This window comes from Mucilaginibacter sp., assembly GCF_035492695.1.
Taxonomy (GTDB): domain Bacteria; phylum Bacteroidota; class Bacteroidia; order Sphingobacteriales; family Sphingobacteriaceae; genus Mucilaginibacter.
In genome coordinates this window covers 346,029-576,714 of record NZ_DATJJC010000012.1, presented here as the reverse complement: position 1 = coordinate 576,714, position 230,686 = coordinate 346,029, and the positions used below count along the sequence as shown (strand labels likewise).

Sequence of the window (230,686 nt, the reverse complement as noted above, 5' to 3'; positions counted from 1 at the left end):
TTTCGAGCTAAATCCGAAATTGAACATCCGAAATTCGATATTACATTAGTTCTTCCATATCCTTACGGATCATAGCGGTGGCAATATCATAAGGGTTATCCTGTAGCGATGCCATGTGTGCCAGCACCGTTTTGCTGAGGTCCAGCCCGGTTGCATTTTCGGGCAGGGCCTTTATGGCATTGGTTACCACGCTCATGGTGTCGTCCTTCACCCGCTTGATAACGTTCCACGAACGCTCGCTCACATATATTTGCTGGGTAACATTGTGCTGGAATTCTTCGCGTATTTCGCTCACCACCAGGCTGTGCAGTTCGTGAGCTGAATATTGCGTGCCGTGCAGCCTGATCAGCATATTGGCCGGGTTTACCCGCTCTACAAACAGGATCATACGTTCATAGGCCTGGAAACGCAGCGGCAAAGTAAGTGCGGTGGTGGATTTTTTCAGTTCCATCAGTTGCAGTTTCTCTGAACGGTCGAGGTAGGGTTTTAGCAAATAAAAGGCGATATAAACCGTGCCGATACCGGCCAAAGTGAATTTAACGATATCAAGTAAAAAAGTATTGATCTGCATATTTTTAGTGTTAGGCGAGGGTCATAAATATTTGACAGGGAACAAAAATCTGCAATTTACCTTATATTTGTATAGTTAATTTTGAAATAAGATGAGTATAGCTGTTGAAGCCGCTCCGGTAAGCTTTACCGAAGGCGCTGTTAAAGAACTGAGAAAATTACGTGAGCAACAGGAAATTGGTGAAGACTTTGGCCTGCGCATAGGTGTTGAGGGCGGCGGCTGTTCGGGTATGAGCTATGTTTTGGGCTTCGACCAGAAGAAGGACGGCGACCAGGAATACGAGATAGAAGGCATCCGCGTATTTATGCACAAAGCACACGGTTTATATTTGGTGGGAATGCAGATCGATTTCCAGGATGGCCTTAATGCCCGCGGTTTCACTTTTAATAATCCTAACGCTGCCAGCACCTGCGGCTGCGGCACTTCGTTTTCGGTATAAGATACTTTTCCATATAATTCAAAGAGCATCCGTTAATGGATGCTTTTTTGTTTTCAGGAATTTGGTTAGTTTTATTGTGTCAGCTAAACTACCCTGCCGATCATGGAAGTACACCACCACCCCAATGTAGAAAAAAAGAACTTTAAAGAGTACCTGCTGGAAGGGTTAATGATCTTCCTGGCAGTAACCATGGGCTTTTTTGCCGAAAGCCTGCGCGAGAACATCACAAAAAAAGAAAAGGAAACAGAATACATCACCAGCCTGGCGAGAGATCTTGAAAAAGATAAGATCAATTTGTGTATTATTATAGATGACAACCAAAAAAAAATAAAAGGGCTGGACAGCTTGCTTTCATTGGCCGATAGTGATATGGCTAATGTCAAAAACAGGAAACTGATGTACCGGTATTCGTCGCATGTTAGCTGGTATTCCGTTTTTATCAGCAACGACGCCACCATGTCACAGCTTAAGAATTCCGCAGGCCTGCAATTTATTAAGCGCAATCATATTGCTGATAGCGTTGCCAAATACGACCAGGAGATTCGCGGTTTGTATATTGCTGAAGTGCCTTACAATAAATTTACCAGCGATGCTACAGAGTTTATGACTGAAATGCTGGTTTTTACCTTAAAGAAAGGTGACGAGAACCGCGGTTATCCACTGGTAAACAAGGACAAACAAAAATTGCAGGAATTCTTCAACAAAATTCAGATCGAAAGGGGCTGGACTAACAATTACATCCAAAACCTGCAGGAGCGGGTCCCCTACAATACGAAATTAATAAGCCTTTTGAAAAAAGAATATGATATCGAATAAGTAGCATCGGTCCGCTGGCCCGCAGCAACCATAAAAAACGCTGCCACGACGAGGTAAGCAGGGGCGCCAATAAAAACAATTCACATTGTAACAAACTGTTACCTACCTTAGTCATACTAACCGAATCTGATAGTACCCTATGGCGGTAAAAACTACGTTTAAAGAAAACATTTCTATTGCCCTGCAGTCCATTTCGGGCAACAGGCTTCGTGCATCGCTTACGTCGCTTATCATCGCTATAGGCATTATGGCGCTGGTGGGCATTCTGACAGCCATACAGGGCATTAAGGATTACACCAACAATGTTTTCGGCGAGCTGGGCGCCAATTCGTTTACCATACAAAATACCAACAGCGGGCTTAATTTTGGTAATGCCGGACACCGCAAAGTTTATCCGCCAATTACCTATGCGCAAGCCGACCGCTTTAAAAAAGCATTTAACGCTCCCGCCGTAACTTCGGTAAACCTGTTTTTATCGGGCACGGCGGTAGTTAAATATGGCAATCAAAAATCCAATCCCAACATTTATTTTACCGGGTCGGATGAAAACTACCTGGTTACATCAGGTAAAAAGCTGGCTTTCGGGCGAAATTTCTCTGCAGCTGAACTTGAACATGGTGAAGGGGTGGTCATTATCGGTGATGAGATCAAAAAACGCCTTTTTAAAAATGAAGATCCCATAAACAAGTATATTTTCGTCGGGAAGAACAGGTTCCGTATCGTGGGTATCGTTGCATCCAAGGGCAGTTCAGGCTTTGGCCCGGGTGATAAATTTTGCGTGATACCGGTACTAAAGGCCAAGCAGGTAGACACGGTTTCCAACCCTTCGTTGTCTATTACAGTCGATGCTCTTGCATCAGCCAGTTTTGATGCTACCAAGGGTGAGGCTATTTCAACTTTTCGCAACGTGCGGGGTTTGGCTGTTGTTAATCCGGACAATTTCGAAATATCAAGCAGCGAATCGATACAGGCTGAAGCTACGCAAAACCTGGCAGGAATGACCATAGGGGGTGTTACCATCAGCATCATCACCCTGCTTGGCGCGTCCATAGGCTTAATGAATATTATGATGGTGTCGGTAACGGAACGTACGCGCGAGATAGGTTTGCGAAAAGCTATCGGTGCAACCCCGTCCATCATACGAAAACAATTTTTAATAGAAGCCATTGTGATTTGTCTTATCGGCGGTGTGCTGGGGATTATCCTGGGAATTGCGATAGGCAACCTGATAGCAGTTAGTATCAGCGGGGCATTTACCGTGCCATGGCCATGGCTGTTTATTGCGATAGCAGTTTGTACACTGATAGGGCTTTTATCCGGATTCTACCCGGCTCAAAAGGCTTCGCGTCTTGATCCGGTAGAAGCGTTGCGGTATGAGTAGAATTTGTTGAGAACCAAGAGTCAGGAATCAAGAGCCAGGAAAGGGCCTTGAAGTCATCATAGATATTAATTCCTATAAAATTTGTCCTGTTTCCTTACGCTACAAAAGCAGCTTATTCTTCAACCCATATTCTTCCGAGAGCAATCTTTGCAGGTGGGCTGTTTTTAAAGCATTTTTTAATGCTTCGGCATGTTTGGGATGATGCATATCGCTCGATATAAAATCTACGAGCTGCTCATCCACCAGGTCCTCGGCCATTCTTTTGGATTCCCTGCCATAATAGCCGGTCAGCGATATGGTATTTAATTGAAGGTAACAACCCCAGTCGCGCAGGCCTTTCAACTGGTCAATATCCATATACAGGTAACGTTCGGGATGGGCCAGTATGGGCTGTAAACCAAGGCTGGTCATTTTTTGAATTGCCTGCAGCAGGTTTGGGGCCTGCGCCACAAACGACAATTCAAACAACACATACTTGCCGCCCATGATCATTAGCTTGCCTTCGTCGATCCTTTTTTCAAAGGTCTCGTCAAAGTAATGCTCGGCTGCGGCTTCTACCGTTATGTCTATCTGTTCCTTTATTAATTCGGCCTTCAATAACTCCAGGGCCCCGTTGATGCTTTCGGCGGTATTGCGGTAATAATCAGCCATGATATGTGGCGTGGCGATCACTTTTTTTATGCCGAGATCGATCATCTTTCGAATAAGGAAGATCGATTCCTGCGGGTTTTGAGCGCCGTCATCAATTCCGGGCAATACATGCGAATGCATATCCACGGCAATAGTACTATAGTCAGGGGTATTTATCGGACTTTCCTTCTTACGGAAGAAACTAAACATCGTTATCGGTTAGCGTATTGTTCATTATAATATTGCTGGTAGTGCCCCGATGTTACATCGTTCAGCCAATCCTCGTTAGCCAGGTACCAATCTACTGTTTTTTCAAGCCCCTCTTCAAAAGTGACCGACGGCATCCAGCCCAGTTCATTTTTTAATTTAGCAGCGTCTATTGCATATCTTAGATCGTGCCCGGCGCGGTCTGTTACAAAAGTAATAAGCTTAGCCGACTCGCCTTGTGCCCTACCCAGCTTACGGTCCAATATACTGCAAAGCAAGCGGATAAGGTCGATATTTTTCCATTCGTTATGCCCGCCTATATTATAAGTGGCGCCTGCTTTAGCCTGGTGAAATATCAGGTCGATGGCCCGGGCATGGTCCTCCACCCAAAGCCAGTCGCGTATGTTTTCACCCTTCCCATATACAGGTACGGGTTTGTTTTGTTTGATATTATGAATAGCCAGCGGAATCAGTTTTTCCGGGAAATGGTACGATCCGTAATTGTTGGAACAATTGGATATGACCGTGTCCATGCCATAAGTATCGTGATAAGCCCTCACAAAATGATCCGAGCTGGCTTTGGATGCTGAATAAGGCGAATGCGGATCGTAGCCGGTGGTTTCGGTAAACATGCCGTCCTCACCCAGACTCCCGTAAACCTCATCCGTCGATACATGGTAAAAACGGGTTTTATCGTATCTGCCCTTCCAATGGTTTCGTGCAACATTCAGCAGTGTTACTGTACCAACTACATTGGTCATTACAAATTCGAGCGGGTTGGTGATCGAACGGTCTACATGAGATTCTGCCGCCAGGTGGATCACAGCATCGGGTTTTTCCGTCTCAAAAAGTTCATTAACAAAAGCCGTATCAACAATGTCGCCTTTTATAAAGCGGTAATTGGGCTCGTGTTCAATATCTTTCAGGTTGGCCAGGTTACCGGCATAGGTCAGTTTATCAAGATTAATAATTTGGTATTGCGGATAATTTTTTACGAACCGGCGTACTACATGCGAGCCTATAAAGCCGGCGCCGCCTGTAATAATGATCTTTTGCATGTTGCAAAGTTACAAAGGATTTTGGGATAAATACTTTTCCCATGCCCATGCCGATTTCATCATGGTATCTATATCCAGTTGGGTTTGCCAGTGAAGCTGTTCTTTGGCCTTGGTAACATCGCCCCAAACCTGCTCAACGTCGCCGCTGCGGCGCGGGCCTATCGTATAATTTAGCTTAACGCCTGTGCTGCGTTCAAATGCGCCGATAACCTCAAGTACAGTACTGCCTTTGCCTGTTCCCAGGTTAAATACATCATAGCCTCTAAAGCTTTCCTGCTCCATCAGTTTTAACGCGGCCACATGTGCCTTCGCCAGGTCGACCACATGAATATAATCACGTACGCAGCTGCCGTCGGGTGTGTTATAATCGTTGCCAAAAACAGTTATTTTCTCCCGCTTGCCTATGGCAGTTTGTGTGATGAACGGTACCAGGTTCTGCGGCACACCGATAGGCAGTTCGCCTATCAACGCTGTCTCGTGCGCGCCAACCGGGTTAAAGTACCTTAAGGCAATTACTTTATAATTTGCGCCAGAAGCAATGGTGTCTTTCAATATCTCCTCGGCTATCTGCTTGGTATTGCCATAAGGCGATTCGGCAGGTTTTACCGGAGCCGACTCCGTTACCGGCAATTCATCGGGCTGGCCGTAAACCGTACAGCTTGACGAGAATACAAAATTCAACGGCTTGCCGTAATATACATTTAGCAAGTTGACCAGCGAATAAATATTATTGCGATAGTATTTTAAAGGCTGTTGCACCGATTCGCCGACAGCCTTTGAAGCGGCGAAATGGATAATACCCGAAATACCGGGTTCGGCAGTTGCCAGGCTTTTTACCGATGCGTCATCGCAAAGGTCCAATTGGTGAAATACCGGTTTTTTTCCCGTGATCCTGGTTATCTGATCTAATATTTGGGGATGAGAGTTGGATAAGTCGTCGACGATCACCGGCTCATAACCCGCATTGATCAGCTCGACAACCGTATGCGAGCCGATGTATCCTAATCCGCCGGTAACTAATATTTTCGACATGCTTATTTATTGTAGTAGGTAAAATCTTTATGCTGAATTTCCTTCTCGGGCAGCGATTTAAAGTATTCGTAGGTTATCTTCAAACCTTCGCTGCGCGAAACTTTTGGTTCCCAGCCCAGCAATGCTTTTGCCTTGGTAATATCCGGGCGGCGTTGTTTTGGATCGTCTGTCGGTAAGGGCAGGCTTATCAATTTCTGATCGGTGCCTGTAAGCTTGATGATCTCTTCGCCAAACTCACGGATGGTTATCTCGTCAGGATTGCCAATGTTCACCGGCAAAGCATAATCGCTGAAAAGCAGGCGGTAAATGCCTTCAACCAGGTCATCCACATAACAGAATGAACGGGTTTGCGAACCATCGCCGAACATGGTAAGCGATTCGCCACGTAAGGCCTGGCCGATGAACGCCGGCAATACACGGCCATCGTTCAGTCGCATGCGCGGACCATAAGTGTTAAATATCCTGACAATGCGGGTCTCCAATCCGTGGAAAGTATGGTAAGCCATGGTAATAGCTTCCTGGAAACGCTTGGCCTCGTCATAAACACCGCGCGGACCAATTGGGTTCACATTGCCCCAGTATTCCTCGGGTTGCGGGTTCACATTCGGGTCGCCGTAAACTTCCGATGTGGAGGCGATCAGCATCCTTGCGCCTTTGGCCTTGGATAAACCAAGCAGGTTATGCGTACCCAATGATCCAACTTTGAGTGTCTGGATCGGAATTTTCAGGTAATCGATAGGGCTTGCGGGCGATGCAAAATGCAATACATAATGTAATTCGCCGGGTACATGAACAAACTTGGAAACGTCGTGATTGTAAAACTCAAAGTTTTCCAGCTTGAACAAATGCTCGATATTGCGCAAGTCGCCGGTTATCAGGTTATCCATGCCGATGACATGAAAATCTTCCTTAATAAAGCGGTCGCACAGGTGCGAACCCAGGAAACCGGCTGCCCCGGTTATTAAAACACGTTTGCGGTTTGCCATGTTATGCGATTACTTTTCTGCCTATACTATTATAATAGAAGCCGCAGTCGATCATTTTTTGCAGATCGTACAGGTTACGGCCATCAAAAATGACTTTATTCTTCAGCAATTCTTCAACCTGTGTAAAGTCCGGCGTACGGAACAGCGACCATTCGGTAACTATCAGTAAAGCGTCAGCATCCTTCAATGCATCGTACTGGTCTTTCGCGTAAGTGATCTTATCGCCAACCAGAGCTTTAACATTTTCGGCTGCCTCAGGGTCAAACGCGCTTATCTGAGCGCCTGCTGCCAACAAGTCGTCGATAATATATAAGGCAGGTGCCTCGCGGATGTCGTCGGTCTCAGGTTTAAAGGCAAGGCCCCACATGGCAAATTTTTTGCCTTTGATGTCGCCTTTGAAGTATTTCTTCACTTTTTCAACCAATACCGTTTTCTGTATCTCGTTAACGTCCATTACGGCGTTCAGGATCTTGAAGTCGTATTTGTTCTCTTCCGATGATTTGGCCAATGCCTGCACATCCTTAGGGAAACAGCTGCCGCCGTAGCCGATACCCGCAAACAGGAAACGTTTGCCGATACGATCATCGGAACCAATGCCGCGGCGTACCATATCCACATCGGCGCCTACCAGTTCGCACAGGTTGGCGATTTCGTTCATGAAAGATATTTTGGTTGCCAGGAAAGAGTTTGCTGCATACTTGGTCAATTCGGATGAACGCTCGTCCATAAATACGATAGGGTTACCCTGGCGTACGTATGGGGCGTAAAGTTCGCCCAATAATTTCCGTGCGCGTTCGTCTGTGGTACCGATTACTACGCGGTCGGGTTTCATAAAGTCGTCTACTGCAACACCTTCACGTAAAAACTCGGGGTTCGATACCACGGCGAATTCCACATTGGTGTTTTCCTTCATTACAGCGGTCACCTTATCGGCAGTACCAACCGGTACGGTCGACTTGGTAACGATCACCTTATATTCAGTTATCATTTTGGCTATGTCCTTTGAAGCGCCAAGCACATAGCTCAGGTCGGCAGCGCCGCCTTCACCCGGAGGCGTTGGCAGGGCCATAAATATGATCTTAGCGTCGGCTATAGCCTCGCCCAGGTTGGAAGTAAAATGAAGCCTCCCCTGGTTTATGTTACGGTTGAAAAGTAATTCAAGGCCCGGTTCGTAGATCGGAACCTTGCCATTTTTCATCATTTCTACTTTTTTCTCATTGATATCAACGCAGGTTACCTGGTTGCCCGTTTCGGCCAGACAAGTACCTGTTACCAACCCCACGTACCCTGTACCTACTACAGCTATTTTCATATGTATTTTATGTTTTTATGTTCTTACTTTTATGCGCGACTAAGGTAACAATTAATAAAATATAATGCTGCCGCTTTATAACTTAGGATTAAGAATTTATGTCTTCTTAATATACATTGCCTCGTTTTTTAACAAAAAGGCAAATGCCTGGCTTAAAGGCAGAAGCAATATTCAATACCCAAAATTTGACAAGAGCGCCTGGTTCCATTTTGCCTCGCTGGGCGAGTATGAACAGGGCCTTCCTGTACTGGCGGGCTTCCGGTCGGCACACTCCGATACCGCGATAGTGATCACCTTTTTTTCACCATCGGGTTACGAGATCCGAAAAAACACACCACTTGCTGATGCCGTGTATTACCTTCCGCTGGATACAGCCGCCAATGCACGGCATTTTATCGATGCCATTCAACCCACAATAGCCGTTTTTACCAAATACGAGTATTGGTACCACTATTTTTACGAGTTAAACCGAAAAAATGTTCCTTTGTTTGTCATTTCGGGCATATTTCGTCCAAACCAGGTTTTCTTTAAATGGTATGGCAGCCTCTATCGCGAAATGCTTGGTTTTGTCACTCACTTTTTTGTGCAGGATGAAAACTCCAAAAACCTGCTTCAAAATATCCATATCACCAATGTATCCGTCAGCGGCGATACCCGTTTCGACAGGGTATGGGCCAACGCGCAAAGCCCGAAATCATTTCCATTAATTCAAGAATTTACAAAAGGAAGCCAGGTATTTATTGCCGGCAGTACCTGGCCAGAGGATGAAGAGTTGCTTGCACAACTCATCAAGACCCAACCCAATTGGAAATTCATTATCGCCCCGCACGAGATCAAGGAAGAGAAGATAAACAGGTTCATAGCTTTACTGCCCGAAAATTCCACATCGAAATATTCACTACTCACCGCTCACCATGCACCACTCACCAACCAAACCCTTATCATCGATAACATCGGCATACTGTCGTCCCTTTACCAATACGGGCAGGTGGCTTATATAGGAGGCGGTTTCGGTGCGGGCATTCATAATACTTTAGAAGCTGCTGCCTTCGGGCTGCCGGTAATCTTCGGGCCGAATTATCATAAGTTTAAGGAAGCGCGTGATTTGGTGTCGCTTGAATTAGGTTTTAGTATTAATAATGCGGAAGAACTGAAAGAAACTTTTTCTTATTTAATGGATGATACTCACCTAAAAAGCATTAGCAAAAAAATAAAAGATTATGTGAAGGAGAATACGGGGGCGACAGAGATGATTATGAAATATCTTGATAATTATTAATCGGAGATAGCCGCAAAATTATGCATCTCTACACTTAATCTTCCCTGAATTTATTCGCCGGTGTCTTTTCAAAATACACCTTTTTGCCGGTGCGGGTAATACAAAACGCCGGGTTTTTGTTGTCGTTTAAAGGATATGTGCCGTCAGCAATTACACCGTTCCCAAATCCGCAATCGCCCGCTAAGGTATTGATCGTGATCTTATTTCCGGCACGTATGAATTCTAACTTGCAATCACCTTCTTCAACCGGTAAATATTCGTAATGACCGGTTTTCTTGTTAAGTGTTAGTTGACCGTAAAGTGTGCCAGAATTGTAGGCTGGAGCACCCAACACCCGTTCAAAATAGAACAAGATAGTGCCTTTAGCCAAATAGTGGATTTGCAGCAAAGAGTATGGTGCTTTGCCGTCTTTGCCTTGAGACCCATAAGTGCCCTGCAAGCTGGCAGGTGGCGTGCCTGAGGTGATAAATGAGATGAAGATGGATAACAAAAATAATTTCATAAAGTCAGCATGGAAATGTTTGTTAAAAATACGATGGTTACGGGTATTATCTTTACACAGACGCAAAATTTTCCGTCTTTATACTTCATTGTTAAAATTCCTTAATATTGCCCGTTATGGGCTTCCTAACAATTGCCGGATTGGGCAAAGTACATTACCACGAATACGGCAGCGGCAACAAACCGATGCTGGCTTTTCATGGCTATGGCATGACGGGGAAGCAGTTCCATGTGCTTAAAAATTCCATCTTAAGCAAATATCACGTCTATGGTATCGACCATTTTTTTCACGGCGAAAGCGCTTTAGAAAGCACATGGACCGAAAAGCAGATACTGGAAGGTATGCCGCGGGAAATGGTGAAAGCCTACCTGGAAGAATGGTTTAATATGCACGGCAGGCAGCGCGTATCCTTAATGGCCTATTCCATAGGAGCCAATCTTGCGTTGATATTATTAGAAGAATACCCTGATTTGATCGACGAGATCATCCTGATGGCGCCGGATGGTTTATCGGTTTATAAAGGGTTTGAATTTTTGATGCACAAACCGGTGGGGAAATTCTTTTTCCGCCGGGCCACCAAAAGCAAATGGCTGGCGCCTTCGTTATTGAAAAATTTGAAGAGAGCGCGTTTTATAGATCACAGCTTATATACTATTGCATATAACGAGGTAGATACCGAAAAGAAAAGACAGGATGTATATTACACGTTAAATATCATCAGGCAGCTAAAGCCTGATACGGATAGGGTTGCCACGCTAATTAATCAGCATCATATCAAATGCACGTTAATTTTTGGCCGGGATGATAAACTGTTCCCAATGGCGGCCGCAAAGCCTTTCATTGCTAAGCTGGATGATCCCGAAGTGCACGAGGTGCCACTGGGGCATTGGCTGGTGGTGCCCGCTTTGGACGAGTATTTACTAAATTTACCGGAATGATACCTGCCCGCAGAGTAAACTGGATGAGCAACTGGTTCGCAAAATACATGCGCTACCGGATGCATAAGGCGTTTAACCAGGTTGTGGTGATGCCGTTCGAGCCAAAACCCGGGCATTCTATCCTGCTGCTTTGCAACCATTTTAGCTGGTGGGACGGTTTTTTTGGTAATTACCTGGCTTACTGGCACCTGAAACGTAAGCTGTACATCATGATGCAGCACGACCACCTGGAAAAGCGATGGCTGTTCAATTATTTCGGTGGATTTTCGATCGAGAAAGGCTCGCGCGAAATGGTAGCATCACTGCAGTATGCTGCCGGGTTGCTTAATGATCCACAAAACCTGGTGGTCGTTTTTCCGCAGGGCGAACTGATCTCGAACCATGCAACCGAAGTAATCATCGAACGCGGCATTGATAAACTGATCAAAAATATCAAAGGCCCCTGCCAGGTAGTTTACTCCTGCGTATTAATTGATTATTTTGAGAGCCTGAAACCCTCGGCTTATATTCACCTGTTTGATTGCGGCGTGGCGGGCGAGGTGCCGTTCGATGAACTGGTGAAGAATATCAATACTTTTCATCAGCAGGCCTTGAAGGCGCAAACTAATGTGGAGCATTAAGTATATGTAAAACGCAAACTGAAATCGTTATTTAAAGTGATCACCGTTATTTACGTTACGTTTGTTTTCATTATCCTGCGCTTCGTCGTAACGGTTTTTAACTTCGTATCCGACCCTAAACTTCGCCGCGTAAATAAGCCATATACCGATTTTGTGTCGATACTGATACCGGCGCGCAACGAGGAGAAAAATATCCTCAACCTGCTCAATTCCATTTTAAACCAGGACTACCAGGATTATGAGGTTATCATTCTTGATGATGATTCCTCGGACAAAACCTACGGGCTATGCGCAGATTTTTCATCGAAACATCATTCATTCCGGGTAATCAAAGGCAAGGAGCTGACGGGCCAATGGCTTGGAAAAAACTATGCCTGCCACCAACTGGCACAACAGGCCCGCGGTAATTTCCTGCTGTTTCTTGATGCCGACGACCAGGTTTACGATGGGCTCATCAACAGCGCGGTGCACCGAATGTATTTCCGCAACCTGGCACTGCTGAGCCTTTTTGCAAATCAGCAGATGGAAACCTTCGCCGAAAAAGTTACCGTTCCGCTGATGCATTACATATTGCTGAACCTGCTGCCTTTGAAGCTTATTTACCTGGTCAGGAACCCTATGGTAGCGGCGGCCAGCGGCCAGTTTATGTTGTTTGACGCTGAACTTTACAGGCAAAATCAATGGCACAGCCTAACTAAAGATAAAACTGTAGAGGATGCCGAGATCATGAGGCAAGTTAAGTCGGCCGGGTTTAACAGCGAGAGTCTTTTGGCAAATGGAATGGTGAGCTGCCGCATGTATAAAAGCTATTCCGGGGCTGTCAACGGCTTTGGTAAGAACGCCCTGGCCGCCTTCAATTTTAACATTTTTAGCTTTTTGATCTTCCTGCTGCTGCTTATCGGTGGGCCAATGATCGTCATCACCACACTAAACCTCAACCTCATCACCATGATGCTGGGCCTTATCCTGTTACCGCGTGTAATGATCTCCTTGCTGGCAGGGCAAAATGCAGTGCGAAATGTATTGCTTCACCCTATACAAATGTTCAATTTGCTGGTTATAGCTTTTTTTGCGATACAGCGGTACCTTACCAAAACCACGACGTGGAAGGGAAGAAGTGTATAACTTTTAGCCGTTGTGCCTCAATCCAAATAAAAATCGGTGAAATCATATTACAATCGGTGTAATCAAAAAACAGTAACTTTGCATTGGTATGGGCGAATACAATTTACAGGTGACGATTGACGGTGATTCGGGCTTTTGCTTTGGCGTGGTATACGCCATCGACATGGCCGAAGAGATACTGGCTGAAGATGGCTACCTGTACTGCCTGGGCGATATCGTTCACAACGACGAGGAAGTAGAGCGCCTGAAAGCCAAAGGCCTGCGCATCATCGGGCACGAGCAGTTGAAGGACCTGCACAACGAAAAGGTATTGATCCGCGCGCATGGCGAGGCACCTGAAACCTATAAACTAGCGCTCGAAAATAATATTATGCTCATCGACGCATCCTGCCCGGTGGTGCTGAAATTACAGAACAGGATCAAAACCTCCTATGACAGCAACGAGAAGATACTGATATTCGGCAAACCAGGTCATGCCGAGGTGATAGGGCTGCAGGGCCAAACCAATAACGAGGCGCTGGTTTTTATGGATATGGAGGAACTGGATAATGTGGACCTTCCGGATAAGTTTACGCTGTACAGCCAGACCACCAAAAGCACCGAGAAGTTTTATAAGATAAAAGAGGAACTGCTATCCCGTGGTTACGAGGTAAAAGCCAACGATACCATTTGCCGCCAGGTATCCAACCGGGATAAAGACCTGCCCGCGTTTGTAGCCAAATTTGACAAGATCATATTCGTTTCAGGCAGAAAGTCGTCCAACGGCAAGGTGCTTTTTGAAGTGTGCCGCAAGCATAACCCCAATACTTACTTTATTTCGTCGCCCGAGGAACTGGAGCTTTCTATGTTCTCGCCCGGTGACAAGGTTGGGATAGCCGGCGCCACCTCAACGCCTATGTGGCTGATGGAGCAGGTGAAGACCGAGCTGGAGCAGTTTTAATTCTTATCGAATAATGTCATTTCGAGTGAGCGTAGCGAAGAGAAATCTTATACGATATGCCGGCGGACAATGCGGCGTGTTTAAGATTTCTCACTATCGTTCGAAATGACATAATTCTTTAAAAAGCATCTTCATCAATTCGTAATAAATACCTTCGATACACGGTTAAGGGATAAGAAAAATAATGAGCCGTAGGCTCTACCTGTTTGTAGCCCCAATAATTAACAGGTTTTGTGCCTCGTAGAGGCTACCCATCCGGCGGGTATATAACCAGTTCTAAATAGCAATAAAGGGTAGCCTCTACGAGACAAAATCTTTCCTGTCTATTTGCTACAAACAGGTAGACCCTACGGGCCAGAAAAACACGCTGCCAGAAGCGTTTTGATGTACCGTTATCTTTAAAGTAACGATTTACAGATATTAGCCATTCATTTTTAATCTTTTTGTAATATGTTATCCCGCCAACCAGTTAGGGGTATTTTTTCTTATTTTTGCGCCCGACAATATGAGCAAAAAAGGAGTTTTACTGATCAACCTGGGTACGCCCGATAGTCCCTCGACGGCAGACGTCCGCAAATATCTCCGTGAGTTTTTGATGGACCCGCTGGTAATAGACATTAATCCTATATCCCGCACTTTGCTTGTAAAAGGCATTATTGTGCCAACCCGCGGACCGAAATCAGCGAAACTGTACCAGGCAATATGGGATGAAAAAACGGGCTCCCCTTTGCTCCATTACAGCAAACTACAGCATAAATTACTACAGGAGCGCTTAGGCGACGAATACCAGGTGGAGCTGGGCATGCGGTACCAAAGCCCGTCTATCGACTCGGCGCTTCAAAGGCTAAAAGATGCGTTGATCTATGACATTGTGGTTATCCCGATGTTTCCGCAATATGCCTCCGCCAGCACCGGGTCGGTTTACGATAAGGTAATGGAACTGGTGCAACAATGGCCAACCAAACCTACCATCAGGTTTATCAACTCCTTTCATGATGATGAACTGATGATCGAAACATTTGCCGACAATGCCCGGAAGCACAACCCCGATACTTACGATCATATCCTGTTCAGTTTTCATGGCTTGCCGCAACGGCAGCTGATCAAATCGGACCATACCCACAATCACTGCCTGAAATCGGCCGATTGCTGCCAAACGTTGACAGATGCAAACCGGTATTGCTATTCGGCGCAATCGCACCATACCGCCAGGTTATTAGCAGAAAAGCTCAGTATTCCTAAAGAGAAGTACACCATCTGTTTCCAGTCGCGGTTGGGCAGCGACCCCTGGGTGCAACCTTACACCAGCGAGGTGGTGCATCAGCTGGCTAAGGAAGGCAAAAAGCGCCTGCTGGTATTTTGCCCTGCCTTTGTAGCTGACTGTCTCGAAACTGTTTACGAGGTACCTGTTGAGTACGGCGACGAGTTCAAAGCCCTTGGCGGCGAAACGGTCCAGTTGGTGGAAAGCCTGAACGATTCGCCGAAATTTATCGAGGCGTTGGCGAAGATGGTACTGTTGAACTAAATAAGTTGTCTTAACTTTTTTTAACAGATTTTCCTTGCTTTCTATTTTGATGTTTATTTACTTTGTAATTCAAAGTACTTTTAATAAAAATAATCGTGAAAGTAAAAATGATCCTGCCGGCGCTTACCGAAGCCGAAAACCCTTTCTGGCGCCCGATAAAATATTCACTGTTCCCGCCATTGGGCCTGGCGACATTGGCCGGTTACCTGTCGCCTGATGACGAGATAGACCTGCAGGATCAGCATGTCGAAAACCTGAATACCGATGATGAGCCCGACCTGGTGGTCATCCAGGTTTATATTACCAATGCTTACCGGGCTTATGCTTTAGCCGATCATTACCGTGCAAAGGGCGCTTACGTTATTCTGGGTGGCCTGCATGTAACTTCGCTGCCACTGGAAGCTGCACCACATGCCGACACCCTATTTATTGGTCCGGGCGAGGATACTTTTCCTAAATTCTTACAGGATTTCAAATTGGGTCGCCCGCAAAAGGTTTATAGGTCGGGTATCAGGACTCTCGTCGGCGTACCGCCCATCCGCCGCGACCTGATCAAACGTCATTTGTACCTGGTACCCAATTCCATCGTGGTTACCCGCGGCTGCCCGCACCATTGCAGCTTTTGTTATAAAGACGCTTTTTTTGAAGGTGGCAGAACATTCTACACGCAGGAGGTAGATGATGCTTTGGCCGAGATAGACCGGCTGCCCGGCAGGCATTTGTATTTTTTAGACGACCACCTGTTAGGCAACGTACGTTTTGGCGAAGCTTTGTTTGAGGGTATGAAAGGCATGGGCCGCCTTTTCCAGGGCGCGGCTACCGTAGATTCGATACTTCGCGGCAACCTGATCGAAAAGGCGGCCGCGGCAGGTTTGCGCAGTTTGTTTGTCGGGTTCGAGACCTTCTCGCCGCAAAACCTGAAGCAGAGCAACAAGAAGCAAAATCTTGAAAAAGACTATACGCGTGCGGTTAACCGGCTGCATTCGCTGGGTATTATGATCAACGGCAGCTTTGTGTTCGGACTGGATGACGACGACAAAGATGTTTTTAAACGAACGGTAGATTGGGGGGTAAAAAATTCTATTACTACATCTACCTATCACGTGTTAACACCCTACCCGGGTACAGAGTTATTCCGCCAGATGGAGGAGCAGGACCGCATTCTTCACCGGAACTGGGATAAATACGATACCCGCACTGTAGTTTATAAAACACAAAACATGACTGCCGCTGAACTGGAGGCAGGTTATTGGTGGGCCTACAAAGAATTTTACAAGTGGAGCAATATTTTCGAAGCAAGTATGAATCATGATACCCTGACCCATAAACTGAAGCACTTTTGTTATGCCGGCGGCTGGAAGAAATTTGAGCCGATCTGGAATTTCCTGATCAAAACCAAAAACCTGAACAACACGCTGCCACTGCTGGAAGGCGTGTTAACTAAAGTGCGGAGAAGAACAAAGGAACGTCATCCAGATCTTATGCCGGGTTCCTGTGAGCCTGAATTGATCAGTGCCGGGAATATCAGTACATAAAAAAGTGCCCGCCAAAAATGGCGGACACTTCCCCTCACAGTTTTGTGAACCAGTTATTGGATTTAGGCGTGATGGTGAGCGCCCTCCCCAATTTCCTCAATGGCTTTTTTGTTAAATGCGTCCAGATCTTTCGGCGTGCGGCTGGTTACTAAACCATTATCAACCACCACTTCCTCATTTACCCAGTTGGCCCCGGCATTTCGCAAGTCGGTTTGCAGCGATGGGTATGATGTTAGCGTCCGGCCACCGATCATTCCTGTTTCTATCAGCATTTGCGGGCCATGGCAAATAGCAGCTACAGGCTTGCCTTCATCCAGGAAAGCCGACACAAAGGCTACGGCCTCCTTGTTTTGTCTCAATTTATCCGGGTTCAGTACGCCACCAGGCAAAACCAATGCATCGTAATCATCCGGACTAGCGCTGCTTAATTCCTTGTCTACGTTTATTTCAATACCCCAATCGGTATGGTTCCATGCTTTTATTTTTCCGCTTCGCGGCGATACCACGTCGACTTTAGCGCCCGCAGCCTCCAATGCTTCCTTAGGGCTGGTGAGTTCCACCTGCTCAAATCCTTCTTCTGTCAGTATTGCTACTTTGCGATTACTCAAACTTGCCATAATAAGTATATTTAACTAAAAGGTGAATTCCTTTCTATAAACTACATCCGGCAATGGGGTTGGTTTTAATTTTTTTCAGAAAAACATGCTTTACACGCATTGCAGGGCGGTTATTCAACTTACTCCGATATTGCTGCGCTTGTCGACCCTCTCTCCGCCTTTGGCGCAAAGAGGGTTGAATTCCTTTTTTTCCGTATGTTAGGTCTTAATATAAGATTAAAGAAAAATGAAAGCCCCTCTTTATCGCTTGCGGTAGAGAGGGTGGTCCAGCGAAGCGTCGACCGGGTGAGTCCACTACACGTATTGCAGGGCGTAATTTATAAAATTGCTGGTCAGCCCAAAATCTTCGGTACCCTTGCGGCGGATGAAGTAAAAATCGCGGGTAATTTTAAGGCCCTCGATAGGTACTTCCACCAGGTCGCCCTCGGCTAATTGCCGGGTAATAGATGGCCGTGGCATAAAGCCCAGACATTGGTCGGCGAGCAGGAAGTTTTTCAAAGCCTCGGTACCGCCCAGCCGGATCTTTACATTCAGGTCGGCAGGTTTGATATGATGGTCGGCAAGCGACTTTAACAAAGCGTTCAGCGTGCCCGATCCGCGTTCGCGCAGGGCTACGGGTGTTTTTAAAAGTTGTTTCAAGGTGAGCGATTTGCCGGCCAGCGGACTTTTGGCCGAACAAACCGGTATCACCTCGTCGCTCATAAATGGCCTGTACGATACCGTGGTCAGCTTATTATCTACCTCGATAATACCGATGTCAACCTCGTGATTCAGTAAAGCACCCAGGATATATTCCGAATTTCGGTTCACCAATTGCACATGCACATTGGCGTATTCGCGCTGAAAACCCGACAGGATAGGCGGCAGAATATACAAGGCGATGGTAGTACTTGCCCCCAGCCGCAAATGCCCGGCTGCCTGCGACATATTGCTCAATATCGACAGGTCGTATTCGATCTTACGTTCTATCTCGTTGGCCTGCTGCAGGTATTCGTTCAGCTTTTTACCTGCTTCGGTAAGCAGGATGCTGTTGCCTTTACGTTCGAACAGCGGGACCTTATATTGATCTTCCAGAGCCTTCACATGCTTGCTGATGGCGGGCTGGGTAACAAACAGCACCTGCGCCGCCTTTGAGAAACTCAAATTGGCAGCCACTTCCATAAATACGCGATGAGCGAAGGAGATCATTTTGCGAAGTTAGTGGATTGGGTTGAATAATGGGGATGTTGATTAAGCTGAAAGAGTAATTGGTTGATTAAGTTGTTTTACCCTGGCGTTACGAAAGTCCAGCAATAAATGCGGTACTTTTGAGTTGACCAATTCCTCGACGACAAAATGGGAACGAACTATGCCTCAATGGCTTTTGGCGACGAAACCAAAAAACTACAGGAAAGATACGGCAGCCGGAGCAGCTATGCCAGGCTTGAGCAAAGTACTTATTTTGATGGCTTATCCGAACAGGAGATCAGCTTTATCAACGAGCGGGATGGGTTTTATATGTCGACCAATGGAAAGGATGGTTATCCATATATTCAATACCGCGGCGGGCCGCCAGGGTTTTTGAGGGTTATTAATGATACTACACTTGCTTTTCTCGATTTCAGGGGTAACAAGCAATACATATCGGCAGGTAACTTTGTTACTAACGATAAGGTCGCTTTATTTATCATGGACTATGCCCGCAAAGCAAGGCTAAAGATCCTGGGCCGCGCCACCGTCATTGAACTAGGTGATGACCCGGAACTGGAAGCGTTTCTTTCGCTGGGAGATTACGAGGCCAAACCTGAAAGAATTATAAAAATAAAGATAGAGGCCTACGACTGGAACTGCTCGCAGCATATCGTACAACGCTTCACGATCCCGGAAATAGAAGATGCCTTTGCAGCGCAAAAGGATTATATAGTTGAACTGAGAGCGGAGATTGCAAGACTTAAAGCCGGAAAAAAATAGCTTCGTCAAACACGAAGCGTTCCCAATGGAACGCTAAAACCCCCAATTCTTTTTTTCTACCGACGAAACGTCCCGATGTGACGATCAAGGAAGAATAGTTTAAAATTCACAAAAGCTTATTGCAGGAACTCTTAATTATTTTTCTTCGCAAAAACGTCCCTCCTGAGCGATCAAGGAGGAATAGTTTAAAATTCACAAAAGCTTATTACAGGAACTCTTAATTATTTTTCTTCGCAAAAACGTCCCTCCTGAGCGATCAAGGAGGAATAGTTTAAAATTCACAAAAGCTTATTACAGGAACCCTTAATTATTTTCCTGCGCAAAAGCGTCCCTTCGGGACGACTGGTTGGTAGGAAAAATTGGGAGGCGCATTAACGTTCCGTAGGAACGTTTGGTGTTAGTAAGTTTTTGTATAAATATACCAGGATTTACCTGCAAATCTGTATAGCTATTTCAGGACGGGCCATTCGGGTCAGCACACGCCAATCATGGTTAACGCTTTTTTGTCAAATTTGACATATTGTATTGATAATCAACTATTTAACTAACAACAAGCGTAAAATAGTGTTAACCATGTTAACCCTGTTTTGCTTCCTTAACCAAGCTGGACCATGCTGCAAATAAAATAGGGATAATCTCCCGATCATCCCTATTCATTTATTATTCAAAATAGCTCCCGGTTAACTAATCACCGATTAACCAATCACTAACTTACGCCTCTACACCCTGCCCTATCAAATGCTTCGCAACCAGGTACTCGGCAATCTGCACCGCGTTGGTGGCCGCGCCTTTGCGCAGGTTGTCTGATACTATCCAGGCGTTCAGCGTGTTCGGTTGGCTTTCGTCGCGGCGCAGGCGGCCAACAAATACTTCGTCCTTTTCATGCGCATCAAGCGGCATCGGGTATTTCAGGTTGGCCACGTCGTCGGTAACAATAACGCCCGGCGCTTTTTCCAGTATCGACCTAACTTCGGCCAGGTCGAAATCCTTTTCAAATTCGATATTCACCGACTCGGAATGACCGCCAATAACCGGGATACGCACCGTAGTAGCAGTAACCTTGATGCTGTCATCGCCCATGATCTTCTGCGTTTCTTTGATCATCTTCATCTCCTCTTTGGTGTAACCGTTATCGGTAAACACGTCGATATGAGGGATCACGTTCAAATCAATAGGGTAAGTATAAGCACGCGGCCCGTCGGTAATGCCTTTACGTTCGTTAAAAAGCTGGTCGACAGCCTTAACTCCCGTACCGGTTACGGACTGGTAAGTGGATACCACTATCCTTTTGATCTTATATTTATCATGTAATGGCTTAATAGCCACTACCATTTGTATGGTGGAGCAATTCGGGTTGGCTATGATCTTATCTTCTGCTGTCAGTACATCGGCATTAACTTCGGGTACCACCAGTTTTTTGGTCGGGTCCATACGCCAGGCCGATGAGTTGTCTACAACGGTTGTTCCGGCTTCGGCAAATAGTGGCGCCTGTGCCAGTGAAGTGCTCCCGCCGGCCGAAAATAAGGCCAGGTCGGGCTTCTGTTTTATCGCATCCTCGACAGAAACCACCTTATACTGCTTACCCTTGAATGTTACTTGTTTACCAACACTCTTTTCTGAAGCTACGGGGATCAATTCTGTTACCGGGAAGTTGCGTTCTTCAAGAACCTGCAACATTTTGGTGCCCACCAGTCCTGTGGCACCTACTACTGCGACTTTCATTGTAATAATTTGTTTTCTAAGCGGTAATGAAGCTCCTTTGCGGAGGTTTCATTTTGTTTAAATTGTTAAATAATTGAATTAATAGAACCCCAAATATCCGAAATTTTTAGCTTTTATCAGATATTTTAGAATTCGAATTATCTGAATGTTAATTTATTGACATCCAAAACAGGCTAAATTTCCTGATTTGTAAAAATCACGTAGATAATTTTCAAATTCTTTAAATTGATGGGGAGCATCAATCCGGGTTAAGACAAAAAAATCTACCTTTGTCCGTTAACTGAATTTTCATGACTGAAAAGATATTAGTGATAGGCGCCAATGGCCAGATTGGGACAGAACTGGTCAATGCTTTACGGCAGATCCACGGCGCCGACTCGGTAATAGCATCCGATATTAATAGTCCTACCTATGCCATCCGCCATAGCGGCCCGTTCGAACTGGTGAACGTGCTGGATAAAGACAACCTTCACCATATTTTTAATAAACACCGGCCAACGCAGGTTTATTTGCTGGCCGCGATACTGTCCGCCGTAGGCGAACAAAAACCCAAAATGGCCTGGGACCTGAATATGACCGGCCTGCTGCATGTGCTTGATTTTGCAGTGGAGTTTAAAGTGAAGAAAGTTTTCTGGCCCAGCTCGATAGCCGTTTTTGGTCCGCATTCGCCGCAGTTTGATACGCCGCAATACTGCGTAATGGACCCTAATACCGTCTACGGTTTCAGTAAGCTGGCAGGCGAACGCTGGTGCGAATATTACTTTAACAAATACGGGCTGGATGTACGCAGTATCCGCTACCCTGGCCTTATCGGCTGGCGTGCCAACCCGGGCGGCGGCACTACCGATTACGCCGTGCATATATTTCATGAAGCCTTGAAGCAAGGTAAATACCAAAGCTTCCTTTCGGCTAATACTGCCTTGCCGATGATGTATATGGACGATGCCATCCGCGCCACCTTAATGCTTATGGATGCCCCTGCCGATAAGATCACCATCCGTTCATCCTATAACCTGGCAGGCATCAGCTTTACCCCAACCCAACTGGCTGATGAAATAATAAAGATTATGCCCGGTTTCGAAATAAGCTATGCCGGCAGCGACCCGCGCCAGGCCATTGCCGATAGCTGGCCCAAATCCATCGACGATAGTTACGCCCAAAAGGATTGGGGCTGGCAACTGGAATATGATCTGCCGAAGATAGTAGCGGATATGCTGGTTAATTTGAAGAAGATTATTTAGAGGTAAAATCGGAAAGACTAGGGATGTATTAAAAAAATTGTCACTATTCAGAAAATATAATATGAAATTTTGGAGAATAGTTTCAGTTATTTCGGGTGTGATTTTTATCATCATTGGAGTCCTCTTTTTTCTCTTTCTATTGGCGTTGAATGACCCGGAAATAGAAGGGGAATCAGGAAGAATTAGTTTAGGTAGTTACTTTATATCACTTATCCCGATAATGATTGGAGTAATCATTTTAATTAATTCATTTCTTCGAAAACAAAAAAATTAAAATTTCAAACCGGGAATCCACCCAAACACATTAGAACTCCTTACTTAAGCAAACAAATATTACTTTTGCGTTATAACCTTGGCCAATGACTATTGACCATTGACTACTGACTAAATCATGGGAAGAGCATTTGAATTCCGTAAAGAAAGAAAATTAAAGCGCTGGTCGAAAATGGCCGTGCAGTTTACCCGTTTGGGTAAGGAAATAGTAATGGCGGTTAAAGCCGGCGGCGGCGACGTTAACACCAATTCGCGCCTGCGTACTGCGGTGCAGAACGCCAAGGCGGTGAACATGCCTAAGGACCGGGTGGAAGCTGCTATTAAACGCGCCACCAGTCGCGATGAGAAAGACTACGAAGAAATTGTATACGAAGGATATGCACCGCATGGTGTAGCCATCCTGGTGGAAACCGCTACCGATAACATTAACCGCACGGTAGCCAATGTGCGCAGCTACTTTACCAAAGTTGGCGGCACGCTGGGCAAAACCGGGTCGCTGGATTTTATATTTACCCGCAAATCGGTATTTACTTTTGATCCCGGCGACCGCGACCTGGAAGAGCTGGAGTTTGAGCTGATAGATGCCGGTTTGGAAGACCTGTTTGTGGAGGCTGATGAGGAAGGCAATGACATTGCTGTTATCCATACCGCATTTGAAGATTTTGGCAAAATGCAGAAGGCTTTGGAAGAGGCGGGCATCGAAACCAAATCGGCTAAACTGGAGCGTATACCGCAATCATTTCACGAAGTGACCGAGGAAGGTATAGCGGATGTAATGAAGCTGATAGACCGCCTGGAAGAGGATGACGATGTGCAGGCGGTATATCATAATATGGCGGAGTAAGCCCAACCTGTCATTGCGAGGAGGAACGACGAAGCAATCTCTTCGTTATGCTTACGACGGGATTGCCGCGCTATCGCTCGCAATGACATAAAATTATAGCTATGCCACTATTCACCTCCCGCCGGAACGAAAAGAAAGTTAAAGTGACCTTTAGCAACGGTTTGCTTTTTGTGGAAAAAGATGAAGGTAAAAAGCCGCAGGTTTTCCCGCTGGAGTTTTTTCCGAAGCTAATGAATGCTACCGATGAGGAACGCGGCGATTGGACACAAACCGATAAAGGCATCCATTTTAATAAGCTTGATCTGGACGTTAATATCTAAAAATGACATTTGACGAATTTTTCGTGAAGAAGAAAATAGACCTGTCGGCTTTGGGAAAGGCTGAACCGGCGCTGTTGTCTGAATTCAAAGCCCATTTTGAACAGATGGGCGAAAAAAGCTTCGATCACACCAAAAAATACTGGTTCAATAAGTTACGGCTGCAATACCACCTGGCACCCGAGCCGAAAGCTGAAAGGGTAGTTATAGAAAACCCGCTGGCCGAGCAAACTATAACCGAGACATTAGCAGAAACCACCTCACCTTCGCCCAATGTTGGTTTCAAACCGCGCTTTAAACCTGGCATGACAAAGCCCGCAGAACCTGCGGGTGAAACAGCGGCGTCAGCTCCGGCAGCCGAACCCGAAAAGCCTGCAGAAAATAAAGAGGCGGCGACTCCGGCCCCATCATTAGGCTTTAAGCCTAAGTTTAAGGCAGGCGTTACAAAACCTGCGGAAGCTACGCAGGAACCAAAGGAAGAACCCAAAGAGGAAAAGCCTGCGGATGCGCCGGCAAGTCCGCCGCCTGCCTTAGGTTTCAAACCGAAATTCAAAGCAGGTGTAACCAAACCAGCAGAACCAGCTGCTGCACCGGAGGAACAAGCTAAAGAAGAAAAGCCGGCGGATGCCCCGGCAACGCAAGCACCGGCCTTAGGTTTCAAGCCAAAGTTTAAAGCAGGCGTAACCAAAACGGTAGTTGGGCCAGAGCCAAAGGAAGAAGCAAAAGACGAAACACCACCCACACCCCCGGCAGAGGATAAAACTGCTAACCTAGGTTTTAAACCGAGATTTAACACAAAGCCGAAGGGAGAATAACTCCATTTTCGAACTATGTCATTTCGATGAGCACGCAGGGGCTGTGCGCCGTCGCGAAGAGAAATATTTTCGAACAGTAAGACCGGATTTCATGTTGTTGAAGATTTCTCCTCATGCCTTCCCGCAAGTCAATCTCATTCGTCGAAATGACATTTGGGAATAAACCGGCCTTACTTTTGATGCGAAAAAAGCCATCCCATTAACCCAGGCTCAGCAAAAGCGTCGTCCCAGCTATTATGATTATCATTCGGATACAACGTAAACTTAGGGTTACCGCCTGCGGCTTTAATGGCGTTCACCATAATAATGGAATGGTCCGCCGGAACTACATCATCCTTTGCGCCGTGGAATATCCACAAAGGTACCTTTTTGGCATAAATCTTTGCGTTTTGGGTATTGTCTCCCCCGCAAATAGCGAACGCGGCTGCAAATAAGTCGGGTTTGCGTCGTAATATCTCGAAAGTGCCCATGCCACCCATAGACAGCCCGCCGACATATATCCGGTGCTTATCTACAAAAGGTTTATCCAGCCATTGGTCGAGCAGGCCAAGCAGGCTTTTCATAGCAGGCGTTGGCGCGCCGCCCTCAATAAAGGTCCATTTCCATTTCCCGGATGAATCCTGCTTCATTTGCACATTGCTCCACCAGCCGTCCTTAGGGCATTGCGGAAAGATAACAATAGCCGGATATTTGGCCCTGATAGTATCATTCAGGAAAAGCTTTGGCCCGTATTTTAACTGAGCCTCGTTATCATTGCCTCTTTCGCCTGCGCCGTGCAGCACTAAAATGACGGGGTATTTTTTTTGTGGGTCAAAATTTCCAGGAAACACGAAACGATAAGGAAGTGTATCGTTCTTATTAATATAGCTGCCCCTGTCGAATGAGGAAAGGCTTTGTGCTTTTAATAAAAACGGGAATAAAAGGCTCAATCCTAGTATTCCCGTTAAAAATATTTTTTTTGCTGTCATGGTAAAAGTTAGAAAGAAGTCTAACGTAAAGAAACAGCTTTTTCTTTTACAAATCCGGAACAGGTTTCCGAAAATATTTTTGTTAAGCGTAAAAATTGGTCAAATAGGTTCAGTTTAATTTTTCAAAATTTGGATCACAAATGAAGTGCCTTTACCTAATTCGCTTTGAATAGACAACCTGCCGTTATGTTTTTCGAGTATCTCCTTCGCCATGATCAGGCCAAGGCCAAAACTATCGGTTATCTGGTTTTTGAGCCTCCGGCTGCCTTGATTGTTTAGTATTCTTTCGCTTTGTATTTGGCTCATTCCGGGCCCCATATCCTTAATAACAAGTTCCGCAAGGTTTTTGCTTTCATTGAAGGAAACGGTTATTATTCCGCCATCGGGACTATATTTAATTGCATTGTCAATCAGATTACGCGAAATTACATCTAGTATAAAGGGGTCAAAATTAATTTTATCTGCATTGGAAAGATCAAAATTAAACACGATATTTTGCTTTTCAATCCGTTCTCTATAATAATCCTGATATTTTGAAAAGAATGTTTTAAGGACGATTTTTTCTCGTTTTTCAATAAAACTACCACGATCTGCGCTAGTGCGCACAAGGAGTGAATTGATAATATTGAAAATATAATCAATTTGCGTTCCCATGCCCGAAAATATCGCTGTTATTTCGGCTTCCGACAAGTCGAGCTCTTTATACTCGTTGACAACTTGCCGGATGTTGGCCAAGGGACTTCTTACATCATGTGCTATGATGGAAAGTAAAATGTCTTTTTGTTTTAAGGCATCTGTAAGTTCCTCGTAATTTTCAACCAGTTCATCTACGTCCAAAAATGTGACCACTTTGTTGTCGCCATATACATTTTCATGTACATCAAACCATTTGTATGACCCGTCAGCACAAAAAAGCTTCGCAACCATGTGTGCATGAGTGTCACCTTTTCTTTGAGCTGCGCCTACCACATTAAACCAGCTTTCCTTTACCTCTGCCCGGTAGTCAGCTTCCGGATATACGCAATTAAACCAGGCATTCTGGTCAGGAATATCTTCGACACTATATCCTATCTGTTTTAAGAAAGCTTTATTGACGTATTGGTGTTTGGTTTCGCTGTTAGATAAAAGTATCGGCGTGATTATAAGATCAATGGTCTGATAAAATTCACTGGTATTGATCAGTGTTTGCATAACTCAATAGGGGCTTGATTAACTTACTTTACATAGATAGCAACTTATTTGCAATTTGCGAAATAGGTGATCAATTACCCTTGTGTAGCATCGGGCTGGTAAAGCCTATCTTTTTCAAGCCATGCTGTACCTCGGGGCAGCTCATAAAGAGTTTCCAGAGCAAGCCGCTGCGATAGTTCTCTATCATAACGATTTCAGGCCCCTGGTCGATAGCGAGGTATGACTTACCGTACCAGTTATGCGATTCGCTGAAGGCATCCGTAAAGCCGTATTCGCCCCAAATTTTGTCGCCCAGGTCGTAATAGAAATGGCGCAGCGCTTTCATTGAATATTCGGGAGTGTACGGGAAGGCCGATAAAGCGGCTGTTGGTGAGATCACGCCCAGGTCGTTTGTGGGCGAATGGGCATTATACCCCTCGTAATTGTCGCTGGCGGTAAGGCCCCAGCAATCCTCGCCATAGCCTTTATATTTTTTAGGGTTATCAACGCAATAATCGTGGTTTATCAGGGTGTGATTCACGTTTTGCTCCCAGTAGTCGGCATATTCATCCTTCAACCCTTTAGGATCAAGCCCCATAAATGAATATTGGGAAAAGAACAGCGGGCCGCCGTAATCAAACCCAAGCGGCAGCTTATGACCGTAGAAGGTTTTGCCATTTTTAAAGAAATCGCTTTGCGCCCAGCCGTTGTGATAAACATTTGGCGATACCGGGTAACGCTCGCCAGATTCCGCGAGGATATAGGTGATCAAACACTCATTAAAGCCGCGGATAGCGAAATTCATAGCCCACCCATTATTCGGGCTCCAGTGCCAGTATAAATTATCGCGCCCGCCACGGGTGTACCAGTCCCACTCTATTTCGCTCCACATCCAACCGATAACATCGCGAATATGCCGTTCCTTATTATCATTACCCGTAAAATATTGCCGTGCGCATAGCAGCCCCTCAAAAAGATAGGAGGTTTCCACCAGGTCGCCGCCGTCATCTTTTCTGCCAAAACGTATCACTTTGCCTGTTTCGCCGTTCAGCCAATGCGGGAAAACGCCGTGGAAAGCATCAGCCTTATATAAAAACTCTACGATCTTCAGCATACGCTCAACTGCCTGCTGATGGGTAATAAATTTACGATGGTCGGCGACTATCAAGGCCATAATGCCGAAACCCGAGCCGCCTGTGGTTACCACTTCGTTACCATAATCATAGGCCACATTGCTACGTTCGCGCGCAAGCCCACTGGTGGGGTGGCCAAAATCCCAAAAATAACGGAATGTTTGCCGTTGTACCACATCCAGCAGGGCGCTGTCGGAGAGCCCTTTGATGATGCCCACGGGGTTTATGCCATCTTCCGTAGTTTTGGCCGGTTTTTGGGCGAAGCATAATGCAGGTATTGCGAATAATATAAAGAGTATGATTTTTTTCATTAGATCAACATTTATGTTTTTGTCATTTCGAGTGATAGCGAGAAATCTTATACAAGCGATGCCGGGTTTGCATCATGCATAAGTTTTCTCCTCGGTCCTCGTCGAAATGACATTTTTTAATTACTAACTACAAATTCGGGCTCGTAAAGCCCAGGTTTTTCATGCCGGTTTTTACTTCCGGGCAGCTCATAAAAAGGTTCCACAGCAAACCACTGCGGTAGTTTTCGATCATATCAACAATCGGCCCCTGGTCAATGGCGAGTGTGGAATTACCAAACCAGGTCGTGCTCAGGTTGAACGAGTCATAAAATCCATAATCGCCCCAAATCTTGTCGCCCAGTTTATAATAGAAAAATTTAAGCGCGGCCATAGACTGGGTAGGTGTATAAGGCAGCGAGGAGATAGCGGCTGTAGGCGCTATAACCCCAACATCGTTTGTTGGCGAACTGGCAGTATAGCCACCTTCTATGTCGCTGGCTGTTAGTCCCCAGCATTGCGAACTATAACCGTAATAATTTAAAGGATCGTTTACACAGTAATTGTAGTTAATAAGCGCATGGGCCTTGTTCTGTACATCATAACTTGCATAAGCGTCAGATAATCCATTGGGATTGATGCCCAAAAAAGAGTAATGGGCAAAGAACAAAGGTCCGCCCACAGCCGGCCCGAGCGGTAACTGAACGCCGTAATAACTGCTGCCATTTTTGATCTGCCCGTTTAACGCCCATCCATTATCATAAACTACTTTCGGTATTGCATGAGTAGTTGAAGATGCAGCCATTACGTAAGTGATCAGCGCCTCGTCCCAGCCGTGTATGGGCATATTTATGGCGAAACCATAGTTGGGGCTCCAGTGCCAGTATAATACATTTTGACCGCCCTGGCGGAACCAGTCCCATTCCACACCGTTCCATATCGTATTGATATCGTCGCGCAGCGCGGTTTCATCGGCGCCTGCGCCATTAAAGTACTGGCGGGCGGTTAACAGGCCCTGCATTAAATAAGAGGTTTCCACCAGGTCGGCGCCATCGTCCTGCTGGCTGAAAGGCACCACGGCTCCTGTTACGCCATTCATCCAATGCGGGAATGCCCCATGAAATTTTTGAGCGGTATTTTTCAGGAAGCCGACTATCTTTTGCATACGCGCCAAACCATCGGCATGGCTGATGAAGTTCCGGCTTGATGCCGCCACTATGGCCATAATGCCAAATCCCGAGCCGCCGGTGGTCACGACATCGCCTGATGTATTCCGTTCCCTGGCCAAACCGCTTGTGGGGTGACCAAAATCCCAGAAATATTTAAAAGTTTGTTTCTGCACCAGGTCCAGCAGGGCGTCGTCACTTAGCTGCGGAAATTTATCAGACGGATCGATAGCCGTCGTCATTTTTACAGCTATTGATGAACCCAAAGTACTTTTATCCGTGGCTTTCAGGCTGGTTGCTACGTTCAGGTTATATTGCGTGATAAACTGAAGGCTTGATGGGGTGATGACGACGGTGCTGTCATGATTTGTATAGGTGATATCAAAAGGTGCCGGCGTGCCATCCTTAGTTTTTAAAGAAATGGCTGATGTTGCGGAACTGTGATCGAGCGGCGCAGAAAAGGATATTTTGATAACCGGTTGTGTATTGAGCCCGGCGTAGGTAAAGCCATTATACAGGCCGTTTACCAGCAGCGCATTAAAACTGAAAGTAGTTGGCACTGGCGTAACCGGTTTCGTCGGGTCTACCTGCTTTTTGCCGCAGGCAAAAAAGACCATACACAAAACTCCTATAAAAAACCTGCTTAAGTTTATCTTCCCCGCTGCTATCATATCACAATATATCACAATTATTAGTCCGAATAAAAAAGGCTGTCGCCCTCCGCCAAACGGCGGAGGGACAAACAACCTCAGCTAAATCAATCAACCTTATTTTCCTCTGCCCTGTAATGCTACAAGAGCCCCAATTTCATTGTCAGACAGTACCTTGTCGTATATCCGCACTTCATCCATCTGGCCTGTTAAATAGCTCGCCCAATCCTGTTTTCCTGTGGCGGATGTCTGGCTGGGATCAGTGTTGAATTGCACCGTGCCAAATACAAGCTTACCAATGTTCGTAAAGTTCAGATCGCCTTTTAAGTTGCCTGCGGTACCTGTGTTAACTTTCGATCCGTTTACATACAAGGCACATGTTCCGGTTACTGAGTCATAAGTAACTGTTATGTTTTTCCAAACATTGAACAGGTTAAGCACACCATCTACTGCATACGTATAATCGCTGCCGCCTTTGTCGATATGTACACGCACTTTACCATTGGTGTTATCACTTCCGTTCTCGATAAATATTTCAATATTTCCCCAGAACTGATCAGTTCTCGCAAGCGAGAATATGCCAATAATACCTGTTGACGGTGGTGGCGTATTCACCCATTCGCTGATTGTAAAGCTATTCAGTGCTTTTACTTTCGGGCCTGGTTCAGCCAGCACATACCCATTCAGTGCGCCCTGCAGGCCCTGGCCCACTTCGCCCTTGGTAAATGCAGTACCCGTGGCCTCGCCGGCAGTACCTGAAACGCTGTCGACCAGGTTACCATTGAAGGAATAATAAGCTGCAAGGTTCGCTTTTTCGATCTCGCTTGAGCTGGTAAAGCCGTTGATAACCAATGGCGGCGCATAGCTCTTTGGATCAAACTCCTTGCGGCAGGAGCTTACCCCCACACCTAATAATGCAAGGGCTATGACATATATATTTCTTTTTTTCATGTCGATCATATTTTAATATTAATAACCCGTATTTTGAGTAATAACGCCTGCACTCAGGTCAATTTCTGTTTGTGGTATCGGCCAAACCTCGTTCTTGTTAGCTTTCCAGCCTTTCGGGCCGAAAACTTCAGCACCACGCCCCTGGCGTATCACGTCGAAATAACGGTCGAACTCCATGGCCAATTCTACGCGGCGCTCATGATAAATGGCAGTCCGTAATGCGCCCTGGTCGGTAGTGGTCACTTCAGGCAATACGCCTGCATTGGCACCCCGCGCACGTGCCCGAACCATTTCAAGCGAAGCCAGCGCTGCCGCGGTGTTGCCCAGTTCGTTATTAGCCTCGGCATTCATCAGCAGTACATCGGCATAACGCAAAACGATCTTATCCTGCTGTGCACCTTCGTTAAAGCCTGATACATACATGCTGAATGGCACGTACGATTTATAGTTATAACGCGGGTTATCGCCAGCCAGCGGAATTGCATCACCTTCCGCAGTTGTTGTACCCCTGAAAATGATGGTTGCGTTAAGGCGTGGGTCGCCGGGTTCAAATGCATCCACCAGGTCCTGCGTAGGAACATTAAAGCCCCAGCCCCCGCCAGTTACACCACGAACACCCTGTACTTGCGAATACTGTGAATTCGATTCGTCCGGCTTTCCGGGGATCAATTCATTCTGTATCTCGAATATCGATTCGGAGTTATTTTTATTCTCTACCCTGAACATCTTTTCGAAATTAGGGAACAGTGAGTACCCTAAGCCAGATACCTGGTTGGTAAGGCTTACCACATCAGCCCATTTTTTCTGATATAAGGCAGCTTTTGCATGCAAAGCAAGTGCGGCGCCTTTGGTAGCATGGCCAACATTGGTGGCATCATAAGTTTGTGGTAATACGGATGCGGCATCGGTCAGGTCGGTTTCGATAGCTGCCCATACCTGATCCTTCGGTGTACGCGGAATGTTGTACTCGGATGGATCTTTCGGTACATGCAAGCGCAGCGGCACATCGCCAAATGCGCGTACCAGCCTGAAATAGGCATAAGCACGTATAAACTTTGCTTCGGCCAGGTAACGCGATTTCAAGCCGGCATCCATGTTGATTGCCGGGATATTATCCAGTATCTGGTTGGCCAGGTTTATTGTCCGGTATTCGCCACCCCAAAAGTCAGATATCTGGCCTTCAGTTGAACTGGCGGTGAAAGTATCAAAATCGTTCATGAACGATGCATCGTCCGGGCTGCTGCCTTTTTCGGCATCATCCGATCCCATGCTTTCAACAGCTATAGGCGCAAAAGCGATATTTGTCCATTCGTGCAGGTTGGCATACATGGCATTAACCGCCGATGTAGCATCGGCCTGTGTAACCCAAAACTGGGTTGCCGGCACTACGCCCTGGCGGGGTTTATCTAAAAACCCTTTCTTACAGGCGGGTGCCAGTAGTAATGTTGCAAAAAGGCATAATATGGACGCTCCCTGCAAGTAAAAATTTTTCGTTTTCATTTTCTATTTCTCCTTAAAAAGTAACGTTCACACCAAAATTATACGTCGCATAAAGCGGGTACACATTCGCATCCAAACCTGCTTCGGTAGGGCCGCCGCCAACTTCAGGGCTAAAGCCTTTGTATTTGAAAATGTTGAGCGGATTCTGCGCATTTGCGAAGAATCTTACTTTCTGTACCCCTACTTTCGACAGCAGGTTGCCCGGCAGCGTGTAGCCTAACTGTGCGTTCCTCACCCTAAAGTATGCGCCGCTTTCAACAAAGAAAGAGTTTGGAGCGGAGTTGGCATTGGAGCCAACTTTAACCGAAGGATAAGTGTTTGACGTACCTGCCCCATGCCAGCGGTGTGCATAAAAGTCCTGCGTAAAGTTTTCGTTGCCAAAGCGATAGGCGATGTTTGCATTATAAATGCTTACGCCTGCAACACCCTGGAAATCCAGCGCCAGGTCGAAACCTTTGTAGGTAAAGCTGGTATTGAAACCGTAATTGTATTTAGGATTCGGGTTGCCCAGGTTAACACGGTCTCGGCCGTCGATAACGCCATCCTTGTTTTCGTCAACATACTGAAAATCGCCGGCCTTCGCATTTGGCTGCGGGCCGGAAGTTTGATCTTGCTGAAATATGCCTGCAACTTTATACCCGTAAAACTCGCCGATAGGCTGACCTTCAACTGTAATGGTTGCAAGAGCCCCGTTGGTGATGCCATTGCCGCCACCGTATATCGGGTTACGCCCGGTCGATACATTCAACACTTTATTGTTGTTGATGGAGAAGTTACCGCTAACGCTGTAGGAGAAATCTTTATTCACTGATTTCTTCCAGGTTACCAGGAACTCAAAGCCACGGTTTTGTATGTCGGCCTGGTTGCCTATCGGACCACCGGTTAAACCTAATGAACCTAATACCGGGATAGCAAATACCGCATTTTTTGTAACACGGTTATAAAAGTCGGCCTCGAAAGTCAGGTGGTTATCCAAAAGACCGCCTTCTAAACCGATATCAGTATTGTGCGAACGTTCAACAACGATGAACGGAGGAGTTATTGTAGTTACGCTCGACCCCGGATAAGCCACTGTTGGATTACCAAAGATGGCATAATAGCCACCGGTAACCGTGGGAACAGCAACATTGAACGGAAGGTCGGCATTTGCAACCTCACCATAACCGCCCCTAAGTTTCAGGAAATTGAATATATGCTGGTTCTTCATGAAGTCCTCGTTGCTGATAACCCATCCTAAGCCCACAGCCGGCAGCACGCTATAACCGTTGTTGCTGGGTGGATTGTAGAATTGCGAGTTACCATCGCGGCGAACCGATGCATTTAACAGGTAAGTGTCCTTATAGGAGTAGTTCACCCTGGCAAATTCCGATTGGAAAGTGAGCAGCGATCCGGAGTCGGACAAGTTAAAGTTTGTGCCGTTGGTGCTGAAATAATATTCATAAGAACCATCGCCCGGTACGTTTTGTGCGGAACCGTTAAGGGAATATCCCTGCCTTTGTTCAGACGAATAGCCTAACAAAACGGTAACGTGATGATCGTTTGCGAAAGTATTATCATAAGTCAGTGTATTTTCCTGCAGCCAGTTGCGGGTTTCGGCGCGGCTTCTTGACAGCGAAGACTGTGTAGCCTGCTGCGAAAGAGTAGCTTTATATACAGGCACATAGCTTAATGTTTCGTTTTCTCCAAAATCACCGCCCAGGGACGATTTTAATTTGAAGTGCTTTGCTATTGTCAACTCGGCAAAGGCATTACCGGTAAAACGGTAGTTTGCAGAATGCGAGTTGAAATAATCGAGCGTTACCTGCGGATTGTAGTTGTTGCCGCCACCCAGGTTAAAATCGCTTGGGTCGCCATAAGTTCCGTCGGCATAGTAAACCGGAACAACAGGCGCAGCACCGTACAGTTCGTGGAAAATACCACCGTCGACATTCCTTGATTTTGAATACTGACCACTTGCACTGATACCCAATTTCAGGTTTTTGTAAGGCTGATAGTTATCGGTAAGGTGCAGAGTGTAGCGGTTATAGCTGTTGGTTTTTACAATACCGTCCTGGTCAAGATAGCCGAACGACAGGTTGTAATCCGATTTTTCGGCACCGCCATTGATCGAAACCTGGTGGTTGGTCACAAATGCGTCGCGTAATATCTGGCCATACCAGTCGGTCCCCTTGCCAAATGACGCGGGATCTGTAAATAATGCCGAAGCGCCGTTCTCGGTTTGCAACTCATTAATTGCAGTTGCGTATTCAGTGGCATCTGCCATTTTTACCTGGTTCGTAACATGCTGCCAGCCTGCGTAAGCATTGTAATTAACGGTAGCCGTTCCCTTTTTACCGCGTTTTGTGGTAACCAGGATAACACCGTTGGCGGCACGTTCGCCGTAAATGGCGGTACTTGAGGCGTCTTTCAGGATACTGATGTTATCAATATCGCCCGGGTTCAAAAAGTTGATGTCATCATACAACGCACCATCAACTACATAAAGGAGACCGGTACCCCCGTAAATTGTACCGGTACCGCGGATAGTGATCTGCGGCGACGAACCCGGTGAGCCCGAGTTAACAATGTTTAAACCGGCAACCTTACCCTGTAAGGCGCTTAGCGGGTTAGTTGATGCCTGTTTGGCAATTTCATCACCTTTTACAGTTGCGATGGAACCGGTTACATCCACTTTCTTTTGGGTACCGTAACCTACAACCACAACCTCGTTGAGCGAGTTTGCCTGTCCCTGTAATTTAACGTTAATTAGGAGTTGCCCGTTCACGGGAACTTCCTGTGATGTATAGCCAATATAGCTGAATACTAAAGTGGCGTTTGACGGGGCATTGATCGAATAGCCCCCGTTAACATCGGTTTGCGCACCGTTTGACGTTCCTTTTACCAGAACAGATACACCAATAAGCGTTTCGCCTGTCGACGCATCGGTAACCTTACCCCTTACTGCCACGTTTTGCGCGAAAGCAGAAGAGATAAAAAGAAAGAAAAACAGCACCAACCCTGAAATAGTAAAACTTCTTTTCATGTGGTCTTTGGAAATTAAGAAATGATAAATAATTGGTTTTAAATCAGTACGAAATTGTCGAGATAATACATTTTTAACAAATAATGTCCCTCTACATTAATACATCATTCAAAAAGTAGTTTCTCAAAAATTTCTTATTTATAATACAATTATCTGATTATAAATGTTTTAAAAAACAATAGTGTAATCATCACATACAACATTTAAGAAGTCGGAAACAATAAGGCCGCAACGGGTAATGAGAGGTAATGATGTAGTGATCCTGCGCTATGAGAAAGCGGACAAGTTCGGCATACATTCAAAAACCGAAACCTTTTTATCAGGGTGTGGTTGTCCTTTACTTTTTAAAGTAATGTAAACTGACTAAAGTAAAATAGAATTTGACGTAAACTGTTCCCCCGGAATAAACCTGTCAACTCACTACTACAACTCCATCAAAAACTCCACCAGGTTCTTATCATGCTCCAGGTTAAGTTTTTTACGCAGGCGGTAGCGCCTTATCTCGACACCGCGGAGGGATATGTTGAGCAAGGAGGCCATCTCTTTACTGCTCATGTTCATGCGCAGGTAGGCGCACAGCTTCAAATCGTTAGGCACCAGGTCGGGATGCTGGGCCTTCAGCTTTTTGAAAAAACTTTCGTGCGCTTCGTTAAAACTGCTTTCAAAAAGGTTCCAGTCGCGTTCATCGCTCATCCCATCGCTTATCACTTTTTGGATCCGCCGAAGCTGATCGTCGGAAAGTTTTTTGCCGCTGCTGTCCTTCAGGTGTGTTATCTCATCGCTTATCTTTTGTAACAGTTCGTTCTTATAAACGATGTTCATGGCTGAATTGGCCAGTTCGCGGCTCTTGCTTGCCAGGTCGGCTTGTAACTGTTCGTTCTTTATTTTGACGATACGCTGTTCGTTAGCCATGGCTTCCTGTTTCAGGAACTCTTCATGCTCCGATCTTAGTTTTTCGTGAATGTGGTGCTGATGACGTTTTAATTTTTGGCGATAGAAATAACGTATAACGTAATAAGCCAAAACAAGCAACAGCAGGTAACAAATTATGGCCACATTGCCGGCATACCAGGGCGGCAGTATGGTAAAGGTATAAACCGTTTCGGGCGAAATGCTTAGCTCGTTGATGCTTGCCCGCACCTTGAAATGATAAGTACCCCTGTCAAGGTTGGTAAAATCCTTTTGGGTTTGTGTATTCCAATCCGACCACTGCCTTGAGTATCCATCCAGATAATACTGGAACCTTACCTTCTCCTGCCGGTAAAATGGCAGGGCATAGGATATGCGGATATTATTTTGAGAATACGGAATGTCTATCTCGCCCTCTTTGTCGTTATCGGCCAATAATGTTATCCGGTCGGTAATATCTTCCACCCGCCGTATTAATACATTCGGCAATTTGATGTCGCTTCGCTGTAAGGCATCCTCATCGTTCAATATGGCAAAACCATCATCAACACTGATGAGGTAAATAGAACTGTTGATGCGGCTTATGCTTTCGTAATTGTGCAGCATACGGCCATCCAGGATAGTAAACCTGTTCGAGTCGATGCTCAATTTACCGGGCGACGAGAGATCAGCCAGTGCCACCCTGCCATGATTTATGAACCAGTACTTTTTACCAAACGCCGGGATGATCTTGTTCGAACTGGCAAAGGAGCCCAATTTGCGGTTTAGCTGCACGTATTTAAAAAACCGGTCGCTTATATCGTCATAAATATAAAAACCCGAGTCCGATGAAAATACAATCCTGTTGTCGAGGTTAAATACATTGATGTTATAACTGCCCGGCAGGCCAAAACGGCTGTCATAATATTTTACCGAGGTCGCTTTTTTCAGGTCGCCGCTGAGGTTAACCTTGTAAATACCCTTATAAGCATGGCTCACCCATACCTGGCCCCGGCTGTCTTGCTCCACATAGCGCGAGGGCTCGCCGAAGGCCTCCACTCTATCGTCAAATACCCAATTGCCCGATCCATCTTTACGGTAAATTACAAGCCCCGTATAAGTGCCCTGTATCAGGTGGTCGGCATTCAGTTTTTTGATTGTCCATCCGCCGCTTATGGTGGTTATTTTAGATAACGTTGCCCCATTTACCTGGTACGTACCGGTATTGTGCCCGCAAAGCAGCCGGCCGTCCTGCAATATCAGTTCCCATACCTGCCCCTGCGAGCCGGGTATCAGTTTAAAATCAAATGATTGCTTGCTGCCGTTGCCCGTCCAGTCGCTGTAAAAAAGCCCCTGGTTGGTGCCCAGGTATATTTTGTTGTTGAAAATAATACTGGAGTAAACTGTGCCAAAGCGCCCTGTCTTGTCGAAATAAAAATAAAGGGGCGAATTGAATTCGATGCGGTCGATACCGTTATCCAAACCACACCAAAGGTTTTGCTCGTTATCAGTGTAAAGACTAAGCACGGTATTATTTTGCAGGCCACTTGATTTATTGATCTGCTGAATGACATTCCCAGCGGTGTCGATAACGATAACGCCATTCAGTATAGTGCCATAAGCAAAGTATTTGCCGGGTATTACCGCGCCGTTGTTCAACTGGTAGGTTTTCAAAAAATCGCTGGCCTGGTTGTTCCAGGGTTGAATTTGTTTACCATCGTAGATGAAAAGGCCGTTATGCGCCGTGCCGATAAGGTATTTATTGTGCGGGAACGGCAGTATAGACAAAATGCCGCTGTTACCCAGCAAATTGCTGCCGGCTATGGCTTCCAGTTTGTTGCCTTTTAGCTCGAACAATCCGGTATTCACTTCTTCCACAAAGTACCTTTTGCCAACTTTAAACAGGAACAGGTAGGGGTTCGGCGCCTTTACAACACTGATCTTACCATCAGCATAGATAAAAATGGTGCCGAAGGATTGAAATACGATCTGCCTATCGTCGATATATATCTTCCATATCTCCTCGTTAAGAGGACGGTTATCCTTTGGAATAAGGCTGATGAGCGAGTGGTACTGCAATCGGCCCTTGTTGTTATTTTCCCAATAACCAAACTCGCCGAAACCGCCGGCGTACACTTTTCCCTTACCGTCTGCCGCTACCGAGCGTACAATAAGGCCGTTCGGCATGGAATACGATTGCCAGTAACGCCCGTCGAAAGTAAGCAGGCCTTCCGAGTTGCCAAAATACATGATACCATGCTCGTCGCGCGTTACCGACCAGTTTTGGTTGCCCGACTGGTAAATGGCTTTAGTGTAATTTTGTACGTAAGGGACACCGATGCTTTTGATATCCGCGGCTATCCCGTTAAATGCGTTGAACAGAACAAAACAAATAACGTATAGGCTTACTCTGCGTATCATCCGGGCTAATTTATCTTTTTATCTTTTAACTTCAAGATAAATTGAGTGCAGCAAATAATCGACCTGCTTTTTGTATTGCGGATAATCCTCTTTTAGTTGGGAGTAATATTCGAAAAAGATTTGCTTGTAGTTTTTGGTAGTTAAATGTTTGGAATAGTGGTTATTCCAAAAACCCCGAACAAGATGATCGAGCAGGTATTTATTATTACCGATTTTCGACAATACAAATTCCGGATGTTTTTCAAATATCCGTTCAAATTGATAACTCAGATTCTCATCAGCTGAACCGTGTTGTCTGTTCAGATAATTAATATATTCACTTACCGACGTGGTATCATCTTTCTTAAGGCATATGTCTCCAAATAGTTGAGTGCGGGTTCCCATTACATACTCGCTGCCGTTCTTTTTTCCTGTATAGTCCCCACACCTTAATTTTTCTAACTGCTTTACCAGCTTAACCGTAATTGCAAAGTCAGAATCAGTAACTGCGTGTTTATCATAAATTGATGTTAATTTTTTGAATTGGACTACTCCACAGCCATACTCATTTTGAGCGTGCAGATCACATGTCCAAATTACTAATGAGAGAAGAATCAAAAAGGGTCTCAATGAGGCTTGGTTTTAATTGCATGATAAACTTAGCAATTATTCGCTTATTCCGCCAGTTGTATCTTGGCTTTTTTAGCCACGTTCACCGGCTGCGGAACCTTTACATAATAACCAGTTCCATCATATTCGCGCTTGCGCGGATGTTCTTTACAGGCATCGCAGCAGCAGCCTTCCATGGCAACGCCGCATTCGTCGCATTGGGTAAAGTGTTCGTTGCATTCGGGATTGGCGCAGTTGATCATCTTGTCGGTATGCTTACCGCAATTGAAGCAAGTGGAGATAACCACCGGGTTAACGCTGTTGACATCCACCGAAAGGCGGTTGTCAAACACGTAGCATTTGCCTTCAAAATCTTCGCCGCCCGCTTCCTTGCCATATTTGATAATACCGCCGTGCAACTGGTACACATCGGTAAAGCCCTCGTGCAGTAACAGGGCCGATGCCTTTTCGCATTTGATGCCGCCGGTACAATAGGTCAATATCTTTTTGTCCTTGTATTGGGCCAACTCATTGATCTTCGCCGGAAAATCGCGGAAATTCTCAATATCCAGCGTAACCGCATTTTTGAATTTTCCGAGCGAGTGCTCGTAATTTGATCTTACATCCAGCACCACCACATCGTCGCGGTCCTTCATCGCCAAAAAATCTTTTGGCTCCAGGTGCTTGCCTGTTTTTTCCTGCGGATTGATGATCCCGGGATCGCGGAGGCCCGAATGAACGATCTCCGACTTATACCTTACGTGCATTTTGATGAAAGAAGGTTCATCCACCTCATCCACTTTAAAATCGATACCGGCGAAACGCTCGTCGGCATGCAGGGTGTCCATGTAAGTTTTGCAGGATTCTGAAGTACCCGAAACGGTACCGTTCAAGCCCTCATCAGCCACGATAATGCGCCCAACCAAACCCAACGATTTACAAAATTTCAGATGATCGGCAGCAAATTGCTCCGCATCCGCTATTGCCGAATAGCAATAATAGAGTAGTGTGTTGTACTTTGCCATAAAACATTGATACTGTTGCAAACAGCGTTTAATGAGGGACAAATCTACGATTTTTAGTCGGAAAGTCCGGAAGTCCGCATAAGTCCGGAAGAATATTAATCTAATGAATTTTTTAAAGCATTAAGCATAACGAGAATCTCCTCGCATTGCGCGTACAGTTTAAAAAAGTTGTTATCATCCATCAAATTTCGCTTTTTCGCCAGGTAAAGACATCCAACCACTTCAACATCAGAGCGAACAGCATAAGTTAAAAACTTTCTAAATTCAGCGTTAGACTGGCCTGTGGATCCTTCAGCGATATTTAATGAAACCGAATCTGTTGCCCGTTTGATCTGTGCCGTCAAAACAAATAATTCATCTTTTGGGAAGGTTTTCGTAAGGTCATTGATATCAGACGAGAGATCAATTGCTTTCTGCCATACTTTTAATTTTTCGAATTTAAAACTCATGATAAGGTAATTTGGGAGACCGCAATTTAATAAAAAAGCATAAAACTTGCGGACTTCCGGACTTATGCGGACTTCCGGACTACCTCCACTACTTAATCCCATAGAATATCCTGAATCCCTGCAAAAACTTGTGGCTGCCTTCAAATGAAACGCCATAATCCAGGCGGAAAACGAACCGCTGGATACCTAAATAAAACTCGGTATAGTTGCGGTTATCGTTGGTGGTTAAAAAGTTTACACCGGCTATTTCGTCCAGTTTTAATTGTCTGAGCAAAGGTACCCTGCTGAAAAAGTGGCCTGCGAAATTATGTTCAAAGTGCCCTTCGAAATATGGCCCGTCGGTACTGTAGGTGTAAAAAGGCAGGAAGTGGTAGCTGCCAGGCGTTGGGTCGATGGTGGTACCCTGGTTGCCCTTGAAATGGTTATAGTCCATAAAATAGATGGAACTATGATTGAAAAAATCCCCTGCTTCTACCTTGAATGCCGAATATCCCCACAAACCATTATCCAGGTGTTCGTGGTAAATGGATAGTGAGGCAAAATTATAATTCACATCAGATCCGAAAAGACCCTTGATACCCTGGCGGTAGGTAAGTGTTATCTGCGGATATTTTGACGGTAAAAATTCCCTGCCGGTAGGGCGGGTTATATATTGCTGATCGAACGTGTAGGTAAGCGATGAAGTTAGGGTAAGCGCCTGGTTCTGCGCGAACAATTCCGACCGTTCATTAGCAGGCGCATCGGGCATCAATGGGTTGTTCGATGTCAGGTGACTGTCCACTGTGTGCTTAAAAGTATAAAGTGTGTTGTTATACAACTGCGTGCGGTTGGCGTATGACAGATCGGCTTTTAACAGTAAATTATCGTTCAGGTTGCGCTGAAAACCAAAATTAAGGTATTCTGAACTATAATATTTTACATAGTTACGCGCACTTAGCAGGGTACTCAGTGTATTAAAATATACCGAACGCGTACCCACATTGTTGAGGTCGAGTATATTTTTTCCGAAACCCATAAAAAACTTGCCGCGGTTCAGCGGGTCGTAATTATACTCGCCGCGGATGTTGGCATACATTGTTTTGTCGGTAAAGCCATACCGCAGGTTCGGGGTTATGGTGTAGGTGCGCAGGGTATCGATATGGTGCACAAAGGTGCCCCGCAGGTTAATGCCCGCTCCCTCTACGGTGTTATAAAAAACCGTCTGCAGGAACGGATCGACATACACGGAATCGCGGTGATGCTTGAACGATAGCTTGTAGCCGAACGGTATGTAGGGTATGATATTGAAATGATTTCCCGATTTTTCGGTCACTCCTGCCTGTTCAAGTGCCTGGTTCATGGCAGCTATTTCGGCTTTATTGGCATAGTCCTTATTTTCCTGTGCCGTCAGTGGCACCGGCCGCAGTTTCTGCCAGGCAGCCAGGTTGCGGTTATCGGCCGAACTGTCTACCCGCATACGTTCACCATTAAAGTAACCGTCCGGAAATTCAGGGTTTAGCTTATAATTGTTATAAATGCCCAGGTAATAGCCTTCAAATTTGAAACCCAAAACATTGCCGTTAAAATTATACTGTATGGATAAAGGTTCCCAAACACTGTCGCGTATGGGCACGTATTCCTGGCTTATTTGCAAAGTATCCACCAGGTTCAGCGCGTTTGCGCTGCCGGTCAGCATCAGGTCGATGCTGTAAATGCGCCAGTCGCCATCAACCACATAAACATAACCCGTAAATACCCGGCTGTATTTGTGTTTTGGCGAAACCTGTATCTTATGCACAATGAGGCCGTTCTCCAATTTAGAGCCCACAAGATTATAATTATAATATTCAGGCGCATCCCCTGCAAAGGGCGAAATAAACCCCCGGCTGCTAAGTCCCGGTATCATAAAAATATCTTTATAAAAATTGGCCGAAAGATCCGATGCCTTGTCAAAACTAAACGCTGCGTTTTGGCCCGCAGAGATAGAGGATATCATCACCTCCTTAAAATTGTCCGGTTGCTTAAAGGCAAAATTGGAAATGGACTCGGTTTGATAAAGTATGCCTTTGCCTGTACTGTCCACACTTAATGCGTTACTTACATTAGGGCTCATCAGCATCTTCGGGGCGCTTACCAGTTTTTGTACCCCCTTCACATAAGCCGCGCAGGAATAGGAGTTTACCTGGTTTATAAAGTATTGCCGCTTATCTATTACGTGCCTGATAATGCCCACTGCCGAGTCGGCCGGCTGCCCTTTGATACGGCTGAACCGACGCATGGCATATTGCTCGTCCGTCATCTGTACATTATGTTGTATATCAGCATCGGCAATGGTAATATGCTCCGTCAATTCCTTGTAGCCTACAAAACGGTACACCACATCGTAATCACCGCTGGTTAGTTTTAATTCATAACTGCCCTGCTCGTTGGCATTGGTGCCGTAAGTGGAATTTTTGATATAGACAGCGGCAAAGCTCAAAGGCTTGCCGTCAACGCCGGTTATCCTGCCGGTAAGCATATATGTATTCTGCCCAAATGCGGCGACCGAACAGATAAATGTTAAAAGTAATAGTAGATATTTCCTCATAAACAAAGCCTCACATATAACAGGCGTAACAGAAAATGTTTTGAAAAATAGGGATTTTGAGTGGGATTGTTACTTTGGGACTGTTGTGGGTGTGAGGTTGTGATGTTTGGGTATGGGTTGCACGTGGGACGTTTTATGTTTTTTGACTCGCTGGCGTATGATTTGATCCTTAACACATTTGTCTGAATCACTGATTTTAAATAATTTGTTTAATTGCGCACATTATTGTTTTGCTTATATCCTGTAATCCCCTGATCCTGCAAATCTTAGTCCGGACAAAAAAACGCCCCCCAATTGTAAATAACTCGTTGCGTTAACAGTTTTCTTTTAAAAACAATATTTTGCGGCTATATTACGGCGTCAATCCGACACAATAGACCGTAATATATTGAAACAACATTACCCGGCGCAGGCCATTAAACTGGTCCTCATTTTCTTTTGCTGCATTGCAGGCAACCATGCCTTCGCCCAAAAAGTGAACGCTGGCTACCGGTACCATATCCGCAGGGCCGCTTCGCCCATAACCATTGACGGGGTGATGGATGAGCCTGCCTGGCGGAATGCCGATTCGGCAGCTAACTTCCACATGGTTTTGCCGATGGACACCAGCATGGCGAAGGTAAAAACAGTGGTACGGATGACCTACGACCAGAACAACCTGTACATCATTGTTATCAATTATAAACTGCTGCGCGGGCCCTATATGGTGGAATCGATGAAACGCGATTGGGCCTTTCAGAAAAATGATAATTTCATCTTTTTTATCGACCCTTTCGACGCCCGTACCGACGGTTTTACGTTCGGGGCCAATGCGGCCGGCGGGCAGTGGGATGGCACCTTATATGCCGGCGGCAGCGCCGACCTGATGTGGGACCAAAAGTGGTATTCGGCCGTAAAGAACTATCCCGACAAATGGGTATTTGAAGCCTCGATACCGTTTAAAAGCATCCGATACAAAAAAGGCATTAAAGAATGGGGAATCAACTTCAGCCGTAACGATCTGAAGACCACCGAAAAATCGGCATGGGCACCGGTACCGAGGCAGTTCCCAACGGCAGCATTAGCCTACACCGGCACTTTGGTGTGGGACGAAGATCCGCCGACATCGAGCAGCAACATTTCCATTATCCCCTACGCGCTGGCCGGTGTTTCCAAAGATTACCAGGCCGGAACGTCGGCAGCTTTCAAAAGGGAGTTTGGCGGCGATGCAAAAATTTCGCTAACGCCTTCCCTGAACCTCGACCTGACCGTGAACCCCGATTTTTCGCAGGTAGATGTGGACCAGCAGGTGGTGAACCTGAACAGGTACGAGCTGTTCTTCCCCGAGAAAAGGCAATTCTTCCTGGAGAACGGCGACCTGTTTTACAATTTTGGCTATTCGGATATACGGCCATTCTTTTCGAGGCGCATCGGTTTAAATCAGCCTATTGATTTTGGCGCAAGGCTAACGGGAAAACTAAACAAGGATTGGCGCATCGGCGCGATGGATATACAAACCGGCAACTCGGTTGATAACAATGTTGAAGCAGCTAATTATGGTGTGATAACCCTGCAAAGGCGCGTGCTCGACCGGTCGAACATCGGCTTTATGTTTATCAACAAAGATATAACCGGGTCGCTGCCGGGCGTAAATACCGCTAATAACAGCACCATAGGCGCCGAGTTCAACCTGGCATCAAGCAGCAACGTTTGGACGGGCAAACTAATGGGGCTAAAGTCTTTTACACCCGGCAAGAGCGGGCACGACCTGGTATTGGCCGACCATATCCAATATTTCAGCAGGCATTGGCAGCTTTATTTGCAGGAGGAGTATGTCGGTAAGAATTATACAGCCTCGGTAGGTTACGTGCCGCGCGTAGGCTATGTGAAGGTAAGCCCACTGATACTGCGTAATTTCTTTCCTAAAAAGGGGCCGATACTTGCGCATGGTATCCAGTTCTCGTCCAATTACTTTTTTGATGAAAGTTTTAAGCGAACGGACAACGAAAGCGCCCTGTCGTACATCATGACCTTCCGCAACAAAAGTACGTTCACCATATCGGGAATTAACGATTATGTGATGCTGCAGCAGAAGTTTGACCCGACCAATACCCGTAAGGACAGTTTGGCCATTGGCAGTCAGCACCGTTATAATTCGATAGACCTTTTGCTGGTGTCGAAACCACAAAGCGTGTTTACCTACCAGGTGGAAGCGCTCGGCGGGGGCTACTACGACGGCGGTCACCGGCTAACGTTGAGCGGTACTATCGGCTATCGCTTTCAGCCTTATGTCAATATCGCCCTTAACGGCAATTATACCGACCTGCGCCTGCCGCAGCCTTATGGCGACACCCGCTTCACGCTTATCGGCCCCAAGGTGGATGTTACCTTTACCAACAATTTGTACTTCACCACTTATGTACAGTATAACGACCAGCAAAAGAACATGAATGTGAATACGCGCTTCCAGTGGCGGTACCGCCCGGCGTCGGATATATTTATTGTTTACGGCGAAAATTCAATGCCATCGCCCTATACACCAAAAAACCGGCAGTTGGTAGTTAAATGGACTTATTGGTGGAATATTTGAGGGTAAAACATTGACATTAGTATCGCGTGGTTAAGACTCACCCCGACTTAGCTTCGCTCGTCGACCCTCTCTATCGCAAGCGATAAAGAGGGTTGGTTATAATATTGCTAATTTTTAATCGTGCACGCACACACTTTTCGGTAATTATTATAAATTTACCTGCGTGATAGTGCCGCTGTCACACTAACCATTTACTAACCTAATAAAACAGACATGAAAAATCTATTCAAATTATCGGCATTGTCACTGCTGGTAATTGCCACCATGGCATTTACTATCCAGGCTGTAAAACACGCGCCTCAAAAAGGGCAATGGGTCAGCCTGTTCGACGGCAAGACCCTGAAAGGCTGGCACGGCTACAACAAAACCGGCACGGTAAAAAATTGGGACATTGAAGATGGTGCTCTGGTTTGCCTCGGAGCGGCTAAAGATGCATCGGGAGGTGATATTGTGACGGATAAGAAGTTTGCCAATTTTGAATTAAAGTGGGAATGGAAAGTGAATAAAGGCAGCAATAGCGGCGTGATGTACCATGTGCAGGAAGGCCCCAAATGGCATGCACCTTACGAAACCGGGCCAGAGTACCAGATCATTGATGATGTTAATTTCCCTGAAAAACTGGAAGATTGGCAGCAGGCAGGGGCCGATTATGCGATGCATACCGCCAATAACCAGAAAATGCTGAAACCTGTTGGCGAATGGAACACCAGTAGGATCATATTTAATCACGGCCATGTGGAACATTGGCTGAACGGTAAAAAGATAGTGGAGTTTACCGCCTGGGACGCCGATTGGAACAAGAAAAGAGCGGAAGGCAAGTGGAAGGATTACGCTGACTATGGCAAAGCCAAAACCGGCGGTATCGCTTTGCAGGACCATGGCGATAAGGCTTTCTATAAAAATATCATGATCAAAGAATTGTAATAACAAACGCTCTATTTTCAATGTCATTTCGACGAGGAACGAGGAGAAATCTTATATACGAAGTATAACTATCAATCCTGATGCACAAGGTTTCTCACTATCGTTCGAAGTGACGATCTTTTAAAATTTTCAGACTCAATGGAAGAAAAAAAACTAAACACCCGGCGCGAGTTCCTAAAAAAATCGGCTATTGCGGCGGCATCGTTTACGATAGTGCCGCGGTTTGTGCTGGGCAAGGGCTATATAGCGCCCAGCGATCAGTTGACCAAAGGCATTGTTGGCGTAGGCGGCATGGGCAAAAACCATATCCCCTACGGCAATACCCGCGTGGTGGCTATTTGCGATGTGGATAAGGGCCACCTGGACGAAACCGCCAAAATGCTGAACAATGGCGCAAAAACTTTTAGCGACTATCGCGAACTGATAACGCTGCCCGAGGTGGACATTGTACACGTGGCCACCCCACCCCACTGGCACGCCATCATAGCCGCCGATGCAGCAAGGCAGGGCAAAGACATTTGGTGCGAAAAGCCGATGACCCATACCATGGGTGAAGGCAAGCGCCTGATGGAAGCCGTGCAGCAGCACGGGCGCATTTTCAGGCTGAATACCTGGTTCCGCTTTAACGATATTTTCTACGGCATGGGCACTACGGTGAAACCCATCAAAAAGCTGGTAGAAAGCGGCATGCTGGGTTGGCCTTTAACGGTGACGGTGGGCAGGCATACCGGGTTCGACTGGAAATTTTATTGGGTGGGCAAAACCAATTTACCGGTAATGCCCGTTCCGCCTGAACTGGATTACGAATTTTGGCTGGGCCCCGCCCCTTACAAACCTTATAATCCGCACCGCGTGCATCAAACCTTCAGGGGTTACTGGGATTATGATGGTGGTGGTTTGAGTGATATGGGTCAGCATTATATCGACCCTATACAGTACTTTTTAGGCAAGGACGATACCAGCCCGGTTTCGGTAGAGATCGATGCGCCGCAGCAAAACTTTGATGCCGTAGGCACCTGGCGTAAGATCACCTATACTTATGCCGATGGTTGTAAGATCATTCTCGACGGCGAAGGTTCGGTTGAGGGTGTGCCTTATATCGAAGGGCCGAAAGGCAAATTGTTCCCTGGTTTCAAATCGGACATCCCCGACCTGGAGAAGAAATTAGCTGAGTTCCCCGACCCTGAACCACAGGTTACAGACTTTATTGAAGCGGTAAAAACCCGTAAAAAATTTGCGCTGAATGAACAGAACGGTTACCGTTCGTGCACCATTGTCAACATGGGATTGATCGCCCTGAAACTTGGCCGCAACCTGAAGTTCGACCCGGTGAAACAGGAATTCATCGGCGATGAAGGCGCCAACAAACTGATAATGCCGCCAATGCGCGGCCCATGGACCATTTAACCTGACCCACATGAGAAAGATATTTTATACTACTTTGATCTTATCCGCATTGGGCAGCCAGGTTTGGGCCCAGTCGGACAGCCGCATTACGGCGATATTAGATAAAGAACCGGCGAACAAAGCGACCGAATTAAACGCTAATGCTGCGGCCACAGCCGCGCTCGGCGAAATCGGCGTAACCGCCATGCTGAACATGCTGCAGCCCAACGGCACAGCGGACAATACGCATATTTATGATGCCATCAGCGGGTTTTCCTATTATGTTACGCAAAATAACAAAGAGGCCTGGCGGGCAATGGCGGTTAGGGCCTACAGCAAAGCACTGGCAAAAATAACTGATCCGTATAACGGGGCCTTTATCATCAGCCAGCTGCAAATTGTGGGTAAGGACGATGCCGTGCCTGCACTCAGGAAATATTTGAACGATGCGAGACTTTGCGATCCGGCAGCAAGGGCGCTGGTAAAGGTAAATTCTTTAACAGCGAAGGCTGCTTTATTGGCGGCGCTTAAAACCGCGCAGGGCGACTGCAAAATTTCGCTGGTGGAAGCATTGGGCGACAGCCGGAATACGCTGGCGGTAAAAAGCATCAATGCGGTTATCGGCAAGGATAAAAAGCTGACCAAGGTTGCGCTGTATGCGCTGGCCAACATTGCCAGCCCCGTTTCTATCAACCTGATGGCGAACGCGGCGCAAAATGTAGGGTTGACCTACGATGAGACCAATGCGACATCGTCGTACCTGCTTTATATTGAAAATTTGGGCAAACATGGGCAAAAGGCAACCGCCCTGCGTTTGGCAAAAACGTTACAGACCAAAGCGAGCCTTGCAGGGCAGGTGCAAACAGAAACCGCCGCGTTGAAATTGCAGGTGGATATGCAGGGTGCGGCCAGCGTGCCATTGCTAATCAAAGTAATGCAGGATAACAATGCACAATACCGCAAAGCGGCGCTGAAATTTGCCGGTTCTTATCTTACGCCGGCGGCGGCTAACTCGTGGATAGCGGCTATGCAAAAAGCTGACAACACCCGCAAAGCGGAGATCGTTACCATGCTCGGACTTAACCATGTGCAGGCTGCTTTACCTGCTGTAGTTAAAGAATTAAAGAACGAAGATGCTGGCGTAGTATTAGCAGCTATCAAAGCTTCACAGCAGATAGGCCAGGATAAAGTGATCGACAACTTGCTGGCATTATTAAATACAGGCAATGCCGATGAAATTGCTGCCATTCGCGATGCTTTGATGGTGATGAAAGGCAAAACCGTGGTAGATAAAACCGCCAAAGCTCTGCCAGATGCTAATCCACAGGCGCAGGTTGCGCTGATAGCCGTTTTGGCTGAACGCAGGGCTCATAACAAGGTAGATATCATTATGCCGCTGCTGAACAGCCCCGATGCATCGGTGAGGCTGGCGGCCTACAATTCGTTAAAAGAAATAGCGGGCGAAGACAACCTGTCGCAACTATTTGCCTTACTCAGCAAAACTACACAGGCGGATGAAACCGCCGGCGTACAGGCGGCCATTATCGCGGTATTTAGCCAGTCGAAGGATGCCAGGGGACAAAGCGCTGTGGTACTGGAGCAAATGAACGCGGCACCCGCAAATAAGAAGCCATTATACTTCAATATCCTGGCAAGCATAGGCGATAAAGCGTCGTTGTCCGCGGTTTCAAAAGCTTATGACAGCGGCGACCTTGACACTAAAAAAGCAGCGGTTACCGCTTTATCGCAATGGGCGGATGGCAGCGCGGTGCGAGAATTACTGCACATTGGCAAAGATGCTACTGATGCCGGGTTGCAAAACCGTATTATGCGGGGGCTGGTTGAGCTGATCGGTAAATCGAACTACCCGGCAGATGAGAAGGTGATCTTTTTACGCGAAGCAATGGACATTGCCCGCAATACCGATCAGAAAAAACTGGTACTGGAAGAATTGGCTAACGATAAAACCTACGTTGCTTTATTGTATGCGGGCAGGTATTTGGACGATCCGCAACTGCAAACCCAAGCCTCAGCGGCGATAGTGAGTATTGGCTTGTCAAACCCGGCGTTTTATGGTAACGATGTGCGGACGATCATGAATAAAGTGATAGCCATGCGCCGCGGCGGCGACGGGGATTACGAGCGTGAGGCAATTAAGAAGTTTGTTGCCGAAATGCCAAAGGATGACGGATTTGTCGATCTGTTCAACTACAAGGACCTGACCGGCTGGAAAGGCCTGGTGGAAAACCCGATAGTGCGCAGCAAAATGGATGCCGCTACACTTGCCAAAGCGCAGCAAAAGGCCGATTCCGTTATGCGCAAAGGCTGGTATGTAAAGGATAGCATACTGAACTTTACAGGCGAGGGCGAAAACATTTGCACCATCAAACAATACCGCAACTTTGATATGTATGTGGATTGGAAGATAGAGCCGAAAGGTGATGCGGGTATATATCTGCGCGGTTCGCCACAGGTGCAGGTTTGGGACACGTCGCGGGTAGACGTAGGCGCACAGGTCGGTTCTGGTGGCTTGTATAATAACCAGGCGCACGAGAGCAAACCCTTAAAGCTGGCCGACAATGCCATTGGCGAATGGAACAGTTTCCACATCATCATGAAAGATGACAAGGTTACCGTTTACCTAAATGGTGTATTAGTAGTAGATAATGTGGTGATGGATAATTACTGGGACCGCAAGTTGCCGATATTCCCTAAGGAACAGATTGAATTACAGGCGCATGGGAACCATGTGTATTACCGGGATATTTATTTAAAGGAATTACCGGATTAAACTAACTGTCATTGCGAGGCGCAGGACGGGTGGCGCGCGGCCAACGAAGCAATCTCGTCGCTATGCTTGCGGCGTGGTTGCTTCGTCGTTCCTCCCCGCAATAACATAGTTTATTATTTATTGCGGCGTTCCGCGTTAAGGACAGCAACGGATACCGGCCAGCGCCTAATGCCTGTGTAGTATGAGTGAAGGGCCTGACCCGAGGTACGAGGGTAACGCCCTAATAATTAGTCTCACCTAAATCCTCTCCAAAGGAGAGGATTTTTAATTTTCAAATAGCTCCGATCTCCTCTGGAGAGAGGCCGGGGGTGAAGCTAACTCCTGTCCACAAATTTCTTATTATTCTCGTTATATCGGTCGCCGGTGTCGGGGTATTTGAGCAGGAGAGCCTGGATATTTTGCTTGTCCTGTTCGGTTACCTGAACATCCACACTGCCGGCATTGTCTTTCAGTTTATCCTGCTTTTTGGTGCCGGGTATAGGGATGATGTTATCACCCTGCGCCAGTACCCAGGCCAGCGCCAGTTGAGCCGGCGAGCACCCTTTTTGTTTGGCCAATCCGGCAAAACCTTCTGCCAGTTTGGTATTGTTATCCTGGTGCTCCTGCTGGTAGCGTGGCAGCGCCTTGCGGAAATCATTGGCTGCCAGTTCGTCCAGTTTGAGGGTGTTGGTCATGAGGCCGCGCGCCAGCGGACTGAAGGGCACGAAGGTGATGCCCAGTTCTTTACATAATGGCAATATCTCAGCTTCTACATCGCGCGTCAGTAATGAATATTCGCTTTGCAAAGCGCTGATAGGGTGCACGGCGTTTGCCTTACGGATGGAAGTTGCCGATGCTTCCGACAGGCCCAGGTAACGTACCTTACCCTCGGTGACCAGTTCGGCCATGGCGCCAACCATTTCCTCGACAGGCACATTCGGGTCGATGCGATGGGCGTAATACAGGTCGATGGTGTCGATCCCGAGGCGTTTCAGGCTGGCCTCTACAGCTTGTTTGATATAGGCCGGGCGCGCATCAAAACCGGTAAGGCGTGCATCGGCATCTGTACGGAAACCAAATTTGGTGGCTATAAATATCTTGTCGCGGTTTTCTGTAAGTACTTTGGAGATCAGCTCTTCGTTTTTTCCGTTCCCATACACATCGGCAGTATCCCAAAAATTGATGCCAAGATCAAGCGCGAGGTGAAGGGTGCGGATGGATTCGGGGTCATCGGGGGTGCCGTAGGCGTGGCTCATGCTCATGCAACCAAGGCCAATAGCCGACAGTTGCTCGTTTTTTGCAAAAGTTCTGTATTTCATAAATGGTAATGTTATTTTAGCAGGAATTAGCGCAATATCTTAATAAAAGCACCGGCGGGTTTAATCGGTTTGTAAAATTTTGAAAATTGATCAATATTAAGCCATGTCATCCCGAACGATAGTGAGAGATCTTATACGCCATGCATGAATTACAGTCGCTTGTTTAAGATTTCTCGTCGCTACGCTCACTCGAAATGACACGCGGATATAATTTACTTATGAAAAAAATCATCAATACAGGTCTTATCGGTTTCGGCAATTCGGGACAAACTTTTTTTGCGCCTTTTATCGAGGCTGATCCGGGCTTTAATTTGGCTAAAATAAGCACCAGCGACCCCGCTAAAGCCGCCAAAGCCAATGAAGTGTATCCCAACTCTAAAGTGGTGCAAACTGCTGAGGATATCATTAGCGATCCGGATATTGAACTGGTGCTGGTGGGTTCGCCTAATACTTCGCATTTTGAGCTGACGAAGAAAGCGTTGCTGGCCGGCAAGCATGTATTGGTGGAAAAACCGTTTACGGTCACCAGCGCCGAGGCTGATGAACTCATCGCGTTGGCAAAACAACAGGATAGAGTTTTATCGGTACACCATAACCGCCGGTTCGACAGCGGCCATAATACCGTTAAAAAGGTTTTGGCCAGCGGCGTATTAGGCAAATTGGTGGAGATGGAGGTGCATTACGATCGTTACCGGCTTGGGCTGCGCCCACAGGCCTGGCGGGAAAAGCCGTTGCCCGGCTCCGGGATATTTTATGACCTGGCTGCCCACCTGATAGACGCCTCGCTTGAACTTTTTGGCAAACCAACCGAACTTACCTGTATGATGACTACCCAGCGCCCGGGCGGACTGGAGGTAGAAGATAATTACGAATTGATATTATGGTATCCTGGACTGAAAGTAACGCTGAAAGGCGGTATGCTGGTTAAAGAAGCCGGTCCGGTTTACACCTTATATGGGTATGATGGCACCTTTATTAAATATGGCATGGATGTGCAGGAGGAGGCGCTGAAGGCGGGCCACAAACCCACTGAACCTGGTTGGGGCGTTGAGCCTGAATCGATATGGGGGCATGTTACCCGCGATGTAGACGGCAAGACGGTCACAGAGATCGTCCCGAGCGAGCCCGGACGTTACCAGGACCTGTTCCGCAATGTGTATGAGGCCATTGCCGAAGGTAAGCCGCTCATTGTACAGCCGGAGCAAGCGAGGACGACGATAAGGGTTATTGAGCTGGCTTTTGAGAGTAGCCGGGAGAAGCGGACTGTGTCCTATAGTGATTGATTGAACAGACCGACCGATCGAAGGTTAAAACTAACTATACGCGTCCTCGTCAAACTAATCAACCCAAAAAAAGTGTAATTTTGCACACTCAATAATAACACACTATGTACAACACGCTGAAACCGGTGCTGGAGAAGGAGCTTGCCGAAATAGAAAATGCCGGGCTATACAAACGGGAACGCATTATTACCAGCGCACAAGGCGCCGATATTACAGTGCAGGGCGGCAAACACGTCATCAATTTTTGTGCTAACAATTACCTGGGGCTTTCGGGCAATCAAAAGGTGATAGATGCTGCAAAAGCGGTGATGGATACGCATGGCTACGGGCTGTCGTCGGTGCGGTTTATTTGCGGCACGCAGGATATCCACAAACAGCTGGAAGCTAAGATTGCCGAATTCCTGGGCACCGAAGACACGATCCTATATGCAGCGGCCTTTGATGCCAACGGCGGTGTTTTTGAACCGCTGTTTAACGAACAGGATGCTATTATTTCGGACGAACTGAACCATGCTTCGATCATAGATGGCGTACGCTTGTGCAAGGCCCAGCGCCAGCGCTACAAGCATGATGACATGGCTGACCTGGAGGAAAAACTAAAGGCTACGCAGGACTGCCGTCACCGTATCATCGTTACTGACGGTGCTTTTAGTATGGATGGCACCATTGCTCAGCTGGATAAGATTTGTGAGCTGGCGGAGAAGTATAATTCGCTGGTGATGATAGACGAGAGCCATTGCTCGGGCTTTATGGGCAAAACCGGACGTGGTACACACGAGCACCACCATGTGATGGGTAAGATAGACATCATTACCGGTACGCTTGGCAAGGCGCTGGGTGGCGCGTCGGGGGGCTTTACCTCGGGTCGTAAGGAAATCATTGATATGCTGAGGCAGCGGTCGAGACCGTACCTGTTCAGCAATACGCTGGCGCCGGCTATTACCGGTGCATCCATAGCCGTGCTGGATATGCTGAGCGAAACCACCGAACTGCGTGACAAACTGGAAAAGAATACGCAATACTTCAGGAGCAAAATGACGGAGGCCGGCTTCGATATAAAGCCGGGCGTTCACCCCATAGTGCCGGTAATGCTGTACGATGCCAAGCTGAGCCAGGAGTTTGCCGCCAAAATGCTGGACGAGGGTATTTACGTTATCGGGTTCTATTACCCGGTTGTACCACAGGGCAAGGCGAGGATAAGGGTGCAAATATCAGCCGCACACGATATGCACCACCTGGATAAAGCCATAGCGGCATTTACTAAAGTGGGGAAAGAACTGGGGGTAATTAAGTAAGACATTATGCAAGACAAAATAGATCAATACACCGCCGAAATAAACGCCGCCAACCCGGCCAACGCTGCTGAATTGGAAGAGTTCAGGATAAAATACCTGGGTACAAAGGGTATCATCAAGGATCTTTTTGAGCAATTCAAAAGCACAACCCCCGAGGAAAAACGCGTGCTGGGCAAAGTACTTAATGAATTCAAACAATTGGCTGAAGCGAAATACAATGAGCTGAAGGAAGCTCAAGACTCAGGATTCAAGACTCAAGACTTAGGACTTGACCTAACGCTCCCCGGCGAAGGTTTCGAATTAGGCTCGCGTCACCCGCTGTCGCTAACCCGCATAGAGATTATCGACATCTTCAAACGCCTCGGTTTCGTGGTGGCCGAGGGACCGGAGATAGAGGACGACTGGCATAATTTTTCAGCTTTAAACTTCCCCGAAGAGCACCCGGCGCGTGATATGCAGGATACCTTCTTCATCAAAAAGAACAGTGGTAAGGACGACATCGCTTTGCGCACGCATACCTCCTCTGTACAGGTGCGCATGATGGAAAGCGGCAAACCGCCTTTCAGGGCTATTATGCCGGGCAGGGTTTACCGTAACGAGGCCATATCGGCCCGTGCCCATTGCTTTTTCCACCAGGTGGAGGGCTTGTATGTGGACGAGAACGTATCTTTCTCCGACCTCAAACAAACCCTTTACCACTTTGTACAGGAACTTTACGGCGAAGGCACCAAAGTAAGGTTCCGGCCATCGTATTTTCCATTTACAGAGCCATCGGCCGAAATGGATATCAGCTGCACCATTTGCGGCGGTCCGGGTTGCAACATGTGTAAGTACACCGGCTGGGTGGAGATACTGGGCTGCGGCATGGTAGACCCGAACGTTTTGGAAAACTGCGGCATCGACAGCAATAAATACACCGGCTTTGCCTTTGGCATGGGTATAGAAAGGATCACCAACTTAAAATATGTGATACGCGATCTGCGTTTATTCTCTGAAAACGATGTGCGCTTTTTAAAGCAGTTTCAGACAGAAATAATATGACGCGTAAAATTGCCCTGCTGGCCGTATTGATGTGCACCTTTTTTGCCTGCGGCAAAGGGGGCGATGTCATCCCGAACGTCGCGGTCAACTTCCAGGCAAATATTAACGACCCGCGGCTTGCCGCCCTCCACAGCCCCGGCGGCGCCGTCATCATCGACGGCTATGGTGTGGCTGGGTTGATCCTGTACCGCGAGGCCGATCAATCCTACGTTGCCTACGACCGCTGCAGCAGCTACCAGCCGCAAAATCATTGTGCCGTAACCCTTGATAATAACACCCTTACCGCAACCGACCCCTGCTCCGGCTCCAAGTTTTCTCTCATCGACGGTACGCCCGTAAAGGCCCCTGCCACACGCTCGTTACGCTCGTATAGTGTAAATGTGAGTAATTTTGAGATATTTGTATCAAACTGATACATGGAAGCCGACAAGATAAAGGAAAGTATAAAGGGAGCTGCGAAGGAATTGTTCCGCAAATTCGGGTACCACAAAACCAGTGTTAACGAAATTGCCAAAAGGGCCAAAATAGCTAAAGCCACCATTTACAAATACTTCGACAGCAAAGAGGCCGTGCTGCATGCCCTGTTGATGGACTACATACGCGTGAATGTAACCGAGCTGGTGCATACCGATATGCACGAGATAGACGAGGAGGCGCACCTGAACAACCTCATCATGAAAACCTGCCGCCTCAGCTACACCGTTTGTAACGAATTCATCGGCTGGGACTTTATCCGCGAGTCGGCCAACTCACAGGAATTCCTGCGCAACCTCAGCAACGAGCTCGAGGACCTGCTTGTCAGCTCCTTTATGCAGTTAGGTGGTATGCGTAAAAACGAAAACTACGCCCAGCGCATCCGCTTCCTCATCACCTGCAGCAAAAGCATCGTCTTCAGCTTTGCCTTCACCTCGGTCAGCGACTCCGATGTCCGCAAAAACTTCGTATCCTTCCAGAAAGAGATATTGCCGTACCTCGTAAAAGCCGCGTTAACCGTTTAGTTAACGGGTCAATAGTGAATAGTGAGCTGTGAATAAGGAGAGGCGGCTATGGTCTATTCACTATTGACAATTCACCATTGACTATTCACCATTCACTATTGACCATTCACCACTCACTACACTAAGTGTTCACGCCGCCGCCGCTTGCCAGCGCCAGTTTGGTGTAATGTGCTGATTATGAGGCTTTCCAATTTTGCGAAACACCAAAAAGTAGCCCATTTTTGCAATATTCGTGAACACCCCTGTCATAATACCGATGATTTTCAGCCTGTTAATGTGTTCACGGCAAGGTCTGTTTCGCACCCGGTTTTTGTAGCACAATTCAACAAAAATCAAAAAAAGGCAGCATTATGCCCAAATCAGCCCAAATTAGTCCACTTTTTACATTCAGTTTCAAATTTTTCCCGTGCGGGCCGGCGTTTTTCCTGGCGAAATGTGCATATACCCATAATACGTTTTTCAGAATCCGGTACACTAAGTAGGGTTATTTCAATTTGGTGCAAAATCTATTATAAAATTGATCGTCTTTAGTAGCTGGTTTTTACGGAAAGGTTTTTTCAACGTTTCCAGGAAATCACAAAAACCAAATTCTATCAATCCATTTTTTCAAGCACACTTTTCATATCATTCAGAAATAAATTTTTCATAAATATTATTGTTTTTACCCTGCCATTTTGGTCCATATAGGAAATTCTATAACTTAATGGGTCAAACGGGATAAACCTCCCAATGATTATCAAATTTCGCCTGTTTACTATTTCGTACTTATTTGAGAAAATGTTATATATGTATAATGATGAATTCATAAAATACACACGCTTGAATTTGTAATATGTATAAACAATCCCCGCTAAAAAAATCAGCAAAATAAGGTCATTCGATAAAAGATAATCCCATTTTAACTTAAAATTCCGATTCATGTCAATCGCAAAGAGGATGAAACCGATTGGCAGGCCTATCAAACCGATATACATCAAATATGAATATAACCTTCTCATAATTAGTGCTTGTAATGAAATGTAAAACCTAGTCGGATACTGGCTTCTAAACCGCCTAATCTACCTAATCCTATACCTGGTTCAAAATCTAACCCATAATATTTTTCTTTCACATTGCCATTAGCATCCAGTTTAATTTTTTCGTTTGCAAAGCCTACAGCACCAATATTGTGTACGCTTTCTGTCCTTTGAACCTACCATTGCCATCTTATACTTTAACCTGATCGTACCCATACCCTACATATTCCAGATCCCGGCGGGGTCTCCTATGAAAGACCCCGCTGAGAAGAAAAAATTCCCCTCCACGGAGGGGGTGCGGCTGCCTGCGTGTAGGCAGGGGTGGGTGAGCGCGGGCCTATGCGCAAGGCTCTTTTGTCTGAACCAGGATTCGCAGGATTTAAGAATGGCCAGGATTTATTTAGCCTCACCTCCGCCGCAACGCTGGCGCACGCGTGCCGCGTGTGTCTAATCAGGTTCAATAATATTTTAAGAAATCACTGAACCGTCCTGATCTAGATTTTCGTCATCATAGGCCGCAGGGTTCGTAGCCTTTTTGTGCCAGGCAATAATGGTTTTATAAATAAGCTCGTTGTCACCCCTGACTTTACGGATATATATTCTTATCTTTTTTTTGTTGTAAAGCTGAAGTATCACCTTCTCGGGAAAATCACCTAAAACAATTTTTTCAACGTCGGTCCAGTAAACTACCATGTTTTTCGGCCTCACATATATCTTCTCGCTGTCCAGTTCTAAAAAGGTCTTCCCCTGGAGCATCGGTATGATATATCTAACCAGGCAATAGATCAGCCAGCCTGCAATAAAGACAAGGGTCGCTATTATCCACGGGTCTGAAAGCCGGTTGACAACCCAAAACCGTTTATTAAGCGATTGCAGCCCAAAGAAAAAAGCGAAATAGATAAAAGGGTACCAGGCGTACCACTTGCTATAGTAAAATTGCTGCCGTTCCATTTGATGATGAAGCTTCGGTTTTGGCTAAGATAGTAAATCAATGACAAACGTTTAGTCCCCGCGGGGTCTTCCGCAGGAGACCCTGCGGCGGAGAATTCTTTAATTCCATCCAACGCGTCACCATAGCGGCGCCCCCCCCCCCGCCATTGCGCACCCGCCAGCACTTCACTGGTAATGCCATCGGTTTAACAAAAACATTCATTACCAAAACGCATATAAGCTATTTCGCCGCACCTGCCCACCCCATTCACCATTCACCATTCACCATTCACCATTCACCATTCACCATTCACCATTCACCATTCACCATTCACCATTCACCATTCACCCCCTCCACTACCCTTATCGTGTCTTTCTGACACAATAATTTTTAAACACGCTGTTATTTCGTATTTATTTTCGGTATTATTGTTTAATTCAAGCTTCGTTTAACCAAACCCGATCTATGAACCTGGATTTAAAACGTATACCTGCCCGCATGGGCCGGTATGCCCTGGCCTTGCTGATGCTGCCGGTAGTTTACCATACTACGCAGGCGCAAACTGTAAACCAGCCGGCACGGCCGCGCATTGTGGTAACTGCAGACCCCGAGCTGGACGATAACAACTCGATGATCCGTTTCCTGCTTTACAGCAGCGACATGGAGGTAGAGGGCCTAGTTTACGCCAGCAGCGCCTTCCATTGGAAAGGCGACGGCAAGGGAACAAAATGGTTTGTGCCGGGCAGGGAGTACGCACGTTTCGGGTTGAATTTATGCCCCTGCGAGTCGTGGCGGTGGGCAAAGGACGAACGTTTTATTCATAACGCGGTAGAGGCTTATGCCAAAGTATACCCTAATTTAAAGATACATAACCCCAATTACCCTTCGCCCGACCTGCTGCGGTCGAAGATCAGGTACGGCAATATCCAGTTCGACGGGGATATTTCGAAGGACTCGCCGGGCTCCGACCTCATCCGCTCGCTGATGCTGGACGATAAGCCGGGGCAGCTGTATATTACCGCCTGGGGCGGCCAAAGCACCATCGCCCGCGCGCTGAAATCGATACAGGACCAATACCAGTACACTACTGAATGGGAGCGCATCAGGGAAAAGATCTCGCGAAAAGTGGTTTTGCTTCCCTCCGGCGACCAGGACGATACCTACGCCACTTATATAAAACCCAACTGGCCGGGTATCGAATACCGGCAGTTTCGCGGCGGGCCCAATTACAGCTACGGTGCGCAGCTAAGGGCCAAGCCCGAAGATTCGGTTTACATGACCGCGGCGTGGATGAAGGCAAATGTGAGCAGCCTGGGGCCGCTGGGCGCGCTGTACCGTGTTTGGGGCGATGGCAAGCAGATGGTAAAGGGCGATATCATGGATTATTTCGGCCTGGCGGGGCACACCACCGGCGAGCTGCGGAAAATGGGCTACGTGGTTTGGATGCCCGTGCAGGAGCAGGGATCGTGGCTGGGCGAAGGCGACGACCCTACGTTTATGGATATGCTGGGCAACGGCCTGCGCGCCTACGAGGCGGGCTGGTACGGCGGCTGGGGCGGGCGCGAAGTGATTGACCCGAATGCGAAAAACATCTTCTTCCAAACGGGCGATACCTCGTCAAGCGCTATGGCGGCCAAGCTCAGTTCGTCCGCGGCGCAGGCCAATAAAGCTGCGGATGCCATGGCCTATCCAAATTTTTTTCCTGCGGCACAGCAGGATTTTGCCGCGCGATTAAAATGGTCGGTAACGCCAAAGTATTCCGGCGCCAACCACGAGCCGGTGGTAACCATCGAGGGGCCCCTGAACATCATGGCCTCTGCCGGCGAAAAGATACACCTCAATGCCACTGCGGCTGACCCGGACGGGAATGCCCTTACGGTAAAATGGTGGCAGTTCAGGTCGGGCAGCTATCCCGGCAAGGTTGACATCACTAACGCCGACGCCAAACAAGCTGAAGCCGAAATACCTAAAGATGCGCTGCCGGGCCAAACCATACACCTGGTATTCGAGGCAACAGACAACGGCTCGCCATCGCTCACCCGGTACCAGCGGGTAATAGTTACGGTGCGATAATTGAGGCCACGCGTTTATTTTTTACTTGGTATAAGAGGCACGACGGCCTTTGGTGCTATCACACTTTCACATACCCCAGCACCACGCACCCATTTTTGAACACTTTTGTATCCACCAGGTCCATTTTAATGGTTTCACCCAGGCTTATATCATTAAATAAGCGCGGACCCGCACCCGCTATCACCGGGTGAACCACTACGTATAATTCATCGATCAGCCCGGCTGCCATTAATTGGGAGCGCAAGGTCATGCCGCCGATGGATATCTTTTTGCCGGGCTGTTGTTTCAGCTTGCGCACCTCGTCCTCCAATCCGCCACGGATAATGCGCGGGCCACCTTCCACCTGCTGCATGGTACGGGATATGACGATGGTATCGATAACGGAAACCGTTTTGGCATACGCATTTGCCGCCGGTGTACCCGATTGCGTTTTGGCCACTTCGGGCCAGTAGGGTACCATCAGCTCATACATTTTGCGCCCGGTAATGGTTTGGTCCACACCCTGCATCAGGCCGTCAAAAAATTCAAGTATCTCCTCGCTGCCGCTCAGTTTGGTATGATCGTAGCAACCGTCGATGGTGACATTGAGGCCGCAAATAACTTTTCTCATGGGGTCGGGTTAATTTTCTGTCTCGCTAAAATAAAGTTTAAAAACAGCTCTTTCATAAGGCGTATTGCGGCAAAATACATGGGGTTTTACGTCAATGGCAACGGTTGCCTGCAGCAATTGAATGATCCTTTTTTTTACCCATCGCTAAAAAAAGTTTGATAATCAGCATTATAACGGTAAGTTAGAACATGAAAAAAATAACAGTATGTATGCTGCTTTTGGCCATCATCTCGGTTAGTGCAAAAGCGCAGTCGGCGAATAAACAATTAAGGCACGTGGTTTTATTTGGCTGGAAAGCCGGTGCCGACAGTGCAGCCATCAGCCGCGTTGTAACTGCGTTTAAAGCGCTGCCGAATCAAATTAACACCATCAAAAGTTTTGAATGGGGTGTGAACAACAGCCCCGAGCATTTGAACCAGGGCCTAACCCACTGCTTTGTGTTAACTTTTGACAGCGAAAAGGACCGCGACGATTACCTGGTAAACCCGGCACACAAGGCTTTCACCCAATTGCTGCCGAATCTCATGGAAAAAGTAACCGTGGTTGATTATTGGGTGGAAAAGTAGCTGATGTGATTCAAGCTATAACCGCGTCGGCAAATACAAAATATTTTCTATTGAAAAAAAAATAATTATGGTTAACGCGCATTTTATTTAATTTTTTGATAATCAAATAATTAGCTCGAAAATAAGCTGAATTGTGTTAACCATGTTAACCCTTGATGATTTACAGGTTGCCCGCCACCCGTTCAGATACTCATGCAACTTATCCCTTTATCATCCTTTTTAATCAGTTCACCCTCAAAAAGCCCGTTGCGGCACACCTATTGCATAGTTGTAACCCGCAACTATTTTTTATTGCGCAAATAATTTTATATTTTTATACTGATCGGTGACGGTATAGTAACCCCTGTTAAAGTAAATTATTGATGAGAAAAAGATTACCTATAGCATTATTATGCGTGGTACTTTCTATATCTGTCTCAAGCTGCCGAAAATCGGCCGGTACCGATAGCGGCAACGTCGTATTAATTGATAACGATACTCAAACCATTCAGAGCCAGCTTAATACCGGTGATGTTACCCTCGAAGCGGGAAAAACCTACCACGTAACCGGGTTAAAACTTACCCACTCGCTCGATCTGAATGGCGCCACCATCAACCTCATCACCAATAATCCTTACAGTTATGCCATAACCGTTTCGGCCCCGGGGGTGCGGGTTAGCAACGGAACCATCACCGGCAGCTGGAACAACCAAACCGCGGGCAACCCCGCCGGTTACGGAGCCATCAACATCACCGCCGCCAAATGTTCTGTATCGCATGTTAATATATCCGCCTTTTCGTCCTACGGCATTTATTCGGCCGCGGTCGACAGCACATCGGTAACTTATTGCAGCATCTCCAACACAGGATATATCGGCTTCTTTTTTAATGCGGAAAACGCGGTAACAGCCGGCGGTACGTTTAGCAATAATACCGTCGACCGCAGTATGCTGCCGCCCGCCACCATCCAGCAGATGGCTATAGGCATCAGGGGTAACCTCTCTAACAGCAGCATCACAACTTCGGGTTGGGTTATCGCGAATAATACCATCAAAATGCCGGTCAATCCAACCGACCTTTCAGCCCAGGGGATGGAACTTAGGCGTTGCAACAATACCCTTATCGAAAGCAATACCACCACATCCGGCGCCATCGGCATCAGCATGGTCGACTGCTCGGGCAATACCGTAAAAGGAAATACCTGCAATAATGTAAGCCAGGAAGGGATAGAATATGCCAACTGCCAGTCGTGTACGGGGCAAAACAATATCATATCCGGCTCGGGCGCCGTAGGCGAATTGATAGACGGCGACGTCGGCTCGAACAATGTACAGATCACGGGCGACAAAATTTCGGGCACCGGCATGGAATGTATACAGGCTTATTACCAAACCAAAAATCTTACTATTTCGGCTTGTACCCTGTCTGTCTCGTCGCCAAATACATTTGCTATCAATCTTCAAAAAACCAGCCTGGTAAAGGTGATCAACTGCGATATCAACGGAAACGGTATAGGCAATGCCGCCGTCCAGCTTGATAATTGCCCCGGCAATCTCACCATAACCGGCGGAGCCATAGCCAGCTTCAAAAGCAGCCTCCTTTATATCTATAACTCCACTCCCGGTCTCGTTACCGACAATATTAATGTGTCGGGGGTAAAAGTAAGCAGCGTACCGCAAGGCTTCACCTATGTGCTCGATAACGGCGGCTTGCTGGGCTCGAACATTCATATAGCGTTGTAGCATGGTTGATGACCAATGGCCCGCCTTGTATCACCCTCTTTAAAGGATAGGGTGCTAACTTTTATTAACGTACGCTTGCTGCCGGTATCCCGCCGGGCAGGTTTCAGGCGAAAATAAAACACATTCGACCCACTTTACATGCCACACCCAAACAAAAATTTGCAATACTCATTTTCTTTATTTTACTTTGCAACTCAAAGTGCTTTTTCAATGGAAGAAACAGAATTGCAAAACGAGCTCGCGTCCATCCGCAGCATCATGGAGCGCTCGTCAAAATTCATATCCCTCAGCGGGTTGTCAGGCATACTCGCGGGTATTTATGCGCTGATAGGGGCTGGCATTGCCTATATGGTCATCAATAACGATCCCAATTATATTCTAATGAAGAAGATGGGTGACGAGACCGCCCGTACGCATAATATCGGCTTATTGTATTACAACCAGGCCGATTACCTGCCTTTAATTGTAAAGCTTTTGTTGATTGCAGTTGCAGTTCTTTTGACATCGATACTTACAGCAGTAGCTTTAAGTAACCGCCAGGCCAAACGCAAAGGCCAGCAAATGTGGGGCTCGGTAAGCCGTTCGCTGATTTATCACATGGCCGTACCGCTGTTATCGGGGGGCATACTCATCCTTATCCTGCTGCTGCATCACCACTATGGCATCGTGTCGGCGGCATCCCTTATTTTTTATGGGCTCGCCCTTTTCAGTGCTGGCACTTTTACCTTTGCCGACGTAAAATACCTGGGGTTATGCGAGATCATTTTAGGCTTAATTGCCGCTTGTTTACCCGGCCACGGTTTGCTATTTTGGGCGCTTGGTTTCGGCGTGCTGCATATTGTTTACGGCGCGCGCATTTATTTAAAATACGATAGGTGAATATAGCTTTTGATAAACTTGATAAAGCCTTTGAGAACCGGGTTAGGCTGCAGGTAATGAGTGTGCTGGTGGCAAATGAACGCTACGACTTTAACTCGCTTAAGGACCTGCTGAATATTACCGACGGCAACCTGGCTTCGCACCTGAAAGGGTTGGAGCGCGAGGAATACATCAGCGTGCATAAAAGTTTTTTGGGCCGCAAGCCCAATACCAATTACGAGGCTACTGAAAAGGGTAAAAAAGCTTTTAAGGATCACCTGGACGCCCTTGAACAATTAATAAAACAACAAAAGAAGATCTAATTTTTTTTACCTAAACACTTTGAAATACAAAGTACTTTTATAAAATCAATATGATAGAACAACAACCGCAACCACAAGGATTTCTGCACTGGCTCAGGGAGTCGGTAACGATCAAATTAATTTTCATCGGGATACTGATACTGGTATTGCTGATACCCTCGGCAATGATCAATAGCCTGATACAGGAACGTGCCCAACGGCAGGATGACACCGTAAAAACGGTTACCGACCAGTATTCGGGCGACCAGCTGATACAGGGTCCGGTGTTGGCCATACCCTACCGCGATCAGCAAACCCAAAGTGATAGCAAGGGTCAGCTTACTACAACAGAGGTTATCAAAACGCTGTATGTACTGCCAAACGAGCTTAGTTACAAAGGCAACATCAGTTCCGAAGTGCTGCACCGCGGTATTTACGCCGTGCCTGTTTATAATGGCACCATTAAGGTTTCGGGTAATTTTACCAAAGCCGACCTGGCATCGCTATCCCTCAAGCCCGAACAACTGATCCCCGGGAAGGCTTCGCTCCTTTTCAGCATAAACGATCTGAAGGGACTGAAAACCAACCCGCAGGTAACCGTAGCCGGGCAAACATTGACCGCCGAACCTGCCGCCGGCGACAGGCCGTTCGCCAATAGCCTGCAGGTTGCAGTAAACCTGGACGGGCAGCTCAACAACCCGGTGCCCTTCGCCTTCAGCCTGGAGATCAAAGGCAGCCAGGAGATTAATTTCCTCCACATTGGTAAAACTACCGATGTGGAACTGACGGGCAACTGGGCCAGCCCGAGTTTCGGCGGCAGGTACCTGCCCGACACCCGCGTGGTAAACGATAAGGGCTTCTCGGCAAAATGGCGTATGCTGTATTATAACCGGCCGTTCCCGCAGCAGTGGGTGCAGGATAACGATCTGCTGACCAACGATAAAAGATCAGCCGACGCTACTTTCGGCATCAAGTTTAAACTGCCTGTCGACGACTACCAGAAAACTATGCGCACCAGCAAATACGCTATCCTCATCATCATGCTCACTTTCGTGTCGTTGTTCCTGACCGAAATGATCAGGAAGCAGAAGGTGCATGTGTTCAATTATATCCTCATCGGCGCTGCCATGATCATCTATTACACGCTGCTGCTCTCCTTTTCCGAACAGGTAGGATATAACATTGCGTACCTGATAGCGTCCGTCGCCACCATCGGCCTGATAGCCACTTTCCTGGCGTCGCTGCTGAAAAACGGAAAAGCCGCCATTGTGTTCACCTTTATTTTGACACTTTTCTACTCGTTCATCTATGTACTCATCCAATTGGAGGATCTCTCGTTACTGATGGGCAGTATCGCGCTGTTTATCATCGTAGCCGCGCTGATGTATTCCTCGCGAAAGATCAATTGGGACAAACCTTAAACCCTTATCACCGGGCGGGGCCTGCGGGCTTCGCCCATTTTTAAAGTGATTGACATGAAATTTTATCAAGGTGAGTATTCTTCAAAAGTTTGGCTGGTTGCCGCTCTTTTTGGTCCGATAGGCCTTATAGTCTATCCTTTTTTTTATTCGACTGGTAAATTTAACTTATCCCTGCTGCAAGTCTATCATGTTTTAGTAGTCATCGAATTGACGTTTTCCTTCTTGACATGGCTATTATTTGGTCTAGTAGTTGAAATTGTAACACGCACCATAAAAGTTCACATAATTCAAAAAAGTGTGTTGTCACTCATCGGGATTGCTTTAACATTACTTACTATTTACTGGTTTTGCGGGATTTGGTCTTTACGCATAGAACACGATATCCTCGCCGTAAGCTTAACCAATAGCATTTGTATAGTATCAGGAATTTGGTTTTTCAAAACAGATCCACCTGTAAGCCCCCCAATATCATCCACTTCTAATACTCCACCAATCAATTCCAATGAAAACTAAACGCCTCATCAACCTTGTTAAATTCACTGCCGTTAGCGGCAACGTCATATTCATTTTTTCGATCCTGTACGATCGCCTGACAGAACTATTCGCTGTTACTTTCGATCAATTTCTCGGCTACATGATACTTGCCGCATTACTGGCAATTAATACTTTTTTAGTAGTAAAGGGTGCGGGCCGGAACCAAATGAACAGATCACACTAAAATCAACACCATGTTCTACAAACGATTGATAAATTTTATGCGCGTCATAACAATTAGCGGCAATATCATTTTCCTGGCGTGGACCATTTACAACGGTACCCAGGGCGACTTTGACAGTACGCTCATCCAGGCTTTTCCCTATGATGGGCTGATGGTATTATTAGCCATGAACTGCGTTTTGCTTATCGAGCGGAAAGCGAGGACGGTGTATTTGTATTAAATCACAAACCCTCTTCATTGCTTGAAATAGATAGATTGTAGGGCGGAGCAATAACCGGTGAGTCAACCAAGTACTCTCCACCCCACGCCGAAAAAAATGACAAGGATCATCAAAAATAAATCAAATACCATTTTGGTTTTTGGTATAAATAATGCTATATTGCCATCAATAAAATCATTTACCCATGAGCCGTGAATTAATTGAAGTATCCGAACAAATTGAAGAGCAATTTGAAATAGAAGAGATAGACCTGGAAGCAGACGACTTTTGGCAATCTGTTTTGAATCTGTTTATTTAATAGGTTACACCCGCATAGGCTGTCATTTTCAGTAATCTCCCGGCGTTAATACTCCGTATTTCTCTGCGCACTCCTCTGTGCACTCAGTGGTTAAATTTACCACAGAGGACGCAAAGAAGGCACTAAGTTCACAGAGCAAATATTCTATATAGGTTAAAAACTTATAAAGTTTAACTTTGCAGCCTGATGAATAAAGCTGCCAATAACCTGTTTTTTGAGAACGTTGCTATCATTGACATCGCCGAGGAAGGCAAGGGCGTGGGTAAAGCCGGTGACTTTGTGCTTTTTGTGGAAAAGGCCGTTCCCGGCGATATAGCAGATGTGCAGGTTTACCGCCGTAAAAAAAACTTTGGCGAAGCCAAAATAACACAACTCAAAAAACCATCTGATTTTCGCACCGAAGCATTTTGCGAGCACTTTGGTACCTGTGGCGGCTGCAAGTGGCAGCACATGACCTACGATGTGCAGCTTAAATTTAAGCAAAAAACCGTTGAAGGGGCCTTGGGTCATTTAGCTAAAATTGATGTGAGCGGTATGCTGCCTATTGCACCATCGCCGGCCGACAGGTATTACCGCAATAAGCTGGAATTTACCTTCTCCAACAAGCGCTGGCTGAACGACGGCGAGAACCGCACCGAAGATGCGCCTGATATGGACGCCCTCGGCTTTCACATCCCCGGCCGGTTCGATAAGATACTGGACGTAAAACACTGCTACCTGCAGGCCGATCCGTCGAACGATCTGCGCAATCGCATCCGCGATTATGCCAAGCAGCAGGGCATCAGCTTTTATAACCTGAAGCAGCATGAAGGCGCGCTGCGCAACCTTATTATCCGCACTTCGTCAACCGGCGAGCTGATGGTGATCGTGGTTTTCGCCTATACCACGCAGGAAGAGATAAATGGCCTGATGAGTTTTATTGATCAAAGTTTTCCGGAAATAACTTCGCTGCTGTACATCGTCAACCAAAAGAAAAACGATACTATCTTCGACCAGGAAGTGATAGCCTGGCGCGGACCGGAATATATCTACGAAGAAATGATCGATGGCAACGGCAAAACCGTCCGTTTCCGTATCGGGCCGAAATCATTTTACCAAACCAATTCGGTACAGGCACTGAAGCTATACCAAATTACCCGCGACTTTGCCGGGTTTAAAGGCGACGAGCTGGTTTATGACCTTTACACGGGAGCGGGCACTATTGCTAATTTTGTAGCCGGGCAGGTAAAGGCGGTTGTCGGGGTTGAATATGTGCCATCGGCTATAGAAGATGCAAAGATCAATTCGCAGATCAACAATATCATCAATACCAAATTCTACGCAGGGGATATGAAAGATGTGCTGAACGCGGAGTTTGTAGCAACACATGGCAAACCCGATGTGATCATCACCGACCCGCCGCGCGCGGGCATGCACCCGGACGTGGTAGCCCGGCTAATGGAAATTGAAGCAGAAAAGATAGTCTACGTAAGCTGCAACCCCGCCACCCAGGCCCGTGATTTGGTAGTATTGAAAGAGAAATATGACGTCGTAAAAATACAGCCCGTGGATATGTTCCCGCATACGCAGCATGTAGAAAATGTGGTTTTGTTGGTGATTAGAGGTTAGTGATTAGTTAAATAGTGATTAGAGATCAGTCGAAAATGATAGTTTATCTTATAATCCTTGAATCTTATAAATCTTAGTTCAGACAAAGAAATGGATCCGGAAGAATTATTAAACGAAGGCAGCGGCCAGGAAGCGGAAAAAAAGGAGAGTCCGCTGGTAAGTTTGGAAAAAGACCTGAAGCTGTACAGCGAATCGATACACGAGGTGGCGGTGGAAATTATGGTGGAAGGGTTATCGCGCTACCCCATTTTTGTTGCCCATCAGCATGAAGTAAAACTGGGCGAACTGATATTGGACCGGCACGACCTGAACACGGAATGGACCATACAGGCATCCACGCTGGAAGAATTTGTAGAAAAGGGTATCATCAAAGATGTACTTAAGGAACGCTTCATCAAATCCTATAAAAACCCCGACGATTATATGTGCATGTTCGTTATTGTGCCTGAAGGAGCCAATTTTGTGTACTACCCTTATCAGAAAGATTAAGGTAAAAACGAAAAGTCCCTCGCCTTTGGAGAGGGATTTAGGGTGAGGCAAACGGGCGGCTATTACTTGACAATCTTTTGAATGTTGTAAAGTTGGTTATATCTTTACATCAGGTTTGGGAACAGGCGCTTACGCAAACGCTTCAACTTTCCGGCCTTATAACATTCCAACAAAATGAAATCATCCGACAAAAAGCTCCTTTTACTCGACCAGCACCAGATAGACCAGAAGATTGACCGCATTGCATACCAATTGCTCGAGGATAATTTTGATGAGCAGGAAATTGTGATTGCCGGTATCAAGCCGCGCGGCAATTACCTGGCCGAAAGGATAAAGGGTATTTTGGATAAAATAGCCCCGTTCAAAAGCACACTGATGACCATCGAGCTGGACAAGCAAAGCAGCAGCCTGAAGGCTACCACTGATACGGATATACAGGTTTGCCACAACAAGGCTGTTATTTTGGTAGATGATGTACTGAACAGCGGCAAAACCCTGGCCTATGGCTTTGGGGTGTTCCTGGACGTACCCCTGAAAAAACTACGCACCGTAGTACTGATAGACCGCAACCACAAAAGCTTCCCGGTTACTACCGATTACGCCGGCATAGCGCTATCCACGTTGCTAAAAGAACATGTAGAAGTAATTCTGAGCGAAACCGGCAAAGAGGATGCAGTGTATTTGATGTAATGTAGGCTTATATCTCTACCACTATGTCATTGCGAGGCGCAGGGGGTGGGCGGCGCGTGGCGCAACGAAGCAACCCCGTACCTATGCTTGTTAAGAGATTGCTTCGTCGTTCCTCCTCGCAATGACAGTAGTTTATTAACCCACCATCAATATCTGCTCCATCCGTTCCGCAGTTAAACTCAATCCATCGGCAATGATGTTGGCTTGTGCGTAAAATGGTTCCCGTTCGGCGAGTTTGTTTTCAATAAATTCAACCAGTGCGTCTCCGTGCTTGTCCTGCAACAAGGGGCGCTCCTCCTTGCCCGTTTCCAGCCTGTCGGCCAGGGTTTTGGGCGAAAGTTTAATATATACCACTTTGCCGTTGGCCTTCATCCATTCCATATTGTCAAAAAAACACGGTAGCCCGCCGCCGGTAGAGATGACCGCATTTTCCGGGTAAGGCGTTTTGCGCAATACTTCGGCTTCGAGTTTACGGAAAGAATCTTCACCAAAAAGCGTAAAGTATTCGGCTATGCTTAGCTCCACCTGCTGCTCCAGCTTATGATCCAGGTCGATAAATTCATAGTTCATACGGGCAGCCAGTTTGCGGCCTAAGGTGGTTTTGCCGCTGCCCATAAACCCGGTGAGGAATATCTTCATAGTTTAATTTCAGCTCAGTTTTACCCTGGGGTCTATCCACACATATAGGAAGTCGACCAGGATATTAATGACCACAAAAATAAAAGTAATAAACAGAATAGAGCCCATTACTACCGGAAAGTCGGACATTTCGAGCGCATCTACCGTAGTTTTGCCTAATCCGTTGTAACCAAACACGTATTCGACAAAAAACGAACCGGCTAATAATGAGGCAAACCAGTTGGCAATGGCCGTTATTACCGGGTTGAGCGCATTCTTTAAAGCATGACGATAAATAACGGCCCGTTCGCTTAATCCTTTTGCACGGGCCGTGCGGATATAGTCCTGCCCCAGCACATCCAGCATGGCGCTGCGGGTAAGCTGCACGATAATGGCCAGCGGCCGCAAGCCCAGCGTAACCATGGGCAATACCAGGTTTTTCCAGGTGATCATTTCCCCTTTGAATGGGTCATAGCTATACAAACTGCCCGACATATTAAGTCCGGTATATTTAGCCAGCACAAAGCCGAATATCCAGGCGATGAGAATGCCCGCGAAGAACGACGGCGCCGAAATTCCCAGGGTCGAAAAAGCAACCGACGCCCTGTCTATCCAGGTATCCTTGTGCACCGCGCTCAGCGTACCCAGGAAAACGCCGATAATGATCGCAAATATCATAGCGGTGGTAGCCAATATCAGCGTGTTGGGTATCACGCCCATCAGCAGGGGGGCAACCTCTTTATGTGTCTGGTACGAGCGGCGCAGGTACGGCCATTTGAGGGCGATCACCTTAGCTTTCGACACCGGTATCAGCGTAACATAATGATAACGCTGCTGCTCTTCGGGTGTACGATCATGAAAGCCGATTGGCGAAAGATCATTGATATAATACGCAAACTGCACCGGAACAGGTTTATCCAACCCGAATTCCTTACGTACTGCCTGCAACGACTGCACATCAGCGCGCTGGCCCTGTGTCATCCTGGCCGGGTCCACCGGCAGGATATTGAACAGGAAGAACACCACTACCACTATCCCCAGCATTACTGCCAGCCCGTAGCCAATTTTCCGGAGCAGGTAGCCGATCATCGCTTTACTTTTGAAAATACTGTTTCACCAGGTTATCGTAGTTCGGTATCGAATGGTAATGCCATTTATTGATCACCGTGCCGTTCTTCATCAAAAATATGCCTGGATTCGCTCGTATCATAGTTTTCAGCGGCACAGCATCCGCATAAAATATCTCCATGATCAAATGATTCTTTTTGCTGAATTCCTCCGCATCCTTCGGCGAGTTCGAGGTCAGCAGCACCGTACGGGTATTGTAATTCTGCGCCATGTTGATAGCTAAGGCATTCAACTGTCCCATAGCATCGGTGTTGGTCTTGCTAAGATCGTAGGCCACAATAACAAAGTTATTGAACGGATTTGCGAAAAGTTCCTTCGTATAGTCGTTCCCCTGTGCATCCTTAATGTTCAGGTCGATGATCTTTGGCGTGAAGCCGCGCTTAACCAGTTTACTTTCGGGGTTACCTATAACCGCCCAGCTATTATCTTTCCAGATATTGCTTTTGATGTATTCCTTGTCGGTCATGGTTTTGGTTTCACGCGTTTTACTGTTTTTCAGGTTATAGGTGATCTCGTATTCATCAGGCTTCGCCCCCGGCGGTGTTTTCATCTCGTCAGGAATGTTAGCGCCGACCTTATAAGGCAGAAAATCGATAACCGGTAAAAAGCTGTAGGTATAAAAACCAATGCCAAGGGCGATGATGATGGAAGCGTACAATGCCCTGTCACCTGTTTGCTTGCCAAAGAGTGGCTTGATATCCCTGCGGTTTACAAATATCACCGATACCAGCGCCAGCAGCGCCATGTCTTTACTGAACGATTGCCAGGGCGTAAGCGGTATGGCATCGCCAAAACAGCCGCAGGTTTGCACCACTTTGAAATATGCCGAATAGAAAGTCAGGAACCCGAAGAAAATGATCAGCAGCAATAAACCCCACGCAACGGACACAGCACGCACGCCGATGAGCAGGGCAAAGCCCAGTATGATCTCCAATGTACATAAAACGATCGCTATAACCAGTGCCAGGCTATCCAGGAAAGTAATGTGGAACACCTCGAAATATTCCTGCAATTTGTACGAAAACCCCAGCGGGTCATTGATCTTGATCAGGCCCGAGAAAATGAACAACAGTCCAACCAATATACGGCAGATCCAAACCAGTTTCGTTCTCATTTCACCCCGAGTTTTATCAATGCAAAAACGGCATAGTTCAGCATATCCTGGTAATTGGCCTTCACCCCCTCCGACGCCAGGGTGAGGCCCTTATTATCCTCGATCTGTTTTACGCGGAGCAGCTTCATCAATATCAGGTCGGTCATGGAGCTAACGCGCATATCGCGCCAGGCTTCGCCATAATCATGATTTTTGGCGAACATCAGGTCGCGCGTCTCATTGGCCTTTTCGTCGAACAACTTGCTTACATGCTCTACCGAAAGCTCTGTAGGCGTATCCGGACCGCTATCCAGCTGCATCATGGCAATAACGCAGTAATTGACTATGCCAATATATTCGCCGGTGATATCTTCATCAACTTTGGATATTTTCTTTTCCTCCAGGGTACGGATGCGCTGCGCCTTGATAAATATCTGGTCGGTGATAGATTCGATACGCAATATGCGCCACGCGGTGCCGTAGTCGCGGGTCTTTTTCATAAAAAGGCCCTTGCAATTCTTAATTACCGCGTCGTATTCTGCTGCTGTGTTACTCAATGTATTATTTTGTTGGAAAGTTGTAAGGTTGGAAAGTTGTAATGTTGAGCCGGATAGCTATAAAGGATTATAAAAGTAAAGTAACTTTACAACCTTTGGACATTACAACCTTTCAACTAAAAACCGTGGCTAAAGATACATTTTTTCGCAAAAAAGGAACCATCAATGCCGGTGGCAAACTCATCGATCTGAGCGTGCCGAAGGTGATGGGCATCATCAATATCACGCCCGACTCCTTTTATGCCGGCAGCCGTAAAATGGATGTTTCCTCCGCTTTGCAGCAGGCCGAAAAAATGCTGAACGAAGGCGCTGACATATTGGATATAGGCGCGTATTCATCGCGCCCGGGGGCGGATGATATTTTGGGGCAGGAGGAAGCAGACCGCTTATTGCCTGTTGTTGAGGCAATTGCAAAAATCTATCCGGATGCTATACTGTCTGTAGATACTTTCAGAGCGAAGGTGGCCGAGGCAGCCATAAAAGCAGGTGCTCATATCATCAACGATATTTCAGGCGGGCAATTGGACGCAGAAATGTTTGCCACGGTAGCGCGGCTACAGGTACCCTACATCCTGATGCACATGAAAGGCACGCCGCAAAACATGAACCAGCTGGCAAAATATGACGATATTTTTATAGAAGTACTGGATTATTTTGCGGAGCGAACCTATCAACTAACCCAACTTGGCGTACACGATGTGATCGTCGACCCCGGCTTCGGCTTTGCCAAAATGCCGGAACATAGCTATGCTTTGATGAACCGGCTGCAGGAGTTGGCCATTTTGCAATTACCCGTCCTGGTTGGTGTCTCGCGCAAACGGATGGTTTACAGCGTTACCGGCGGCACCGCCGAAGATGCGTTAAATGCCACCACGGCATTAAATACTATAGCATTGATGAAAGGTGCCTGCATCCTGCGTGTGCACGATGTGAAAGAGGCTGTAGAAGCGATAAAGATATTTAGGGCGGTTAGCGGTTAATTGTCCGATATTTTTACATAACGGGTCTCTATCCCATCATCAAAATCCATACCTATCTGCAGGCTATCTCCCTTCAGGATGAAAACATCTGCATAATCACTGCCATCAAAAGATATTGCCTTTGAGCCTGGCGACGGAAAGTCACTTGGTCTGATATGAAAAGTTCCCTGGTTAACTAACCTGTTCTTACTGTACTGTGCGTAAGTACTATCGCTCTTCAATTGCAATATCCGGCCGTTTCCGGCTTTAAAGGTCGAATCGAACCCGGCAATACTGCCCATCTTCAGCCGCATTTCCCATTTGCCGAAAAGGCCCGGTGTGACGGGGGACACATGTGTTTTTTTGCAGGCTGACAAGGCTATGCTTATCACGATAAGTAAAATGCACCTTTTCATGCTAATTTACCTTGACATATTCGTACGTAACGCCGTCAGCTACAGACGTTCCTATGGTCAGCTCCCCTTCGTATATGGCTATTGGTTCGCCCGAAGTAGCATTGTCAAACAAAATGCTAAACCCTGCCTTCATCTGGTAGTTATTATCGTGGCGGATATGGTATATACCCTGCGCTGACTGGCTGCCCGTATCAAACTTTTTGTAAGTGCTGTCCCGGTTAAACTGGTACATGTGACCGTTGCCCGCTGCATAGATTGAATCGTGAGATAAAAACCCTCCATAGGTATGCCTAAGCTCCCATTTACCTGTCAAACCCGGCAAAAGCACATTGTTCTTTTTACAGGCGCTGAATGCTGCGATGATAACCACGATGGCTAAATATTTTTTCATGACTTAATCTGCTATCTTTTGGTAGTGGTTTATAATGCCATCGGCGGCCGAAGTGCCTATACTCAGGGTGCCGTTGCTTAGCTCTAAAGGTTCGCCGTAAACATCATTATTAAAAATAATTACGTCGGTAGAGCCCAGCTCTTTGGTCGCCTTTTGGATATGAAAGGTGCCTTGCTCGGCCAATGCCCCTTTTTCATACCGTTTAAACCTGTTATTTCCATAAAAATCAAAGATATTACCGTTTCCGGCCACGTAGGTCGAGTCGTATCCCCATCCTCCATTTTGGTGCCGAAGTTCCCATTTGCCTGCAAGTACAGAGTTTACTGATGATTTTTTGCAGGCGGTAATTGCGAATACAGATATTGCAAGTAGGATAAGGAGTCTTTTCATAACAGGTTCTTTTTTATATCATTACGCATTCCCTTAACACAATGCAACAAACACCACAGGATTTTTGTGCTGAACCCCGTACGAAAACGAACAATGCCTGTATCAAAATAGTTCAGCGTACAGATATTATTAAGATTTAAAATGTTAATAATCAGCATATTATATAATCGGCATTGCATTTGATATGATAAATACGGAAGCAATTTACTATGTCTTATTTCCGCAAAACACTCGAACGCCGTACCTTTTCGCAGGACAGGTATTACATCCTCATCAAAAGGCAAAAAGCAGGCACAGCTACCCTTAGCGAGCTCACGGAACTCGATGAGATCGTAAATCGTGTGCCCGATATACGCGAACAGGTACTTCGCGAAAACTTTGAAGAATTTGCCGAAACGCCCGGTGATAGCACCGGCGATCAGCCGCCTGCAGATAACCCGGTCACCATGCCCGTGCGCCCCAATTTATGGTCCCGTTTCAGGTCGTTTTTAAAACAATCCTTTACTGTAAACGCCGGCGCCGCTTCCCATAAAATAAGCACGGTATATTAATTTTATTCATTTCGTTTATTTATTTTTAAGCTCGAAAACATTGCATCGTTTGAACACGTTGTAATGGTCTGCTTAGCTTATGAACAAAAACAGCCTGGTTACGCTGCTCAGAACCGACGGCGCTAACCGCGATTTTCAATACCTCGTGGTTTTAATGGACCACGACCTGCGCGAACGTTATGGTAGTGTGCAATCCGTCTACAACGAATTAAACCAGGTGGCTGACTTGGATACCATAGTGGTTGCTTATAATGAACAACAGGCCGTAGGTTGCGGCTGTTTCCGCAAATTCAGCGACAACACCGCCGAGATCAAACGGATGTATGTTGAACCGTCGTACCGCGGCCAGGGCATTGCCGCCCGCATACTCAACGAACTTGAACTTTGGGCCAGGGAAAAGGGCTTCAACCACGCCATACTCGAGACCGGGCGCAAGCAGCCCGAAGCCATCCACCTTTACGAACGGTCGGGCTATGCCACAACTATTAACTATGGCCCTTACGATGGCTTGGACAACAGCATTTGCATGCGGAAAAAATTGTAATTCTTCTTTATCTTAGGGCAGCATTTGAAACGCGACCATGCCCGCAAAATCGATCACGATAAAACGGACCGAGGCCAACGACCCGGATTTCCCCTACCTGGCAGCACTGCTAAACCACGAGCTGCACGAAAAGTATGGCGAGTTGCAGGTGGTGTATGATAAATTTAACCAGATCAGCAACCTGGATACCGTTGTAATAGCCTACGTAAACGATATTCCTGCGGGTTGCGGATGTTTTAAAAAGATCGATAAAAATACGGCCGAAATAAAAAGAATGTTCGTTAAGCCGTCCGAGCGCAAGCAGGGCCTGGCCTCAGGTATCCTGAACGAACTGGAAGTGTGGGCAAAAGAAGAAGGCTACTCTGCCGTTAACCTGGAAACTGCAAGCAAACAACTGGAAGCCATTGCCTTTTATAAAAAACAAGGTTATGATATCATACCCAACTACGGGCCGTATGTTGGGATGGAAACAAGTATTTGTTTTGGGAAAAAGTTGTGATCGCTGGCATCAGCCTACTCCACCAACTCCATCAGCAGCAATATCGAATCGATATACTCCCGGTCGTTAGCTAAGCGCGGCACCTTATGCTGCCCGCCCAATTTACCTTTTTCCTTCATCCAGTTAAAGAAAGTGCCCTCTGCTGCCTGGCGCACAATGGGGCGCCGCAGGGCCATATCCTTAAAGCGTTTGGCATCGTAATCAGAGTTGATACGTCTCAAGGTTTCGTCCAGCAGATCGACAAAACGGTCAAATTCCGCCGGTTTCTGTTCAAACTCGATGATCCATTCATGCGCCCCGCACTCGTCGCCTTTAAAGTAAACCGGCGCCGCCGTGTATTCTTTAATGATGGCGCCGGTTTGCCTGCAGGCTTCGTCCAGCGCACGCTCGGCATTGTCGATGATCAGCTCCTCGCCAAAGGCGTTTATAAAATGTTTGGTGCGGCCGGTTATCTGTATCCGGTAGGGCGAAAGGGATGAGAACCGGATGGTATCGCCTATCATATAACGCCACAAACCGGCGTTGGTGCTTATAATGAGTGCATAGTTCTTTCCCAGCTCCACTTCATCAAGCGAGAGTGTTTTAGGATTTTCATCGTGCAGGTGTTCCAGCGGTAAAAACTCGTAAAAGATGCCGTAATCCAGCATCAGCAGCATATCGTCCGAATCGGATTGATCCTGCAAACCAAAAAATCCCTCAGAGGCATTATAGGTTTCCAGGTAATACATGTCATCGGCTGGTATCAGTTGCCTGAACTGTTCGCGATAGGGCGTAAAGTTCACCGCTCCGTGGAAATACAGCTCCAGGTTCGGCCATACTTCAAGCAGGTTGCTTTTGCCCGTTATTTCGAGTATGCGTTTAAATAATAATATATTCCAGGTAGGCACGCCGCTCAGGCTGGTCACGTTCACATCTTTGGTGGCGTGGGCCATCTTTTCTATCTTCTCCTCAAAATTCTCGAGCAGGGCTATATCAAGATGGGGTGTGCGGTAAAATTCGGCCCAAAGCGGCAGGTTTTTCATGATCACCGCCGAAAGATCGCCAAAAAATGTATCGGCATACAATTGGTTCACCTGGTGGCTGCCGCCAAGCGTTAACGATTTACCCGTAAATATCCTTGCATTTGGCCGGTTGTTGAAATACAGGGTCAGCATATCCTTGCCACCCTTAAAATGGCACTCTTCCAGCGACTCCTCGCTCACCGGGATAAATTTGCTGCGATCGCTGGTGGTACCCGACGATTTGGCGAACCACCTGATCTCCGTGGGCCAAAGCACATTTTGTTCACCCTTCAGCATCCTTTCGATGTAGGGTTTAAGCGTATCGTAATTTTGAATAGGTACCTGCTCCTTAAAATTTTTAAGGCTGGTAATATCCTTGTAATGATACTTCTTTCCCCATTCGGTCCCTTCCGCTTCTGATATCAATTGCTCGAACCATTCCTCCTGCACTTCATTGGGATATTTCTTAAAAAGCTCTATCTGGTGGATACGCTTTTTGATGAACCAGGTAAATACAGAGTTAATAATTGGCATAATTTAGGCGATAGTCATTGGTCAACGGTCATTAGGCATTGGTTATTCCGCTTCGCTGGCATTGGGTCAATAGTCATTAGGCATTGGTCATCAGGCATTTAATAATTCAATGCCGGCGAAGCCAAAATGACTAATGACGCGAAGCAAATGACGGCGAAGCCTAAACAAATGTCTTCCGTTTCAGCACAAAGTTTGAACCAAGATACACTTTTCTTACCATTTCATTCTCTGCCAAAACCTCGGGCACGCCCGATTCTAATATTTTTCCCTCAAAAAGCAGGTATGCCCGGTCGGTTATCGACAGGGTTTCCTGTACATTGTGGTCGGTTATCAGTATGCCTATGTTGCGGTGCTTTAGCTTGGCCACCATGGTTTGTATCTCTTCCACCGCTATCGGGTCTACACCGGCAAAAGGCTCATCCAGCAGGATAAAATTTGGCTCGGCGGCCAATGCGCGCGCAATCTCGGTACGGCGGCGTTCCCCGCCCGAAAGCAGGTCGCCGCGGTTCTTGCGTACTTTATGCAGGCTAAATTCGTCTATCAATTGCTCCAGTTTATCACGCTGGTGCTCTTTGGGCATGGTACCCATTTCCAACACGGCTTTAATATTGTCCTCTACCGAAAGCTTGCGGAAAACCGATGCTTCCTGCGCCAGGTAACCTATCCCTTTTTGCGCGCGGCGATACATCGGGTCGGTGGTTATATTCTCGTCATCCAGGTAAATGGTGCCTTCGTTTGGTTTGATCAAACCTACTATCATGTAGAAGGAGGTAGTTTTCCCCGCACCGTTGGGCCCCAGTAACCCTACGATCTCGCCCTGCGAAACCTCGAACGATACGTGGTTCACCACAGCACGTTGCTTATATTTTTTAACTAAATCGTCTGCCTTTAAAATCATCTTTTATTGTCTGAACCTGGATTAAACGGATTCCAGGGATTATTCTGATAAATATACGTCAAGTATAATTTGTCTTTCAGGTTTCCTGATCACTGATCACCAGTTAACTAATCACAAAACCTTATCCCTTTCACATTCAACTGTATCGAACGCCTGTCGCGCCAGATGTTTTCTTCTATGGTATAGCAAATATCGAACGGTTTTTTCTCACCTACATCCACCAGGTGATTGCCGAGACCGAAGCCAATACAATCAAACGTTGGCGAACCTTCCTGCATCACCGACATTTTGAGATGCTGCTCGCCCGCCAGTCCCGCATATCCGTTAACTTTTACGCTTTTGCTGATGAATACCGGCGCCATATTCTCCGGGCCAAACGGACCGAACTGGTTCAGTATCCTGAAAAACTTTGACCCGATCTGTTTAAGTTCCAATTCGGCATCAATTTTTATTTCCTGTACCAGTTGCTCCTCGGTAATGGTGGCACAAACTACCTCTTCAAATTTATCGGCAAAAGCCTGTATGTTTTCCGGGTGCAGTGTTAGGCCGGCCGCATATTTATGTCCCCCGAATTGTATCAGCAGGTCTTTGCATTCGTAAAGCGCCTCATACAGGTCGTACCCGAATACCGACCTTGCCGAACCCGCCACATGACCGTTCGACCGGGTTAGAACGACTGTAGGACGATAATATTTTTCCGTAAGCCTCGATGCCACAATTCCGATGACCCCTTTATGCCAGTTCTCGTTAAAAACTACTGTCGATTTGCGGCCTATTAAAACCTCATCGTTGCCTATCATGCTTAATGCTTCGTCGGTAATGTTCTGGTCATGTCCTTTGCGCTCGGCATTTTTGATGTTGATGAGCATCCCTTTCTCGGTTGCCGTTTCTTCATCGCAGGCGGTAAGCAATTCAACGGCGTGTTTGGCATCATCAATGCGCCCGGCAGCGTTAATACGGGGACCGAGTGCAAATACTATATCGGATATGGCGTAGTTGCCTGTACGTCCGGAAATACCCATCAGTGACCTGACGCCAATACACGGATCATTATTTATTTTTTGCAGACCGAAATAAGCCAGCACCCGGTTCTCGCCGGTAATATGGACAATATCGCAGGCTATGCTTATCGCAACCAGGTCCAGGTAACAGGTTACTTCTTCAAATGGAATTTCATTCTTTTCGGCATAAGCCTGCACCAGTTTGAAACCGATACCGCAGCCGGAAAGTTCCTTATAAGGATAACTGCAATCGCTTCGCTTCGGATCGAGCACAGCTACCGCGGCAGGCAGTTCGTTCCCCGGCAGGTGATGGTCGCAAATAATAAAATCAACACCAAGCGTATTGGCATAAGCTATTTTGTCCACTGATTTGATACCGCAATCCAATGCAATGATCAGGCTGAAACCATTGGCAGCGGCATAATCAATCCCTTCGGTTGAAATCCCGTAACCTTCGCGGTATCGGTCGGGTATATAATATTCGATATTGGTGTGAAGCTTTTTGAAAAAGCTGTAAACCAGCGACACCGCCGTAGTCCCATCCACATCATAATCGCCGTAGATGAGTATTTTCTCACCCGAGGCAATGGCGGTTTCAATACGTTCAACAGCTTTTTCCATATCCTGCATCAGGAAGGGGTCGTGCAGGTACCTTAGATCCGGGCGGAAAAAATAGCGGGCATCGTCATAAGTTTTGATGCCACGTTGGAGCAATAAGGTGCTTAAAACAGTATCGATGCCAAGTTCCGAAGCCAGTTTTATTACATCGTCATTACCCGGCCTCTCCCTTATCGCCCACCGTTTATTCATATCTTTGTCGCTTAAAACAGTAAAGATAGATAAATGTGCTGAATGATGTGCAGATATGCGGATGCGAAGATGTGCAAATGACCACATCAACTTCTATCTGCATATTTGCATATTTGCACATTGATAAACTATGGAGATTTTTGCATTAGGCGAAGGGTCGTACTCTGTTGACGCTTCCAAAAAATTTATACCCTTCGATCCGCAGGTAGATAACTTCCGTGAAAGGCCCGGCTCACTTTTTATTCATGTAAACCCTTTCCTGGTGAAAACTTCGGACGACCTGATCGTATTTGATACCGGCCTGGGTTACAGGGATACCCGTGACGAATTAATTATCCACCAGCATATCCGCAACGCGGGTTTCGACCCGGACGAGGTAACATTAATCTTGATGTCTCACCTGCATTATGATCATTCGGGCGGTTTGGTTGTTGAACGGAACGGCAAGTTGGAGCCGAGTTTCCCCAAAGCAAAGCATGTTATTCAGCGCGGCGAATGGAACTCGGCTATCGGCGGGAGATCATCATCTTATCATAAGGATATCTTTGAAGCGCTAAAGGATTCGGTCGATATTATTTTTACAGAAAACGCCGGCGAGTTAATGCCCGGTATCACTTATGAAGTATCCGGCGGACATACGCCGTGTCACCAGGTATTCTGGATAGATGATAACGGCGAAAAGTGTTTTTTTGGAGGCGACGAGCTGCCTGAGCCGGAGCAATTGATACGGAAATTTATTGCAAAGTATGATTTTGACGGGCGCAAATCAATGCAATTACGGGAAGTTTATGGGAAAAAAGCGGCTGAAGAAGGATATACCTGCCTGTTTTATCATGCCAAATCAAATCCTGTCGGAAAGATTAAATACGATGGTGAGGTGTTTAGTGTGACTCCCGCCCTATAGGCCCGGGCAGGTTGTAAAGTTGAAAGGTTTGAAAGTTGCAAGGTTGTTTAGCAATATCCAACCTTTACATCTCAAGCGTGATTCGCTACCGCGAAAAGTTCTTTTATCTTATCCACGTTAAGCGGTTTCGACACAAAATCTTTTACGATTGGGTATGAGCGTGCTTTATTGATGTCGTTGCTGAAAACAGAAGAAGAGATGATGTACACTTTGCATTTTCCAAGCGGGTCGATGTTCAGCCTGGTATACTCGTCCAAAAATTCCCAGCCGTTCATTATCGGCATGTTAATATCAAGCAGGATGTAGTCCGGCAGTTTCGAAGGGTCCTCGCGCTGTATCTCCATCAACAGGTCAATTGCATACTTACCATGCAGGCAAGCCATTATCTCTGTATTCAATAACGCCTTCTTAATCAACTTGATGGAAATAAAGTTGTTTATCTCATCATCATCTACAAGTAATATACTTACTGTTCCGCTATTCGTCATCATATACACTTTATACGGCAGCAATTTTTAAAAGGTTATGTCAGGTTTACACTTCTTTATAAAAAAGTTTAAATACATTAACCTTTATGCAAGTTAAGGTATTTTATATATTATTCAGTGAATATTTAAGTATAAAATGAGTGTGCGCGCGTGTCACCAGAAAAAATTGCCTCGATCCGCTTTAACTATTGAGAAATGCACATCCGTTGCGGGCTTACTTCGGATGCCTCATACTCCTCTTCGAAGCCCATAAAAAAGGCCCCGTTGACGGAGCCTCAAATTACAAATATTTTGAACTTATCTTCACGTTCCGAATTCCGGCGTAGTTACTTCGCTTTCTTCAAACTCGTAGTCTGACAATGGAGGGCATGAACAAACCAGGGTCCTGTCACCATAAGTGTCGTTCACACGGCCAACAGCCGGCCAGAATTTGTATGCCGCTACGTAAGGAAGCGGGAAGGCTGCCTTTTGACGGGTGTAAGTATGCTCCCAGTGATTGCCTGTAACCACAGCCACGGTATGCGGCGCATTTTTCAGCGGATTGTTTACCTTATCCGACGCACCTTTTTCTACATCATCAATTTCATGACGAATGGAGATCATCGCATCGCAGAAACGGTCAAGCTCATGTTTCGGCTCCGACTCCGTTGGTTCAACCATCACCGTACCGGCAACCGGGAACGAAACCGTTGGCGCATGGAAACCATAGTCCATCAGGCGTTTGGCAATATCTATCACCTCGATGCCAAAACCTTTAAATGCGCGGCAGTCCAGTATCATCTCGTGTGCGCAACGGCCATGAGAGCCCGAATATAACACCGGGTAATGATGCTCGAGCCGAGTCTTGATATAATTGGCATTTAGTATGGCGTATTTTGTGGCGTCGGTTAAGCCTTCGGCACCCATCATGGCGATATAAGCATGTGAAATGATCAGGATAGAAGCCGAACCCCATGGCGCTGCCGAAACCGCGTGGATGGATTTGCCTTTATCAATATCAACCACCGCATGGCCGGGCAGGTATGGCACCAAATGTTTGGCCACGCCGATAGGGCCCATACCGGGACCACCACCGCCGTGCGGGATGCAGAATGTTTTATGCAGGTTAAGGTGACAAACGTCGGCCCCGATATTAGCGGGGCTGGTCAGTCCTACCTGTGCGTTCATGTTGGCGCCGTCCATATAAACCTGGCCGCCGTTCTCATGTATGATATAACAAATCTCAATAATACCTTCCTCGAACACGCCGTGGGTCGATGGATAGGTAACCATCAGGCAGGAAAGATCATGCTTGTGCTGTTCTGCTTTTTCCTTCAGGTCAGCAACATCGATATTTCCGTTCTCGTCGCATTTTACCACGACTATCTTCATCCCGGCCATAGCTGCCGAAGCAGGGTTGGTACCGTGTGCCGAAGATGGGATCAAAACGATATTCCGATGCATATCGCCCCTGTCGTGATGATAAGCGCGGATCACCATCAGCCCGGCATATTCGCCCTGGGCGCCGGCATTTGGCTGCAGGCTCATAGCGGCAAAGCCGGTAATTTCTGAAAGCCAATTGTTCAGCTCATCAAAAAGCTGCATATAGCCGCCTACCTGGTCGGCAGGAGCAAAGGGGTGCATTTTACTGAACTCGGCCCAGGTAACGGGTACCATTTCGGTGGTCGCGTTCAGCTTCATGGTACACGACCCCAAAGCGATCATGGAATGACACAGCGACAGGTCGCGTGTTTCCAATGATTTAATATAACGCAGCATTTCATGCTCCGAATGATGCGTATTGAAAAGCGGATGTGTTAAGTAAGATGATGTACGCTGCTGCGCTGCCGGAATAACGGTTTCAACGCTACCCTTCAGCTTGTCAAAGTTCACATCGCTCAGCGATTTGCCTTTAACTTTCGCAAAAAAGCGAACCATGGTTTTGATATCCTCAGGGGAAGTTGTTTCGTCAATCGAGATCGTTATAACCGAGCCGCTGTAATGAAAGTTCATCTCATTGTTCAAAGCTTCGGCGTGTATGGCGCCGACCAGATCGCCCAGGTCAAATTTCAGGGTATCAAAATAGGCTTTGTTCAACTGCTTGTATCCCAATTCGGCTAACGACTCCGAAAGCAGTATCGCCAGCCCGTGAATGCGTTCAGCGATCAGTTTCAATCCTTTCGGACCATGGTAAACACCATACATACCGGCCATGATAGCTAAAAGTGCCTGCGCGGTACAGATATTGGAAGTTGCTTTATCGCGGCGGATATGCTGCTCGCGGGTTTGCAGCGCCATACGCAGGGCATAATCGCCGGCGCTATCAATGGTTACACCAATGATGCGACCGGGGATCGATCTCTTATATTCTTCCTTAGTAGCGAAAAAGGCTGCATGTGGCCCGCCGAAACCCATCGGCACGCCAAAGCGTTGGCTTGTACCTACTACAATATCAGCGCCCCATTCACCCGGAGGGGTTAGCAGCAACAGGCTCATCAGGTCGGCAACAACCGTAAGTTTAATACCTTTGTCGTGCCCTTTTGCGGCAAAATCAGTATAATCATACACCTCGCCCCCGCCAGCAGGATACTGTACTATAGCGCCGAACATATTCTCGGTCAGCTCTGCCGTGCGGTGGTCGCCCACTTGCAGCTCGATGCCGTAAGGCTCGGACCGTGTTTTTAAAATATCAATGGTTTGCGGGTAAACTTCTTCTGAAACGAAGAAGACCTTTGCATGCTGGTTTTTGCGCAGCGTGTATTGCATAAACATAGCCTCTGCAGCAGCGGTGCCTTCATCCAGTAATGATGCATTGGCAATTTCCATACCTGTCAGGTCTATCACCATCGTCTGGAAGTTGAGCAATGCCTGCAAGCGCCCCTGGGCAATCTCGGCCTGGTATGGGGTATACTGGGTATACCACCCCGGGTTCTCCAGGATATTGCGTTGGATAACGCCCGGTACAATCACATCGTAATAACCCTGCCCTATATAGGATTTGAATACTTTATTTTTTGAAGCGGTTTGCTTCAGCGTGTTCAGGTAATCGAACTCGCTTTTTGCCGGCGGCAGGTTAAGCGGTTTTTTAAGCCTGATGTTTCCAGGTACCGTCTGTGCGATCAATTCATCAAGTGAACCTGCTCCTGTTATTTTTAACATTTCGGCTGTATCCGCTTCGTTTGGCGCAATATGCCTGTTCTGAAATTTCTCCTGATATTCCGTGTTCAGCTTCATGAATTTTGTGTCCCGGTTAATTATGCGGCAAAGGTACAATTTTCGGCATTCAGTAACAATCCCATAACCTCATAGTGACAATGGTTTTACAACAAAAAAATTGTATTTTGATCGGCGGGAACCTGGACCATGTTGTGCAATCGATTACCACTTCTAATATTCTTTATATTAAGCTGTACTAAAGCCTTTTCAACCGTATTTGTTGTAACCAGCAATACGGATGCTGGGCCAGGAACTTTACGCGAAGCTTTGACGCTTGCTGCCGCAAACGGCAGCGCGACGACCGATTATATCAATTTTAATTTGGCAGACCAGAGCGCTACAGGAAGAACGATAGTGCTGCTTAGCCAGCTGCCCGACCTTAGCTCAAACCTCATAATAGACGGCACAAGCCAGGCAGGTGCCCTTTTCGGGCAAAGTGATGCGCGGGTTAAAATTGCTACTCCTGACGCCTATTCTGCCTATCCTATCAGGTATATACCAATGACCATTTTTAATGGTGAGAACCTCGATCACGTCGAAATATATGGCCTGTACCTGTATGACTATTACGACATAATAATATCATATCCCGATCTCAAACCCCGTACCGGCATTAGTATTACAGGCGGCACAAATATTACCATCGGTGCAACGGGCAAGGGAAACCTGATACGCGGTTTCAGAAATTACACTATTGACCTTGAAAACACGGACAATATTATCATACAACACAATGTAATTGGCTTGAACGATCAGAACGTAATGGGTAATGGCTACGATAGTGACGGCATTAATGAAGTCTCTGCGCCCATAAATCTTTATAAATGTAACCATATCTCATTGGGCGGTAACTCTAACGAAGGCAATACCATTTTTGTTGGTGTTTTTATACCCTTTTACCAGCAAACAAACAATAATGTACTTTCGATCAAGTCAAACAATTTTGTTGTTTTTCAGGATGGGCATACGACGTTATTTGTATTAGGAGAATGGTATGGCCCGCTTATCACCGTGTCGACGGTGTTTGATAATAATGTAAGTTTCAACCAAGAGGGCCCTTTGCAGGCGTCCGCGAATATTGATATAAGCGACAACTTATTATCCGGCACAGCGGCTTCGTTCAGCTTTCAGTCCATAAACGGCACAGTAAACGTTACCAATAACTATTTCAACGTTGCGAGGGATGGTACAACAGACATCACTTACGCGCCTAATTCGCCCGTTTTATATGCAGACCCCTTAAACATCCAAAACAGTAACGCACAGTTCAACATCGGAACAAACGATCCGACAAAAAGAAATCTATTCAATAATATCGACGCGGGTATAGTGGCGGTTGCGTGCCCCAATATTTTTATAAGGTACAACGACTTTAAGTGTGTTTCAACTGCAGCTTATGTAAACAATATCCCGCCAAACAGCTATACACTTCCCGCACTTGTGATCGCCGGTATAAACACCGCTGGCGGCAATACTACAGTTACTGGTACTGCAACTCCGAATGCCCTTGTTGATATTTACTCTTCCGAGTCTTGCAGGTCACAGTGCAGCATTCGGAGTTATTTAAAAACTGTAACAGCCGACAATGCCGGCAACTGGCAAACATCCATATTTAATCTTAATGGCATATTCTATGCCTCAGCTACCGTTAACAACCAGACCTCCACTTTCAAAACTTTCGAGGTTAACAGTGCTAATGTGAACATACAAAACCTGAGGTGCACCAATGCCGCCACCATCACCGGCCTTAAGATCCCGACAGGTGTAAGTTATTACTGGACGGACGAAAACGGCAACGTAGTCGCAAACACACTCGATCTCACTACAACTAAAACAGGCAAATATCATCTGGTACTGGCGGGCGGCTGTATCACCAGTCAATGGTTTGAAATTGACGACTATAGGGTGCAGATATATGATGCCGGCTTAACAAAAACAAATATTGGTTGTGGTACTAATAACGGCGCGATCAAAGGTATTTTTGTATATGACCCATTATCAGAGATCGGCACGCTCAAATGGACCGATGCCGGCGGGACTGTTGTGGGCACTACCACCGATGTATCAAACCTTGCACCTGGCAGCTACAATTTTACCGTCACAACAACCGATGGATGCTCAAAAACCTACGGGCCTGTGGAACTAAAGGGGGTTTCTGCCCCCGCTCTCGATTTATCGAATTATAAACTCCAGTTTTCAGGCTGTGATACGCACAGCGGGTTTGTAAAAGGATTGAAAGTGACAGGAACAGGCACTTTAAAATTTAGCTGGACAAATGAACAACAGCAGGAGGTAGCTACTACGCTTGACTTAACCGATCAGCCGGCGGGCACCTACACACTACATGTTAGTGACGATTCGCAATGCGACCCTATAATACATCAATTTGTAATAGAAGATATTGTTGGTGTTGAAACATCACCCGGTAGTGAAAAAATAACGGCAGCTACGTGTGGCGAAGCCAACGGTTCGATCACGGGCTTTTCCGTCACCGGCGCCAGCCATTATAAATGGACCAATGCAAAGGGTGAAACCGTGGGCGATAAAGTTGACCTAACCGGTGTAGGCGGTGGAGACTATCAATTGACCGTTTCCGACGATTGCGGCCATCACATCACCAGTGATATGTACCATATCGATCAGCAGGATAAAACAAATTATCCCGACTATAATGTGTCTGTCTCTAATATCTGCCCGGGGAATAACGGAGGCGCGATAAATGTCACTACCGATGCCCTGGTAAAGTCGGAACGGTGGGTAAACGGCAGCGGACAAACCATTGGCTCATTACCACAGCTTAATAATATTCCACCCGGCACTTACCAGTTATACCTGACGGACCAGAACAATTGCGAAAGCTTGTATAAAACCTATACAGTAAACCAAATTACTCCCCTGCAATTTATCCAGGGATCAGCACAGATTAGCGATGACCAGTGTTCGACCAGCACAGGCAGCATCAAAAACATCCGGATAAATGGGGGTTTGACACCATACAATTATACCTGGACCAACCAGGCCGGTCAGGCAATCTCGACTTCGGGCGACGCCTCCGGCTTAGCGGCGGGCAACTATACCCTTACCGTCACCGATGCATCACTATGCAACATCATTTCTGAAAATTTCGAAATACACGATCAGCAAACCATTGTACAAACGCCTTCAGCCGATAATATACAGGTTTGCTCTCCCGGCGAAGTGTTGCTGGTGGTTAACCATCCGGTTGCCAGTGACAGCTATAATCTTTATGATGCCGACAACGGTGCCGTTCCCTTAGCACGGTCAGTCAATGGTAAATTCAATATAAATGTTGCAAAAAATACCATACTCTTTATCAGCGCGTCGGTGGGTAATTGTGAAAGTCAGCGCGTAGCCGTAGAGGTAACCGTTGGCATCACAGCGCTTAATATCGCCACCGCTTTTACACCCAATGGCGATGGCATAAATGACAACTGGAATATCAGTGGGATAGAGAACTACCCGAATGCAACGGTACAAATATTTACCCGCTATGGTCAAAAGGTATTTGAATCAAGAGGCTATGAGCATCCTTTTGATGGCACTCACAACGGTAAGGTTTTGCCGGTTGGCACCTATTATTATATTATTAATTTGAACAGCAACTGTAACTTACTATCGGGCAGCCTGGCCATTATTCGTTAGGGTTACCTGCGAATAAGATGTATTTTATCTTAATCAGGTAGTTCCGTTCAAAAATCTGCATTTTAAATAATTATATTTAGTGAGTGTAAGTATGAGGATTCCCAAAACCATATCTGCTTTTATTGCCTCTATTGTCTTTATATCAGCACTTACCGGGTTTGATATTCATGTTTCGCATCCCGTTGACAAGAAAATAATCAAATTTTTTGACTGCCCGAGTTTTGACTATGCCACGATGGTTGTCAAAAATGCCGATTGCCAGGAAGCAAACGGCTCAATAACCGGGATAAAAGTAATTTCAACAGGTACTAAAATCAACTACACCTGGTATAACTCCGCCAAAACCATAGTTGGTCATACCCTCGACCTGAAAAATATTCCCGCAGGCTTGTATTCGCTTACAATTACTGATAATAGCGGCTGTGTTACTAACACAGTGTCCAAAGATATTGTCGTTTCGAATAATAACCTGGTATCCATTGATGAAAGCGGTGTATCTATAAAAGCCGCCAGTTGCGGGCAAAATGGCTCCGTAACAGGGATATTCGTAACCGGCGCGACAAATTATGATTGGTATAATACCGCGACCAACACTATAGCGGCTTCGTCATCCACATCCCCGGCCCTGACGAGTATCCCGCCCGGAACTTATCAGTTGCATGCCTATAACAGTACTTGCGAATCTATCAGCAAAGCTTACACAGTTAACTCACTGGTTCAGCTACCTACGGTTTTCGACTATACCACAGTTGATCCTTTGTGCATGTCAGATAATGGCAGCCTTACCGTTAGTTTAAATGTGCAGCCCGGCCAACCCAAGCTGAGATTCTATTTTGCCAATAGCGCAGGTACCCACCTTTCTGATGGCGTAGTACTTGGCGACAATCCAAATCCGGTTTTGGTATTGAGCGCGTTAATTGGGGGCGTTTATAACCTATTCATCGAGGATGATAATAATTGTAGTTTTTTGATCGGTTCGTTTGTATTAACAAGCGGGGCACTCGAAATCTCTGAAACTCAAAGCAATGTTATTAACGACAGATGCAACCAGCACCTTGGCGTTATTAGTCCTGTTATCACCGGGTATAAGCCGTCAAGGTCGGATGAATACACCTGGACAGAGGTTGAGACAGGCGCCGTTGTAAGCAGGAACAAGGTATTGGCTCACGTCGGCGCCGGCACTTATAAACTTCATCTCAAGGTGAGCCCTGAATGCCAGGCTTATGCTACGTTTACCGTTATTAATGTATCCCCAACCCTCGTACCTCCAATAGCCGAAGGAACAACCTCATGCCTCCCCAGCCTGATCAATATTACGGTAACCAATGTCGACACCTCAAAACTATTTCGCCTGTACGATTCCCCAACCTCTACCACACCTATTGATTCAAGCAAAACAGGTGTTTTTTACAAGCAAGTTGATCAAACTACTGATTACTATGTTACGCGCGTAAGTAAAGATTGCGAAAGCGATCGTACGAAAGTTACCGAAACCGTTGTAGTTTCCATCAAAATACCCAATGCATTTACACCCAATGGCGATGGCATAAACGACACCTGGAAGCTGGAAGGCATCGATAAGTTCCCCGGCGCCGACCTGAAAATATTTACCCGCTATGGTAAATTGATCTATCACTCCATCGACTACCCTGTTCCTTTCGATGGCACACATAACGGCGCGCCATTGCCTGCAGGGGCCTATTATTATATTCTTGATGTAAAGCAGCCCATCTGCTACGGTAAAATATCAGGCAGCATTACCATTATCCGCTAAGCTAATTGCCGCAGGTACATTTGAATGGTGTTTTCAAGCCCATAATACAAAGCATCGGAGATCAATGCGTGGCCGATACTTACCTCGATCAATCCGGGTATATTTTGGGCGAAATATTGCAGGTTGTGCAAATCAAGGTCGTGCCCTGCGTTGATGCCAAGTCCAACCTTTTGGGCCGCTTCGGCAGCCTCAATATACGGCGCAATAGCCAACTCCCTGCCCTGGTGGTAATGGCTGGCATAACCTTCGGTGTACAATTCAATACGGTCGGTTCCGGTAGTTGCTGCTGCTTCCACCATTTCCACAACCGGATCGACAAAGATCGACACCCGTATGCCGGCATCCTTAAACACCCTGATCATATCTTTCAGGTATTGCTGGTTTTTGATCGTATCCCATCCATGGTTAGAGGTGATCTGCCCTAAAGCGTCAGGTACCAGGGTGACCTGTTCAGGTTTATTGGCCAGCACCAGGTCAATAAATTTTTGTTCCTGGCAGTTGCCCTCGATGTTAAACTCGGTAGTTACAATTTTCTTTAAATCGAATACATCCTGGTAACGGATGTGCCTTTCATCGGGTCGCGGGTGCACGGTAATACCCTGTGCACCAAAGCATTCGCAATCTTTGGCGACTTGCACAAGGTCGGGATTGTTGCCCCCGCGCGAATTGCGCAGGGTGGCAATTTTGTTAATATTGACAGACAAACGGGTCATGGCGGGCTGTTTTTATGCGGTAAATATCATTATTACTTGTTTAACAAAGCCAAACAATCTTAAGATTCGTTTATTTGTGAGCTTAATATGAAAAATCTATCCCGGCATCTCCTGTTATTGTTAACTATTACATTGACATCCTTCATTTGCAATGCCCAGCAAAATTTTTTAAACATTACCAATTACCGTGTCTGGTATGGTTGGGCGCATAATTATCCGCAAGACTGGCTGATCTTGCGCCGCTTCGAGAATAATGGGCGGGATTACCTGCTGCTGGTAAATCCGCTGACACTGCAAACCAAAATAAACGAAAACAGCTTTTACCAGGTTAAGGAAATGACCCTGGCTCAAACCCGTACCTTTTTCTTAAAAACGGCTTATGAGCGAGCAATAAGCGCGGCCGAGAAGCAATCTGCAAATATCCAGGATGCGGGTATCGAGCACGGGCTGCCTACCGAGGCCGGTATCAGCCTTACTGCCGACCTGTGCCCCACACATAAGCCGCTGGACAGGCGGTTATTTGAAGCGATGTTCTATGAATTTAAAAAAGTTGAAAGACCTGCACCCATAGCGCTGTCGGTAAGCGGCCTTTGGATAAAGAATCATTTACAGGATCTTGACTGGCTGAAAAAATTGCGCAACAACGGCGATATCCGCATCACCTGGGTCAATCACTCCTACAACCATCGCGTAAGCAAAACTGCACCGCTAAAACAAAATTTTTTGCTGGAACCCGGCACCGACATTAATTATGAAGTGCTGGCCACCGAAAAACTCATGTTACGCAACGGACTGGTGCCATCGGTATTTTTCCGCTTCCCCGGACTGGTGTCCGATCAGCAACTGGTTTTTAAAATAACGGCTTACGGTCTCATCCCCATAGGCTCAGATGCCTGGCTGGCCAAAGGGCAGCGGGCGCAGAATGGAAGCATTGTACTGATACATGGGAACGGAAACGAGCCAGTTGGTGTTAACGACTTTCTTCGTTTGCTAAGATCAAAAACCAGGCAGATAAATGAAAAGCAATGGCTGCTGTACGACCTGAGCGATACCGTTGATGAAGAGTTCGGACAATAAGAGCGGTGTTGTCAGGCTATAACCTTCGCCATGGCCCTTACGGGGAAAGTACCCACGCCTTTAAATTTCGGTGGTATAGCGCTGAATTTGAAACCCGCGGCGGGCAGTTGCGCCAGGTTACAAAGATGTTCCACTATCAGTATCTCAGCGCCAAGTAAAATAGTATGCACCGGCCTCCTGTTTCCAGTGGTATCGTCAATATTCACAGAATCGATGCCGACCAGTTTAGCACCGTTATCCCGTAAATATTCAGCTGCGTTTTTGGTCAAATGCGGGTTGGGGTTGAAGTAATTATCCGTATTCCAGAACTCATCCCATCCGGTTTGGACCAGCACAGCCTTGTTCCTCACATCATGCCCCTCAAAATATTTTTCTGTTATTGTCAATGTTTCGGCATGAGGTACGCGGATAACGATACCATCCAAATCGGCAAAACTTTCCAGCCCCATCTCCGACAAATCCTTACCGTCTGCAAAACGATGAAAGGGGCAATCGATATAGGTACCTGTGTTCGACACCATTTCTATCTTGCCTATCTGGAACGTGGTACCCTCTTCATAAAAACTCTTGGAATCGTCCCGGCTAAGGAAATCGCAGATAATGGGAGCGGGTAAACCTTTATAGGTAATCAGACCAGCCTCAATGGTATGGCTCAGGTCGATAAATAGTTCCGTGTGCTTACTCATTTTAATGTTTTGTTTTCCAGCGCGCCCTTAATAGCCGGCACCAGCTTAGCGTGCAGGACTTTATCAACCGCCGCTTCAGAGGTCATTCCGCCTAACGAATAGTATTGTATCTTCCCGGTTTTATCCACCACGATCGTCGTCGGGAAGCCAAATACCCGGTAAACATTCTTGCAGATGGCCGATTTCGGGTCGGCTATGTTATTGGCAAAAAATTGTTCATCAGCCAGGTATTTCTTCAGATCCGCGTCCTTCTCGCGTGCTATGGCAATAAAAACGACATCATCCTTACTAAACTCCCCGGATATCTTCTTCATCACCGGCGCCTCAACATGGCAGGGCGCACAGGCAATAAACCAAAAATTAAGCACCACGACTTTGCCTTTCAGGTCTGCAAGGCGGATCACCTTGCCATCTACCGTCCTTGCAGTAAAATCTGGGGCCGCCACCCCTATCATACAGCCCGTACTATTCACATCCATGATCGATTTCGCTGCGCAGTCGGATAATGTACTGGCGTAATCATTAGTCTGGGCGAAGGTGGGTTGTGGTAAGGCAAAGGCTATAATCGCGATAAATATTAACGTAAATTTTTTCATGCGGAAGACTAATTATTTGTGAAAGTAATACTTCCTATTCAGTCTAACAAAAAAGGCACGGTCTCTCAACCGTGCCTCTTAAGCAAAAAGTCTAAAGCTAAAAGCAAAAGTTTTGGGCTTTCTGCTTTTAGCTTTTACTTCCTTAATACCTGTAATACTCCGGTTTAAACGGACCTGCAACCGGTACGCCGATGTAGTCGGCCTGGTGCTGTTCCAGTTCTTCCAGTTCCACACCAATTTTGGCTAAGTGCAGGCGGGCTACTTTCTCATCCAGGTGCTTTGGTAAGGTATATACCTGGTTTTCATATTTATCACCATTCAGCCAAAGCTCCAGCTGGGCCAGGGTTTGGTTAGTGAACGAGTTGCTCATCACAAAACTTGGGTGACCTGTGGCGCAACCCAAATTCACCAAACGGCCTTCAGCCAGTACGATCAGGTCTTTGCCGTCTATGGTATATTTATCAACCTGTGGTTTGATCTCGACTTTGGTATTGCCATAAGCGCCATTCAGCCAGGCCATGTCTATCTCGTTGTCAAAGTGACCGATGTTACAAACGATGGCTTTATCCTTTAACGCGCGGAAGTGTTTTTCCTTAACGATATCGCAGTTACCGGTAGCGGTTACCACAATATCAGCCTCCGTTATAGCGGTCGAAAGTTTCTTCACTTCAAAACCCTCCATAGCAGCCTGCAGGGCACATATCGGGTCTATTTCTGTTACGATAACACGAACACCTGCATTGCGCAGCGAATCGGCAGAGCCTTTGCCCACATCGCCATAGCCGCAAACAACGGCTACTTTACCGGCCATCATTACGTCGGTAGCGCGGCGGATAGCATCCACCAGCGACTCGCGGCAGCCGTATTTATTGTCAAATTTCGATTTGGTAACCGAATCGTTCACGTTGATGGCAGGCATCGGCAAAGTGCCGGCTTTAACCCTATCGTACAAACGGTGTACGCCTGTCGTAGTTTCTTCTGATAAACCTTTAATACCGGCAACCAGTTCAGGGTATTTATCCAATACCATATTGGTCAGGTCGCCGCCGTCGTCCAGTATCATGTTCAATGGCTTGCGGTCTTCGCCGAAAAATAAGGTTTGCTCGATACACCAGTCAAATTCCTGTTCGTTCAAGCCTTTCCAGGCATAAACCGAACTTCCGGCAGCAGCAATAGCGGCAGCAGCGTGATCCTGGGTAGAAAAAATATTACACGAAGACCAGGTAACTTCGGCACCCAGCGCCTGCAATGTCTCAATTAAAACGGCGGTTTGTATGGTCATGTGCAGGCAGCCGGCAATACGGGCTCCCTTTAGCGGCTGCGACGGACCGTATTCGGCACGAAGCGCCATCAAGCCCGGCATTTCGGCTTCGGCAAGCCCTATCTCTTTGCGACCCCATTCGGCCAGGGACATATCTTTTACCTTATGCTTAACATAAGCAGTATCTGTTATCGACATAGTTTTTCAATTTATTTGTAGCGCAAAAATAAGCAATGGGATTGTGTAAATCAAATCAAGCGTTCACCAATTCGGGCTTAGTGTGTTTGGCAACCGGTTGATTATTAGCCGTCATAGATAATTTTCCATTGTGCGACCCGCCGGTTTCAACCTGAAGCACCTGCGTTTTAATGTCGCCGGTAATACGTCCGGTGCTCCTGATCTCCAACGAGTGTGTACTGATATTTCCGTTTACCGTTCCGTAAACAATGATCTCTTTGGTATGTATGTTTCCTGTTATAGTTCCCTTTTCACCCAGGATCAGTCCCTCGTCAATGGTCACATCGCCGTTTATCGTTCCTTCAATCCTCACGTAAGCAGGCGCCTTCATGTTGCCATCAAACACACAGCCTTCGCTTATCAGGGTCGATATCACCTGCTGATCCAGTTCTACTTTGTTCTTTCTTGAAAACATATTCTTTTAGTTGATTAAGTTGATTGGGTTTGATCATGTTGAACTCAATCAACCATCCTCTCAATAAACCATTCAACTCTTAATTATTTAATGTCAAAAACTTAACCGGGTTCACAGGCTTGCCGTTCTTCCGGACTTCGTAATGCAAATGCGTACCTGTCGAGCGGCCCGTCGAGCCAACCTTACCGATCACATCGCCTGTTTTTACAGGTTCGCCCTCCTGCACATTAATGTGCGATAAGTGGCCATACAATGTCTGGAAATCATTTTTGTGCTGCACGATGATGCAATTGCCGTAACCACCTTTCCACCCCGTAAAAACCACTTTGCCATCGGCCGTCACATGCACCGGGTCGCCTTTAGCGCCCCTGAAATCGATACCGGGGTGCAGTTCCGCGCTCTCTCCGTCAAATGGGTCGCTGCGGTAGCCAAATGCCGAAGTGATAGAGCTTATCCGTGGATAGCCCATAGGCGTAAAGGCCACGCTGTTGAGCAAACGGCTAAGATATTCGTCATAAAGCGAATATTTCTCATTATCGCTCAGGTCGGCAGCAGCTTTGTTGTCGCCGCCTATGTCTTTGGTCGAAAAGCCTTTCAGGCCCCTTTTTCTCAAATAGTCATTAATTTTTTGCAGCTTACCCTGTATCGATTCGATATAAGTTTGGGCCGAGCTTTTGGCAACTGCCTGGCTATCGGCCGCAGCTGCAACAGCAGGCAGCTTACTTTGCAGCCGCGCTATTTGCGAACGCAATTGCTGCTTCTCCTGTTCGTCTTTGCTTCCTTTTGATGACAGGTAAATTACCATACAGGCGAGCGCAAGAAAAACGCAGCCAACAGTGGCTATATAATGTTTTACTCTTTTTAAATGCTTTGTTTTTACCCGGATAGCCTGTGTTTGTTCCTGGTTTTTGTTAACAATAATGATCGTACTAAAATTGGTCAGTTTTAGGTTCATGCTGTTAGTTTGAGTTGACTTGGGTTCCGCAATATAAGAGAATAGACGTATAAAAACCCAAAATATTTCGAAAATTTAACATTAAATTTAAATCCTTCTGACCTGCCGCCGTTCATGATTTCCTTTTACGTTTAAAGTCAGCAAAATGTTATTATTACACTTATAAAATTTGAATAAAAAATGATTTTATACCTTTGTAAAAAAGTTTATTGAACAAACATGATGTACCCTGAATATTTAGTTGCCCCAATGCGGGAAGAGCTGACCAGAGTTGGTTTTGAAGAGTTAAAAGATGCGGATGCGGTAACCAATGCTATTGAGAGCGAGGGCACTGTATTTGTGATGGTAAATTCGGTATGCGGATGTGCCGCAGGCATGGCGCGGCCTGCTGCCCGTGCCGCTGTGCAAAACGAAAAGCACCCCGATAAATTAGTAACGGTGTTTGCAGGCATGGAAACCGAGGCAGTAAATAAAGCGCGTGCCTACATGCTACCTTATCCGCCATCGTCGCCTGCAATGGCTTTATTTAAAAACGGCAAGCTGGTGCACATGATAGAACGCCACCAGATAGAAGGCCGCCCTGCGCAAATGATTGCAGACAACCTGATCGGTGCGTTTGAGCAATACTGTTAATTGAAGGTTAAAGGATAAAGGTAAAAGGTTGAAAGGAAGATTTCTTTTCAGCCTTTGCTTTTTAGATTATATAAACCTTTCACCTTTATCCTTTCCGCCTTTCACCTGTCTTAAATAATCGGTATATCCGGGTTTCCGGGATGTTTTTTTGATTTCTCCGGGCTAAGCTTCTTTTCCTCCTGCTTGTTTAGCATCTCAGTAAGGCTCGGACCGTTGGGGTGGCCCCTCGCTTCTCTTACCGGATCATCACTGGCCGGTTTAGTGACCCTTTTTTTATGTGTGTCCATATTTAACTAACGTTAACTCCGTTCATTTGTTTTTTACCTGCCGCTGTATTGCAGCTCCAGGGGAATGGCGATGGGTTTTGGCTCTTTAGCATCAACAAGCCGGGGAGTCAGGTACAAAAACTTCATGCCGGCTCCGCCATCTTTCTGGAAATATTCGAGCCGCACCGGGTAAAAGCCCTTTTTCAGCGGCAAAATATACGACTTGGTGTCGCTGTTATCGTGCAGCCCATCGTCATCCAGCAATAACCCGTTATTGAAATAGAGCCTTGAACCGTCGTCCGAGGCAATAGCAAAAACATAGTAACCTTCCTCCTTTATTTCAATCTGCCCGCTTATTACCAGGCCAAAATTTTCTTTGGCCGGCAGCTTACCCAAATCGAAGTCTTTGTCCGTTATTCCTTCTTTTACAGGCTTCAATTGGCTAAAGTCGGGTAATTTATCCCAGGTACCCTGGTAATAAGCGTAATGGAAGCCGCCGGGCTGGAAATTCCTTCCCTTTTTTACGGGCGCAGGGCCAAGGCCTTCGTTAAAAACCCCTGCGGTTATCTTATTGTACTTTTCCTGCCGGTTAAATATTTTGGCCGTAAAGGTGCCGGGGGCCTGCATGGTAATCACCCTGCTTATCGTAGGCGATGCCATGGTAGGCATCGAGCCATCGGTAGTAAAACGAACTTTTGTTGTATCATCAAAGTCCCATATAGTAATGGGTTTGTTTTTCAGCATTATCCCTGCCATCGGGTGAAATTCCGGCGCTTTAACACGGTAGCCTTCGTACACAAAGCGCAACCCGTCGTAAATACTCTTCAATCGCACGGTACCGTGTGTTTCGTTGGGGTAGGCCGAAACTTTCCAGTCCAAACTTTTTGGCGCGTATTTTTGCAGCAGGGTGTCCATCGGGTTTATTGCCATTTCTTTCATTCCCTGCCCCTCCCGACCGCTGATAAAAAGCGTTTTCTCCTGGTTGGCCAGCGTGGGCAGCTTTGCTGCCGCCGCCCTTATCATCAAACCTTTACCCCACCAGTAGCTTGGGTCGGCGGCGATGTACGATTTGAAAGTGTCCGGCTCGTTAAACAGCGCATAGGTTACGAACAACCCGCCGAACGAATGTCCAAAAAGGATATTTTCGCCATCCGAAGGATAAGTTTTATTGACATAAGGTATCAGTTCGTCCTTCAAAAACGCAAGAAATTTATCCGCGCCGCCCGACGTATTAAGCCCCTCATCACGCGTCGGCGTCAGATCCTTGTTACGGTCGATATTCAGCACCCCAACAATGATCACCTGCGGCATAAAACCTTCCCGGGTAATAAACTGCTGTATATCAGCTACGGTTTTCGTATTATCATCTCCGTCGGTTACATAGATCACATCATACTTATCCGCCGAGCCGGGCTTATAATTTACCGGCAGCACCACCTGTATAAAACGCTTTTGACCCAAAACGGAGGAGTTGACGGAATCCTTTTTACCCGGGATGTCCTGCGCTGATGCTGGTCCGAAAAAAATGCAAAGAACGGCTATAGTAGCGCTGAAAAAAATGGCCGGTTTGTGTTTCATAGTAAGGCTTTTGTTGAACTAATATAGCTAAGACGGACGATATTATCACATGGTTACAGCTATTTGACCTGCCCGTTACTAAGCCTCTCAACCTTCGCCAAAATTACTCGCTCCGCAAACTCTTCACAGGGTTAACCAAAGCGGCTTTCATTGCCTGGAAACTCACTGTAACCAGGGCTATTAAAACTACTACGCCGCTCGCCGCAATAAATAACCACCATTGCACCGGTGTATGATAGGCAAAGTCCTGCAACCATTTATGCATGGAGTACCATGCTATCGGCGATGCGATAACTGATGCAACAATAACAAGCGTTAAAAACTCCGACGACAATAAAGCAAATAATGAGGTTACACTTGCGCCCAGCACTTTCCGGATGCCGATCTCTTTCGTCCGCTGCTCGGCAGTAAACATAGCCAGGCCCAGCAACCCTAAACAGGATATAAATATGGCCAGAGACGCAAAAATATTTGACAGCTTTCCTATAATTTGCTCGCTCTTATATAATTTCAGGTACTGATCGTCAGAAAAATTGTAAGTGACTGGAAAGTCGGGGTTTAACTTTTTGCACAATGTTTCGATGCTTGCCAAGGCCTCTTTTGTTTTACCAGGCTTTGTACGGATGAGTATATTACCAAATGCTTGTTTATCCCTGTTAAAATAAATGATAAGAGGCATAATTGCCTTATGAAGTGACTGGAAGTGAAAATCCTTTACCAAGCCTATTATTTTCCCCTTGCGCCCCCGCATGGCCAGGTTCTTTCCAACGGGATTGGCATATCCTAATTTTTCCCCGGCAGTTTCATTAATTATATAACCGGCTGAATCGGTAGGAAAATCTTTGGAAAAATCGCGGCCTGCCAGCAACTGCAATTTCATGGTTTTTATAACGTCGTACTTAACGCCGCAATTCTCAAATGCAACAGAAGTGCCGGGGTCCTTTCCATCCCATTGCACATTAATGGTACTGCTATCAATAAATGTCGGGGTCGACGATATATTGGCTACATACATAATGCCGGGCATACTTAGCGCGTCCGTTTTAAAAACGTCAAATTTCGAACGCAATTCGCCATCAGCTGGAATGTAAACCAGGTTCTCGCGGTCATAACCCAGGTTGCGGTTTTGGATAAATCTTATCTGTTGCGACACGATGACCGTGGCAACAATGAGTATCGACGACAAAACAAACTGGAAAACCACCAATCCTTTACGGAACAGGACGGCTCTCCTGTCAAGTTTTAATGTCCCTTTCAGCACCTTAACAGGATTAAATGAAGAAAGAAATAACGCCGGGTAACTGCCCGAAACCAGTCCTGTGATCAGGGTGATCACGATGAGCTTTAGCCAAAATGAAAACGCGCTGAAAGGGATGATCATTTCCTTCTGGGTAACGAAATTAAACAAAGGCAAAGCCAGGCTCATCAAAATCAGCGAGACCGTGACGGCTATTGCGGTAAGCATTAACGACTCTCCGATAAACTGGCCGATCAGTACGCTTCTTACTGCACCCACTACCTTACGCACACCTATTTCCCTTGCTCTTTTAATAGACCTGGCTGTAGTAAGGTTCATAAAATTGATGCAGGCTATCAATAACACAAACACCGCTACAATACTGAAAAGGTTTACATACTCAATTCGGCCGCCGGCTATTTCCCCGTTCACAAAGTGCGAGTGGAGGTAAACCTGGTCAAAACGCTGTAACCCGTTTTCAACACGATATGATGCATTTTTATGCATATAATGATCAAGGAAATGAGTAAGTTTTTTTTCAGCTAAACCCACATTGGCGTTGGGACGTAACTGCACGAAAGTTAAGGGTCCGCTGTTTCCCCAATCTTTTGCATCAGGATATTCCGCTAAATAAGCATCCCAGTTTATTACATATTCGAATTTTCTTGAGGTGTTCTCAGGCAAATCATTAAATACCGCGGTTATTATAAAATCCTTTCTGTCTTCAAATTTCAGGGTTTTGCCAATAGCTTCTTCCGGACTGCCGAAAAACATACCGGCCATCTTTTTTGAAACCGCCATACTCAGCGGCGAATTCAATGCTGTTTTCGGATCGCCCTCCAAAAGAGGATAGCTAAACATTTTAAAAATATCCCTGCCGGCAAATGTGCCGCTTACTTTTAAAACCTTATTGTTGCCCCTGAAAATATGATTGTCATTTTCGTCCTGCATGTTTATGGCATATTCCACCTCGGGCAACACCTTCTTCAATTCCTCGCCCATCGGTGCGGGTGTGTCGTAGTTGCCGTCAATTTTATTGTCATAATACTCACGCTCATAAACCTTAAATAGCCTGTCACCATGTTTATGGTAGGCATCAACACTACGCTCGTCTTGTACCCACAGCAAGATCAGCAGGCTGCAGGCCAGCCCCACCGACAGGCCCGCGATATTGATAAACGTATGCGCCTTGTTCTTCGACAAGCTTCGCCAGGCTACTTTAAGGTAATTTTTGACCATAGTCTTTTTGGTTTATTAGTTCAATTGTCCATTGATAACCGCCTACTCACTTCTTAAACTTTTTACCGGATTCGCCAATGCAGCTTTTATGCTTTGATAGCTGATGGTTAACAGTGTCACCAGGAGGGCACCTGCTGCCGTCAGGGCAAATACCCACCACGACAGGCTGGTATGGTAGGTATAATGCTGCAGCCAGCTGTCCATAAACCTGTAAGACAGGGGTATGGCAATGATGACAGAAATAATTACCAGCACCACAAAATCCTTCGACATCATGCGCCACAAACCGAATACCGATGCGCCCAGCACTTTCCGCACGCCAATCTCTTTTACCCGCTGCTCTGCAACAAACGATGCCATACCAAACAAGCCCATGCAGCTGATAAAGATCGCCAAACCCGCAAATACGCTTGCAAGCTTGCCTATTCGCTGCTCATTCGAAAATTTCCTGGCATACTCATCATCAGCAAATTTGTAGGAGAAGGGGACCGAAGGCGAATACATTTTGCAAACTGTTGCGATTTTTTCAACGGCTTCATGCGCGCTTATACCGGGGTTTATCCTGATAAGCATGTCATCATAAGCGCCCCGGCCTAAATAAAAGATCGTCTGTTTAACCGGCTCGTAGGGCGACTCCATCACCATGTCCTTCACTACACCTATAACAGTCAGGTCCCTTTTGCCCACATTTACTATTTCGCCGATGGGCTTTTTAAGTCCCATATATTTTACAGCAGTTTCATTCAGCACCACAGCCAGCGAATCAGAAATATATCGATCGGAAAAATCGCGCCCTTGCGTAAATTGCCAGCCTACTGTTTTGCCGTATTCGGTCGAAACACGGATACTGCCAAAAAAGACGGATGATGATGGATCTTTTCCTGTCCAGCTAATATCGCCCCGGTTATTATTCAGGCCGGTCGTGGCGCTTGATGATTCGGCAACTTCTGTTACCGCGCCTGATTTCAAAAGATCAGCCTTTAACGCACCAAAATGTTTGTGCAAGTCGTCGTTAGTAACTTCGATATTTACCAGGCCGCCACGGCTATAACCAACGGGGCGGTTTTTGGCAAATTGCACCTGTTTAAATACGATGATAGTGCCGATAATCAGAACGATAGAAACGGTGAATTGGGTTACCACTAAAACCTTACGGGGTATCGCGGCAAAAGGCCCGGCTTTAAACGTCCCCTTCAGCACTTTGACGGGGTTAAACGACGACAGGTATAATGCCGGGTAACTACCTGCTATCACGCCGGTAAGTAATGCAAAACCTGCACCAGCGGCCCAGAAAAGCGGGTTGCCCCATAAAATGCTCATTTGCTTGCCCGCGACATCATTGAACCATGGCATCGCCAACCGCACCAATAATATTGAAACGCCAAATGCCAGAGTGGAAATCAGCAACGACTCGCAAAAGAACTGCCTGATCAATTGTCCCCTTAATGACCCTACTGCTTTCCGTATACCAACTTCTTTAGCCCTTTTTTCGCTGCGCGCAGTACTAAGGTTCATGAAATTGATGCAGGCGAGTAGCAATACAAATATGCCGATAGTGCCAAACAGCCACACATATTGGATGGCGCCGCCGATATTCATCCCATTTTTAAATTCGGAGTACAAATGCCATTTACTCATCGGCTGAAGGAATATAACCGGCTTAAATTTCCGATCCTCCTTACTCATATTGTTGAGCTTGATATCGTGTATTTTCGCCGAAATCTTTTCCATATCTGCGTTATCGGCCATTTGCACATACATGAATAGCGAATTGTCGCCCCAATCAGTCAGCGACCTTTCATTACCCGGACTATGAATATAATATTCCCAGGGGCCGATAAATGCCACATCGTGCAGGGTAGTATTTGCCGGCAAATCCTGGTAAACCCCTGCAACTTTAAAAATGTCTTTATTATCCAGCTTAATAGCTTTGCCAACAGGGGCAGTGTTGCCGAACAATGCTGTGGCTACCGATTGTGACAATAATATCGACGAACGGTCTTTTAATCCGTTGCGGTCGCCGGCAAGCATTTGCAGTGTAAACATGTCCGGAGCCTCGGCTCCCATAAAACTTCCCCGGTACGAAATGTTCTTATTCCCGACGTTCAAAATATGCGGATCGTTCCACGATGACAAAGCGATATGCTTAAAATCACTCCCGTAACTTTTTCTCAGTTCTGCATCAAGTGGCAATGATATGGCTGTACCCGTGTTAATGTTGCCGTTAAAGGTTTCGTGCTGCATTACCTGGGCGATGTTATCGTAATTTTCATGATACTTGTCAAACGACAATTCGTCCCATATCCATAAACCGATCATCATCGCTACTGCCATACCCACGGCAAGGCCACCGATATTAATGAAAGACGAAGCTTTGTTTTTGACGAGGTTCCGCCAGGCTACTTTAAGATAGTTTTTGATCATGATATATCAGTGCATTGGTTTGATAATTTCATTCCTTCATCAGAGGCGGTTCGCTTCATGACAAATTGCAGCTACGAACTTGCTACTATAGAACCCCGGCTTACGCTGGTTTGATCCGTTTTAGTACCTCCTCAAAAAGCCTGCCTTCATTTTGTTGTTGCCCTTTACCGTTTTGCCACCATTCGGACAGCCGTTCGGCACGCCCGCGCAAGCCGGGGTATTGCTGCAGTAACCTGTCCAGGTTACGCAATTCATTTTCAGTGGCTTCGTCGGCCAGTTTATTGGCCATGCCCTTCCAAATTCCATCTTCAGGATCCATATTTAGCCCGGAGCAGCTATTTCCTTTCCCCCTGTAATACAACTATATAAAACACATGCCAAATTTTGAACAATTTGATTATTAGTTTATTACAGAACAGGATATACGCTTACTGTTCGAATACGAACATGCAGTGTGCGGTTTTGAAAGCCGTGCCAATAATATTATAAGTGAATATCACCTTTTTATATGACGGGCTGTAACAGACCATTGCGACGCAGCGTCTGAGGTTTTTTAAATGAAAACTTTTCTAACTTAGCTGAACATTAACTGATCCATAGATGAAAAGACTCTCTTTCCTCATCGTGCTGTTGTTCAGCTCGGCTGCCTTTGCGCAAAAAACCTATATACAATGCGGGAAACTGATAGATGGTGTAGCCGATAAGCCACAAACAGAAGTTACCATCATAGTCGAAGGCAACCTGATCGCTGATATTCAAAAGGGATATACGCACGGCGGATCATCTGATAAAGTTATCGATCTGAAAAATAAAACGGTAATGCCCGGGCTTATCGATTGCCATGTGCACCTGGAAAGCCAGGGCAGCAAAACAAGTATGCTTGATGGCTTTACGAAAACGGATGCGGATGTAGCCTACCAGGCGGCCGTTTATGCCAAACGTACGTTAATGGCTGGTTTTACCACCGTGCGCGACCTGGGCGGATCGGGCGTTAATATCAGCTTGCGTAAGGCCGTAAGGCAGGGATTGGTGGAGGGGCCCCGCATTATTACTGCCGGTCGTGCTATTTCGGGAAGTGGGGGCCACATGGATAATTCCGTTGGGTTCAGGGACGATGTGTTCAACCATAAAATGGGTCCGGACGATGGTGTTGCCGATGGCCGTGATGAATTGATCAAAGCCGTTCGTTTGCAATTTAAACGTGGATCGGATGTGATCAAGATAGCATCAACCGGCGGCGTGCTCGACCTGAGCGAGGAGGGTTCGGGCGCACAAATGAGTATCGACGAAATAAAAGCCGTTGTGGAAACAGCCAAAGATTACGGGCTGCGGGTAGCCTGCCATGCACACGGCGCCGAGGGTATTCGCAGAGCTATTTTAGGCGGGGTTACATCAATAGAGCATGGCACCTTTATGAACGACGAGGATTTTGAACTGGCCAAAAAATATGGGACCTATCTCGTTCCTACTATTATTGCAGGCAAATCCGTAGCCGATTCGGCAAAAATAGAAGGTTATTTCCCGCCTGTCATCAAACGCAAGGCAATGGAGGTTGGCACACAGATACAGGCAACCTTTGGTCGGGCCTACAAGGCGGGCGTTAAAATAGCTTTCGGCACCGATGCCGGCGTTTATGCGCACGGTAAAAATGCCATTGAATTTCAATATATGGTGGAGGCCGGTATGCCGCCTATGGAAGCCATAAAAGCAGCAACAGTAAACGCCGCCGATCTGCTGGGCATGAGCAACAAAATAGGCAGCATCAGCAAGGGCAAGTTTGCAGATATTGTAGCCGTTGACGGCGATCCGCTTACCGACATAAAAACAATGAGAAATATGGCCTTCGTAATGAAGGATGGAAAAACTTATACAAATCAATAATTAAACCATAATGATACATTTTAAAACGCTTTCAAAAATTGCGCTTACGGGCATACTGGCCACAAGCCTGACAGCATCGTACGCGCAGCGCGAAAAGCCAGACAGTGCGCTGTTAAAAATATACCGCGCAACCCCGGCACGCATAAACGACGTGATACATACCAAACTGGACGTGCGGTTCGATTACAAAAAACGCTATATGTATGGCAAGGAATGGGCTACGTTTAAGCCACATTTTTACCCTACCGACAGCCTTCGCCTGGACGCCAAAGGCATGGATATCAAGAATATTTCGGTAGTAAAAAATGGCAGGAATGTGCCGCTGAAATATAAATATGAGGATAGCCTGAGCCTGAATATTCAACTCGATAAAGTTTATCACAATAATGAGTCGTATGTCATCTATATCGATTACACCTCGAAACCAAACGAACTTAAAGTGAAGGGCAGCGCAGCCATTAACGATGCAAAGGGCCTGTACTTTATCAATCCCGACGGGACAGAAAAGGATAAACCTGTGCAGATATGGACGCAGGGCGAGACCGAGGGTTCATCGGCCTGGTTCCCGACCATTGATAAGCCGGAGCAAAAGACAACGGACGAGATCAGCATGACCGTTCAGTCGAAATATGTTACGCTGTCGAACGGCAAACTGGTATCGCAGAAAAAGAATGCCGACGGCACCCGCACCGATACCTGGAAAATGGACCTGCCGCATTCGACATACCTGTTTATGATGGCTGTAGGCGATTTTAAGATATACCGCGACCATTGGCGCAACAAAGAGGTGAACTATTACATGGAACCGAAATATGCGCCTTATGCTAAAGATATTTTCGGCCTGACACCTGAAATGATCGAGTTTTATTCCAAACTGACCGGCGTTGATTATCCGTGGAACAAATATTCGCAGATCGTTGTGCGCGATTATGTAAGCGGCGCGATGGAAAACACTACGGCAACCCTGCACGGCGAGTTTGAGAACCAGACCAAACGCCAGCTGCTGGACAGCTATTACGATTTCGGCATGAGTACAATAGCTCACGAACTGTTTCACCAATGGTTTGGGGATTATGTGACCTGCGAAAGCTGGAGCAACCTGACCGTTAACGAGTCGTTCGCAAACTTCAGCGAGGTGCTTTGGGCCGAACATAAGTATGGCCAGGATGTTGCCGATGACCAGAACCACCAGGACATGGCACAGTACCTGGGTGATCCTGCCGCAGCGGAAAAGGACCTGGTGCGTTTTCATTATGTCGACAAGGAAGACGTTTTTGATGATGTAACCTACCAGAAAGGCGGCCGCATTCTGAATATGCTGCGGAATTATTTGGGTAAAGACGCTTTTTATAAAGGGTTAAATATTTATCTGAAAACCAATGCCTTCAAAAACGGCGAGGCACAGCAACTGCGCCTGGCGCTCGAACAAGCCAGCGGCCGCGATCTGAATTGGTTTTTCAATCAATGGTATTACGGCGCCGGGCACCCGGTTTTTGATATCAGCTACAAATGGGACGACGCTTCAAAAACCGAAACGGTGTACGTGCAACAAAAACAGGATGGTCAAATATTCAACGTACCATTGGCTGTTGACATTTATGCAGGCGGCAAAAAAGAGCGCCATAAAGTTTGGGTAAACGGCAAGAGCGATACACTGACCTTCCGGGTTGCATCTAAGCCCGACCTGGTGAACTTTGACGGCGATAAGATCATTCTCTGCAAAAAGACCGATAATAAATCGCTGGACGAATTTGCGTTCCAGTATTTCAATGCCCCGCTTTATATGGACCGGTTTGAGGCTATTGAAGCAGCACAATCAAAAGAAGCTGAAGCGGCCGGGCAAAAAATAATATTGGCCGCGCTTAAAGATAAATACTATGGCTTGCGTTTAAAAGCTGTAAGGGCGCTGAAAATGAATAACAAGGAAATTCATGACGCAGCGTTACCCGTCCTGACCACCCTTGCAAAAAGCGATGCTAACACGCTGGTGCGTGCCGCAGCGCTTACCGCACTGGGTAAACTAAAGGACCCGGCTTACATGAATATATATAAGGAAGCCATCGGCAGCCAGTCGTATGCGGTACAGGGTGCAGCGCTTACCGCTATCAACGGTATCGATTCATTACAGGCGCTTACACTTGCTAAAGGTTTTGAAAAAGACAACCTTGGCGCGCTTACACAGGCCATGATCACTGTATTCGCAACCAACGGAAGCTCAGAAGCATGGCCGTTTGTTTATGATAAATTTACCGCTGGCGACGTTAACACAAAGTTCGGGATGATCAGGAACTTTGGAGCAATGACGGGGAAAGTAAAAAACCCGGAGTTCGCACAGCAGGGGATAAGTGAAATAAAAGCGCTGGGTATCAAATACAAAAAATTTGGCGGCGTAGGCCCTTTTATCATTAATATGCTCAATAATATCAAGGAAGATCGTACCAAATTGAACGATGCAGCTTCGGCCAAAGCAGCCGATGACGCTGCTACCGAAGTTAAAGACGCCAAATAAGTGTATTAATATCCTTCACACCTGTAAAGAAAAGCCCCCCGGACAACCCGGGGGCTTTTTCTTTTTACGTAAATGAGAATGCTGTCTATTAACCGTTCATATACAAATCATTTAATATAATGATCCCCATCATGTTTAGCCAGGTGCAGCACGGATAATTTAGCGGCATTTAGTGATTAGCGGGCTTGTTAATATCCGACAGCTTTACAATAACTTTATATTATGGACAAAGGCTTTTTTGTGTACCTCCAGCAACTTGAGCTGATGGGCTTTTTTTCAGGCTATGCGATAATTTATAGTATAGTATTGTTTTTGGCCGATACCCCGCCACTGAAGGGAAAATTCACAAAAAGGCTTGTTGCGCTACTGCCGTTCTCCTATGCGCTGGTCGGCACCTTATTTCTGGGTTTTCTGTTAAAAAAAATATATCCCGACTATTCCATTGAACACATAAAACAAGTTATCCAGCAACCCTGGTTAATTTTGCTCGCGCTTTTTTCCATGCTCTTTTGGATTCCCGCCCTCAGCAAAAAAAAGGTCCTGACTTTGATACATAGCCTTGTGTTTTTCTTTTTCCTGGCAAGCGACTTGTTCGTACAACTGTTTTCCTCATCGACCGAAAGCGATGTGATTAAAAACGATATGAAAGTGTATGTAGCAAGTATTATCCTGAACCTGGCCACGCTCGCCTTTTTAGTGTTGCTGTCTCTCTTATTTTCCTATTACAAAAAACGGCCGCAAGCTAATTCGGCTTGAAAATGCCTTCTTCACACTTTTTTCAGACTTAAATATATTCAACTGATATATAGACTGTTGTGCTTTTTTATTTGACTACAAGCAGCCTAATTAAGTGATAAATGTCATTCTATTGTCTGATTAGCCTCATAGAATTGTCAGTTTGTACCCGATACTTTTGACTCGTTAATAATTAAAAATTCTTCCACTTAAAAATACTTTTTATGAAACGCTTCAATAACAAAATGCTAATGTTTGCCCTTATCATCATTAGCGGCTATGGGGTTATAGCCAGTTGCACACACAAAAACGACCCGTTGCCTGCCGGTGTTTCAACCGCAGTAAAAATAACCCACGGCAGCCACGTACACTTGCCTGGTACCACCATCGGCGATACCACACAATGGAAATTTGACAAGGTACATAGCGCCGTGAATTGGTCAAGTCCATTCCTTGAAGTTGGCGCGGACCTGACCGGGAAATTCAACCAGTTCGGCGTGGCCGATCTTACTGATGCGATGATGCAGAATTATAGCGCTACCAAACAGCCGGTACCCGATACTTCCTGGGCATTTTACGAAAACGCTCCTGAGAAAACACACTTTGCAGGATACGTTCAACTTAACACGGTCAATACTGGAGAACCGGGACGCGACGGGGGGTGTTTAATCACCACTTTTGGCACTACCGCTATTGTAGCCGGCACTCAAAACCTAACAGTACAAAACGTTGCCCATATTAAAACAACCAAAGTTGAATTCGATCCTGCTTCAAATGGTTATATAGCCACCTTTAGCTTTACCTGGCAGGGTGGGTTGTCAGCACCGGCTACCCAAACCTATGTAGGCAAACTATCCTATGTTCCTGAAGCACTGGTTCCCGGCGGCGCTTACAGCGATTTCGGTCTCAAACTGGAGTTCCAGATAAATAAAGCTGATTTCGGTATCAATAACACCGAAGTGGGCGACAACATCAGCATAGTGGTGAATGTAAACTTTAACAATAAATAGTAAACCTAATTACCATGAAACCGATAATCATATTCATAGGGCTGCTTTTTACCATTGGTATTGCTTTTACCGGATGTTATAAAGATGTTATCCTGCCGAAGGCCGGCGTTGACCCAAATGGCCCGCCACAAAACTATAGCTTCAAAACTGATATATCTCCCATTTTGAGTACCAATTGCGCCTTGTCGGGATGTCATGTTGCAGGAGCGCAAGCCCCCGACCTGGAAACAGGCGTATCCTACAACAGCCTGGTTAGCGGCGGATATGTAAATACGCTTATTCCTAAACAAAGCGAGCTATATATCATGATAAATGGGGATATGCAGATACACATTCCAGATGCCGCCGATAGGCAAAAGATATTTGACTGGATCCGAACCGGGGCTAAAAACAATTAATTGACCTTAAAACAAAACAACGTGAAACCAAAAATAAATTTCGCAAAACGCTTGCTCACAGCAGGCGCATGCCTGGTCAGTTGCATCCTATCATTTGAAACTACCACATATGCGCAGGATACTACAGCTGTAGTAAAAGAAGCCGGGGCCCCTGTTAAAGCCAAACCAGTGAAAAATACATTTCAGAGTATTTGGCTGATCGATAACCAAACTGTCATGGTACCTTTTAAAGGCACATTTGAAATGGATATTCAGCACAGATTCGGCACAGTCGATAAAGGATACAGTGACCTTTGGGGATTATATGCCTCCTCAAACATACGCATTGGCGTTGGCTACGCTCCAATAAATAACCTTTACCTGGGTATTGGTCTAAATAAATACGATGAACTTTGGGACGTAAGCGCCAAATACGCACTATTAAAGCAAACACCCGGCGAGTCACCGGTTAGTATTACTTATTATGGCGATTTGTCTTATGACACCAGGAAAGACGCAACTAAGGATTTGTTTGCCCATCAGTCGGACCGTTTCCTATCATTTAACCAGATCATCATTGCCAGGAAGTTCTCCGATAAATTGTCGCTGCAGGTAGCGCCAAGTATTACGCACCAAAATGCTGTAAACGGGTACTACACCAAGAATGACAGCACGGGCCAAACCATCTTCGAGGAAATGAAACACGATCACTTCGCAGTTTCCGTCTCAGGCAGGTATAAATTAAGCGATGCAACTGCTGTTTTGGTAAACTACGATCAACCCATCACGAAGCACGCTACAAACAACCCCAGTCCAAACTTGTCTTTTGGGTTTGAGTTTGCCACGAGCGGCCACACCTTCCAGTTATTCATGGGAAATTATTCGCTGTTGAACCCGGGGAAGAACAACCTGTTTAATGCAAATAGTCCGTTCAATTATACCCAGGCTGACGGTACAAGGGTAAAAGGCGGAAAGTTTGTTATCGGATTTAATATCACCAGGTTGTGGAATTAAAAAGATACCACCGTCAGTAAATTCTAAGTAACTTTAAACATCGTTCAATATTAAATCGTTATTCCAATGAAAATTAAATTAATGCTGGCGACCTCTGCAATTGCTGCAAGTGTAATGTGTGTCGCTTTCACAACCGTGCAGCAAACAAAACCCTGGCCGGTGCCGGAAAAAAATGCCAAAATGGCTAACCCGGTAAAACCAAGTAAGGAATCAATAGCCAATGGTAAATCCTTATGGAACCTGCATTGCGCATCGTGCCACGGAAAAACCGGCCTTGGCGACGGCAGTAAAGCGGCTCAATTGAAAACACAACCAGAGGATATGACCAAAGGCACTGCACAAACACAGTCCGACGGGTCTATCTTTTATAAGATTTCCGAGGGCCGGGATGATATGCCAAGCTTCAAAAAGAAGATCCCTGATCCGGATGACATGTGGAGCCTGGTAAATTTTATCCGCACGCTCAAAAAATAATATCTTATCAAACAATTAGCGAAAAGCCCGGCATAGTCCGGGCTTTTCCGTTTATCAATTTGATTATCAATAATATACAAATAAATTGACTTTGTGATGACAGTCACTTTTTAACCTGCGTGACATCATGGTACACGTTCCCGCACATAAATAGTTTTACATCATCAAACAACCAGTACTATGGACAGCAATAAAAAAGTACACCCCGGTAACTCTCCATCCAGGCGAAAGTTTGTCTGGGGAGTCGGCATTGTATCTGCTTTCGCAGCAATTTCGGCCGCAGTTAATCTTCCCTTTTTCCGGAAACAAAAGCTTGCAAGTAAAAATAAAACCATCAAAATGCTAACCGAGGATGGCCGGCTTGTCGAGATCGACCAATCCCTGGTATCGGCAAGTAAAAAAAAGGTAACCAACACCGAATTGCAGCATTGGATAAAAAAATAGATTTCTAAGACCTTTTTAAATTAAAAAAAATGGAACAAGAAAATAACCCGAGAAGAGACTTCCTTTTAACCGGGCTGGCAGTTGCCGGTGGCCTGTTAGCAGGTTGTACTTCAAATAAAGACCCCTTTGAAGCCGGCGCTGAGGAAACCGCCAAAGCATCGGGCAAAAAGGTGAAATTGTTATCCGTTGAAGGCGAGGTGATCGAAGTTGACGAAGCATTTCTTAAACCCGTACCCCACTTGCCGCCGGTGTCCAACACCGAAGCAAGGCTTGGCATACCGGGGAAAAAGTTTGTTATGGTTATTGACCTTTCCCGGTGCAAAAACCTGAAAAAGTGTCAATCGGCATGCAACCACGCCCACCAATTGAACCCCGGCGAGAATTGGATAAAAGTAGAGCCGATGGAGGACGCCGAACATACCGCACCTTATTGGGAACCAACGACCTGTATGCACTGCGATGATCCGCCATGCGTAAAAGTATGCCCGGTTGACGCAACCTTCAAACGGCAGGACGGTATTGTCCTCATAGACAGCGACCGTTGTATCGGCTGCAGGTTTTGTATGGCCGCATGCCCATATTCAACCAGGGTTTTCAACTGGGGCGCTCCCGAAATACCGGCAGAAGTTGCCAGCCAGCCATATTCGTGCGAAACCAGCGTGCCCCAGAAAAAAGGCACCGTGGGTAAATGCGATTTTTGTGCAGATATGACCCGCGAGGGAATGCTTCCGCATTGTGTATCAGCCTGCCCTAACGGCACTTTCTTCTTTGGCGATATGAATGAAGACTCGGTTACCAATGGCGCCGAAACCTTCCGCTTCAGCGAACTGATAAAGGATAAAGCCGGTTACCGCTTAATGGAGGACCTGGGCACTAAGCCCAGCGTTTACTACCTGCCACCGGTTAACCGGAACTTCCCTTTCCAATCGGGGCTTGAAAATGATAAACAACCATCCTAACTAAATCCAACTGATCGTGGAAAATTCAGATTTAATTGCAGAAGATAAAATAATACAGGACCTGCTGCCGCAAAAATTTGGCAAGTGGGGCAAAATATGGACCGCCGCCCTGGTCGTTGTTTGCTTAATTGGCGCTTTCGCCTATTACCGGCAATTGCGATACGGCCTGGCAGTTACCGCCATGCGCGACTATGTTTCGTGGGGCATCTATATCTCCAATTTCGTATTCTTTGTGGCCATCAGCCTGGTAGGTTCGCTAATAACCGCAATCTTCCGGTTAGCGGGCGTAAAATGGGGTTCGCCACTTACCCGGATAGCCGAGATAATTGCCGTAGCGGCCATCATTTTTGCTTCCATTATTATCATAGTAGATATGGGCAGCCCCGAAAGGTTCTATTTCCTGTTCACTCATGGTCGTATACAATCTCCCATTATCTGGGATGTGATCGTTATTACAACCTACTTTTTTATCAGCATCCTTTTACTGTATTACCCGCTTTTACCCGATATGAAGATATTGCTGCGTTTCAGGCAACAATCGGGTGAGAAGCTGTACAGGTTTTACAAATTCATGGGCTCATTCTGGCAGGGTACTGCCACCCAGTTCAGGCTTAGCGAAAAAGCCATCAATATGCTATGTATCGCTATCATCCCCGTTGCGTTTACCATACACACGGTTACATCATGGCTGTTTGCGACAACTTACCGCCCAGGCTGGGATAGCACCAACTTTGGTGCTTACTTTATAGCCGGGGCCTTTTTAGTAGGTGCAGGCGCTGTGGTAGTGGCCATGTATGTTTTCAGGAAAGCCTATCATCTTGAAAAATATATTACCGAAAATCATTTCGAAAAGATGGGGCGCATATTGGTATTGCTGGCCATGCTTTATCTCTATTTTAATGTTAACGAGTTTTTAACGCCGTTCTTTAAAATGAAGGAATCAGAAGCGGCTTATTTAAATGGCCTTTTCACCGGCGATTTTTCAACAGTGTTTTGGTTTGCCATTTTAACCGGCATGATTGTACCTACCATCATTCTTTTATTTAAAAAAGGGAGAAAACCCCTGCCGGTTATGATCGCAGGTGTTCTGGTGATCATTGGCGCCTGGTTTAAACGTTACCTGATTGTAACGCCCACCTTGCTGCACCCTTTTCTGCCCATGCATGATGTTCCGGCAAGCTATCGACATTATTATCCAAGCTGGGAAGAGTGGGCTATCACCATGGGTTCGTTAGCCGGCGCTTTACTGGTGATCACCATACTGGCCAGGATATTCCCGGTCATTCCAATTCAAGAAACTATAATTGAACAACATGAAACCGCTAAATAAAATAGTCGCTGCATTGTTATCCATTGCCCTGCTGGTGACTGGCTATGATGGCTTTTCTCAAGGCGCACAAAAGGGCGACCTGAGCGTAAACATCAGTTATTTCAACATCAACAACCAGATACCTTACGTATCTGTAAACGTGAAATCGAAGATAAACGGCCGGTTTCAACCCATTGGCGGCATCCCGCTGAAATTGTTCCTGGATAAGGACACTGCCGGAACATTCATAGGCCAGGTTGTAACAAATGAAAAAGGAGCTGCCTGGGCTAATATTCCTTCTTCGGTAAAGAAAGAATGGAATAGTTCGGTAAGTCACACTTTTTTGGCCACTTTCGATGGCAATAAACAATACGAACCAGCAAAAGCGGATGTCACCGTTGGCAGGGCGATAGTTACTATAAAAGTAACCGATGATAAAAATATTACTGCCACGGTACTTGAAATGAAAGGGGAAAGTTGGGTTCCGGTGAAAGGTGTCGACCTGAAAGTTGCTGTGAGACGCCTCGGTGGCGACCTGCCGGTAAACGAAACCCCCACGTTTACAACCGATTCGACCGGCCAGGCATCGGCCGATTTTAAAAGGGACAGTATTCCCGGCGATGCTAAAGGGAATATCACCCTGGTTGTCAAAATGGAAGACAACGATCAGTTTGGGAATGTATCGGCCGAGAAAGTTGTGCCATGGGGTTCTAAATTTGTTTACAAAAGCACGTTTAACGAACGGACCCTGTTTGCCACAAGGGACAAAGCGCCAATATGGCTGCAGTTGATAGCGTATTCGATTATTGTCACTGTTTGGGGTATCCTGATCTACTTGGTATTTAATATTTTAAAGATCAGGAAACTGGGTAAAAGTATTTGATAGTGTAGTGCCGGGCCTTGTCTTTCAACCATAAGCAAGTTGAAAAAAATATTGGCCAATGGCCCCTGCCGATCAGCAGGGGCTTGTTTTTTTAACATTGATCCTTAAAAAAATAACAACTTTTAACATTTGAATACGCTAATTTAGTGCTGAACAAAATCAGCATACCATGAAAAAGACCTTATTGATCCTGTTCGTTGTCGCCATTGTCACACAAGTAAAGGCACAGCAACTGGCTTTTAAGCCTGCGGATTCGATGCTTGTTAAGTCGTTAAAGATCTATCCCAGCCTTAAAATGTCAGATAGCTCTCAATTCAAAAAGTACCTGGAAACCCCGAACCTCAACTCCCTGGCTTTTGTAAATACATGGAAGGAAAACACCGATGCGGGCACCTTTTACAGCACTATGCCGGTTGTTAAAATGGGTTCTAATGACAAAATGCCCATTGCAAAGTTGGAAAGCGGTGGTATAAATCACACCATGCCGATCAAAAAAATAACAGTTGTCGATCCTTTGGCGAAGAAAATGCCCGTGACGCCTTGATAACCTAACCATGTGTTTGACATAGTTGTGTTTAATATTGTTCCAAGTATTTCTTAGAATAATCTTTTTCGTATTCTTCTGGAATTTTAGTTTTCCTGTAGTCCATACCGTTCTTTTTCAGAAACTCCACCAACTGCATTTTCTTTTTGTATTCTTCTGATCCAAGATCATAAAGCCACGTTCTCATTTCATCTGTGATATATTTTTTCTCACCTTCAGCAGTTTTATAAAATACCCGTTTATAATCCGCCCCTTTCCCGATCAAATAAATAACCACGTCAGGGTTTAATCCGAATTCAGCAGCCAGACTTAATGGACTCGATCCGTATTCGTCATTGTAGTTGACATTTGCTCCCGCGTCAACCAGTATCTTAACATAGTTCAAATTCCCCTCTTGAGAGGCAATTGACAATGGTGACTTCGTTCGTCTAGGTCCATAAGCAGAACCTGCTTTACTATGCCCTTCTATATTTGGATTACCTCCATATTTTAACACCAACTGTAAAAATCGGGAATCAGCCCCTTCATGAGTAAAACCTCCCAGTCCAAGTTCACACGCCTCTGTTACGGCAGATGCTCCAGAGTAAGTACTTTGCATATTAGGGTCAGCGCCAAGTTCTAAAAGTGTTTTGACCGAATTATAGCTTGAGTGTTGAACAGCTAAACTTAATAAGGGCTGACCAAACTTGGGTTCCGTGAATGAAAGTAGGTTTCTGTTTTTGCTTACTTCTTGTTTTATTTTTACTGTGTCCTCATTTTGAACTGCTTTTGCCAGTTCCCAGGCCGGTGTTCCTTTGAATAAACGATAATCATTCCCAAGCATATTGCTTCTGTCAACAGTCGTATCATCGTTGTCAAGCCCTAAAGCATCTTTAAAATCGCTTAAATAATTATCTATCGTTTTTTTCTTTATAGCAGGCCATTGACTTTTATCAACGCTTAATTGCTCGCCGGTCGGTTTATTGTCTATACTGACAGTCATAGCAGCCATCCCGGTTAAGTTTATCCATCGCTGATCATATGTCTCTTCGTTCGTTCTCGCAAAATCCACCACCTTTGGAATTATCGTTTTCAAACTATCCAGATGATGAAAAGCATATTCATTGATGACCTGGCCGAAATTTTGATTATAAGCAGATGCATTTGCCGTTTTATCCGCACACCTGTTGACATCGTACCTTGCCCTGAGCTGCGCTAAATAAAACCAAAAGCAGGCGTCGTTATACTTATTCTGAGCGAAAAGAATATTAGACAAGGCATACAAAACAGGCGGCGTGTATCTATTCGCATTTCTTTCCACAGAATCAATCAGAGTAGTTCTGGAATGATTCAGATTGCTGTCCAATAACAATTGCATAGTCCTTAGATCATTTGAAAGATTTATTTCCTTATAAACCCCCTCAGGCTCTACCTGGTGGTTAGTAACATCCTGAGCAAAGACGGCTAAGGGAAAAAATGACAGGAATAAAAACAGAAATGATCGCATGGTTTAGGAATATAGCGAAACTAAGTTAATGCTTTTTATAAAGCTTTCATTATCAAAAATCCTTGTTCAGCAATTTCTCCAGTTCGGCAAAGCCGATATTCATTTTCACCCGGCCTTGTTTGGCGTAGGATATTTCGCCGGTTTCTTCGGATACAATGATGGCTGTGGCCTCGTTATTTTCGGTAACGCCGATGCCCGCGCGGTGGCGCAGGCCAAATTGCAATGGCAGATCGGTTTTGTCGGTCAGCGGCAATATGCAGCTGGCCGCTTTTATTTTGTTTTCGGATATCACGACCGCGCCATCGTGTAAGGGGCTATTTTTTTGAAAGATGCTTTCGAGCAGTCGTTTAGATATTTTTGAGTCCAGCACCTCGCAACTGTTCTGGTAAAACTGCTCGTCGTAATATTTGGCAAACACAATAAGTGCACCGGTACGCGACTGCTTCAGGCCCTTGCAGGCGTCTATAATAGGTTTAATGCGGGCATAGTTATCCTTTTCCACATCAGCCCGGCCAAAGAAATATTTCCACCAGGCCTTATTCCGCTGCAGCGAGGCATTTTTACCCACAAGCAGCAGGAACCTTCGTATTTCCTGCTGGAACAGCACAATAACCGCTATAATGCCAACATCCGCCACCTTCTTTAATATACCCGCAAGCAGGGGCATTTTGGATGCCGGAACGATGTAATACAGCAGGTAGATGAGCGCCAGCCCGATAAAAATATTGGCGGCAATGGTGCCGCGTATCAGGTTGTAAAGCTGGTAAATGATGATAGCCAGCAGCAATACATCGAGCACCGAAAAAACTGTGATCTTAAAGCCGCTGAAATCAAACCAATGCATTGAGCGAAGTTAATGTTTTCTTTTAGATATGAGATTTGAGACGTGAGATTTGAGACAAATAAGCATATAAAAATCTAATCGTTGCGCCCCCTTATATCCCGCCTTTACCCTTGGTAAGGCCCGCCCGGTACACCCCATCCCCACGATGGCATGGGCACATCAGTAGGTTCGTTCACTTCATCTAATTGCGAATTGATAATAGCCAGGCGGGTACCCCATTCAAGGTAAGCCAGGAATGCCGAGCGGAACTCGGGGTCGTCAGGTAATTTCAATTCGTCGACAGTATCAAGGAGCAAATAAAGCCAGCGTTTGCGCTGTTCGTCGGTAAGATGACGCGAAAGATGTTTTTTGATCATTTCAAAGTGGTTTCCTTCGGTTTCGCTATATAATTTAGGTCCGCCTAATACCTCGGCAACAAAGTGGGCCACATGCAACCGGTGTTGTGGCGACATGTGCCTGAGTATCGGTTCAAGCAGCGGGTCGACAACTACTTTGTCATAAAATTTATCGAACAAAGTTTCAAAAACCTGCATACCGCCTGCCCATTCGTACAGGGAAGGAATTGGTTTATTCTCTGTCATAGATCATAGATTTTATTCAAATCTATGGTTTCACTTCTTTTTTAGGAAATATCAATGAAGCGCCGATGCTAACCACCAGTATGCCTAAAATGATAAGCAGGGAAATGCCAGTCGTTAATCCAATTTTTTCGGCATACTCCGCAGCCAGCATCTTCAGGCCAATGAATGCGAGCAGCACGGCGAGGCCGGTTTTTAAATAGTGGAACTTTTCAATGATGTTCACCAGCAGGAAGAACATCGACCTGAGGCCCATGATAGCGAAGATGTTGGAGAAAAATACGATATAGGGATCTTTAGTAATGGAAAAAATAGCCGGGATAGAATCCACCGCAAAAACCAAATCGGTTACTTCGATGATCATCAGCACGAGAAAAAGCGGCGTGATAAGTTTTTTGCCGTCGACCCTGACAAAGAATTTCCCGCCCTCGAATTTAGGATGGACCGAAAAGTATTTAGACGCGAATTTTACTACCCGGTGGTTTTCCGGGTCTATTTCATCTTCCTGGTTACGGTTGATAAACATCATTACCCCGGTATAAACCAGGAACGCGCCAAACAAGTATAATATCCAATGGAACTGCGCTATGAGTGTAGCGCCTAAAAAGATGAACAGGAAGCGCATAACTACTGCGCCGATTATACCCCACAGTAAAACTTTGTGGTAATATTTCGGTGCTACGGCAAAAGCAGTAAAAATAAGCACCATTACGAATATATTATCGACCGATAGTGCATATTCTACCACGTAACCGGTAATAAACTCCAGCGCCAGGTTTCTTCGGTACAATTGCAACCCGCCTGCCAGATCGTTCGGATTTAGCTGCAGGTGATGAAAATGCTTTTCGTTAATTTCCTTCAGCGCTGCAAAGCTCTCAACATGATGCAGTAAATGCCCGTATTGAAATATCAGCCCATAAAATACCAAAGCCAGCGAAACCCAGACACCGCTCATGATCGCGGCCTGCTTCAGGCTGACAGGTTTGTCCGATTTACCGAACAGGCCAAGGTCAATGGCCATCATGATAAAGATGAAAACTACAAATCCGGTTATAAAAATAAGTTCGCTTGGCATTATTTATTTCTTTCGGTAGTAAACCGCACTAATTGTTCCAAACCTTTGCGCGAGTCGCTTTCGGGAAAGGTATTTAAAATTTCAAAAGCCTCGTCCTGGTATTTTTTCATTTGGGTTTCGGCATACTGTAATCCGCCTGTGTCGTTCACAAATTTGATGATTTCGGCTATCTTCTCGGGGTCGTCGTTGTGATTTTTTACCAGGTTGATCATGCGCTTGCGTTCGCCTGATGGGGCGTGGTTCAATGCGTATATTAGCGGCAGGGTTACTTTCTTTTCCTTGATATCAATCCCCAAAGGTTTGCCCACGTCGTCGGTACCAAAATCGAACATATCATCCTTTATCTGGAAGGCGATACCGATCTTCTCGCCAAACAGGCGCATTCTCTCAATAGTTTCCTTATCAGCGCCTGCCGAGGCCGCACCACAAGCGCAGCAGGAAGCTATCAATGACGCTGTTTTCTGGCGGATAACCTCGTAATAAACAGGTTCGTCCACGTCCATTCGCCGCACCTTTTCTACCTGCAGCAATTCGCCCTCGCTCATCTGCTTTACAGCCTCGGATACTATCCGCAGCAGTTCAAAATCATTATTCTCGATTGAAAGCAACAAACCTTTCGATAGCAAAAAATCGCCCACCAATACGGCTATCTTGTTTTTCCACAATGCGTTGATAGAGAAAAAGCCACGTCTTTGATAGGAATTGTCCACTACGTCGTCGTGCACGAGCGTAGCGGTATGCAGCAATTCCACCAGTGCCGCGCCGCGGTGTGTCGAGTCGTTGATCCCCCCGCAAATACTGGCGGAAAAGAATACGAACATCGGCCTTATCTGCTTGCCTTTGCGCTTTACAATATAATGGGTAATACGATCGAGCAGCGGCACAGAACTTTGCATAGAGGATTTAAACCTTTCCTCGAAGGCGTCAATTTGTGCTGCTATAGGCTTTTTGATCTCGTTGATCCCCGGCATTGAAGATTACAGGTTTGCCTTTTTTGGCAATGGCACAAACATAAGCTAAAAATGTGTATCCGCGATGTTACGGGAAATTTTTACGAAACGATTAAACCAACGTGCTCCTGTATCGCTCTATATGTTAAATAACACGAATAAAAACTAAAAACAGAAGAAAATGAATATCAAAATATTTGGAGGCGTACTGGTTGCAGCTTTGGCCATTACCTCGATAGCAAGTGCGCAAACCCGTACCCCGGTTGTAAACCATAAACAAGTTAAACAGGAACGGCGCATACACCAGGGCGTGCGCAGCGGCGAGCTAACCCGCAATGAATCGCGCAATTTGCAGTTGCGCGAAAAAAAGATACAGCACGATAAGCGTATAGCTAAAGCCGACGGCCGCGTAACACCTGCCGAGCGCAAACATATCCGCCGCGAGCAGGCCCGCACCAGCCGCGCCATATACCGTAAAAAGCATAACGACCGTGTGAGAGGTTAATTTTAGTGTGGTTGCTTTTGTGGGCGTCCCGGCGATTGGCCGGGGCGCTTTTTTGTGAACGAGCGATCGATCAATTGAACTTGAATACTGCCAAAATAATAATGATTAAAAACAGCATTGCCTGGATAAGGGAAAATCGCCCGAGGCCTATAGCTGCACTCTTTACCTGGTCTGATTTATTTGCTGTAATTGCATCTTTCAACTTCCGCTCATATTTCCCGCCCACAAGGAATCCATTCAATACAAGGACAACTATCAATAAAATTTTGACTTGGAACCAAAGCTGGTGGCCGAATGCTCCCTGGGTTAATATAAATAAACCTATACCCGATAATATCAGCGCCCCCGCGCCGATACCCAGTATTGCCGGGAATCGCGCCGCAAGATCGGCCAGGCCGTCAGATGCAAGACCTTGCCGCTCAAAACGTGTTGATAAGATTTGGTAAACGATATATTCTGTTACAATGGTTCCCGCCATTAACGCGAGGCCGGCCAGGTGTATCACCAGACAAACCTGCAATAAAGTCATAGTATTCATCGCCATTATTTTTTGAATAGTAAAAAACTGGTTATTGCCATGTAGGCCACGGTGAGACCGTGAATGAGGATGTGCTGCATGTCCGTCGGACCGTTGGTCGTTAAAACTATAAGGCAATCGGTAGCCGGAATTATTATGGCTGTAGTGAATGCCCACGCAGTCGCCCTGCGCATGCGCTGCAATAGAAGAGGGAGCAACACCAGGCCTGAGAAAATATCGCGTATACCTTTAATCCTTCCATACGGAAGATCGGCGTCATTGGAAAAAGGCACCCCAAAGCCGGCGGCACCGGCCGCAGGATTAATTATGAACCTCGCGCCTAAAAAAATTATCCCTAATGCAATTAACATTGTCATCCAAAAAGATACTGAATGGATACCCCATGGATTGATTTCGTTGGTTGTTTTCATGTCTATTAATATTTAATAGCACAAAGTTCCCCAATGGAAATTGCAGATTCATGCACCCGGGTTAATTAATGCGTGCTTGCAATGCGTCTGCGAATGCGACTCAAGGACTGCGGTTTAACCCCAACATATGATGCGATATAGTATTGTGGCGTGCGCTGTACAAGGTCCGGGTAGTTTGTTATGAACCTGGTATAACGTATCTCGGGCGTATCGGTATACATTGATGCTATCTGCCCGATTATCTGTACAAATACGCTTTCAATAGCCAGGCGGCCGAAACGTTCTCCATGAACAACTTCCTTGTATAATAGTTGCAAATCATGATGATTGATCACCCAGATAACCGTATCTTCCAATGCTTGTATATTTACCCGGGACGGTCCCTGTGGTAAAAAACTCATGTAATCACAAACAAACTCGCCTTCTTTGTTGAAATAATTGGTCTTCTCTTCGCCATCCTGATTAATATAATATCGCACAAGTCCACTTTCAATAAAGGTAACATAACGGCAAACGTCACCTGCTTTGAGCAAATGACCTCCCTTATGTATTAATTTTCTGTGAAATAAACTGCCTATTGTTTTCTCATCACTGTGTGAAAGCGGGATGTATTTTCTGATGTTTTCAAGGAGTAGTTCCATTGAATGCAAGTATGCGAAATTTACATTTAACGTTACACTGTTTTTAACGGCAAACCTTTGCTCCTAAACTTTTATACTCGCGCCCACTCACCTACCGTCATTACCTCTGCCTGCCGGGGGAATACTTTGGTCGTCAGTACCCGATGAACTTCGTCGTCCCTGTCAGCACAGGCGTCCGATAATATGGTAATGCGGTAATCCTTGTCGGCGGCTTCCCGTGTAGTAGATAATACAACGCCGCTTGTTATCACACCTGTTAGTATAATATGCTGTATACCTTTCGCGCTAAGAATAACCTCCAGGTCGCTTCCTGTAAAGGCGCTCACCCTCCGTTTTACAATAACAGGTTCATCGGCCAGGGGCATCACATCGGGATGGATCTTCATCCACTCCTCTGCGCCTATGGCTGCCATCCTTTCCCTGGATCCTGAAAATGCCACATTGTTCGGGCTTATTTCGGGCATTCCCTGCCTGAACCCGACAATGACGTACAAAACCGGTATCGAATTACTGCGCGCATAAGTAATAGCTTTGGCTACACCCGATGTAACTACAGACGGGTTTGGCAGGCTGCCAATGATGGCCGACTGCATATCCATTACCAGCAGGGCGGTATCCTGGTTGCGTGTTTTCATGTTTTTTGGTAAGTAAGATGAGGCAAACTTAAGCGGCTCAAGCTGTTTTGCTGCGATGTAATGATTTATTTACATGAATAGAAAAACCCGCTAATTGTAAGTTTTATAAGGAATCGTGAATGTGACGCTGGTACCCTTACCCTCCTGGCTTTCCAAAATAATTTTGCCTTGCTGAAGCGTAACCAGGTGCTTGCACAGGTACAATCCAAGGCCGGTGCCGGGTTTACTGCCGCTAACCTGGTAGTACGGGTTGAATAGCATCCCCTGGTTTTTTAGTGAAATGCCGGCACCCGTATCAGCTACTTTGACATCAAGGTATACCCCACCGTCACTTTCTGTAAGGTTCGCAGTGATCGTGATCTGGCCGTCGCCGGTATATTTTATAGCATTGCTCAGTAAGTTGATCATGATCTGCTTTAAACGAAAAGAATCACCAACCACCTGTACACCCTCCGGATTTGAAAAGGAAGCATCCATTTCAAGGCCCTTGTTTTCCGCCATAAAACGCATCGCGTCAATTGAGTTGCTTATTTCTTTAAAGGGCTCAAATACTTCCTCCCGCAAAGCTTCCGGCGCCTTTTGCTCCAATTTACTTACGTCAAGTATATTATTTACGGTCTCAATTAACATACCCGAAGACAAGTTAATTGATGCCAGCTTCTTTTCCTGTTCCGGCAGCATCTTAGTTTTATTCAGCATAAAAACCGCACCGGTTATGGCCATAAGCTTATTGCGTATCTCGTGACTCACTATGGCCAATATTTCAGATTTTTCGCTGGCCAAAGTTACAGCCCGGCGGTTTTCCAACTGATAATTCCGCTCGGTGGCTGTAACTTTGCGGATGTAAACAATAAGCAAAGGAACAAATACGAGAAGAAGGGCCGACGCTATAGCAGTAAAAGTATTCAGATCACGGGTAGTTTGCTGGTATTCCCTTAGCGTTGTTTCGCGCGCTTTTTGATAAGCGATATTTTCGATATCCTGCAAGTCTGTCAGCAATTGATGCAGTTCGTTAAGCAGGTTCAAATTGGCAGAGATGAGTTTTTGGTTGGATTGTAAAATACTGCCGTATTGCTTATTAAGCTGGCGCAGCAGATCCTTTTCGTTCTGCCTTTGCATACGCAGCAATGTGGCCTTATCCTGTTTTTCTTTAATAGTTAAAACCTTAACCGAATTTTTGTTCGAAATAGCATCCTTAAGCCTTCTCAATAAACCGTTCTTGTTAGACTCGACGCGGGTAGCTACTACAGTATCTGCCGGATTATTTTTAGTAAGTACAAGCGGGTCAACAGGTTTATTGAGCTTGCCGGTTGCATCAATAGCGCTTAACGTGGTTACCTTCAGCAACGAGTCGAAATGTCTTTTCAACTCAAAAAGGTGTTGAGAAACTGCCACCTTTCGCTGAACGGCAAGTGCAATTTGCTGCTTGCTGCCGGGGAAATAGCGGGAACTATCCGCCTGGTATTTATGTAAAATAATTGCAACCTGTTCAAAAATAGTTTTCAGCCGGTCCTTGTATGCCGCCAGATCTTCCTCTTTACCCCCTTCGCTGGCTTTCTGGAACTCATTTTCAGCTACGCTCAGATCAAGCAACGTCGACCCGATCTCTAATTGCTGTGATGGCTGTTCCAATTGTGCGGTAAGTCGTTCCAGTTTCACCGAGATAGAGTTCCTTAAAATGAACGACCCTACTGTCACAGCAAAAGTAACCAGCAGAAAAACGATAAATAATTTCTGCAGAATTCCACTCATTTTGCCCGGTTTATCAAATAAAATTTTTGCCATATATAAATTATGCCGGCGTTAAAGCGCCGGCATGTATAACCAATTCACATTCCTATCCTGAATAATTGACCGGAAACTTAATCGCCTTTTTGAAGTTCGGCAATTTTTTCCCTGACCTTATCAATGTCTTCATTCAAGCTTTTTATTTTATCCTGGTCATCTTCCAGCTTCCTGGCAGCTTTCTCTGCATCTCTCGTGGCGTTGGCTGCCGCTTTTGCAGTTTTTGCTGCTTTTTTTGCATCCCCGGCGTCGCCGCCTACAGCATCGGCCGATTTATCACGGCTTTTTTCCAATGCACTCTTAGAGTCGGCCTGGGTTTGTTTTACCTTTTCTTCATCATCAGGTATCCGGTTCTGTACTTTTGCCAGGTCGACCTGTAATTTAGCAAGCTTAACATTTAGTTTCAAAACTTGTTTATTGGCTTGCGGGCCAATTACGGTCGTATCTGCAATAGGCCCTGTATTCGCATATGAATACATATACACAGTGCATAATATCAAAATTAAACTTATCTTTTTCATAATAGTGTTATTTAAATTACCTCGCTGCCAGTGGTGATCCACAGGCATCTATATTTAAAACCTACACAAAAAAAGATATAAGATGTAACCCGGGGAAGAACGTTCGACGGAAAGCAGCAACCATCCGACGAAAAGCTTGCTAAAAGCGTCCGCAGGTGCTTGCCAAACGCTACAGCCAGTTTTGAAAATGATGTTTGAATTGGGGTTTATAAGGGTCGGACACAGGAATTGTAACCTTACCGATCTTCACAGTCAGATGCTGAATAGATGTTATTTTGTCAACCGAAATAATAAAAGAGCGGTGTATCCGCATAAATCGTGAAGGCGGCAATGTTTCTTCGATATTTTTTAAAGTGGACAGGGCTGTTATCACCCCGCCGCTGGATAAGAACACTTTTACATAATCTTTCATGCTCTCTACATACATGATCTCGTCATAAAGCACGCGGACAAGTTCATGCTCCACTTTCAGAAAAATATGATCGGCTCCGGTTTTCGTTTTTTCCTGCGAATCAAAGTAGGTTTTTGCCTTATAGGCAGCCTTAATAAACTCTTCGTACGTAAAAGGTTTTAACAGGTAATCAAGCGCATCAACTTTATAGCCCTCAAGTGCATACTCCCCTGAACCGCTGATAAAAATTATTTTAGGCCCTGTTACACCTGAATGCCCATAAATCGTTTTTGCAAATGTCATTCCATCAATACCCGGCAAATTGATATCCAGCAAAATAAGCTGCACCCCGCCTTGCTCAAGCGAGGCTAATGCATCTACCGGATTGTTGTGGGACGAGACCAGGTTCAAAAAGGGGGTCTCGTTTATAAAATCAGCCAGGTATTCTACCACTTCAGGGTCATCGTCTACTAAAATGCAATTGATTTTATTACCCATTTGTAATATTTAATTCACCGGGAAAATTCGTTTGAAAGTTATCAAATAAAATCTTATCCCGGCAATAGCAAATTTCACAACGGGTCATTTAATCTGGCAAGAAATAGCAGGGTGCAATTTAGAGTACTTCTACATACCCATCCGTTCCGTTCACCCGTATCCGTTGCCCGTCTTTGATCAGTTTGGTAGCGTTCTCCACACCAACTACGGCCGGCAGGCCATATTCGCGTGCTATGACAGCCCCATGGGTCATTAGTCCGCCAACTTCGGTGACAAGTCCTTTTATCGACACGAACAAAGGTGTCCAACCCGGATCGGTAAAGGTGGTAACTAATATGTCGCCGTCCTCCAGGCGGGCATCTTCCATATTCAGGATAACCCTGGCCCGCCCTTCTATAATTCCCGAAGAAACTGCCAGGCCTGTGACAGCCCCGGCGGGTAGATCTTCGTGATCATACTTACCTGTGATGATCTCTCCATCAGAAGTGATAACGCGCGGCGGGGTCAGCTTTTCAAATAGTTTATGTTCGGCTTTGCGCCGGCTGATAAGCTTTGTGTTTAGCTTCCTTGTCTGCACCACACCGCGAAATTCCTCAAAAGTAAGATAGTGAACATCTTCCTCTTCCCGTATTATCCCGGCCTTAGCAAGTTGCGCCGCCTCTTTCATCAATGCCTGCTTACACACAAAGTAATGACTGATGATACTATATTTCGGATATTCGCGATACCCTGCGAAGTTGCGAAGCAGGCCGATCATTTGTTTCGTTTCGATGGCCTTTTGTTCGCCGCCCGGCAACTGTTTTAATCGCTCCAATAACTCCTCTTCCAATCTCAAAGCCTCCTGTCGTCCTTGTTCAAATCTTCGCTTTGCGGCGCCGGGTTCAAAATGTTTGATATTGTTCAGTATCATTGGGACCAGCGCGGACGGCCGCTCGCTCCACCGCAGCCTGGTAATATCTATCTCTCCCGCGCAACGCATCCCGTATTTATCCAAATAATGGTTAATGGCATCCCGTGCTTCCTTTCCCCCGTTAAACTTACCCATCCCCTCCATAAAACGCTCGTTTTTTATATCTCTCAAGTAAGCTATCAGTTCAGGATATGGCCTTATTACGTCGGCAACGTCCAGCAGGTCGAGCCCCATTTCCGAGGTGACGTTGTTGGGTACGGACTGGGAAAGCGTGTCGGCCACATTTTTTTTGCCCAGCCACGCCAGCATGTTGTCGTTTAACCATACCGATGCATCCATGGCGGCTACAATTGCAGCCCTGCTTCGCGGGTCGAGCATGGTTTTTCTTAACTGCTGAATAGCGTCCACTACAAAGTCGAATGCTCCAGACCCCGATTTGACCCGGACATCCTGCTTTAACTTTTTTATAGAGGCCTGGCTTTGCCCTATAAGTTCGGAAATGATAACAGGATCGTTTTCGACTTGGGCAAGTATCTCTGCCGCCGATTTACCTTTGCTGCTTTTTATAGGCTGCAATTCCTCTTTATTACCTGGCGCCGGTTTTATAAAATCCCTTTGTTCCGTTATGATGATCAAGGCCTCTTTTATAAGCGGGTCATGCTGTCCCATGGCTTCTATCATAGCTTTTGCGCCGCCAGGCGTTGCCAGGTTAGCAGCTATATCGACAAATAACCGCCCTCCCGCTTTAAACATGGGCCTGAAAGCCGTCAATTGCCACAGCGATAAACCCAGTGGCTTCATAGCGTCCGTCATCATTTGCTGATGGCCGACAGATACATACACATGTTTTTCTTCATCGTTCGCCGCGGGCACCGGGTATAATGTGGTTACAGGCCTGCTCTGAACAATATAAAACGCGCCTTCAGCAAGGCACCATTCAATATCCTGCGGGCAGCCAAAGTGTTTTTCTATCCTTCTGCCTATCTGTTCAAGCTGCACTATTTGCTCATCGGTAAGGGCCTGCACGTTCTGCTTCCCGTATGCTATGTCCTGCTTCTTTGTACCACCGGTTTCCGCGGGATAAATAGCCAGGGTTTTTGCAGCTATTTTTTTATCGGTGATCCTGCCGTCGCACACTTTGTAATTATCGGCATTTACCAGTCCCGAGACTAATGCCTCGCCTAGACCAAAGCCCGCATCTATCGATGATATTCTCCTGTTGCCTGTGAGCGGGTCGGCAGTAAACAAAATTCCTGATACCGATGGGAAGACCATGCTTTGAACAACCACAGCCAGCTGCACTTTTCGATGGCCGAAGCCATTTTGAATACGATAGGTTATTGCCCTTTCCGTAAAAAGCGATGCCCAGCATTTGCTGATATGCGTCAGGATGGATCGCTCGCCGATAATATTCAAATAGGTATCCTGCTGCCCGGCGAACGACGCCGAGGGCAGGTCTTCCGCCGTGGCGCTCGACCGTATGGCAAAGGGTTTATTTTCACCAGGCGCCTTCAGATGATCCACGATCTCTTTTTCAATATCACCGGGAATGGGCATGCTTTCGATAATCTTACGTATACCGGCGCTTACATCTTTGATTTTCCCACGCTCTTCCGCCTTGAGCTGCGCTAATTCATTCAGCAAACTGTCAAGTTCCTTGTTGGCGCCGATGGCTTTTTTATAGGCCCGGGTCGTTACGCAAAATCCCCCGGGCACCTTTATTCCAGGGATGCGGAACAACTCGCCCAGGTTGCCGCCCTTACCCCCCGTCAGCCCGAATTTCGTTTTACTTGTCTCTTTGAAGCTAAGTATGTATCTGCTTATATTTTCCACCTGGCAATTCCTTTCCGCAATTATTTGCTGTTAAGTTTCTTTATTATCCCGTCCATTATTTCTACCGAGCCCGCCAAATACGATTCAATTACTCTGATCTCCTCATTTGAAAATGCAGCAGCAAGCTTTTCGGTTTTGCTTCGGAATTCCCGGTAAAGCGGCTCAAAAAGCGCCATTATCTTTTCAATATTGGGCTTAATGATAACCTTTCGCCTGTCGTCTGCAGCATGTTGCCGTTTAACCAGTTTTTTCTTCTCAAACCTGTCTATCAAACCTGTAACGGCGCCGGTTGTAAGCCCGGTTAAATTTGAAAGCTCACCTGCGGTCATCTCTCCTTTTACTATCAAAAATCCCAGGTACTTATGATCAGTTCCGGAAAGTCCCGCCTTTCTGCCAATAGTTTCGTGCATCTGTATGGATGTGTACGCATACTGCTGGTTCAGCTTTCTGACTTGTTTCAATAATTCCTCATTCATTTTATCTTATCAAATAAATATCTTAGTTACAAAGATAATAGCAAGTTTATGACCTTTCCAAATAGTTTTTACAGGTATTAAGTATATTTTTTTGAGCGCAATAATAGCAGCAGGAGGGCGTTTTTTAATAAAGCGGGCAGTCGGAATAAAAATGCCCGCAGAGCGAACACCGATTTAGTTTTGCGGAGAAGGATGGATTATTTTTATTGATCCCTTGACGGGGGCTTTAAGGAAAATGCTGTCGCTGCGCTATCGTCATTCTTCATTTTACACTCTATGGAATGAGTTCCGATTGCCTAAAATGAAAAAATGCCGCCCGTCTGTCGACGGCCAGCATTTTCTTTGGCGGAGAGGGAGGGATTCGAACCCTCGATACCCTTTTGAGGTATACACACTTTCCAGGCGTGCTCTTTCGACCACTCAGACACCTCTCCGGAATTTGGATTGCAAAGGTAAGATATTTGCCCGTTAGGACAATACGATTCATCCACTTTGTTTTTGATTTGGATTAAAGTGCCCCAGGCCATGAACAAGCCTAAACAGAAAACGCCATTCGCCGGATAGCGAATGACGTTCGTATAATATAAAATGATCAGTAGCTTATAATTTATTATATAATCTTCTTTCGCCTGTTTTAATTTTTAGCTCGTACCGGGCCTTTTTTTCATTTATTTCAGAGATCATTCTCTCGTACCAATCCGATTCGCTGGTGCTGAGATAAGTGATCTTCAACCCCATCAAAAAATCATCCACCATAAGGACATTGTTATTATTGTCGCTTATCTTACTATGCATCAGATCAACCCGGTTGCTGCACTTTTCCAGGTATTTGCCTGCGATGGTATCTACAATATAATCACGTTCGTGCTTTGCCAATTGATTGTAAACGTAATTCACCAGGAACACCTTATCGTTATACAGATGCACTTCGCAGCGGGTTTTAAGGCCGTTGAACCTCCATTTGTAAACGTAAATGGACAGGCTTTTTTCTGTAAAAATAAAATCAGGTTTTCCGTATTTGCCGGTTACTGCCCTTGCATTGGCGCCAAGTATGCCTTGCTGAATGTTAATGCAGGTATGTATGGTGCTTAATTTTGTCGACCCTGCAAATATTTCAGTGTAGTTCGAGAAATTTGTATACTGGCTCAGCAACGTTTTATAGTAGGAGGTGTTGCTGTGATAGTAGTTTCCCGAAAATATCTTTTTGGTCAGGTCCGACAGAAGATACCCTTTCCTGAGATAGTATGAAAAATTTCGTGGAGATGCAATGGTTGCCATTGTGTTGTGAGTGGTTTGGTTAATGGTAAAATGGTTTCCTTTTTTAACAATAATATCTATATCATATATGTTTTGTGGCTATTTATACGGCGTTTGGGTATATAAAGTTCTTAATCATTAAGCAAAAAAATAGTATTAAATATTAGGTAATATATTTCTCAATAAGAAATAAATAAGGTGCCATTATTCTGGTTTTAGCCCATTGGTTAAACAAAATAGCAATGTCCTATAAAACAGCCTGACATTTCCGATATCAGGCGCTGGTGCAAAATGAGTGGCACATTATTCGGAATATCGGAAAAGCGACCAAAGGATGCCAGGTGCAGGCCCGGGGGTATTATCGTGGTTTACGAATTATTTATAGGTTAAATACTCATAACTATTTAACCTGTAACCGGGATCGGGATTAAGCACTTTTACGCGCACAGAATGCCGCCCTGCCGGCAATTTATATTTCCAGCATAGTTCCTGGCGGCGGGTAGTAAAATTGGTGGGAAGCTTTACCACTTCGGCTTTCTTGTCGTCTATCCAAACTTCTGCCTCAAAGGTATAGTCTGCCGATTCTGGCTTTATCTTTTGCGCTTCGCCCTTTAATACAAATCCGGTTCCTGTAAATCCAAAGTTGACTTCTTTCAGGTTAATATCTCCGTCCAATGCTGTCTTCTGTAAAGGGTGCATTCCCGTAAAGCCTTGCTCCCACCTTACCGTTTTGGGTGCCTGGGCAAGAATAGTAACCTTATCCCCGCTTACTTTACCGCCGTTGCGTTCGATGTTTTGTAAAGCATGCCTGAACCCTATTTCGTAAACCTTATTCAGCGACATGGTAGTATATTTGAAATCGATCGATTCGGCGTCCTTGAGCCCCATTTTCCAATAAGCCGGTATTTTTTTATAACCAAGCATTGAGCCTAAAATACCGCCGACAGACGAAGGATTGCAATCCGCATCCTGGCCACAGCGCGTAGCTATCTCTAATGTTTTCGTGTAGTCGCCATTTCCGTATAGCAAGGCAAGAACAACGTAAGCCGAGTTTATCTTGGAGTCGATATCGAAAGCAGCGAAAACACCATCAGGGCAGCCCGTTTCCGACGACCATTTCTTTTGCAGTTCAAACCAGGTTTGATGCCAGTCGGCAGGGTATTGCTTATGCCATTTGATCACATCGCTGATGCATTTATAGTAGGTGGTATTTTGTGGAATAGTCTTGAGTGCCTCGTTTACAATATGATCAATATCATTTGAAGTAAAAGTGAGGGTATACATCGCGCCAATAAATACGCCGCCATACCAGCCGTCGCCATAGTTCATGATATGACCAATTTTGTCACTGATCTTCGAGGCTGTATTGGGCATCCCCGGACTCATCAATCCAGCAAAGTCTGCTTCTATCTGGTAATCTATATCGTCCGCATGCGGGTTGTTCAGCCAATTTCCCGAGGCCGGGGCTTTAATCCCGTTAAGCAAATTATACCTCGCCGCCTGGTTGGCATGCCATAACATATACCCTGCATGTGCAAAAGCATTGGCAAATGAATCGACAGGCGCATCCAGTCCGTATTTTTCAAAAACATCCACAAAAGTGAGGTCCATATACAAGTCGTCATACAGACCCGGGGTTTCTATCATGGTTTTTTTCAGGTAGCCATCGTACCACAACAGCGGCTGGTAATCCTGTATAAAAGTGCCGTCGAAACGGAATTCATACGGTCCGCCAAAGGTTACCGCAATGGTTTGCCCGGCCCAGCCCCCCATGATCTTGTCTTTCAACTGCTCCTTAGTCAGGGTGATAAGGCGCGGGGGCGTCTGCTTTTGGGCGAACGACTGCATACCGAAACAGATCAGCAATGCCATTACCAGGTATCTTCTCATACGATAAATTTACTTATTCTTTATCAATAAAACTCAGCCCCCGCACACGCCACCCGACTGTGTGGCTATGCTAATTCCCCTTTATCTCCACCTTTCCATTATTAACAGTCAACGGCAGCCACAAGTAATCCGACTTCTCCAGGTCGAGTTTATTCCAGCGGTCGGCCATAAAAATATAGCTGCCGGGTTTATCTTTAAGGGGCAGCACGTAAGTGCTTTGTGCCTCGTAAGTGGTTACGGCGCCCGGTCCCTTGCAGGGGTTGCCGTATTCCTTGTATGGCCCCAGCGGGTTATCGGCCACAGCATACATAGCCGCATTGGGCGACCAGCCCGAGCAAGCCGAGGTAATCAGGTAATATTTATCCCCGTTTTTGAATAGCGCAGGTGCTTCGCGCTTTTTACCGATCAATATGCGGGTGAAAGTTTTGGTGGGCCGCTTATAATCGTCGCTTAAAAGGCACACCTGCATAGTAAAGTTTTGTTCGGATGAATAAATGAGATAAGCTTTACCCTCGTCATCCTTAAACAGCGTCATATCGCGCGACATCTGCACGTTCGGTTTAATGCTGTATAAATAACGGTACGGGCCGGCCGGCTTGTCGCTTACCGCAACGCCCGATTGTGAATAAGAGTAATCCTTTTTGTCGATGTGCATCCACATTACAAACTTTTTGGTTTTTTCGTTATAGATCACCTTTGGCCGCTCGATCACCCGGCCCGTATCCAGGTCATTCGAAGGGTCGCCTTTAACCGGCGCCAATGCTACACCTTCGTATTTCCAATTTTTAAGGTCCTTTGACGAATAGCACGAAACACCGCCGGCAGGCACACGATAATCCTCCCACTGCTGCCCGGGCACCAGCCAGGTTTTCCCTTTTTTTATTTCGCCAAAAAGGTAGTAGGTGCCATTATGAAACAGCACCCCGGCGCCATGCGCGTTAACCGGCTGCCCTTTATCGTCTTTTATCTGCCCTTTAACTAATTGGGCTGATGCGACACTAACCTCTCCGAGTAAGATCAAAATCACCAACAGCCGCCTTATCTTCTGCATAACACTACAATTTTATGTTTTTTATACCGTGTTCCCCGGTGTATACAGGCGTCCGTCTTAAGATGGCATTTTTCAAAAGCCGATAACCACTAAACGTTTTCAATTGCCCGGCAGATGTCAAAGCGGAACCTCCTGCTGCCTTGAAACCCGGTTTAATATTAAGTTCAGGAACCCGTGCAGAATCATCGCCGCGACTGGCGCATTTCGTCCGCCATGCCTTAAAGTTTTTTACTCCGGTCATATAAAATCCTTTTTCAATACTCCACCAATCGTTCCCCCAATACCGGGCATCACCAATTTTATCCTTCCCTTTTATCAAGGAATCCCGGCCAACGAATACATTGTTATAGAATTTGAGCCCCTTACTTTCACTTTTCTCCGAAAAACACAAAGCCGCTACTTTAGAATTGTAAATAATGTTGCCATAAACCTCGCAATCGTGAAACTGCTTTTCATCATCCGAGCTATTCCATACATATAAGCCGGCTTGCGAGTCGGAAACCGTGCCGTCGTTCTCGCTGATATTATACCTGAAAATATTATCATGCCACGGGCTTGCCCCCCAATACTGAAAAATACAGTAGCCGCTGCCCCAATTATCGTACGACATATTATATTGAACAATGGAGTTGGTCACCCCGCCGTCCAGGTCGAAACCACCGCCATCCGCGCCGCCTTTGGAGGTTTTGTTTTTGTATGATAAGCAATGCTGGATAATAACGCTGTCGGCCTCGTAGGCCCATATCCCAACCGGGCCATTCCCTATCCGTGGCATATCCCAACCGTTGTTGGTAGCAGTGCAGTGATCTATCAGCACCTTACGGCAGTCGCCCACCACAATACCGTTACCGCTGTGATTCGTCAGGTTAGTTGGGTCGCCGGGGTTATTTTCGGCACGGCAATTCAGTATTTTAATGTTGTGGCTTTCGCGGGTTTGATAGGGCGCTTCAACCGTTATTCCGGCCGATCCGTTATCGTGTACGAAAACATTTTCAGCAACGACATTTTGAGATGAATAGATCAGCAGTCCCGATTTTTGGAAACCCGAAATATCTAAAGTGTTCACTTCGATATTCCTGCAATTAATAATCGCAAGCCCATCTTTCACATTGCCTGTTTTACGGCCGGAGCCCTTTAGCGATAATTGATCAAGCTTGATAAAGCTGTTCTTATAAAGCCTGATCGCTGAGCTGTCCTTTGAGTCGATCATGGCATTATCTGCCCCGCTATACGCAGTAATAACAACCGGCCTGCTTTTTGTGCCGCTTACGCCTGTTTTTAATTCAAGGGTTCCTTTAAAAGTTTGACCTGAGTGGAAATTAAGGGTGTCGCCCGGATGCAGATTGATGGAATTAACACGGCCTATTGATCTGAAAGGCTTGCTCCGGGTACCGGGTGCAGCATCGTCGCCCCGAACGTCAACATACCATGACCTGCCGCGATCACTTTGCGCGGATACAGCGTTAATTGTGAGCATTACAATATTTGCAATGGCGCAAAAAACTACCGAAAGACACTTCAAATACATTAATAGTTAATTGGGCCGGACGCGGGGTAATGGCGACGGCGATGGTTTATTAATGCAATATGACAATTTAATTGGTCAATTCAAACGTCCTTTTCAGCCTGATATCGTCCGACGCGCTGCCTATCATCACCTGGAACTCACCCGGCTGGGCGATGTAATCCAGGTTATCGTTGTAAAACGATAGCATATCTCGGGTGATATTAAAACTGACACGCCTGCTTTCGCCGGCCTGCAGGTAAACCTTTTTAAAATCCTTAAGCTCCTTTACCGGGCGTAGTGGTTGTGCTACCAGGTCGCGGATATACAATTGTACCGTCTCTTCACCAGCATATTTGCCGGTATTCTTTAGCGTAAATGAGATCGAAAGGTTCTCGTTATCCTTCAATGCAGTGGTAGTATAAAAAGGCTCGTCATCTACATAGTCGAAATGGGTATAGCTAAGGCCGTACCCAAAAGCGTATTGTGGCGAATTTGGCAGATCGATATAAGCAGATTTATAATTAACATCATTATCACTTGCAGCTGGCCGGCCTGTATTAAGGTGGTTATAGTAAATGGGTATCTGGCCTTCTGTCCGCGGAAAAGTGATAGGTAATTTTCCCGAGGGGTTGTAAGTACCGTAAAGCACATCGGCCATGGCATTGCCACCCTGGCTGCCCAGCCACCACGCATATAAAATAGCAGGGGCATGATCCGCAGTCCAGTTAAATACCATCGGCCTGCCAGACATCAAAATAACAACAACCGGCTTGCCTGTCTCCACCACTGCTTTTATCAATTCCTCCTGTACGCCGGGTAAATGGATGTTCGACTTGCTTTTGGCTTCGCCGGTCATATCCGGCGCCTCACCCATAGCCATGATCACTACTTCGGCTTTTTGCGCAGTTGCCACAGCGTCGGCAAAACCTGATTTGGATTGGTCGTTAATATGGCAACCGGCAGAAAAAAGATATTGTGTTTGCGGGTTCTGTTTTTGCAACGCATCCATCAGCGATGGGATATCCTCGTTCTTATCCACGTCCAGCGACCAGAAACCTTTCAATTCCTTCTTAGCCTTTACCAGCGGACCTATCAATGCCACTGTTTTTAGCTGCTTTGACAGCGGAAGAATCTGGTGGTCGTTTTTCAATAACACCATGCTTTTATGAGCCATATCACGGGCTATATCCTGGTTTTCAGGGCGGTTAAGCGCTGTCTTTTCACGCGTGGGATTTATAAACTTATAAGGGTCGTCAAACAGGCCCAATTCAAATTTCTTCCTCAATATCCGGCTTGCGGCATCATCTATCAGCGTAAATGATACTTTATTATCCGCCACCAGCTTACCCAGGTTGTTGATATAGCTCCTGCTTTCCATATCCATATCGCTACCGGCTATCATCGCTATCTGGGCAGCCTCAGCATTATCTTTGGCATAGCCGTGCGGTATCATTTCGCCAATCGAACCCCAGTCGCTTACCACAAAACCCTTAAAGTTCCATTTTCTTTTGAGCACCTCGCGCTGCAGGTAACTGCTCCCGGTGGCGGGGGTACCGTTCAAATCGTTAAATGAGTTCATGAAGGTAGCCACACCAGCATCGGCTGCCGCCTTAAAGGGAGGCAGGTAATATTGCCACAAAGTATGCAGGCTCATGTCCACGCTGTTGTAATCGCGCCCGCCTATAGCGGCGCCGTAGGCGGCAAAATGTTTGGCGCAGGCCATTATAGCATCGTCGCTTCCCAGCCCATTGCCCTGGAAACCGCGAACGCGTGCTGCGGCTATCAGCGAACCAAGGTAAGGGTCCTCGCCCGCACCTTCCATAACCCGGCCCCAGCGGGGGTCGCGCGCAATGTCAACCATTGGCGCAAAGGTCCAATTGATGCCCGACGCCGCAGCCTCTGTGGCGGCCACCCGTTCCGACTTCTCTATCGCGTCCATATCCCAACTGCAAGCCTCTGCCAAAGGAATAGGGAAAGTTATGCGGTAACCGTGTATCACATCCTGCCCGAACAGCAGCGGTATCTTCATGCGCGATTGCATGGCCGCATCCTGGAATATCCTGGTATGTGCGCTCCCCATGATATTTAACACCGCGCCAACGCGGCCCTTGCGTATCTCGTCCAGCTTATTGCCCACATCTTTGGTAACGGGGCCGGTCGCTTCCCAATCGCCGTTGTATTGATTAAGCTGACCGATCTTTTCGTCGAGCGTCATTTTTGAAAGAACAGAATCTACCTTCTTATCGATAGGGTCGTCCTGTGCGGAAACACTTTTCCCGGCAAAAGTAAGCGCCAGTAATAGCAGGATATATCCTGTTTTAGTAAAATTTTTAATCATCCAGGCAGTTTAATTAGGACATACAAATATTTGAACAGCAGTTAAATATAGTTACAAATTTCCTTTTTTCATTTCTGCTGCTGCAAAATTTGCTGCCCGCGCTGTCAGCGCCATATAAAGTATGGAAGGGCTTTGGTTGCCGGTACTGGTCATGCAGGCGCCGTCGGTTACAAAAACATTCTTGCAAAGGTGCAATTGGTTCTGACCGTTCAGCAGGGAAGTCTTAGGATCCTTGCCCATGCGGCAGCCACCCATTTCGTGTATATCCAGGCCGGGAGCCTGTTTATTTTCGTAGGTTTCGATATTCTTACAGCCGGCTTTTTCCAGCATTTCCTTACTTTCCTTCAGAAAATCCTGTATCATGCGCTCATCGTTATCGTCGTATTCAACCGAGGTGATCAATAGTGGGATACCCCATTGATCTTTCTGATCCTCGCTCAGCCGGACATGGTTGGTTATCCTGGGCACTGTTTCGCCCTGCATATACATATAAAGTTTCCAGCCGCCGGGTTTGGTAAGTGAATCTTTGTAAGCATCGCCTATCTGCGGTATGGAATTGTCGGTTTGATGCTGATCGCGGTAGGCTCCCATAAACGTGGTATAGCCGCCAAAATAGTCAGTCTCCTGTTTGTGAAGATTTTTATAATTAGCCAGGATCAGTTCGGTGGGGTTACGTCCGAAATAATATTTATCTAAAAAGCCATCCATTTCGGCACCGACCGACGCCCGGTAATTTTGAAAAGCCACATATTTACCAAGCAAACCATTATCATTACCTAATCCGTTCGGAAAACGGGTTGATGTCGAGTTAAGCAATATCAAATTGCTATTGAGCGCAGAAGCATTCAGGAAAATGATCCTCGCTTTGTATTCAAAAACCTCCTTAGTATTGGTATCGATCACCCTAACGCCGGATGCCTTGCCAAGCTTTTCGTCGTAAATGATAGAATGCACTACCGAAAAAGGACGGATAGTTAAATTGCCTGTCTTTTTCGCCCAGGGCAGAGTAGAACTGTTCGAACTAAAATACCCGCCGAACGGGCAACCCCTCATACACATATTACGTGCCTGGCATTTTACCCGGCCCTGCTCAAAATGGATCTTATTGGGTTTTGTCAGGTGCGCCCAGCGGGCATGCACCAGGTGGCGGTCGGGGTAGTTTTCGTTTATTTTTTTGCTGATCACTTCCTGCACGCAATTCATTTCGAACGGCGGTAAAAATTCACCATCGGGCATGGCTTCAATGCCATCCTTATTGCCGCAAACACCGATAAATTTTTCGACATGCGAATACCAGGGCGCCACATCATCATAACCTATCGGCCACGCTATCCCGTAGCCGAATTTCTCCGGGTTGGTAAATTCGTGTTTGCTCCAGCGCTGGCAGGCGCGTCCCCAGGTAAGCGATTTACCACCCACCTGGTAGCCGCGTATCCATTCAAACGGCTTTTCCTGGATGTAGGGATGATCCTTATCTTTTATAAAGAAATGTGCGTTGTCCTCGCCATAGCCTGCGGCTTTGCTGATGTATGGATTCTCCTTCAATACCGACAAAGGCATGCGGCCCCGGTGCTTAAAATCCCAGGGGGGCGTATTGGCAGTAGGGTAATCTTTGATATGTTCGACGTGTCGCCCGCGTTCGAGCACAAGGGTTTTTAATCCAAGTTCACACAATTCCTTAGCGGCCCATCCCCCGCTGATGCCGGAGCCGATGACGATAGCGTCGTAGGTGTTTTTAGTAGCAGAATCCATTCAAAAAAAGCAAATAATTGGCGGTGGAAAGGTAAGGCTTTTCAATAAATATCAGGCCCTGTTCACCATAGCATTGCTTAAAAAAAAATTGTAAATTTGTACATATGGAAACATTAATTATTAATATTCCTGACAAAAAAAGCGCGCTTGTTAAACAAATCCTGATGGATTTAGGGGTAACTATTCAATCTGAAAGTTCCGATAAAAAGAAGCCATCTGATTATGTAAAATCTATCAGTATGAGCAAGGAAGATGCTGAAAAAATGCTGAAAGATATTTCTGAAAGCCGCGCGCAATGGGAAAGAAATATTTAATTGACTCTAACATCCTGATCGAGTACGCAGGAAATCTCTTTCCAAAAAACATTCATTCCGCGTTATCCACTATTGTAGATGACGATTTTATCATATCCTTTATTACAAAAATTGAGGTTCTCGGTCACTACACAGCGGATAGAGCGTGGCACAATTTCATAAACCTTGCTTCTATTTTTGGCGCTGATGATAATATAATTGAGCAAACTATATTACTTAGAAGAGATCATAAAATAAAAGTACCTGATGCAATAATCGCTGCAACAGCGTTGGTAAACAATTATACTTTACTCACACGAAATATTGCTGACTTCAAAAAGATACCCAATCTAAAAATGGAAAATCCATGGTTATGGGAACCCGACACAGATGTTTCGTAACCATGGATCTTTGATACAAGGATATTAATCTATTTCCGGCCTCCGCCAAAGAAGAAACCTAAAGCGAACGCAGCGTAATTGGAATTATTGCCCAGTATATTATATTCTGCCGATATTCTTAAATGGCCGGCTTCAAAACCTGCGCGCGGGAAAAAACCAAATTTGGAGCCTATCGACGCATACTCTGTCGAGCCACCGGTATTGTTATTGATGCTGATAGAACCCTGGTCGAAAATACCGGCGCCTGCCCCTATAAATGGTCTGAAACCGCCTTTCAGCAAATAGTATTCAAGCGATGGGCAATAAGAATAAATGATAGAGATATTTGCACTGGAATTATCGCCGCTGTTGGTATCGGCATAGCCAAGACCCGCTCCTTCGAACCTGAAGCCTACAGCAAGCGCATCAGTTATCCGGTAATGCGGTTCAATAGTAACCGTGGCCCCGGCTTTTACGTTGGTTGAAACGTCGCCATTAGAGGGCGGAATAGCGTAGCCGAACGTCAGATCGATCTTAAATGCATGATAGGTAGCTGACTGAGCCTTTGCCAATACAGCAATACCCAGCAATGAGATAAGTAACAATAGCTTTTTCATGATAATTAGGTTTTAAGGGTTAATGGGGAATTGTTAAAGAATGTCGTTGCCCATAGCCCGATTTAATTATTTGGGATACTGTTACGAAATATAACGCCAAGCTGTTACCTTTAGCTAAAACTAACTTACTGATGAAGAAGCTGTTCTGCCTGTTTGCGTTGTTCCAATTATTAAGCTGCCTGGTATTTGCGCAGCAAAAAGCTATTCCCTATGGCAATAATCCCGCTGCCGGAAAATACTATGATGTGCGCGGTATCAAAATGTACGTAGAAGTTTACGGGCAGGGAAAGCCTTTATTGTTAACACACGGCAACGGCGGCAGCATCAGCGCGTTTTCAAAGACCATACCGTACTTCGCCAAAAAATATAAGGTTATAGCGGTGGACAGCCGGGCGCATGGCAAAACCATCGACACCAAAGATTCGCTGAGTTTTGAAATGATGGCGGACGACTTTTCGGCCCTGCTGGATAAAATGCATATCGATTCCGCCTATGTCATCGGCTGGAGCGATGGCGGGATCAACGCTTTAGTTATGGCTATGCGCCACCCGAAACAGGTTATCAAGCTGGCATCAACCGGGGCAAACCTGACGCCTGATTCGACAGCGCTGCAACCGGCGGTATGGAAAGATTTTGTAAAACAGTACAACGAGGACAAAGACAAGCCCCGTAATACCGCCAAGCAAAAAAACGACTGGAAGATATTTACGCTGGATTATTTTCAACCCAATATACCTTTCTCCGCTTTAAAAGCTATTAAATGTCCTTCATTGATTATTTGCGGCGACCATGACCTGATACCCATCGAGCATACCACGAAAATATACCAGGCTATTGACCGGGCTTATTTGTGGGTGGTGCCAAACTCGGGGCACGGCACGCTCATAGAGCACTCCAATGATTTTAATAAACTGGTGGATGAGTTTTTCCAAAAGCCCTATCATAAGTTTTAGGCCTCACCCCAACCCTTTGTAAAGGGCGTTAATATCGCAATTTACACTGACCTCTCGGTAGGGCACCAATTATCCTTGTCTCATAAAAACTCAACCTACTTCTTTTTGGGCAAAGTTTTCGTTGCCATTATCTTAAGAGATGCAGACATCTCTAATTGTACTTTCCTCAAGCTGTCTAATAATTGCTCTTGCCGTTGCATTGACTTGCTTATCTCTTTCAGGCTTATTGGGTCATCTTTATAAAATGTAGCTATAGCAAATATGGCTGTTATTCCAATAGCAACCATCGAAACAAACGCATAAGTTTTTTGGATGCTTGAATTTTCTTTTATAGCCTGACCTGTACTGTTATTTGATTTTATAATTGCATTTATTGTTGGATTGTTTTCTCGATACGCCTCTAAGGCATTTGACCCTTTTTTGGTGATTTTCATCTTTGCCGTCGGCTGGAGAGTATCAAACCATTGTTGATACTCGACACCATTTTTGGGGGTTGTCCAATCCTTATCACAAATATGGGTTACATCGTTTCTATTACCCTTTATTAATTCGTTATCCAACAAATCAAGCAATAACAATTTACCGGGCTCTTTGTCATTGTCAGCAAACTGACTTAAATCTTTGGGCTTATCGAAATTATTCATCATAAAAGTTCGCACTGGAACTTCTTTTGGCAGGCCTGATACGGGTTCTAAATAATCAAGAAAATCAGCTTGTGTTTTGGTTAAGGTCTTCATAAAAAACTGCTGGTTAGGTATCACTAATCTACACTTTTACTCGTGTAAATTCATGCTTATAAATTAGTTAGCTTTGTGAGATTAAAACCTAAATAAATGGCTGAATTTGTAGTAAACGATTTAATGCAACACCTAACATTGAAACGGTGGTTAGTCTTTCATACGCCCGATGTGATCAATAATTATAGAACAATGTTTGGCACTGTTGGAACATCAAATCTTAATAAGGCTACAAAGATTTATGATGCTACTGGATTTCATGAAATCAAACGATATTACCAGTTTGTTGGTATGATTTCCTTTCATCACACATATAAAACTTTAAGTATGTCATTGTTTGAGGCTGAAAACATGGACGATTTTTTAGAGGGCTTTAATTCTCTTAAAGAACAAAACTGGCAGGTATCAGATATAAATACTATTGGAGCTTTGCTTCAACAAGTAATAGATGATAAGAGCAAAGAGTTGGCTTCGATAATAATGAATAAAGTTTTGTAAAGCCTCGTCGAACGACTTAAAAATTCTTTCATCCATAATATACTCACCCTTAAAATCGCCTTGACTTATAATGACCGTAAGAGCAGGCGTATTTTCCTGCTTAATTAATTCGCTATCAGCCTCTTGCGTTTGCATGAAAACAAACATGCAAACATTTCAGTGAAATTTGTCCGTTGGTGCCCCCCAAAAGAGAGGGACTAAACTTTAAACCAACGTCAGCTTCTTCAAATAATCAATATTGATCTTTGCGCTTTGTAACGGAGTCTCATGGTAATACCGGCTCTGTTCTACAAAGAAATATTTCATGCCGTTATCCAATCCTGTGGTCAGCAAATGCGGGTAATTGATAATACCCTGCCCCAGGTCGCAGGCCGATTCCTCTTCGCTATTTTTTGGGAGGCGGTGTTTTAGTACATCGCGCATGTGGCATAGCCTGAAACGCTGGCTATATTTTTTGATATAAGCCTCCGGGTCTTGTCCCTCGGTTACAGTATAATAAAAGTCCATCTCAAAATCGACAAGGTTCTTATCCGTATTTGCCAGCAATACATCTATCGGCAACTGACCATCCACTTTTTTATAAGGATAATCGTGCGGGTGGTAGCCGAAACGCATGCCGTGTTTTTTGCATATCTCGCCGTTGCGGTTAAATTCATCGGCAAATTCTTTGAACTTGTCAATCGATTTCTGGGGACCTTTCCAGGGGCAGATCAAATATTTCATGCCGATCTCTGCTGCTTTTTCCGCCTGTTTCTCAAACCCGCCCGGCTCGTCGTTGTAATGGCTCGATATCAACGTAAGCCCGTTATCCGCGGCCAGCTTTTTGAAATCCTTGTTGCTCATCCCCCAAAACATGCCTTTATCACCGCCATAACTTTCAAGCTGGGAATAGCCCATCTGCCCGAGCTTTTTCAAAGTACCCGGGGTGTCTTTTGCCATTTCATCCCGCACCATATATAGCTGTATGCCAAAGGCGGATATTTTATGGGCAGGCACTGCAAATAAATCTGGTTTAGCTAATGGCAGGCTTAGTGCTAGAAGGCCTGTATTTTTGATAAATGTTCTTCTGTTTGTCATGATTAAAAAATAATGTCATTTCGACGAGGAACGAGGAGAAATCTTATACAAGCGATAGGTTGCTGCATGTTGTATAAGATCTCTCTCTTCGTTCGAGATGACACCGGTTTACATTAGTCTTAAACATTCCCCTTTTTCATCTCCTCCGCCGCATGATTAGCCGCCCTTGCCGCAAAAGCCATGTATAATATCGACGGACTTTGGTTGCCGGTGCTGGTCATACATGCGCCATCGGTTACGTACACGTTGTTGCAGAGGTGCAACTGATTCCATTTGTTAAGCAGTGATGTTTTCGGATCATTTCCCATGCGGCAGCCACCCATTTCGTGGATGTCCAAACCGGGCGCCTGGTGGGTATCGCGTTTCTCGATGTCTTTTACGCCTGCTACTTCGAGCATCTCGGCACATTGGGTCAGGAAATCCTCCACCATCTTGTCATCGTTATCATCATAACCTACCGAGGTGATGAGCTGCGGTATACCCCAGGGATCTTTTTTATCCTTACTCAGGCGCACGTGATTGTGTTCTTTAGGAATGGTTTCGCCCTGCATATACATGCCGGCGTGCCATGGCCCCGATTCCGACAGCGACTCTTTCAAGTCAGCACCGATTCCAGGATCCCAATACTGCCTGCCCCGGTTGGAGTAAACAAAAGTTAAAAATCCACCCAGGTAATTGGTGTCCTGCTTGTGCAAGTTGCGGTAATTGGCGATGATGGGGTTGGTCGGGTTGCGGCCATAGTAGTATTTATCCTCATAACCTTCAACACGACCGTGTACACTACCCCGGTAATTCTGGAAGGCCATGAATTTACCCAGCAAACCATTGTCATTCCCCAAACCGTTCGGGAAGCGGGACGATATTGAGTTAAGGAGGATCAGGTTGGTATTCAAACAAGCCGCGTTCAGGAAGATCACTTTGGCATAGTATTCTATTTCCTCTTTGGTATTGGTATCGATGATGCGCACGCCGGTTACTTTTCCTTTCTTGTCATCATAAATAACAGAGTGGACTACCGAGAATGGCCTGATGGTGAGGTTGCCCGTTTTCTTCGCCCAGGGCAAAGTTGAACTAACCGAGCTAAAGTACCCACCAAACGGGCAGCCGCGTGTACAAAGGTCGCGCGCCTGGCATTGGCCGCGCCCCTGGTCCAAATGAATTTGGTTGGGTTTGGTAAGATGCGCCCAACGGGTTTTCACCATAAAGCGGTCCTTATAATGCGCATGTATTTTCTTTTGGATATCAGCCTCCACGCAACTCAGGTCGAACGGCGGCAAATAATCGCCATCGGGCAAAGCCTCCAACCCGTCCTTATCACCACAGATACCCGAGAATTTTTCGACGTGCGAATACCAGGGCGCAATATCGGCATAACGTATAGGCCAGTCCACGGCGTAACCGTAGCGCTGCGGCGCCGAAAACTCAAAGTCGCTCCAGCGCTGGCAGGCGCGCCCCCACATAATTGACTTCCCGCCGACCTGGTAGCCACGTATCCAGTCAAATGGTTTTTCCTGTATATAGGGGTGTTCGGCGTCCTTTACAAAAAAATGATGTGTGTCCTCGCCGTAGGCATAACATTTACTGATAACCGGGTTATCCTTGATCACTTGCAAAGGTTCCTGCATCCGGTGCGGGAACTCCCAGGGTCCTTTAGTCGCCGTCGGGTAATCCTTAATATGCTCGATGTTCCGTCCGCGTTCCAGCACCAGGGTTTTCACGCCCAGGTCGCACAGCTCTTTGGCTGCCCAGCCGCCGCTGATGCCCGAGCCTATTACAATTGCATCGTAGGTATGCTGTTCTGTTCCTTTACTCATAGTCGCTCATTATTTTAGTTCGAACAAAACCAGGTCGATAGCTTTTTTGCCTGTTGGCGACAGGTAAAAAGAAATGCCTGGGGGTATAAAAGTTTCTTTACCGGCTTTTATGATAGTCGTTTTATTATTCTTTGTATTGTGCAGCATAATATCATCGCCTGCCACCAGGCCGGCGATCATCGGTCCGCGGTTATCAATGATCTGTTTATTGACCGACGTTACCCGGTAAGCGATAGCTCTTTCTTCGTTAAACAAAACAGTAAAAGGCAGTGGTTTGCGGGTATTGTTAGGATCGTAAACGGACAGAAGTTCGATATCAGAAACGTGATACAGCACTGTATCCCAGTTGCTTACCCGGTGAATAACTGTATCTTTTGAAAAATCGCGATAGAAAGCGCTGCCGGCAATACTTTTCCCGCTCTCCCATCCTTTCCCTTTCAGTTGTGTGGCGGTAACCGTATTGGTGAACATCAAAATAACGGATGGCGTGGAATGAATGTGCTGAAGCGTGGTATCATGAGGCGGGATATTCACATCCAGCACCCTGAAATATTTATTCTCCAATACATTATGATGCCGGGGTTCGTTACGCACGCGCACCTGGGCGTTCGCGCCGAGGGAGACAATTACCAATACTGACAGGAAAAGCAACTTTTTGCCATTCATTGTTCTGGGTCTAATTATCATTCTCGCAATAAAACACCGTCACATCCGGGTGCAGCCATAAAACCGATGCCGGCAACTGCGAGCTTATTTTACCTTCGAAAAGCCGGTCCATAATTTCCTTTTTGTTTTTGCCGAATACTGGCAGGATGATCTTTTTTGATTGCAATATATCAGCCACGCCCAGTGTAAGGCCATATTTCATCTCAACGCCCGAGCTTTTGATCATATTATGATTCAATGATGTTTCGCTTAACACGGCCAGGTGCGCGTGCGGTTGCAGGAAATCGGCCGGTTCGTTAAAGCCGATATGCCCGTTCAACCCTATTCCCAGCACACAAATATCGATCGGTCCCCTTGCAGCAATAAAATCATTTATGCGTTTGCATTCCTCTGCCGGGTCTTTCGCCATGGCATCAAAACCGGTATAATTTTCGTCCGCCACACCTAATGGACGGATCATATATTGTTGGAGGTAATACTCGCAACTGGCCGGATGGTCCATGGGCAGGTTGTACCATTCGTCAAGCTTAAGCAGACTTAACCCGTTAGGATCGATCAGGTCTTTTTTGTCGGCCAGTAGCCTGTAAATGCCCGTGGGCGAATTGCCGGTCGCGGTACAAAAAAGTGATTTGGGGCGACTGTTAAGATCGTTAATAATATATTCAGAGGCAAGCTCATTTAATTCTGCAACGGTAGTGCAACGGGTTATTTGCATAAAAGGAAAGATTATAATTGGTGGTTAGCCAAATATAATCTTTCCTTTTAAAAAAGCCGATTGGACAGGTGTTAAATCCAAAGAAATCGCTCTTACCGCGACACCGGTCAACAAAAGACGCCAACCGGGCCGTTTTCAAACTTTTTCATAATAGTGACACAGCGAGGCACTATTTTATGGTTAACACATTTTTTATTAATTTATTTTAATTAGTTGATAACAAGCACTTTAACTGTTAAATAACTGAAATTATGTTAACCATGTTAACCCGGCCTTTTGTTTAAATAAATATTAAATAGCTCCATTGGCGCCGCCAGCTTTAAAAGCGACTTCTCTGTTATTAAATCAAAATCTTGCCATCAGATCCGGCGCTGCGTCGGGCATCTTTATCTTATACCTGTACATGCCGTTAAACTGGTCTTCCTCCTTCAGGAACTCATGATTTTTTTTGCTGATCCAAAAGGTTTGCGTGTAATGGGTGCTGCCATTGGTTCCCTCGGTAAACAGCTTCCAGCAATCTATTTTTTGATTATCAAGTGTCGGCAGTACCTCGCTCCCGGTAACTTTGTAAATAATATATTCCGGCGGACTTAACCCGGCATCGTAAAAGTTTATTACGAAGGTTTTGTTCGCGGCAAGCGGAAGCATTTCAAAAGTCTCTATATCCAGGTCCCAGTTAAAGTTGGGGGTTTTAAAATCGAGCGAGAAATCTTTATGGGCGTTGTTGGCCACGCTATCTGCGCCGGTAATTTTTGTTTTGCTCCAATTATAAGCTTTGGTTACGCCTTTAATAGTTAGCGAAATATATACTGGCGCAAAATCTTCGGCACTGTTCAGCGAGTAAATGCTACGGTAAGCGGCACTATCGCTGCCATACCAATGCTGGGTAATAGCGAATACTTTTTGGCCGTCGCGGCTTTCCAATTGAATATTGCGCAGCCAAAACCAAAAACGCAGGGTTTGCTTGTTTTTTGGATTTTGAAAATATACCAGGTACTGGTTCAGGCCCGGCTTCAGGTTGGAGACGTTCAGGCGTTTGTCCTGCAGGCGGATGGTATCTGATTGGGCGTAGGCCGATAAGCCAATAAGACAGCATATCGTTATAATTATAATCCTTTTCATGTTGATTTAAATAATATATATCTGCGTATCGGAAAGCTTCCGGGCCACCTGCTTTTCGAGATAATAAATGAATAAAAGAAGGGACAAATTGAGAAGCTGTGTCAAAGCAGCGTATGAATCGGAAAACGGGTCGTGATTGTGCCAATGCGTATAAATCGCCCCCAGCATGATCAATACCAACCCAGCCGATGCAAATTTGCCTGCCTTGAATTTGAAATGCAGCAGGATGCCCAGCGCGCCGACAGTTTCCATGGCCATAATAAAATACAGGAACCATATTGCATAACCTGATTGCTTAAAAAAATCGATCATGATACTCATATTTGTTGATTTACCGACCGTCGCTACCAGGAACGAATTGCCAATGGATACCGATATTGCCCATAACGTGATATTGACGGTAGAGGGAAGCAGGGTATCGTTCGATGCCCCGTATTTAGCATGCAGCCTGATAAAAATATTGGTCGCCATATAGCCCAATACCAGGTGAGTGGCGTATGCCCCGTAATGAATGAGGATGTTGAGCGCCTTCAACAGGAAAGCATTTTTGATACCCGCAAAGAAAAGTATCCAAACCGCCAGTGCCAGGTAAATGGCAATCATAAGGTAAGCCTTAGCCAAACTATGAACTGGTTTGGCATCGGGCTCCCATATAAAGTTTATCAAACCTCCGAGTAACAGCAGACCGGCTAAGATCATGATGTCCATTTCATTAAGTTTATTTTGAAGCCGCGGGAATTTTTACCGGCACCATTAAAATACCAGGCGCCTTATCCTGGGCATAGTAGAGTGTTTTACCATCGGGCGAGACAATTGGATCGAAATTGCCTTTGCCGTTGTTAACGTTAGCGCTTAGTTTTTTCCCCTGCGTCCAATCATCGCCTTTACGGTAGCTGATGTATAGTTCATTATCGCTTACAAAGATGATATAATGCTCGTCTGGTGCGATAAAAGGATCATATATCTCTTTATCGCCGTTCAAAGCCAGCATTTTGGGCTTATCATAATGATCGCCGAGCCATTTCACGTAATATCCACGCATACCGGCATTACCGTCGCGGTTGCGCGAACAGAAACATATTGTCCCCGAACCACTGACAGACGGCCCAAAATCATTGCAGCCTTCAGCGTTAACAGGTGCCCCGAAACGCTTCGGCGCCGACCAGCCGTCACCCGAAAGCTTATCTACATACCAGAGATGCGCATTTTTCTGCGCTTTGTCCTGCGGTGTGCCTTCCAGCGGGCGGGTGGATACAAAGATCAACCGTTTACCATCCGGGCTCATGGTTGGGTCCCAGTCTTTCCATTGCCCCGAGAACTGAGCTGTTACCGGGGTGCTCCATTTACCCTTAGTCATTTTAGATACAACAATGGTTTGGCCATCGGCAATAAATACAGTTTTTTGGTCGGGCATAAAGGCGGCTACCGATTCATTACTGAAGTCGGTTTTACCGTCCTGCGAAAATACTTTTGGCTGCGCAGCCGGATCGACTATATCCTGGCTGAATGCGGAAAGGGTTGTACAGAGTACCACGATACCCGGTACAACCCACTTAATGATGCATTTCATACGATAGATCTATTGAGATTTAGTTGATATCCTTACTGTCCTGGAGCTTTTGCACCATAGTGGTCACGATATTTTTATTTGCCGGGTCGGGCGCCTGGGACAGGGCTTTCTGAGCGTAGGTGAGTGCCTTTTTATAATCGCCTACGGCCGAATAACCCCTTGCCATGCCCGCATTGGTCAGGAATTCGTTCGGGTGCTTGTCATAATTGATCTTGAATACATCCAATGCCTGCTGGCCCTTTTTCTGACGGGTAAGGCCCCTTGCATAAAAGTACAGCTCGTTCATATTTCCGTAGGGGTATGCTTTTTTCATTACATCGGCCGCTTCCTGGGTTTTGCCCAGTCCGTCCAAAACCGAGGCTTTGGTGCTCCAGGCGGTAAAGCTTTTATCACCGCCAAAATTTATGCTGGTTGCAGTGTCGGTCCATAATAAAGCTTCGTCAAGGTTGGTTTTATTCTGAACACAGTACTGTGCTGCCTGGTCCCAGCCCTCCCAGGTAAAGCCTTTTTCGCCCTGTAATTCTCTTCTGAAAGAGGCTAATTGTGTACCTACCACGTCGACATCAATTTTGAAAGGTATAACCAGTTTTTCCCATTGCAGGGCAACAACTGCACTCGATGGGGTTTGGTCAGTAAACTCATACTTGAGCCATTCCACGCTTTTGTCGGCAGGCACCGGCTTTACTTTAACGCGCAATACATCCTCTTCGGGCTTGTAAAAGAAAGCACCCCATGCAGTTGAATTTTTGGAAAAAATAAGCGTGCATTCGTTAGGGTCGTAGGCAACAAAAAAGCCGTACCTGCCTGCTGCCAGTGGCTGCCCTTCTATCTTTACATCGGTGGAAAACTCGATGAAAGTACTTTCATTGGCGCCTGCCCGCCATGGCGCATGTTTTGACGGGCCAAAGCCCTGATCGACATAGCCCGGGGGGACTAATTCGCCCCAGATATGGCCGTCTCTTTTTTTAACCGCTGGACGGCTATAGGTAATGGCTACATTGGTGATGCCAATGCCCTCGCTTACCGAGGCGCGTTTATTGCCTCCGCTCGGCAGCGATGTTAGCTGCGCCTGCACGGGGCTGGTAAAAACGATCTGCATAGTTGCCAGCAATAAACCGGCTGTGATTAACTTTTTCATGTGAATGGTTTGAAAATTAATGTTCTTCATTTTTTTACTTCAGCAACGAGACAATATCCTTTAAACCGTGCGACAGCAGCAGCCACGCAACAGCAGTTAACGGGGCAAGTTTTTGAGCTAAATCGTGTAGTTTCATATAGGTTGGCGTTGTGATTGTCGGTTAAAATTTGCCTTTATTGCCGTTTACAGCAAATCATTTCAATCCGCAATGCTGTATTTTTAACCGATTGGCATCATCAACGGCGCGTAGCATTTTTTCGGTTATTATTGAATAAATATCACCATCCGTTGAAAATGACAGGTTGAAATCAAAAAGCTTCGTATTTTTAAAAATGAATTTTTTGAAAGGGAAGGCGACGATCACCCAGTTGCAGGTGCTGATATGGATAGCGGTTTACCTTATCATTTTCTTTTCGGTGCTGCCCGAAGACGGCTTTCCGCAGGCTGCCAGTTTCAGTACGATCAGCGTTGCTTTCTATATTTTGATCATTTACGGAAATATCAAGTTCCTGTTTCCAAAGCTTTGGGAAAGAGGTTATAAAGTGACTTATGTTCTTTGCGTTATTGCGATGCTGGTTGGTGGAGGACTGACGAGGGGATATCTCATTATGTTTATCTACAACAAATTCATGGCTCCCAAGCCCGAAGTAATGACCCTGGGTATGGCGCTGAATTTTATCATTGCAGGGTTCCTGAATTACATGCTCAGCTTTGTTTTCCGGATCGCGCTTGCCTATTTTAGCCTGAAACAGCAGGCAGAAGAGATACTACTGCAAAAAAGCCAGGCCGAACTGAATCTTTTAAAATCGCAGGTACAGCCGCATTTCCTGTTCAATACGCTTAATAATATTTATTACGAAGCTTACCGCGAGGCGCCGCGAACCGCAGGGCTGATCGAAAGGCTTTCCGACATTATGCGCTACTTTGTGGACGAAAGCCCGAAGGACGAGGTTTCACTGCAAACCGAGATACAGTTTATTGAAAATTACATCGCCCTGGAGAAAATACGCATCCGCCATAAAACGGAGATTAACTTTGTAAAGGAATATAATGCCGACTCGCGCATACCGCCCATGTTGCTGATGACCTTTGTTGAAAATATTTTTAAACATGGGATAGATAAATCGAGTGCCGAGAACAAGATAGATATCTCCCTGATACAGCAGGACGGCTACTTACTTTTTCAAAGCTGTAACCGGATACATCCAAAAGCGTCAAAAGAAGTAGCACATGGGTTCGGCATCCAGAATTTACGGAAAAGATTAAGCATGTTGTACGGGACAAAGTTCGAACTGAATATTGAAAATAATGGTCAAAAATTTGTTGCGTTTTTAAAGGTCCCCATATCATGAGCTTAAGCTGCATCATTATCGACGACGAGCCCAATGCCGTAAATTTACTGGAGATACTTATCCATCAAACAACCGACTGGGAGCTTTTGGCCAAATGTTACGATGCGCTTGAGGCGATGGCATTCCTTAAAAAGAATAAGGTCGATTTTCTTTTTCTGGACATTAATATGCCGCAACTGACGGGCATGGAACTCGCAGGACTGCTGCCTACCGAAACCAAGATCGTTTTTACAACCGCCTATTCGGAATATGCAGCCGAGAGCTACACTTTTCAAACCATCGACTACCTGATGAAGCCCATCACGCTGAAAAGGTTCCTCACGTCCACCCAAAAGATCGAATCTTATTTTGGCAAACAGCAAACGGTAGAGACAACAACGCCACAACAGCATGAGAAGGAGTACTTCTTCATCAAATCAGGGAAAACGCTTAGTAAAATCCGACTGGAGGATATATTGTATTTTGAAGGCGAGAAGGAGTACGCCCGCCTGGTGTCAACAACGGGTCAGTTGCTTATTTACCGGCGCCTAAAAGATATCGAAGCGCAATTGCCACCCCCCTTTGTTCGGGTACATAATTCGTACATCGTTAATACAAAACAACTGGAGAAGATACAGGATAACCATATCTATATTGCCGGCAAGCAGATACCCATCAGCGAAAAATTCAAGTCTGAACTAATGGCGGTGATACAGCAACGGATATTTTGAGAGCCAAGAACCAGGATTTGCCTTGACTCTACTTCGCAAACAATTGTCCCATGTCTTTAAAAGCCTTAAATTCCAGGGCATTCCCGCAAGGATCGGTAAAAAACATGGTTGCCTGTTCGCCGGGGAGGCCTTTAAAACGGATATAGGGTTCAATAATAAATTTAACGCCGAAGGTTTTCAGCCGTTCCGCCAGTTTTTCCCATTCATCCCATTCCAGCACTACTCCGAAATGCGGCACAGGCACATCATGGCCGTCGACCGGGTTGGTGTGATGTTTTGAATCGCCTTCGGGTTTTGGTTTATAGTGGATAACAAACTGATGGCCATATAGGTCGAAGTCGGTCCAGAGCTCGTCGGTACGGCCTTCAGCACAACCTAATACTTCGCGGTAAAATTTACGTGCTGCTTCAAGGTCATATACCGGTACGGCAACATGGAACGGGGTGAGTTTGCTCATGATGCAATTATAATTATTTTAATATTATCATATTTGCTTAACATGAATAACATCTGTTTGATCGAAGACGAACAAAAAGTATCTGCCTTTATTGTCAGGGGGCTGGAAGAGCATGGCTATACGGTTAAGGCCGCGGCAAACGGGGCAGAAGGTCAAAAACTTATAGGAAAAGATAAATTCGATCTGCTGATTTTGGATGTGATGCTGCCCGACACTAATGGTGTAGATCTTTGCCGCCAGATACGGGAAGATGATATTGATACCCCTATCCTGATGCTTACCGCCCTGAACCAGGTGCATGACAAGGTGTCCGGCCTGAAAGCGGGTGCGGATGATTACCTGGTAAAACCGTTCCATTTTAGCGAATTACTGGCCCGTATCGAGGCCCTGATGCGTCGCAATAAAAACCGGGAAGCGGACCATCAGATATCATTCGATGACCTGAAGCTGGATAGCTGGACCAAAACTGCCGAGCGGGACGGCAAACAAATAACACTGACTGCAAAAGAATATACATTGCTGGAACTGTTCATGCGCAACCCAAACAAAATACTTTCACGGGAGTACATAGCAGAAGAGGTTTGGGGTATCGGGTTTGATACAGGCACTAATTTCATTGATGTGTATGTGAATTATCTGCGTAAAAAAATCGAGAAGGATTTTAAAGGGAAACTCATCCATACGGTCATCGGTATGGGGTACATATTAAAGCAGGCAAATAAGTAATGAAAATAAAGAACCGGCTTGCGCTTTACTTTACCATTATCAGTGCGGTCATATTGCTGATAGCGCTTGCTGCGATATTTTTGACTTTTAGCTCGTTTGTTAAATCCGATTTTTATAACCGCCTGTCCGATCGCGCCAAAGTTGCCGCTCAGTTATATTTGGAAGCGGATGAGATACCGGTCGACTCGCTTAACCGGGTGCGCGAGCGTTACCTGAAGCAGATACCTGGCGAAGTAGTGCGTATTTATAACGACCGTAACGCGCCCTATTTTATCAAAGACAGGCAACAGTATTGGAGCGATAATGTGATAGACCTGGTGCGCAGGCGCAAGGAAATGGAATTTACCGAAGGCGACCGGCAAACCGTCGGGATCTATTACAATGACAACCAGGGAAACTTCGTGATATTGGTGTCGGCCGAGGATATACACGGGCATCACCGGATAGAGGACCTCATCGAGATCATGCTGGTGATGATCGTCTGTCTTTCGGCAGGTTTGTTTTTTGTTGGCAGGTGGTTTGCCCAAAAATCACTTGAACCGATAGATGATATTGTAGCGCAGGTGCAGCAGGTGCGGGCAAGCAACCTTAGCCTGCGCATAAACGAAGGTAATGGTAAGGATGAGATAAGCGCACTGGCAAAAAATTTCAATAAATTGTTGAAGCATCTCGAAAATGCCTTCGAACTACAGCAAACTTTCGTCATCAATGCCTCGCACGAGCTTCGGACACCGGTTACCAGCATCATGGGCGAATTGGAAGTTACGCTGAATAAGCAACGCACCCAGCAGGAATATGAGCAGGTGCTGCGCTCGGTACTATCGGATGCGGAAAGGCTGAATGAGACCATAACCGGACTGCTGGAACTGGCGCAGGTGGATATGAATTATACACAAGCTATCCTTAGCCCGGTGGCCATTGACGAGTTGATTTGGGAACTTGCCGATTACTGGAACAACAAAGCCGGCAGGGGCCTATTTGTTGTCAATATCATTAACCTGCCCGACGACCACGAAAAACTGCTTATACCAGCTAATAAGGCACTGCTCAGTATTGCATTGAACAACATAATAGGTAACGGCTATAAATTTTCAGATAACCGGCCGGTGCAATGCGACCTGGATGCCGGCAACGGCCATATCAGCATTAACATTACCGATTCGGGTATTGGTATCCCGGCGGGCGAAATTGAAAAAGTGTTCCAGTCATTTTACCGTGCCAACAATACGAAGGATTATCATGGCAATGGTATAGGGCTTTACATTACCGCCAAGATCATCAACCTGTTTAACGGCACTATTAAGGCGCGTTCCAATAACGGAAAGGGCACCTCTTTCATTATAAATTTCACTCTTTAGTAATTCTAATCCCTTTTTAATCTTGCTTTAATTCGGCTCTAATACCTCCGGTCTACTTTTGCGCAAACAACAAAATATGCGTTTAAAGTTTTCTCGTGCCTTCTTATTCATCCAGTTTTTGGTTTCGGCTTTGGGTATGCGGTTATATGCACAAACTACAACCGATACTTTAAAACTGACCCTTAAGCAAGCCGAAGACCAGTTCCTAAAAAATAATCTCGAACTTATTATCCAGCGTTATAATATTGATAACGCCAGTGCTAATGTCATCACGGCGCGCTTGTTCCAAAACCCTGATTTTAGTTTTGCCAACGGCATCCATGCCACCGGGGTGCCAAATGCCTTTAGTGAGCAGGCGGTCAGCGTTTCGCAACTTTTCTTTACAGCGGGCAAAAGGAATAAAAATATTCAATTGGCTAAAATCGGCGTCGAACAGGCCAAATACCAGTTCTTCGACCTGTTACGCACGCTGAAATTTACACTCCACAGCGATTTTTACAACATTTATTTCCAGGAGCAATCTGCTAAAGTTTATGATGAGGAGATCAGTTCGCTGGGAAAAACACTCAATGTGTTTAAACAACAGTATCAAAAAGGCAACATTGCCGAAAAGGAGGTGCTGCGTATTCAATCACAGCTGTATTCCCTGCAAACGGAATATAATAATTTATTGACCAGCATCGATACGACACAAAGCGAATTGAAACTGCTCATCAAGGCATCGCCGGTATCTTATATAGATCCGCAGGTAAGTTTCGATAACAATAAGGATGTCGCTTCCGCGGTTCCCTACCAGCAACTGCTTGATTCGGCCTACACCAACCGCTACGACTTAAAGTACACCAAAGCGGTGGTAGATTATAATACGCTCAATTTAAAGCTTCAGAAGGCCACTGCCATGCCCGATGTTTCGCTGTCTTTCAATTATGATAAACTGGGATCGTACGGTAATAATTTCATGAGTGCGGGAATTGCTTTCAGTCTGCCCTTTTTTAACCGTAACCAGGGAAATATACAGCAGGCACGTATAGCCATTGACCAAAGTAAGGTGCAGTTCCAAAGCCAGCAGGACCAGGTGCAAAGCGATGTAGCCACCAGTTACAAAAGTGCGCTTAGGCTCGAAAAACTATATAACAGTTTCGACCCAAAGTTCAAGACAGACTTCACTAACCTGATCAAAGAAGTGAATATCAATTACGAAAAAAGAAACCTGAGTATGCTCGAATTCCTCGATTTCTATGATTCCTATAAAACCAACACCATCCAGCTGAACAACCTGCAATTGAGCAAAGTACTTGCACTTGAACAACTGAACTACGCCACCGGGACACCCTTTTTTAACCAACAATGAACATGTATTCCAAACGATATGTAATGCCCCTATACGCGGTCGCCATAGCCTTATCGGCTATGGGGCTGCAAAGCTGCCATCATGCTGAAGCACCCCAAAAGGACGAAAAGTTTGAGGTGACCGACAGTCTGCTTAATAGCCTGCTGATAGACACGGTAAAAGAAGCGAGCGCCTTATCCGAGATCAACCTGACCGGAAGCATAGCTGCCGACGAAAGCAAAATGGTGAAAATATACCCGATGGTAAGTGGCATAGCGCACGATGTTAATGTGCAATTAGGTGATGTGGTGAGCCAGGGGCAAACGCTTGCAGTGATGAAAAGCGCCGAGATGGCCGGCTTTACCAAAGACTACATTTCGGCCGAAGCCGACTTGCGGAGCGCTAAGCGTGCCTACGAATCGACCCAGGACCTGTATAAAAGCGGCCTGGCATCGCAAAAGGATTTTGAACAGGCGCAATCGGATTATCAAAAGGCCGAAGCTGAAAACAAACGCGCAGGGGCCGTGGTGAATATCAATAAAAGCAACGGCCAGGGATACCTGGTAAAGTCGCCCATTTCCGGTTTTGTTATCGAAAAGAATCTTACCGATAACACACAGGTAAGAGCCGACAACAGTTCGAACCTTTTTACCATAGCCGACCTGTCGGATGTTTATGTGCTGATCAATATTTATGAGTCGGACATATCCAACGTGCAAACCGGCGACCCGGTTAAGATCACCACACTGTCCTATCCCGATAAAGTATTCAGCGGGAAAATAGATAAGATATACGATATGCTCGACCCTGACAGCAAAGTAGTTAAGGCACGCGTGAAAATAGAAAACCCCGGCAATAAGCTTAAACCCGAGATGTTTGCCAACGTCACCATCAAGGCAAAATCAGGCGAGAACCTTCCCGTTATCGATACCCGCGCATTAATATTCGACAATGATAAGGATTACGTGATCGTAGTGGATGGCAACGCCAAGGTGCATGTCCAGCAAGTGCAAATTGCAAAACGGGTAGAGAATAGGGCCTATATACGTTCGGGTCTTAAGGCAGGCGACCGTATTGTAGCTTCCCGCCAGCTTTACCTTTTTGAGTCGTTAAAGGATTAAGTGCATTCGGAACAAGAAACATGAACAAATTCATCAAAAGCATACTGGCATTCTCGTTAAAGAATAAATTCTTCATATTCTTTGTAACGGCGTTAATGGCTGTCGGCGGCTATATCAGCTTCAAAAATATCAGTATTGATGCATTTCCGGATGTCACCAATACTTCGGTTACCATCATTACCCAATGGCCGGGCCGCAGCGCCGAAGAGGTCGAGAAATTCGTAACCCGCCCGCTGGAGATCGCAATGAACCCGGCTGAAAAGAAAACCAGCATCCGCTCATCCTCACTCTTCGGTCTTTCAGTATTGAAGGTAACCTTTGATGATGATGTCGATTACGCTTTCGCACGGCTGCAGATCAATAACCATATCGGCGACGCTAATCTGCCCGATGGCGTAAATCCATCTATCGAACCGCCTTATGGCCCAACCGGTGAAATATACCGTTTTACTTTGGCGAGCAACCGCAAATCGGTACGCGAACTGAAAACTATTGAAGACTGGGTTGTGGAACGCGAAATCAAAGCCGTGCCGGGCATAGCTGATGTAAACAGCTTTGGCGGCGAAGTAAAAACTTACCAGATCACTGTCGATCCGCAAAAGGCTCTTCAATATGGCGTGTCTGCATTGGAACTCTATGAAGCTGTATCCAAAAGCAATGTAAACGTAGGTGGAGATGTGATAGAGCAAAGCGGTCAGGCGTACGTGGTAAGGGGCATTGGCTTGCTTAATAATATCGACGAGATAAAAAATGTTGTTGTCAACAACGTAAAGGGAACCCCCATATATGTAAAAACTATTGCCGAAGTAACCGAGGGGGCCTTACCTCGTTTAGGGCAGGTTGGCCGCGACCGCGATCCTGATGTGGTAGAAGGTATTGTGGTGATGCGTAAGGGCGAAAACCCCAGTAAGGTTATTGCTGCACTGAAAGAAAAGCTGCACGACCTGAATACAAATATCCTGCCTGATGACGTAAAGATAGTTCCCTTTTACGACCGTGAGAACCTGGTAAACTTTGCCACCGGGACGGTTCTGCACAACATGTTCGAGGGGATCATCTTCGTCACCATTATCGTGTTCCTTTTTATGGCCGACTGGCGCACTACCCTTATTGTTTCACTCATTATTCCGCTGGCACTGCTTTTCGCCTTCATTTGCCTTAAACTAAGGGGCATGTCCGCCAACCTGCTGTCGATGGGGGCTATCGACTTTGGTATTATTATAGATGGTGCCGTGGTGATGGTGGAAGGGATATTTGTGGTGCTGGATATGAAGGCAAAAGAGGTGGGCATGGAAAAGTTCAACAAGCTGAGCAAGCTTGGGCTTATCAAACAATCCTGCCTGGTAAACGGCAAAGGCATTTTCTTTGCTAAATTGATCATCATCACGGGTTTGCTGCCGATATTCAGCTTTCAGAAGGTTGAGGGCAAAATGTTTTCGCCGCTGGCGTGGACACTCGGTTTCGCACTGCTGGGCGCCCTGCTGCTTACGTTCACCTTTGTACCTGCCCTTGCAAGTATCCTGCTAAAGAAAAATGTAAAGGAAAAACATAATGTTATTCTTGAATTTATCATCAATGGTGCTATGCGGTTCTACAACTTTTGCTTTAAGGCCCGCAAAGTTATCTTTCCCATCGCCATCATCTTCCTGGTGTCCAGCCTGGCTTGCTTTAAGCTGTTAGGAACGGAGTTTTTACCCGAACTTAACGAGGGCGCCATTTATGTGCGCGCAACTGGACCCCTAAGCACTTCATTAGGTCAGTCGGTAAAGCTGGCGAACGAAATGCGGAAGATATTCCTAAGCTTCGACGAAGTAAAGCAGGTGATGTCGCAAACCGGCAGGCCAAATGACGGCACGGACGCCACAGGGTTTTATAACATCGAGTTTCATGTGGACATTTACCCGCAGGACCAGTGGAAAAGAGGAGAAACCAAAGAAGAACTGATAAGCCGCATGCAGGACAAGCTCAAGTTTTTCCCGGGCATCGACCTTAATTTTTCGCAACCGATCTCCGACAACGTGGAGGAAGCAGTATCAGGCGTAAAAGGTTCTATCGTAGTCAAAATGTTTGGCGACGATTATAAATTCATCGAAAAGAAAGAAGATACCATTTACAACATATTGAAAGGTGTGCAGGGCATCGAAGATCTGGGTATACTGCGAAACATGGGGCAGCCTGAAGTGCAGATCAATCTTAACCAGGCAAAAATGGCGCAATACGGCGTTGAAGCCGCCGATGCTAATGCGGTGATAGAAACGGCCATCGGCGGCAGGGCAGCTACGCAGATATATGAAGGTGAGCGCAAATTTGATTTGCGTATCCGTTACCCGGATGATTTCAGGAATAACATATCATCGATCGGCGACTTGCGCGTACCCTCTATCAGCGGTAACATGGTACCGCTGCGCGAGATAGCCGGTATTACCAAAACTACGGGCATCAGCATGATCTACCGCGACGACCATAAACGTTACGGAGCCATTAAATTCTCTATCCGCGGGCGCGATATGGGCAGTACCATAAAAGAGGCGCAAAGCAAAGTTGAAAACCAGGTAAAACTGCCTAAGGGCTATTCCCTGCAATGGGCCGGGGATTTTGAGAACCAGCAACGTGCCTCGGCAAGGCTGGCGCAGGTGGTGCCCATCAGTCTGCTCATCATCTTCTTTATACTTTTCATCCTCTTCGGTAATTTCAGGGATTCGCTGCTGGTGTTAAATAATGTGCCATTCGCCATTGCAGGTGGTATTATCGCCCTGATGATCACAGGCGTCAACTTTAATATCTCGGCGGGTATAGGGTTTATCGCACTGTTCGGCATCTGCGTGCAGAATGGCGTGATATTGATAACCAAGTTCAAGACCAATATCCGCGACCTGAAACATCATACCACCTGGAATCATTTTACCGACGCATTGAGAGATGGCGTTGCCGACCGTATGCGCCCCGTTATTATGACAGCGATGATGGCAGCTATAGGGTTATTGCCGGCGGCTCTGTCGCATGGCATAGGCTCTGAAGCATCAAAACCACTGGCTATCGTGGTAATCGGCGGGCTTATCACCAATACCATATTTAATCTTTTCGTTTTCCCAATCGTGTTCTACTGGGCGTACCGCAAGCGTGTGGAACGTGGTGAGATAGGACGGATCTGATCAAAATACTAATACCCCTAAAGTATCAGTGTTGTTGAAGGCGGTGCGGCTATGGCTGCATCGCCGGAGACAATTTTGATCGCCTTACTCCGCCCTCAAACTATCTACAGGATTAGCGTTTGCCGCCCTAACCGTTTTAAAGGCTATGGTACAAAATGCCATTATGATACCGGCAGATAACGATACCGCAAATACCCACCAGCTAATACCAACCCGGTATGGGAAATCATTCAGCCACCTATTCATAAAATACCATGCCAGTGGCAGAGCAATGGTGTTGGCTGTAAGTACCAGCCTGAAGTATTGTTTATAAAACAGCAATACGATATTCCCAGCTCCTGCGCCTATCACTTTGCGTATACCTATCTCGCGTGTCTTTTGTGCGACAGTATAAGTTATCAATCCCAAAAGGCCGAGACACGAAATAAAGATGGCCAGCCCGGCGAAAATACTGATCATTTGCTGCTCGCGTTGGTCCTGCGCGTAATCTGCCTGGAATATAGCGTCTAAAAACCCATAAGAGAAAGGTGTATCCGGATTCAGCTTTTTCCATTGGTCTGAGGCGTAAGCAACGGCGGCAGCGGCATGCCTGCCATCTAGTTTAGCGATAATGGTAGTGCACCTCATCGGGTTGATCCCCATTATGGCACATGGCCCTATACTGGCATGTAACGAGAAGTAGTGGTAATTTTTTACAACGCCAGCTATTTTGTACTGGTAAATAATACCGTTATGCAAGTGCGATACGTACTGCCCCGGCGCTTTGTAAGGGTCGAAGCCAAGCAGCTTTGCAGCTTCCTCGTTCAATATCACCTGCTTGCCAAAGTCGTGCAGCTCCATATCTTCCTGCATATTGGTATTGGTAAACGTTTCGGGAGCAAAGTTCGTCCCGGCCACCAATTGCAGGCCGAGTGTTTTTAGATAATTTACATCAGCAAAGTCAAAGAAAACGATCTGTTTGTCGGCAATAGTTTTGTTTGATGAATACAAATTCATATCGCCCGATACCAGGGGTGCGGTTGCTTTGGTAACCGATTTAAAATTAACACTTGCCGCCAGCCGGCTTGCCAGCAGCGTACTGTTTCGTTGTGCCTGTTCACCATTCAGGTTTAATATCAATTGCTGATCGCCGTCGAAGCCTGTTTTAGCATTCAGCATAAAATGCAATTGGCTCCATATTACCAACGTAGCAAAAATGAGGCAGGTTGAAATAATGAACTGCGATACAATTAATACCTTCCGAACGCTGAATCTGCCCGATGCCTCAACCACTTTGCCTTTTAATACTTTTACCGGCTTGAAAGCCGAAAGGAAAAAGGCCGGGTATAAACCAGCCGCAAGGCCGGTAAACAGGGCAATCAATATCAACCATAGTATCAGGCTGCTGTTTTCTTTTGCCAGGAAAGACAAAGCCTGTCCGGTGAAATTGTTAAACACCGGCAGAAACAAAAACCCCAGCCCAACGGAAAGCGCCAGGGCAGCCATGCTGATAATAACCGTCTCTATCAAAAATTGAAAGCGTATGGACGCTTTTCCGGCACCCAAAACCCGCCGAACGCCCACTTCGCGTGCGCGGCTGATGGCCTGTGCTGTGGTCAGGTTCATGTAATTGATACAAGCGAGCAGCAATATCACCAGGGCTATTGACGATAAAAGGTACAGGTATTTAATATTGCCTTGTTTATAGGCCAGGTAATCCTGGTATTCGGACGAGTTGAGATGAATATCCTTAAGCGCCTGCAGCGAATTAGTAATGTGGTCGCTGTGCGATTTCAATTCGGTCCCCGCATGGCGTTGCAGGTAGGCGTTCAACTCCCTTATTACTTTCCTTGTATCGCTTCCATGCTTTAGTTTTACATAGGTATAAAAATTATCATTCACCACCCAACTGGTATTATTGGCCATTTGCTCGCGGATGTGATCGCTGTTGTTCGACGCAAAAAAATCAGCCTGGATGTGGTTTAAAAAATCTTCTCTGAAAACTCCGGTAATGGTATAGATGGTACTGCCTGCTTTTATTGTTTTACCGATAGGGTAAACATTTTTAAAAAGCTTTTTGGCCAGCGACTGGGAAAGCACAATGGTGTTTGGAGCCGAAAAAGCTGTTTTACGGTCGCCCTGGAAAAAGTGGAAGGACAGCAGATCGAAAAAATTCGGATCGACCCAATAACCTGAATCTTCGGTGTAAGGTGTTGAATTACTTATACCCTGCACCTGTACGATGGTTACGCCATTTGTCGGGTCGAGGCGGCTTGCCTCCTGAATTTCGGGTATCTCGCTTAAATATTTTGCGTAGGGTAAGCCAACTGTAGGGGCTTTGCTGCCATCTTTAAAGGTAGATGTGATACGATAGATGTCTTCGCCATTATCAAATCCTTTATCAAAACTTAGTTCATGCTGAAAAAAAAGAAAGACCAGCGCACAACAGGTAAGGCCGACCGCCAGGCCCGCAATATTAATCGCAGTGGTAATCTTACTTTTCCATAAATTTCGAAAAGCCAGTTTAAAGTACGATTTGAACATGTAAAGCCGTTTACCCAAAAATAGCGGATTAAATTAGAAAGGGATTAAGAAGCGCATTATTTAACAATTTTTAACCTGCGACTCCGTTCCAAATTTTAACTAAATTTACTTCGATACGTTTAAGCTATTGAAAACCCTGTTATGAAAAAACTATTGACCCTGATCATATTATTCCTGGCCGCAAAGGTTTACGCCGATGATACGCTTCAGCTGCAGGCAATGATAGATGCGGGAAACGTGAAACTGCCGGCGCATCATGCACCTTATTCCATTACGCGGCTGATACTGAAACATAGCCTGAATGCCAATGGCAATGTATTCCGCTGCATTTTGCCCGACGGGGAGGGGTTCATTATGAAGAAGCGGGGAATTAAACTTTCAAATGCTGAAATATATGGGATGGACGATAGTTCCAATGCTTCCGGCGCATCGGGTGTACAGCTAAATGGCGACCACGACACTGTGGAAAACGTTTACATTCATAAGTTTTCTGCATATGCTATCGTTGGTGGCAATGGCAATAATTCGGTGATCAGGAATTGCAAATTTGCCAACATCGGTTATAGCTGTATGTTAATGGTAACAAGCACCCACCCGGTGAAGGGGGGAATAGTTTCGGGCAATACATTCGATCAAAGCATGATGAACCCGGCCATTATACCCCAACCAGCACTTATCCTCCGGGGCAGCAAAATAAATGCCTCGGCAGGGTGGCAAGTTTATAACAATACTTTCATGATGCCTTTTTCACCGAAAGAGCTCTCTGCCGAATGTTTTGAGCTGCGCGGGGCCCCTTACAGCGTGATTCACCATAATACGTGCACCGGTGGCACCATCGGGATTTCAGTGGTACAGAATGATTTCGTACAGACCTACGCCAACAAATGTTTTAAACAGCGCGAGGAAGGTATTGAATATGCTGATAGTAACAATGGCATGATACGCGATAATCTGATCAGCGACCAGGATAACCTGGGTATCATGGTGGACGGCTTTGCGCCGCTGGGTTGCAGATTTGACACTTTGCACAATAACACTATTTCGAAATGCAGGGGTATTGGCATTCAATTATATAAGGACACTTATGATACCTTTATCAGCAATTGCACCATCAGTGCAAAAACCAAGGCGATTAACATACAACGAGCACATGGAGTAACTTTACTGAATTGCAACTTTACGGGCAATGGCTACGGCAGTACTGCATTATTCCTGGACAACTCAAAAGGTAAAGTGACCGTGAAAGGAGGCAGCATGAGCGGCTTTGAGCATAAACTTTTCATTTATGCAAACAAACAGGTGAAAACCGACGATGTGGTGATAGACGGGGTAAGAGGAAATAATAACATAAAGGAATCGGACAAAAGCATATCAGGCGGAGCGGCCGTGGGTGCTAATATCCGGGTTAAATAGCTACGATACCGTCAATTCGCCGCGCATATCCGTTTCCAGTAATTCCTTAATGATCATCGGATCTTCGTATTGGCCGAGCAAGAACATCATTTTGGTGATGGCAGCCTCATAGGTCATATCATAACCATTGGCAATGCCCATGTCTTTCAGCTCTTTGCTGGTTTCGTAACGGCCCAATTCAACCGTACCTACTTTACATTGTGAGATGTCGAGGATCACTTTATTATCCCTGATAGCGCCCTTCAGCAGGTCGGTAAACCAGGCGTCGGTGGTAGTATTACCTGCGCCAAACGTTTCCATCACAATGCCGCGTACATCAGCATTCAATATATTCTCAACTACTTTGGGGCTGATGCCGGGGTAAAGCTTCAGCACCGCTACATCGCTTGCCAGTTCTTTATGTACCTTAAGCGGTCCCTCAACTGGCTGGCGGATATCGTTGATACTGAACTTCAAGTGCACACCCGATTCGGCCAGGATAGGATAATTTGGCGAACGAAAGGCCTCGAATTTGGATGAATTATATTTAAACGCCCTGTTGCCGCGGAACAGTTTATAATCAAAATAGATGCATACTTCCGGCACGCGCGAGCGGTCGTGCTTTTTGGCTTTGGCTATCTCGATGGCCGTCATCAGGTTTTCCTTGGCGTCGGTACGGATAGCGCTGATAGGCAATTGCGAGCCTGTAAAAATGACCGGCTTGGATAAATTCTCGAGCATAAAACTAAGCGCCGACGAAGTAAAAGCCATGGTATCTGAACCATGCAGGATCACAAAGCCGTCTACCTTATCGTAATTATCTTTTATCAACCCGGCAATCTGGCTCCAGATGGCGGGATTCATGTTGGATGAATCGATAATATGCTCGAAGGAATGCACCATGATCTTGCAGTTCAGGCGCTCCAGTTCAGGAACATTCTCCATGATCTGCTCAAAATTAATGGGCCTGAGCACTTTAGTCTTAGGGTCGCTCATCATACCGATTGTCCCACCGGTATAGATGATCAATATTTGGTTCATGCGTAAAGGTCTATGCGAAAAATAAATTTAACAAATATTATCGTCATTCTGACCACTGTAAGTTCAGTGCGATAATTACAAAAAAAGCGACAGGCAAACCCGTCGCTTTTATATCTTCAAACCAGTTTTTAATTAAACCAGCAAGCGAACGGGCTCTTCTAAAAGCGACTTCAGCGTTTGCAGGAACGCCGCGCCTGTCGCCCCGTCAACAACGCGGTGGTCGCAGGTAAGAGTCAGCTTCATAATATTTCCCGGTACTACAGTACCATTCTTCACCACAGGCACCTGCTGTATGCCGCTAACGGCCAGTATACAGGCTCCCGGAGGATTGATAATGGCGGTAAACTCATCTACCCCAAACATACCCAGGTTGGATATAGTGAAGGTTGAACCTTCCATTTCGGGCAATTGCAATTTTTTAGCTTTGGCACGTTGTGCAAAGTCTTTTACTTCGGCCGATATAGCGCTCAATGATTTACCATCGGCAAAACGAACTACCGGAACCAGCAAACCTTCATCAACCGCTACTGCCACACCGATATTCACATGCTCGTTGGTGCGGATACTTTCGCCCAGCCACGATGAGTTAACTGCTGGATGCTGTTTTAAAGCAACCGCACAGGCTTTCAGCACTAAGTCGTTAAACGATATTTTAACCGGTGCAAAGTCATTCATTTTGGTACGGGCAGCCACCGCCTGGTCCATATCAACCGTGATGGTCACATAGAAATGCGGGATCAGAAAGCTTTCAGACAAACGGCGCGTAATAGTTTTACGCATTTGCGTAACCGGCTTATCTGTATATTTTTCCTCGCCAACATATTGCGGAATAACCACTGTTTTTTCTGCTTTCGCCGGTGCACTTGCAGGCACAGCTTCGGCAGCGTGTTTTTGTTCTATTTCTTTGGTAGATGGCGTAAATCCTTCGACATCCTTTTTCACGATACGGCCGCCATCGGCGGTTCCTTTAACATCGTTCAGGTTGATGCCTTTTTCTTTGGCTATCTTACGTGCCAAAGGTGATGCTTTTACACGGCTGTCGTCTTCCGTTGAAGTGGCGGCCGCAGTAGTGGCAGCGGTTTCTTGTGCAGGGGCCTCTTCTTTTGGCGCTTCCGCAGCCGGAGCTGCTTCACCTCCACCGTCCTGTAGCAATGGTGTGATATCTGTTCCTTCCTTACCTACAATGGCTATAATACCATTTACAGCAGCGGCTTCCCCTTCTTTTACACCTATGTATAATAAGGTACCTGCCTCGTACCCCACAACCTCCATGGTTGCCTTATCGGTTTCTACGTCGGCTAACGAATCATCGGCTTTTACTTTATCGCCTACTTTAAAATTCCATTTTTGTATCACGCCTTCGGTCATGGTGTCGCTCAGCAAAGGCATGCGGATAACTGTGGCGGGTATTTTTGAGGTGTCAACCTTTGGTGCAGCAGTTGCAGCAGGTTTTTTATCTTCAACCGGTTTGGCCTCTTCTTTCTTTTCTTCAGCAGCAGGTGCGGGGCTTGCTGCGCCTTCAAGCGCCGCCTTATAGTCCTCGCCTTCCTTACCCAGCACAGCAATCACGGTATCAACCGGCACGGCTTTACCTTCCTCGACACCTATATATAATAAAGTACCATCCTGGAACGATTCGAAATCCATCGTGGCTTTATCAGTTTCCACTTCGGCCAGCACATCGCCCGATTTTACTTTGTCGCCAACCTTCTTATGCCATTTCGCCAATACCCCTTCGGTCATGGTATCGCTCATTTTAGGCATTTTAACTACTTCGGCCATATACTATTAAATGAATAGTGTTTTTTATAAAATTAGTATAAAATATATCAGTCCTTTATAAAAGGATAATCGCTCTCCACGTAAACATCGGTATACAGTTCTGATGCTTCAGGATACGGCGACTCTTCCGAGAACTTAACGGATTCTTCAACTTCGGCCTTTATTTTCTCTTCCATATCCTCAAACCATTTCTCGTCAGCGTAACCTTCCTTCAATATAGTTTGTTTCACCGCTTCTATCGGGTCCTTTGCCTTGTAACTTTCCAGTTCTTCCTTGGTACGATACTTTTGCGGATCGGACATGGAGTGCCCTTTATAACGATAAGTGCGCATCTCAAGGAATGTTGGTCCTTCACCGGCACGTGCGCGGGATACCGCCTCGTCCATAGCATTATGCACGGCAACCGGGTCCATACCGTCAACAGGCGACGAAGGTATATCGTAAGGCAAGCCTAATTTATAAATGTCAGTCTGGATAGTAGTACGTTCCACCGAGGTACCCATAGCGTAACCGTTATTCTCACAGATGAAGATGACAGGCAGCTTCCAAAGCGACGCCATATTGAACGTTTCGTTCAAAGCACCCTGGCGCACAGCACCGTCACCCATATAGGCGCAGCACACGTAATCGGTCCCCTTAAACTTCTCAGCAAAAGCTATTCCTGCACCCAATGGTATCTGGCCGCCAACTATACCATGCCCGCCATAAAAGTTATTTTCCTTGTCGAACATGTGCATCGATCCGCCTTTGCCTTTTGAACAGCCGGTAGCTTTTCCATAAAGCTCGGCCATCACGGCATTGGGTGATGTACCTTTAGCCAACGCATGTGCGTGATCGCGGTAAGCGGTGATCATACTGTCCTCGTGCTTTAACACCGACATAGCGCCCGCCATTACAGCTTCCTGGCCTATATATAAGTGACAAAAGCCGCGTATTTTTTGTTGCCCGTAAAGTTGCCCGGCCTTTTCTTCGAACCTGCGCATCAGAAGCATCGCTTCGTACCACATCAGGTAGGTGTCTTTGTTTATTTCAATGGAACTCATTTGTTGTAAACCAAATTTCTTTTTTGAGAAAGCGCAAATCTAATTATATCCGCGTAAATATCGAAACCGCAACAAATTTGTTAGAAAGAAATATTCATTCCCGAAACTTTTCGAAAAGTTTCCCGTAAAAGGGAAGAGGCAGCTCCATTTTTGCATTTTTCATAAAAAACGTGTCATTAATTTGTAATTCTAAAAAATTAAGATAGTTTTGCAGCTGACCACGGGTAAAGGGTCTAGTTTAATAATTCAATGTTGCACCCTGACGCAACAAAGACTAAAGATTAAATGAAGAAATTTATATTCGCTATTCTGTTGAGCCTCAGTATTGTTGCAGCGCAAGCTCAAACAAAAAGCGCACCTACACCACCTGCCGATAAAGACAAACAAGAAGAAGACGGCTTAGTAAAAGATTACTTTTCGCAGATAATGGGCGTGGCCCTGTCCACCACTTCCAACGTAAAACTTTTCCAATTTGTTTATGACTGGATAGGAACTCCGTACCATTTTGGTGGTGATTCAAAAAAAGGCATAGACTGTTCAGCATTTACAAAAGAATTATACAGCAAGGTTTTCAATCTTACTATCAAACGTAATTCGCGCGATATTTTCAGCATGGTTAGCCCTGTCCGCAAGGACGACCTGAAAGAAGGCGACCTTGTTTTCTTTAAGATACACAGTCGCAGCATAAGCCACGTAGGCATTTATCTGGGCGACGGCAAGTTCGCTCACGCTTCATCAAGGGGTGTGGCTATAAACAGCCTTGAAGACGGCTATTACAGCCGCTACTTTTATAAAGGCGGCCGTTTGCTGGATGTTTTCAAAAAGCAACTGGAAGACGAGGACGATTCTCCTGACGACAGCAGCAATAAACAGTAAAAAGATTTTGATCCTTTCAAGTGAAAGGATTTTTTTTTGTCATGAAGCCGTACTTCCTTATCATCAGCCTATTGCTTACAGCCCTGGTAACCGGGTGCGAGAAACCTGCGGCATTCCCGGTAGTACGTCACAAAGCAAAAAAAGCAATTGCCCGCAAGCGGGATACTTTGGCAATTATTAAAGTACACGATACTATTTCCATCGCCGCCGTAGGTGATATGATGCTCGGTTCGGCCTACCCGGACGGTAGTAAACTGCCGCCCGATAGTGCAAAAGGGAGTTTCGAAAAGGCAAAAAAATATCTTAAAGGGTCGGATATTGTATTTGGGAACCTGGAAGGTACTTTACTTGATACCGGAGACCCTGCCACCTATAAAAAAAATTTGAAAGTGGCCTACCTGTTCCGCATGCCAACCTATTACGGCAAAGTTTTCAAAGATGCGGGCTTTAACCTGGTAAGCGTGGCCAATAATCACATCACCGATTTTGGCGAAAAAGGTTATACCAGCACCACCAAAACACTCGACGGTTACGGCATCCATTATGCCGGCCTGGAAACCTGCCCGACAACTGTTTTCGAAAAACGCGGCATCAAATACGGCTTCTGTGCCTTTGCGCCGAACGCACATACCACATCGCTGCTTGAACTACGTCATGTATCCAGAGTAATCAGCGAACTTAAACAGCGATCCGATATTGTGATCGTATCGTTCCATGGCGGAGCCGAAGGTGCGGGTTACGAGCACGTTCCTTTTAAAATGGAATCTTTTATGCATGGCAAGCGGGGCAACGTTCAAGCCTTCGCCCATACCGCTATCGATGCCGGCGCCGATATTGTGCTGGGTAACGGCCCGCATGTGAGCCGCGCGCTGGAAAAATACAAAGGCCGGCTGATAGCCTATAGTTTGGGAAATTTTTGCACTTACAAAAGCGTAAGTGTGGCCGGCGTATGCGGCATGGCGCCCCTGCTGAAAGTAAAACTGAATAAAAAGGGTGAGTTCCTGAGCGGAAATATTATTTCCTTCAGGCAAACCCACCTTGATGGCCTAAGCCGGGACACCCTCAACCACGTAGTAAAACGCATCAAAATATTGACGGAGAAGGACTTTCCGAATTCGGGATTAGAGATTGATGATGACGGGACAGTGAGCTCGGATGAGTGATATCCCTTTTAGAGATGCAATGCATTACCCCTCTCAAAATTCTTATTTCGTTTGGTCCGCGGTTGTTTTTATCAGGCCAATTCCCGACGAAAAGAATATCAGCCCCAGTACTCCGATAACTATAATAGGTGTCGCCTTTGCACTATGTTGCATAATGGATATGCCAGCGTAAATGAGGCCTATTATGCCGAGTGTTGTTAATATAGCACCGAATGTTCGCTTTAAATTCATGGCAATTGTTTTTCCCGATCATCAAAAACAAATACCATACCCAAAAATAAAAAGCTATATTTATTGGTATAAATCTAAATCATGACCCCAGCAATATCTTTTTTGATCGTCGTTTTTATTGGCCTGATCATTCTTTTCAGTTCATTTGTGACTGTAAAACAGGGCACTATCGCCGTGGTAACGGTGTTTGGCAAATACCGCCGCATACTGCACCCCGGCCTTAATCTTAAGCTGCCGCTTATAGAGCAGATACATAGCCGCATATCTATCCAGAACCGGTCGGTGGAACTGGAGTTCCAGGCAGTAACAATTGATCAGGCCAAAGTCTATTTTAAAGCCATGCTGCTTTATTCGGTATTGGACCAGATGGAAGAAACCATAAAAAACGTAGCCTTTAAGTTTGTTGACGAGCGTAACCTGATGCAAGCGCTTATCCGCACAATCGAAGGCTCTATCCGCGCTTATGTGGCTACCAAGAAACAGGCGGATGTTTTGATACTAAGGGGAGATATTGTGGAACATGTAAAAGGCCAGCTTGACCAGGTGCTGGAAAGCTGGGGCTATCATTTGCAGGACCTTCAGTTGAACGACATTACCTTTGATGATGTGATCCTGAAATCGATGAGCCAGGTGGTAGCATCGAACAACCTGAAAGCAGCCGCTGAAAACGAGGGCCAGGCCTTGCTGATCACCAAAACAAAAGCCGCAGAGGCCGAAGGTAACGCCATCAAAATTGCTGCAGAGGCTGAACGCCAGGCCGCCCAGCTGCGGGGGCAGGGTATCGCTTTGTTCCGCGAGGAAGTGGCCAAAGGTATGACCGCCGCTGCCAAGGAAATGCACGAGGCCGATATGGATACCTCCGTTATCATGTTTACCATGTGGACAGAATCGATCAAACACTTTGCTGAAAACTCGCAGGGAAACGTGATATTCCTGGATGGCTCGACCGATGCGATGCAAAAAACGTTAAAAGAGGTAATGAGCCTAAACCTTTTGCATGCAGATAACGTCAAAAAAGGGAAATAAATTTTTACCCTTTATTGAGTAATGAAGAGAAGATCAGTGAGTGTGACGTTGACGGTGTTGTTTAGCACTATTTTCCTTGTTGGTAATGCCCAGCCTTACCGGGTGTTGACAGTTAATGATTTTAGAGGAATTCCCCGGCGTACCGGCGCCACGATTGCAGAAACAAGCTGCTTTGTCGATCTGAAATATGATGTGCATCAAGAGGGTAATAATTGCCAGCTCACTTTCCACGTTGCGCTTACTATGGATAATGAAAGATCGTGGATAGACCGTTCACGCATCACATCGGCAGCTATGCTTGCCGACATACTCAAACACGAGCAGGGACATTACAATATCAGTTATTTCGAGGGGCAGGAATTATTATATACTCTTAACCGCATGCACTTCAGCACCAATTATAAAGCCGAAGTTGAAGGCGAGTTCGATCGTATACATGCAAAATACAAACAGTTGAACGCCGATTATGATGACGATACCCTCAATTCAAAAAACAGCGTACAGCAAACCAGCTGGGATAAATATTTCCAAAGAAAGCTGGCTTATCAGCAATCGGCAAACCATACAGCCTTATTGCAGCGATAAATAATCGAGCCACAAAGCCGTGCCGCACCATATTATGGGTACGCTACAGCTGCCAGCAAATTTACTATTTTTTGTAATCGGAAATATCGAGGTGTTGGGTGCAAAAACCATATTCATGCTCCTGGTTTGAGCAAATGATAGTAAGGCGCCCGGCGGCAAATTGTTGTACCAGGCCCAGGTACCATTCTACGCCCTGTTTATCGAGGTTCGAGGTTGGCTCGTCGAGCATCAGCACAGGGGTGTCTGAGCAAAAAGCAAGGGCCAGTTTTAACCTCTGTTTCATGCCCGACGAAAAATATTTGATCATCTTGTTTTTACTCTGCTCCATGCCCAGTAAAGTTATTACCTCTTTGTCGTCCATTCCGGCCTTGCGGGGCTTGAATTTAAAATGAAAGCCGATCATTTCTGTCAGGGTAAACTCTTCGATAAGCTCCAGATAGGGCGCAGCGAGGCTTAGGTATTTGAAGACAAATTCTGATTCGACGGGTTTTCCGCTAAGCAGGTAATTTATCTCCCCCGCTGAAGGGGCAAGGCTGCCATTCAAAACGCTGAGCAAAGTGGATTTTCCGGAACCGTTGGGGCCAAGTATAGCATAAGCCGTACCCTGTTCAAACACATAGTCAATACCCTTGAATATCCAGTCACGGTTGAACCGGCGGCCTGTGTTTCGGAGAGTGATCCTCATTTGTTCATGGTTTACAGATCATGGTTCATGTCAGGCATCTTTAACTATGACCCATCGACCATGAATTGTAAGCTCAAATATTAAATACCAAACCCTTTCATGATACCGCGTTGCGAGTTGGAAACAAAATTAATGATCTCATCCCGTTCAACGGTCGGTGCAAATTCCGCCTCGATGATATCCATGGCTTTGGTCACATTATATTTTTTCAGAAAGATGATGCGGTATATCTCCTGTATCTCGTTAATGGTAGTTGCCGAGTAACCCCTGCGGCGCAGTCCAACCGAATTGATGCCGATATAAGAAAGCGGTTCGCGGCCGGCCTTGGTATACGGCGGGACATCTTTACGCACCAGCGAACCGCCTGAGATCATGCTATGCGCTCCTATTTCGACAAACTGGTGCACCGCCGACGTACCGCCGATGAAAGCATACTCGTATATATTGATATGGCCCGCCAGCTGTACTGAATTTGCTATGATCACATTATCGCCTATCACGCAATCGTGCGCCACGTGCACATACGCCATCAACAGGCAATTGCTGCCAATTGTGGTGGTGTTTTTATCCAGCGCTGTGCCCCGGTTAAGGGTAACACATTCCCTTATGGTGGTATTGTCGCCAATGGTTACGGTACTTTGTTCGCCACGGTACTTGAGGTCCTGCGGCGGAGCCGACACAACAGCTCCGGGGAATATGCGGCAATTTTTGCCGATGCGGGCGCCGTCCATGATGGTGGCATTTGAACCCACCCAGGTGCCCTCGCCTATTTCAACGTCCTTATGTATAGTTACAAAAGGTTCAATTACCACGTTATCGGCTATCCTGGCCTGCGGATGAATATATGCTAAGGGCTGTATCATGCTTCTTTTTCTTCTTTTGTCTTTTTAACTATCTGGGCCATCAATTCCGCTTCAACTACAATGCGGGACCCTACCATACCAACGCCTTTCATCTGTGCAATACCTCTGCGTATAGGCGCTATGAGATTACAATAGAATATGATGGTATCTCCCGGCACAACCTTGTCTTTGAACCTTGCATTTTCGATCTTGAGGAACAGGGTGATATAATTTTCCGGATCGGGAACCGTGTTCAAAACTAAAATGCCGCCGGTTTGCGCCATTGCTTCTATCTGCAACACTCCCGGGAACAAAGGCGCACCAGGAAAATGCCCTGCGAACAGATCTTCGTTCATGGTTACATTTTTTAACCCAACCACATGGCTTTTGCTTAACTCCAGTATCTTGTCTATCATCAGCATAGGCTGGCGATGCGGCAATATTTTCATGATATCAACGGTATCGAATACCGGTTTCATATTCGGGTCGTAAACTTTAATATGTTTACGGCTGCGCTCCTTTTTGATCAGTGTCTTAATCTTTTTCGCAAAAGCGACATTTGCGGCATGGCCGGGCCTTGCTGCCATGATATGGCCCCGCAGCGGTACCCCAACCAATGCCAGGTCGCCTATCATATCCAGCAACTTGTGACGAGCCGGTTCGTTCTGATGACGCAGTTCAATATTATTCAATATTCCCTGTGGCGCCACTTTGATGTCCTTGCGGTTAAATATGCGTGCCAGGTGAGCCAGTTCCTCGTCGTCAACATCCTTATCCACTACTACGATCGCGTTATTCAGATCTCCACCTTTGATGAGGTTATGTTTCAAAAGCATCTCCAGCTCATGCAGGAAACAAAAAGTACGGCACGAGGCAATTTCGGTATTAAATTCGGATATGGTAGAGATACTGGCATGCTGGCTACCCAATACCTGTGAGTTGTAATCGACCATGCAGGTAAAGCGATAATCGTCGAGTGGCATGGCTACCATTTCCACCTTGCGGTCAGGTTCGGAATAATGAATATTATAGGGTATGTGATAGTATTCGCGGTCGGCATCCTGTTCGGTAAAACCTGTTTTGGATAAAGCATTTACAAATTGTATCGAACTACCATCCATAATAGGCGTTTCCGGTCCGTCCATATCAATAAGCACGTTGTCGATCTCCAGGCCAACCAATGCCGCCAGAACGTGTTCAATGGTACTTACGCTTGCGCCGTTTTGTGAGATGGTGGTTCCGCGCGATGTGTCCGTTACGTTGTCCACGTCGGCATCAATAACAGGCGCACCGCCAATATCCACACGTCTGAACTTATAACCATGATTTTCAGGCGCAGGGTTAAATGTCAGGTTAACCTTCTCGCCGGTATGCAAGCCTGTCCCGGATATAGTTACCGGCGCTTTTATGGTTCTTTGCTTTACGTTCATTATTTGTATTGTCCATTAGTTCATTAGTTCAGTTGTTCATTGGTAAATAGTTCATTAACGATTTTAATGAACTGGTGAACTAATGCTTATTGTTTCGCAGTTCAGCGATTATCTTTTCTAATTCTGTTACTTTTTTCTCCAGTTCAGGCAGGCGCATCACAACGATTTGCGAACGCATGTGGTCGCCATAAGCTGTAGCAGGCGAACCCATCCATTTTTTATTTTCCTCGTTAATGGTCCGGCTTACACCCGACTGTGCCTGAACCTGCGTTCCCTTTGCGATCGAAATATGCCCTACAACACCAACCTGGCCGCCAAGAATAACATTTTCGCCGATCTTGGTGCTTCCGGATATACCTGTCTGCGCGGCAATAACGGTATTTTCCCCTATATCCACGTTGTGCGCTACTTGTATCAAATTATCCAGCTTTACCCCTTTACGTATTACCGTCGAACCCATCGTAGCGCGGTCGATGGTTGTATTAGAACCGATCTCTACATTATCCTCTAACACAACGTTTCCAATCTGAGCTATCTTGTTGTAAGTGCCGTCCGGCTGAGGAGCAAACCCAAAACCATCACTACCTATTATTGCCCCGGAATGGATGATCACATTATTGCCTATCACGCAGTCGAAATATACCACTACGCCCGGAAACAAAGTAACGTCATTACCTATGCTGACATTATCCGCGATATAGACGTTAGGATATATTTTGCAATTATTACCGATGGTGGAACCGGGACCAATGTAGGCAAACGCACCGATGTAGCAATTTTCGCCTACCGTTGCGGCGGGATGTACGAAGTTGGGCTGCTCGTTGCCTGTCTTATTCAGCTTAATAGTATTGTATTTTTCAAGCAGTACCGAAAACGCAGAATAAGCATTTTCAACCCTTATCAATGTAGCGTTTACAGGCTCGGAAAGCGCGAGATCCCGATTTACAATAACAATCGAGGCGCTGGTGGTATAAAGGTATTGTTCGTATTTAGGATTGGCCAGGAAAGATAAGGAACCAGCAGCGGCCTCCTCTATTTTTGCAAGCTTGTCGACAGCGACACGCGGGTCGCCCTCAACTGTTCCATTTAGCATAAAGCCTATCTCCTGGGCGGTAAATTGCATCGGGCAAATTTAAGCGTAAATATCGAAGCGTCAAACTACAAATACGTCCGCCAACCAGCGGTCATATCAGTTCTTTCGTGTAACATATAATGTATTTTTTAACCGTACGGGCCAGGGCCTCCAGGTTCGAGTTATCGCTCGCCTGCGCAATGTCCTGCAACTTGCCGTCTTTCATCAGTATAAGTATGCTACCGTCGCCAGGTTTGTAGGCGTTATTTTTTATGGTATCCGTAAATACAAAATAATCCAGTTCCTCCTGGCTAATGGGGTATTGACCCATCGCTTTTTCCGACAGTTTTTCAAGCAACGCCACATCAGGTGCATCATTTGTAATATCGATGTGGTAAAGATGGCGGCGCATCAACATACGGCAGAGTGACGAGAGTATAAAATCGTCGCAGGTTTCCCAAACTTTCAATGCAGCCATAATGTCGTTATCATCGAGCTTTGTAAATTTTTCGACGTGCGCATCGCTGCTCATAAAATCATCTTTAGTAATGGTGTTGCTCAGGAAGTGATTTAACGCTGGTGTAGCAAAAAGCCGTTTGTCTTTTAGCGCCAGCTCGCGGGCTCGTTTTAATATTTTGGCCAGCAGCTGTTCGGCAGACACCACCGTTTTATGCAGGTACACCTGCCAGTACATCAGTCGCCTGGCTATCAGGAATTTCTCTATCGAATAAATCCCCTTTTCTTCCACGGCAATATGATCACCCACAACGTCCAGCATTTTGATAATACGGTCGAAGCTGATGACACCCTCGGAAACGCCGGTGAAAAAACTGTCGCGGTTCAGGTAATCCATGCGGTCCATATCCAACTGGCCCGACACCAGTTCGTGCAGAAACCTTTTGGGATAAGTTCCATTAAAGATTTCGATGGCCATGGATAGCCTTCCGTCGAACTGCCGGTTTAGCTTATTCATCAGCAATATGGAAATATCCTCGTGAGATATCCCTTCGACAATGGTTTGCTCAAGGGCGTGCGAGAAAGGGCCGTGGCCTATATCGTGCAGCAGTATAGCAATAATAACTGCCTCTTCTTCCTCAACAGTAATTTGATGACCCTTGTTCCGTATCGTTTCTATCGCAAGGCACATCAGGTGCATAGCGCCCAACGCATGGTGAAAACGAGTGTGCAAAGCGCCCGGATAAACCAGGTGCGTCATGCCCAATTGCTTGATGTACCTGAGCCGTTGAAAATAAGGGTGTTCGATCAGATCGAACACCAGGCCGGCAGGTATGCTGATGAACCCGTAAACAGGGTCGTTTATGATCTTCTTTTTATTCAATGGCTTAATGCTGTGCAAAAATGTTAAATAGAAGTAAATTATACACTTTTATTTGTTAATTTTTGTTAATTCCAACAAAAGCATAGTAACAAAACCCTTGTAATGGGGTTATCTTTGTATAAAATATAAATATGCAGGATACCACCATTTTATGGGCTGATGATGAGATAGATTTGTTGAAGCCACACGTACTTTTTCTTAGCGAAAAGGGATATAACGTAAAAACTGTTACCAATGGCAACGATGCTGTTGATGCCTTTAGAAGCAATTACTTCGACCTGGTATTCCTGGACGAGAATATGCCGGGTTTGACTGGTATCGAAACCATGTCGCAAATAAAGAACCTGAATAATGAGGTCCCTATCGTGATGATCACCAAAAATGAGGAGGAATACCTGATGGAAGATGCTATCGGTTCAAAGATAGACGACTACCTGATAAAACCGGTAAACCCGAAACAGATATTGCTTACCATAAAAAAGCTAACTGAAAACAAACGCCTGGTGACCGAAAAAACCACCATGGCATATCAACAAGATTTCCGCACACTCGGTATGACGCTTAATGACCGGTTGAGCTACCAGGAATGGGTTGACGTTTATAAAAAACTCATCTATTGGGAGTTGGAGCTTGAAAAGCTGGAAGACGAAGGCATGCACGAGATACTGACGCTTCAAAAAGCGGAGGCCAATGTCCAGTTCGGTAAGTTCATCGAAAAAAATTATATTGACTGGATCAAAAACCCGGACGATGGCCCTATCACTTCTCCACAATTATTCAAGAAAAAAGTGTTCCCGAAAATGGAGGGTAAAGGGCCGGTTTTCTTTATCCTGATCGATAACTTAAGGTACGACCAGTTCAAGATCATCAACCCCATCATATCTGAATATTTTAGGGTTGAAGAAGAAGATACTTATTACAGCATTTTGCCAACGGCGACACAATATGCAAGGAATGCGATATTCTCGGGCCTGATGCCATTGGACATGGAAAAACGTTTCCCTGGCATGTGGCAGAATGATGAGGACGAGGGTGGCAAAAACCTATTTGAAGAGCAATTTTTGGCCGACCAGCTAAAGCGCGTACTGCGAAAAGATAGTAAATTCTCCTACCACAAAATACTGAATATTGACGAGGGCCGCGCGCTGAACGATTCGGTAAACAACCTGATGAACAATGACCTGAATGTGGTGGTTTATAATTTTGTCGACATGCTTTCGCACGCGCGTACTGACATGCAGATGATCCGCGAACTAGCCAGTGATGATGCAGCTTACCGCTCATTGACGCTGTCGTGGTTTGAACATTCGCCATTGTTTGACCTGCTTAAATTTTTGGCGCAAAAACAGGCCCGTGTTATCCTTACGACCGATCATGGTACCATTTGCGTTAAAAACCCAAGTAAGATAATCGGCGATCGTAATACCAATACCAACCTGCGTTACAAACAAGGCAAAAACCTCAATTTTAACGCGAAGGATGTATTCCATATCAAAAACCCGCATGATGTCATGCTGCCAAAACTACATGTAAGCTCAAGTTTCGTTTTCGCCAAAAGCGACAGCTATTTTGTTTACCCAAACAACTATAATCATTTTGTTAACTTTTATAACGAGACCTTTCAGCACGGGGGTATCTCGCTTGAGGAAATGATCATTCCGATCATCACCTATGGGCCTAAATAGGTTTTATTAATGTTTTTATCTTTGGCCCAATGAAACTGCCGGTAAAAAACATTAATGAACTTAAATACGTTGCCGAAAAATTGATCCATTTTGCCGGGAATGAAAAAATATTTCTTTTTTATGGAGATATGGGCGCTGGTAAAACCACGTTTATTAAGGCGCTTTGTGAATGCCTTGGTGTGAAAGAATCAACTTCGAGCCCTACATTTTCCATCATTAATGAATACCGGGCGACTACGTTAAAAATATATCATTTTGATTTTTACCGGTTAAAGAAAGAAGAGGAAGCGCTTGATATGGGGTACGAAGAATACTTTTATTCTGGCAATTACTGCTTTATCGAGTGGCCCGAAAAGATAGCCGGACTGTTGCCTGATCACTATATACAAGTGGATATTAGCGCATTAAGCAACAACGAACGCTTATTAACTTTTACGAAGATTTAGTTTAACATGACGTGTTTTTTCCGTATCTTCATCATCCGGAAATAAGCACCAATGAGTTCGGAGTTATATAGTGGATTTTCTGATGTTGCCAGGCAGGCAATGATGCAGCCCCAGGAGTCGATGCTGGAGGTAAAGAATAAAAAAAACAAGCTCTATATAGGCATACCCAAGGAAACTTCGTTCCAGGAGAACAGGATAGCATTGACGCCGCTTTCTGTGGCCCTGCTTATTAATAACGGGCACGAGGTAATACTGGAAAGTAATGCCGGGCAAGCCGCAAATTTCTCTGATAAAGATTATAGCGACCAGGGTGCGAAAATAGTTTATGATACCAAATCGGTTTATGAGGCAAACCTGATCATCAAAATAGCGCCGCCAACAATGGAGGAGATAGCGATGATGAAGACGCATCAGATCCTGATCTCAACCCTTCAGTTGTCAACACTCAAAGCTGACTGCCTGCATGCTCTTCTTCATAAAAAAGTAACCGCGCTTTCCTTCGAGCACCTGCGCGACGAGGGTGGTTCATTAGCCGTCGTGAGGGCAATGAGCGAGATTGTAGGCGCAACATCGATATTGATAGCTGCCGAGTACCTGAGTAATATATTCGACGGCAAAGGACTGATGCTGGGCGGCATCACTGGTGTACCGCCAACTGAGATTGTAATATTAGGCGCAGGAACCGTTGGCGAGTATGCCGCGCGAACGGCCATTTCGCTTGGTGCAGAAGTAAAGGTTTTCGATCCGTCAATTTACAAGTTGCGGCGATTACAGAACAATATCGGAACAAGGGTATTTACATCCGTGGTTCAGCCTATCGTACTTGAAAAAGCTATTACCACCTGCGATGTGGCCATCGGCGCTATGCGGGCCGAAGATGGCCGAAGCCCCTGTATCGTCTCTGAAAGTACGGTAAGCCGCATGAAACCCAATTCGGTTATTATCGATGTAAGTATCGATCAGGGCGGATGTTTCGAAACATCCGAAGTAACGAATCATACCCACCCAGTTTTCAGGAAGTATGATGTTATTCATTACTGCGTTCCAAATATCGCATCCCGGGTAGCCCGAACGGCCACTTATTCGCTCACCAACATCTTTACCCCCATTTTGCTTGACATTGGCGAACAGGGCGGATTGAAAAATGTGATCTGGCAAAAGTCGGGTGTGCGCAATGCGGTTTACATTTACGAGGGGCAGCTAACCAATAAATTTATAGGCGAAAGGTTCAATATCCCTTGTAAAGACCTCGACCTGCTCATCGTATCACACAGGTAAAAACCTGCTGCACACCATTTTAAACGAAGTTTTAAAAAAACCCTTGCGGAATAAAAAAAGGTGGCTATATTTGCAGCCCCAACGGAGTGGTAGTTCAGCTGGTTAGAATACATGCCTGTCACGCATGGGGTCGCGGGTTCGAGTCCCGTCCATTCCGCTAAAAGGGTATCAAACAATACCAAAACCGCTTAAATCAGTGATTTAAGCGGTTTTTTTATGTCAAATCCGCTCGTTTCATGTCAACTTTTATGATTCATTCGGTTACCTATTCGGTTACCTGTTTGAATTGACCATTTTGGTAACCGAATTAATGGTTTAATTAATTGATTTTGAATGACTTAAATACGATATCAAACCACATCAAATGATATCAAAACGAGTCAAAAAATGTCAAAAAAATTAATTCTTAAACACAAAAAAATGGTTAGTTATGAAAAATTCTGAAAGCTTTTCTGTTTTGTTCTGGGCAAATAAGGCCAAAACAGATTCAAATGGTCAAATGCCCATTTATGCAAGAGTAACGGTAACGGGAAAACGCGCCGAAATTTCCTTAAAAAAGAAGATAATTCCGGAAAAATGGGACTCTAAAAGTGGGTTCATGAATGGCTCCAATGATGAAGCGCGGACATTTAACAAACACATCGTTACCGTGAACAATGACCTCCATGCAATCTACATGGATTTTAAACAAAAGGGTTTACATCTATCTGCAGAGGAGGTAAAGAATAAGTATTTAGGTGTAGAAGTCGCCCGAAGAAGCTTGCTTGAAGTATTTGACGAACACAATAAGAATATGGAAGAATTGGTAGGCAAAGATTTTGTGAAAGCTACGCATACCAAATATGAAACGATAAGAGGTAAGGTCGCTGAATTTATTGCTTATAAGTATAAGAAACAGGATTTGCATCTCGATGTCCTCGAATACTCATTCATCACAGGATTTGAACATTATCTTAAAGTTCATGACAGCATTAGTCACAATGTTGTGATGAGTTATATTAAAAGGGTTAAGAGGATCATTAATATCTCTGTTCATAACCGATGGATCACTTATAATCCTTTTGCTGCCTTTGTCTGCACCACCAAAAAGATTGTACGGACTGAATTGGAAGAAGATGAAATCGCGTTGTTAGAAGAAAAGAAATTTAAAATAGTACGTTTGGAAGAGGTCAAAGACTGCTACTTGTTTTCCTGCTATACCGGATACGCTTTTATAGATGCGTTTAAGCTATCTCCTGAAAACATTGTCCGGGGTAAGGACGGCGAAATGTGGATCAACACAAGCAGGACAAAATCTGACATAGAAGCAAACGTACCCCTGTTACCGAAAGCCGTTTCAATTATTGAAAAATACAAGGCGCATCCACTTTGCGTAGCAAATAATAAAATCCTGCCAATGAAAAGTAATCAAAAGATGAACGCCTACCTGAAGGAAATTGCAGACCTGTGCGGAATCACAAAAAATCTAACCACGCATACGGCGAGGCATACATTTGCAACGACAGTGACTTTGGAGAATGATGTGCCTATCGAGTCGGTCAGCAAGATGCTGGGGCATACCAAAATCACGACTACCCAGCTCTATGCAAGAGTAAAAGAGAAGAAGGTGAGCCGCGATATGAAAATGTTAAAATCGAAAATGACTATTCAACTGCTGCTTAATCCAAGTGTTGATGTGCAAGAAAACCGTAAGATATATGGGGCGGAGTCGTAATGCACAATACTAATTCGCCGAGCGATTATCATATGGCACGATCCTTACTATTACGCCGTTTTGGTCCTTTTTTGGCGCGATACCAAAGTATTGCGCCATTTTTATTACATTTGGCGCAATACTTTAGTATCGCGCCAAAATGAAAAAGAAATTAAACTCCGTAGCTGAAGAAATATTAAAAATTCTAGCCAGATTCCCGGATGGAGCAAGCATTGAGGATATCAAATTAAGTAATTCTGATATACCACTGCGAACACTGCAAAGATGGTTAGCAAATTTATCGGAGCAAGGTACCATCATTGTTTCCGGAAAGGCGCGGGCAACGATTTATAAGCTTGCCGTTGGTGAAGCAACGTCAGAAGGTGCAGTGACCGAAGGTGAAGCACTCATTCCGCTTTCCGCAGCAGGTGGGCATGTAAGACGCTTAGTTACGGCACCGATACAAAAACGGACGCCTGTCGGATATAACAGAGCGTTCCTTGAAGCTTACCGGCCCAATATCGACAGCTACCTAACACAGGAAGATTTGGCGAAGCTAGCCGCAATTGGCGATACCGGAATAGAGCAACCGGCCGGCACTTATGCACAACAGATACTCAATCGCCTGTTAATCGATCTTTCCTGGAATTCCAGCCGGTTGGAAGGCAATACTTATAGTTTGTTGGATACCGAACGCCTGATTGAGCAAGGAGAAGCAGACGACACAAAAACAGCAAAGGAAGCGCAGATGATCCTTAACCATAAGGATGCTATTGAGTTTATTGTTCAGGCAGCCGAAGAAATAGGCTATAACCGTTACACCATATTAAATCTTCATGCTATGCTGGCCAACAACTTGTTGGCTGATCCGCAGGCACCTGGAAGGCTTCGTGCTATGGCGGTAGGTATTAGCGGGTCGACCTTTACACCGTTGGCTATTCCACAACTGATCAGTGAGCTATTTGATCTTATTTTAGAAAAGGCGGCACAAATTGAAAACCCTTTTGAGCAATCATTTTTCATCATGGTACATTTGCCCTATCTTCAGCCATTCGATGACGTTAACAAAAGGGTTTCACGGATCTCGGCCAACATTCCCTTTGTCAAGCGTAATTTTTCGCCCTTGTCTTTCATTGATGTGCCAGACGATCTATACAGCCAGGGAATGCTGGGCGTCTATGAACAGAATGATGTGAGCCTGTTAAAAGATGTCTTTTTATGGGCTTATGAGCGTTCGGCATCACGCTACGCTGTGATTCGCCAGTCGCTTGGTGAGCCTGATCCTTTCAAATTAAAGTATCGTACCCAGATACGTGAACTGATCAGTGGTATTATCGTTCAGTCTTTAAACTCGAAAGACGCTGACAAAGTAATCAAAAGCAACGCGCAACGGTTGCCTGATGCTGACCAGGAACAATTTATTGAAGCCGTGGAAACAGAGATACTTGCCTTACATGACGGGAACTTTGCCAGGTATAGGGTAAGCCCGAAAGAATTTGAGCGATGGAAAGCAGGCTGGCAGGGCTGATGACTTTTTACGACTACATAAAGACTTCAGCTTTATTTAATCCCTCCAAGATTTGGTACGGTGGGGAGACTTATAGGGTAAGCCAATTTAAGATAAGAGTTTTTACCCCAATAAAAGATAAATCATGCGTCCGCCCTCGAATTTGAAAACCGGGCATCCCAGAATTTTAATGATCTAAAAATGCCGTTTTCCTCCCAAACTAAATAAGATATCAACGAAAAACAACAGGCTATGCAGGGACTGATACACCGCATAATGCCGTTATCCTATAAGCCGGATGACCATCCATCTCACGGCATAGCGGAAAAGGATAGTGATATAGGCACCCAGGTTGAACTGATCATTTACCGGATTAAGGTCGAAAAGAAGACCGGCAGGTTTGAGCAATAATATCGAAATGCAAACCGCTTTCATCCAAAATCAATGAATTAACAATAAATTTTACGGTAGTACAGAGACACTGGTGATAGCCTGTCCTAAATGAATACAAACTTTGCCATACTATACAAGATATTATGGCAACGGAGATCATAACAAAAGACGACCTGGATGAGTTCAGGGAAAAACTATTAAACGATATCAGGGCAATAATCGGCAAGCCGGGTGATGAGAAAAGGAAATTATTAAAAAGCTACCAGGTGAAAAATATGCTGAAAATATCTCCCGGCACCCTGCAGAATTTGAGGATGAACGGAACATTGCCATTTACTAAAATAGGAGGCATTATTTATTATAAATATGAAGATATTATGAAAATATTTGATAATAATGAAGGAAAGAAATAATAATTATCCTTCGATCTTGCATATCCAGGACGCTCGTCTTTCTTTCATTTGATTCTAATTTATTTGGCCGTTCCTTTGGGCCGGGCTTTCCGGGGATATCTTCTGCCGAAGGATACACTATTATACTCATTGCTGCGTGCTGATGTAAAACGTGCACCTTATTTGCCTTAATGTAACCGCGCTAACTTCCAAATGGAGTGGCCCGTCGATGCAAAGATTTTCCAGCTTCCCGGACAAATTTCCCGGTCGTTGCCTGCGGCCCGCGCTATCCGTTAAATCTGCTGCGCAGGATGTCACTGCTATCACTAACGAATACCCGCCACACCGGTTAAAACTGTGCCGCCTCGCCCGGCAACGGTAGCCGGGAGGGCAGCCCATTTTTGCCCTTTCCCTTCAAAAAAACTCCAGATCCCTCCGCCCTTTTTACAGCGGCATTTTTCCCTTTAATGAGTCTTCATTTAGCCTTTGCTTGAGGCAAATTTACCCCCTTTCGGCATTCAAGGCCATGCAAGTGCCGCTTAAAAAATCTCCACACCTCCTCTTCGCTGCGGGTAGTATTTTTTGCGGCAGCCTTGCCTGCCCGCCCCACGCGCAAGTTTATTGCCTCTATCAAAGGCCAAATGAGGTTTTTCCGAAATGGACCAGAGAACAAGTAATTCATTAAAAAAACAAATTTTATGTTATTCACAGGAAGATTGACCGAGGATGCAAAGGTCAGAAACGTTAAAAACGACAAAAAAGTAACTGGTTTTACCGTAGCCATCAACCAACGCTACAAAACCAAAGACGGCGAAAAAAGAGAAAAGACCGCTTATGTAGTTTGCTCTTATTGGGTAAATCCCGGCATTGCCGAATTCCTGAAAAAAGGCACAGTTGTACAAATCACCGGGTGGATGGAAGCCCAGGCATGGAAAAACAGGGACGATGAGCCACAGGCCACCCTTGTCTGCTCAGTGGACAAGATCGACCTTTTCGGCAAGCCTGCCGAAAGGCAAAACGAAAAGCCAAAGGAAAAGAAAAAGGCAACCGCAGGGGCAGCAGACGAAGACGACCTGCCATTCTAATCCGGCCAATCAGCAGTAAACGAATTCATTATTCAAACAGCGGGGCTTTTCAAAGTCCCGCTACTAAAATCAAACACGAAATCCAATGGCACATAATATCAATTTTAACGAGCAGACAGGGCAACACAGTTTTTTCAGCGTCAAACAAAAGGCATGGCACGGATTGGGGCGGATCGTAGAAGATTACCCGACCAGTAAGGAAGCATTGCAATTTGCAGGGCTTGATTACGAGGTTATCAAATCACCTTTATTTACCCAAAGCAGGTCACTGACCACAGGCAACAGGGGCGAATTAATAGCCGGTATGGACATTGCCATACCAAACTATTATGCCACCATGCGCACCGATAACAATACCGTGTTGGGCGTAGTCGGCAGGGATTACAGCATCGTACAGAACCGGGATGCGTTCAGCTTCTTTGATGCCATCGTAGGCGGGGACGGGATGCAGTACGAAACCGCAGGGGCATTAGGCAATGGGGAGCGCATTTTTATTACCGCCAAACTGCCGGGTTATATTAAAGTAGGCAAAGACGACTACATCGAAAAATACCTTTTCCTCACCACTTCGCACGATGGTTCAGGCAGTATCACCGCAGCATTTACCCCGGTGAGGATTGTCTGCCAGAATACGCTCGGCGCAGCACTCCGTAACAGCTCCAATACGATTAAGATACGCCATACTGCCAGTGCAGAGGACAGGCTGAAAGAAGCCCACAAGGTTATGGGCATTTCCAATAAAATGGCCGATGAACTGGACGGCATCTTTAACCAATGGACCAAGGTGCGCATCACCGATAAGGACGTAATGAAACTTATTCAACAAGCGTTGGCACCGGGAAGAGAGGTTTTAAAGAGCCTGAAAACAGGCGGGGAACTTTCCACCGTCTTCAAAAACATCTGTGATAACGCCTTTATGTACGCAATGGCAAGCCCTACACAACAGACCGAAACCACCAAAGGTACTTTATTCGGCGCATTCAACGCCGTTACAGGCTACTTCCAAAATGTAAAGGAATACAAGGACGATGAAGCCAAAGTAAAATCCATATTGGGCGGTACAGGGCAAAGCCGCACACAGACTGCATTTGATCTGTGCCTCGCCTATGCCAAAAACGGGGCAGACAGCCTCAACTTCAATTAACTGATCACCATTAACCGGGGGAGCAAATCCCCCTCAATTTAAAACATAGGAAATGACACGTTCAAATCTTTATATCAAACTGAGCAACGGCGCTTCGGTTACCTGCGTTGCCGACAGCAGCAGCGCACCCGAACAAGGCTATTTCGTGGAACAGGTTATACAGCCTCTTTTGGAAATGGACGACCCCGAAAAGGAATTAAGCCTTATCGAAGAACATTGCACGATGAACGAACAGCGGATAAATGCTGCCTATCGCTATATCATCAATCTGCAAACCAAAGCCGTGCACTTTTTCGAGGAAAACTACGACTACAAAACTGACAAATTCTTTGCGGGCGAAAACCTGACAAACCGCTACCGGGACTATCTGGAAACACTCCGCAAATAAACCAACCATCAGAAAACAGCAATGAAAACGATAAAATTAAAGCTGTACGGTTTTGATGAACTGTCAAAAACCGCGAAACAAAAAGCATTGACCGCCTGCCATGAACTGAATATAGATTTTGATTGGTGGGACAGCAGCTATGACGACTTTATAGCAATATGCGCCTGTTTAGGCATAACCGTCAGCAAAGAGCGTATCAAATTCGAGGGCTTTTATTCGCAGGGTGACGGCAGTGGCTTTAGCGCAACAGTTGACTTAACCCAATTAAATAAGGCTATTGTCAATAAGGCATGGCAAGACTACGCACCGAAACTCGATTTTGATTTTACAGCAATTCCCATAGACCGCCGGGTGATGGCTTTGGTGGAGAACGGCGTTTTGGAACACGACCCGAAAATTATCAGCCGTTCACGAAACTACGGCGTAGTGGTTGACCTGGGCATATATGCCGTCAACGAAAGGGAGAGAAACCATGACCTTGTTTTTGAAGAACTGGACAACCTCGAAGAATGGTTACGAAAGATTGCCGAAACACTCAATAAACACCTGTACAAATCCCTCGAAGCCCAATACGAATACCTGACTTCGGACGAAGCTATCACCGAGGGAATTTTAGCCAACGACTACCTTTTCACGGCAGACGGAAATTCAGCCAATTATTTAAAGAAACTATCTGAAAACAATTAAGAATTAAGATCATGACAACGAACTTTTTTGAAAACATAACCGCATTGAATGTTCCCGGCAACTGGAAAATATCCATTCAAACAACCGACAACATGCTGTTCACAGTTTCAGCCTTATTTGCCGCGAACAACTGCGGAGATAATGCATCCAAAGTCATCCCGCCCATGTTGCTTAAAGGAACAGCTGAAGAACTTAACGAGGGTTTTTTTGATACCATAACATTACCCGTACAGCAAACGGCGGGTTTGTACACAAGTATGGAAGCCTACCTCAAAGAAGTGGAAAGGGCGCGTATCGCCTCAAAAGAGGAACAGGACAGAAAGACTAAGGAGAAAGCTGCGCAGACCGCCAAAAAACCGGGGGATGCAGAGATGCCCGACCCCAAACAGGCTAAAGAGGAAAAGAAGAAAGCCTATGACGAGGCCATGAAAAACATCACAGAGCTATCGGCTAAAATGAAATACGCCGATGCGTTGGCTATTCTGCCATCCATTGAAGATTACCCCGAAAAAAAGAATGAACTGGAGAAAAAAGAAGCGGAGCTGAAACGCCTGCACAGCCAGTATGAGAACGCATTGTTTAACCTTAATGCCGAATGACCATGTTATTGACAACACTATTACCGCGCATATTTATACATAAAGAAAACGGACAGGAAGTCCGCCTTACCGACCCGGGAACCGAGTTTTCGCCCGAAGCAGTACTTAACTTTTATTCGGGTACTTATCCCATTCTGACTACGGCCAAAGTAAATGGCCCGGAGATCAGGAAGGACGAGATACAATACACATTTGTTTCCACCATAGGTATAAAAGGATGAAAAATGGACACAGCAATAAAACAAGGCAGGGTTTCAGCGCCAAAGTCGAAGCGCCAATGGAATCTCTATCAGCAATTGTCCCACTACAGCCGCGAACTCGATCGTCTGCCGGACGCAAGGGAAGTAAGCCGGAACAAACTCCGTTCTGCACCGCAGGACTTGCTGCCGATGGTTTTCTGAAACACCGGTTCTTACCGCTATATGCTGAAAGCTATGAGCTGCCACAGGACGAAGGAATAACAGAGGGGGTATTGAACTCCCTCTCCGTTCTCGCCCAATATCAGCCATTACAGCTTTTGGATGTTACCAGTAAAGCCTATCCCTATAACATCCTGTTAGCGCATTGGAACGCCGAAAGGCAGTTGCACAGGGCTGGCAGCAAACTCGAACTATTCATCGTTGAAGATGAGGACCAAAGAGTAAAATTGGCGACAAAGCAAACAGCCTCGCGCAGTTATTCCCTTTATTATATCCCCGTACTTCCCTTGTACAGTTTGCTGAAATCGCGCGAAAATAAGCCGGGGGCGCAGCTTTTGCTGTCTGTCTTTGCTTATCTCTACCACATTGCAAGAATTCCTTACTACCGGGATGCCGATACATACCTGTTTTATCACTATGAAATACTCGAAGAATGGCTGGACGTAGAAGACGGCAGTTTGGACGAAGCAGACCTTATGTTCAATCGCGAGGCACACCAAAAAGCTGCACACGGCGGGGATGTTATTGAGCGGGTCATCTACCATCCCGCTCACCTGGAGCAACTCAGTGAACGAATAACCCGGATTATCCCGGCGGATGCCTTTGAACAGGGCTGCCTGAAAGTTGCGACAGATACGTTGAAGTTATGGCAGGATTATCCTGACAGCAACATATTCCGCCACCTGAACAGGCTTCCATGCGATGAAGACGATGATGATAACTGGATGGGTTATGACAATACCATTCGTGTAGGCGAGTATATTCACTTTATCGCCGATACCGAAAGTAGCCTTTATGACAGTATTCAACAGAACATCGATGCCGAACTGAACGAGAGAATGTACTGGCAGGAACACACGCTGGTTTCGGTCTACGATAAAAATTATTCGCCAAATGCTGACAGCCTTGATTATGAGAACCGGCTGTTTACCCTGCTTGACGATTTGTGCTACCTCTTAAATAAACTACCATGACCAATATGACCCACACATTCGGAACGCTTTACCATCCCCGCAAGGCATTCGTGATCTACGAACAACAGGACGGAAACAAACATATCTATATCGAAAGTTACGACTTAGACCAGCAGGGACACCCCATCAATGCACACCCTCTTTCCATGCTTGAAGCGAACAGGCTCTCTAAGGCCCTGCAGACAACGGAAAAAAAGCGGTCGGCGTTCCTCGCCCCGAAAGGCTTATTGCCCAAAAACCTATTATATATCCGTACCGATAAAAATCCATACGCCATCTGGCATACCCCCCGACAATGGGTCAAGCTGTTTTTTAAGGAAGATTTGGGCATCAAAAGCGGTTTGGCGAATATCCCCGCGCTTGTATGGAGGGCAACGAAAACATCCATTGCGGTATTCGCCGTGGCCGAAACGGAAATTTGCGGGGACACCCCGCTTTTTAACGCGCCATTCTTCAATATGTATGACGATGGCCGGGTATGTATGGGCAACGTCAGTATGGACATCAAAAACGATTGCGCCCTGGAAGATTTTATGGAACAATGGCAGAACGGCTTTTTTAACAGCTATTTCAGCCACATGATACAAGGGTATAACCCGATAAAAGGGAATATTGTCCAGCTTTGGAAAAATCTGTCAGGCACAGGCAAGCCCTTTCCCGAAGAAAAATTGATACCCCATAAAAGAACTGTAAACCACCTCATTCAATAATTATGGAAGCCATACATATCACCGATAACTATCTCATTAATCCGACCAACCCCGTAACCATCAACCTGATCGGCGCAGGCGGGACGGGAAGCAATATGGTCATGGCTTTGGCAAAAATGAACCATGCCCTCATTGCATTGGGACATCCGGGGTTATACGTTTACCTCTATGATGATGATAGGGTGTCCGAAGCTAATCTCGGCAGGCAGCTATTTACTGAAGCGGAACTCGGTTTGTTCAAATCAGCGGTGCTGATCAACAGGGTCAACCGTTTCTTCGGTACCAACTGGAAGGCGGTGACTTCAAAATTCGAGGCGGGTCAGCTCGATTACTTCCCGAACGAGGGTAAAGCGAACTTGTTTGTCTCCTGCGTCGACAACGTTAGCGCGAGGCTTGGCATAGCAGAAGTGCTCAGGGAACTGGGGGAAGCCCGGAGCTATGAAAGGAACAAAGTGCTGTATTGGATGGATTTGGGGAATAGCAGGCAAACCGGGCAGGCTGTCCTTTCAACAGTTACCCCCATTGAACAACCCATATCCGAAAAATACAGGACGGTGGCCTCATTACCAAAAGTTACCGATGAGTTCCGTTTCCTTTTAGAAGAATCAGATAGGAACGATGATACGCCAAGTTGTTCGGTAGCGGAGGCACTGGCAAAGCAGGACTTATTTATCAATCCTGCTTTGTCGAACCTCGGAGCATCCCTGCTGTGGCAGTTGTTCCGCGAAGGGATGCTGTTTAACCGGGGGTTCTTTCTTAATCTTAATGACTTCAGGGCACAACCACTTAAAGTAGCCTGAAATAAATGCAATAAAATTTGAAATGATGACCATTATTGATTTAGACGGGAAAGAAATCCAAATCACCGACCCGAACCTTGCCCTGATGCAGGCCGATGACTTTCGTCATTATTCGACGATTGACACTAACCGTTTGGAGTTTTTCCGGAAGCAGCAGGCCTATTGGGAGGATATTTACCAGAAGCTGGCCAGGCTCACCAAAGATTGACACCCCGCGGGCCGGGCTGCCACTTCCCTCATACCTCGGGAAAAGGCAGCACCGGCCAAAGCGGTTGCTTGACTTGCAACAATCAAATCGTCCTATTGGATTCCCCGGATTGTTGCAATACAAGCGGGTTTGTTTAATTTTAAAGGTGTCACAATTGAGTATGGAAGCCTCACTGATGCGGTGTATTATCTTTTGCAGCTACCACCGCATGACCGGAAATATTTGGTGGAAGATATTAACGATAGCGCCTATAAAAATGCCCTGTACTTGGCACAGGGCATTCAAAAAACCTGGTTGGGATTTTAAGCAATTTGGTATCAATTCTAATGGTAATAGATCTGTGAACCCTATCTGCTGGCAAGCCTGTTCAAAGTAGAAACAGCACTACCTATGCTTCCGCCTAAACCGTCGACAGACTGAACGATATTGCCATTTCCATCCAGGATATAGATATTCCCTGTATGACTAAAACTTCCCCCGGAAAGCTTTTGATATTTTACATTCAGAACCATGGAAAGTTCCCTAACCTGGTCGGAATTACCCTTAAGCAGCTCCCAATGATCATCCAACTGCCGTTGTGTAGCGTAAGATCTCAACTGCGCCGGTGTATCGCGGTCCGGGTCGAATGAAACCAATACGCCGCCAACCTGATTTCTGACAGCCGCAGGCAGGGAATCCCTGATCGCTTTCATCTTCTCTACGACACGGGGACATACAAATGCGCAATGCGTGAAGATCATGGCAACAATTTGAGGATGGCCCTGCAGCTTGCTCAGCGTTAGCTGTTTTTCATGCTGGTCCGTCCATGAACCTGTCAGCTGGTAGACGGAATTATTCCCCACTGCCGGCGAAGGTGTTGTAGCTGTAATAGCTGCGCGGTCCCTGGCACAGCAAAGCGTTGATTTTATTACAGCGCTTTTGTGACAAGACAACAATGTCAACGTTGCCAGCCCTAATAATATGCGATTTGTTTTCATAACAGTACTTTTTTAAATTAATCAAAACGGTTAAGGTCCCTGGCACAACGAAAGCCCAGGCCATTGATGGCATAACGGGCCTGCAGGCCTTCCCGGAAGGCAAACCGCATAAAGGCGGCATAATCTTCCTTATTTACACTACCTAATGAGCCTGCAGCACAAGAGAAACTGTCCGCATTTGTTCCGCTGTTTCCCTGGATAATGACGCTGTTAAAATCTTCAACCCATTCCCAGATAAGGCCGTGCATATCGTATAAGCCGTATGCGTTCTTATAGGTCGATTGAACCGGCGGGAGGATAACAGGATTAGGGTGGTCATACCAGGCCAATATAATTCTGGTCAGCCTTGCGCCTTTTTGCATGCCTACAGGGGCCGCCGCGGCTGCATATTCCCACTCGGCTTGCGTAGGCAATCGCTTGCCTTTCCACCTGGCATAGGCGTCTGCGGCAAACCAGGACACATTGGTAACAGGGCTGTTAATGATCTTATCGTCACCTATCTCAAAATCACCCGTCCACTGTTTCAGGTAACCCGCGTCTGCAAACAATGGTGAAATCTTTGATCTGGCCCACTTTGGATTCGCCTTTACAAAGTCGAGGAATTCCCCGTTGGTTACGGCATTTACATCCAATGAAAACGGATGGATCTTAACTGCGGCAGGCTGGTCCTTCCGGTGCAGGAAGGGACGGTAGCTGCCGCCGGGTATGCTTACCATTGCAGCATTCCGGGCCGGCATGCCCCGGTGCACGGCCGGCATCTCACCATAATGTTTTAAAGGGATCAGGGTACAGATCATCATCAATAACGTGCTCACAGTTTTCATATCCGAAGCTTACTGGTTACGTACTTTCTTTACATCACTTGCTTTTATACCAGGGCTCTTGTTGCCCCAGCTGTTCCTGACATAGGTCAGGATGCTGGCGACCTGGTCATCGGTCAGGGAAAGGTTTGGCATCACGCCCTGATAATGTTTACCGTTAACGGTGATGGCCTCATTGTTGATGCCATGCAGCACGACGCCGATACCCATATCCTGCCTGCTCATCAAAAAGTCTGATTTTGCAAGCGGCGGAAACGATCCGGGTAAACCAAGGCCTGTAGTTTGATGGCAGCTGCTGCAATTCGACGCAAAGAGGGTTTGACCGTCTTTAAAACGGTCTGCAAAGGATGGCTCCGGTGCTGCAGCGGGTTCAACTGCCGGTTTATCCTTTTTCTCGTCCTGGATCGGCGGATAATAGAACTGATCTGCCTGCTTCCCGGAATAAATATTTTTATCGGCGGGGCCGGTAACGACCAATTGCGCTAATGCTCCCTGGTTGAATGCGCGGAAGATAGAGTGGTCGACGATGTTGAACGTTCCCGGCTCCTTGCAGATAAACTCAACAATTTCACCGCCACCGGCCGGGATAAGCGTCGTGGCAACGTTATGATTGATCTCGCTGCCCCCTTCTACGTATACTTTGTCGAAGATCTGTCCGATAACGTGAAATGATGAAACGAGATTCGGTCCCGCATTGCCTATATAGATCCTGACCCGGTCGCCCACTTTAGCATGTAACGCATTGTCTCCTGTGGTCGAACCCACTGAGCCGTTGAATACAACATATTCCGGCTGCTCCTTAATTGCTTTGTCCATGTCAAATGGCTGCAGGCCGGGTTCGCCATTCTTACCCGTCGTATAAAATTCACCCTGCATGAGATAAAATTCCTTATCTGCATATGGAAGGCCGTCTTTCGGATCGACCAGGATGAGGCCATACATACCGTTGGCAATATGCATCCCAACCGGCGCTGTAGCACAGTGGTAAACAAACAAGCCGGGGTTAAGGGCCCTGAACCGGAACACAGAAGAGTGGCCCGGAACCGTCATGGTAGCTTCAGCGCCGCCCCCGGGACCGCTGACCGCATGAAGGTCTATATTGTGGGGCATCTTGTTATTGGCATTATTGTTCAAATGCAGTTCCACTTCGTCCCCCTCATGCACCCGGATGAAAGGCCCTGGCACTTTACCGCCGAAGGTCCAAAAGGTATAGTCAACGCCATCGGCCAGCTTCATCACCTTTTCAACGACCTCGATCTCTACGATCACTTTTTTTGGCTTTGCATTGTTTTTGGCTTCGGGAACATTTGGTGCAAAAGTTGACACGGGAGAATATTCACCGGTAATAGCCGTGGTGTCTGTTGACGATCCGCCGGCCTTCTTATTCGACCTGCATGCAGTAAATGATATGCAGGCGGGTATTAAGAAAAGTAATATAATACGCAGGATATTTCCTTGCGGCTTACGGAGATTTAAATAAACTACTTTCATTTGTTGTATATTTTATTTGGTTATCAACCGGGTCAAAAGTAGTTCGGAGCGGTAAGCCACGCCCTGATGTCCGTCAGGTCAAAACATGATTCATCTCATATTATTGATGTGGTTTTTACCGGGGAAAACTGCTAAAATGTGATATAGGTAACATTTTTAGACAGGATGGAGCCACCAACAGAGCGTTGCGCTAATCAAAGTCCCCTAAGCCGGTTAAAGGATTCTGCATGTTTTCTGAACTTCTTAGGTCAACTTGTACGCCGCAGGAAGGTGAGGGGCCGTTAAGAGGAACGGTTGGGCAGAAGTATCCGCCGTGGTCACGGGTACTTTTTCTTTTGGAAGATTTAAACGTGATACCGTTCAGCTTCCCGCTTTTTGTTCGATGATGGAATTGAGGATCTCATCTGACCTCATTTCATTTCCGATCAGGTCCGCCAGGCTTACTTTATCCAGTAGCTGGTCTATATTGATCTGAACCATTTGCCAAAGGGAACGTATGGAACAATCTACCGAGTTCGTACAGAATTTAAGTATTCCCGAATAATCATTACAAAAGGATTGTTCAAACAAAGATCCTCCTAAGATTTTTAGAACCTGGTTGATATTGATTTGATCTGCCGGCCGCGCCAGGATGTATCCGCCTTTGTTGCCAGGCGTGCTATTAATATATCCCTCGATACGGAGCAGACGCGTGAGTTTAGCGACATAGGGAAGTGACAAGCCCTCGGCGACTGCCAATGATTGTATGGTCATGCCTTCCTTGTCGCGAAATTTGGCAATTCTTAATAAGATCCTCAACCCGTATTCTTCCTGTGATGTTATTCTCATTTTTTATGATTATGGAACAGCCCATGCATTATCCAAAATTACTCTTTTATTAGTTTCGTGCAAGATCAGTCCGGTGATTACAACAGCCCTAATTCCAGTTTCGCTGTTTCTGACATCATATCGCTGTCCCATGGCGGATCCCAGGTTACGATAACAATGACTTCGTTCACCCCCTCTATCGCCCTGACCTTTTGTTCTACCTCTACAGGAATATCCTGGGCAGACGGGCAACCTGGCGCGGTAAGCGTCATAACGATCTGGACGTTGTTAAACGGAGGCAGTATTTCCGCCTCGTATACTAATCCCAGCTCATAAATGCTGACCGGGATCTCCGGGTCATATATGGTTTGCAAACAGTCTATGACCTTTTGTTTCAGCGCTTCCATTTCCATTGATAAGATATTAAATATGAATTCGTTTATAAGCTATAGCATAGTCTTTCATCTGTTTCACCATGGCCCGCAAACCATTTGAACGGGTCTGTGCAAGGTGCGTATGCATCCCGATCCGCTCTATAAAATCCAGGGGGGCGTTAATGATTTTGTCGGGAGTGTGCCCGGATAATACAGCAATGAGCATGCTGATCAACCCTTTTACGATCAGCGCATCGCTATCCGCCTTAAAAGACACCTTGCCGTTGTCATAGGAAGATACCAGCCATACCGTGGACTGACAGCCCCTGATCTTCTTGTCTTCGGTTTTATAATGTTCATCCAATGCGGGTAATTTCTTACCGAGCTCAATGATATATTCATACTTCTCCTCCCACGTATCCAGAAAGGAAAATGACTCAATAAATTCGTTTTCGATCTCTAAAATATCCTTCTCCATAATCAAGACAGCATTTTTAAGGCCTTCCAAAGACCCGCGATTAACGCATCTACTTCTTCAAATGTATTATAAACCGCAAACGAGGCCCTTACGGTTCCTGCAATACCGAAGCGTGCCATCAGCGGCTGCGTACAATGATGACCTGTTCTGACCGCAATTCCCTGGTTATCCAGTAAAACACCGATATCCTGCGGATGAACTCCTTTAATTATAAAAGATACTAAACCCACTTTTTCCCTGGCCTTACCAACGATGGTCAATCCGGGGATTGTTTCCAGCCGGGCGGTCGCATATTTCAATAAAGCGGCCTCGTGTTTTCTGATATTGTCTTTTCCAAGGTCATTCAAAAATTCCAGGGCCGTTTTCAACGCGATCGCATCCGCTATATTTGGTGTGCCTGCCTCGAACTTATAAGGGAGCTCATTATAGGTAGTTCGCTCAAAAGTAACTTCTTTGATCATTTCCCCGCCTCCCTGAAAGACCGGCATACTTTCGAGGATATCTTTTTTACCAAATAAAACACCTATCCCGGTAGGTCCATAAAGCTTATGCCCGGAAAATGCAAAAAAATCACAATCCATATCCTGAACGTCTATGTCAAGGTGAACGGCTGATTGCGCCCCGTCAATCAGCACTACAGCACCAACCTGGTGTGCCGCCTTAATCATCGGTTTAACCGGGTTTACCGTGCCCAGCGCGTTTGATGCCTGGGCAACAGCCACCAGTTTTGTTTTTGGACTGAGTAAATTGTGGTAATCAGTCATGGAAAGCTCACCGTTGTCCAATACCGGGATCACCTTTAATATGGCATTCTTCTCATGACATAATATTTGCCAGGGCACAATGTTAGAATGGTGTTCCATTCCGGAGATCAGTATCTCGTCACCGGCGGCAATATTTGCCCGGCCCCAGGTGCAGGCAACAAGGTTAATGCCTTCCGTGGTTCCCCTCGTAAAAATAACTTCCTCCGAAAGCGCGGCCCCGATAAATTCTTTAACGGCCATACGCGAGGCCTCATAAGCGGCAGTGGCCTCTTCCGCAAGGCTATGAATGCCACGGTGGATATTAGCATTGTAATTGCCGTAATATTGGCTGATCGTGTCAATAACGGCTTGCGGTTTTTGGGTCGTTGCGGCGTTGTCAAAGTATACAAGGGGCCTGTCCTTCACGGCACGGCCGAGTATAGGAAACTGCTGACGTATGGCGCCTATATTAAGATCAATGGGTGTTGGGCTTGTCAAAATCATTTTTTGCTGGCGGATAAACGTTCGGTGATCAGGTTTTCTACATAGCTGCGTAGTAATTCTGGCTTAATCTGGTCAAGTATGTCCAATGCAAAAGCCTTTAACAATAATTCCTGCGCATCGGGTTTTGGAATACCTCTTGCCCTCAAATAGAACAATGCATTCTCATCCAGTTGCCCCACCGTACAGCCATGGGAACATTTGACATCGTCTGCAAAGATCTCCAGTTGCGGTTTGGTATTGATCGTAGCATCCTCTGATAGCAGGATATTTTTATTGGTTTGATAGGCGTTCGTCTTTTGCGCCCCAGGGCGAACCATGATCTTTCCGTTAAATACACCAGTGGCATCGTTGTCCAGGATCCCTTTATACAATTCATTGCTTAAACAATTGGGCTGTACATGATCTGCCAGCGTATGGTTATCCGCATGGGTATGACCGTTCAACAGGTACAGGCCGAATAAATGGGCCTCATTTCCGGCTGCTTCCATGATCACGTTCAAGTTGTTACGGATCATACCCCCATTGAGCGTGACGGTGACCGTATGCACCTTACTGCAGCCGATTTGACGGATATGCGTAGTGCTTACCTGGCTGGCATTTGCGGTTTCATTTTGAATTTTGTAATATTCGACGATAGCATTGTTTTGAATGATCACCTCCGTTACCTGGTTAGTAAAACATTCGGACGCACCCAGGGTGGCAAAGGTTTCTGCTAACTGAACTTTGGCCTTCCGGTCGACATAGATCAGGCTTCTCGGCTGGGAAAGTATATGACATTGCCGTGCATCTGAGATATGATAAATATAAAGAGGGCGGTTTAGTTCCTGTTCCTCGTGAACGTGAACAAAAACAGCTCCATGAATAAAGGAAGTATTCAGCGCATGGATACCGTCTTTAATGTAGGCGCTGCTGCAACCGAGATATTCCCGTATAGTCTCTTTGTAAGTTCCACTGGCAGCATCTTCGAGCGGCAACACCGTAAGCTGATCCTGCGGCGACCGGATTTTTGAGAGTTGTGGCTCGAAACGGCCGTTTACAAACACTATTTCATTTGCGTTGTCATGACCGGGTAACCGGATGACGTCTACCTCAGCCGGCGCAAGGGAACAAGCCGGCAGGCCGCTGTCGAAAAAATATTCATGACTGAACACTTTCCCCATGTCAGTATATTTCCATTCTTCATTGCGCTTCGTCGGCAGTCCTGCTTTATCCAAAACATGAAACCCTTCCCGCCTGACCTGCCCGATCAGGCTTCCGGGATCATCGGTACGCAATTGTTCAAAATGGTCCTTAAAATCGCTTAAATTCATGATAACCGTCTTTTTATTCAGCTGTTATTAAATCGGCTTCCCCTTTGATCATGTCATAACCATTTTCCTCCAGTTCCAGAGCGAGCTCTTTTGTACCGGATTTGACGATGCGCCCGTTATATAGCACATGAACGAAATCAGGCTGCAAATAATCCAGCAACCGCTGATAATGGGTAATGATAAGTATGGCATTGTGTTCGTTTCGCAGCTTATGAATGCCATTGGCCACAATGCGCAATGCATCGATATCTAAACCGGAATCCATTTCATCCAGTATCATCAGCCTGGGTTCAAGCATCGCCATCTGGAAAATTTCATTACGTTTTTTTTCCCCGCCGGAGAACCCTTCGTTGATCGACCGGCTCAGCAATGACTGATCGATCTGCAGCATCGCCATTTTTGCTTTCATCAATTTCATAAAGCTTACCGCATCCAGCGGTTCTTCACCCTGATATTCCCTCTTTTCGTTTACGGCCGCTTTAATAAAATTGGTCGTGCTGACCCCCGGTATTTCAACAGGGTACTGAAATGCCAGAAATAAGCCTTCACGGGCCCGGTCTTCAGGTGCCATTTCCAGTAAGTCTTTTTCTAAAAAAGTAACCGATCCTTCCGTCACCTCATATTCTTCCCTGCCGGCCAATACCGACGCCAGCGTGCTTTTGCCAGACCCGTTTGGCCCCATAATGGCATGGACCTCTCCGGCTTTAATAGAAAGATTAATGCCATTGAGTATTTGTTTGCCTTCAATGGACGCGTGTATATTTGTAATTGATAACATGATAGCTTGATCTATAAATTCATAATTTTTTTAGCCCACACTGCCTTCCAGGCTCACAGCAAGCAATTTTTTCGCTTCTATGGCAAATTCCATGGGCAATTGGCTCATCACTTCTTTGGCGAAGCCGTTAACGATCAGGGCAACGGCTGTTTCTGCATCGATCCCCCTTTGTTTGCAATAAAAAAGCTGGTCTTCACCGATCTTTGAGGTGGTCGCCTCATGCTCCACAACGGATGTCGCATTTCTTACCTCGATATAAGGGAAGGTATGCGCTCCGCAATGATCGCTTAAGAGCAGGGAATCGCACTGTGAATAATTACGGGCCCCGGCAGCATTCTTGCCCGCACGGACCAATCCGCGGTAACTGTTCTGGCTATAGCCGGCGGATATTCCTTTGGCCACGATCCGGCTTCTCGTGTTCTTGCCAAGGTGGATCATTTTGGTGCCGGTATCTGCCTGCTGATAGTGATTGGTAAGGGCCACAGAATAGAATTCGCCGACAGTATGATCGCCTTTTAGAATGACGCTGGGGTATTTCCAGGTAATGGCTGAGCCTGTTTCTACCTGGGTCCAGGAGATCCTCGAATAGTCGCCCGAACATAGCCCGCGCTTGGTAACAAAATTGTAAATTCCCCCTTTGCCCTCGTGGTCACCCGGGTACCAATTTTGAACGGTAGAGTATTTGATTTCAGCCCTCCTCATCGCGATGAGCTCAACGACTGCGGCATGCAGCTGGTTCTCATCACGCTGCGGCGCGGTGCAGCCTTCCAGGTAGCTTACATAGCTTTCATCTTCAGCTATGATCAGTGTTCGTTCAAACTGACCTGAATTTCCGGTATTGATGCGGAAATAAGTTGACAGCTCCATCGGGCAGCGCACACCTTTAGGGATATGGCAAAAAGAGCCGTCGGTAAATACCGCAGCGTTCAGCGCGGCGAAGAAATTATCCGTCGGCGGCACAACAGAGCCAATATATTTCCTGACTAATTCCGGATGTTCCCGGATCGCTTCACTGATGGAACAGAAAATGATCCCAATGTCCGACAGTTGCTTTTGAAAGGAAGTTGCGACGGAAATACTGTCAACGACGACGTCAACGGCAACCCCGCTAAGCCTTTTTTGCTCGTTCAGGGAAATTCCGAGTTTGTCAAAAGTGCGGAGCAACTCCGGGTCCACTTCATCCAGTCCTTTAAGCTTTCCTTTGTTCTTTGGGGCGGCATAGTAGCTGATGTCCTGGTAGTCTATTTTAGGATAGTTCACATTCGGCCATCCCGGCTCTTCCATGGTCAGCCAATGCCGGTATGCCTTCAATCGCCAGTCCAGCATCCAGGACGGTTCGTTTTTCTTTTCGGAAAGCAAACGGATCACCTCCTCATTAAGACCCCTCGGGATCACATCCGTTTCAATATCCGTTACAAAGCCGTATTTGTAGTCCCGCGATACCGTTTGTTCCAATGCATTTAGTTCTTGTTTCATCGTGTGGTATTTGGTTAGTGCGGCAGGCATTTGGTCTGCCAAAGTCCTTTGAGGAAACTAATAAGCTATGCCCGGAAATCAGGCCTGGCACTGCTGCAACCGGCAAGGACTATGTATAACTGCACAATTATAAAGCATTTTTAACTATTTATACAAAAAAGTATAAATAATGTTTTAAAGATGACTTTTAGAGAGGGGCCCGGCTTATCAGCCGTTGATCATTCATAGATCAATTGCCTGATGATGACTTCCTTATCATCACCCACCGAGATCAGGTAGTCGTTAAAGGCGCTCCAAAGCAATTTATTTACCGAGTGCGTATGGCCTGTAAGATGCTCTTTACTAATGCGTTTGATCAGCCCGAACGTTTTCGTATCCCATATTTTTACGGTCTTATCACGGCTGGCCGTGGCAAACAACGCCCCGTCCGGACTAAAGGCAATATCATATATAGCCCAATTATGGGCCGCAATAGATTTCACCAGGGAATAATTGCCGGTTTCCCATATATTCAAATGAGCATCCCTTCCCCCTGACAGGAGAAATTTTCCACCAGGCGTATAACGGACAATATTTGCAGAAAGCCGGTGCGCGATGAATCCATATTTAAGCTGTAATGTGAACAGGTCCAAAATAAAAATATCACAGCTGCCCATGGCAATGGCAATTTCGGAAGCATGGTAATTAAAATCTATACTGCGCAATTTTTCTCCGCAAAGTGTTATAACTTTTATGAGGGAAAGACTGTCAAGGGAACAAACGGCGAAGTTGCCATCGCCGCCGGCCGTATAGAAACAATTGGTTTCCAAGCAATATTTAATATCGAATACCGGGCCCCTATGATATTTAAGGATCCGTATCTCTTTTTTCTGATCCGTATCTATGATATGAATGTTCCCGTCCGTAGTTCCCGCAAGCAGTAGTTTTTTTTCGGGAATATGACAGATCGCATATAGATGTGCCGCAAATGAAGTCGCAAACTTTTCCCCCTGCAGGGTATCCAGGTTCCACTGCGCGATGAAATCATCACTACCCCCGGTAAATATGGTATTGGCATAAAGGCCCCTGTCCACTGCATAGATACATCCGGTGTGCCCGTTAAGCGTCCCGACTATTTTGACCTCTGGCTTCTTTTCATTGATAATTTCCATGATCCCGTTTCCAATATGAACACTGGCCGGCCTTTGCTGGTCCGGCACAAGTATAGGAACTATTTATTGTTTATACAAAAAAGTATAAACAATAAAACGAAATATTACCTTTGCCCCGTTGGGGCTTCTATAGACCCGGATCGTAAAAAATAAGACAATGAAAATATTTCAACTTTCAGTCAGCTTTGTACTTCTTCTTCTTCTGCTGCCTGCTCCTCCCGCCATTGCCAAAGAGGATGACCATACGGTACAGACGATCATCCACCTGCTGGATTATATTTCAGGGGACTACCCTGCCGCTGTACAAAATCACAGGATTAAGAGCCGGGAAGAATATAGCGAGATGCTTGAGTTTAGCACTGCCGTGACAAGGATGTGCGGAGAGCTTACCGGAGAAAAACACATTCAAAGCGAACTTTTTCTGAACAGTGCCAAACGGCTGAACCGGATGATAAGGGAAAAAAACTCACCCGGCTCCGTCGGCATCCTGGCGAGATCGGTGAAGGAGGCTGTTATTAAAGCCACCGGGTATAAGGTAAGCCCCGAGTCGTGGCCCGACCTATCTGCCGGCCAGGTGATTTACATGCAAAAATGCGCTTCATGCCATGGTAGCGCAGGTGCGGGCGACGGCCCCCTTGCTTCTTCGCTCCGCCCGGTCCCGGCTAATTTTTTAAACGATTCGATCATGAAGAGGTTTACCAGCCTTCGGGCATATAATACGATCAGTTTAGGTGTAAGAGGTACTGCGATGAGGGGCTTTAAGGAACTGCCGCCGGACAAAGCATGGAGCGTGGCCTTTTATATCCAGTCCTTAAGGTTTAAAAAATTGAAATTAAATAAGGCAAGATCAGATGCCTTATACCATGCGGCGATGGCCGGGGTGAACTTAAAGGATGCCAGCAATCTTACAGATAGCGAATTGATCGATAAAATGAATGGCGGTTTGGAACTGAGGAAGGAAAAGTTAGCCGCCATCCGGCTTCATATACCCGATAAGGAGGCTGTCCGTCCGCTTCAATCAGCAAAAACATATCTGCTCGCAGCACTGCAGGAATATCAGGGGGACAATGTTCCGGACGCCAGGCAAAAGGCGCTGGAGGCTTACCTGGAAGGGATTGAGCCGTTAGAAGCGCAGCTTAGCACCAGCGATGCGAATCTCACAACCAGGCTCGAACAACAAATGCTAAAAGTCAGATCTCTCATTGAAAGTCACCGTCCCAAACCGGAAGTGAGCCGGGAAATAAATGACGCCTTAAGCCTGATCGCTGAGGCAGATAGTATACTCAACAACACCAAAGTATCTTTTTGGCTGGCATTTGTACTTTCAGCCTCCATATTGTTAAGGGAAGGAATGGAAGCTTTCCTGATCATCGCCATAATGATCAGCATTATCCAGTCTACCGGTAAAAAGAAGGCATTGCTTTGGCTGCACGGCGGATGGATAACCGCTTTGCTTGCGGGGCTGGCGGGCTGGTATCTGACTGATCTGATCCTGAAGATCAGCGGTCAAAGCCGGGAGATGTTGGAAGGTTTCATATCCCTATTTGCCGTATGTGTTTTAATCTATGTAGGTTTCTGGCTTCATCGGAACTCGGATGTCAAAAAATGGAAATCGTTTGTAGAGAAAAAAATAAATCGGCTGTTAAATAAGGAGAATATGTTTGGGCTCGCAGCCTTCGCATTTCTGGTCGTTTTCCGTGAAGCTTTCGAATCGATCCTTTTTTTAAAGGCCATTGAGCTGGAGGTTGATCCGCGAAGCCGGGCATCGATAGGGCTGGGTGTACTGACCGCATTGACACTGATATTTTTCATCGCATTTATTTGGATTAGGTATGCACAAAGAATACCAATAAGGCAATTATTCAAATACGGGTCCGCCATGATCGCTGTGCTGGTCATTGTTATCATCGGTAAAGGCATTCACTCCCTTCAGGAATCAGGGCTTTTTACGGTGCACCCATTTCATTTCAATATCACCAGTGACCTGCTGGGCATCTATCCCACGATGGAAACCATGCTTGCCCAGGGCGTTTTATTATGTTTTATTGTTGGCCTTGGGTTTCTCCGGCGGCAAAAGTTAAAGCAGAATATCCGGGTGTCATAAATTGGATCTTAATGTCACTAAAGAGTAAAGAATAGAAGTATTAAAGTACTTTTATTCTTTTAATTTGAAATATGCCTACCTTTACTCCATTCAACAACAAAATATAAAAAATGGAAACTTTAGAAGACAGCGTGCTGAATGTGACGCTAATTGAACCCAGGCTAAAACACCCGACAATTTTTGAACACTTTGACGCACTGAATGAAGGGGAAGGTTTTGTAATTCTGAATGATCATGATCCCAAACCGGTTTATTACCAGCTTTTGGGTGAGCGGGGGGACATATTTATATGGGAATACCTGGAGCAGGGGCCGCAATGGTGGAAAGTAAGCATAAAAAAACGCATTAGCGGGGAGAACAATGAAACCCTGGGCCAAATAGCAACAAAGGACCTGCGCAAAGCGGAAATTTTTAAGAAATATGGACTGGACTTTTGTTGCGGCGGAAAAAAGACCGTGAAGGAGGCCTGCGCTGAAAAAGGGCTGGATGTAGCCGCGATAGAACATGAACTGCAGCAGGCGGAGAAACAGACATCAGCCTCACCCTTACCAAGGCCGTTGCCTTACAATGATTGGAAACTGGACTTCTTAGCCGACTACATCGTCAATACGCATCATAGCTATGTAAAAGCCGCTTTGCCGGAGCTGATTAAATATGCCGATAAAGTGGCCAGGGTGCACGGAGCGCACCACCCCGAGCTATTCAATATCCTGCAGCTGGTGGAAGAAATAGCCCGGGAAATGACCGAACATATGGAAAAGGAGGAAACGTTCCTGTTCCCTTTTATCAAGCAACTGGCGCTTTCAAAAAATAATGACGGCAACGTACAACAACCCATCGAACTAATGGAAAAGGAACATGAGATCGTGGGCAAAAGCTTATCTGATATTCGGATGCTGAGTAATAATTACGCGCTTCCGGAAGACGCCTGCGCGAGTTACGGCTTGTTATATAAGATGCTGGAAGAGTTTGAAGGTGATATGTTTACCCATATCCACCTCGAAAATAATATCCTGTTTGTGAAGGCTCTCGAACTGCAGAAAACCAAATAAAGGCTGTGCCTGCAAAAGACCGGCTCCAGGACCTTGTCTCGTTTAAAGGATCATTGTTTAGGATGGTTGGGGATCCCGAAAATGAGGCAAGGACCGGTGAGTCGTAGTTGCAGAATAAACGGTAATGAAATACCATACCGGGTTGATGAAAACGCAAGTGCGTAATCCGGGAATGAAAGGACGAAGACGATGGATATTCCCCGTAAAAACAACATTCAGAAAAGGGTAGTAATTGTGGGAGCCGGATTTGCCGGCCTCACACTTGCTAAAAAGCTTTCTTCAAAATACTTCCAGGTCATCTTGATCGACAAGAATAACTACCACCAATTCCAGCCCTTACTATACCAGGTAGCCACATCGGGTTTGGAACCCAGCAGTATCAGTTTCCCGCTTCGAAAGATATTTCAGCACCATAAAAATGTGTATATCCGGATCGCGGAAGTGACAAATATCCGCCCGGATGAAAACAGCATAGAAACATCCGTCGGTAATATTGACTTCGACTTCCTCGTCCTGGCCCAGGGCGCTGAAACGAACTATTTTAATAATCAATCGCTGCAACAAAATTCATATGCCATGAAATCGGTTGCGGAAGCACTATACCTGCGCAATACTTTATTGCAAAATTTTGAAAAGGCGCTCATTTCAAACGATGAAAAGGAAAGAGACGCCTTATTACAAATAGTTATCGTCGGAGGCGGCCCGACAGGTGTCGAACTGGCAGGGGCCATTGCTGAAATGAAAAACAATATTCTCCCCAAAGATTACCCTGAACTTGACTTTAAGCAAATGAATATTGTTTTGATAGAAGCATCTTCGCGGTTATTAAACGGCATAAGTGAACGATCAGGGAAAACAGCGCGGGAATATCTTGAGGCCCTGGGCGTAAGTGTTCAGATCAATGCTTCGGTCAATAGCTATGATGGTAATACCGTAGTCCTAAATAACGGCGCTACTTTAATCAGCAAATGCCTGGTTTGGGCGGCGGGGGTCAAAGGTCAGGCTTTAAAAGGACTGCCATTACCGGCCGTTGCTCCCAATAACAGGATCCGTGTGGACGCCTTCAGCCGCATCCAGGGTATGGTCAATGCTTTTGCCATTGGCGATGCAGCCTTGATGCAGGGCGGGGAAAGTCCTAAAGGTCATCCGCAGGTTGCCCCCGTGGCCATCCAGCAAGCCGATGTACTGGCAAAAAATCTGACGAACATTGTTTCCGGAAAAAAATTGAAGCCTTTTCACTACCGTGATAAGGGAAGTATGGCAACCGTCGGACGTAACCTGGCGGTTGTCGAAATGGGCAAACTAAAAATAAAAGGGTTCAGTGCATGGTGCATCTGGATGCTGGTGCACCTGATGTCCATAATTGGCATAAAGAACAAACTGATGATCCTGATCAACTGGGTATGGCACTATATTACGTATGATCAGTCACTCCGCTTAATCCTCAGGCCCTCAGAAAAAACTAAAAGATCCCCAAATGAAAAAATTATTAACCCTGTTATTGCTGACAGCTACTCTGTCGGCCTGTAACAATCAGGAGCATAGTGGAAATAAAGCTGCGTTTGACCAATCGGAGGCAAATGATCATCATGGAACACCGGCCGAAAAACTTGTCTTGAATAATGGCGCTAAATGGAAGGTTGATGTTACCACGAACAATAACGTTAAATATTTACAGGTAATTCTTAAACAGTTCAATAACGGGAATGATCATCCATTGCCCGCTTTTAAAAAGATTCATGAGCGTTTACAGCAAGGAATAGACAAAATGATCGTGGAATGCAAAATGACAGGGCCTGATCATGAAGCCTTACACAAATGGCTGGAACCATTGATTGCGCTGGTAGCGCAATTAAAACAGGCGTCAACAGTTCCTGAAGCGGCATCGGCACTAAAGGCGATTGACAGCCAGGCAGACCTTTACAACCAATATTTTGAATGATGAATACAATTAATGCCAACACCAAAATCGCTGCGGTTATTAAACAGCATCCTGATGCTATAGAGGCCATTATCAGTATTAACCCGAAATTTGAAAAGTTGCGCAACCCGCTGCTCAGAAAACTGATGGCAGGAAGGACCAGCCTGGCGATGGCCGCCAAAGTAGGGGGATGCAGCATCGATGATTTTTTCGAAAAGCTCAAACCGCTTGGGTTTACCATTGAAAGCAGTGTTGTACCGGTTATGGAAGAACAGGCGCCGGTACCTGATTTCATTCATGCGATCAGGGAGGAACAACTCATTGAGCTTGATGTCCGTCCGGTTATAGCCGCCGGTAAAGACCCCTTAAGCCTGATTTTGGAAAAGGCAAAGAACATAAAACCCGGACAGATCTTGAAAATCGTTAACACCTTTGCCCCGGTGCCCTTAATCCCCCTGCTTGAAAAGAAGGGATTTATCAGCTATATGGATACAGTTGAAGATAAGCTTGTCGAGACTTACTTCTTCAGGCAGCCGGGAATCGCCGAAGATGATATTTTAGCTGAACCGAAAGGAATCCCGGATCAGGATTGGGACAAGATATGGCATAGATATAAAGAAAAATTAATCACGGTAGATGTCCGTAACCTGGAGATGCCCCAGCCAATGATCACGATCCTGGATTCCCTGGAGCAAATGGCTGACGGGAATGCCTTATTTGTTCATCATAAAAGGATCCCGGTTTATTTGCTGCCTGAATTGTCAGAGAGGGGCTTTGAATTCCGGGTGAAGGAGATCAGTGATGGTGAGGTTCATCTTTTAATTTTCAAACGCTGACATGATCGGTACCGGCAACCTGGTTAAGAATACAAGCTATAAGGTCGTTGTTCCTTTTTATGCTTATGCCGCGTTTTCATTTCTCGTGGCTGCGGTATTGCTGGTTCTCTCCTCGAAAGTCTTCGGGTCACATTATTTCCAGCCGCCGGTATTAGCGGTGACCCATACGATGGCCCTGGGATGGGGGACTATGATGATAATGGGCGCCGGCCACCAGCTTTTTCCCGTCATGATCGAGGGTAAATTATTCAGTAATTTATTGGCTCACCTTTCTTTCGCCCTAACAGGCTGCGGAATTCCATTGCTGGTCTATGCATTTTATACGTTTAATATGAACTTGCCGGCTCAATGCGGGGCATTATTAATAAATGGAGGCATTCTTTGTTTCCTGATCAATATTGCCACCAGCTTGTTCGCCTGTAAAAAGAAGAATATTCATGCTTTGTTCGTATTCACAGCTACCTTGTGGCTCTTTACCACGACGATCATCGGGCTGCTGTTAGTTTTCAATTTTACTCACCCTATTTTTGGGAAGGACTCCCTGCATTATCTTTCCCTGCACGCACACCTGGGCATCGGGGGCTGGTTCCTGCTCCTGGTCATCGGGGTCGGAACCCGGTTGATCCCAATGTTCCTGATCTCGAAATACACCCATGCGCCCCTTTTATGGACCATCTTCGCACTCATCAATGCAGCCCTGGTAGGTTTTATTTTGATTTTTCTGTACACAAAGGGAGGCTACCTATTCGCCATTCCCCTGACAGCGATATTCACAGCTGTCTCTCTTTTCGTCTTCTATTGTTACCAGTCATACAAAAAGCGGATCCGGAAACAGACAGATAACCAGATCAGGATATCACTGCTATCCGCCTTCATGATGGGCATACCTTTAGTTTTACTGGCGGTCGTTTCGATCCTGCTTGCTATTTCCAAGGTAGATCCTAAATTGATCACCGCTTATGGCTTTTCCATTTTTTTCGGCTGGATCACCGCTATTATTTTCGGGATGACATTCAAGACACTTCCTTTTATTATCTGGAATAAAGTTTACCACCACCGCGCGGGCCTCGGCAAGACCCCTAATCCCAAAGATCTCTTTGATGCAAAAATATTTAATGCAATGGGTATCGCTTATTTATCGGGATTTATCCTGTTTATAGGCGGCGTCCTGTTTGCAAATAACCTGCTGTTAAAAGTATCCGCCGCCGCGCTGTTGCTGGCGGCGATCCTGTACAACTGGAATGTATACCGCGTAATTCTTCATACCCCGGCAAAATGAATGTGATCACCAATAACGATAATAAATGTAATTTAGCACTGCTGGCCCTAAAGGAAGTACTCGATCCGGAGATTGGCCTGAATGTGGTGGATCTGGGATTAATTTACCGGATTGATTTTAATGAAGATAACGGCAATATCCATATCATCATGACCTTAACCACGCAGTTTTGCCCTATGGGAGAATCCATCCGGGATAATGTGCAACAGACCCTGGAGCATTTATTTAAAGGATGCCCGGTAAATGTTGACGTTATTTTTGATCCCCCCTGGAGTATGCAGATGATATCAGAGGAGGGGCGTAAATTTTTGAATCGATAATATGCTTAGTAATACCTGTAAGGCTGCTGTCAAGGCGGTCATATTTCTGGCCACGAAAACCGAATCGGGAGATAAATCAGCGATCAGGGAAATCGCTGAACATATCGGAGCCAGCGAACATACGGTTGGCAAGTTTTTACAAACCCTGGTTAAACAGGGCGTTATCAATAGCCTGAAAGGCCCGTCAGGAGGGTTCTACCTCACCCCTAAACAAAGGGAGCAGCCCATCATCAATATTGTAAGGGCCATCGACGGGCAACAGATATTTAAGGAGTGCGGACTGGGATTAAGTAAATGTTCATCCACGCACCCATGTCCTATCCACGATGAGTACAAGCGGGCCAGGGACATTATGGAAAATCTTTTCGAGCATAAAAAGGTATTAGATTTATGCGTACCCGTCGCCGGCGGCTTTGCCTATTTGTTTGGGTAAAACTTAAAGCAGAGACGCATCAGCAACATTGCGGATTACCTTCGGTATACGGGTATTATCGATGCCGGGCTACCGGGCTCATGACGCGCTGCCAGCCGGCGATTATCCGGTCGACGAAGACAATTTAACTATTTTTAACATTCGGATTACACTATATTCGGTATACTTGTAGAAATGCAGTTTAAACATATAAAACCTGTTCTTCTAATTATATTCATTTTTTGCACGCTGTCATCGATGGCGTCAAAGAGAGAATACAGGGTGCATTGTGTTTCCGATTTAACCGGCCATGAAACCCGGGCTATAGGAATTGATGATCATAATTTCACGGGCTCACCTATCCTTAGCGAACTTTCCAGGACGGTTAAACCAATTAAGCTGATTCTTGTAAGTCCGGCGAACGTCTATGACGTTACTTTATGCTTAAATGCGCCTGGTCAGCCCGGCAATATCTATGTCGTATCAGGTTGCCCGTTCAAGACATTCAACAGGCTGTTGCTGTTCCCGTTTCACGGCTTTTGGTAGTCATATCCCCCGCTTTTTCCTGAATTGAATATTCCTAAAATTGGGAGTGCCCTGGTTCGGTAATGTATTTGATACATATCCAGTACCGGCTGCTAAAGTAATATTGCTTTGGAGGTCGTTTATATCCGCTGTCCGCGTAATTATAATGCGACTTCCGGCGCCTTGCCTGTTTTCAATTCATCCGTGTCCAGGAGCGGTAAAATATCCCAAATCTGAATTTAATCCTATCAGGCAACAGGCACGATGTGCCCTGTAATGCCTGGTTATTTTCGTCTTGATTAATTACATATACCATGCGTACCACACCACTTATCTTAACAAAAGAAGAATATAAATTATTAACAGACCAATATGAATCCGTGACCACTCCTGTCTTTAACAAGCAAAAGCTGTTTCAGGAATTAAAGGATGCCAAAATCGTAGGGCCGCAATCCATGCCGCTTAATGTCGTTTCCGCAAACTCGGATGTCCTGATTTGGAATATTAATAAGAACCAGACATTCAGTATCAGCATAGTAGCTGAAGACAGCCCCGAACACGGAACAAATAAAATCCGGGTGACAGATCCGATCGTTGTCGCCTTACTGGGTTACCCCGCAGGGGCGATGACCGAATGGGAAATGAAAGATGGGATCAACAAATTTAAAGTGATCTCAGTGGGACAGGGACGCGTAGATGATGTGCCCCGCTGGACATAACTATAGTTAGAAATATTCTTTAACGGGGAATGGTTACTTGACTATTCCTGCCTAAAAAATAAAATCATGGAAAACAACCTGGAAGAAGCCTTGATAGCAGGCGGCCTGGTGGGCTTGATCACCATACCTTTTTTGGTGATCACCCATTTGTCAAAAAAAAGAAAAATAAGCATAGCCATAACTGAGAAGCTGGCTGCACTGGCTCGTCAATCAAATTGTCAGCTATCGCGATCTGAACAAATCGGCGCTAAGGCCATTGCCCTGGATGAAAACGCCCGGAGGATCTTATTTATTGATGCGAATAAAAACAAAGATATAACTATCGATTTGGCGGGAATTGCAACCTGTAGGCTGTTGAAAAAGATGGATATAAATGCGGTTGGGTCTATAGTGCTACAGTTGATAAACAAAAATGGCGCACTTTCATACACAGTGCCGTTTTACCGAAGGTTCATCGACAATGAAACCAGCCTTCCCACTATCATTAAAGCGGCTGAAAAATGGAGGTGCTTAATTCACAATTTAGTTAGTAACCAAAGGAAGCCCGGCGGTATTAAATTGTTCAGGGGCTTAACTCCTCAAACCAGCTTTTGGGGAGCTGCAACGCAATAAAATCAAAATGCGGAACAGGTCGGAAGAGAGAGAGATTCACCACATACTAAATAAAGAAAACCATGAAAAACATATTGATAATCAACAAGAATCCACAGGATACGGAGCGCACAACGGCGCTGGCCCTATTGCTGGCAGGAACAACAAATACTAAATTATATTTTTGGAATGCTCCAATGATCCAAACACATTCGTATGCTGCTGAAATGAGCGTTGCCGTTGCCAATAAAATTTTGCCGGCACGGCCCGTCTCTAAGCATCGGTGGATTGAACAACTGCAACGTAAGTTTTATCTGCAAACAGGTCTAAAGACCCTGGCAGAATTTATTGAGAATATCCACTTTGTTTCCGATAATATTGCAGCCATCGTCAGGAAATTCAACATCGGTCTGCTGATCAAAGGGATTCCTGAAAATGCAGACCAGGAGCTTCCTGTCATTGAAAGTGATGTCCTTAGCTGCTCAGCCAAATCTGGCTGTCCTGTTTTGTTGGTTCCTGAACAATTCCCATACAAGACCCTTGAAAAGATCGTTTATGCAACAGATCTTCGGTACTGCAGGCAGGGGGTTATTCGCTTTTTAAGTAAACTGGCGATTAATTTTAATGCCAGCGTTCTTATTGCGAACATCGCTGCAAAAGGTTTACCTTTTATGGAGCATAATTATGCGCTTGATGTTTTTAAAGACACCATCGCCCATCCGGCCAGCCATGACCATTTTCATTTCAATAATATCTGGGAAAGGGACATTCCCAAAGCTATTGATATACTGGCCAATGATATGAATACGGACCTTTTGGTGCTGGTTAACCACAGGTATCATTTTAACGAATTATTCGGCGCTGCTATTCCATACCGCTTGCCTGCTTATATCCGTATCCCCGTTTTGCTTTTTCCCTGTTAATTCGGTGGGCCCCTTAAAGGGCGATTGTATCAGGACCGGGATAGACCGTTCAAAAACGGCTATCCCGGATTTTGAATAGGCGCTTGTCAATTATGCGAACTGGTCTTCGATCTTTTGATGTACGCTTTCTCTCATTTGGTCGAGAAATCTTGTAGAAGCGATGCGTTTCCGACTTTGTATTTCAGCAAATCTTCGCTGTATAATACCAATCTTTACATCGAAAAGATTTTCCGCCCAACGTACCATCTCATTCAGTGAAACATTGCCATGGTTGACCTGCCCTGTGAGGTTCAGACCATAGATAAGCTCGACAAGGTTGATCACATCGCCGGTCCAGCGCATATCATGCCCCATTTCGGGTTTAGCTGTTTGCCCCGGGCTATATAGAAGATTTATAAGGTGATCCTGCAGCCGTTCATAGGCAATGAACTTTGCGAACAGAAAATCACCCTGCGTAGAAAATTCAGGATCAATATCGGGCGCAATGGGCAGATTGATCTCCGGAACCTTGTTCCCCCGGGAAAAATACTGTTGATCAAACTCGACACCATCTAGTTGGAAATATTGGTACAAGTAGCGGTTCTGGTCAAAAACACGCTTGAGAAACGTCAGCTCCTGGGTGTAATAATTGTTGGTCAACGCCCGGTCGCCAACGGGCTTATTCGACTCAATCGCGTAAAGTTCCTGCGTAAAAATATGTTCGGCGATGATCCGCGGTTTTTCATATTTGAAAAATTGTATCTCCCGAAGCATGTCTTTGAATGGCTCGGCCTTGAAATGATCTTTGAGTTCCCCGATACAGCTTCGGACCAGGTCGCGAATAAGAAGCGGGTTTTTCACGCCCAAATTTTTTAGCTCGGGGGCGGCCGAGACTTCATTCAGAAATTTTTGATAAACGTTTTGTACGAAATTGTCCATAGATTATGATTTTGATGTATATAAATGTAATCTGGTTGGTGCACCATTTGAAAGGCCCAATGGCCTTCAAATGGCACGAGTTAAACGGACCCCCGTAAGGGTTCCAAGTCCCGGTAGGTTTGCAAGAAATTTACTGGATTGCTTTAGTCATACGGGGTCTGCGGCCCAATCTTTCCGCGCCCTGCGCAACCAAAAACAGCGAGTTGCAGATTTTAGTCGCTATGTTCACAAAAGCAAAACATAGGATGACCCCGAAAATGAACTCCGGGTAGGATGCCGCAGAGGTGCGTAGCCGGCTAATGGTATAAGCTAAAACGATGATCAGGTTGAGGGACGCAATGGCGTCAAAATAAAGACTGAGCTTGTTCGCTGTCACCGATACCCTGAAAGATTTGCGGGAAAAAGCGGCATTGGCTTCAATTCCGCCTGCAATGATCGATTCGCGCTCCGCTCCATGACTGGTTGCCATCAGATTAGCTGGAAATGCAGGCGCCAACGTGGAACAAAAGTTGACAAGCATGAACGGTAGCTGCCTGTCGGTGAGGGTCACCAACCCGGCAACGACGAAAATCTCCAGGACAACAAGCACCGGAAAATAGAGGTAAATGCATACCAAAATGATCACCAGCATCAGGCCATCGGAGAGAACCCCTCCGACGAGCATGGATACACTCTGATGAATGCGCTGGACGTCCCTGATAGTTTCCGAAAATCGTTTCAACAGTAGCCCGTTCACTTGCATTAATCGCTCCGACGGGGCGATTAATTCCAGATATAAGGATGCATCCAGCCTGCTCGCGAAATTGATGACCAGCCGTTCCTTCACAAACCCGACAGCACACTTCGCCAGGGACAAACAGGCCAGTAACACGAAAACGAGTGCTATAAAACCGCTTTGCGCATTCAGGAACTGCGGGGTGATAGCCTTTTCCACTACCAGTGTTGCACCGAGGCCAAGCAGTGAGCCGAATACATTAAGTAAAGGCACTGCGAACCATATAATGCCTGGCACGAAGTCAAACCGGAACAAATAGTTCCAGGGATAAAAACGGGCACGCCAATTCTTCTTCGGCGTTAAATTCTCAAAATAAAGAGCGGCACGGCTTTGCCACCTGGCGAGCAGCTCTGTCTCGGTTACATAGTTAACCTGTCCGTCCGGGTCCGCAATCAGGTACAGCCCTACAGCTGTGTCATAGCCGAAAGACACAATAAAATGAGGGGTCATCGCATCGCTCATCACATGCAATATGCAGGGTGACTCCATTTTCCGAAGATGGTCTGCGTCCATTCTGACGCCTCTTGCACTGAGGCCCGCAGCGACTCCCAGTTCCTGCAGTCGCGATATCGAAAGCGGCTCATCATTCCCTGCGTTAGGCATCGGGGGCTTCAATCCGCTATAGTTGAAAATAGTTCTCAGGCAGGCAGCTCCGCAATCATTGGCGCTTTCCTGCCGGGTAAAAGAAATTAAGATCAGTTTCAAATTGCTGTACATAAAAGCTATAAATGGATTTAGGATTTCAATAAGACTGCGGGAAATAAACGACCGTGAAATAGACGACGAATATCACCCAGATGAATAGCGTCGGGATATACGAAAGGCAAACGACCTTTAGCGCCCTGTCGAACGGAACGGAGGTGATCTTTTCAATTCCTGCCGCAAGCAGGAACCAGTAAGTTGCTTCGAAAAGATTTAATGTCTGAAGCGGCATGAGGAATGCTGGTTTCACATCCGGTACAAATGATGCGGCCGAAAGGAAGTAAAAGTTCTGCCAGGTGATCAGGTCAACAATGTTCCTTTCCTGCCAGAACCAACCAATCTTGGCCGCTGCCGGCACCAGGAAAATAAATTCACATCCAATAACGACCCGGAGCAGTTTTAGAAAGGATACCTTGATATCGAAGAAATATAGCCCGGTGGCTAACACGATCGAAACCGCCAGCACTTTGACCGTTACATAAATGACCGTATAGAGGTAGATCACCTTTTTGATATTCTGATATACCAATGATTCCATATCAGGGATACCTGAAACGGGCTGGCCGTTTCTTTCGTAAAAGTTAATAGTTAAGATGTATTCATTCGTAATGAATATCAAAATAAGGGTGGATGTGATCAGCGCTGCAAGGAGCAAAAGAGGGCTTAGAATAGTATTACGTTTCATTTCTCAAAGGGATTGGGTCAAAAATCCCCCCAAATGGTGCCATATCCTATTACCCCTTTTTTTAAATTATTAGTTTAAGTAATAGGAAAAATTACTTCATTTGCCTATGAACCTGGCCTTCTTTAGCGAGTTCTATGCGAAATCGCCCGTAACATTTATTCTTTCCTTCCTCGTTTTGCTTGCTACCGGAATTGCTCAGTTGAATAAAAAAGTGTTCTTTGCCTGCATCCTTCACCCCTTGAGTGTTATTCGCGACCGGCAATACTATCGCATATTCACCGCAGACCTGGTAAACGCCGATTGGCTGCACCTGATGCTCAATGAGTTTATGCTGTATGTCTTTTGTTCTGACCTGGAGGAGACGCTCAGGAAATCGGGAAGCACGGGGAGCCTGCAGTTTTTGACGATCTACCTGGTGAGCCTGTTGTTTGCTTCAGCAATCGTCATCGCCCGCCATTTCCGGGATTTCAAATACTCGACGACGGGGACGTCCGGCAGCATTATGGGTTGTATGTTCGGCTTTATGGTGCTCGATCCCAATTATATCGTGCTTAATTTCTCAGAAGGGGGCGGGATCAAGAATATTTACGGCGGGTTGATCTATATTGTTCTGCTGATCTTTTACCAGAAAAGAAAGGGAAGTGACCTGGTTAATCATGAGTTTCATTTCTACGGGGCGATCGGCGGCGTGCTGACCACACTGGCGCTGCACCCCGGGATTCTGCATGGAGTACGGGGGTGAACCCGTACCCCTTTTACCAAAGGCCAAGGCAGGCCGGGCCTGTAGCTGCGGCAACTGCCCCGATGATGGCGCCTGCGCCGCCGAACAAACCACCCAAAGTAGCGCCGAAGGCAATGTTGGTAGCGCAATGGCTCGCACCGCCCTGTAACTCGTCCGCTTCCAATTGTGATAAATCAGTCATAATGATCTTTTTTAGTTTCTTCCCGGAATTGGGAATTAAAACAAAGGTCAAATGATGATTAAACTAATAGTAAAACTATTAATTGTAATTTACTACTTTTGCTTATAAGTGATAATCCTAAGCCATTTTATATGAATGATGTTGGAGAAAAAATAAGACTTCAGCGATTGACCAAAAAATACAGCCAGGAATATATGGCCTTCATGCTCGAGATTTCCCAGGCTGCCTACTCAAAGATCGAACGCTCTGAAACCGAGCTGACCCTCAGGCGCGTATATGAAATTGCCGAGATATTAGAGATATCCCCTTTCACTTTAATGCCGCCGCCTAAACATGGTACTGCCATTGTTCTCGCCTGGCGCAAGACGATGGTTAAGTTGCGCCGGTTTTGGCGCAATAATTTCAAAGACCGCCTGAATGAGCGGAAAGCGGCGTACCATTCGTCACAGGGACATTAAAAACATTTTTCAGAAATAATTTACAAGCTACAGTTGTAGCGATTTGCCCGATCTATTTCCAATTTCAAATCGCATGAAAAGCGATTTGAATTAATCGGATATGGATTACCGCTCCTACGAAAAGCGCCTGGAATATTTGCTCGAACTGGTCGAAAAGAACAGGTTCCGTTCCATAGAAGACGTGGCCGCAAATTTTGGCTGTAGCACGCGTACGGTAAAACGTATGCTTACCCACCTTCGCGAAAATGGCCATGATATCCAGTATGACCGCCTCGGAAAAAAATATTTCATTAAAAAAGAAGAGTGACATTTTCTGTCATTGAGGCGCCTGTACCTTTAATCATTAGTTAATTCAAATGAAAACTAAAGGTTATATCGCTGACATTGTCAGTATTCTTCTGATCCTGTTGTGGAGCTACGCCGCAATCAGCAAATTGCTGGAATTTTCTCATTTCAGGATCGAGATGGGGAATCAGCCGATCCCGCCCGAAGCAGGCCGGATCTTGATTTGGGCTTTGCCATCAACGGAACTTTTGGCTGCGGTGCTGCTGCTGTTCAGGCAAACGCAAAGCTTTGGCCTCTATGCCTCATTCTTCCTGTTGTCAGCTTTCTCCATTTATGTCGGCCTCACTTATTTCGGTTTTTTCACGAAGCATGCCTGTGCCTGCGGGGGCGTATTCCGGCATATGGGCTGGGGTGCACACCTGGTATTTAATATCGCCATTCTCTTTCTCAATATAACGGCACTCATTTTTTATCAAAGAAAGGAGGCGGTCTTCACATCGTAAGAAATGTTCACTGCACCGGATAGTCCGGTCAGCTGGCGGTATCGCCCTTGCCGGAATCAGGGCACCCATTTTTTAAATACAATTTTTAACCAAAGTTTTTCCGGCGCTTTTTGATGTAATAAAGCGCTAGTTCAAATGAAAAGTCTAAAATTCAAGATCGCAATCCTGGCATTGGCCTGTGGTATCACTTCAGCATTTGCCTTTAAACCCGCTCCAGTAGTAAACAGCTTCTGGAAGTATGCCAATACTTTGAAGTCTCCCACTGATCCCACCGCATATGTGCAGTCTACGAATACCTGTGACGAGCACGGTGACCTCTGCGGCATCGATGCGCCGGCCAACCCTTCGCACCCGGCCCAGCCTACCATCAGCATGGCGCTGCAGGGCCGCATCAATAGCCTGGATACCAGTGCAGGCGATGTACACCTGCAGGACTGACCGCCATGCGGATTGGTCATGTGACTGTTTGATCTGTAAAATAAAAGGGGCAACTGCCCCTTTTATTTTATCGTGGATTTTGAGCGATTCCCGTTTGCTGAACCACGCTGACCGGTATCAGGAATGTGTATCGCTTATCGCCAGGCGGCAGCGTATAACTGACACCGCCTAAATTTCTGCTTAGGCTTTTGGCAAAGCCCGGCTCCTGGTTCAACCGCCGCAGGTCGTTCCACCGCAGGCCGCTGCGATAGGGCAGTTCTTTTCGCCTTTCTGACAAAACCAACCGAAGCGCTGCGTCCGCATCCATCCCGGTATTATAGGGTACGAATGTATTGCTGGCAAACCTTTTGGCCAGCAGCGTATTGAGATCACCGATCCCCGCTGAAACATTTCCGGTGCGTACAGCCGTTTCGGCCCGTACAAGGTACATTTCATCGGCGGCGATCCCTGCGAAAACAGGGGTTTTTGAACCGCCATAGTCTCCTTTAAAAATACTGCCCGAGGCACCCGGCTTAAAAAATACCGCCTTACGCAGGTCGTTGCTGTCATAGCTGGCCAGGAGACTTGTATCCGCCATCTCCCTTGAAGTACTGAATACTGAACCCCTTCCCGCCGAGGCATTATGAAAGACCACCTCTTCGTTAAATATCTTGAACGGCGTCGGAGCGGTTGCGGAGACCCGATTATAATCGATGAGCGCCGGGGAAAGCTGCAGGCAGGAGTCAGCATAGAGGTTTGCGTTCCTGAAGTCACCCATTGTAAGGTAGACCCTGGCCAGCGCGCCGAAGGCAGCCGCCTTCGATGGCCTGCTCTTGACAATGACATCAACCGGCAACAGGGCCGCCGCTGTCTTCAGGTCAGCGATGATCTGCGAAAAGGTCTGCCGGATGCTGCTGCGTTTAGTCGGGTCGGTGATGTCGGCTTTTAGCTTGAGCGGCAGGCCCGGCCCCGAATTGTCCCCACCCGGTATATAGGGTGCTTCAAACTCGCCTGTTAATGCGTAATGGTCATAACCGCGGAAAAAATAGCCTGCGCCAAGCACCCTGTTCCTGTCCGCGAGATTGCTTCCGTCTGCGGGAACCTTGCCCGCGCCGTCGATAACAATATTGGCATTCAGTATCATGGTATACATATACAGCCAATCGTAATCGTTGGCAGCATTTGCATCCCAGATATAATCATTGCGCATATCGATTAGCGAAATGGTTTGCCATGCATTATCACTGAGGTAGTAATAGTCACTTCCGATATCCCCCGCTGAAGGATAATTATTGCTCATCGGGGCTGCATCCAGGATCGCCTGGAAATCGGTTAGTGTTTGGGGAACGGTCAGCTTGCCGTCAGGCTTTGCCTCCAGATATTTTTTGCAGGAAGGCATGAGCGCAAAAAGAAATGAAAGGGTCAAAATGCCCAACGACTGCCGTAATGCCTTTTTTATTTGTTTTTTCATGTTCTTTGAATGTTAAAGTCCGATTTTCAAACCAAGTGAATAAGTGCGCGGGAGCGGAATGCCGGTAGCAACATAGTCAGGATCAAGGTGATATTTGTTAGCCCGCCATAGGATGCCGATATTATTCGCATAGGCGTAAACCTCGAGTTGCCTCAGTCCAAGATTTCTTATCATTCCCGGGTTGAACTCCCAGGAAAGCCTGACGTCCTGCAGGCGGATATTGTCACCTTTAAGCACATTCACTTGTGAAAAGTTGTAAACGGCATCCCGGTTGGGGTCAGCCGGATAATCCAGAGACGGCACGTTTGTTTTACTTTCGTCACCCGGCTTTTGCCAGCGCTGATCAAAATCGTTATATCCCTGCCAGTTATTGAATAGCGCTGAATATCCGGTGACCGGCCTGCGGAAATAATAGTCAAAGCGGTAAACGATATTGAACGAAAGGGCCAGCGATTTATATTGAACGTCATTTCTCAATGAGCCGAATAGCTGCGGCAATGCCGACCCGCTCACCACGATGTCCCCCGCAGTCGCGCTGTTCACGATCGACTCGTAATCCTCGCTGACCTGGCCATTGAAATAACCGCGTGGATTACCATTCAACGGATCAAGGCCTGCCCATTTGTAGCTAATGATACTGTTCGCCGGGGCGCCGACTTTAAAAGTGTTCAGGTAGCCATCACCTATGTAATTTGCGTAAGAGGTTGGTGAATACAAGTATTTGGCCACCTTATCCCGGTTGACGGAAAACAACAGCGATGTTGTCCACTTCACCGGCACTTGCAAATTGACAGTATTCAGGGTTATATCGACTCCCTTAGTGTGGAGTATCGCACTATTTTGAGACAGCACCGTTCCTGCCCCTTCTGTAATATCGGCAGGAACCAGACCGATCAGGTCCGTCGCGTTTTTATAATACCATTCCAGACTGCCGGAAAGCCGGTTGTTCCTGGTTGAAAAGTCCAGACCGAAATTTAGCGTACCTATCTTTTCCCATCTCAGGTTCGGATTGGGATAATTGGTAACGACCGCGAACGGCAGACCATTGATGGTATTGCTGCCCTGCGGCTGGCGGTATTGCGCCGTGGTTACCGCCGGAACGGAATTATTGGCGTTCCCGCTATAACCGTAGGTGGCACGCAGCTTCAGGTAGGGTACAGCTTCCCAGTGATAAAAATGTTCATTCGATAGCTGCCATGAAAATCCGCCCGACCACAACGGCACCCATTTTCTGTTTGTTTCCACGCCGAAAATATTCGATGCGTCCCGCCGCGCGCTGCCACTTACGGTATAGCGGTTATCATAGCTGTAAGAACCGTTCGCGTAAACTGAAACATTCCTGTCCAGCAGCGAAGAGACGTCGTTATAATAAGGCACCACCTGATCGCCCTGGAGCCCGTCATAGGTCGGGAACTGCGTGACGTAATTAACGGGTATCGAAGTCAGGGACTCCGGATCGTAACCATAATCCCTGTAGAAAAATCCCTCCGTCCTGCTTTGGCGCACCTCCGCACCGGCGATGAAATTCAGCTGGTGTTTTTGGCGGTATAAATGATTGTAATTGACTTGCCCGCGAAGGTCATAAGCATTCAGGGCATTGCCGGACTGATCCAGTATGCCGCCTCGCGGGATACCGTAAACGGGTGTTCCTGATGACAGGTCGGTGAACTGGTTGAGCAGGTTGCGGGTGTAATAGGTCTGTGCGCTCTGGTAGTTCCGGCCGTCGGTTGACTGGTGCTCATATTGATAGTGGACCTCTGCGCTCAGGGAGGGCAGGAAATGATATACTGCACCCGCCTTGAGGACGACGTCATTCAGCCTGGAGGTATTGTCTGCCAAACTGATCTCCTGAAGCGGCCGGTAGCTCCAGTCCAGCAGCTTTCCCTGCCCCGTTGTATCCGTAAAGGATTGCCGGTAATCTTTAGGGATGGCCTGCGGTTGCCCATTTGGCGTGGCAAGCCGGGCATAAGGATAGAGCCCGGACTTCCCGCCGCCCGGATAGATCGCATTCAGCCCACCCGGGCTGTTCTGCTGCGTATTGGCCTGCGTAAATTGCGCGCCGAGTTCTATCTCCAGGTTCTTCACTGGTTTTAAATTATTTTCGGAACGGACGGTAATGCGGTCATTCTGGTTACCAACCAGGCTCTGCAGAGACTTGTCATATCCCGCAGAGAAATCATAATTAAAGTTGCCGGTGCCGCCCGAAAGGTTCAGGCTGTGCTGCTGCGTGACTGCATTTCGGTAAAAGTATTTCTCAAAATCATTGCGCACGTCAAGCTGGCGCAGCGCATCGATTTGCCTGTTTGCTTCCGTGGCCGTCAAGACACCGCTTTGCTGCTTATACAGGATCTCTTCAACCGGCGAAAAAACCGGCCAGCTGAAATTGTCGGCATTCGCACCATCGTAAAAACCCTGGTTGAACAGGTATTTCTCTACATCGATAAAGTCCGATGAGCTGATGCTGGGAATAGCAAACAGGTTGGGCTTCTGGCTGATGGTCAGGTTACTGTTCAGGCTGATCTTCATTGCCGTATTATATCTCCCTTTTTTTGTGGTGATCACCACCACGCCGTTTCCCGCCCGCGTCCCCCAGATGGAGGCGGCTGCTGCGTCTTTGAGGACAGTGATACTTTCCACATCATTTGGGTTGATGTTGTTGACATCGCCCTCATAGGGAAAGTTGTCTACGACGATGAGCGGTTGGGTATAGCCTTCTGTCAGGGTACTCAGCCCGCGCACGCTGAACGTGCCTGTTGTTCCGTCGCGCTTATCAAACAGCAAGCCGGAGGCTATCCCGTCGAGCCTGCTGACGATATCTGGACTGACTTCCCGGTCGATCAACTTATTGCTCAGCTGATCATAGGAACCGGTTGAGCGTTCCATCGGCAGCACCTGGTAACCGGTTGAGACGGTCACTTCTTGCATCTGGCTGATATTCGAAGAGAGCAGTATCCTGATATTGCCTTCGGGCTGAAATGTGATGGCCCGTTTTACTGTAGCATACCCGATGTAGGAAATGACCAAAGTATCCGGAAAAGCCCTGATCGAAATTCGAAAATTTCCCTGATCATCAGTAGTGGCAAAAGTATTCGAACGAATTGAATGTATGGTTGCGCCGGAGAGTGACAGCTCTGTCGTCTTATCGGACACCTGGCCCGTGGTACTGCCTTGCGCGAAAACGCAAGCAGGCATCAGGGCTAACAGGTAAAATATTAAGAGGTTCTTTTTTTTCATATGACTGGTTTTAAAGTTTGGTTGCTGTCTTATTGAGAGCTTATTTTATCGTTGGAATCGGTCAAAACGAACATCGGAAGGCGCAGGATGGCAGGTTTCAAGAGGAAACCCGATGCCTTAAGCGCTTGTTGCCAGTCTTTGATCGTTGCCGGTGGTTTGCTGAAGTCGATATCGAATGTAGTTTTCAGCTGGGTACCGTCAACGACCGGCGGCATTCCGTCAAACTGGTTGAGCAGTCTGAGCAGTGCTTCTATCCCCGTTCCATGCAGGTAATGGATTTTCTTTTCAGGGTCTATATAGGCCTCCGCTTTCTTCAACGGGTCATGGTGGGCACCAGTCCCCGTGTAAACCAATATAAAGCCCTGCACTTCACGCTCTTGAATGGAACTCTTCCACCCGAAATAAAAATCGAGGTCGTTGCGTAATTGCTGTTGAAAAGCCGTATGAGCGGTGCCGCTGGGAAAGGTTCTTTCGTAAGTCACTTCATTCTTTCTTTCCCAATCAGAGCGGACACCTGCATACGGATGGTACAGGAATTTGTCCGAATCTTTCACCAGGATCAGGCGCCTGTTTGCCGTGTGCGGCAGCGGGCTGTTCATCGCGATGGAATACAGGTTGGCTGGCAGATGGTTGATCAGGTCGTACCTGGCCGAACCGTGCAGGCTATCCATGGTCTCCTTACCGGTTAGCGGCAATCCCGGCTGATGGCCGGTGATCACCATCGAGTACGTTGTGCCAGACGATAGTTGGTTGCCATGTATCTTAAACAACGGGCTGTCGAGCGAAAACCTGATCAGGTCTTGCTTTTGTACCAGCTCAGGATCTGCGCCGTTAAGAATGGATCTTATATTCTTCGCGTTTAAGTTATCCTCATCCCATTGCTGGTAAAACTTGCCATTCCTGATAACGACAATGTGCGGCAAATAACTGTACGGAAAAAGTTTGGAAAACAACTGGTCATCGGTAACCAATATGCCCTGAAAGTTGGCATACCAGGGGTCATGGGCGAGAAACTTTTTGATCGTTTCCTCTTTCTCTTTGGTGACGGAAAGGATCACAACCCGGTCCCGGAACTCCTGCTGAAGATCATTAACCTTTGGCAGCGCATGGATACAGGCGCCGCACCATGTGGCCCAAAAATTGACAATGACTAATTTGTCCTTGAAGTCATTGAGGCTTGCGGTAGTTTTTGGGTAATTGATCAAATGACTGAAATGGACCTCGCGCAATGTGCTGCCTGTATCAAGGCGCTTCAGTGCTTTTGCGTCGCAACGCAGCATGGAGAAAAGAAAAACAATCAGCCATAGCAGCAGCAACCCGACGATGTACCGCTTTTCAATTCGTTCCCGGCGAACGGGAGGGTTGTCGGTAATATTTTCTGTTTGCTTCCGAAAAGGCAATAGCCTTCCCGGGAAGCGAATTTTAAGCTTCATTTTAGATTAGTTTAGTGGGGTAGTCAGTTAATTACGGCCTTTCGGCCGGTTGAAGAAATACTAGAGTGTGCTCACTCCGGCGGGCAGATGAGAAGAAGCCAGGTATGGACGGAATGGTTATTCATTGCCGCCCCCCTGTTGCCGGTTTTTGGAAACCCTGTTCGCCTCGTGTTCAATATGAGCGGCCGCCACGAGGTCTATTAACTGATCGAAGAACAGGGCGATCTCTTCGTCTGATACATCAACTTTGAACTTGCATTCCTGGACTGACCAGCATTGGAAAACTTTCCAGAAAAGGACCTTTGCCTGGTCAGGTGTATGAGTCTTAAAGAAGGCCGCGATGACCTCCTGTAAGGTTTGCCCTGAAGATAAATTTTTGTTTATATATGCAGCTTCCATGCCAATTTAGGTTTTGGTAAGCTGGTTCCATAAAAAATGCCATAGGCGTGGACTCAACTTACCGACTTAAGGTACCTGAGAGAACCCGCCAACGATAAGCGAGCCCACACCTATGGCATGGGCATTCACTTACGTCTCATTGGCTAAAAATTTCTCAGGTTTTTAAGTCGAGACAAAAGCGATTGCTTCGATAAAGAAGTATCGCAAAACAAATATAAAAAATTCTTAATTAATTGGTAGTATTCTTCCAATTTTATTTCAACTAAACTTCTGACCTTTCGTGTAAACATCGAATAACTTGAATATTGACATTAACGATATAAAGAAGAAATTTGGGCAAACTCTTAAGAGTATTCGAAAAAAGAAGAAATTGACTCAAATTACTCTTGCAGTTAAATGCGACTTAGACAACAGCCAAATTTCGAAATTGGAACGAGGAGTTTGGGATATTCAACTTTCGACGATAATTATCTTGGCTCAAGGACTTGAGATTGAGCCGAAGGAGTTATTGGATTTTAAGATTTAATGGCCTGCCTAATTTGCAATCGGATATTTCGTTTTGACAATTAATCTTTGGTAGTCCCATGCGTTATTCTTATCCAATTGTGCCAGTTCTATATAGCACCTATTTGCCAGTGCTTTGTAATTATTAAAAAGTCCGCGCCGGCGCCTGATCTTCGCTATTAAACTTCCAACTTTGATCATCAATAAAACGGTAGGTTAGGTCCCGGTAAATTTGAGCACGCAGTATTTTTAAAGTAAGTGCTTAACAGGCAAATTTTTGCCGATCTGTAGCTTAGTATCTTTGCAAGATCGACTCCTGAATCCCAAATTCACTTTTTATTGTCCAGCAATAATCTTTAACATTGACATTTATTTAAAAATGTTCCCATGATCATTGCTGAAAAGAATTATTTGCGAGATGGACGGGCACCAGTGCCCAAGAATGTGGTGACATCTAAGGTGATGAGCGCCAACAGGGCGAAAAATACCAAACCCGAATCAACTCTGAGAAAAGCTTTATGTGAAGGTGGTATTAGAGGTTACCGGTTAAATTGGAAAAAAGCACCCGGTCGGCCAGACATTGCCTTTCCCGGTAAAAAAATTGCAATTTTTGTTCACGGTTGTTTCTGGCACCGTTGTCCATCTTGCAACCCACATTTACCACAAAGCAATTCCGAGTTTTGGTCAAAGAAATTTGAGAACAATGTGGCGAGGGATGAAAGAAATTTAGCGCAGTTGGCTCGAATGGGTTGGCAGGTTATTACTGTTTGGGAATGCGAGATAAAAAACAACCTCAAAAACGCTGTCGATAACATAAAAAATCATATTTTCACCCTTTAAACCATATCTTATCAATGGACGAACTTACAGTTTTGGATCTGTTTTGTGGGGCCGGCGGCTTTTCCGAAGGCTTCCGTCAGCAAGGTTTTACGATCCTGCTTGGAATAGATAACTGGAAACCAGCCATAGACACTTACAATCACAACTTTGTTCTAGATTGCAAGGTTCAGAACATGCTCGAATTCAATGCTTCGGTAGAAAAAATAGAAGCGCTCCCCGACACCGCGATAATTATCGGCAGCCCCCCATGTGTCAGTTTTTCGCACTCGAATCGGTCCGGAAAAGCTGACAAGTCAATGGGTATTAAGCTAATAAAAGCCTTTCTACGTATCGTGGCAGTAAAAAAGCACAAACCAGGTTCTCAACTCAAGGCATGGTTCATGGAAAACGTTACGAAGTCTATTTCGCACCTTTCCTCACAATATTCCTTTGACGACCTTGAATTAGGCGAATGGGCAATAAATAATGGTAGAACAGGTTCTGACGTGGCGATCATTTTAGAGGGTCATAACGTGGTGATCAATTCAGCCAGTTATGGTTCGCCCCAAGCGCGGAAAAGAGTTATCAGTGGAGAGATCGTTCGGTCCGGTGAACTGGTCGTTCCCCGACCAACCCATCGCGCGTTTAATGACACCACGTTGCCTCCGCAATTACCTGTATTTAGGACGCTCGGGCAGATGAGGGCGTGTATGCCACGGCCAAATGAACGGGAAGTAGCTGGACGATTTACCGATCCTTTATATCCACATCTTTCCATTGACCTGTCGACACTTACCGACCATTTTTACGATACCGGGCTTTACCGATCGGAATGGAGAAACTCGATGCACCTCAAAACTAACCATCCTTATATGGGTGTAATGTCGTTTCCGGAGAACGAAGATAATCCTAGCAGGACCATCACTGCTACCAAGATCGGCACATCAAGGGAAGCGATCATTTATCGCTCAGAATATGATCGGATCGGTGACGGCGAATACAGGACGCCCACGGTTAGGGAGGCCGCTACATTGATGA

General features: G+C 46.0%; 218 protein-coding genes and 2 tRNA genes (1 of these 220 running past the window's edge). 111 read left to right on the top strand and 109 right to left on the bottom strand.

The genetic code is table 11. The annotated features are described in order from the left end of the window. Nucleotides 1-40: 40 nt before the first annotated feature. Complete coding sequence (locus tag VL525_RS09325; protein ID WP_325385707.1) at nt 41-571, bottom strand: hypothetical protein; 531 nt, start codon at nt 569-571, stop codon at nt 41-43. A gap of 91 nt (nt 572-662) precedes the next feature. Between VL525_RS09325 and VL525_RS09320 the strand changes: the two genes are divergently transcribed. From VL525_RS09320 to VL525_RS09310, 3 genes are all read left to right on the top strand, one after another. Then, on the top strand, nt 663-1,010 hold the full coding sequence (locus VL525_RS09320; RefSeq protein WP_325385705.1) for an iron-sulfur cluster assembly accessory protein: 348 nt from the start codon (nt 663-665) through the stop codon (nt 1,008-1,010). Nucleotides 1,011-1,112: 102 nt separating this feature from the next. Further along, nucleotides 1,113-1,826, top strand: a complete 714-nt coding sequence (locus tag VL525_RS09315) for a hypothetical protein (RefSeq protein WP_325385703.1) — start codon at nt 1,113-1,115, stop codon at nt 1,824-1,826. Between the two features lie 139 nt (nt 1,827-1,965). Beyond that, nucleotides 1,966-3,207, top strand: coding sequence for an ABC transporter permease (locus VL525_RS09310; RefSeq protein WP_325385701.1), 1,242 nt, complete (start codon nt 1,966-1,968; stop codon nt 3,205-3,207). Nucleotides 3,208-3,306: 99 nt separating this feature from the next. Here the strand turns inward: VL525_RS09310 and VL525_RS09305 are convergent, their stop codons facing one another. From VL525_RS09305 to VL525_RS09285, 5 genes are read right to left on the bottom strand one after another with little or no spacing between them, the layout of a single operon-like run. After that, entirely contained in the window at nt 3,307-4,047 is a 741-nt protein-coding gene (locus VL525_RS09305) for a tyrosine-protein phosphatase (protein WP_325385699.1), read from the bottom strand. A 2-nt stretch (nt 4,048-4,049) separates the two neighbouring features. Continuing rightward, the gene (rfbB, locus tag VL525_RS09300) at nt 4,050-5,102 is read right to left on the bottom strand and encodes a dTDP-glucose 4,6-dehydratase (protein WP_325385697.1); all 1,053 of its coding nucleotides are present in this window, start codon (nt 5,100-5,102) and stop codon (nt 4,050-4,052) included. Between the two features lie 9 nt (nt 5,103-5,111). Then, complete coding sequence (gene galE / locus VL525_RS09295) at nt 5,112-6,134, bottom strand: UDP-glucose 4-epimerase GalE (RefSeq protein WP_325385695.1); 1,023 nt, start codon at nt 6,132-6,134, stop codon at nt 5,112-5,114. Nucleotides 6,135-6,136: 2 nt separating this feature from the next. Then, on the bottom strand, nt 6,137-7,120 hold the full coding sequence (locus VL525_RS09290) for a UDP-glucuronic acid decarboxylase family protein (RefSeq protein ID WP_325385693.1): 984 nt from the start codon (nt 7,118-7,120) through the stop codon (nt 6,137-6,139). 1 nt (nt 7,121) lies between these two features. After that, on the bottom strand, nt 7,122-8,432 hold the full coding sequence (locus VL525_RS09285) for a UDP-glucose/GDP-mannose dehydrogenase family protein (protein WP_325385691.1): 1,311 nt from the start codon (nt 8,430-8,432) through the stop codon (nt 7,122-7,124). Between the two features lie 64 nt (nt 8,433-8,496). Between VL525_RS09285 and VL525_RS09280 the strand changes: the two genes are divergently transcribed. Beyond that, nucleotides 8,497-9,711 carry a 3-deoxy-D-manno-octulosonic acid transferase gene (locus VL525_RS09280; protein WP_325385689.1) on the top strand — a complete coding sequence of 405 codons (1,215 nt, stop codon included), beginning with the start codon at nt 8,497-8,499 and terminating at the stop codon, nt 9,709-9,711. A gap of 34 nt (nt 9,712-9,745) precedes the next feature. Here the strand turns inward: VL525_RS09280 and VL525_RS09275 are convergent, their stop codons facing one another. Further along, a complete protein-coding gene (locus VL525_RS09275) occupies nt 9,746-10,213 on the bottom strand; it encodes a hypothetical protein (protein WP_325385687.1) in 468 nt (155 codons plus the stop codon). Nucleotides 10,214-10,329: 116 nt separating this feature from the next. Here VL525_RS09275 and VL525_RS09270 point away from each other — a divergent pair, with 116 nt between their 5' ends. The 6 genes from VL525_RS09270 to VL525_RS09245 all read left to right on the top strand — a co-directional run bounded on the left by VL525_RS09270 (nt 10,330) and on the right by VL525_RS09245 (nt 16,896). Continuing rightward, nucleotides 10,330-11,151: an alpha/beta hydrolase gene (locus VL525_RS09270; RefSeq protein ID WP_325385685.1), complete on the top strand. Its 822-nt coding sequence runs from the start codon at nt 10,330-10,332 to the stop codon at nt 11,149-11,151. Next, nucleotides 11,148-11,771 carry a lysophospholipid acyltransferase family protein gene (locus tag VL525_RS09265; protein ID WP_325385683.1) on the top strand — a complete coding sequence of 208 codons (624 nt, stop codon included), beginning with the start codon at nt 11,148-11,150 and terminating at the stop codon, nt 11,769-11,771. The genes VL525_RS09270 and VL525_RS09265 overlap by 4 nt, the downstream gene beginning before the upstream one ends. A gap of 36 nt (nt 11,772-11,807) precedes the next feature. Further along, on the top strand, nt 11,808-12,896 hold the full coding sequence (locus tag VL525_RS09260; protein WP_325385681.1) for a glycosyltransferase: 1,089 nt from the start codon (nt 11,808-11,810) through the stop codon (nt 12,894-12,896). A gap of 88 nt (nt 12,897-12,984) precedes the next feature. Continuing rightward, a complete protein-coding gene (locus VL525_RS09255; RefSeq protein ID WP_325385679.1) occupies nt 12,985-13,836 on the top strand; it encodes a 4-hydroxy-3-methylbut-2-enyl diphosphate reductase in 852 nt (283 codons plus the stop codon). Between the two features lie 505 nt (nt 13,837-14,341). Continuing rightward, complete coding sequence (gene hemH / locus VL525_RS09250) at nt 14,342-15,361, top strand: ferrochelatase (RefSeq protein ID WP_325385677.1); 1,020 nt, start codon at nt 14,342-14,344, stop codon at nt 15,359-15,361. Nucleotides 15,362-15,456: 95 nt separating this feature from the next. Beyond that, nucleotides 15,457-16,896: a B12-binding domain-containing radical SAM protein gene (locus tag VL525_RS09245; protein ID WP_325385675.1), complete on the top strand. Its 1,440-nt coding sequence runs from the start codon at nt 15,457-15,459 to the stop codon at nt 16,894-16,896. Between the two features lie 62 nt (nt 16,897-16,958). On the opposite strand, the gene VL525_RS09240 is transcribed toward VL525_RS09245, so the two are convergent. Continuing rightward, entirely contained in the window at nt 16,959-17,513 is a 555-nt protein-coding gene (locus VL525_RS09240; protein ID WP_325385673.1) for a type 1 glutamine amidotransferase domain-containing protein, read from the bottom strand. 294 nt (nt 17,514-17,807) lie between these two features. Further along, a complete protein-coding gene (locus VL525_RS09235; protein ID WP_325385671.1) occupies nt 17,808-18,701 on the bottom strand; it encodes a LysR substrate-binding domain-containing protein in 894 nt (297 codons plus the stop codon). A 147-nt stretch (nt 18,702-18,848) separates the two neighbouring features. Between VL525_RS09235 and VL525_RS09230 the strand changes: the two genes are divergently transcribed. After that, the gene (locus tag VL525_RS09230) at nt 18,849-19,463 is read left to right on the top strand and encodes a pyridoxamine 5'-phosphate oxidase family protein (protein ID WP_325385669.1); all 615 of its coding nucleotides are present in this window, start codon (nt 18,849-18,851) and stop codon (nt 19,461-19,463) included. A 711-nt stretch (nt 19,464-20,174) separates the two neighbouring features. Here the strand turns inward: VL525_RS09230 and VL525_RS09225 are convergent. Continuing rightward, nucleotides 20,175-21,185, bottom strand: a complete 1,011-nt coding sequence (locus VL525_RS09225) for an aspartate-semialdehyde dehydrogenase (RefSeq protein WP_325385667.1) — start codon at nt 21,183-21,185, stop codon at nt 20,175-20,177. A gap of 290 nt (nt 21,186-21,475) precedes the next feature. Between VL525_RS09225 and VL525_RS09220 the strand changes: the two genes are divergently transcribed. The 4 genes from VL525_RS09220 (at nt 21,476) to VL525_RS09205 (ending at nt 24,675) form a co-directional block, all read left to right on the top strand. Further along, nucleotides 21,476-22,426 carry an NAD-dependent epimerase/dehydratase family protein gene (locus tag VL525_RS09220; protein WP_325385665.1) on the top strand — a complete coding sequence of 317 codons (951 nt, stop codon included), beginning with the start codon at nt 21,476-21,478 and terminating at the stop codon, nt 22,424-22,426. Nucleotides 22,427-22,817: 391 nt separating this feature from the next. After that, entirely contained in the window at nt 22,818-23,543 is a 726-nt protein-coding gene (locus VL525_RS09215; RefSeq protein WP_325385663.1) for a YebC/PmpR family DNA-binding transcriptional regulator, read from the top strand. 101 nt (nt 23,544-23,644) lie between these two features. Beyond that, nucleotides 23,645-23,863: a DUF2442 domain-containing protein gene (locus tag VL525_RS09210; RefSeq protein WP_325385661.1), complete on the top strand. Its 219-nt coding sequence runs from the start codon at nt 23,645-23,647 to the stop codon at nt 23,861-23,863. A 2-nt stretch (nt 23,864-23,865) separates the two neighbouring features. Further along, the gene (locus VL525_RS09205; RefSeq protein WP_325385659.1) at nt 23,866-24,675 is read left to right on the top strand and encodes a hypothetical protein; all 810 of its coding nucleotides are present in this window, start codon (nt 23,866-23,868) and stop codon (nt 24,673-24,675) included. Nucleotides 24,676-24,845: 170 nt separating this feature from the next. Here VL525_RS09205 and VL525_RS09200 read toward each other — a convergent pair whose 3' ends face one another. The 12 genes from VL525_RS09200 to VL525_RS09145 all read right to left on the bottom strand — a co-directional run bounded on the left by VL525_RS09200 (nt 24,846) and on the right by VL525_RS09145 (nt 43,459). Further along, the gene (locus tag VL525_RS09200; protein ID WP_325385657.1) at nt 24,846-25,643 is read right to left on the bottom strand and encodes a prolyl oligopeptidase family serine peptidase; all 798 of its coding nucleotides are present in this window, start codon (nt 25,641-25,643) and stop codon (nt 24,846-24,848) included. 114 nt (nt 25,644-25,757) lie between these two features. Then, entirely contained in the window at nt 25,758-26,834 is a 1,077-nt protein-coding gene (locus tag VL525_RS09195; protein ID WP_325385655.1) for a PAS domain-containing sensor histidine kinase, read from the bottom strand. A 70-nt stretch (nt 26,835-26,904) separates the two neighbouring features. Further along, nucleotides 26,905-28,257, bottom strand: a complete 1,353-nt coding sequence (locus VL525_RS09190) for a glucoamylase family protein (protein WP_325385653.1) — start codon at nt 28,255-28,257, stop codon at nt 26,905-26,907. Nucleotides 28,258-28,384: 127 nt separating this feature from the next. Beyond that, the gene (locus tag VL525_RS09185) at nt 28,385-30,070 is read right to left on the bottom strand and encodes a glucoamylase family protein (protein ID WP_325385651.1); all 1,686 of its coding nucleotides are present in this window, start codon (nt 30,068-30,070) and stop codon (nt 28,385-28,387) included. Nucleotides 30,071-30,166: 96 nt separating this feature from the next. Further along, complete coding sequence (locus tag VL525_RS09180; protein ID WP_325385649.1) at nt 30,167-31,000, bottom strand: LamG domain-containing protein; 834 nt, start codon at nt 30,998-31,000, stop codon at nt 30,167-30,169. A gap of 18 nt (nt 31,001-31,018) precedes the next feature. Beyond that, complete coding sequence (locus VL525_RS09175; protein WP_325385647.1) at nt 31,019-32,500, bottom strand: RagB/SusD family nutrient uptake outer membrane protein; 1,482 nt, start codon at nt 32,498-32,500, stop codon at nt 31,019-31,021. Between the two features lie 13 nt (nt 32,501-32,513). Then, on the bottom strand, nt 32,514-35,522 hold the full coding sequence (locus VL525_RS09170; protein ID WP_325385645.1) for a TonB-dependent receptor: 3,009 nt from the start codon (nt 35,520-35,522) through the stop codon (nt 32,514-32,516). A 423-nt stretch (nt 35,523-35,945) separates the two neighbouring features. Next, a complete protein-coding gene (locus VL525_RS09165) occupies nt 35,946-38,831 on the bottom strand; it encodes a triple tyrosine motif-containing protein (protein ID WP_325385643.1) in 2,886 nt (961 codons plus the stop codon). 18 nt (nt 38,832-38,849) lie between these two features. After that, nucleotides 38,850-39,440 carry a hypothetical protein gene (locus VL525_RS09160; RefSeq protein ID WP_325385641.1) on the bottom strand — a complete coding sequence of 197 codons (591 nt, stop codon included), beginning with the start codon at nt 39,438-39,440 and terminating at the stop codon, nt 38,850-38,852. A 44-nt stretch (nt 39,441-39,484) separates the two neighbouring features. Beyond that, the gene (locus tag VL525_RS09155; RefSeq protein WP_325385639.1) at nt 39,485-40,444 is read right to left on the bottom strand and encodes a rhodanese-related sulfurtransferase; all 960 of its coding nucleotides are present in this window, start codon (nt 40,442-40,444) and stop codon (nt 39,485-39,487) included. A gap of 95 nt (nt 40,445-40,539) precedes the next feature. After that, a complete protein-coding gene (locus VL525_RS09150) occupies nt 40,540-40,893 on the bottom strand; it encodes a four helix bundle protein (protein WP_325385637.1) in 354 nt (117 codons plus the stop codon). A gap of 88 nt (nt 40,894-40,981) precedes the next feature. Further along, complete coding sequence (locus tag VL525_RS09145) at nt 40,982-43,459, bottom strand: DUF5686 family protein (RefSeq protein ID WP_325385635.1); 2,478 nt, start codon at nt 43,457-43,459, stop codon at nt 40,982-40,984. 388 nt (nt 43,460-43,847) lie between these two features. On the opposite strand from VL525_RS09145, the gene VL525_RS09140 reads away from it, so the two are divergent. From VL525_RS09140 to VL525_RS09125, 4 genes are all read left to right on the top strand, one after another. Further along, nucleotides 43,848-46,028: a carbohydrate binding family 9 domain-containing protein gene (locus tag VL525_RS09140; RefSeq protein ID WP_325385633.1), complete on the top strand. Its 2,181-nt coding sequence runs from the start codon at nt 43,848-43,850 to the stop codon at nt 46,026-46,028. Between the two features lie 213 nt (nt 46,029-46,241). Continuing rightward, nucleotides 46,242-46,952 carry a DUF1080 domain-containing protein gene (locus VL525_RS09135; protein WP_325385631.1) on the top strand — a complete coding sequence of 237 codons (711 nt, stop codon included), beginning with the start codon at nt 46,242-46,244 and terminating at the stop codon, nt 46,950-46,952. A gap of 138 nt (nt 46,953-47,090) precedes the next feature. Beyond that, a complete protein-coding gene (locus VL525_RS09130) occupies nt 47,091-48,359 on the top strand; it encodes a Gfo/Idh/MocA family oxidoreductase (protein WP_325385629.1) in 1,269 nt (422 codons plus the stop codon). 10 nt (nt 48,360-48,369) lie between these two features. Further along, nucleotides 48,370-51,129, top strand: coding sequence for a DUF1080 domain-containing protein (locus tag VL525_RS09125; protein ID WP_325385627.1), 2,760 nt, complete (start codon nt 48,370-48,372; stop codon nt 51,127-51,129). Nucleotides 51,130-51,443: 314 nt separating this feature from the next. On the opposite strand, the gene VL525_RS09120 is transcribed toward VL525_RS09125, so the two are convergent. Then, nucleotides 51,444-52,427 (bottom strand): aldo/keto reductase, encoded by a 984-nt coding sequence (locus VL525_RS09120; RefSeq protein WP_325385625.1) that lies wholly within the window; start codon nt 52,425-52,427, stop codon nt 51,444-51,446. 218 nt (nt 52,428-52,645) lie between these two features. Between VL525_RS09120 and VL525_RS09115 the strand changes: the two genes are divergently transcribed. From VL525_RS09115 to VL525_RS09095, 5 genes are all read left to right on the top strand, one after another. Continuing rightward, complete coding sequence (locus VL525_RS09115; protein ID WP_325385623.1) at nt 52,646-53,710, top strand: Gfo/Idh/MocA family oxidoreductase; 1,065 nt, start codon at nt 52,646-52,648, stop codon at nt 53,708-53,710. 104 nt (nt 53,711-53,814) lie between these two features. Next, on the top strand, nt 53,815-55,005 hold the full coding sequence (gene kbl, locus VL525_RS09110) for a glycine C-acetyltransferase (protein ID WP_325385621.1): 1,191 nt from the start codon (nt 53,815-53,817) through the stop codon (nt 55,003-55,005). Nucleotides 55,006-55,011: 6 nt separating this feature from the next. After that, the gene (pheS, locus tag VL525_RS09105; protein ID WP_325385619.1) at nt 55,012-56,046 is read left to right on the top strand and encodes a phenylalanine--tRNA ligase subunit alpha; all 1,035 of its coding nucleotides are present in this window, start codon (nt 55,012-55,014) and stop codon (nt 56,044-56,046) included. After that, entirely contained in the window at nt 56,043-56,459 is a 417-nt protein-coding gene (locus VL525_RS09100; RefSeq protein ID WP_325385617.1) for a hypothetical protein, read from the top strand. Before pheS ends, VL525_RS09100 begins: the two co-directional genes overlap by 4 nt. Nucleotides 56,460-56,462: 3 nt before the next feature. Then, complete coding sequence (locus tag VL525_RS09095) at nt 56,463-57,044, top strand: helix-turn-helix domain-containing protein (protein ID WP_325385615.1); 582 nt, start codon at nt 56,463-56,465, stop codon at nt 57,042-57,044. A gap of 1,484 nt (nt 57,045-58,528) precedes the next feature. On the opposite strand, the gene VL525_RS09090 is transcribed toward VL525_RS09095, so the two are convergent. After that, entirely contained in the window at nt 58,529-59,011 is a 483-nt protein-coding gene (locus VL525_RS09090; protein ID WP_325385613.1) for a hypothetical protein, read from the bottom strand. 445 nt (nt 59,012-59,456) lie between these two features. On the opposite strand from VL525_RS09090, the gene VL525_RS09085 reads away from it, so the two are divergent. After that, on the top strand, nt 59,457-61,064 hold the full coding sequence (locus tag VL525_RS09085) for a DUF1593 domain-containing protein (RefSeq protein ID WP_325385611.1): 1,608 nt from the start codon (nt 59,457-59,459) through the stop codon (nt 61,062-61,064). 58 nt (nt 61,065-61,122) lie between these two features. Here the strand turns inward: VL525_RS09085 and VL525_RS09080 are convergent, their stop codons facing one another. After that, nucleotides 61,123-61,674, bottom strand: coding sequence for a dihydrofolate reductase family protein (locus tag VL525_RS09080; protein ID WP_325385609.1), 552 nt, complete (start codon nt 61,672-61,674; stop codon nt 61,123-61,125). Nucleotides 61,675-61,862: 188 nt separating this feature from the next. On the opposite strand from VL525_RS09080, the gene VL525_RS09075 reads away from it, so the two are divergent. From VL525_RS09075 to VL525_RS09025, 11 genes are all read left to right on the top strand, one after another. Further along, entirely contained in the window at nt 61,863-62,240 is a 378-nt protein-coding gene (locus tag VL525_RS09075; protein WP_325385607.1) for a Dabb family protein, read from the top strand. Nucleotides 62,241-62,602: 362 nt separating this feature from the next. After that, entirely contained in the window at nt 62,603-63,961 is a 1,359-nt protein-coding gene (locus VL525_RS09070) for a right-handed parallel beta-helix repeat-containing protein (protein ID WP_325385606.1), read from the top strand. Nucleotides 63,962-64,171: 210 nt separating this feature from the next. Beyond that, nucleotides 64,172-64,840, top strand: coding sequence for a hypothetical protein (locus VL525_RS09065; RefSeq protein WP_325385604.1), 669 nt, complete (start codon nt 64,172-64,174; stop codon nt 64,838-64,840). Then, nucleotides 64,837-65,142, top strand: coding sequence for a transcriptional regulator (locus tag VL525_RS09060; RefSeq protein WP_325385602.1), 306 nt, complete (start codon nt 64,837-64,839; stop codon nt 65,140-65,142). Before VL525_RS09065 ends, VL525_RS09060 begins: the two co-directional genes overlap by 4 nt. Nucleotides 65,143-65,192: 50 nt before the next feature. Next, nucleotides 65,193-66,542 (top strand): cell envelope integrity protein CreD, encoded by a 1,350-nt coding sequence (creD, locus tag VL525_RS09055; RefSeq protein WP_325385600.1) that lies wholly within the window; start codon nt 65,193-65,195, stop codon nt 66,540-66,542. Between the two features lie 54 nt (nt 66,543-66,596). Beyond that, entirely contained in the window at nt 66,597-67,055 is a 459-nt protein-coding gene (locus VL525_RS09050; protein ID WP_325385598.1) for a hypothetical protein, read from the top strand. Continuing rightward, nucleotides 67,045-67,260, top strand: coding sequence for a hypothetical protein (locus tag VL525_RS09045; protein ID WP_325385596.1), 216 nt, complete (start codon nt 67,045-67,047; stop codon nt 67,258-67,260). Before VL525_RS09050 ends, VL525_RS09045 begins: the two co-directional genes overlap by 11 nt. A 37-nt stretch (nt 67,261-67,297) precedes the next feature. Next, a complete protein-coding gene (locus tag VL525_RS09040; RefSeq protein ID WP_325385594.1) occupies nt 67,298-67,480 on the top strand; it encodes a hypothetical protein in 183 nt (60 codons plus the stop codon). Between the two features lie 484 nt (nt 67,481-67,964). Beyond that, entirely contained in the window at nt 67,965-69,386 is a 1,422-nt protein-coding gene (rlmD, locus tag VL525_RS09035; RefSeq protein ID WP_325385592.1) for a 23S rRNA (uracil(1939)-C(5))-methyltransferase RlmD, read from the top strand. 90 nt (nt 69,387-69,476) lie between these two features. Then, nucleotides 69,477-69,875, top strand: coding sequence for a hypothetical protein (locus VL525_RS09030; protein WP_325385754.1), 399 nt, complete (start codon nt 69,477-69,479; stop codon nt 69,873-69,875). Nucleotides 69,876-70,049: 174 nt separating this feature from the next. Beyond that, nucleotides 70,050-70,565 carry a phosphoribosyltransferase family protein gene (locus VL525_RS09025; RefSeq protein WP_325385590.1) on the top strand — a complete coding sequence of 172 codons (516 nt, stop codon included), beginning with the start codon at nt 70,050-70,052 and terminating at the stop codon, nt 70,563-70,565. Nucleotides 70,566-70,700: 135 nt separating this feature from the next. Here VL525_RS09025 and VL525_RS09020 read toward each other — a convergent pair whose 3' ends face one another. Genes VL525_RS09020 through VL525_RS09005 form a run of 4 tightly spaced genes read right to left on the bottom strand, consistent with a single transcriptional unit; the run spans nt 70,701 to nt 73,904 of the window. Beyond that, on the bottom strand, nt 70,701-71,204 hold the full coding sequence (locus tag VL525_RS09020; RefSeq protein ID WP_325385588.1) for a shikimate kinase: 504 nt from the start codon (nt 71,202-71,204) through the stop codon (nt 70,701-70,703). 9 nt (nt 71,205-71,213) lie between these two features. After that, on the bottom strand, nt 71,214-72,272 hold the full coding sequence (locus VL525_RS09015; RefSeq protein ID WP_325385586.1) for an ABC transporter permease: 1,059 nt from the start codon (nt 72,270-72,272) through the stop codon (nt 71,214-71,216). Between the two features lie 4 nt (nt 72,273-72,276). Next, nucleotides 72,277-73,425 carry a BT_3928 family protein gene (locus VL525_RS09010; protein ID WP_325385584.1) on the bottom strand — a complete coding sequence of 383 codons (1,149 nt, stop codon included), beginning with the start codon at nt 73,423-73,425 and terminating at the stop codon, nt 72,277-72,279. Continuing rightward, nucleotides 73,422-73,904, bottom strand: coding sequence for a DUF1599 domain-containing protein (locus VL525_RS09005; RefSeq protein ID WP_325385583.1), 483 nt, complete (start codon nt 73,902-73,904; stop codon nt 73,422-73,424). The genes VL525_RS09010 and VL525_RS09005 overlap by 4 nt, the downstream gene beginning before the upstream one ends. A 182-nt stretch (nt 73,905-74,086) precedes the next feature. Here VL525_RS09005 and folP point away from each other — a divergent pair, with 182 nt between their 5' ends. Continuing rightward, nucleotides 74,087-74,941, top strand: coding sequence for a dihydropteroate synthase (gene folP / locus VL525_RS09000; protein ID WP_325385581.1), 855 nt, complete (start codon nt 74,087-74,089; stop codon nt 74,939-74,941). Here the strand turns inward: folP and VL525_RS08995 are convergent. From VL525_RS08995 to VL525_RS08985, 3 genes are read right to left on the bottom strand one after another with little or no spacing between them, the layout of a single operon-like run. Beyond that, a complete protein-coding gene (locus VL525_RS08995; RefSeq protein ID WP_325385580.1) occupies nt 74,938-75,336 on the bottom strand; it encodes a hypothetical protein in 399 nt (132 codons plus the stop codon). The two genes, folP and VL525_RS08995, sit on opposite strands and share 4 nt — an antisense overlap. A 1-nt stretch (nt 75,337) precedes the next feature. Next, on the bottom strand, nt 75,338-75,727 hold the full coding sequence (locus tag VL525_RS08990) for a hypothetical protein (RefSeq protein ID WP_325385578.1): 390 nt from the start codon (nt 75,725-75,727) through the stop codon (nt 75,338-75,340). Nucleotides 75,728-75,730: 3 nt separating this feature from the next. Next, a complete protein-coding gene (locus VL525_RS08985) occupies nt 75,731-76,117 on the bottom strand; it encodes a hypothetical protein (RefSeq protein WP_325385576.1) in 387 nt (128 codons plus the stop codon). A gap of 209 nt (nt 76,118-76,326) precedes the next feature. Here VL525_RS08985 and VL525_RS08980 point away from each other — a divergent pair, with 209 nt between their 5' ends. From VL525_RS08980 to VL525_RS08970, 3 genes are all read left to right on the top strand, one after another. Then, nucleotides 76,327-76,668, top strand: a complete 342-nt coding sequence (locus VL525_RS08980; protein WP_325385574.1) for a hypothetical protein — start codon at nt 76,327-76,329, stop codon at nt 76,666-76,668. 79 nt (nt 76,669-76,747) lie between these two features. After that, nucleotides 76,748-77,212, top strand: a complete 465-nt coding sequence (locus tag VL525_RS08975) for a GNAT family N-acetyltransferase (protein ID WP_325385572.1) — start codon at nt 76,748-76,750, stop codon at nt 77,210-77,212. A gap of 37 nt (nt 77,213-77,249) precedes the next feature. After that, nucleotides 77,250-77,711 carry a GNAT family N-acetyltransferase gene (locus tag VL525_RS08970; RefSeq protein WP_325385570.1) on the top strand — a complete coding sequence of 154 codons (462 nt, stop codon included), beginning with the start codon at nt 77,250-77,252 and terminating at the stop codon, nt 77,709-77,711. Nucleotides 77,712-77,725: 14 nt separating this feature from the next. Here VL525_RS08970 and VL525_RS08965 read toward each other — a convergent pair whose 3' ends face one another. From VL525_RS08965 to recJ, 3 genes are all read right to left on the bottom strand, one after another. Then, a complete protein-coding gene (locus tag VL525_RS08965) occupies nt 77,726-79,246 on the bottom strand; it encodes a GH3 auxin-responsive promoter family protein (protein WP_325385568.1) in 1,521 nt (506 codons plus the stop codon). Nucleotides 79,247-79,406: 160 nt separating this feature from the next. Next, nucleotides 79,407-80,144, bottom strand: a complete 738-nt coding sequence (gene lptB / locus VL525_RS08960) for an LPS export ABC transporter ATP-binding protein (protein WP_325385566.1) — start codon at nt 80,142-80,144, stop codon at nt 79,407-79,409. A gap of 107 nt (nt 80,145-80,251) precedes the next feature. Further along, nucleotides 80,252-81,955 (bottom strand): single-stranded-DNA-specific exonuclease RecJ, encoded by a 1,704-nt coding sequence (gene recJ, locus VL525_RS08955; protein ID WP_325385752.1) that lies wholly within the window; start codon nt 81,953-81,955, stop codon nt 80,252-80,254. A 130-nt stretch (nt 81,956-82,085) separates the two neighbouring features. Here recJ and VL525_RS08950 point away from each other — a divergent pair, with 130 nt between their 5' ends. Then, a complete protein-coding gene (locus tag VL525_RS08950) occupies nt 82,086-82,859 on the top strand; it encodes an MBL fold metallo-hydrolase (protein ID WP_325385565.1) in 774 nt (257 codons plus the stop codon). A 71-nt stretch (nt 82,860-82,930) separates the two neighbouring features. Here VL525_RS08950 and VL525_RS08945 read toward each other — a convergent pair whose 3' ends face one another. Together VL525_RS08945 and gcvP are read right to left on the bottom strand one after the other, a co-directional pair. Further along, nucleotides 82,931-83,350, bottom strand: coding sequence for a response regulator (locus VL525_RS08945; protein WP_325385564.1), 420 nt, complete (start codon nt 83,348-83,350; stop codon nt 82,931-82,933). 300 nt (nt 83,351-83,650) lie between these two features. After that, nucleotides 83,651-86,560, bottom strand: coding sequence for an aminomethyl-transferring glycine dehydrogenase (gene gcvP / locus VL525_RS08940; RefSeq protein ID WP_325385562.1), 2,910 nt, complete (start codon nt 86,558-86,560; stop codon nt 83,651-83,653). A gap of 249 nt (nt 86,561-86,809) precedes the next feature. Between gcvP and VL525_RS08935 the strand changes: the two genes are divergently transcribed. After that, on the top strand, nt 86,810-90,205 hold the full coding sequence (locus tag VL525_RS08935) for a gliding motility-associated C-terminal domain-containing protein (protein ID WP_325385560.1): 3,396 nt from the start codon (nt 86,810-86,812) through the stop codon (nt 90,203-90,205). Between the two features lie 91 nt (nt 90,206-90,296). Next, nucleotides 90,297-91,979: a gliding motility-associated C-terminal domain-containing protein gene (locus tag VL525_RS08930; protein WP_325385558.1), complete on the top strand. Its 1,683-nt coding sequence runs from the start codon at nt 90,297-90,299 to the stop codon at nt 91,977-91,979. On the opposite strand, the gene VL525_RS08925 is transcribed toward VL525_RS08930, so the two are convergent. Then, nucleotides 91,976-92,692: a pyridoxine 5'-phosphate synthase gene (locus tag VL525_RS08925; RefSeq protein ID WP_325385556.1), complete on the bottom strand. Its 717-nt coding sequence runs from the start codon at nt 92,690-92,692 to the stop codon at nt 91,976-91,978. The genes VL525_RS08930 and VL525_RS08925 overlap by 4 nt on opposite strands. Nucleotides 92,693-92,779: 87 nt before the next feature. On the opposite strand from VL525_RS08925, the gene VL525_RS08920 reads away from it, so the two are divergent. Further along, nucleotides 92,780-93,769: a polysaccharide deacetylase gene (locus VL525_RS08920; RefSeq protein ID WP_325385553.1), complete on the top strand. Its 990-nt coding sequence runs from the start codon at nt 92,780-92,782 to the stop codon at nt 93,767-93,769. Nucleotides 93,770-93,780: 11 nt separating this feature from the next. Here the strand turns inward: VL525_RS08920 and VL525_RS08915 are convergent, their stop codons facing one another. The 5 genes from VL525_RS08915 to VL525_RS08895 form a co-directional block, all read right to left on the bottom strand. Beyond that, nucleotides 93,781-94,455 (bottom strand): cyclase family protein, encoded by a 675-nt coding sequence (locus VL525_RS08915; protein ID WP_325385550.1) that lies wholly within the window; start codon nt 94,453-94,455, stop codon nt 93,781-93,783. Beyond that, entirely contained in the window at nt 94,452-95,051 is a 600-nt protein-coding gene (locus tag VL525_RS08910) for a TlpA disulfide reductase family protein (RefSeq protein ID WP_325385548.1), read from the bottom strand. Before VL525_RS08910 ends, VL525_RS08915 begins: the two co-directional genes overlap by 4 nt. A 142-nt stretch (nt 95,052-95,193) precedes the next feature. Next, nucleotides 95,194-96,510 (bottom strand): adenosylhomocysteinase, encoded by a 1,317-nt coding sequence (gene ahcY, locus VL525_RS08905; protein WP_325385546.1) that lies wholly within the window; start codon nt 96,508-96,510, stop codon nt 95,194-95,196. 55 nt (nt 96,511-96,565) lie between these two features. Then, the gene (locus VL525_RS08900; protein ID WP_325385544.1) at nt 96,566-96,964 is read right to left on the bottom strand and encodes a polymer-forming cytoskeletal protein; all 399 of its coding nucleotides are present in this window, start codon (nt 96,962-96,964) and stop codon (nt 96,566-96,568) included. A 79-nt stretch (nt 96,965-97,043) separates the two neighbouring features. Next, nucleotides 97,044-97,919 carry a M23 family metallopeptidase gene (locus VL525_RS08895; RefSeq protein ID WP_325385542.1) on the bottom strand — a complete coding sequence of 292 codons (876 nt, stop codon included), beginning with the start codon at nt 97,917-97,919 and terminating at the stop codon, nt 97,044-97,046. Nucleotides 97,920-98,141: 222 nt separating this feature from the next. Between VL525_RS08895 and VL525_RS08890 the strand changes: the two genes are divergently transcribed. Then, on the top strand, nt 98,142-98,552 hold the full coding sequence (locus tag VL525_RS08890) for a BrxA/BrxB family bacilliredoxin (RefSeq protein WP_325385750.1): 411 nt from the start codon (nt 98,142-98,144) through the stop codon (nt 98,550-98,552). A 110-nt stretch (nt 98,553-98,662) separates the two neighbouring features. Here VL525_RS08890 and VL525_RS08885 read toward each other — a convergent pair whose 3' ends face one another. The 5 genes from VL525_RS08885 to VL525_RS08865 all read right to left on the bottom strand — a co-directional run bounded on the left by VL525_RS08885 (nt 98,663) and on the right by VL525_RS08865 (nt 105,615). Further along, nucleotides 98,663-98,839 carry a hypothetical protein gene (locus tag VL525_RS08885; protein WP_325385540.1) on the bottom strand — a complete coding sequence of 59 codons (177 nt, stop codon included), beginning with the start codon at nt 98,837-98,839 and terminating at the stop codon, nt 98,663-98,665. Between the two features lie 33 nt (nt 98,840-98,872). After that, the gene (locus tag VL525_RS08880; RefSeq protein ID WP_325385538.1) at nt 98,873-100,396 is read right to left on the bottom strand and encodes an alpha/beta hydrolase-fold protein; all 1,524 of its coding nucleotides are present in this window, start codon (nt 100,394-100,396) and stop codon (nt 98,873-98,875) included. Nucleotides 100,397-100,499: 103 nt separating this feature from the next. After that, entirely contained in the window at nt 100,500-102,872 is a 2,373-nt protein-coding gene (locus tag VL525_RS08875; protein WP_325385536.1) for an ABC transporter permease, read from the bottom strand. 42 nt (nt 102,873-102,914) lie between these two features. Next, nucleotides 102,915-105,296, bottom strand: coding sequence for an ABC transporter permease (locus tag VL525_RS08870; protein ID WP_325385534.1), 2,382 nt, complete (start codon nt 105,294-105,296; stop codon nt 102,915-102,917). Between the two features lie 100 nt (nt 105,297-105,396). Continuing rightward, nucleotides 105,397-105,615, bottom strand: a complete 219-nt coding sequence (locus VL525_RS08865) for a hypothetical protein (protein ID WP_325385532.1) — start codon at nt 105,613-105,615, stop codon at nt 105,397-105,399. A 281-nt stretch (nt 105,616-105,896) separates the two neighbouring features. Between VL525_RS08865 and VL525_RS08860 the strand changes: the two genes are divergently transcribed. The 12 genes from VL525_RS08860 (at nt 105,897) to VL525_RS08805 (ending at nt 117,435) form a co-directional block, all read left to right on the top strand. Then, a complete protein-coding gene (locus VL525_RS08860; protein ID WP_325385530.1) occupies nt 105,897-107,177 on the top strand; it encodes an amidohydrolase family protein in 1,281 nt (426 codons plus the stop codon). Between the two features lie 10 nt (nt 107,178-107,187). After that, nucleotides 107,188-109,686, top strand: coding sequence for a M1 family metallopeptidase (locus VL525_RS08855; protein ID WP_325385528.1), 2,499 nt, complete (start codon nt 107,188-107,190; stop codon nt 109,684-109,686). Nucleotides 109,687-109,908: 222 nt separating this feature from the next. Beyond that, nucleotides 109,909-110,442 carry a hypothetical protein gene (locus tag VL525_RS08850; RefSeq protein ID WP_325385527.1) on the top strand — a complete coding sequence of 178 codons (534 nt, stop codon included), beginning with the start codon at nt 109,909-109,911 and terminating at the stop codon, nt 110,440-110,442. 203 nt (nt 110,443-110,645) lie between these two features. Beyond that, nucleotides 110,646-111,431: a YceI family protein gene (locus VL525_RS08845; RefSeq protein ID WP_325385525.1), complete on the top strand. Its 786-nt coding sequence runs from the start codon at nt 110,646-110,648 to the stop codon at nt 111,429-111,431. 14 nt (nt 111,432-111,445) lie between these two features. After that, entirely contained in the window at nt 111,446-111,829 is a 384-nt protein-coding gene (locus tag VL525_RS08840) for a hypothetical protein (protein WP_325385523.1), read from the top strand. A gap of 21 nt (nt 111,830-111,850) precedes the next feature. After that, nucleotides 111,851-112,822, top strand: a complete 972-nt coding sequence (locus VL525_RS08835) for a DUF5777 family beta-barrel protein (RefSeq protein WP_325385521.1) — start codon at nt 111,851-111,853, stop codon at nt 112,820-112,822. Between the two features lie 66 nt (nt 112,823-112,888). After that, the gene (locus tag VL525_RS08830; RefSeq protein WP_325385519.1) at nt 112,889-113,296 is read left to right on the top strand and encodes a c-type cytochrome; all 408 of its coding nucleotides are present in this window, start codon (nt 112,889-112,891) and stop codon (nt 113,294-113,296) included. Between the two features lie 180 nt (nt 113,297-113,476). Then, a complete protein-coding gene (locus VL525_RS08825) occupies nt 113,477-113,740 on the top strand; it encodes a hypothetical protein (protein WP_325385517.1) in 264 nt (87 codons plus the stop codon). Nucleotides 113,741-113,769: 29 nt separating this feature from the next. Next, nucleotides 113,770-114,699, top strand: a complete 930-nt coding sequence (locus tag VL525_RS08820) for a 4Fe-4S dicluster domain-containing protein (protein WP_325385515.1) — start codon at nt 113,770-113,772, stop codon at nt 114,697-114,699. Between the two features lie 16 nt (nt 114,700-114,715). Continuing rightward, on the top strand, nt 114,716-116,029 hold the full coding sequence (nrfD, locus tag VL525_RS08815; RefSeq protein ID WP_325385513.1) for an NrfD/PsrC family molybdoenzyme membrane anchor subunit: 1,314 nt from the start codon (nt 114,716-114,718) through the stop codon (nt 116,027-116,029). Then, nucleotides 116,013-116,891: a hypothetical protein gene (locus VL525_RS08810; RefSeq protein ID WP_325385511.1), complete on the top strand. Its 879-nt coding sequence runs from the start codon at nt 116,013-116,015 to the stop codon at nt 116,889-116,891. The genes nrfD and VL525_RS08810 overlap by 17 nt, the downstream gene beginning before the upstream one ends. Nucleotides 116,892-117,060: 169 nt before the next feature. Then, entirely contained in the window at nt 117,061-117,435 is a 375-nt protein-coding gene (locus tag VL525_RS08805) for a hypothetical protein (protein WP_325385509.1), read from the top strand. A 31-nt stretch (nt 117,436-117,466) separates the two neighbouring features. Here VL525_RS08805 and VL525_RS08800 read toward each other — a convergent pair whose 3' ends face one another. From VL525_RS08800 to VL525_RS08780, 5 genes are all read right to left on the bottom strand, one after another. After that, nucleotides 117,467-118,921 (bottom strand): ankyrin repeat domain-containing protein, encoded by a 1,455-nt coding sequence (locus tag VL525_RS08800; protein ID WP_325385507.1) that lies wholly within the window; start codon nt 118,919-118,921, stop codon nt 117,467-117,469. Between the two features lie 52 nt (nt 118,922-118,973). Then, complete coding sequence (gene cdaA, locus VL525_RS08795) at nt 118,974-119,765, bottom strand: diadenylate cyclase CdaA (protein ID WP_325385505.1); 792 nt, start codon at nt 119,763-119,765, stop codon at nt 118,974-118,976. 104 nt (nt 119,766-119,869) lie between these two features. Next, complete coding sequence (locus VL525_RS08790; RefSeq protein ID WP_325385503.1) at nt 119,870-120,346, bottom strand: group II truncated hemoglobin; 477 nt, start codon at nt 120,344-120,346, stop codon at nt 119,870-119,872. A gap of 22 nt (nt 120,347-120,368) precedes the next feature. After that, nucleotides 120,369-121,418 (bottom strand): TerC family protein, encoded by a 1,050-nt coding sequence (locus VL525_RS08785; RefSeq protein WP_325385501.1) that lies wholly within the window; start codon nt 121,416-121,418, stop codon nt 120,369-120,371. Continuing rightward, entirely contained in the window at nt 121,418-122,389 is a 972-nt protein-coding gene (locus tag VL525_RS08780; RefSeq protein WP_325385499.1) for a polyprenyl synthetase family protein, read from the bottom strand. The genes VL525_RS08785 and VL525_RS08780 overlap by 1 nt, the downstream gene beginning before the upstream one ends. Nucleotides 122,390-122,549: 160 nt before the next feature. On the opposite strand from VL525_RS08780, the gene VL525_RS08775 reads away from it, so the two are divergent. Beyond that, on the top strand, nt 122,550-122,873 hold the full coding sequence (locus tag VL525_RS08775; protein ID WP_325385497.1) for a hypothetical protein: 324 nt from the start codon (nt 122,550-122,552) through the stop codon (nt 122,871-122,873). Nucleotides 122,874-122,943: 70 nt separating this feature from the next. On the opposite strand, the gene VL525_RS08770 is transcribed toward VL525_RS08775, so the two are convergent. The 16 genes from VL525_RS08770 to VL525_RS08695 form a co-directional block, all read right to left on the bottom strand. After that, a complete protein-coding gene (locus VL525_RS08770) occupies nt 122,944-123,411 on the bottom strand; it encodes a hypothetical protein (RefSeq protein WP_325385495.1) in 468 nt (155 codons plus the stop codon). Nucleotides 123,412-123,416: 5 nt separating this feature from the next. Continuing rightward, nucleotides 123,417-123,821: a DUF4267 domain-containing protein gene (locus tag VL525_RS08765; protein WP_325385493.1), complete on the bottom strand. Its 405-nt coding sequence runs from the start codon at nt 123,819-123,821 to the stop codon at nt 123,417-123,419. A 65-nt stretch (nt 123,822-123,886) separates the two neighbouring features. Further along, entirely contained in the window at nt 123,887-124,462 is a 576-nt protein-coding gene (locus VL525_RS08760) for a Crp/Fnr family transcriptional regulator (RefSeq protein ID WP_325385491.1), read from the bottom strand. Nucleotides 124,463-124,533: 71 nt separating this feature from the next. Next, nucleotides 124,534-125,097 (bottom strand): isochorismatase family cysteine hydrolase, encoded by a 564-nt coding sequence (locus VL525_RS08755; RefSeq protein ID WP_325385489.1) that lies wholly within the window; start codon nt 125,095-125,097, stop codon nt 124,534-124,536. A gap of 90 nt (nt 125,098-125,187) precedes the next feature. Beyond that, on the bottom strand, nt 125,188-126,849 hold the full coding sequence (locus tag VL525_RS08750; protein ID WP_325385487.1) for an ATP-binding protein: 1,662 nt from the start codon (nt 126,847-126,849) through the stop codon (nt 125,188-125,190). A 110-nt stretch (nt 126,850-126,959) separates the two neighbouring features. Continuing rightward, complete coding sequence (locus tag VL525_RS08745) at nt 126,960-127,403, bottom strand: hypothetical protein (RefSeq protein WP_325385485.1); 444 nt, start codon at nt 127,401-127,403, stop codon at nt 126,960-126,962. Nucleotides 127,404-127,572: 169 nt separating this feature from the next. Beyond that, on the bottom strand, nt 127,573-128,292 hold the full coding sequence (locus tag VL525_RS08740) for a LytTR family DNA-binding domain-containing protein (protein WP_325385483.1): 720 nt from the start codon (nt 128,290-128,292) through the stop codon (nt 127,573-127,575). Nucleotides 128,293-128,410: 118 nt separating this feature from the next. Then, entirely contained in the window at nt 128,411-131,035 is a 2,625-nt protein-coding gene (ppsA, locus tag VL525_RS08735) for a phosphoenolpyruvate synthase (RefSeq protein ID WP_325385481.1), read from the bottom strand. A gap of 20 nt (nt 131,036-131,055) precedes the next feature. After that, the gene (locus VL525_RS08730) at nt 131,056-131,496 is read right to left on the bottom strand and encodes a MarR family winged helix-turn-helix transcriptional regulator (protein WP_325385479.1); all 441 of its coding nucleotides are present in this window, start codon (nt 131,494-131,496) and stop codon (nt 131,056-131,058) included. A gap of 358 nt (nt 131,497-131,854) precedes the next feature. After that, nucleotides 131,855-131,945 (bottom strand) — tRNA-Ser (locus VL525_RS08725). Nucleotides 131,946-132,111: 166 nt separating this feature from the next. Further along, a complete protein-coding gene (locus VL525_RS08720) occupies nt 132,112-132,789 on the bottom strand; it encodes a hypothetical protein (RefSeq protein WP_325385477.1) in 678 nt (225 codons plus the stop codon). A 354-nt stretch (nt 132,790-133,143) separates the two neighbouring features. Further along, entirely contained in the window at nt 133,144-134,658 is a 1,515-nt protein-coding gene (locus VL525_RS08715) for an ADP-ribosylglycohydrolase family protein (protein WP_325385474.1), read from the bottom strand. A 70-nt stretch (nt 134,659-134,728) separates the two neighbouring features. After that, nucleotides 134,729-135,709, bottom strand: coding sequence for a glycoside hydrolase family 43 protein (locus tag VL525_RS08710; protein WP_325385472.1), 981 nt, complete (start codon nt 135,707-135,709; stop codon nt 134,729-134,731). 4 nt (nt 135,710-135,713) lie between these two features. Beyond that, entirely contained in the window at nt 135,714-137,186 is a 1,473-nt protein-coding gene (locus VL525_RS08705) for a right-handed parallel beta-helix repeat-containing protein (protein WP_325385470.1), read from the bottom strand. A gap of 118 nt (nt 137,187-137,304) precedes the next feature. Beyond that, nucleotides 137,305-139,554: a glycoside hydrolase family 3 N-terminal domain-containing protein gene (locus VL525_RS08700; RefSeq protein ID WP_325385468.1), complete on the bottom strand. Its 2,250-nt coding sequence runs from the start codon at nt 139,552-139,554 to the stop codon at nt 137,305-137,307. Nucleotides 139,555-139,605: 51 nt separating this feature from the next. Continuing rightward, nucleotides 139,606-141,306, bottom strand: coding sequence for a GMC family oxidoreductase (locus tag VL525_RS08695; protein WP_325385466.1), 1,701 nt, complete (start codon nt 141,304-141,306; stop codon nt 139,606-139,608). A 104-nt stretch (nt 141,307-141,410) separates the two neighbouring features. On the opposite strand from VL525_RS08695, the gene VL525_RS08690 reads away from it, so the two are divergent. Then, the gene (locus VL525_RS08690; RefSeq protein WP_325385464.1) at nt 141,411-141,620 is read left to right on the top strand and encodes a hypothetical protein; all 210 of its coding nucleotides are present in this window, start codon (nt 141,411-141,413) and stop codon (nt 141,618-141,620) included. Continuing rightward, complete coding sequence (locus tag VL525_RS08685; protein ID WP_325385462.1) at nt 141,602-142,000, top strand: type II toxin-antitoxin system VapC family toxin; 399 nt, start codon at nt 141,602-141,604, stop codon at nt 141,998-142,000. The genes VL525_RS08690 and VL525_RS08685 overlap by 19 nt, the downstream gene beginning before the upstream one ends. Before the next feature lie 29 nt (nt 142,001-142,029). On the opposite strand, the gene VL525_RS08680 is transcribed toward VL525_RS08685, so the two are convergent. Continuing rightward, nucleotides 142,030-142,596 (bottom strand): outer membrane beta-barrel protein, encoded by a 567-nt coding sequence (locus tag VL525_RS08680; RefSeq protein ID WP_325385460.1) that lies wholly within the window; start codon nt 142,594-142,596, stop codon nt 142,030-142,032. Between the two features lie 131 nt (nt 142,597-142,727). On the opposite strand from VL525_RS08680, the gene VL525_RS08675 reads away from it, so the two are divergent. Continuing rightward, on the top strand, nt 142,728-143,549 hold the full coding sequence (locus VL525_RS08675) for an alpha/beta hydrolase (RefSeq protein ID WP_325385458.1): 822 nt from the start codon (nt 142,728-142,730) through the stop codon (nt 143,547-143,549). A 95-nt stretch (nt 143,550-143,644) separates the two neighbouring features. Here VL525_RS08675 and VL525_RS08670 read toward each other — a convergent pair whose 3' ends face one another. Further along, nucleotides 143,645-144,286 carry a hypothetical protein gene (locus VL525_RS08670; RefSeq protein ID WP_325385456.1) on the bottom strand — a complete coding sequence of 214 codons (642 nt, stop codon included), beginning with the start codon at nt 144,284-144,286 and terminating at the stop codon, nt 143,645-143,647. Nucleotides 144,287-144,382: 96 nt separating this feature from the next. Here VL525_RS08670 and VL525_RS08665 point away from each other — a divergent pair, with 96 nt between their 5' ends. After that, complete coding sequence (locus tag VL525_RS08665; RefSeq protein WP_325385454.1) at nt 144,383-144,784, top strand: hypothetical protein; 402 nt, start codon at nt 144,383-144,385, stop codon at nt 144,782-144,784. Between the two features lie 204 nt (nt 144,785-144,988). Here the strand turns inward: VL525_RS08665 and VL525_RS08660 are convergent, their stop codons facing one another. The 8 genes from VL525_RS08660 to VL525_RS08625 form a co-directional block, all read right to left on the bottom strand. After that, entirely contained in the window at nt 144,989-145,861 is an 873-nt protein-coding gene (locus VL525_RS08660) for a sugar phosphate isomerase/epimerase (protein WP_325385453.1), read from the bottom strand. A gap of 119 nt (nt 145,862-145,980) precedes the next feature. Next, nucleotides 145,981-147,675, bottom strand: coding sequence for a GMC family oxidoreductase (locus VL525_RS08655; RefSeq protein WP_325385452.1), 1,695 nt, complete (start codon nt 147,673-147,675; stop codon nt 145,981-145,983). A gap of 9 nt (nt 147,676-147,684) precedes the next feature. Then, entirely contained in the window at nt 147,685-148,341 is a 657-nt protein-coding gene (locus VL525_RS08650) for a hypothetical protein (protein ID WP_325385450.1), read from the bottom strand. 10 nt (nt 148,342-148,351) lie between these two features. Further along, the gene (locus VL525_RS08645; protein ID WP_325385448.1) at nt 148,352-149,056 is read right to left on the bottom strand and encodes a 6-phosphogluconolactonase; all 705 of its coding nucleotides are present in this window, start codon (nt 149,054-149,056) and stop codon (nt 148,352-148,354) included. 345 nt (nt 149,057-149,401) lie between these two features. Next, entirely contained in the window at nt 149,402-150,178 is a 777-nt protein-coding gene (locus VL525_RS08640) for a hypothetical protein (protein ID WP_325385446.1), read from the bottom strand. A gap of 6 nt (nt 150,179-150,184) precedes the next feature. After that, on the bottom strand, nt 150,185-150,886 hold the full coding sequence (locus tag VL525_RS08635; protein ID WP_325385444.1) for a DoxX family protein: 702 nt from the start codon (nt 150,884-150,886) through the stop codon (nt 150,185-150,187). 10 nt (nt 150,887-150,896) lie between these two features. After that, the gene (locus tag VL525_RS08630) at nt 150,897-151,748 is read right to left on the bottom strand and encodes a hypothetical protein (protein WP_325385442.1); all 852 of its coding nucleotides are present in this window, start codon (nt 151,746-151,748) and stop codon (nt 150,897-150,899) included. 19 nt (nt 151,749-151,767) lie between these two features. Next, complete coding sequence (locus VL525_RS08625; RefSeq protein ID WP_325385440.1) at nt 151,768-152,886, bottom strand: DUF2911 domain-containing protein; 1,119 nt, start codon at nt 152,884-152,886, stop codon at nt 151,768-151,770. A 332-nt stretch (nt 152,887-153,218) separates the two neighbouring features. Between VL525_RS08625 and VL525_RS08620 the strand changes: the two genes are divergently transcribed. Then, complete coding sequence (locus VL525_RS08620) at nt 153,219-154,238, top strand: sensor histidine kinase (protein ID WP_325385438.1); 1,020 nt, start codon at nt 153,219-153,221, stop codon at nt 154,236-154,238. Continuing rightward, a complete protein-coding gene (locus VL525_RS08615) occupies nt 154,235-154,948 on the top strand; it encodes a LytTR family DNA-binding domain-containing protein (RefSeq protein WP_325385436.1) in 714 nt (237 codons plus the stop codon). Before VL525_RS08620 ends, VL525_RS08615 begins: the two co-directional genes overlap by 4 nt. Before the next feature lie 28 nt (nt 154,949-154,976). On the opposite strand, the gene VL525_RS08610 is transcribed toward VL525_RS08615, so the two are convergent. After that, nucleotides 154,977-155,405 carry a VOC family protein gene (locus VL525_RS08610; RefSeq protein WP_325385434.1) on the bottom strand — a complete coding sequence of 143 codons (429 nt, stop codon included), beginning with the start codon at nt 155,403-155,405 and terminating at the stop codon, nt 154,977-154,979. Nucleotides 155,406-155,447: 42 nt separating this feature from the next. On the opposite strand from VL525_RS08610, the gene VL525_RS08605 reads away from it, so the two are divergent. The 5 genes from VL525_RS08605 (at nt 155,448) to VL525_RS08585 (ending at nt 163,092) form a co-directional block, all read left to right on the top strand. Beyond that, complete coding sequence (locus tag VL525_RS08605) at nt 155,448-156,131, top strand: response regulator transcription factor (RefSeq protein WP_325385432.1); 684 nt, start codon at nt 155,448-155,450, stop codon at nt 156,129-156,131. Further along, nucleotides 156,131-157,489, top strand: a complete 1,359-nt coding sequence (locus tag VL525_RS08600; protein ID WP_325385429.1) for a HAMP domain-containing sensor histidine kinase — start codon at nt 156,131-156,133, stop codon at nt 157,487-157,489. Before VL525_RS08605 ends, VL525_RS08600 begins: the two co-directional genes overlap by 1 nt. 76 nt (nt 157,490-157,565) lie before the next feature. Beyond that, nucleotides 157,566-158,840, top strand: coding sequence for a TolC family protein (locus VL525_RS08595; protein WP_325385427.1), 1,275 nt, complete (start codon nt 157,566-157,568; stop codon nt 158,838-158,840). 2 nt (nt 158,841-158,842) lie between these two features. After that, a complete protein-coding gene (locus tag VL525_RS08590; RefSeq protein WP_325385424.1) occupies nt 158,843-159,940 on the top strand; it encodes an efflux RND transporter periplasmic adaptor subunit in 1,098 nt (365 codons plus the stop codon). 20 nt (nt 159,941-159,960) lie between these two features. Then, entirely contained in the window at nt 159,961-163,092 is a 3,132-nt protein-coding gene (locus VL525_RS08585; RefSeq protein WP_325385420.1) for a CusA/CzcA family heavy metal efflux RND transporter, read from the top strand. Between the two features lie 84 nt (nt 163,093-163,176). Here the strand turns inward: VL525_RS08585 and VL525_RS08580 are convergent, their stop codons facing one another. Next, on the bottom strand, nt 163,177-165,615 hold the full coding sequence (locus tag VL525_RS08580) for an ABC transporter permease (RefSeq protein WP_325385418.1): 2,439 nt from the start codon (nt 165,613-165,615) through the stop codon (nt 163,177-163,179). 141 nt (nt 165,616-165,756) lie between these two features. Between VL525_RS08580 and VL525_RS08575 the strand changes: the two genes are divergently transcribed. Next, on the top strand, nt 165,757-167,028 hold the full coding sequence (locus tag VL525_RS08575) for a NosD domain-containing protein (RefSeq protein WP_325385416.1): 1,272 nt from the start codon (nt 165,757-165,759) through the stop codon (nt 167,026-167,028). Here the strand turns inward: VL525_RS08575 and VL525_RS08570 are convergent, their stop codons facing one another. The 3 genes from VL525_RS08570 to pdhA form a co-directional block, all read right to left on the bottom strand. Then, nucleotides 167,029-168,048, bottom strand: coding sequence for an asparaginase (locus tag VL525_RS08570; RefSeq protein WP_325385413.1), 1,020 nt, complete (start codon nt 168,046-168,048; stop codon nt 167,029-167,031). Between the two features lie 132 nt (nt 168,049-168,180). Continuing rightward, nucleotides 168,181-169,830 (bottom strand): pyruvate dehydrogenase complex dihydrolipoamide acetyltransferase, encoded by a 1,650-nt coding sequence (locus VL525_RS08565; RefSeq protein WP_325385411.1) that lies wholly within the window; start codon nt 169,828-169,830, stop codon nt 168,181-168,183. Between the two features lie 47 nt (nt 169,831-169,877). Then, entirely contained in the window at nt 169,878-170,873 is a 996-nt protein-coding gene (pdhA, locus tag VL525_RS08560) for a pyruvate dehydrogenase (acetyl-transferring) E1 component subunit alpha (protein ID WP_325385408.1), read from the bottom strand. A gap of 285 nt (nt 170,874-171,158) precedes the next feature. Between pdhA and VL525_RS08555 the strand changes: the two genes are divergently transcribed. Then, the gene (locus tag VL525_RS08555; protein ID WP_325385406.1) at nt 171,159-171,749 is read left to right on the top strand and encodes a C40 family peptidase; all 591 of its coding nucleotides are present in this window, start codon (nt 171,159-171,161) and stop codon (nt 171,747-171,749) included. Between the two features lie 41 nt (nt 171,750-171,790). Beyond that, a complete protein-coding gene (locus VL525_RS08550; protein ID WP_325385404.1) occupies nt 171,791-172,912 on the top strand; it encodes a CapA family protein in 1,122 nt (373 codons plus the stop codon). A gap of 42 nt (nt 172,913-172,954) precedes the next feature. Here the strand turns inward: VL525_RS08550 and VL525_RS08545 are convergent, their stop codons facing one another. After that, nucleotides 172,955-173,143 (bottom strand): hypothetical protein, encoded by a 189-nt coding sequence (locus VL525_RS08545; RefSeq protein ID WP_325385402.1) that lies wholly within the window; start codon nt 173,141-173,143, stop codon nt 172,955-172,957. A gap of 81 nt (nt 173,144-173,224) precedes the next feature. On the opposite strand from VL525_RS08545, the gene VL525_RS08540 reads away from it, so the two are divergent. Continuing rightward, on the top strand, nt 173,225-174,169 hold the full coding sequence (locus tag VL525_RS08540) for an SPFH domain-containing protein (protein ID WP_325385400.1): 945 nt from the start codon (nt 173,225-173,227) through the stop codon (nt 174,167-174,169). Nucleotides 174,170-174,190: 21 nt separating this feature from the next. Next, the gene (locus tag VL525_RS08535) at nt 174,191-174,754 is read left to right on the top strand and encodes a DUF922 domain-containing protein (protein WP_325385398.1); all 564 of its coding nucleotides are present in this window, start codon (nt 174,191-174,193) and stop codon (nt 174,752-174,754) included. 64 nt (nt 174,755-174,818) lie between these two features. On the opposite strand, the gene VL525_RS08530 is transcribed toward VL525_RS08535, so the two are convergent. From VL525_RS08530 to VL525_RS08510, 5 genes are all read right to left on the bottom strand, one after another. Then, nucleotides 174,819-175,439, bottom strand: a complete 621-nt coding sequence (locus tag VL525_RS08530; RefSeq protein ID WP_325385396.1) for an ABC transporter ATP-binding protein — start codon at nt 175,437-175,439, stop codon at nt 174,819-174,821. Between the two features lie 80 nt (nt 175,440-175,519). Continuing rightward, nucleotides 175,520-176,302 (bottom strand): acyl-ACP--UDP-N-acetylglucosamine O-acyltransferase, encoded by a 783-nt coding sequence (lpxA, locus tag VL525_RS08525; protein ID WP_325385394.1) that lies wholly within the window; start codon nt 176,300-176,302, stop codon nt 175,520-175,522. Then, nucleotides 176,299-177,711, bottom strand: coding sequence for a bifunctional UDP-3-O-[3-hydroxymyristoyl] N-acetylglucosamine deacetylase/3-hydroxyacyl-ACP dehydratase (locus tag VL525_RS08520; RefSeq protein ID WP_325385392.1), 1,413 nt, complete (start codon nt 177,709-177,711; stop codon nt 176,299-176,301). The genes lpxA and VL525_RS08520 overlap by 4 nt, the downstream gene beginning before the upstream one ends. A 79-nt stretch (nt 177,712-177,790) precedes the next feature. Next, nucleotides 177,791-178,834, bottom strand: a complete 1,044-nt coding sequence (gene lpxD / locus VL525_RS08515) for a UDP-3-O-(3-hydroxymyristoyl)glucosamine N-acyltransferase (protein WP_325385390.1) — start codon at nt 178,832-178,834, stop codon at nt 177,791-177,793. 61 nt (nt 178,835-178,895) lie between these two features. Then, nucleotides 178,896-180,122: an HD domain-containing protein gene (locus VL525_RS08510; protein ID WP_325385748.1), complete on the bottom strand. Its 1,227-nt coding sequence runs from the start codon at nt 180,120-180,122 to the stop codon at nt 178,896-178,898. Nucleotides 180,123-180,253: 131 nt separating this feature from the next. Between VL525_RS08510 and VL525_RS08505 the strand changes: the two genes are divergently transcribed. From VL525_RS08505 to VL525_RS08420, 18 genes are all read left to right on the top strand, one after another. Beyond that, on the top strand, nt 180,254-181,807 hold the full coding sequence (locus VL525_RS08505; protein ID WP_325385387.1) for a bifunctional response regulator/alkaline phosphatase family protein: 1,554 nt from the start codon (nt 180,254-180,256) through the stop codon (nt 181,805-181,807). A gap of 29 nt (nt 181,808-181,836) precedes the next feature. Next, nucleotides 181,837-182,253: a tRNA (adenosine(37)-N6)-threonylcarbamoyltransferase complex ATPase subunit type 1 TsaE gene (gene tsaE, locus VL525_RS08500; RefSeq protein ID WP_325385385.1), complete on the top strand. Its 417-nt coding sequence runs from the start codon at nt 181,837-181,839 to the stop codon at nt 182,251-182,253. A 51-nt stretch (nt 182,254-182,304) separates the two neighbouring features. Continuing rightward, nucleotides 182,305-183,531, top strand: coding sequence for an alanine dehydrogenase (locus tag VL525_RS08495; RefSeq protein ID WP_325385383.1), 1,227 nt, complete (start codon nt 182,305-182,307; stop codon nt 183,529-183,531). 83 nt (nt 183,532-183,614) lie between these two features. Continuing rightward, nucleotides 183,615-183,688 (top strand) — tRNA-Asp (locus VL525_RS08490). Between the two features lie 273 nt (nt 183,689-183,961). Next, entirely contained in the window at nt 183,962-185,245 is a 1,284-nt protein-coding gene (locus VL525_RS08485) for a site-specific integrase (protein ID WP_325385381.1), read from the top strand. Between the two features lie 139 nt (nt 185,246-185,384). Next, nucleotides 185,385-186,752, top strand: a complete 1,368-nt coding sequence (locus tag VL525_RS08480; protein ID WP_325385379.1) for a Fic family protein — start codon at nt 185,385-185,387, stop codon at nt 186,750-186,752. A gap of 231 nt (nt 186,753-186,983) precedes the next feature. Then, on the top strand, nt 186,984-187,142 hold the full coding sequence (locus VL525_RS08475; RefSeq protein ID WP_325385377.1) for a hypothetical protein: 159 nt from the start codon (nt 186,984-186,986) through the stop codon (nt 187,140-187,142). 125 nt (nt 187,143-187,267) lie between these two features. Then, nucleotides 187,268-187,537 carry a helix-turn-helix domain-containing protein gene (locus VL525_RS08470; RefSeq protein ID WP_325385375.1) on the top strand — a complete coding sequence of 90 codons (270 nt, stop codon included), beginning with the start codon at nt 187,268-187,270 and terminating at the stop codon, nt 187,535-187,537. 677 nt (nt 187,538-188,214) lie between these two features. Further along, on the top strand, nt 188,215-188,601 hold the full coding sequence (locus VL525_RS08465) for a single-stranded DNA-binding protein (protein ID WP_325385373.1): 387 nt from the start codon (nt 188,215-188,217) through the stop codon (nt 188,599-188,601). 85 nt (nt 188,602-188,686) lie between these two features. Continuing rightward, complete coding sequence (locus VL525_RS08460; protein ID WP_325385371.1) at nt 188,687-189,745, top strand: DUF932 domain-containing protein; 1,059 nt, start codon at nt 188,687-188,689, stop codon at nt 189,743-189,745. A gap of 52 nt (nt 189,746-189,797) precedes the next feature. Then, nucleotides 189,798-190,133, top strand: coding sequence for a penicillin-binding protein (locus VL525_RS08455; protein ID WP_325385369.1), 336 nt, complete (start codon nt 189,798-189,800; stop codon nt 190,131-190,133). A 21-nt stretch (nt 190,134-190,154) separates the two neighbouring features. Beyond that, nucleotides 190,155-190,820: a hypothetical protein gene (locus tag VL525_RS08450; RefSeq protein ID WP_325385367.1), complete on the top strand. Its 666-nt coding sequence runs from the start codon at nt 190,155-190,157 to the stop codon at nt 190,818-190,820. An 11-nt stretch (nt 190,821-190,831) separates the two neighbouring features. Then, complete coding sequence (locus VL525_RS08445; protein WP_325385365.1) at nt 190,832-191,419, top strand: hypothetical protein; 588 nt, start codon at nt 190,832-190,834, stop codon at nt 191,417-191,419. Then, the gene (locus VL525_RS08440; RefSeq protein ID WP_325385363.1) at nt 191,416-191,640 is read left to right on the top strand and encodes a PRTRC system protein C; all 225 of its coding nucleotides are present in this window, start codon (nt 191,416-191,418) and stop codon (nt 191,638-191,640) included. Before VL525_RS08445 ends, VL525_RS08440 begins: the two co-directional genes overlap by 4 nt. Continuing rightward, nucleotides 191,637-192,812 carry a hypothetical protein gene (locus VL525_RS08435; protein ID WP_325385361.1) on the top strand — a complete coding sequence of 392 codons (1,176 nt, stop codon included), beginning with the start codon at nt 191,637-191,639 and terminating at the stop codon, nt 192,810-192,812. Before VL525_RS08440 ends, VL525_RS08435 begins: the two co-directional genes overlap by 4 nt. Nucleotides 192,813-192,817: 5 nt before the next feature. Further along, the gene (locus VL525_RS08430) at nt 192,818-193,522 is read left to right on the top strand and encodes a PRTRC system protein B (RefSeq protein ID WP_325385359.1); all 705 of its coding nucleotides are present in this window, start codon (nt 192,818-192,820) and stop codon (nt 193,520-193,522) included. Nucleotides 193,523-193,524: 2 nt separating this feature from the next. Beyond that, on the top strand, nt 193,525-194,322 hold the full coding sequence (locus VL525_RS08425; protein ID WP_325385357.1) for a PRTRC system ThiF family protein: 798 nt from the start codon (nt 193,525-193,527) through the stop codon (nt 194,320-194,322). Nucleotides 194,323-194,344: 22 nt separating this feature from the next. Continuing rightward, the gene (locus tag VL525_RS08420) at nt 194,345-194,530 is read left to right on the top strand and encodes a hypothetical protein (protein ID WP_325385355.1); all 186 of its coding nucleotides are present in this window, start codon (nt 194,345-194,347) and stop codon (nt 194,528-194,530) included. A gap of 347 nt (nt 194,531-194,877) precedes the next feature. Here the strand turns inward: VL525_RS08420 and VL525_RS08415 are convergent, their stop codons facing one another. From VL525_RS08415 to VL525_RS08365, 11 genes are all read right to left on the bottom strand, one after another. Next, nucleotides 194,878-195,507 carry an SCO family protein gene (locus VL525_RS08415; protein ID WP_325385353.1) on the bottom strand — a complete coding sequence of 210 codons (630 nt, stop codon included), beginning with the start codon at nt 195,505-195,507 and terminating at the stop codon, nt 194,878-194,880. A 17-nt stretch (nt 195,508-195,524) separates the two neighbouring features. Continuing rightward, nucleotides 195,525-196,331, bottom strand: coding sequence for a formylglycine-generating enzyme family protein (locus tag VL525_RS08410; RefSeq protein ID WP_325385351.1), 807 nt, complete (start codon nt 196,329-196,331; stop codon nt 195,525-195,527). Nucleotides 196,332-196,340: 9 nt separating this feature from the next. Continuing rightward, complete coding sequence (gene nirK / locus VL525_RS08405) at nt 196,341-197,819, bottom strand: copper-containing nitrite reductase (RefSeq protein ID WP_325385349.1); 1,479 nt, start codon at nt 197,817-197,819, stop codon at nt 196,341-196,343. A gap of 360 nt (nt 197,820-198,179) precedes the next feature. Further along, nucleotides 198,180-198,647 (bottom strand): Rrf2 family transcriptional regulator, encoded by a 468-nt coding sequence (locus tag VL525_RS08400; RefSeq protein WP_325385347.1) that lies wholly within the window; start codon nt 198,645-198,647, stop codon nt 198,180-198,182. Between the two features lie 77 nt (nt 198,648-198,724). After that, nucleotides 198,725-199,039 carry an iron-sulfur cluster assembly protein gene (locus tag VL525_RS08395; protein ID WP_325385345.1) on the bottom strand — a complete coding sequence of 105 codons (315 nt, stop codon included), beginning with the start codon at nt 199,037-199,039 and terminating at the stop codon, nt 198,725-198,727. Between the two features lie 10 nt (nt 199,040-199,049). Further along, complete coding sequence (locus tag VL525_RS08390) at nt 199,050-199,478, bottom strand: SufE family protein (RefSeq protein ID WP_325385343.1); 429 nt, start codon at nt 199,476-199,478, stop codon at nt 199,050-199,052. A 2-nt stretch (nt 199,479-199,480) separates the two neighbouring features. Next, nucleotides 199,481-200,725 carry a cysteine desulfurase gene (locus VL525_RS08385; protein ID WP_325385341.1) on the bottom strand — a complete coding sequence of 415 codons (1,245 nt, stop codon included), beginning with the start codon at nt 200,723-200,725 and terminating at the stop codon, nt 199,481-199,483. Next, on the bottom strand, nt 200,722-202,035 hold the full coding sequence (gene sufD / locus VL525_RS08380; RefSeq protein ID WP_325385339.1) for a Fe-S cluster assembly protein SufD: 1,314 nt from the start codon (nt 202,033-202,035) through the stop codon (nt 200,722-200,724). Before sufD ends, VL525_RS08385 begins: the two co-directional genes overlap by 4 nt. A 13-nt stretch (nt 202,036-202,048) precedes the next feature. Further along, nucleotides 202,049-202,813, bottom strand: coding sequence for a Fe-S cluster assembly ATPase SufC (gene sufC / locus VL525_RS08375; RefSeq protein ID WP_325385337.1), 765 nt, complete (start codon nt 202,811-202,813; stop codon nt 202,049-202,051). Between the two features lie 30 nt (nt 202,814-202,843). Then, a complete protein-coding gene (gene sufB / locus VL525_RS08370; protein WP_325385335.1) occupies nt 202,844-204,289 on the bottom strand; it encodes a Fe-S cluster assembly protein SufB in 1,446 nt (481 codons plus the stop codon). Nucleotides 204,290-204,507: 218 nt separating this feature from the next. Then, entirely contained in the window at nt 204,508-205,440 is a 933-nt protein-coding gene (locus VL525_RS08365; protein WP_325385334.1) for a WD40 repeat domain-containing protein, read from the bottom strand. A gap of 157 nt (nt 205,441-205,597) precedes the next feature. On the opposite strand from VL525_RS08365, the gene VL525_RS08360 reads away from it, so the two are divergent. From VL525_RS08360 to VL525_RS08310, 11 genes are all read left to right on the top strand, one after another. After that, nucleotides 205,598-207,544, top strand: a complete 1,947-nt coding sequence (locus VL525_RS08360) for an FTR1 family protein (protein WP_325385332.1) — start codon at nt 205,598-205,600, stop codon at nt 207,542-207,544. Between the two features lie 110 nt (nt 207,545-207,654). Beyond that, nucleotides 207,655-208,596, top strand: coding sequence for an iron-sulfur cluster repair di-iron protein (gene ric / locus VL525_RS08355; protein ID WP_325385329.1), 942 nt, complete (start codon nt 207,655-207,657; stop codon nt 208,594-208,596). 189 nt (nt 208,597-208,785) lie between these two features. Beyond that, entirely contained in the window at nt 208,786-210,126 is a 1,341-nt protein-coding gene (locus tag VL525_RS08350) for an NAD(P)/FAD-dependent oxidoreductase (protein ID WP_325385327.1), read from the top strand. Then, nucleotides 210,074-210,538: a hypothetical protein gene (locus VL525_RS08345; RefSeq protein WP_325385325.1), complete on the top strand. Its 465-nt coding sequence runs from the start codon at nt 210,074-210,076 to the stop codon at nt 210,536-210,538. The genes VL525_RS08350 and VL525_RS08345 overlap by 53 nt, the downstream gene beginning before the upstream one ends. Continuing rightward, nucleotides 210,535-211,353, top strand: a complete 819-nt coding sequence (locus VL525_RS08340; RefSeq protein WP_325385323.1) for a DUF2249 domain-containing protein — start codon at nt 210,535-210,537, stop codon at nt 211,351-211,353. Before VL525_RS08345 ends, VL525_RS08340 begins: the two co-directional genes overlap by 4 nt. A gap of 1 nt (nt 211,354) precedes the next feature. Beyond that, nucleotides 211,355-212,632 carry a cytochrome C oxidase subunit I gene (locus VL525_RS08335; protein WP_325385321.1) on the top strand — a complete coding sequence of 426 codons (1,278 nt, stop codon included), beginning with the start codon at nt 211,355-211,357 and terminating at the stop codon, nt 212,630-212,632. Then, nucleotides 212,629-212,952, top strand: a complete 324-nt coding sequence (locus VL525_RS08330) for a metal-sulfur cluster assembly factor (RefSeq protein WP_325385319.1) — start codon at nt 212,629-212,631, stop codon at nt 212,950-212,952. Before VL525_RS08335 ends, VL525_RS08330 begins: the two co-directional genes overlap by 4 nt. A gap of 1 nt (nt 212,953) precedes the next feature. Continuing rightward, nucleotides 212,954-213,385: an Rrf2 family transcriptional regulator gene (locus VL525_RS08325; protein WP_325385317.1), complete on the top strand. Its 432-nt coding sequence runs from the start codon at nt 212,954-212,956 to the stop codon at nt 213,383-213,385. Between the two features lie 818 nt (nt 213,386-214,203). Next, nucleotides 214,204-214,608, top strand: coding sequence for a GreA/GreB family elongation factor (locus VL525_RS08320; RefSeq protein ID WP_325385315.1), 405 nt, complete (start codon nt 214,204-214,206; stop codon nt 214,606-214,608). Nucleotides 214,609-214,674: 66 nt separating this feature from the next. After that, nucleotides 214,675-215,220, top strand: a complete 546-nt coding sequence (locus VL525_RS08315; RefSeq protein WP_325385312.1) for a hypothetical protein — start codon at nt 214,675-214,677, stop codon at nt 215,218-215,220. Nucleotides 215,221-215,282: 62 nt separating this feature from the next. After that, nucleotides 215,283-216,122: a hypothetical protein gene (locus VL525_RS08310; protein WP_325385310.1), complete on the top strand. Its 840-nt coding sequence runs from the start codon at nt 215,283-215,285 to the stop codon at nt 216,120-216,122. Between the two features lie 90 nt (nt 216,123-216,212). Here VL525_RS08310 and VL525_RS08305 read toward each other — a convergent pair whose 3' ends face one another. The 3 genes from VL525_RS08305 to VL525_RS08295 all read right to left on the bottom strand — a co-directional run bounded on the left by VL525_RS08305 (nt 216,213) and on the right by VL525_RS08295 (nt 219,202). Then, nucleotides 216,213-217,040 carry an RteC domain-containing protein gene (locus tag VL525_RS08305; RefSeq protein WP_325385308.1) on the bottom strand — a complete coding sequence of 276 codons (828 nt, stop codon included), beginning with the start codon at nt 217,038-217,040 and terminating at the stop codon, nt 216,213-216,215. A 130-nt stretch (nt 217,041-217,170) separates the two neighbouring features. Then, on the bottom strand, nt 217,171-218,532 hold the full coding sequence (locus VL525_RS08300; RefSeq protein ID WP_325385306.1) for a cysteine peptidase family C39 domain-containing protein: 1,362 nt from the start codon (nt 218,530-218,532) through the stop codon (nt 217,171-217,173). Nucleotides 218,533-218,557: 25 nt separating this feature from the next. Beyond that, complete coding sequence (locus tag VL525_RS08295) at nt 218,558-219,202, bottom strand: hypothetical protein (RefSeq protein WP_325385304.1); 645 nt, start codon at nt 219,200-219,202, stop codon at nt 218,558-218,560. A gap of 106 nt (nt 219,203-219,308) precedes the next feature. On the opposite strand from VL525_RS08295, the gene VL525_RS08290 reads away from it, so the two are divergent. After that, a complete protein-coding gene (locus tag VL525_RS08290; protein ID WP_325385302.1) occupies nt 219,309-219,944 on the top strand; it encodes a rhomboid family intramembrane serine protease in 636 nt (211 codons plus the stop codon). A gap of 13 nt (nt 219,945-219,957) precedes the next feature. On the opposite strand, the gene VL525_RS08285 is transcribed toward VL525_RS08290, so the two are convergent. Beyond that, nucleotides 219,958-220,125, bottom strand: a complete 168-nt coding sequence (locus tag VL525_RS08285; RefSeq protein WP_325385300.1) for a hypothetical protein — start codon at nt 220,123-220,125, stop codon at nt 219,958-219,960. A gap of 131 nt (nt 220,126-220,256) precedes the next feature. Here VL525_RS08285 and VL525_RS08280 point away from each other — a divergent pair, with 131 nt between their 5' ends. The 4 genes from VL525_RS08280 (at nt 220,257) to VL525_RS08265 (ending at nt 221,809) form a co-directional block, all read left to right on the top strand. Then, on the top strand, nt 220,257-220,583 hold the full coding sequence (locus VL525_RS08280; protein ID WP_325385298.1) for a helix-turn-helix transcriptional regulator: 327 nt from the start codon (nt 220,257-220,259) through the stop codon (nt 220,581-220,583). A gap of 100 nt (nt 220,584-220,683) precedes the next feature. Next, nucleotides 220,684-220,890 carry a transposase family protein gene (locus tag VL525_RS08275; protein WP_325385295.1) on the top strand — a complete coding sequence of 69 codons (207 nt, stop codon included), beginning with the start codon at nt 220,684-220,686 and terminating at the stop codon, nt 220,888-220,890. Between the two features lie 49 nt (nt 220,891-220,939). After that, nucleotides 220,940-221,371 (top strand): MauE/DoxX family redox-associated membrane protein, encoded by a 432-nt coding sequence (locus VL525_RS08270; protein WP_325385293.1) that lies wholly within the window; start codon nt 220,940-220,942, stop codon nt 221,369-221,371. Nucleotides 221,372-221,506: 135 nt separating this feature from the next. After that, on the top strand, nt 221,507-221,809 hold the full coding sequence (locus tag VL525_RS08265) for a hypothetical protein (protein ID WP_325385291.1): 303 nt from the start codon (nt 221,507-221,509) through the stop codon (nt 221,807-221,809). Between the two features lie 67 nt (nt 221,810-221,876). Here the strand turns inward: VL525_RS08265 and VL525_RS08260 are convergent, their stop codons facing one another. The 4 genes from VL525_RS08260 to VL525_RS08245 form a co-directional block, all read right to left on the bottom strand. Beyond that, the gene (locus VL525_RS08260) at nt 221,877-223,259 is read right to left on the bottom strand and encodes a RagB/SusD family nutrient uptake outer membrane protein (protein WP_325385289.1); all 1,383 of its coding nucleotides are present in this window, start codon (nt 223,257-223,259) and stop codon (nt 221,877-221,879) included. Between the two features lie 12 nt (nt 223,260-223,271). After that, nucleotides 223,272-226,493: a SusC/RagA family TonB-linked outer membrane protein gene (locus tag VL525_RS08255; RefSeq protein ID WP_325385287.1), complete on the bottom strand. Its 3,222-nt coding sequence runs from the start codon at nt 226,491-226,493 to the stop codon at nt 223,272-223,274. Between the two features lie 29 nt (nt 226,494-226,522). Beyond that, a complete protein-coding gene (locus VL525_RS08250) occupies nt 226,523-227,926 on the bottom strand; it encodes a TlpA disulfide reductase family protein (RefSeq protein ID WP_325385285.1) in 1,404 nt (467 codons plus the stop codon). 117 nt (nt 227,927-228,043) lie between these two features. Beyond that, entirely contained in the window at nt 228,044-228,325 is a 282-nt protein-coding gene (locus VL525_RS08245; protein ID WP_325385283.1) for a hypothetical protein, read from the bottom strand. A 298-nt stretch (nt 228,326-228,623) separates the two neighbouring features. On the opposite strand from VL525_RS08245, the gene VL525_RS22800 reads away from it, so the two are divergent. From VL525_RS22800 to VL525_RS08235, 3 genes are all read left to right on the top strand, one after another. Further along, entirely contained in the window at nt 228,624-228,851 is a 228-nt protein-coding gene (locus tag VL525_RS22800; RefSeq protein WP_414684733.1) for a helix-turn-helix domain-containing protein, read from the top strand. Nucleotides 228,852-229,216: 365 nt separating this feature from the next. Continuing rightward, a complete protein-coding gene (locus VL525_RS08240; protein ID WP_325385281.1) occupies nt 229,217-229,669 on the top strand; it encodes a very short patch repair endonuclease in 453 nt (150 codons plus the stop codon). A gap of 14 nt (nt 229,670-229,683) precedes the next feature. Next, nucleotides 229,684-230,686, top strand: the 5' portion of a protein-coding gene (locus VL525_RS08235) for a DNA cytosine methyltransferase (RefSeq protein WP_325385279.1). 722 nt of this gene lie beyond the right edge of the window; only the first 1,003 of its 1,725 coding nucleotides appear in the window; the start codon lies at nt 229,684-229,686; its stop codon lies beyond the right edge, outside the window.

Excerpts from the sequence above, each read along its gene's own strand:
- VL525_RS09325 (WP_325385707.1), bottom strand. The coding sequence starts at position 571 with ATGCAGATCAATACTTTTTTACTTGATATCGTTAAATTCACTTTGGCC.
- VL525_RS09320 (WP_325385705.1), top strand. The coding sequence starts at position 663 with ATGAGTATAGCTGTTGAAGCCGCTCCGGTAAGCTTTACCGAAGGCGCT.
- VL525_RS09315 (WP_325385703.1), top strand. The coding sequence starts at position 1,113 with ATGGAAGTACACCACCACCCCAATGTAGAAAAAAAGAACTTTAAAGAG.
- VL525_RS09310 (WP_325385701.1), top strand. The coding sequence starts at position 1,966 with ATGGCGGTAAAAACTACGTTTAAAGAAAACATTTCTATTGCCCTGCAG.
- VL525_RS09305 (WP_325385699.1), bottom strand. The coding sequence starts at position 4,047 with ATGTTTAGTTTCTTCCGTAAGAAGGAAAGTCCGATAAATACCCCTGAC.
- rfbB (WP_325385697.1), bottom strand. The coding sequence starts at position 5,102 with ATGCAAAAGATCATTATTACAGGCGGCGCCGGCTTTATAGGCTCGCAT.
- galE (WP_325385695.1), bottom strand. The coding sequence starts at position 6,134 with ATGTCGAAAATATTAGTTACCGGCGGATTAGGATACATCGGCTCGCAT.
- VL525_RS09290 (WP_325385693.1), bottom strand. The coding sequence starts at position 7,120 with ATGGCAAACCGCAAACGTGTTTTAATAACCGGGGCAGCCGGTTTCCTG.
- VL525_RS09285 (WP_325385691.1), bottom strand. The coding sequence starts at position 8,432 with ATGAAAATAGCTGTAGTAGGTACAGGGTACGTGGGGTTGGTAACAGGT.
- VL525_RS09280 (WP_325385689.1), top strand. The coding sequence starts at position 8,497 with ATGCTGCCGCTTTATAACTTAGGATTAAGAATTTATGTCTTCTTAATA.
- VL525_RS09275 (WP_325385687.1), bottom strand. The coding sequence starts at position 10,213 with ATGAAATTATTTTTGTTATCCATCTTCATCTCATTTATCACCTCAGGC.
- VL525_RS09270 (WP_325385685.1), top strand. The coding sequence starts at position 10,330 with ATGGGCTTCCTAACAATTGCCGGATTGGGCAAAGTACATTACCACGAA.
- VL525_RS09265 (WP_325385683.1), top strand. The coding sequence starts at position 11,148 with ATGATACCTGCCCGCAGAGTAAACTGGATGAGCAACTGGTTCGCAAAA.
- VL525_RS09255 (WP_325385679.1), top strand. The coding sequence starts at position 12,985 with ATGGGCGAATACAATTTACAGGTGACGATTGACGGTGATTCGGGCTTT.
- hemH (WP_325385677.1), top strand. The coding sequence starts at position 14,342 with ATGAGCAAAAAAGGAGTTTTACTGATCAACCTGGGTACGCCCGATAGT.
- VL525_RS09240 (WP_325385673.1), bottom strand. The coding sequence starts at position 17,513 with ATGGCAAGTTTGAGTAATCGCAAAGTAGCAATACTGACAGAAGAAGGA.
- VL525_RS09235 (WP_325385671.1), bottom strand. The coding sequence starts at position 18,701 with ATGATCTCCTTCGCTCATCGCGTATTTATGGAAGTGGCTGCCAATTTG.
- VL525_RS09230 (WP_325385669.1), top strand. The coding sequence starts at position 18,849 with ATGGGAACGAACTATGCCTCAATGGCTTTTGGCGACGAAACCAAAAAA.
- VL525_RS09225 (WP_325385667.1), bottom strand. The coding sequence starts at position 21,185 with ATGAAAGTCGCAGTAGTAGGTGCCACAGGACTGGTGGGCACCAAAATG.
- VL525_RS09220 (WP_325385665.1), top strand. The coding sequence starts at position 21,476 with ATGACTGAAAAGATATTAGTGATAGGCGCCAATGGCCAGATTGGGACA.
- VL525_RS09215 (WP_325385663.1), top strand. The coding sequence starts at position 22,818 with ATGGGAAGAGCATTTGAATTCCGTAAAGAAAGAAAATTAAAGCGCTGG.
- VL525_RS09210 (WP_325385661.1), top strand. The coding sequence starts at position 23,645 with ATGCCACTATTCACCTCCCGCCGGAACGAAAAGAAAGTTAAAGTGACC.
- VL525_RS09205 (WP_325385659.1), top strand. The coding sequence starts at position 23,866 with ATGACATTTGACGAATTTTTCGTGAAGAAGAAAATAGACCTGTCGGCT.
- VL525_RS09200 (WP_325385657.1), bottom strand. The coding sequence starts at position 25,643 with ATGACAGCAAAAAAAATATTTTTAACGGGAATACTAGGATTGAGCCTT.
- VL525_RS09195 (WP_325385655.1), bottom strand. The coding sequence starts at position 26,834 with ATGCAAACACTGATCAATACCAGTGAATTTTATCAGACCATTGATCTT.
- VL525_RS09190 (WP_325385653.1), bottom strand. The coding sequence starts at position 28,257 with ATGAAAAAAATCATACTCTTTATATTATTCGCAATACCTGCATTATGC.
- VL525_RS09185 (WP_325385651.1), bottom strand. The coding sequence starts at position 30,070 with ATGATAGCAGCGGGGAAGATAAACTTAAGCAGGTTTTTTATAGGAGTT.
- VL525_RS09180 (WP_325385649.1), bottom strand. The coding sequence starts at position 31,000 with ATGAAAAAAAGAAATATATATGTCATAGCCCTTGCATTATTAGGTGTG.
- VL525_RS09175 (WP_325385647.1), bottom strand. The coding sequence starts at position 32,500 with ATGAAAACGAAAAATTTTTACTTGCAGGGAGCGTCCATATTATGCCTT.
- VL525_RS09170 (WP_325385645.1), bottom strand. The coding sequence starts at position 35,522 with ATGAAAAGAAGTTTTACTATTTCAGGGTTGGTGCTGTTTTTCTTTCTT.
- VL525_RS09165 (WP_325385643.1), bottom strand. The coding sequence starts at position 38,831 with ATGATACGCAGAGTAAGCCTATACGTTATTTGTTTTGTTCTGTTCAAC.
- VL525_RS09155 (WP_325385639.1), bottom strand. The coding sequence starts at position 40,444 with ATGGCAAAGTACAACACACTACTCTATTATTGCTATTCGGCAATAGCG.
- VL525_RS09150 (WP_325385637.1), bottom strand. The coding sequence starts at position 40,893 with ATGAGTTTTAAATTCGAAAAATTAAAAGTATGGCAGAAAGCAATTGAT.
- VL525_RS09145 (WP_325385635.1), bottom strand. The coding sequence starts at position 43,459 with ATGAGGAAATATCTACTATTACTTTTAACATTTATCTGTTCGGTCGCC.
- VL525_RS09135 (WP_325385631.1), top strand. The coding sequence starts at position 46,242 with ATGAAAAATCTATTCAAATTATCGGCATTGTCACTGCTGGTAATTGCC.
- VL525_RS09130 (WP_325385629.1), top strand. The coding sequence starts at position 47,091 with ATGGAAGAAAAAAAACTAAACACCCGGCGCGAGTTCCTAAAAAAATCG.
- VL525_RS09125 (WP_325385627.1), top strand. The coding sequence starts at position 48,370 with ATGAGAAAGATATTTTATACTACTTTGATCTTATCCGCATTGGGCAGC.
- VL525_RS09120 (WP_325385625.1), bottom strand. The coding sequence starts at position 52,427 with ATGAAATACAGAACTTTTGCAAAAAACGAGCAACTGTCGGCTATTGGC.
- VL525_RS09115 (WP_325385623.1), top strand. The coding sequence starts at position 52,646 with ATGAAAAAAATCATCAATACAGGTCTTATCGGTTTCGGCAATTCGGGA.
- kbl (WP_325385621.1), top strand. The coding sequence starts at position 53,815 with ATGTACAACACGCTGAAACCGGTGCTGGAGAAGGAGCTTGCCGAAATA.
- pheS (WP_325385619.1), top strand. The coding sequence starts at position 55,012 with ATGCAAGACAAAATAGATCAATACACCGCCGAAATAAACGCCGCCAAC.
- VL525_RS09100 (WP_325385617.1), top strand. The coding sequence starts at position 56,043 with ATGACGCGTAAAATTGCCCTGCTGGCCGTATTGATGTGCACCTTTTTT.
- VL525_RS09095 (WP_325385615.1), top strand. The coding sequence starts at position 56,463 with ATGGAAGCCGACAAGATAAAGGAAAGTATAAAGGGAGCTGCGAAGGAA.
- VL525_RS09090 (WP_325385613.1), bottom strand. The coding sequence starts at position 59,011 with ATGGAACGGCAGCAATTTTACTATAGCAAGTGGTACGCCTGGTACCCT.
- VL525_RS09085 (WP_325385611.1), top strand. The coding sequence starts at position 59,457 with ATGAACCTGGATTTAAAACGTATACCTGCCCGCATGGGCCGGTATGCC.
- VL525_RS09080 (WP_325385609.1), bottom strand. The coding sequence starts at position 61,674 with ATGAGAAAAGTTATTTGCGGCCTCAATGTCACCATCGACGGTTGCTAC.
- VL525_RS09075 (WP_325385607.1), top strand. The coding sequence starts at position 61,863 with ATGAAAAAAATAACAGTATGTATGCTGCTTTTGGCCATCATCTCGGTT.
- VL525_RS09070 (WP_325385606.1), top strand. The coding sequence starts at position 62,603 with ATGAGAAAAAGATTACCTATAGCATTATTATGCGTGGTACTTTCTATA.
- VL525_RS09065 (WP_325385604.1), top strand. The coding sequence starts at position 64,172 with ATGGAAGAAACAGAATTGCAAAACGAGCTCGCGTCCATCCGCAGCATC.
- creD (WP_325385600.1), top strand. The coding sequence starts at position 65,193 with ATGATAGAACAACAACCGCAACCACAAGGATTTCTGCACTGGCTCAGG.
- VL525_RS09050 (WP_325385598.1), top strand. The coding sequence starts at position 66,597 with ATGAAATTTTATCAAGGTGAGTATTCTTCAAAAGTTTGGCTGGTTGCC.
- VL525_RS09045 (WP_325385596.1), top strand. The coding sequence starts at position 67,045 with ATGAAAACTAAACGCCTCATCAACCTTGTTAAATTCACTGCCGTTAGC.
- VL525_RS09040 (WP_325385594.1), top strand. The coding sequence starts at position 67,298 with ATGCGCGTCATAACAATTAGCGGCAATATCATTTTCCTGGCGTGGACC.
- rlmD (WP_325385592.1), top strand. The coding sequence starts at position 67,965 with ATGAATAAAGCTGCCAATAACCTGTTTTTTGAGAACGTTGCTATCATT.
- VL525_RS09030 (WP_325385754.1), top strand. The coding sequence starts at position 69,477 with ATGGATCCGGAAGAATTATTAAACGAAGGCAGCGGCCAGGAAGCGGAA.
- VL525_RS09025 (WP_325385590.1), top strand. The coding sequence starts at position 70,050 with ATGAAATCATCCGACAAAAAGCTCCTTTTACTCGACCAGCACCAGATA.
- VL525_RS09020 (WP_325385588.1), bottom strand. The coding sequence starts at position 71,204 with ATGAAGATATTCCTCACCGGGTTTATGGGCAGCGGCAAAACCACCTTA.
- VL525_RS09015 (WP_325385586.1), bottom strand. The coding sequence starts at position 72,272 with ATGATCGGCTACCTGCTCCGGAAAATTGGCTACGGGCTGGCAGTAATG.
- VL525_RS09010 (WP_325385584.1), bottom strand. The coding sequence starts at position 73,425 with ATGAGAACGAAACTGGTTTGGATCTGCCGTATATTGGTTGGACTGTTG.
- VL525_RS09005 (WP_325385583.1), bottom strand. The coding sequence starts at position 73,904 with ATGAAAAAGACCCGCGACTACGGCACCGCGTGGCGCATATTGCGTATC.
- VL525_RS08995 (WP_325385580.1), bottom strand. The coding sequence starts at position 75,336 with ATGAAAAGGTGCATTTTACTTATCGTGATAAGCATAGCCTTGTCAGCC.
- VL525_RS08990 (WP_325385578.1), bottom strand. The coding sequence starts at position 75,727 with ATGAAAAAATATTTAGCCATCGTGGTTATCATCGCAGCATTCAGCGCC.
- VL525_RS08985 (WP_325385576.1), bottom strand. The coding sequence starts at position 76,117 with ATGAAAAGACTCCTTATCCTACTTGCAATATCTGTATTCGCAATTACC.
- VL525_RS08980 (WP_325385574.1), top strand. The coding sequence starts at position 76,327 with ATGTCTTATTTCCGCAAAACACTCGAACGCCGTACCTTTTCGCAGGAC.
- VL525_RS08975 (WP_325385572.1), top strand. The coding sequence starts at position 76,748 with ATGAACAAAAACAGCCTGGTTACGCTGCTCAGAACCGACGGCGCTAAC.
- VL525_RS08970 (WP_325385570.1), top strand. The coding sequence starts at position 77,250 with ATGCCCGCAAAATCGATCACGATAAAACGGACCGAGGCCAACGACCCG.
- VL525_RS08965 (WP_325385568.1), bottom strand. The coding sequence starts at position 79,246 with ATGCCAATTATTAACTCTGTATTTACCTGGTTCATCAAAAAGCGTATC.
- lptB (WP_325385566.1), bottom strand. The coding sequence starts at position 80,144 with ATGATTTTAAAGGCAGACGATTTAGTTAAAAAATATAAGCAACGTGCT.
- recJ (WP_325385752.1), bottom strand. The coding sequence starts at position 81,955 with ATGAATAAACGGTGGGCGATAAGGGAGAGGCCGGGTAATGACGATGTA.
- VL525_RS08950 (WP_325385565.1), top strand. The coding sequence starts at position 82,086 with ATGGAGATTTTTGCATTAGGCGAAGGGTCGTACTCTGTTGACGCTTCC.
- VL525_RS08945 (WP_325385564.1), bottom strand. The coding sequence starts at position 83,350 with ATGATGACGAATAGCGGAACAGTAAGTATATTACTTGTAGATGATGAT.
- gcvP (WP_325385562.1), bottom strand. The coding sequence starts at position 86,560 with ATGAAGCTGAACACGGAATATCAGGAGAAATTTCAGAACAGGCATATT.
- VL525_RS08930 (WP_325385558.1), top strand. The coding sequence starts at position 90,297 with ATGAGGATTCCCAAAACCATATCTGCTTTTATTGCCTCTATTGTCTTT.
- VL525_RS08925 (WP_325385556.1), bottom strand. The coding sequence starts at position 92,692 with ATGACCCGTTTGTCTGTCAATATTAACAAAATTGCCACCCTGCGCAAT.
- VL525_RS08920 (WP_325385553.1), top strand. The coding sequence starts at position 92,780 with ATGAAAAATCTATCCCGGCATCTCCTGTTATTGTTAACTATTACATTG.
- VL525_RS08915 (WP_325385550.1), bottom strand. The coding sequence starts at position 94,455 with ATGAGTAAGCACACGGAACTATTTATCGACCTGAGCCATACCATTGAG.
- VL525_RS08910 (WP_325385548.1), bottom strand. The coding sequence starts at position 95,051 with ATGAAAAAATTTACGTTAATATTTATCGCGATTATAGCCTTTGCCTTA.
- ahcY (WP_325385546.1), bottom strand. The coding sequence starts at position 96,510 with ATGTCGATAACAGATACTGCTTATGTTAAGCATAAGGTAAAAGATATG.
- VL525_RS08900 (WP_325385544.1), bottom strand. The coding sequence starts at position 96,964 with ATGTTTTCAAGAAAGAACAAAGTAGAACTGGATCAGCAGGTGATATCG.
- VL525_RS08895 (WP_325385542.1), bottom strand. The coding sequence starts at position 97,919 with ATGAACCTAAAACTGACCAATTTTAGTACGATCATTATTGTTAACAAA.
- VL525_RS08890 (WP_325385750.1), top strand. The coding sequence starts at position 98,142 with ATGTACCCTGAATATTTAGTTGCCCCAATGCGGGAAGAGCTGACCAGA.
- VL525_RS08885 (WP_325385540.1), bottom strand. The coding sequence starts at position 98,839 with ATGGACACACATAAAAAAAGGGTCACTAAACCGGCCAGTGATGATCCG.
- VL525_RS08880 (WP_325385538.1), bottom strand. The coding sequence starts at position 100,396 with ATGAAACACAAACCGGCCATTTTTTTCAGCGCTACTATAGCCGTTCTT.
- VL525_RS08875 (WP_325385536.1), bottom strand. The coding sequence starts at position 102,872 with ATGGTCAAAAATTACCTTAAAGTAGCCTGGCGAAGCTTGTCGAAGAAC.
- VL525_RS08870 (WP_325385534.1), bottom strand. The coding sequence starts at position 105,296 with ATGATCAAAAACTATCTTAAAGTAGCCTGGCGGAACCTCGTCAAAAAC.
- VL525_RS08865 (WP_325385532.1), bottom strand. The coding sequence starts at position 105,615 with ATGGATCCTGAAGATGGAATTTGGAAGGGCATGGCCAATAAACTGGCC.
- VL525_RS08860 (WP_325385530.1), top strand. The coding sequence starts at position 105,897 with ATGAAAAGACTCTCTTTCCTCATCGTGCTGTTGTTCAGCTCGGCTGCC.
- VL525_RS08855 (WP_325385528.1), top strand. The coding sequence starts at position 107,188 with ATGATACATTTTAAAACGCTTTCAAAAATTGCGCTTACGGGCATACTG.
- VL525_RS08850 (WP_325385527.1), top strand. The coding sequence starts at position 109,909 with ATGGACAAAGGCTTTTTTGTGTACCTCCAGCAACTTGAGCTGATGGGC.
- VL525_RS08845 (WP_325385525.1), top strand. The coding sequence starts at position 110,646 with ATGAAACGCTTCAATAACAAAATGCTAATGTTTGCCCTTATCATCATT.
- VL525_RS08840 (WP_325385523.1), top strand. The coding sequence starts at position 111,446 with ATGAAACCGATAATCATATTCATAGGGCTGCTTTTTACCATTGGTATT.
- VL525_RS08830 (WP_325385519.1), top strand. The coding sequence starts at position 112,889 with ATGAAAATTAAATTAATGCTGGCGACCTCTGCAATTGCTGCAAGTGTA.
- VL525_RS08825 (WP_325385517.1), top strand. The coding sequence starts at position 113,477 with ATGGACAGCAATAAAAAAGTACACCCCGGTAACTCTCCATCCAGGCGA.
- VL525_RS08820 (WP_325385515.1), top strand. The coding sequence starts at position 113,770 with ATGGAACAAGAAAATAACCCGAGAAGAGACTTCCTTTTAACCGGGCTG.
- VL525_RS08810 (WP_325385511.1), top strand. The coding sequence starts at position 116,013 with ATGAAACCGCTAAATAAAATAGTCGCTGCATTGTTATCCATTGCCCTG.
- VL525_RS08805 (WP_325385509.1), top strand. The coding sequence starts at position 117,061 with ATGAAAAAGACCTTATTGATCCTGTTCGTTGTCGCCATTGTCACACAA.
- VL525_RS08800 (WP_325385507.1), bottom strand. The coding sequence starts at position 118,921 with ATGCGATCATTTCTGTTTTTATTCCTGTCATTTTTTCCCTTAGCCGTC.
- cdaA (WP_325385505.1), bottom strand. The coding sequence starts at position 119,765 with ATGCATTGGTTTGATTTCAGCGGCTTTAAGATCACAGTTTTTTCGGTG.
- VL525_RS08790 (WP_325385503.1), bottom strand. The coding sequence starts at position 120,346 with ATGACAGAGAATAAACCAATTCCTTCCCTGTACGAATGGGCAGGCGGT.
- VL525_RS08785 (WP_325385501.1), bottom strand. The coding sequence starts at position 121,418 with ATGCCAAGCGAACTTATTTTTATAACCGGATTTGTAGTTTTCATCTTT.
- VL525_RS08780 (WP_325385499.1), bottom strand. The coding sequence starts at position 122,389 with ATGCCGGGGATCAACGAGATCAAAAAGCCTATAGCAGCACAAATTGAC.
- VL525_RS08775 (WP_325385497.1), top strand. The coding sequence starts at position 122,550 with ATGAATATCAAAATATTTGGAGGCGTACTGGTTGCAGCTTTGGCCATT.
- VL525_RS08770 (WP_325385495.1), bottom strand. The coding sequence starts at position 123,411 with ATGAATACTATGACTTTATTGCAGGTTTGTCTGGTGATACACCTGGCC.
- VL525_RS08765 (WP_325385493.1), bottom strand. The coding sequence starts at position 123,821 with ATGAAAACAACCAACGAAATCAATCCATGGGGTATCCATTCAGTATCT.
- VL525_RS08760 (WP_325385491.1), bottom strand. The coding sequence starts at position 124,462 with ATGGAACTACTCCTTGAAAACATCAGAAAATACATCCCGCTTTCACAC.
- VL525_RS08755 (WP_325385489.1), bottom strand. The coding sequence starts at position 125,097 with ATGAAAACACGCAACCAGGATACCGCCCTGCTGGTAATGGATATGCAG.
- VL525_RS08750 (WP_325385487.1), bottom strand. The coding sequence starts at position 126,849 with ATGAGTGGAATTCTGCAGAAATTATTTATCGTTTTTCTGCTGGTTACT.
- VL525_RS08745 (WP_325385485.1), bottom strand. The coding sequence starts at position 127,403 with ATGAAAAAGATAAGTTTAATTTTGATATTATGCACTGTGTATATGTAT.
- VL525_RS08740 (WP_325385483.1), bottom strand. The coding sequence starts at position 128,292 with ATGGGTAATAAAATCAATTGCATTTTAGTAGACGATGACCCTGAAGTG.
- VL525_RS08720 (WP_325385477.1), bottom strand. The coding sequence starts at position 132,789 with ATGGCAACCATTGCATCTCCACGAAATTTTTCATACTATCTCAGGAAA.
- VL525_RS08715 (WP_325385474.1), bottom strand. The coding sequence starts at position 134,658 with ATGAGAAGATACCTGGTAATGGCATTGCTGATCTGTTTCGGTATGCAG.
- VL525_RS08710 (WP_325385472.1), bottom strand. The coding sequence starts at position 135,709 with ATGCAGAAGATAAGGCGGCTGTTGGTGATTTTGATCTTACTCGGAGAG.
- VL525_RS08705 (WP_325385470.1), bottom strand. The coding sequence starts at position 137,186 with ATGCTCACAATTAACGCTGTATCCGCGCAAAGTGATCGCGGCAGGTCA.
- VL525_RS08700 (WP_325385468.1), bottom strand. The coding sequence starts at position 139,554 with ATGATTAAAAATTTTACTAAAACAGGATATATCCTGCTATTACTGGCG.
- VL525_RS08695 (WP_325385466.1), bottom strand. The coding sequence starts at position 141,306 with ATGGATTCTGCTACTAAAAACACCTACGACGCTATCGTCATCGGCTCC.
- VL525_RS08690 (WP_325385464.1), top strand. The coding sequence starts at position 141,411 with ATGGAAACATTAATTATTAATATTCCTGACAAAAAAAGCGCGCTTGTT.
- VL525_RS08685 (WP_325385462.1), top strand. The coding sequence starts at position 141,602 with ATGGGAAAGAAATATTTAATTGACTCTAACATCCTGATCGAGTACGCA.
- VL525_RS08680 (WP_325385460.1), bottom strand. The coding sequence starts at position 142,596 with ATGAAAAAGCTATTGTTACTTATCTCATTGCTGGGTATTGCTGTATTG.
- VL525_RS08675 (WP_325385458.1), top strand. The coding sequence starts at position 142,728 with ATGAAGAAGCTGTTCTGCCTGTTTGCGTTGTTCCAATTATTAAGCTGC.
- VL525_RS08670 (WP_325385456.1), bottom strand. The coding sequence starts at position 144,286 with ATGAAGACCTTAACCAAAACACAAGCTGATTTTCTTGATTATTTAGAA.
- VL525_RS08665 (WP_325385454.1), top strand. The coding sequence starts at position 144,383 with ATGGCTGAATTTGTAGTAAACGATTTAATGCAACACCTAACATTGAAA.
- VL525_RS08660 (WP_325385453.1), bottom strand. The coding sequence starts at position 145,861 with ATGACAAACAGAAGAACATTTATCAAAAATACAGGCCTTCTAGCACTA.
- VL525_RS08655 (WP_325385452.1), bottom strand. The coding sequence starts at position 147,675 with ATGAGTAAAGGAACAGAACAGCATACCTACGATGCAATTGTAATAGGC.
- VL525_RS08650 (WP_325385450.1), bottom strand. The coding sequence starts at position 148,341 with ATGAATGGCAAAAAGTTGCTTTTCCTGTCAGTATTGGTAATTGTCTCC.
- VL525_RS08645 (WP_325385448.1), bottom strand. The coding sequence starts at position 149,056 with ATGCAAATAACCCGTTGCACTACCGTTGCAGAATTAAATGAGCTTGCC.
- VL525_RS08640 (WP_325385446.1), bottom strand. The coding sequence starts at position 150,178 with ATGAAAAGGATTATAATTATAACGATATGCTGTCTTATTGGCTTATCG.
- VL525_RS08635 (WP_325385444.1), bottom strand. The coding sequence starts at position 150,886 with ATGGACATCATGATCTTAGCCGGTCTGCTGTTACTCGGAGGTTTGATA.
- VL525_RS08630 (WP_325385442.1), bottom strand. The coding sequence starts at position 151,748 with ATGAAATGCATCATTAAGTGGGTTGTACCGGGTATCGTGGTACTCTGT.
- VL525_RS08625 (WP_325385440.1), bottom strand. The coding sequence starts at position 152,886 with ATGAAAAAGTTAATCACAGCCGGTTTATTGCTGGCAACTATGCAGATC.
- VL525_RS08620 (WP_325385438.1), top strand. The coding sequence starts at position 153,219 with ATGAATTTTTTGAAAGGGAAGGCGACGATCACCCAGTTGCAGGTGCTG.
- VL525_RS08615 (WP_325385436.1), top strand. The coding sequence starts at position 154,235 with ATGAGCTTAAGCTGCATCATTATCGACGACGAGCCCAATGCCGTAAAT.
- VL525_RS08610 (WP_325385434.1), bottom strand. The coding sequence starts at position 155,405 with ATGAGCAAACTCACCCCGTTCCATGTTGCCGTACCGGTATATGACCTT.
- VL525_RS08605 (WP_325385432.1), top strand. The coding sequence starts at position 155,448 with ATGAATAACATCTGTTTGATCGAAGACGAACAAAAAGTATCTGCCTTT.
- VL525_RS08600 (WP_325385429.1), top strand. The coding sequence starts at position 156,131 with ATGAAAATAAAGAACCGGCTTGCGCTTTACTTTACCATTATCAGTGCG.
- VL525_RS08595 (WP_325385427.1), top strand. The coding sequence starts at position 157,566 with ATGCGTTTAAAGTTTTCTCGTGCCTTCTTATTCATCCAGTTTTTGGTT.
- VL525_RS08590 (WP_325385424.1), top strand. The coding sequence starts at position 158,843 with ATGTATTCCAAACGATATGTAATGCCCCTATACGCGGTCGCCATAGCC.
- VL525_RS08585 (WP_325385420.1), top strand. The coding sequence starts at position 159,961 with ATGAACAAATTCATCAAAAGCATACTGGCATTCTCGTTAAAGAATAAA.
- VL525_RS08580 (WP_325385418.1), bottom strand. The coding sequence starts at position 165,615 with ATGTTCAAATCGTACTTTAAACTGGCTTTTCGAAATTTATGGAAAAGT.
- VL525_RS08575 (WP_325385416.1), top strand. The coding sequence starts at position 165,757 with ATGAAAAAACTATTGACCCTGATCATATTATTCCTGGCCGCAAAGGTT.
- VL525_RS08570 (WP_325385413.1), bottom strand. The coding sequence starts at position 168,048 with ATGAACCAAATATTGATCATCTATACCGGTGGGACAATCGGTATGATG.
- VL525_RS08565 (WP_325385411.1), bottom strand. The coding sequence starts at position 169,830 with ATGGCCGAAGTAGTTAAAATGCCTAAAATGAGCGATACCATGACCGAA.
- pdhA (WP_325385408.1), bottom strand. The coding sequence starts at position 170,873 with ATGAGTTCCATTGAAATAAACAAAGACACCTACCTGATGTGGTACGAA.
- VL525_RS08555 (WP_325385406.1), top strand. The coding sequence starts at position 171,159 with ATGAAGAAATTTATATTCGCTATTCTGTTGAGCCTCAGTATTGTTGCA.
- VL525_RS08550 (WP_325385404.1), top strand. The coding sequence starts at position 171,791 with ATGAAGCCGTACTTCCTTATCATCAGCCTATTGCTTACAGCCCTGGTA.
- VL525_RS08545 (WP_325385402.1), bottom strand. The coding sequence starts at position 173,143 with ATGAATTTAAAGCGAACATTCGGTGCTATATTAACAACACTCGGCATA.
- VL525_RS08540 (WP_325385400.1), top strand. The coding sequence starts at position 173,225 with ATGACCCCAGCAATATCTTTTTTGATCGTCGTTTTTATTGGCCTGATC.
- VL525_RS08535 (WP_325385398.1), top strand. The coding sequence starts at position 174,191 with ATGAAGAGAAGATCAGTGAGTGTGACGTTGACGGTGTTGTTTAGCACT.
- VL525_RS08530 (WP_325385396.1), bottom strand. The coding sequence starts at position 175,439 with ATGAGGATCACTCTCCGAAACACAGGCCGCCGGTTCAACCGTGACTGG.
- lpxA (WP_325385394.1), bottom strand. The coding sequence starts at position 176,302 with ATGATACAGCCCTTAGCATATATTCATCCGCAGGCCAGGATAGCCGAT.
- VL525_RS08520 (WP_325385392.1), bottom strand. The coding sequence starts at position 177,711 with ATGAACGTAAAGCAAAGAACCATAAAAGCGCCGGTAACTATATCCGGG.
- lpxD (WP_325385390.1), bottom strand. The coding sequence starts at position 178,834 with ATGCAATTTACCGCCCAGGAGATAGGCTTTATGCTAAATGGAACAGTT.
- VL525_RS08505 (WP_325385387.1), top strand. The coding sequence starts at position 180,254 with ATGCAGGATACCACCATTTTATGGGCTGATGATGAGATAGATTTGTTG.
- tsaE (WP_325385385.1), top strand. The coding sequence starts at position 181,837 with ATGAAACTGCCGGTAAAAAACATTAATGAACTTAAATACGTTGCCGAA.
- VL525_RS08495 (WP_325385383.1), top strand. The coding sequence starts at position 182,305 with ATGAGTTCGGAGTTATATAGTGGATTTTCTGATGTTGCCAGGCAGGCA.
- VL525_RS08485 (WP_325385381.1), top strand. The coding sequence starts at position 183,962 with ATGAAAAATTCTGAAAGCTTTTCTGTTTTGTTCTGGGCAAATAAGGCC.
- VL525_RS08480 (WP_325385379.1), top strand. The coding sequence starts at position 185,385 with ATGAAAAAGAAATTAAACTCCGTAGCTGAAGAAATATTAAAAATTCTA.
- VL525_RS08475 (WP_325385377.1), top strand. The coding sequence starts at position 186,984 with ATGCAGGGACTGATACACCGCATAATGCCGTTATCCTATAAGCCGGAT.
- VL525_RS08470 (WP_325385375.1), top strand. The coding sequence starts at position 187,268 with ATGGCAACGGAGATCATAACAAAAGACGACCTGGATGAGTTCAGGGAA.
- VL525_RS08465 (WP_325385373.1), top strand. The coding sequence starts at position 188,215 with ATGTTATTCACAGGAAGATTGACCGAGGATGCAAAGGTCAGAAACGTT.
- VL525_RS08460 (WP_325385371.1), top strand. The coding sequence starts at position 188,687 with ATGGCACATAATATCAATTTTAACGAGCAGACAGGGCAACACAGTTTT.
- VL525_RS08455 (WP_325385369.1), top strand. The coding sequence starts at position 189,798 with ATGACACGTTCAAATCTTTATATCAAACTGAGCAACGGCGCTTCGGTT.
- VL525_RS08450 (WP_325385367.1), top strand. The coding sequence starts at position 190,155 with ATGAAAACGATAAAATTAAAGCTGTACGGTTTTGATGAACTGTCAAAA.
- VL525_RS08445 (WP_325385365.1), top strand. The coding sequence starts at position 190,832 with ATGACAACGAACTTTTTTGAAAACATAACCGCATTGAATGTTCCCGGC.
- VL525_RS08440 (WP_325385363.1), top strand. The coding sequence starts at position 191,416 with ATGACCATGTTATTGACAACACTATTACCGCGCATATTTATACATAAA.
- VL525_RS08435 (WP_325385361.1), top strand. The coding sequence starts at position 191,637 with ATGAAAAATGGACACAGCAATAAAACAAGGCAGGGTTTCAGCGCCAAA.
- VL525_RS08430 (WP_325385359.1), top strand. The coding sequence starts at position 192,818 with ATGACCCACACATTCGGAACGCTTTACCATCCCCGCAAGGCATTCGTG.
- VL525_RS08425 (WP_325385357.1), top strand. The coding sequence starts at position 193,525 with ATGGAAGCCATACATATCACCGATAACTATCTCATTAATCCGACCAAC.
- VL525_RS08420 (WP_325385355.1), top strand. The coding sequence starts at position 194,345 with ATGATGACCATTATTGATTTAGACGGGAAAGAAATCCAAATCACCGAC.
- VL525_RS08415 (WP_325385353.1), bottom strand. The coding sequence starts at position 195,507 with ATGAAAACAAATCGCATATTATTAGGGCTGGCAACGTTGACATTGTTG.
- VL525_RS08410 (WP_325385351.1), bottom strand. The coding sequence starts at position 196,331 with ATGAAAACTGTGAGCACGTTATTGATGATGATCTGTACCCTGATCCCT.
- nirK (WP_325385349.1), bottom strand. The coding sequence starts at position 197,819 with ATGAAAGTAGTTTATTTAAATCTCCGTAAGCCGCAAGGAAATATCCTG.
- VL525_RS08400 (WP_325385347.1), bottom strand. The coding sequence starts at position 198,647 with ATGAGAATAACATCACAGGAAGAATACGGGTTGAGGATCTTATTAAGA.
- VL525_RS08395 (WP_325385345.1), bottom strand. The coding sequence starts at position 199,039 with ATGGAAATGGAAGCGCTGAAACAAAAGGTCATAGACTGTTTGCAAACC.
- VL525_RS08390 (WP_325385343.1), bottom strand. The coding sequence starts at position 199,478 with ATGGAGAAGGATATTTTAGAGATCGAAAACGAATTTATTGAGTCATTT.
- VL525_RS08385 (WP_325385341.1), bottom strand. The coding sequence starts at position 200,725 with ATGATTTTGACAAGCCCAACACCCATTGATCTTAATATAGGCGCCATA.
- sufD (WP_325385339.1), bottom strand. The coding sequence starts at position 202,035 with ATGAATTTAAGCGATTTTAAGGACCATTTTGAACAATTGCGTACCGAT.
- sufC (WP_325385337.1), bottom strand. The coding sequence starts at position 202,813 with ATGTTATCAATTACAAATATACACGCGTCCATTGAAGGCAAACAAATA.
- sufB (WP_325385335.1), bottom strand. The coding sequence starts at position 204,289 with ATGAAACAAGAACTAAATGCATTGGAACAAACGGTATCGCGGGACTAC.
- VL525_RS08365 (WP_325385334.1), bottom strand. The coding sequence starts at position 205,440 with ATGGAAATTATCAATGAAAAGAAGCCAGAGGTCAAAATAGTCGGGACG.
- VL525_RS08360 (WP_325385332.1), top strand. The coding sequence starts at position 205,598 with ATGAAAATATTTCAACTTTCAGTCAGCTTTGTACTTCTTCTTCTTCTG.
- ric (WP_325385329.1), top strand. The coding sequence starts at position 207,655 with ATGGAAACTTTAGAAGACAGCGTGCTGAATGTGACGCTAATTGAACCC.
- VL525_RS08350 (WP_325385327.1), top strand. The coding sequence starts at position 208,786 with ATGGATATTCCCCGTAAAAACAACATTCAGAAAAGGGTAGTAATTGTG.
- VL525_RS08345 (WP_325385325.1), top strand. The coding sequence starts at position 210,074 with ATGAAAAAATTATTAACCCTGTTATTGCTGACAGCTACTCTGTCGGCC.
- VL525_RS08340 (WP_325385323.1), top strand. The coding sequence starts at position 210,535 with ATGATGAATACAATTAATGCCAACACCAAAATCGCTGCGGTTATTAAA.
- VL525_RS08335 (WP_325385321.1), top strand. The coding sequence starts at position 211,355 with ATGATCGGTACCGGCAACCTGGTTAAGAATACAAGCTATAAGGTCGTT.
- VL525_RS08330 (WP_325385319.1), top strand. The coding sequence starts at position 212,629 with ATGAATGTGATCACCAATAACGATAATAAATGTAATTTAGCACTGCTG.
- VL525_RS08325 (WP_325385317.1), top strand. The coding sequence starts at position 212,954 with ATGCTTAGTAATACCTGTAAGGCTGCTGTCAAGGCGGTCATATTTCTG.
- VL525_RS08320 (WP_325385315.1), top strand. The coding sequence starts at position 214,204 with ATGCGTACCACACCACTTATCTTAACAAAAGAAGAATATAAATTATTA.
- VL525_RS08315 (WP_325385312.1), top strand. The coding sequence starts at position 214,675 with ATGGAAAACAACCTGGAAGAAGCCTTGATAGCAGGCGGCCTGGTGGGC.
- VL525_RS08310 (WP_325385310.1), top strand. The coding sequence starts at position 215,283 with ATGAAAAACATATTGATAATCAACAAGAATCCACAGGATACGGAGCGC.
- VL525_RS08305 (WP_325385308.1), bottom strand. The coding sequence starts at position 217,040 with ATGGACAATTTCGTACAAAACGTTTATCAAAAATTTCTGAATGAAGTC.
- VL525_RS08300 (WP_325385306.1), bottom strand. The coding sequence starts at position 218,532 with ATGTACAGCAATTTGAAACTGATCTTAATTTCTTTTACCCGGCAGGAA.
- VL525_RS08295 (WP_325385304.1), bottom strand. The coding sequence starts at position 219,202 with ATGAAACGTAATACTATTCTAAGCCCTCTTTTGCTCCTTGCAGCGCTG.
- VL525_RS08290 (WP_325385302.1), top strand. The coding sequence starts at position 219,309 with ATGAACCTGGCCTTCTTTAGCGAGTTCTATGCGAAATCGCCCGTAACA.
- VL525_RS08285 (WP_325385300.1), bottom strand. The coding sequence starts at position 220,125 with ATGACTGATTTATCACAATTGGAAGCGGACGAGTTACAGGGCGGTGCG.
- VL525_RS08280 (WP_325385298.1), top strand. The coding sequence starts at position 220,257 with ATGAATGATGTTGGAGAAAAAATAAGACTTCAGCGATTGACCAAAAAA.
- VL525_RS08275 (WP_325385295.1), top strand. The coding sequence starts at position 220,684 with ATGGATTACCGCTCCTACGAAAAGCGCCTGGAATATTTGCTCGAACTG.
- VL525_RS08270 (WP_325385293.1), top strand. The coding sequence starts at position 220,940 with ATGAAAACTAAAGGTTATATCGCTGACATTGTCAGTATTCTTCTGATC.
- VL525_RS08265 (WP_325385291.1), top strand. The coding sequence starts at position 221,507 with ATGAAAAGTCTAAAATTCAAGATCGCAATCCTGGCATTGGCCTGTGGT.
- VL525_RS08260 (WP_325385289.1), bottom strand. The coding sequence starts at position 223,259 with ATGAAAAAACAAATAAAAAAGGCATTACGGCAGTCGTTGGGCATTTTG.
- VL525_RS08255 (WP_325385287.1), bottom strand. The coding sequence starts at position 226,493 with ATGAAAAAAAAGAACCTCTTAATATTTTACCTGTTAGCCCTGATGCCT.
- VL525_RS08250 (WP_325385285.1), bottom strand. The coding sequence starts at position 227,926 with ATGAAGCTTAAAATTCGCTTCCCGGGAAGGCTATTGCCTTTTCGGAAG.
- VL525_RS08245 (WP_325385283.1), bottom strand. The coding sequence starts at position 228,325 with ATGGAAGCTGCATATATAAACAAAAATTTATCTTCAGGGCAAACCTTA.
- VL525_RS08240 (WP_325385281.1), top strand. The coding sequence starts at position 229,217 with ATGATCATTGCTGAAAAGAATTATTTGCGAGATGGACGGGCACCAGTG.